The organism is Kitasatospora sp. NPDC006697 (genome assembly GCF_042869935.1).
Lineage (GTDB): Bacteria > Actinomycetota > Actinomycetes > Streptomycetales > Streptomycetaceae > Kitasatospora.
Window position 1 is genome coordinate 1 of sequence record NZ_JBIAGU010000017.1, and the last position, 194,990, is coordinate 194,990.

Below are 194,990 nucleotides of genomic sequence, written 5' to 3' on the forward strand. Positions count from 1 at the left end.
TCCGCCGCTACATCATCTGGCGGAACAAGCACGCCGCTGATCAGCGCCTACGCGAGGTCATCAGCAGGGCGAACGTTGCCTGATGCGGCACTAGCGGCCGCCACCACCGCCCCGGGCGGCGCCGGCACCAGCACCCCCGCCCCGGCCGGGGGCTCGGCCACGTCGGCGCCCGCTCCACCGCCCCCTACGTCCATTACGTCCATGCCGACATGACCGTCAAGGGGAAGGCGCTCTCCCTGACTGCACCGGTCACCGCACGCCCCGGCCGCCAGCTGACCACCGACAAGGTCCTCGCGTTCCTCGACCGCCCCTGAGCTGTGGGCGGAGCCGGGGGTGACAGTGCGCTTCGGTAGCCTGCGGCGGTGGCTGATGATTCGTTGACGTTCCTGATCGATGCCGATCACGGGCAGTTCTATGTCCAAGACCTTGAGCCATATGACGCATGGATGGCCGAGCACGCGATGGACCCGGACCTACCGCCGGCTGGCTGGACCGACGAAGCGGTACACGTTCACCGCATCGGTGTGGAACCGCACTCGATCTCCGTCGGCACCGCACGGGATGACATGGTCGAATCGCTGATCACCGTCCACACGTCCGCGCCAATGACCGAGTCGGCGGCTGAGCACATCGTGGAGGCGGATCTGCCTGCCCCGAGTGGCCAACTCGCCGTGTCCAGCCCGGGAATCAACCCGGAGGACGGGCCGAGCGTGACCGTTCCCGCTGGGCTGTTGCGAGCCCGGGTCTCCTACATCCCGTCCGACCCACCGGCCGTCGACACCAACGGCGGCCCCGGCGATCACTTCCTCTATCGGATCGACCTCTGGCCCGCCGACCAGCCATGCGGGCTCATCGTCCTCAAGCAGGGTCCGAATCCCTGGGCAGGGTAGGTCCTCGCGCCGTCGACCATGCCGAGGGGAACAGCCGCCGCACAGCCCACGATCAGGCTTGCCGGTATCGCCGGCCGATCTCCGGGCGCGCCGTACAGTCGCGCCGCAGCGACGTGGACCCCGCACTCCACGCGCGCGTCTCAGGCGTGACGACACGTCAGCCCGTCGTCGGCCGGTCCGCTGTCGGCGGCCCGGGCCGGCACTCCGGCTGTGCCGCGAGCCGGCAGGTGACCACCAGCCCGCCGCCCGCCCGCGGCACTGCCTCCACGGTTCCCCGGTGGGCGGTGAGCACGGCGCGGACGATCGCCAAACCGAGGCCCACGCCCCGCGCCGACCGCACCCGGTCGCCCGCAAGCCTGCGGAACGGTTCGAAGATCGTCCCGATCTGATCGGGCGCGATCACCGCACCAGTGTTCTCGACCCGCAGCCACGCCTGTCCGCCCGCCTCGCCGGTGGTCACCACGACGAGCCCCTCCGAGGTGTTGTGCTGGACCGCGTTCTCGATCAGATTGACCACGCAGCGCTCCAACAACTCCTGGTCGCCGAGCACGCGGGCCGGCGCGGCGCTCAGGGTGACCGTCACCTCGGCCTGGCGGGGCGCCCCGGCAAGCTGCTCGACCACGCCGGTGGCCAGCTGCGCCAGGTCCACCGGGGCTCGCCGCGCGGGCTCCCGTTCTGAACTGGCGAGCAGCATCAGGCCCGCCAGCAGCACTTCCTGCCGGTCGAGGGTGGCCAGCAGTTGGTCACCCAGGGCCCTGGTCGGCTCTGACACCCCGCCCGGCTTCGCCAAGACCGCTTCGATCGCGGCCCTGTTGACCGCCAGCGGTGTGCGCAGTTCGCGTGCGGCATGGGCGATGAACCGTCGCTGGGAGTCACTGGCTCGCTCCACCCGCTCAAGGAGGACATCGAAGGTATCGGCCAGCTCCCTGATCTCGTCCCGCGGCCCGGGCCGCGCGATCCGTTCGTGCGAGGCGCTTTCGGAGAGCCGCCGTGCGGTGACGGCCATCTGCCGCAGCGGGCGCACCACTTGCCCGGAGACGACGTAGCCGAGCAGGGGCGACAGGACGGCCAGCGCGAGCAGGGTCAGCAGCACGCCTGCGGTGAGCCGGTCCTGCATCGCCTGCCGTTGCCTGGCGAGCTGGGCGGTGAGTTCGGCTTGGGTCACCGGCCCGCTCGCGGACGAATCCGCCAGCGCGCGCGTGCCGTTGGGGTGGAAGGCTGAGGTCACCACCCAGGCGGCGATCAGGCAGGTGGCTGCTATCAGCACCACGGCCGTCGCCAGCAGCAACCCCAGGGAGACCAGGGTCAGCCTGACCCGCAGGCTCGGGCCGGCGCGCTCCACGAGCGGTCCCCGAGGCCGGCCACCTTCACGGCCACGCCGCTGCCCGCCCACTGCGAGCAACCCCTCGACCTCGGCCACTGCTGCGCGCACTGCTCCCCCTGGTATCGACGGTCCCTCAGATGGTCGCCCGGACTGCGTCAACGGACGGTAAGGAACACATCACGGTCGCCGGGGCCGAGGTACGCGAGCACGTCTGCCTGATCGACCGGACGTTCCCCGCCGAGTGGAGGTGGGCAGCGCGGATGTACGCGACGCCGCGAACGGAGTCGGCGGCCCCGTCGTCGAAGCGATAGTGCCGGCGGATCGTGGCCCCGGTCGCCCGCCACGGCGACGTCCTCAGGTCGGAACCCGGTGGTGCGGTCGGCCGCGAGTGCCCGCCAGAAGGCGGGGCACGCCTGTCGGCCTTCGTAGCGATCACCGTCTGGCGTCGGCTCATCTCGCTGTTGAGTACGAGGATCTGCCCCGGCCGCGTGATCTGCGGGATGCCGGGCATGACGCTGAAGACGATCAGGGCGAGGGTCGGACCCTTCTGCGGCATGCCGTCGACGTTGAGCATGTCCCACGCGGTGCTGGGAGGGAACGTCCGTCGTGGTCGAAGCCGAAGCCCGTGGGCACTGGCTGGCCGCTGAGATCATGCGTGCCTGGATCGACCGTCGAAGGTCAACTGCATCGCCGTAGGCGTTGACCGGGGCCGGGTCGGTGCCGGGGCCCTTCCTCGGTGCCGCCATGGTGGCCGGTCCTCGTCGCGGGTCAGCCGCGGGGTTGGAACGGACTGCGCTGCTCCGTCCGGGTGGCGGCGGGGTTCGGCGCGGCGGTGGGGCGGGCAGAACCTCTGTCATGACGACACCCATGACCAGGCGCCGCCGTCGCCGCCGTCCGGCCGCGCTTACCTCGTCCGCGCCCGCCGCCTCGGTGCCCGCCGCCTCGGTGCGCGCCGGATGGCCGCCGGCCCCGGTACGGCCTGGTGGCGGCGCGTGCTGCCGGACGTGGTCGAGCGAGCACCTGGCCCCGGGCGGGGTGGTCGTCCGCACCACCTGGCACGAGCCCGCCTGTCCGGCCTGGGTCCAGTGACGACCAATGCGGTGGCCTGGCCGGTCCGGACTCGGGTGTGCGCGGTGCTGGTCCACGACGGCCGCCCCGCCCTGATCCGCCGCCAGCGGGAGGCCGGCCTCCAGCACTCGCTGCCCGGCGGCCTGGTCGAGGACGAGAACGAGGCCCCTGGAGCACCCGACCCGCGCGTTGGGCCACGGCCACGCCCGCCGACGAAAAGCAGCCGACCCAGCACGGCACACCAGCTCGGACCGGCTCAGCCGCTCGAAGCGAAACAGGGAGGCTAGGCGGACTCTTCGCCCGGTACCTTGGCGAGTTGCACACCACGCAGGCTGAGCAGCACCAACCCGGCGCACCCGCAGACGAGCATGATGTCGGCGACGTTACCCACGAACGGGCCGTAGTCGATGAAGTCCACAACATGCCCGCGGCCCAGGCCGGGCTCGCGGAAGAGTCGGTCGCCCAGATGGGATGCCGCACCGCCGAGCAGCGCGCCCAGCACGAGCGCCCAGGCCACCGAGGCCAGTCTGCGTGCGGTGTAGAGAATGCCGACCACTGCCGCGGCCGTTGCCAGGGTGAACACCCATGTCGCATCGAGGCCTATGGAGAACGCGGCGCCAGGGTTGTACAGCAGTCGGAAGTGGAGCAGAGGCGGGATCACGGCGACGCGCTCGCCGTCGGACAGCGCGGAGACCGCCCAGAGTTTGGTGAGCTGGTCCGCGAGCAGGACTACCGCCGCCAGTATGAGCATCACGCCGTACAGTCGGCTTGAGCCCCGCGCCAACCGCATCATCATGGCCTCCGTGTGTAGCGATATCCGAACCTGGATTCCCTGAGACTATCGGCCCCTTCGCCGTGGCACGGTGCACGTTGCCGTCGTGGGGCAATCGGCTGAGCTCGTGGCTTGTCACGCAGCCTTGGCCGGGTATTCGGTCCGCTGACGGATCGACGACTCGGGCGCGAAGCGGGTCTTCGGCCGGCCCGGCATCGGTACCGTTCAGCGCGAAGTAGCGCAGGGCTGCGAATTCGGGTTCGATCCAGTTCAGCCAGGATCCGTCGGAACGAAGACCAGCTCGACGTCGTTGTCGGCGGCCCAGGTGCGTACCTCGGCGTGCCTGGTGCGGGGAGAAGTTATCGAGCACGATGGCCAACGCCGAACGTATCCGGGCGCATTGGTCCTCAGGGCCGCCGGGTTGATCGTCGAGGAGTTCGGCGGGGAGTTCGGCGAGGCGGCCGTGGAGCGCGCACCGGCCGCACACCCCGCGGACAATGGAGGACCGGGCCGGCCAGGTCCTCGGTCACGTTGCCAGTTGCGCCTCCACCGCCTGACGGACGGCCTTCGGGTCCAGCCCGTGGTCGACGATCACGCGGGCTCCGAGCCCCTCTCCTTCCTCGATCACTCCGAGCAGCAGGTGCGCCACGGCGATGTGACCGGACTTCAGCCGCACCGACTCGCGCAGCGACAGCTCCAGCGCTTTCTTCGCCCGGGCGGTGAACGGCATGTGTCCGCGCCTGCTGCCACCCCGCAGCCACCCGCGCCGCCTGCCCTCATCCTGTGCGGGCGCGTCCAGCGCTCCCTGTCCGAAGACGGACTCGACCGCTTCCCGCACGGCGTCCAGGTCGACCCCGATCGACGCCAGTGCCTGCGCCTGGTCCTCCTCACCCAGCAGGCGCCGAACGGCCCGCCGCGCGGTCTCGCGGTCCAGCCCGGTGGCGGCCAGCGGCGCGACCGCCGGGTTGTCCGGGAGGGCGAGTATCGCCAGCAGCAGGTGCTCGGTGCCGACGTAGGCGTGCCGGAGCCCGGACGCCTCCTCCCGCGCGGTGAGCACGACCTGCCGGGCCTCGTCGGTGAATCGCTCGAACATCGGTCAGTCTCCGTCCTGGTCGCCGCCGGCTGCGCGCCGGGCGTACTTCTTGTGCACTGCCTGCCTGGTCACCCCGAGGCAGACCGCGATGTCCTGCCAGGACCACCCCTGCGTACGGGCGTTGCCCACCTGAAGGCTCTCCAGCCGGTCCGCAAGGTCGCGCAAGGCACGCACCGCCCGCAGCCCCACGGCGGGATCCCGGCTGCTCGCGGCCGCCGCGAGCTCTCCGCTCTCACTCATGCTGTCAACTTAGGTTGACGTCCTGGCTTCTGTCAACCATGGTTGACAGAAGCCAGGACGCCCCGCGCGGCGAACTGCCCGACGGCCTGCACGACGAGCGACAGCGAACCGGCTTCACCAAGCTGAACCAGAAAGACCGGGTCCTCACCACCGAGCGCGCCGAGCCCCCTCCACACCGGTACCGTGCAGCTCGTGGCACCGCGGGCCACCGAGTTGCCCTGCCCGGCCGCGCCGGATCAAGACCGTGTGCCGCCCCGAATGCACAGCTCGCCCAGCTGACGGGTCGGGTGTGCGAGGTCCTTGGCGAGGCTGTCGGCGTGGTGTCGGCGACCGGCCACGGTGGTGGGGTGGTCGGGTCCCAGCGTCTGTGTGCTGTCCGCGATACAACGCACCCGCCCAAAAGCCTGACCCCCTATCAGGCCCTGGCGCTCCTCCAACACCTCATCGCCACCTGGACCGGAACCTGCCCCACACGCCGACAAGCCATCCCATCGCAGACCTACGACACCAGCCGACAAAGCACTACTCGATGATGAAGCGGTGGATGGCCTCGTTGGCATGGTCCTGAAACGACGGGTTGGCCAAGTCGGGGAAGATGTCCGCTTGGTCGACCAAGGGGCCCTTCAGCTTGTTGGCCGCGCTTGCGTAGAACACGCCGCTGGACAGGGTCGGGTCGGTGACACCGTCGACCAGTCGCTTCGCGCCGACCTCGAGCTTGTGGGAGATCCCCAGGGCGGGCAGGACGTACTTGGACGCCATGCGCAGCGGTAGGGCGATGTCCTTGGAGGCTTGGGTGCCGGTGGTGGCGCCGGGGCTCACGGTGATGAAGCGCCGGTCGGGGTGTTGGCGGGCCAGGTAGGCCATCCATAGGGCCCCGATGTACTTGGCCTGCCCGAAGGCGAGATTGAAGTCAGTCTTCCCGTCCGCGAAGAATCTGCCGTCGATGACGGTGGCGAGTTCGTCGGCAGAGGTCGAGGCAAAGGACGGCCGTTTCATGCGCAACATCGGAAGTCCTCTGGCTGCTTCACTTCCGGCGAGGACCGCGACCTCGCCAAGCCGCCCCTCGGCCAGGAGTCCTTCAAGAAGGACGACGTGGCCAAGAACATTCGTGGCGAACACATTCGTGACCCCGTCAGCGGTCAACTCCATCGACTGCGGGCCAATGACGCCGGCGTTCATGACCAGCGCGTCGACGGTTCCGTCGATGGCAGCAAGGCCGGCTCGGACCGAGCCCAGATCGGCGACATCCATGACGACGATGTCGAAGATGCGTCGGCCGGTAGCGGCTTCGAGCTCGGCCTTTGCCGCTGTCGCCCGCTTCCGGTTGCGGCATGCCAAGTAGATGCGGGTCGTCTCGGGTCGCAATGCCAGTTGCCGGGCCACGTCCTTGCCGATCCCGACGTTGGCGCCGGTGATCAGCACGGTCTTTCTTGGGAGTGAGCTCATCGGGATTCCGTCTCCATCAGGGCGTGAGCGCCGCGGAAAGCGAGAGCCATGGCCGTCGCCTCGTCGATCCCGCTCGTGGACCCGGTGACAACTGCAGTTGTGTCCTTCAAGTCAACAGGCATGCGCTGCTTCCTCCTCGCGCCCAAAGTGGGTTGCACAACTCAGTTTGGTCTCATTGGACTGGGCTGTCAAACTCAGAATCGCTACTATGGGTGCATGGTGAACAAGACGAACGACCGGCCGCGGCTCACCCCGAAGGGCGAACGCGTCCGGGCTCGAATCGTGGAAGGGGCTGCGACCTTGATCCACGAGCGCGGGGTCGCGGGTACCACCCTGGAAGACGTCAAGGTGGCGGCGGAGGTGAGCGGTTCGCAGCTCTACCACTACTTTCCCGACAAGAACGAGCTCCTGCAGGCGGTCATCAGCCACCAGGCCGACACCCTCGTCAACCACAATCGGCAGGCGCTCGGCAGCGAAGACGGAGTCGAAGCCTGGCGGAACATGCTGATCGCCGGGGTGAAGCATGGCCAGGCAAAGGGCGGCTGCCCACTCGGTTCCCTCGGCGGCCAACTCGCCGAGAGCGACCCCGAGGCCCGAGCCCTCATCGCCGCCGGATTCGAGCGATGGTCGACCGCCATCAGCGAAGGACTCAGGTCACTTCATGCCGACGGGAAGCTCGCACCCGGCACTGACCTTGACGACCTCGCCACCACTATGCTCGCCACCCTCCAAGGGGGACTACTTCTCGCCCAGGTGCAACGCAGTACGCGTCCGTTCGAAGTTGCGCTCGACACCCTCCTCGCCCTTGCCATCCAGACTTGAGGCTCTGAGGGGGCTCCTGGCTGAGGAGTTGGTCGCGGACGGGTGCATTCCAAGGCGCCCTCGGGCGGGCAGTGCGCGGGGAAGTCTCCCGTGGACCGGGAGCAAGCAAGGCACCAAGCGCTCCCGTTGACCGACGGTTACGGGATACCCGTGGTCACGGTGCCCGCCGGCGCGGCCATGCCCGACCACACGCTACTGCAGGAAAACCTCGACGCGTTCACCGAGTTGACCGACCGCCTCGACCACGCCCCGCAGAACCCGGCGCTGAGCTTGGACGCCGGCTACGACTGCCAGCCCGTCCACACGGCCCTGGCCGAACGCGAGATCAGGCCACGCATCAGCAAGCGCGGCAGGAGGACGCCGATCCGGACCGACGCCGCTGGGTGGTCGAGCACAGGAACTCGCGGATGAACAACTTCGGCAAGCTTCGCGCGAACGGACAGCCGACGGGTCGGCGCCGGCCGGGGTACGTCGCCTCCGCCGTGGAGGGCCTTCTTCATAGCGTCGACGGCCAGGTGGCGGGTGACGTCGGCGGCGCGGGTGTCGCGCAGGCTGTCCAGGAGCAGGAAGTCGTGGACCATGCCGGCGACCCGGACGGCGGTGACATCGACGGCGGCCTCGCGGAGCTTGTTGGGGTACTGCTCGCCCTCGTCGCGCAGGACGTCGGCATCCGCTCCCCGCGCGTCCACGGGCGGGGAAGCTGGATCTGCGGCCCGGCGATCGACCGGCGTTGCTCACGGACGGCAGTCGCGGGAGGCGCGCACCACCGTAGCCAACCGCCTCCCGCTTGCCGCCGCTCCACCGCCGGCTACGCAGTGTGTGCGTCTCACGTCGAGTACGCACCGGCCGCCGCTTGCCGAGTGAGCGGCGGCAGTTCGGTCAGGGGCGGTCGCCGGTGCCGCCTCGGGTGGGGGCGGATGTCGGCCGGCGTCCGCCCGGGTGTGGCGCGCGCTGTGTGTCGGCGATGCTGTCACGGGCGGCCTGGGCGACTGCTTCGGGGGTGATGCCGAACTCGGTGTAGAGGCGCTGGTAGTTGGCGGAGGCGCCGTAGTGCTCCAGGCTGACGATGTGTCCGGCATCGCCGACCACCTCGCGCCAGCCCTGCCCGACGGCCGCCTCGACACTGACCCGGGCCCGCACCTCGGGCGGCAGGACCTGGTCCTGGTACTCCTGGGACTGGGCGGCGAACCACTCCCGGCACGGCATCGACACCACCCGCGCTGACAGGCCTACGCCCGCCAGCAGCGCGGAGGCGTCCAGGGCGATGTGCACCTCGGAGCCGGTGGCGATCAGGATGACGTCCGGTGCGGCACCGTCGTCCGCGTCAGCCAGGACGTATCCGCCGCGGGCCGCCCCGCCGGCGGGCGCGTACTGGCCGCTGTCGCGGTCCAGGACAGGCAGGTTCTGCCGGGACAGGACCAGCCCGGCAGGGCGGTCGCCGTGTTCGAGGATGGCCTGCCAGCAGGCGGTGGTCTCGTTCGCATCGGCGGGGCGCACGACATCGAGGCCGGGGATGGTGCGCAGCGCGGCGAGGTGTTCGACGGGCTGGTGGGTGGGGCCGTCCTCGCCGAGGCCGATGGAGTCGTGGGTCCAGATGTAGGTGGCGGGCAGCTGCATCAGCGCGGCCAGGCGGACCGCGGGGCGCATGTAGTCGGAGAAGGTCAGGAACGTGCCGCCGTAGGGGCGGGTCAGGCTCTGCAGGGCGATGCCGTTGAGGATCGCGCCCATGGCGTGCTCGCGGATGCCGAAGTGCAGGGTGCGCCCGTAGGGGCCGCCCTTGTACTCCTTGGTCTGCCGCTCGGCCGGGATGAAGGAGGGCTCACCGTCCATGGTGGTGTTGTTGCTGCCGGCCAGGTCCGCCGAGCCGCCCCACAACTCCGGCAGCACCGGAGCGAGTGCGCTGAGGATCTCGCCCGAGGCGGCGCGGGTGGCCATGCCCTTCTTGCTGTCGGCGGGAAAGGAGGGCAGTGCCTGGGTCCAGCCGTCGGGCAGCCGGTGTTCCCGCAGGCGGTCCAGCAGTTCGGCCCGATCGGGATTGCGCTTCCGCCAGGCGGCGAACTGCTCGTCCCACCGGGCGTGGGCTTCGCGGCCGCGGTCGGCTGCTCGGCGGGTCCGGGTCAGGACGTCGTTCTCGACGGTGAAGTGCTGGTCCGGGTCGAAGCCCAGCAGCTTCTTGGTCGCGGCGACCTCCTCCTCGCCCAGCGCCGAGCCGTGGGCCTTGCCACTGTTCTGCTTGGTGGGGGCCGGCCAGCCGATCAGGGTGTGCAGCATGATCAGCGAAGGCCGGCCGATCTCCTCCCTGGCCGCGCGGGTAGCCGCCAGCAGCGCGTCGACGTCCTCGACGTACGTGCCGTCGCGCGTCCAGTCCACGGTCTGCACGTGCCAGCCGTATGCGGCGAAACGAGCGGGGACGTCCTCGCTGAAGGAGATGTCGGTGTCGTCCTCGATCGAGATGTGGTTGGAGTCGTAGAACACGATGAGGTCGCCGAGCTCCTGGTGCCCGGCCAGGGAGGCGGCCTCGGCGGTGACGCCCTCCATCAGGTCGCCGTCGGACGCCACGACGTAGACGTGGCGGTCGAAGGGGCTGCTGCCCGGTGCGGCATCGGGGTCGAGCAGGCCGCGCTCGCGGCGCGCCGCCATGGCCATGCCGACCGCGCTGGCCAGGCCCTGGCCCAGCGGCCCGGTGGTGATCTCCACTCCGCGGGTGTGATGGTGCTCCGGGTGGCCCGGGGTGACCGAGTCCCAGGTGCGGTACGCCTCCAGGTCCGACAGCTCCAGTCCGTACCCGGCCAGGTAGAGCTGGATGTACAGGGTCAGGCTCGAATGCCCGCAGGACAGCACGAAGCGGTCCCGGCCCAGCCACTGGTCATCGGCCGGATCATGCCGCATGACGTTCTGGAACAGCAGGTACGCCAGCGGCGCCAGGCTCATCGCGGTGCCCGGGTGGCCGTTGCCGACCTTCTGCACCGCGTCGGCCGCCAGCACCCGCACGGTGTCCACCGCCCGCACATCGGTCTCGTCCCAGCCGGCTCGCTCCGCTACCGGGAGCGCCAGGGACGGGTCGCGCCGTGCTGTGCCGCCTGACTGTGGTTCGATCGCCATTCCTTTGCTCCTTCGTCAAGCCGGTGACCGGAAGGCAGCGGAGCACCCGCGCGAGGTGTTCCTGCCTGCTGCCGTCCGCTTGAGGTGCGTGATCCCATGGGCCGCGACGATCCCCACGTGTGGGGAAGCAGCCGAGGGATCGTCGCGGGCGCCATCAGCTGCTGGGCGCGGACGGCGTGCCGAGCGCGCGGGTGGCTGCCGTTATCCGCAGGTCCTCCAGGGCCGTGCTCTGGCGCTCGGCGCGTTCGAGCAGGGTGTCCAACTTCGCTGCGTCCAGGCGCCGGTCGGTGTCGGCCAGGGCGCGCAAGGTGCGCCAGCACGCTGCCTTGCCGAGGATGCCCAGGAGCATCGCCTCGGCTTCCAGGACGTCGCTGAGCGGGGAACGGGAGAAGAGGTGGCCGTTGGTCTTCAGGCGGCCGACCTTCTCAGTGACCCAGCCCAGGGCAGCCTTGGTGCGGTCGACAGACACGTCGAGCTCGGCCATGATCTGCGCCAGCGCGTCGCGGTCCTCCTTCACCTGATGGGCCAGATCCGTCAGGACGGCTCCTTCTTCGCTGCCCTTCTTGGCGTCGGCGGCTCGCTGGAAGAGTTCCAGGCCGCCGGTCGCACCGCTGTAGTGGTCGTTGAGGTAGATCGCCAGCAGGCCGGCGCTGTTCGCATCACCGTCCTCGGCCCCGGCCGCCGGCCGCGTGCCGGAGCGCATCGCGTCGGCCACAGAGGCCCCGAGCTCCGCCCAGCTGGCTTCGAACTTCTCCAGCCCCTCGCGCTCCAGGACATCGGTCACATCGGCGAAGTCGACACCGGCGGCCTGCAGCGAAGCCAGGTGGGCTTCGGCGGCGGCGTAGACCTCGGCGGTCGGCGCATGAGCGGCTACGGTGCCGTGGTCGGCGAACGCGGACAGCGTGGTGCCGGGCATGGTGTTGACGGTACCGGCGATCACCAGGTCGCTGACGTACATCGTGTCCGGGTAGTCCGGGTTCTTCACTCCGGTGGACGCCCACAGCGGTCGCTGGACGTTGGCTCCGGCCCTGGCCAGCCGCTGCCAGCGCGGCTCGGCCACCACCTGCTCGTACGCCTGATAGGCCAGCCGGGCGTTGGCCACCGCGGCCTGGCCCTTCAACGCCTGAGCCTGGGGGCTGTCGAGGGCGTCGAGGCGGCGGTCGACCTCGGTGTCGACACGCGAGACGAAGAAGGAGGCGACCGAGTGGATGCCCGACAGGTCGAGCCCTGCTTCCAGGGCCTGTTCCAGGCCGCTCTGGTAGGCGTCCATCACCTTCCGGTACCGGTCCAGGGAGAAGATCAGAGTGACGTTGACGCTGATGCCCCGGGCGACGGTGGCGGTGATCGCGGCCAGTCCCTCACTGGTCGCCGGGATCTTCACGAACAGGTTCGGCTCGGCCACCGTCTCCCACAGCTTGACCGCCTGCGTGGCCGTGGCCTGGGCGTCTCGGGCAAGCCGAGGGTCGACCTCGATCGAGACCCGGCCGTCGACCCCGCCGCTGCTGCGGTAGATCTCCCGCAACGCCCGGCAGCCCTCGCGCACGTCGTCGGTGGTCAGCTCGAAGACCGCGTCGTCGACCTGCGCTCCCTCAGCACCGAGGCGCTCCAGCTGCTTGTCGTAGCGGTCGCCCCTGGACAGTGCCGAGGCGAAGATCGTGGGGTTCGTGGTGACCCCGACCACGTGCTTCTCGGCGATCAGCTCCGTCAGCTCCCCGCCGGCCAACAGCTCGCGGGACAGGTCGTCCAGCCACACCGACACCCCCGCGGCGGACAGTTCGGCAAGTGGATCGGGCGAAGCGGAAACAGACACGCGAAACCTCCGTAGTGGAGCGGCGCCACCCAGCCGCACGGCTGCACGTGCTGACGACGATGCCTGCCCGCGGAGCGGACTCATGGCAGCGGCACGCGCTACCTTCCGTCTCTCCGTTTTCGGCCGCCCCACTCACCGAAGAGCCCGCTGTCGGTCGGCTTCCACCAGGGCTTGGCCTGGAACGTTGCGGTCGGGCCGGTGACGGTGCCCAGGTTGAGACGGTCGGGGTCGCGGCGGATGTGCGGCCAGATGCCGCCGGCGGTGGTCTCGGCGATCCGGATCAGCGGGAGGGCGCGCCAGCACAGGATGACGTGTGCGCGATTGCGTTGTTCCAGTTGGTGGTATACGGGCCGCAGGTTGATGATCTGCTTCAGGTCGCGCCAGCCGCGCTCGGCCGGTGTCGGGGACGGCAGGGCGCTCGTGGCAGGCCGGCCGGGCCTCGCCGCGGTCAAGAGCCCGAGTGTTCTTGCCGACCCCGGAACGGCGTTCCGTGCCACCCGCCTGCGCAATGGGTTCGTGGTCCGGCCATCGAGCGGGGGCGGCCAGGTAGAGTCTGTCAACTGTGTTGACGCTGTTGTCATCCGGCGGTGCGCCCGTCTTGAAATCACTGCGAGGACTCGTGGACCGTTTCGCCCGCCTAGCCGCCAGCGTGCTGGCCGCACCCGAAGCGGTTGTCGCGGTGCTGGACGGTCCGGCGGGCGCCGAAGTGCTCGAGTGCTGGCCGCCGGAGCGTCCACCGGCAAAGCCCTGGCACGCGGTGCTGCGCCGGCACGTGGTACGCACGGGTGGGCAGTTGATGGTGGACGACCTCGTCCGATGGGCGTCCGACGGTGGTGCGGCTGCGCTGAACGGTGCGGAAGGGGCCTTCGCCGCCGCCCCCCTGTACGGCGCGCGGGGCCAGTGCCTGGGGGTCCTGGCCGTCCACGACCCCCGCCCGCGGGCCTGGAGCGAACACAACCGCCAAGACCTCGAGGACCTGGCGGGCGTGTGCGCGGCGGAGTTGCGGCTGCGGGCCAGCACGCGGCGCGCCAACGACGAGCAGCACAGTGCGCAGCAGGCCCGCGACGAGGCGCAGGCGGCCACCGGAACGGCCGTGGCGGGCGAGCGGCGGATGCGGATCCAACAGGAGCGCTCCGAGCTGCTGCTGCGGGCGGCCGAGATGCTCGGCAACACCTTGGGCCTGGAACAGGTGCGTGCCACGGTCAGCGACTTGGTCAGCGGGGACCTGAAGCCGGCGTACGTGGGGCTGGTCCTGCTCGGGGACGACGGCAAGCTGCGGCGCGCGGTCGACACCTCCAGCGGGCCGGTGCCCCTGGAGGAGCAGCTCCCGCTGTACGCCCTGACCGACAGATGGCCCACCGCGCAGGCCGCACGGGACAACCGCGTGGTCAGCGTCCCGGACCGCCAGACGCTCGTCGACCACTACGATCCGCACACCGTGGCCGTCTTCGACCAGATGGGCCTGTGCTCGGCCGTGTGCGTCCCGCTGCCCGGCACCCGCAGCCCCACCCTGGGCACGCTGGTGGCCGCCTGGGACGAACCCCACGAGACCGACGTCCACGAACGCGCCGTCCTGACGGTCATCGCCGGATACACCGCCCTGGCGGTCGAACGGGCCCTGCACCTGGACGAGCGCACCAGCGTCGCACGCCAGCTCCAGCAGGCCATGCTCACCGACCTCCCCCGCACACCGGGACTCGAACTCGCCGCCCTCTACCGCCCCGCCGCCCACCACGACATGGTCGGCGGCGACTGGTACGACGCCTACCCCGTCCTCCCCCACCGGACCACGGCCGACGGGCGCACGCCGCTGGCCGTCACCGTCGGCGACATCACCGGACACAACACGCACGCCGCCACCCTGATGAGCCAGGCCCGCAGCATGCTGCGCCAGGCCGACGTCGACTGCGGGCGAAGCCCCGCCGACGCCCTCACCTCCTTCGAACGCGCCAACGATCAGCTGCACACCCGCATCAGCGGCACCCTCGTCCACGCCCACCTGCACCCGCGCCCCCACGGCGCGTGGCTGCTGCGCTGGACCAACGCCGGCCACCCCTCCCCGCTCCTCGCCCACCCGGACCGCGACACCGAACGCCTCACCGAGCACGGCCTGCTGCTCCACCCCGGCCTGGCCCCGCCCGAAGGCCGCCTGGTCCACGAACGCCTGCTGGAGCCTGGCTCCGTGCTGCTCCTCTACACCGACGGCCTGGTCGAACACCGCGGCCGCGACCTGGAACAGGGCATCGACCGCGCCACGGCTCTCCTGGCGCGGGCGGTCGCCGACCGCACCCCGCTGCCGCAGGTCCTCGACCTGCTGGCCGACACCCTGGCCGGCCCCGACCACGGCGACGACATCGTCCTGCTCGCCCTGCGCGTCGGCTGAACCGCCGCCCGCCCACCGCGGGTGCACCGGATCGGAGGCCAGCCCCTGCGCCGCAGCCTCCGAGAACACCTGCGCGAGCACGGGGATCATCGCCGAACTGCACGGGGGCGAGCGCTGCGCGTGTGATCGGGAACCGGTGGGCAGACGCCGACCATGGGATGGTTCCGAAGAGCACACGATGAACACGGCGACGGGCCCGTCCGCGCCCCGGAGCAGGCTGCGGACGAAGGCCCCGACGAGCCGACGCAGGTCCCGGGGCGCGGCTGGCTCGGGGTGCTCAAGCGCACCGGGCGGGAGTTCCTTGACGACGAGCTCTCGGACCGGGCCGCCGCGCTCACGTACTACGGCGTACTGGCGATCTTCCCGGCGCTGCTGGTGCTGGTGTCGGTACTCGGCCTGATCGGCCCCTCCGCCACCAACGCGGTGCTGGACAACCTGCAGAAGCTCGCGCCCGGATCGGCACGCGACATCCTCCACACCGCGGTCACCCAGCTACAGGCCGGCCGCGGCACCGGCGGCGTGCTGGCGGTGGTGGGCCTGGCCGGCGCCCTGTGGTCCGCGTCCGGCTACATCGCGGCGTTCATCCGCGCCGGCAACGCCGTGTACGACATCCGCGAGGGCCGGCCGGTCTGGAAGACCACGCCGCTGCGGATCGGCCTGACCCTGCTGATGATGATCCTGCTGCTGGCCAGCGCCCTGATCGTCGTCGTCACCGGCCCGCTGGCCCAGCGCGCGGGTGATGTCCTCGGGCTCGGCCAAACTGCCGTCACGGTGTGGTCGATCGCCAAATGGCCGGTGCTGGTGGTGCTGGTGTCGCTGATGATCACGCTGCTGTACTGGGCCGCGCCGAACGTCCGCGACCGCGGCTTCCGCTGGGTGTCGCCCGGCAGCGTGCTGGCGGTACTGCTCTGGATGGTCCTGTCGGGTGGCTTCGCCGCGTACGTCGCGAACTTCGGCTCCTACAACAAGACCTACGGCACCCTCGCCGGCGTGATCGTGTTCCTGGTCTGGCTCTGGCTGTCCAACCTCGCCATCCTGCTCGGGCTGGAGTTCGACGCCGAGCTCGCCCGGGAACGGGCCATCGAGGGCGGCATGCCACCCGACGAGGAGCCGTACGTGGCGCCGCGCGACACCCGCACCTGGCCGGACGACGAGCACGGCGGCGGCCAGGCCTGATGCGCTCGCCCCCTGCGCCAAGGGTGACTTCTCGAGCGGGTGGCGGACGCGCGGGCGACCGCCGGCGCTGGGGAGGGCGACCGGGCTGGGGAGCGCGGCGGGCCATACGCCCGCCGCCCTCCTGCCCGTCCATTCCCGCACGCCGTCGGCCGCTGGACACGGCCGAGATCGCCCGAGACGGGCGATCGGCAGGATGCAGAGCGGCGCCAGCGCTGGTCAGAGCCCGTTGATCGTCAAATTCTTGCGCGCCTGGTGGAACATCCTCTCCCCCTCGGTCGCCTGGTCGACGGCGGCAGGGAAGGAGACCTCCAGCACGTGATGACGAACACCCGTATTCGGGCGAGCCGATGAAGCTGCCGGTCTCGGTGAGCTTCTGCTCGCCCTCCAGCTGGGCGATGCCGAAGTCGCTCAGCACCACCCGGTTGTGCCGTCCGAGCAGGATGTTGGCCGGCTTCACGTCCCGGTGCAGCACCCCCGCTTCATGCGCACTGACCAGCGCCTCCAGCACCGCCAGCCCGATCCGGGCCGCCTCCTGTGCCGGGAGCGTGCCCTCCTCGAGCACCTCCGCCAGCGAGCGCCCGCGCACCAGCTCCATCACGATCCACGGCCGGCCCTCGACCGTGACCACGTCGTGCACGGTGACCACCGAGGGATGGTCGACCCGGGCGGCCGCCCTGGCTTCGCGCTGCATCCGCAGGTACATCGTCTGCCGCTCGGCCTCGGTCAACTGCTCGGGAAGCCAGGGCTCCTTGACCGCGACGTCCCGGTCAACCGTCTCTGCGGGACCTGGCCCGGGACTCGCCAGCCGCCAACTCGTCGGCTCGTCTGTCGACCCCCACTGGTCATCATGGCTGCATCCCGGCAGGCCGGCTCCACCGTCCGCAGCAGTCCCGCGGCCACCGGACCGCCTCGAGCCAGGAGCACCCCGATCGGTGGACCGCTCCTGGCGATCCGTCAGCCTGTCGTGCGGTCGGTGCCCGATGCCCGCGTCGAGGCCGGTGCCGTGCGGGCCGCCGAGCGCGCACCGGGTGGTGACGGGTGGCCTGGCTCCCGGTGCGCCGGACAGGCTTACGATCTTCGTCATGACCTCGGCACTGATCCTCATCGACCTGATGCCGCGCATCATCGCCCTCCCCCTCGCCCCGCACACCGGTGACGAAGTGCTGGCGCGCTGCCGCCAGTTGGCCGAGTCGTTCCGGGCGAGTGGGCGGCCGGTGGTGCTGGTCCGGGTGGAGCGCCCGAACGTCGCCGAGCAGCCGCCGGGCAGCGACTTCGCCGACGGCCTGGTACAGGCCGGCGACGTCGTGCTGGTCAAGCGCACCATCGGCGCGTTCTACGGCACCGATCTGGACGAGCAGTTGCGCCAACTGGGTGCAGACACGTTGGTGATCGCCGGGCTGGTCACCACGATGGGCGTCGAGTCCACCGCACGGGCCGCGGCGGACCACGGCTACCAACTGGAGTTCGTAGCCGACGCGATGTCCGGACTGGCCGCGGACGAGCACGAGTTCACCGTGGAGCGGATCTTCCCGCGCTTCGGCGAGGTGCGGAACACCGCCGACTACAGCTGACGCCAGCCCGGCGCGCCGGTCCCGACAGGTTTCGACCCGCCTCGGGATGCCGCGGCGTCCCTGCACGACCGCCGCTCCCACGGGGAATCGTGACCACGAGGGCGGGGAACTGCGGGCTCTGTCGAAAATCTTGTGACCGGCGGGATGCTCGGTAAAGGGGTGGACGGCCTCGGGATACTTCTCGTCATGGCCGTAACCCAGCAGCTTGCCCGAGTCTCTGCGGAGCACTTCACCGAACACCTCGGGTGGTGGAGCGGCGCTGGTCACGCGGCACCGGTCAAAGCAGCCGGCTGCTGGGGACGGGCGGGACGCGGCGGGACGGCGTAGCAGCGGGCGGATGGCGGTCGGAGGTCACCGGTGGCCCTCTGCCGGCTGCTGGTTCGGCACCCCGGCGCGCCCGGAGCCGGAGGGGCCGCCCGGGCGGCCCCTCCGGCTCCGGGTGCGCCAGTGGTTCAGGCGCCGAGGAGGCGGTCCAGCAGTGACCGGTACTCGCGCAGGGTGAGGCGCAGGTCCTCCGTGCTGGCGGCCGGTGCGCCGTCCGATGCCGTTTCGGCGCCGCGCAGCTGGTGGCGCCGCTCGGTGACGGCCTCGGCCAGCAGGCCGACCGACTTCTCGATCAGGGCGTCGGCCTGCTGCACGGCCTGACGGGGATCGTCGACGAATCCCGCCTGGACGGAGTGCCATTCGGCCCGCAGCCGCTGCGTCCGCTCAACGCCCAGCCAACCGCCCGATCCGCTCTCCGCAGGTGCGGCCGGTCCAGCCGGTGCGGCCGGTGCCGGTTCCCAGCCACCGAGCCGGGGGCCCGGCAGGGGGTGGGCAGGCTGGGCGGTCTGGGCGGGCTCGGCGGGCTCGGACGGCCGTTCTGCGGCCCGGTCGCCTCCCGGTACGACGGCGAACCGGCCTCCGGCAGCGCGTCGTTCGGGCGAAGGTGCCGGGCGGCCGGCCTCCGGGTCGGCCGGGTCCGGGCGGCCCGTGCCGGCGCGAGCAGCGTCCGGGGAGGCGCCGTGCTGGCGGGCGGTGTCCGGCTTGGCCAGGTTCGCCGGACCGCTGCGGGGGTCCGGGGCCGGCGCGTCGTCGTCGGGGTTGTTCCGGGCGGCGGAACCGTACTGGGACATGGTCATCCTCTCCTCCGTGGGGTCGTCGGCGTCATCGGGTGGCGTGGCGCGGGCCGAAGCGGCGGATGGCACCGGTGGAGTTGCCGGCCGGGGCCGTCCCCTCCGCCTCCTCGCCGCCGGAGCGGACCACCTCGAGGCACAGGTCGCGCACGGCCAGCAGCGCCGTCCGCAGTTCCTCGGTGCCCACCTGCTCCGACCGGCTGCGCTCCAGCACCCGCCGCGCGGACCGGTAGCCGGGCACCAGGGCGGCGTGGTCGACCGAGAGCACGGCCAGCCGGTCCTCGGCCGGGAAGCCGATCTCGTCGAGCGTGCCGTCGAGCAGGGTCACGGCCTCGTCCAGCGAGCGGGCGGGCTCGTCGACGAACAGCTCCTGGAGGGCGGCGAGCCGGTTGCCGACCTCCTCGGCGCGGCGCTGCGGCAGCGGGGTGAGCGCCAGCTGCCGGGCCTGCCGCAGCCGGCCGGTCAGCTCGTGCTCGGCCTCCCTGGTGCGGCCGCCGTGCGCCCGCACCGTCCGGTCGTACTCCGGACCGAAACGCTGTTGCAGCCGACGGGTGTTCAGCCGTGGCAGCAGCACGGCCAGGGCCGCTGCGACTGCCAGCACGACCACTACCAGAACGATCCAGATGCTCATTCCGCTCCTCCTTCGGTTCGGCCACGGCCCGGAGTGGCGGTCCGGTCCAGTCATTCGGGTTCCCGCTCAGCCGATTCCAAACAGCCCGTCACCCACAAGCGTTGGCCGCCCGAGTTCGGGGAAGCCGTCCTGGCGGCCTGACCAACGCTCATGCGACTTTCAGGCCAGCGGAGTTCACCCCAAGGAGGCAGATCGCCGTGTTCCGCCGCCCCAGCCGGAGAGCCAATCCGGACACCCAAGCACCCGCACCCGCACCCGCACCCGTGCCCGCGCACTCAGGCCGCCGGCTCCCCTGGTACGTCAGCCTGCCGATCACCCTGGCCGCGATCGCCGCGGTCCTGGTCGCCTCGGCCTCGCTCCACCTGCTGCCCGGCCTGCCCGACCCGTTCGCCGAGAAGACCACCGACCGCAGCCAGCCGGTGCTGCTCCGGTCCATCCAGGACATGAGCCGCTACACCGCCGCGAGCGGCAACTTCCAGCTGGTGGTCGACCTCGACCACGAGGCCGCCTTCCTGCCCCCGGGCCTGCTCGGCCACCGGACGCTGTACGTGGCGGCCGGCAGCGTGGAGGCCTACGTGGACCTCGGCAAGGTCTCCGGCTCCGGCGTATCGGTCTCCGCGGACCGGCGCAGCGCCACGATCTCGCTGCCGCACGCCCAGCTGGGGCAGGTGGCGCTGGACCCCAAGCAGTCCTACATCTACTCCCAGGAGCGCGGCCTCTTCGACCGGATCGGGGACTTCTTCTCCGGCAACCCGGGCAACCAGCAGCAGGTGGAGCAGCTGGCCTCCCAGCGGATCCAGAACGCCGCACAGTCCTCGGGCCTGTTGGAGCACGCGGAGCAGAACACCAAGGGCGCGCTCCAACAACTGCTGCACTCGCTCGGCTTCACCACAGTGGACGTGCACGTCGGCTGACCGAGGCACTCGGGCGGGCGACCCGGCCGCCGGTGTTCAGCTGACGGTTCGACAGTTCGCCGACGGAGCGCCCAGGCGGTCGCCGCACGCGGGGCCGCACCAGGTCGATCTGCCGGCCCGTCGGGACGGTCACGGTGTGCTCGGTCAATCCACGTTCCGCTGGACAAACGGGCCCTTGCTGAAACAGCCTCCTCGGCGGCGAGGCCTGACACGACCTCGAGGAGCAAGCCCAAGTACCAACCGGCAGCACTGCTGGCCGATTCCCGGGACCAGCAGTGCGGCCTGCAATTGGTCAGTCCCGACCGGCGCCCTTGATGATCGGGCCGATGACAGCTGCGGCACGCTCCGGGTCTTCTTCCAGCCACCTGTCGAGGTGTTGCCGGACGGCCTCTTCGACGCTCGGCCTCAGAGGCGTCTGCCTGTCCTTTGGTGAGGCGGGGGCCGAGACGAAAGTCGTGCCGTTTCTCCCCAAAGGAACGGCTTCGGGTGGGTGCGGAGGGGCTGCGTGCCAGCCTGCGTCGCAACCGCGCGACGCGGGAGTCCGTGCGAGCTCTTCTCTCATGTGGCCCGCAGTGCCCTTCGACGACGTCGGGACTCCAGAGCGGAGGGAGGCCGGCAATGACGGCATCGCGGTCACGGTCGATGCCCGCGGCGAGGGTGTGGAGGCTGGGCAGGTCGTCCTGCCGGATGGGCGTCGAGCCAGTCGGGCAGGCGCTCGGTGAGCATGACCGCGAAGGAGCGGACGCGCCGGGTCAGAGCCTCCAATTCGGGGCGCTTGGCCAGGACGGTCTTGAGCCGCAGTTGCTCGGACTCAGCCAGGGATTCGGGTCGGCAGAGGATCCAGCCGGCCAAACCGGACACCGACGACCGATAGCGCCAATAGCCCGCTGTGCCGCCGGTGGGGAGCCCGTCGGCTGGCCCATTCGCCGACCTCGGAGGAGGAAAGGGCCCTCCACCTGCGGTGCCGTACAGTGGCGGCATGTCTTCCGCAGCAGTTCTCTCGCCGCCCGTCCGCTGAGGCGGGTCGCATCGACACCAGCGTGCAGGCCACTGGCCGTCACGCGCTGACCGGTTGTGCCCGCAGACGCGAGACCACGACCATCTGCTCCGTCTGGAGATTCCCTCCGTGTCGAAAACTGCTGCTGCAATCACCCCTGCCCCTGTGACGGCGCCCCGATCTGTGCGCCGCGGCCTCGCCTACCTGGCATTCGCCGGCATCACCTGGGGCACCACCGGAGCCGCCGTGGACATCGTCTACCGGTCCAGCGACTTCGGGCCCATGGCCGTCTCGTTCTGGCGCTTCCTGGCCGGCGTGGCGCTGCTGCTCGCGGCCCGGGCCTTCCGTCCTGCCCGCAACACGTCGCGGACGCCGCAGCCCCTGGGCCGCCGCGTGCTCCTGTTCGCGGGCACCGGCATCGGCCTTGCGGTCTTCCAGACCGCCTACTTCGCCGCCGTGCAGGACACCGGTCTCGCGGTGGGCACCATCGTCACGCTGGGGGCGGCCCCGGTGTTCACCGCCACCGGCGGGCGCCTGTTCCTGGGCGAGCGCGTCGGACGTGCCGGGCTGCTCGCGGTCGCCGGTGCGCTGACCGGCCTGGCGATACTGGTGCTGGGCAACCAGGCCGGGATCGCCCACCCCCTCGGCGTGGGCATGGCGCTGCTGTCAGCCGCCGGGTACGCCGTCTCCAACATCCTGGGCCGGTGGACCGGACGGCACGGCGCCGGCGAGGACCCCTACACCCTCACGGTGGGGTCGTTCGCCGTCGGCGCGGCCGTCATGCTGCCGTTCGCCGGGAGCGAGGGTCTCGTGCCGCACACCGCCCACCCGGGCCACGTCGTCCTGCTGATGCTCTACGTCGCCACCGTCACGACGGCACTCGCCTACCCGCTGTACTTCGCCGGAGCGGGCACCGTACGGGCGGCCACGGCGTCGGTGGTGATGCTCATCGAGCCGGTCAGCGCAGCGGCGCTCGCCGTACTGCTCCTCGGTGAACGACTCACCCCGGCCACGGTCACCGGCACGGTGCTGATGCTCGCGGCCATCGCCGGCCTCGCGGTTGCCGAGTCACGACTGGCCGAGACGGGCTGACCAGGTCAGACGGCTCGTCAGGAAGCCGAATGGCAATCGAACCAGCGGAGTAACTCCGCCCGTGAACGGAGTCACGCGGAGCGCGGAGCTGTTCCCAGGTCGGCAGGGTCGGCAGGGTCGGCAGGGTCGCAGGATGGTTCGCTCGATCACGAGCCGACTCCATCGAGGCCGCCCCATGGGAACCCGGTCATGAGAGGGAGAACCGGCATCGGGATGGCAGCCACAGCGGCTACAGGGTGCTGCCTCCACCGGGGCGAGCGGGGTCATCAGCCACAACCGACACACCCTTGGGGCGCGCTGGACACAGCCCCGGCCAGGGCTGGGCCGGGCCGCCGGTGGGCGCCAAGAGGCCACTGTGCAGAGCTCTGACGGGCCGCCGGACTCCGCTGGGCGGGTGGCAGGGAGGCGGGCTCAGGCCCTGCTCGCGCTCCCGGGCCGCCCGCCGCTCGTCGGCGAGAACTCCACCGGGGTGACCGCGATCCACCGGTGCCACCAGACGGTGCGGGCGCAGCGGTGACAGCGGCTGCGCGAACTGGACCCCGAACGCACCGCCGCCATCGAGACCGGCGCCCGCCGCCTTCGCGAGCAGCTGCGCAAGCCGTGAGCCATCCGCGCGCTGATCGCGTAGGTCGCGCCGGCCATCTTGGGGGCGGCGCCTTCGGCAGGTCGCCCCAACTGGCTGTGGCGGGGCACTCAGGTGGGCCTGCAGCGGGAAGTTCCGGACGCGGAAGCGGGCCCCGGCGCCGCCGCCCCAGCTCGGACCGGCCGACTTCGACGACTGGGCCTGACCCGCCGGACCACGCCGCGCACATGCTCGGGGCGTTCGTCCTCGGCGACCGGTACTCGCGGGCCGGCGCACCGGCTCTGTCGAGCAGTCTGTCGGCCCGCTGGCCGGTCCTCAGGTGCCGGTGTGGACCATGGCGGCCGCGCTGCGGGCGGGCGCCGCAGGCGTGCCGGGTCCAGGTCGGCCGGTGCACCTCGGATTCGGGCCGTACCCGGATGGAATAGATGAAAACGACCCTCTCAGAGGGTGTTCGATACCGGTTCAGGCCGCCGCGAGGGGTTTCGGTCGGAGGTATTGCCCGCTTCTGTCCGGGCTGGCGGTCAGCCGGGTGGTCATGGGGTTCACCATGGCCCACTGGATCATCGACCGTGACCGGTCCGGCAGTTCCTCGTAGTCGCGGTGGAGCCGCCGGTACCGGGACATGATCTCCCGCAGCACCCGCAGCATCGGGTGACTTCATCGCGTCACACGAGGGCCAGTGCTCCGCCGAGTCCGAGAGCCGCTGCTGGTCCGTCTGTGGCGGCGATGCACTCGCCCGTGGGTTGGGGTTTCCGGTGAGTTCGGGAGCCACCGATGGAGTGATCTTGCGGGTGGCGCGGGCGTGACGCGCGAAGCTGCGGTGGGGGTGCAGGCCAGAGGCGTAAAGGATTCCTTGACGCTGCGTCTACGTAAGGGCATCCTTGACGCGTGACTGAACCACCGATGTCTCTCGCGGGCCTGGCCGCCCGCCTTACCGAGCAGGCCTCCGCCCTGGCCGAGTCGCTCGGCAACCCAGTGGCTCAGCCGGCCTATCTCAACCTCGTCCGAATCGCCCAGGATGTCGACGGCTTGGCAGAGCAGGTGCTGAAGCTGTGCGTGCAGCAGTCCCGGGACGCCGGACACACCTGGCAGGAGATCGGGGATCTACTCGGCGTCACCCGCCAGGCCGCGTTCCAGCGGTTCGGCAAGCCCATCGACCCGAGAACGGGAGAGCCCATGGACAAGACCGTGCGCATGGCCGACGCCGCCGCCCGCGCCATCGAGATCGCCGCCGCCGTCCTCGACGGCCGCATGGACGAAGCCCGCAAGTCGTTCAACGCCGAAGTGCTGGCGGCCTTCACCGACGAGGTCCGCCTCAACGGCCTGGCCACGGTCACCGGCCTCGTCGGAGCGTTCGAGGACTTCGGCGAGGGCGAGCCGTTCGTCCGCCGGATCGGCGACCACACGGTCGTCGATATCCCACTGCGCCACGAGGCCGGCGAGATGAAGGCCCGCGTCGCGTTCGACGCGGACGAGAAGGTCGCGGCCCTGTTGATCCTCGCACCCGAGACCCCGTGACACCCCGCACCACTCCCCGGGACACCTGGTGGAGCGTCAGGAAGGGCAGATGAGCATGGCGACGGCCGGCTACGACGACGGCACCATCAGCTGCGACGACCATGGGATCACCATTCGCCGCTACTACCCGTGGGGGAGCAAGACGATCCCGTACGCCTCGATCACCGGCATCGAGACGCTCCCGCTGACCGGCGCGAACAAGGTGCGCAGATGGCGCATCTGGGGCTCGGGGGACTTCGTCCACTGGTGGAACCTCGATCCGCACCGGCCCAGGAAGGACACGGCCCTCGTGCTCCACGTCGGCCGCAGGGTCCGCCCCACGATCACACCGGACGACGCGGCCGCCGTGGCCCGCATCATCACCGAACACGGGCAGGGACGATGGGGTCGTACATGACCACGCTGATTCCCCTTGCGGTCCTGCTCGGGAGCGTGGGCTGGGTCTACCAGGACGCGTCGGCCCGCGCCAGGCGCGGAACACCCGTGTACTTCTCGGCGGGATGGATCGAGCTGAGCAAGGCCGCCACCTGGGCCCTCGGTTGCCTGTGCCTGTGGATCGTCATCCTGCCGCTCTACCTGACCTGCCGGCGGCAAGCCGGCTGACAGCGCACGTTCAGCGCACGGCCAAACGGCCCACAGCCGCGGATGCGCCGAACGGGGCGTGCTACGCGCCATCGCTCCGGGTGGCTCCCGATCTCACCGGAGTCCAGGTGGCTCCCGATCCAGGCGGAGACGTGGCTCTCGCCGACACCGGAGAAATCACCCTGCCTTCCGAAGGGGTCCTCGGGGTTCAGGACCTGCGGGGCGAGGTGGCCCAGATCGGGCTGCGGCCCGGTGATCCTTCCGGTATCGCGCTCGTGGCGGCTCCTGGCCGCCGCCGACGCCCGGTTCGGCGGCGGCGGCCTGGCGGCCGCCCTGTGAGCCCGCGCCGCAACGACGGCCCGCACCGCGCCGCAGAGTTTCCCCGGGCGGCGGATCAGACCATCGCCTCCGCCCGGCGATGGGGCAGCGCCGGCCTCTCACGACTTCACTGGCCCCGGTGGCACGTCGCGCCGCCCGGGGCGGTCGCTGCCGAGGAGTCCGGCTCGGATGGATGAGGGAGCGCCGTCGCGGTCAGCGTGAACGGTGCCCGGTGACGAGGCGGTACAGCAGGAGCACGATCACCGAGCCGATGATCGCGGCGATCCACGTGGAAAGGTGGAAGAAGCCGTTGATGGAGTGCACGCCGAAGATCACCTTGCCGAGCCAGCCGCCGAGCAGACCGCCGACGATGCCGATGAGCATCGTGATGAGGCAGCCGCCCGGGTCCTTGCCGGGGGTGAGCGCCTTGGCGATGGCGCCCGCGATGAGGCCGATGACGATCCAGGCGATGATGCCCATGGTGATTCCCTTGCTGTAGGTGTGCTGCGGAGCCCCACGGTTTTCCATTAGGGGCTGTCCGCCGATCGCTTCGCGCGAACGACCCGCGAGACACAGATAACCGTTCGAGACCGCTCCACACGGGACGAACGTCCTCTCTCCGCCAACTGGCGCACCTGGCCACGGACTGTCAGCGGGAGATCCGAGTCCAGCCGGCCAGGGCCACGACCATGTCCAGCGCCACCCCCTGTCGGACCTGCGACAGGAACGGCCACGACAGCCAGGCCGGGAGCGATGAGGGGAGCTTGCCTGACATCACCGGGTCCTTCGCCGCGCTCGCGGTCCTCTTTGGGTCGGCGCTCGGCGTGGAGCAGCCGGACGGCCCACCAGGGGGCGTCCAGGGGCGCAGGCAAGGCCAGATAGCAATCGGCGTCCGCTCTTCACGGAGATCCAGCGCAGCCCTTCACCACTCCCCGGCCCCCCTTCACCAGGGCCCACCCCGCGACACCCCTACCACCAGCCACAACCCGCCACCCCACACCAGATCCCGCAGAGGGCAGAAATCACAACAGGCCGCGCGGGCCCAGGTTGGCTTCACACGCCGGATGATCCGGCGCGGCTCTTCGCCCTCCGGCACCAGGGCCGCTGCCGGAGCCTGGCCGCCGATCCCCCGCTCATTCAGGCCCGGGCCGGTGCGCCCATTCCTGGTCGAGGATGCCGAAGACGTCGGAGTCACGCCAGCCGTCCCGGATCCGCGCGGTGTGTCGGTGCCGGCCCTCGTGGGTCATGCCGAGCTTGCCCAGCACCCGGGCCGATGCGACGTTGCGAGGATCGCAGGTCGCATAGATCCGGTGCAGTCCTATCAGCCCGAACCCTCTGCCGAGAAGTTCCCCGCCGATGGCTGTGCCCACGCCTCGACCCCACACCCGCGGATGGACGAGATAGGAGATCTCGCCCTGACGGTGGGCCAGGCTACGCACCTTCAACTCGCCGAGACCGACGACTTCACCGTCGAGGCAGGCCGCATACACGAATCTCGCCCGCGGAAACTGCGCCCGGGCATCCACCGCGCTCTGGACGAAGGCCCGCGTCTGTTCCTCGGTGTTCGGCCCCCACGTCTGGTAACGGCAGGCCTCCGGCAGGCTGGCGAAGGCATGGACAGCGTGGCAGTCACCGACGACAAGCTCGCGCATGGTCACCGAGGTTTCCATCACGAGCCGATCCTGCCAGGCCGGCATCGCCACATACCTGCGCCCAGGTCTCGAGGCTCCCACACGATCAAGATCGCGTCACTATCGTGCGGCTACTCATATGCCATCCAGTCGGAACGTTTGGTCAGCCCCTTACCGAGGGCAGATCAGGAAACCGTCCAGGCAACGCTCCCACAGATACCGACCATCGACCGGGCCCGGGCCGTCTCACCCTCGCCCTGCCGCACGCTTCACCAGCTCCAGCAGCAGCTCCAGGTCCCGCCCCGCCTCCATCACGCACACCACCGCCGCGCCCGCCAGCCCCGCGAGAGCGGCGATGGACCAGACATGCCGGCCAGGAGGGGTGAGGGAGCATCAGCTCCCCCACCCCTCCCCCGCTGGGCTCAGTGCCGGTGGTGGTTGCCGACGATCTCGATCAGCGTCAGGTTCCACGGATCGGTGGAAGGTGCCAGGTCGGTGATCGTCACCCGGGTGCCCGGGGCCGGGGCCGGGGCGGCGGTGGTCTGCACCCAGAAGGTGTCGCCCGGGGCGGCGGTGGACTGGGCGAGCAAGGCCTGCCCGGGGGCGGGGACGCGCGGCACGGCGTGGCCCCAGTCGTTGCCGACCGCGAACACCTGGGCGTCCGGCAGCGTGGTGGTGAGCCCGCCGGTCGGGGCTCCCGTGCGGCCGGCGTCGTGCAGCAGCTTGCCGGTGCTTGCGTCCGGGGTGAAGGCGAGCACGGTGAGCTGCTGGTGCTGCGGGGCGCGGGCGAGGGTGCTGGTGACCGGGACCGTGCCGCGCTTGGGGGTGCGCGCGGTCCAGACCTCGCTGGTGCCGTGCTGCGAGGTGGTCCGTCCGAGCAGTTCCCAGCTCAGCCCGCCGCCGCTGACGGTGGCCTGCTGGGTGCCGTCCGACGGCCCGTCGGCGGCGACGAAGGCGACCAGCAGGTCCCCGTCGCCGTGCGCGGCGACCGGCACGGTGAGCGGTCCGTCGCCGGCCGTGCCCGCCTGGCTGTCCAGCACCGGGCCGGCGGCCGCGCTCCGGATGCTGACCTGGAACGGCCCGGCGGTGGCGGTGCCCGCGATGTTGGCGGCGGTCACCGCGTAGGCGAATCCGGTCCCGCCGGCCGGCGGGGTGCCGGTGACGGTGCCGGTGTGCGGGTCGATGGCCAGCCAGGACGGTGCTCCCGCCGCCAGGGCGTAAGTCGGCGCGGGGTCGCCGCTCGCCGTGAACGCCGCGGTGTAGGGCGTGCCGGCAGTGGCCGTGAGCGGCGGGGCGGCCGTGCTGAAGGCGGGCGCCTGGGTGCCGTAGGTGTACCGGTCGGCGGCCGTGGCGGCACTGGGCCCGACCGGGGTGACCACGGTGACGTCCGCTGTCCCCGCGGCGCCCGCCGGGACGGTGGCCCGCAGGCTGGTGTCGGAGTCCACGGTGACGGAGCTCGCGGGCACGGTGCCGAAGAGTACGGCGGTGGCGCCGGTGAAGCCGGACCCCGTGACCGTGATGGTACTTCCGCCGATGGTCGGGCCCCGGTTGGCGCTGAGCGCGGTGACGCCCGGCTCCGCGCCGGTGAAGAAGCGGTCGGCGGCGCTGGTGGCGCTGCTGCCGCCGGCCGTGCTGACGGTGATGTCGCGGCTGCCCGCGCCGGCCGGCACGCCGGCGGTCAGGGTCTGCGGTGACAGGAAGGCGACCGAGGCGGCGGGCGTCCCGCCGAAGGAGACCTTGGCCCCGGGCGCGAACCCGCTGCCGCTGATCCGCACGGTGGTGCCGGCCGGTGCGGCGGCGGTGTCCAGGCCGCTGACCACGGGCTGCGGGGCGGGTGCCGGGTTGGCGCAGGCGAGGGTGACGGTCAGTCCGGTCTGCGGCGGCGGTACCGGGTAGGGGCCGATGGTGACCGGGTCCCCGCAGCCGGGCGCGCTGGCCCGGACCTCGTAGGAGCCGGCCCTGACGTCCCAGTGGAAGACGCCGTCGGCCGCCGTGGTCTCGGGGTTGACGGCGGGCACGATGCCGGGGGCGCCGGTGTCGACGGGGCTGAACGGCCCGTCGGCGGTGTCGGCGCGCAGGATGGTGACGGTGGCTCCGGCGACCGGGTTGCCGTTGGTGTCGAGCACGGTGCCGCTGGGGTCGATCAGCAGGTCGGTCTTTCTCGGCTGCCCGTTGCCCGGCTGCGGGCCGCCGGGACCGCCCTTGTTCTGGTTGCCGCACTTGCCGAGCCAGGCGTCCACCCCGGCGTCCACGGCGGTGCTGGTCAGGGCGTTGAAGTAGATCGTGAGGGCGATGATCGCCAGCGGCATCAGCACGGCCAGCACCGGCAGCCCGGGGGCCTCGACGATGGCGGCGACCAGCACCTGGGAGATCAGCGTGCTGACGAAGCGCTGCAGCAGCACGCTGGCCACGATGTTCAGCTGCGCCTTGAGGTAGGCCATGTCGTGGTCGCAGCTGACGGAGGCGAGTTCCTGGTTGATGGCGGTGATCAGCTGCGAGGCGTCGCTGCCCGCCGATCCGATGCTGGCGAGGTGGTTGACGATCGACGTCATCATGCCGACCACGCCGGTCGGCGTCACCGCGAGGGCCGGGGCGGCGGCCGGCCGCGGGACGGCGGGTGCCGCTGCGGTGCGGGCCGGCGCGGCAGTGGGCGCCGCTCCGTAGTGGAAGAGATCGCCGGGCTGGGCGGTGGTGGTGCCGTAGAGGGTGCTGACGGTGATGTCCTGGTCGCCGCTGCCGGGCGGGCTGACGGCGGTCAGCTGGGTGTCGGAGTCCTGGGTGAACCGCGCCGGAACGGTGCCGAAGAACACCTGCGTGGCATGGTCCAGGCCACTGCCGGTGATGGTCACCTTGGTACCGCCGCCGACCGGTCCGCCGTTCGGCGTGACGGTGGCGACCTGCTGGTAGGTGTAGGTGTCCACGGGCACGGCCGTCCCGGTCGGCGTGCTGACCGCGACCTGCACGGTGCCGCTGCCGGCGGGCGCGGTGGCCTGGATGGTGTGGTCGTCCACCACGGTGAACGCGGTCGCTGGCACGGTGCCGAAGCTGACGCCCGTGGCGCCGGTGAAGCCGCTGCCGCTGAGCACCACGGCGGTGCCGCCCGCGGCGGGGCCGGTGCGCGGCGCCAGGTCGCCGACAGGCAGGCAGGTGACCGTGGTCTGCAGGTCGGCCGGGCCGTGCATCGGGACCAGCGGCGGGATGGTGCCGGTGTAGTTCCCGGACCCCGCCGGGGTCTCGGTCAGCGGGACCACCTGGATCAGCGGCGCATCGGTGGTGCCGTCGGCACCGGCGATGGTGACGGTGCCGATCCCGTTGGCGCAGCCGGTGGCGGTGACCGGGTAGCTGTTCGCCCAGACCACACCGGCGATGCCTTGGTAGAGCCGGCTGCTGCCGGGGACCGCGGTGCCGCTGGGCAGCGCGCTCACTCCTGTGAAGGCGAGCTGCAGGCCGCTCAGGCCGGCGGCCGTCACCGGGTAGGGGCCGGCGTAGACCGGCCAGCGCATGGTGGTGGAGCCGGCCGGCGGGTAGGCGGAGAGTCCCTCGGAGTCGCCCGTGACGGCGGTGAGGTGGAATGAGCCGTCGCTGCCGGCGGTGGTCTGGCTGCAACCGATCTGGCCGCAGAGCTGGACCAGCGCGCCCGTCGCCGGCGCGCCGGCCGGGTCGGTCACGGTGCCGGTCACCGGTACCGGGGTGCCGACCCGGACGGTGAACGGGCCCGCCGTGACGCTGCCGGAGGGGTTGGTCGCGGTGACCGAGTAGTCGAACCCGGTGGTGCCCGCCGGGACGGTGCCGCTGACCTCGCCGCTGAGCGGGTCGACGGCCAACCAGGGCGGAGCGCCCGGGGCGAGCGCGAAGGTCGGCAGCGGCGAGCCGCCGGCGGCGAAACGGTACTGGTACTGCCCGCCGGCGTAGCTGACGGTGGGCGGGGTGTCGGCGGTGTACTGCGGGGCGCTGCTGGTGCCGGGCGTGACGGCGTAGACGGCGGCGCCGGCGGCGATGGAGACGGCGGTGGCGGCGCCGGGCAGCGGGATCTGCTCGGGCGTCAGGTGGTCGGTGGTGGTGCCGTCGCCGAGCTGGCCCTGGTCGTTCTCCCCCCAGGCCCAGAGGTGGCCGTTCTGGTCCACCACGTAGGTGCTGTTGAAGTTCTTGGCGAGCTTCACGGCCCGGGCCCCGCCGGGCAGGGCGATCGGCTCGGGGGCGGTGCGCCGGGCGGTGCTGCCGTCGCCGAGTTGGCCGTACTGGTTGGCACCCCAGCTGTAGAGCGTGCCGTCGGTGGCCAGCGCGAGCACGGAGAAGAAGTTCACCGCGACCTGCTGGACGGTGACGCCGCCGGGCATCGGGATCTGGGCCGGAGTGAGGCGGGGATCGGAGCTGACGGCGTCGCCGAGCTGGCCCTGCGAGTCGTCGCCCCAGCCGTAGAGCAGCCCGTTCTGGTCGATGGCGAAGCTGTTGAGGGCACCGTCGGTCGCCAGGGAGGTGATCCGGGCCCCGCCGGGGAGGGTGAGCGGTTCGGGGGTGTCGCGGCTGAAGGCGGTGCCGTCGCCCAGGACGCCGTCGTTGTTGCTGCCCCAGACGAAGACCTGGCCGTCGGTGCCGATCGCCGCACCGGAATCGCCGTGGGCGGTGACCCAGCGCGCCGGGTCGTTGCCGGGCAGGGTGACCTGGACGGGCGCCAGGCTGCTCGCCGGGGGGTAGACGCCCAGCTGGCCGGCGTTGTCGGCGCCCCAGGTGTAGACCTTGCCGGAGGCGGTCAGCAGGATCGAGGAGGCGTCTCCGGTGTCCACCTGGACCGGGGTCTCGCCCGCCGGCGGGTGGACCGGCACCGGCACGGGCTGCCGGGTGCGGGTGCCGTCGCCGAGCTGGCCGAAGTCGTTGGCGCCCCAGCCGTAGAGCAGGCCGTCGGTGCCGATGGCCAGGCCGGAGTTGTCGCCCGCCGAGACCGACACCGGCGCCACGCCGGGGGCCAGCGTGACCGGGACCGGACTGGGGACGCTGCCGCCGTTGCCGACCCCGACCGCGCCACCGCTGTCGTCGCCCCAGGCGTAGAGCGTGGCGGCGGCGGACGGGGCAGCGGCCTGGGCGGCGGTCGGGACCACGGCACCCAGAGTGGTGCCGGCCAGAGCGAGTACGGTGAGCGAGGCGATCCGGCTGCGCAGGGCCGCGGCCCATCGACGTCGTCGCCGGGTCTGTCTGCCGTGGGTCCTGGGTCCGGACAAGGGCCACCCCCTGGGGTCGGGTGCTGCCGCTGACAGTGCGTCAGGGTGTCCGGGGACAGTAGCCCCCGTTGGCCGACCCCAGGTGTGGAACGGATGAACTGCCAGCTGGCGGGACCCCGGCGGCAGACCTCGGCGGATCGCCAACTCCGTTGGTTCGCAGTTGTGGTGGGATCACGAAGCAGAGCCTTGGACCGTTTCCCGACCACTCCGTCCTGGTCGGCGGTCTTACGCCACGCCGTCACAGATCAGGCGTCGCCCGGACCTTCAGGAGTTCCCGCGCCTGCCACGACGGAGCGCCCGGCGGGCCAGCGTCTTGCTGCCGTTGAAGAAGTCGTTGAACCGGTCCAGCCCCCAGACGGCGCGGAGGACGAACGGCTGCATCTGCAGCGACATCGACGGTGAGTACTTCGAAGCGTCCGACCAGATCCCGGCGAGGTCCTCCGGCATGTCACCGTCGACGATGTAGTCGGCGAGTTGGTGGGCCACGTACGGCACCAGGCCGTTCGCGACGTAGTCGCAGTCGATGTCGTGCGTCTTCATGAGGTCTTCCACGTAGCGGCCCGCGTGCTCCGCCAGTCTGGTCATGATCGGCATCTTCTTCGGGGACTGGAGGGTGAGCATCCGCAGGTCGCCACCCGGCGCCCCGGCGATCTGGCCGCCGTTGCGCGAGGCTGAGCCGTAGCCGCAGAACTCGGCCTCCAGCAGGACCACGTCCTGGTCGCGCTCCGCGAGGCGCAGGGCGGCGGCCATGCCCCCCATGCCGCCGCCGATGACGGCGATGTCACAGGTGAGGTCGCCGTTCAGCGCGGGCTGCACGTCGTCCGGCGGGTCGATCCAGCCGGTGAAGTGCAGTATTTCGTGCCGTCGGTCCTCATGCTGCCCCGATCTCCTGTGAGGAGGGTCTGTCCTATTTCATGCTCCGCGCCAAGGCATGCTCGGCATGAACCTCGCCTGCGGCGTCACCTCGTACCTCACTGTCGCCAGTTGCGGCCGCGGCGAGAACGACACTGAGCACCTGCTTTCCCTGAAGACGGTGCACAGTGCACGGTCTGGCCGTGTCCTTGCGCTCATACGCTGCCCGAGGTGGGCAGCAGCCGACTGCGCGCCGAGCGGGGGCCACCGTCCTCGGGCGGTCGGGCGCGGAGAACAGCCGACCGCCGGGATCAAGTGGCCGGCGGGCACCGGGGACCGGCGCGGCTGGCCGCGTTGGGACGGGAGGCCGGGTTCTCCAGAGATTCCGTCAGTCGCACGGCCGGGGTGTTCGCGTGGACGGGGATCAACGAGTTCCAGGTCCGCGCGCTGTCCCTCACTGGTGGTAGTCGCGCCAGCAGACCGTGTAGGAGAGGTTCAGGTAGTCCGGATTCCGGTACCAGGTCGAGCCGTCGTTTCCGCAGAAGCCGGGGTCGTCGTAGGCGCTGGTCCGGCCGGTGATGATCACGTTGGCGTTGGCACAGCTGCTGTTGGTGAAGGTCATGTCGTCGGAGCTGCCGGACTTGATCATGCAGGTGTTCTGCTGGGCGTAGCCGGCGTCGTCGGGGTAGTTGTAGGTCAGGCAGAGCAGCACGTCCTGGGCTGGGTTGTCGGGGACGGTGAATTCCTTGTACTCGCTGTAGTTCGGCCACGGGTTGCACTTCGAGTCGTCCTGGGTGCCGCGGTAGGCGGCCAGGACTTTGAAGGTCCCGCTGCGGCAGGTGAAGGTGCTCCAGGGGCCGGAGCCGTCGGGGCCGTAGACGCAGTCCTGCTGGTGGGCGTGGAAGGCGTCGCCGCCGGGGCTGAGGTAACTGAGGCACAGCACGAGGTCGTGCAGGGCCGAGGACACGCTCTCGTCGCTGGCGGTGACGTTGTGGCAGCTGTTCAGGTCGGTGGTTCCGTTGAAGATCCGGACGACCTTGTAGGCGCCCGCGGTGCAACTGGTGGTGCTGAGGTCGGGCTGGCTGCCGGTCCCGGTGTCGTAGAGGCAGGAGCCGTTGGTGGCGTCGGCGACGGGGTCGGGCGAGGGCGGTGGCGTCGGCTCGGGGCTGGGGGTCGGCGGGTCAGGCAGTACCGGCGGGTCCGCGGTAACCGGCGGCGGAGCGGGAGGGGTCGGCGTGACGGGGTCGGGCGAGGGCGGTGGCGTCGGCTCGGGGCTGGGGGTCGGCGGGTCAGGCAGTACCGGCGGGTCCGCGGTAACCGGCGGCGGAGCAGGAGGGGTCGAGGTGACCGAGTGGGGCGGCAGCGGCCAGGCGGACTGCCCGCTGACACCGCCGGAGGTGCCGGGGGTCGGATCGGGCCATCGCGCGACGGTCACCATGCCGATGACGACGAGCACGGCGGCGATCAGCGCCACACCGATGAGAGCCGGGTTGGCGGGCTTCTTCGGGGTGACCGGGGCGTGCCGAGGAGTTCCCGGGATGGGGAGCGGTGCGGGAACGACCGGACCGGCGAGCGGGATGGAAGGCCCAGGCACGGCTTTGGCGTGGGTATCGCGCAGCGCCTGCGCCCACACGGACGCTGTGGGCCGTTGCCCGGGGTCGGCGGCGAGCCCGGCGTGGGCCAGTGCGGCGAGTTCTGGGCCGAGGGCGGTCAGTGCGTCCGGATCGGTGGCGGCCTGGTCGCGGGTGAAGAGCCGGACGGCGAGCAGCGCGAGCTTGTAGCTGTCGCCGGCGGCGGTCGCTTTCTCCTCGGCGGCGGGGAGTTGCCAGTCCGGGGTCTCGGCCTGCGGGAGCACGGTGGCGCCTCGCAGCCGCATCGCGTCGCAGTCGATCAGGAAGCACTCGGGGGTGGGGCTGAGGGCGAAGAGCAGGTTCTTCGGGGACAGGTCGCCCACCGCGATGCCCATCTGGTGCAGCCGCTCCAGGGTGGCGGCCAGGTCGGCCAGCAGTCGGCGCCGTTCCCGGTCGCTGACGGTCAGTCCGATGCCCGCCACGTAGGCGTCGTCGTTGAGCAGGTACTCGAGGTTCGCCAACCGCCTGGTCACCGGGGCGGAGCCGCCGAGGGTGCGGAAGTCGAAGTGGAAGCGATCGGGCGCCGCGCGCATCAGGAACCCGCTGGTGCGGCCCTGGCGTTGGACCACGGCTGCGGGCCAGGCCGTCTTTTCGCAGAGCCAGCGTCCGTCGGCCTCGTCGAGCTCACCGAGCAGGCCCACCATGGCCTCGATCGCGCCGGTGTCCAGATCGGGCAGCAGTGCGGTGTCGTACTCCTTGTAGACGACGTCCCAGCTGCCGCCGGCCTGGTTGATCCGCCGGTTGGTCACCTGGTGGATCGTGCCCTGGCCGCCTTGGCCCAGGCGCGGGCCCAGGGCCAGTGTCGCGTGCTCGACGGGTCGGGTGTCGCCGGTCATCGCGGGGCCGCCGGATCGCGGGGCCAGACCACCAGCAGGGTCCGGTCGTCGTCGAAGGTCTCCCGCGAGAAGTCCAGCACATGGGCGAGCCACAACGGGTCTGGGGGCCGGCGGAGATGACGAGTGAACAGGGCACCGACCTGGCCGTGCCCGTCGCCGAGCGGATCGGCGAAGCCGTCCGTGCCGGCCAGCAGGGCCTGGTGCGGGGCGAGTCGCACCCGGACCTGCTCGACCGGGTCCGGCACCGTCGGCAGGGGCGTCACCTCGTTGGACACCAGTACGGTGTCCGATCCGGTCTTGGTGCCGAACAGCGGGAGGAAGCGCCCGTCCGAGCGATCCAGCAGCCAGGCCGCCGAGTCGCCGATCCGGCACAGCTCGATGGCCGCACCGCCCGGGCAGGGGCGCACCACACCCGTGACCAGGGTGGTCGCGTACCGGCTCGCCACTTCGGCGGGCTGCGGGTCGCGGCCGCTCAGCCGCCACTTGGCGAGCTGGCGCAGCCGCTCGGCGGCGTGGCGCGCCACCGCCGCGAAGTCCACCGGCTCGGTGCCGGCGGCGAGCAGGTGCAGGGTGTGCTCGAGTGCGGCCCGGCAGGCCTCCAGTGCGCCGAGCTCGGAGTTCACGGCGCTCGACAGCCCGTCGGCGACGGCGAATGCGACGGTGCCGGTGGCCTCGTGCAGCGCGGCCCGGGCGGTGTCCTGGCGGGGCTTGCGGTAGTAGCGGTGCATGGCTCCGCGCACCGAGGCGTAGCGCACGGTCAGCTCGGGGGTGGACCAGCCGTCGCACTCGGTGTCGGGGCGGTCGAAGTCGTACTGGCCCGGCGGGCTGGCCTCGAACTCGATGCCCGGCACCCCGACGGTGATGCGGCGCCAGGGATCGGGGTCTGGCGGGAGCGGGGTCGGCTGGGGATCGCCGGGCTGGCTCACCGTCCGACCTCGTCGATCGCCATGGTGAACTGGTCGGGCCGGTTGACCACCAGCCGCGGGTTGGCGGAGTTCAGCGCCGGAGCGGTGGCGACCAGGCTGGTGGTGAGCGCGTGGAAGAACTCGGAGATCGCCCGGCCGAGGTCGGTGCCGGGCCTGGTGACGAAGGCGAACTCCCGGCGGGTGGCGACCTCCGCCATGGTCTGCGGCTCGGCCTCGCCGATTCCGCAGGCGATGATGTTCGGCGCGGTCGGCGTCCGCGCGTGGTCGGTCAACAGCCGGTGCGGGTGCCGCCAGCCCTCGCCGTCGGTGGGTTGGCCGTCGGAGAGGAAGAAGACCACCGGGCGGTGCACCCCGTACCCCAGGCCGCGCAGCCACTGCACGTCGTGCGGGATCCGCTGCAGCAGGTCGGCGAAGACCGCGCCGTAGTTGGTCCGGCCGCGGATCACCACCTGCGGCAGGTTGGTCTCGGTGCGCATGTCGGCGATGGCGAGGCGGACCTGCACGTCGTCGGAGAAGCCGAGCACGGCCAACCGCAGCTTGGCCGCGATCATCGGCTGGGCCCGTAGGCCCTCGCACAGCGAGGCCAGGCCGCCGGACAGTTCTGCCTGGTAGGGGCTCATCGAGCCCGACTCGTCGGCCAGCACGTAGGCGGGCAGCAGCACGCCCCTGGTCTCGGCCATGGTCACTCCTTCGGTGGGTGATGGTTCTTCGGTCACAGGATCGGATGGTCGGACTCGCGCACGGCCTCGACGATCCGGGCGACGAACGGGTCGTGGCCGTCCACCGGGATCAGCGGGACGACGAACGAGATGCCGTCAAAGGTCAGCAGCCGGTAGCCGAGCAGCCGGCCCGGGACACCCCGGGCCGGAGGCCGGCGGATGCCCCACAGGCCGACGATCGCGGACCAGGGGACGGCCCGGGCGCCGGCCCGGTCGGTGTGCACCAGGCCGCCGTCGTACAGGTACACCGCCCGGGATCCGGCCCGCAGGGCGCGAAGGCCCACGGCGGTGCCGGCGGCGAAGACGAACAGGAAGGCGAGGCTCAGCGCGTGCAGCGCCGCGCCGGCAGGCGTGAACAGCGTCGTGCCGGCGGCCTCGTGGCACATCACGACGGTGAGCGCCAGGGCCACGAGCGCGCTGCCCCAGCCCACTGCGACCGCCCTCACAGGGGAGACGCTGCGCCGCACGCCGGTCAGCTCGTCGAGCCCGTGCTCCCTGGCCAACTGCTCGACCGCGCCGGGAACAGTGCGCGGCAACGGGCCCGGGGCCGACGAACCCGCCGAACCGTGGCCGGTGTCTGCCATCCGAATCCGCTCCCTCCGCTCTCGGCGCCGACACCGTCGATCGTGGGTTTTGTGCACGCAGGGGTACAGGCCATGAAGGAGGCCATATATGACCGGCCGTCACGGTAGGCTCACCCGCAGCTGCCACGGCGAGAGGGGGACGCTTCCGTTGGCCGATGACCTCGGCGCACTGCTTCGTGAGTTCCGCAAGCAGGCGGGGCTCACCCAGGAGAAGCTGGCCGAAGAGTCCGAACTGGGTGTTCGCACCATCCGCCGGCTGGAGAGCGGCAAGGCCGGCGACCACCGGCTGGCGACGGTGAGCCGGCTGGCCGACGCGCTGAGGGCGACCCCCGAGCAACGGCGCCGGCTGATGGCCGCGCTCGCGGGCGAGGAACGGACGGCCGCCGACCAAGGACCGCACGCGCCCACCCCGCGACCGTCGGCGGCCGAAGGCCTCGTGGATCCGGCGCCCGAGGAGCCCGGCCTCCCGCCCCGGTGGCCCGCGCCACCGCCGGTGCCCGCAGCCCTCACCGACGCCGTGACGGAACTGGCCCGGGAGGTCAGGCGGCGCTGGCGGCGCGAGGAGGCACAGCGGTCCGTCCACGACCCGTTCCCGCTACCGGTCCGCTGGCAGCGCGCGGCCGCCGAGCTGACGGACCGTGAGGAGAACATCCAGCGCCTGCCACCGGGCGCGTCGGCGCGCCTCCTGGTGCTGTCCGGCGAGCTGAGCCGGGTGACCGAGACCTACCGGCAGGTCACCTCGGGCCGGCTTGTGGTACTCGGCCGAGGCGGCTCCGGCAAGTCGATCCTCACCATCAGGTTCATCCTCGACTACCTCGACCAGGCGCCCTCCCCCGGCCGGGTGCCGGTCATCTTCAGCCTCGGGGCCTGGGACCCGACCGCCGGCGAGCTGCGCGACTGGCTGGTCGACCGGCTGCTGCGCGACCACCCGCACCTGGCCCGCAAGAGCCCGGGCGGGTCCACGCTGGCCGCTGCGCTGGTCGACGCCGACCTCATCCTCCCAGTCCTCGACGGCTTCGACGAGATAGCCGCCGGCCTGCGGGAGGACGCCCTGCGGGCGCTGAACGAGACCGAGTTGCCGCTGGTGCTCACCAGCCGCCGCGACGAGTTCGCCGACGCCGTCCGGGCCGCCCGGGCACCGCTGGTATGGGCGGCCGGCATCGAGCTGGCCGACCTCACGGTGGACGACCTGGCGAATTACCTGCCCCGCACAGCCCGCACCGTCCCCAGCGGCGATGGCCGGTCGCCGGAGCCGGGCGCGAAGTGGGAGGCCGTCCTGGCCGCCCTGCGAGTCCAGCGCACACCGGCGAGCGCACACCTCGCCGAGGTGCTGAGCACCCCGCTGATGGTCAACCTGGCGCGCACCCTCTACAGCGACGACCCCGCCCAGGATCCGACCGAGCTGCTGGACGGCGCGCGGTTCCCCAGCACCACCTCACTGGAGCAGCACCTGTTGGCCGGCTTTGTCCCCGCCGTCTACCGACGCCGGATCCGCAGGCCCGACGGGGACCGCCCGGGGACCCGGGACCAGCACTGGGACCCGCAGAAGGCCCAACGCTGGCTCGGCCACCTGGCTCGCCACATGGAGCTCTCCGACCGCGACCGGCAGGACCTGGCCTGGTGGCGACTGGGCGACTCGCTGCGCTACTCCAGCCGGATCCTCGCCGTCGTGCTGGCGACCGCGCTCTGCGTCACGCTGGCCGACGTGGTGCTCAGCCCGTTCCTGCCCCCATCCAGTCTGGGCGACCTGCTCCTCACCGGCGGCCTGGTGGGGCTGGTAGCCGGCCTGGCCTTCGGCGGCGTCTACGCGGTGACCATCGTGTACCGCGGCGACGCGGTGTTCGAACCGAGCCGGGTGCGGCTGCGCCTTCCCGGATTCCGCGGCACCGTCGACCGCCCGGTCCGCACTGCCGTGTTCCGGTTCGTGGACGGCCTACTCGGCGGCTTCACCCTGGGCATCGGCTTCTCCTGCGCGGTGGCCCTGGAACGTGCGCTCTACTACGGAGTACCGTTCAACAGCCACGGCATGATCGACGGGACACTGATCGACATGCTGCTCTTCGGTCTGATCTTCGGATTGGCCGGCGGGCTGGTCTTCGGGCTGGCCACCCTGCTGGAGGCACCGGTCGACATCACCACCGCGGCCACCCCGACCAGCCTGCTCGCCTCCAACCGAGCGACAGTCAGCCGGCAGGTCCTGATGCTGGCACCGATGCTCACCCTGGCCATCGCCCTCGGAGGCCGGCTGCTCATCTGGATGTTCCAGGGCGCCCTCGGGCCGCTGTACTGGGGACTGCCGGGAGGACTGTTCATCGGTGCGGTAAGCGGGCTGGGCGGCGCCGTCTCCTACGCGCTGGCCTTCACCGCCTGGGGGCAGTGGGTACTCCTGTCCAGGATCTGGCTACCGCTGACCGGCCAGCTGCCCTGGGACACCGTGGCCTTTCTGGACGACGCCTACCAGCGGGGGGTACTCCGCCAGAGCGGCGCGGTCTACCAGTTCCGGCACATCCGGCTGCAGCACCACCTCGCCGACTACTCGCCGACCGGCACGGCGGCCACCGACCAACGGGAGCGGTGCCAACCAGCCGCCTGAGCACCGGACAGGGTGACCGCCGCCTGGCGGCAGTGACGAGCGGATCACCAGCGACGACGGCAGCAAGCAGGTGCTGGAAGCCGACGACGAGTACCACCTGATGAAGGGTGCAACGAGCCCGCCCGGTCGCGAGGACCGGGCGGGCTCGTTGCTGCGGAGCGGGTCAGGTCTGGTGGTTCAGTTCGCGAGGTGGAAGCCCGCGCCCACGCCGCCTTGGGTGTTCATGTCGGTGAGGATGGAGGTGATGGGGGTGAAGTGCTGGGCGCCCCAGGCGGTTCCGGTGAGAGTTGTGCCGTTGACGACGGGGGAGCCCGAGTCCCCGGCGTAGGTCAGAATCATGGTGGTGTACCAGATCCGGTCCGCCACCAGGGTGATCCCGCACGTCAGACCGCTTCGGTGACCCTGCTTGCACATCCTGGTGCCGAACCCGGGAACCTGGCCGATCGAGGTGATGGTGATGGAGCCGGACGGGCTGCTGACGGTCGCGGTCGGTGTGACCTTGGCCGGGTCCAGCTTGATCACCGCGTAGTCCAGGCCCGGCGTGCCGCCGGTGAGGTAGTTGTTCGGGGTGCTGACGTAGGTGACCGTGCCGATCGCTCCGATGGCCAGCGAGGGGCTCGGGTCGAAGGTGGTCGGCGCCGGGCTGGCGGCGGTCCCGTTCGGGCTGGTGTCGAGGTAGACCTGGTCGCCGACCAGTTTGTTGCCGGCGTCGTCGATGGCGCAGTGGGCATTGGTCAAGCCGACCAGGTCGCCCGCGTTGTCGTACCCCACGGCGGTGAGCGTGCAGAGTTCCGCGCTCACCCCGCCGCCACTGCTGTGGACCTGCAGGAGGATCCCGTTGCCGCCTCCTACGGGGTGCGGGACGGTGTCCGCGTGCGCGACGGGTGCGGCGAATCCACCGCCAGTGATCACCGCAGCCACGCCAAAGGCCAGCAGGTGACGGATCAGGTTGCGCATGAGAGCTCCTCTTCCGAAGACGGTTGTGCGACGCCCGGATCGGCTGCTCACGCCTGGGCCACTACGAGGCTCTGGCGTGGTGCCGGGAACTCCTGACGCTGTCACTGGTCCAGCCCCGCGGAACAGGCCATGGCACCGGCCATCTATGACCGGCCCCGCTCACCAGCGGTCGCTCGCGCTGAGGAACACCGGCACGGGCCGCCGGGTCAGACCTGGCCCGCCCTCGGTATGGGTGGGGGGCGGAATCGGCCGATTCCGCCCCCATGGCGCGGTGGTCCTCCTCCCCTGCCCTACTCAGGAGGAAGCGAATGCCTGCTGCAGGCGGGGGATGAGGTCCTTCAGATCCTGCTCCCAGCAGCCCGCATCATGGCCGCCGTCGCAGCCCCAGCTGACGCCGTTGCCGTAGTCCTGCCAATTGAGGGGGATGCCCGCCGCGTCCAGGTGCTGCTTCATGTGCACGGAGGCGCTCTCCAGCCACCATTCCCGTACGTCCCCGGCGGGGCCGCCACCGTTGCCGACGTAGATCGAGACACCCATGCCGCGCAGTGCGTCCGCGTGGGCACTCGGGTCGTTCTCGTTCCACAGGCGGTCGGCGTTGAAAACCGGGTAGGGCGAGCCGTACAGGGCGTCGCTGTCGACGCCGGGCGCGTACGGGTCGCCTGCGCAGCCGCCGGTGGTGGAGGCGCAGATCGCGCCGTTGGCGTCGATCAGGGACGCGACCACGACCTCGCGCAGGACCATCTCGTTCGTCGACAGGTCCAGGTCGCCGGAGAGCGAGGCCACCTGGGAGAACAGGCCTGGGTGGCGTTCGGCATAGTGAACGGCGCCGAAGCCGCCCATGGAGATCCCGGCGATGGAGCGGCCCTCGCGGGCGGCGATCGTGCGCAGGTTGGCGTCGATGAACGGGATCACCTGGTTGATGTGGAAGTTCTCCCAGTTCTGTGCCCCCAGGACGGTGTTCTGGTTGGCCCAGTTGGAGTACCAGCCGCGAGATCCGCCGTCCGGTATCACCATGATCATGCCTGCGGAGCCGTTGACGGCGCTGGAGAAGTCGAAGTAATCCGCCGGGTCGCCGGGGGATCCGTGCAGCAGGTAGAGGACCGGGTAGCGCTTGCCCGGGGAGGTGTAGTAGCCGTCCGGCAGCACGATGCGGACGTGGTGGCGGCCCGTGACCTGGGGCGTGACCACGGTGATGACGAAGTCGCCGGGAGTGTTCTTGGCGGCGATCACGGGCTCGGTGGCGACCTGGGTGAGGCCGAAGCCGTCGGCCAACGTCGGAGGGGCAGCGCCGTCCGCGTGTGCGGGCGCGTTCGGGAGCAACACTGCCACGGCCGTCGCCACGGCCACGACGGCAGCTTTCGCGTGCAGTCGCCAAGCGGGCAGAAGTGCTTTCATCGATCATCCTCTCGGAGCTGGGGGGTGGCATGCGAGGTCTGGAGGATGACGGCGCCGCTGGGCCGTCAGCTCGGACGAACCCATCGGACCAGCTTGTGCTGCCCAGTGGACAGGCCATGGCACCGGCCACATATGACCGGTCGTCGCCGCGGGCTGACCGTGCGGCAGCTTCTTCGAGCCGGGCGACGACGGCGGCGAACCGGTCCTGCAGCCCCAGGCGCATGGTCGCCCCGCGTACGTCGAGCGCCGTGGGACGCCCGTGAGTGGAGTACACCGGGGTGTGGCGCAGGCGCCGGTCCGCGAGTGTGGCGGTCGGCTTGGTGCGCGGTGCAGGCACGGGGCAGTACGGCGAGCAGAAGCAGCGGCAGCAGGAGCGGGGTGGAGCAGCGAGCGGGCAGAGACGGCTAGGTTGAACCGTCGGGTTGTCTCGTCCAAGGAGGTGTTGGGTGTCGTCGGTCGTGGGTGAGTTGGAGGAGTGGACCGCGCGAGAGCGCGTGGAGGGTCTGCGGTGGAGGGCGCGGGTCCTGGCCGAGCTCGCCGAGGCGGAAGCCGACTGGAAGTGAGCGCCCGGCAGCGTGGCAGCGAGGTCCTCGCTGAATCCCCGGGGGCGGAGGCGTCTGTGGTCGTGCCGACGCCAGCCAGTGGGAGCGCCGGTTCGGTGGCCGCGTTGGAGGATGCGTCACCGCCCCCGGCGAAGCCGGCCAGGCTGGCCCCGGTCGGACCGGTGTGGCGTCCCGGGCCCAGGGCAGCGGCGCCGTGCCAGGAGTTAGCGTCCGAGTCGTCGCTGGATCCCGGCCATACTGGGGTCTGGATCACAGGGGGAGGCGCAGGTGCTGTCTCATGGTGGGCGGAGCCGGCAAGCCCCTTCTGCGTGGGGGATCCTGCGTACGTAGCTGTCACCGGCCTGGTGGGGTACGCGTGGCACAGTGGAGGGATGAGGGAGATGCGCCAGGGTGGCCGAGGCGGTATGGCATGAGGGTCGCTCGTGATGTGGGCACCCTCGACTCTGTGGACGTGGGTGACCATGTTTGCTGGCTGGTCGCACCCGGCGACGACTACCACGGCAGCGCCCGGGCCTACCTGGTGAACGGGCAGCGCGCTGGGGACAAGATGTTGATCGTCGGAACTCCCCCGACCCGTTGGCTCGAGCAGAATCTGCCCCAGAGCCTGCTGGTCGATCCTGCCGTCGAACGCGCCCAGGGACGGAGCTTGGACGCCGAGGCGTTGCTGGGTCTGGTGCGCCGCGAGGCCCACACCGCTGGGCGACAGGGTTTCCGGGCGCTGCGGGTCCTGGCGCAGATGGACCGGCTCTGGCCGGGCGGGGCCACAGCCGGGGAGTTGGCGCGCCACGAGACGGAGCTCGATGCTCTCGTCGCCTCCCAGACGGCCATGGTCGTGTGTTCCTACGCGCGCGAGGGTTTCTCGGTGTCCGCGCTCGAGCAGGTCGCCGGCGTGCATCCGCACCATGCGGGTAGGCGAACAGGGATGCCTGACTTTCGGATGTTCAACGTGGACACGGACTGCTGGAGCGTGACCGGGGTGGTGGACTTCGACGGCGCCACGGTCTTCGGCACCGCGGTCCGTGAGTTGCTGGTGTCCGCGACCAACCTGAGTCTGTACTGCCAGGATCTGCGGTTGATGGACGCAGCCGCCATGCAGGCCCTGGTCCAGGCGGCACTGTCGCTCCCGGGCCGCAGGGTGCTGATCAAGGGAGCGAATCGCACAGTGCGCCGCAACTGGAGCCTGGCCGGCTACGACGCCCCGCAGATCCCGGTGGAGCTGGTCCCGTGAACGACCACGTGATGACTCAGGCCGGCCCTGAGGCCAAGAGCCCGGGGTTTCGCCATGAACTCTTCCCCTACGAGGGCGAGGACGCCTTCCTGGACGGCGCCGTGTCCTTTATCGAGGATGCGGTGGCCGGGAACGAGACGGTGCTGGTGGCCGTCGGAGCGGGCAAGCAGGAGATCCTGCGTGAGGAACTGGCCGGCACCGATGCCGCCCGGAGCGTCTCGTACCTGGACGCCGCCGAGCTGAGCCGCCGCCCGGGGCGACTGATCGCCACCTGGCAGGACCGCGTCAACGAGGGCATGGCCCAGGGGCATCCGGTACGGGCCATCAGCGAATCCCTCTGGCAGGGCCGCACCACGGGCGAACGCGCCGAACTGCAGTACCACGAGTGGCTCCTCAACCAGGCATTCCTCCACGCCCCCGCCTGGTGGCTGCTGTGCCCTTACGACACTACGAGCGTCGAGACGGACGTACTGGAGTCGGCCCGCCGCAGCCACCCGCTGCTGTGGACGGGAGGGACCCGGAGCGCGAACACCGACTACCGGGACGGCCCCTACCCGCACACCGAACTGTCCGGCCCCTGCGACCCGCACGAGGAACTGGTCTTCCAGGCAGGAGGCCTGGCCCTGGTCCGTGAAAAGGTCACCGCCTGCGCGAACGCCCACAACCTGGAGCCCGACCGGCTACTGGACCTCCTGGCAGCCGTCACCGAAGCCGCCGCCAACAGCATCCGCCACGGCGGCGGCACCGGCACCCTGCGCACCTGGGCCGAACAGGGCGACCTCGTCTGCGAAGTCCACGACACCGGATACCTCCAGGACCCCCTGGGTGGACGGATCCGCCCCCGCTTCGACCAGATGGGCGGACGGGGCCTGTGGCTCATCCACCAACTCTGCGACCTCGTCCAGATCCGCTCCAACCCCCAGGGAACCACCGTACGAATGATCGTGACCCTCAAATAGCCGGCTCTACTCTCCCTACCAGCACGCTGCAGATCGGCAGTGCTGCGCGCTCGTCACATCGGGACGGCCGCATCGACGTGTGAGCACCCCTCCCGAGCCGCGAGCGGCAGGCGGCGTAGCCGCCTGCCGAGAGTTCCACGAACATGCCGTGTCGGTAGGCGATGACGCCGGTGGCGGGCTGCCCCAGCAGCCGGGCCAGTATGTAGGCGGCGGCGAGGCTTGTGACGTCTCGGATGATTCCGAGTGGCAGAAGTGAGCGAGTATCGAACGCGACGCCCCGACCCTGCGGATCGGCACGTTCCCCACCGCCGGAGCGCTGCTGCTGCCCCCGCGCTCAAGAGCCTCCAGCAGCACGGCATCCACGTCACCCTCACCGAGGGCGCGCTATCGCGTGGGACCGCGAGGGGCGGCCGGGTCGGAGCGGTAGAGCGGATGCCTCAGCTGAGCTCAGGCGCTGTCGGTGCGCGGGAAGACGTACGCGTCGAGGACCAGACCCAGCGCGACCGCGGCCGGCACCGCAACCAGCGCTCCCACCAGGCCAAGGAGCGCACCGCCCAGGAGCACCGCGACCACGGTGACGACCGGGTGCACGTCCACCACGAATTTCATGGCCCGCGGCATGATCAGGTAGTCCTCGAGGAGCCGGAAGGCGATGTAGAAGCCGGCAGTGGCGAGAGCCACCGGCAGTGACACCGACAGCGCGACCAGGCTGACGACCACGCCCCCGATGGTCGAGCCGACCATCGGGACCAGATCCATCAACGCGACGAACACCCCCAGCGCTCCCGCGAAGGGGACGTCGGTGGCCGCGCACCAGGCGAAGGTCGCCAGGCCGGCGACGGCGGAGGTCAGCACGTTGCCCAGCATGTAACGGCCCGTCCGGGCCAGGATCTCCTCGGTGATCTCCTCCACTTCCTGGCGCCGGCTGCGCGGCACAAAGCGGTAGCAGAACGCCTTGATCACCGGCAGGGCCGCCATCACGTACAGGGCGACGCTGACGACGATCACGGTCGACGTCACCGTACTGAGCAGGAGCTGACCCGCACCGAGCACGCCGCCGAAGCCGCCGTTGCCCAGCTGCTCCTTGGCCCGCTCGACCAGGTGGTAGTGGTCCTCGATCCGCCCGAGTGTCGACTGGTGGTCGTGCAACCGCTGGAGCCAGCCCGGGACAGCGCTGACCAGGGCGCTCCCCTCGGTCTCGACCGGCGGGACGACCACTGCGAGCAGGGCCGTCAGCAGCACGACCAACCCCGCCACCACGAGCGCCACCGACCAGGCGCGGCGCAGACCACGGCACACCAGCCATGCGACCACGGGCTCCAGGCTCACCGCGATGAACACGGCCAGGAGCAGCAGGGTGAGCAGCGAAGTGAGCTGGAGTACCGCGTCCGTCAGGCGCCAGGCCAGCAGCGCGCCGACGCTGAGGGCGAAGCCTGCGCGGAACCACGAGGTGACCTGGGGCGCGGCGCGGCCGGGTATCTGGATCCGGGTGCGTGGGCCGCCGGCTCTGCGGGCCGGGGTCAGGTCCCGGCCGGGGCTTCCTGCGGGCGTTTGGGAATCCATCGTTTGCTCCAGCCCTTGTACGGGGGCAGCCACGGGGGTTCCTCGCCTCCCCCTTCGTCCTCTGCCCTGTTGGTGTCGACGGCAGTGCCCGCCGGGGAGAAGCCGCGCGCCGCGGGAGAGAGCCCTGGCGGGGACAGCAGCGGAGATGACGAGGAGGCACGCACCATGGTGCGTGCCCCCTCGCGCCGCGGGATTGCTTACCAGCGGTACCAGCGGCCGCGGCTGCCGGAGGCGCCGGTGCCGCGGGCCACGAATCCGAGCAGCCACACCACCAGGACCACGATGGCCACCCACCACAGGGCCTTCAGTGCGAAGCCGGCACCGAACAGGATCAGTGCCAGTAGCAGAACAAGAAGAAGGGGAACCATCTCGACCTCCGTAGTCAGCGTCAGGGATCGGTTGCCCGGGTCCACGGGACATATTCGGGGGAATCTTCCGGCCGGTAGGGGGCAGACGCGGCTTCCTGACGCTGTGTCGGCGGGCCCCCACGAGGGCGGGGGCCCACCGCCACCACGTTCGAAGCGCCCCCCGGCGCTGCCGGGCGAAGATCACCGCAACGCTGGCCGGTCCGGCGCCGCTCCCGTTCAGCACACCGTGGAAGGAATCCGACCGTGGGCCTCAAGCACCCCCGCCACCAGCACCACTCCCGGGCCGAGGGAACCGCCAACCCCCTGTTCAGCAGGGAGCCGCGCACCGTGGCGCGGCACGAGATCCCTCGCGGGGAGATGGACCCGGACACCGCGTACCAGATCGTCCACGACGAGCTGATGCTCGACGGCAACGCCCGCCTCAACCTGGCCACCTTCGTCTCCACCTGGGCCGAGCCCCAGGCCGAGCGGCTGATGACCGAGTGCGCCGACAAGAACATGATCGACAAGGACGAGTACCCCCAGACGGCCGAGCTGGAGACGCGCTGCACCGCGATGCTCGCCCGGCTCTGGCACGCTCCGGACGCCCACCAGGCGGTGGGGTGCTCGACCACCGGCTCCAGCGAGGCGGCGATGCTCGCCGGGCTGGCTCTCAAGCGCCGCTGGCAGCACACCCGCCGGGCTGCGGGAGGGGCCGCCGGGCGGCCGAACCTGGTCATGGGCATCAACGTGCAGGTGTGCTGGGAGAAGTTCTGCGAGTACTTCGAGGTCGAGCCGCGCTACGTGCCCATGGAGGACGAGCGTTACCACCTGTCCGCCCAGGGCGCGGCGCAACTGTGCGACGAGAACACGATCGGGGTCGTGGCGGTCCTCGGCTCCACGTTCGACGGCAGCTACGAGCCGGTCGCCGACATCGCCGCGGCCCTGGACGACCTGCAGCAGTACTCGGGGTGGGACATCCCCCTGCACGTGGACGCCGCCTCCGGCGGCATGATCGCCCCCTTCCTCGACCCCGACCTCCCCTGGGACTTCCGCCTGCCGCGCGTGGCCTCCATCAACACCTCCGGCCACAAGTACGGCCTCGTCATGCCCGGCGTCGGGTGGGCCCTGTGGCGCGACGCCGCCGCCCTGCCCGAGGAGTTGGTCTTCCACGTCAACTACCTCGGCGGCGACATGCCCACCTTCGCCCTCAACTTCTCCCGCCCCGGCGCCCAGGTCGTCGCCCAGTACTACAACTTCCTGCGCCTGGGCTTTGACGGCTACCGCCGCGTCCAGCAGACCTGCCGCGACGTCGCCACCCGCCTGGCCGCCGAGATCGCCAAGCTCGACCCGTTCGAACTCATCACCGACGGCTCCGAGCTTCCCGTCTTCGCCGTGCGGCTACGGGACGACGTCCACAACTTCTCGGTGTTCGACGTCTCCGCCGCCCTGCGGGAACACGGCTGGCTGGTCCCCGCCTACACCTTCCCCGCCAACCGCACCGACCTCGCCGCGCTGCGCATCGTCGTGCGCAACGGCTTCGGCCACGACCTCGCCGACCTCCTCCTGGACGACCTGCGCCGCGTCCTGCCGCGCCTGCGGGCCCAGCAGGAACCGCGCCGCAGCGCCGACGACGCCGGGGGCTTCGCGCACGGCGCCGAGACCAAGAACCCTCAGCAGCCCGGACGGCACTGACCACAAGCCGGGAAACGAACCCGCAACCGGGGCGACGGGTGTGATGCTCGTGCTGTGGCTTCTGGGGTTCGTCCTCCGCGGTGCCGGGGGCTCGCGCAGACGCTGGTACCGGTGGCAAGTCGGCCGGTGACGCCGTGAGGGCACGGGCCCGGTCGCCCTCCCCGCCGACCGGGCCGATGTCCATGTGCCACCACGGGGTCGGGGTGGCGTGCTAGGAGAGGATCGCGTCGGCGGCTTTCTTCAGGGCGCTGGGCTGCTCCGGCCGGCGCGGCGCTCTGGTGCGCGCCTCGATCAGCCGGGCGCCGATCTCCTGGAGTTCCTTGCGGCCCAGTGCCTCGCGGACCTTCGGGAACCAGTCGTTCTCCTCCTCCTCGATGTGGTGGGTGACGCTTTCGATCAGCACGGTGGTCTTGGCGTCGAACCTCTCGTCCTCGGGGCTCATCGCGGCCAGTTCGGCGCAGAGCAGGTCGGCGACGTGGTGCTCCTCGTAGGACTCCAGAATGTCCTGCTCCAGGGCGGGCACGAGCCTGCGCACCTCGGGGTACATCACCTCGTTCTCGATGTAGGTGTGCACGGTGAGGGCTTCCAGGATCTGGCTCACCAGGTCGGCCTTGGCCGCGTGGGCGTTCTCGCCTGCGCTGGTGAAGGCCCTGAAAAGGCGGCGGGCCTCCTTGTGGTCTTCCTTCAGGAGAACGATCGCATCGGTGGACATAGGAGTTCCTTTCGGCAGATTTGTGGTGTCCTTCCGTGTCCCCCGCTTGGGCTGACCGCATGCCGGTGACCGGCTGAACGGGTCACGAGCTGCGCGCGCCGACCGCCGACCGCCGCTGCGAACGGTCCCGCTGACCGCCTCGCCAGTCGCTCCGCCATGTCGGACGCGGCATGCGCGGCGCGCAGTGCCGCAGTGCCGCAGTGCGCAGTCAGAGATCGCGCAGGGCGGGCAGCAGGGACGATTCGGCCCAGTCGAGGAACGGCCGTTGGGCCTCGCCGCCGATCTGGACCAGGGCGACCTCGGTGAACCCGGCATCGGTGAAGGCGCGCACCGCCTCGACGAAGTCGTCCACGTCGTCGCCGCAGGGGATGGACTGCGCAACGTCGTCAGGACGTACGAACTGACTCGCGGCATCGAAGGCGGCCGGGCCGGGCAGTTCGGCGTTGACCTTCCACCCGCCGCCGAACCAGCGGAACTGCTCGTGCGCGCGGGCCACCGCGCGGTCCCGGTCAGCGTCGTAGCAGACCGGCAGCTGGCCCACCCGCGGCTTGCCCGCCCCGCCGTGCCGGTCGAAGGCGTCCAGGAGCGCGGAGTCGGGCTCCACGGCGATCACCAGGTCGGCGAGTTTCCCCGCGAGCTCGCAGGACTGCCGGCCCGAGACTGCGATACCGATCGGCGGCGCCTGCTCGGGCAGGTCCCACAGCCGCGCCGACTCCACCTGGAAGTACTCGCCCCGGTGGTTCACGTAACCGCCGGCGAACAGCTCCCGGATGATCCCGACCGCCTCGGCCAGCATCTGCTGGCGCACGTCGGCAGGCGGCCAGCCCGCACCCGTGACGTGCTCGTTCAGGTTCTCTCCCGACCCCAGCCCGAGCCGGAACCGCCCCTGCGAGAGCAGCTGCACGGTGGCGGCCTTCTGCGCCACCACAGCCGGGTGGTACCGCATCGTCGGGCAGGTCACGTACGTCATCAACGGGATCCGCTCGGTCGCCTGAGCCGCCGCACCGAGCACGCTCCACACGTACGGGGAATGCCCCTGCTCCTCCAACCACGGGAAGTAGTGGTCGGACGCCACGGAGAAGTCGAAGCCGACCTGCTCCGCCCGCACCACGTCCTCCACCAGCTGCCGCGGCCCCCGCTGCTCACTCATCATCGTGTAGCCGATTCGCACCATACGGGGCCAGGTGCCCGCGCCACTCACCGACCAAACTGGTCCATTTGGAGATAAAAAGGGCGACAGGTGTGTGCGGGGCAACGCTGCGGGCATGCGGAAGCAAGGCAACAAGGGCACCGCGCAGGCGGGCGGGAAGCTCCGTCCCGGCATGCGCACCGGGCTCTGCGCTCCCCGTACGGAAGGTAGGAACGCCATGGCGCCAGCGGCTCTGTTCGACGTCGACGGCACGCTCCTCGACACGAACTACCTGCACACGCTCGCCTGGTCGGAGGCACTGGCCCAGTACGGCCACCACCCGGCGATGGCCCGCATCCACCACGCGATCGGCATGGGCGGAGACCAGCTCCTGGACCACCTGCTCGGCCAGGACCGCGACCGCGACCAGGACGATGAGGTCAGTGCGGCGCACAAGGCCCTGTACGCCCGCTTCTGGCCCCGGCTGAGAGCCTTCGACCAGGCCGGCGAGCTGCTGCGCGCCGTCGCAGCGCGCGGGTGGACGGTCGTTCTGGCCAGTTCCGCCGCCGGACGCGACCTCGAGGTCATGCGCCGCGCCCTGGGCGCGGACGACGTCATCGCGCACGCGACCAGCGCGGACGACGTCCAGGAGAGCAAACCCGCACCCGACCTCGTCCACGCCGCACTCGACAAGGCCGGGGCCCGGCCGCAGGAGGCGCTCTTCGTCGGCGACACCCCCTGGGACGTCAAAGCCGCCCGCGAAGCCGGCGTCCGGTGCCTCGCCGTCCTGAGCGGCGGCTGGAGCGCCCACGAGCTGCGGACGGCCGGAGCCCTGGAGATCCACGAAGACGCCGCGGCCCTGCTCGCCGGCCTGCAGGACAGCGCGCTGGCCCGGCCGGCCGGGACCACGCAGTGACCACGGACCAGGCCGCCGATCCGCCGCAGTACGCGGTGTCCGCCGAGTTCTACGACCTGCTGCAGGCCGAGGACGACCGCCGGCGCGCCGAACGCCGCTTCGCCGGAGCCGCGCGCAGCTCCCGGGTGGGCATCATCGACGCCGGCGCCGGAACCGGTGCCGCCACCGAGGTCCTGGTGCGCGCTGGCGCGGCCCCCGTGCACGTGGTGGAGCCGTCACCGGCGATGCGTACCGCGCTGCTCGCCCGCCTGGCCCGGCTGGGCGCCGACCAGCGGTCCCGCATCACCGTCCACCCGCAGACCCTCCCCGCGTGCGCGTTGAGCGAGGTGGCCGACCTGGTGGTCGCCGCGAACGTGGTGGGCTGTCTGGAGCCCGCCGAACGCCGGTCCCTGTGGCGGGCCGCCTTCACGGCGCTCGTGCCTGGTGGACTGCTGCTGTTCGACCCGCCGCCCACCGCCCTTCCGCCCGACCCGGAGAGCAGCCTGCTGCCGCCCGTGCGCCTGGGCCTGGACCAGTACCGCGCCCGAATCACGCGCACCCCCGACCGCGGCGTCATCACCGTCCGCTTCGACTACCAGGTCGAACGCGACGGCGAGGTGCTGCGCCAGGAGCAGGAGAGCTTCCGCATGTGGCCCGCGGCACCGGGCGTCCTCGAAGAGGAACTCGAAGCGGCGGGAATGGAGTTGGTGGTTCCCCCAGACGGGGACTTGGTGGCCGCCCGGCGCCCGGCTCCCTCCGGGGCCTAACGGCCGCTCCCGTTGGGCGCCAGGTCCTCAGCCACCGTCCGTCCGGGTGGTGAAGGACGGCTGCGCCCGTGGCGAACTCGTCGGCGTCCCCGATCGTGTGCCAGCCGGGCTCCACCAGGTGCGGGACGGGCGCGGCCGTGTTCGCGCCGGCGGCCTGCCGGTAGGCCAGGTGGCCACCGATCGCGGCCCCGGTGCCGACCGCCACCAGTCCGCCGAAGCCCAGTGCACGCCCCAGCCCGCCCCGGCCTCGTGAGCGGGCGGCCCATGACGCGCCGTACAGGCCCACCTCGACGGATATCGAGGGGGCGTGCAGCAGGCCGGTCCACATCTGCTGCTCGTGTTGCACCGCCCAGTCGACCCAGCCGGTCCACGCCGCCGGGGCGGCGGTGACGACGCCGACTGCGACCAGCAGACCGGCGGCGCGCTCCGAGCCGGGTACGGCGGATGCCGCGGTGCTCGCGCGCCGAGGTCAGCCCGTCAGTGCGTCGAGGTCGCGCAGGAAGTCACCGAAGCCGCCGCGGGCTCGGGGGGTGCACCGGGCGGAGGTAGTCACGGGGTTCCGGCTGGTGCGTTTGACGCGGAAGCCGGCGGCCTCCAGGGCGGCGACCAGCGTCCTGTCCTCGCCGACGGGCAGCGGTGGGAAGCCGCCGGCCGCGCGGTACGCGTCGGCCCGCACGGCGAGGTTCGCCCCGTGGACGTGCCGGTGCCCGCCGGCCTGCTGGTCCTGCTGGTCCTGCTGGTAGTGCAGTCGAAAGGCCGTGGCGGTGTTGTCCGGATGACCGCGCCAGTCAGCGACGCGGACCGTGCCCACGACGGCCTGCCACCCGCAGGCCGCGTGCGTGAGCTGGCGTGCGAGCCAGTCGGCCGGGACGCGGGAGTCAGCGTCGGTGTGGGCCAGCCACACGCTGTCCGGGGTCAGACCCGGCTGTGCGGACAGTACGGTCTCCAGAGCGTCGCGACTGCCCGCCGCCCGGGCCGCCCCGACGTTCCCCGCGGTGAGTTCCAACAACTGCGCGCCGTGGCGGCGTGCGATGGCGGCGGTTGCGTCCCGACAGGCGTCGGCCACCACGGTCACCCGGCACGGCAGGTCCCGCACCCGCGGGTGCCGGGCGGCCCGGCGCAGCGCGTCCAGGCAGTCGGCCAGCAGTTCCTCTTCGTCGCGGGCCGGGACGACGACGACCAGGGCGCGGATCACGTCAGCCCCTCGACGGCGGCCACCGACAGGCGCTCCGCCGGGGTGCCGGGCTGACGGGGGCGGGTGAACACGTCGAGGAGGAAGTCCGGCTCGCGGTGGGCGGCGATCCGCACCAGGGCCGGATGACCACAGGACTGCTGGTGCACCGCCTCGGCGCTCCGGGCGTGGTCGGCGACCGGGTGGCGCCAGTGGACGAGTGCCAGGGTTCCGCCCGGCTCCAGGGACCGCACCGTACGGTCCAGCAGGTCGGCGGTGCCGGCGGCGGTGAAGTAGTACAGCAACTCGGACAGCACGATGAGGTCGAAGCTTCCCCGGGGCCAGCTGTCGGGCAGCAGGCGGTGCTCCACGCGCACGTGCGGCAGGTGGGCGAGGCGGGCGCGGGCTTGGTCGAGGGCGCGTTCTTCCCGGTCGCAGGAGAGCAGGGCCCGGCAGCGGCCGGCGAGCAGGCTGGACAGGACACCGACCGAGCAGCCGGGCTCGAAGGCGCTGCGGTAGGTCGGCTTGGGCAGGGCGGCGAGCGTGAGGGCGTACTTGCGCTGCTCGTACCAGCGGTCCGCGAGCTGCCAGGGGTCCGCGTGGTCGGCGTACATGCGGGTGAAGTAGTCCCCCGGCGTGCCGGCCTCCGCGTCCGCGGTGTCGTGTCCGGAGGTCGTCATCGCCAGATCACCTCGAAGTCGCGGCGGAAGTGGGCGAGTTCGGCCGGCGGCAGGATCGCCGCGTCCCCGGGCCGGTCGCCGAGCGGTTCGATCTGGCTGCGGAAGCAGGCGAGTGCCGCTCGTTTGCGGTCCTGGGCGGCGAACGGCAGCGGGAGGCGGGCGGCGCGGTGCCACGGCAGCCGTCCGTCGTCGGGCACCGCCCAGTGCCAGGCCCAGACCGGGTACTCCCACACCGCGACGCCCCGCGTCGCGCCGGCAGCGAGGGCGGCACGCCCTGCCGCCTCGTGGTCCGGGTGGAGGTCGTGGCTGTACGGCGCCACGCACAGGTCGCAGTCCCCGAGCAGCCCGGCCAGCCGGCCGGACAGCTCCTGCTCGCTCTGGGTGACCCTGCCGTCGGGTACACCCAGCGCCACGCTCTGCACGTCGGCGGCGCCCAAGCGGGCCAGCGCCTCGCGCAGCTCCCGGATGCGGACGGCTGCCAGGTTGTGCGCCACCGATGCACGGCTGTGCGGGTGGGAGGCCTCGCCCGCCGTGACGGACACCAGACGCAGCCGGACCCCGGATGCGGCCAGGACGGCGAGCGTGCCGCCGAAGCCGAGAACCTCGTCATCCGGATGGGCTGCCACCACCAGGACCCGCGGCCGGCGATCGCGGCGGGCCGGCAGACAGGCGAGCGGGTCGACGGCGGGAAGCCCCCTGAGCCCGGCCCAGGCCTGCCAGGCCTGTTCGGGGGTGCCGGGCCGCTGGATCGGGTCGGCCGGCACGGTCCGCAGGTGCTGGGCGGACCGGGGCCGGGTCTGGCGGCCGGTCACGCGTCCTCCCCATCCAGGCGGGTGGCGCAGGCGGCCTTGCCGAGGGCGGCGAGGTCCCGTTCCGCGTGGTGCTGGCGCAGGTAGACGGTCAGGTCCGCGACCGCGCGGGCGTGCGCGGCGTCGTGGCCCAGCGGAGTGGCGCCGAGCGCTCGGCCGACCCGCACCAGGACGTCGGCGGCGGCGTCCTCGACGGCCGCGCGCACGCGCATCGTGCGCAGGCGCGCGGCGCCGTCGTTGTCGAGAGGGTCGGCGTCGACCGCGGCGGCGGCACTGTCCAGCAGCGCCTCGACAGTCGCCAGTCGGGCATCTACGGCGCCGAGGTGCGCCAGCGCGTGCGGGTCCAGGTCCCACGTCCGGGCGGCGGACAGGAGCGTGCCCGCCACCGCACGGGCACCGCCGTACCAGCAGGCGGCGACGCCGATCCCGCCGTGGTGGAAGCCCGGGCGATCCAGGTAGGCACCCGGCTCGCCCACCGCCGTGGCCCGCACGCCGTCGAGGTTCACGTCCAGGGTGTCGCTGCCCGCCATGCCCGGGCCGGGCCAGCTGTCCGGCAGCGGTTCGACGCCGGGCTGTGCGACCTCGAGGGCGAACAGCCGCCGCAGTTCGCCCTCACGGGCGGTGACGAGCGCGTGCGTGCACGTCCGGGCGCCCGAGCAGAACGGCTTCACTCCGAACAACCGCCAGCCGCCCGCCGCCCGGCGTGCTTCGAGCCGGTACCCGGGCGGCTCGGCGGCCCACACGCCCCAACGCGCACCGCCGCCCGTCGTCGGGGCGCCCGTGTCCTCGGCGCCGAGTTCGGCGAGGATCGCCACGGCGTCGGTGTGCCCCTCTGCCAGCCGGGCCAGGGACAAGTCCCGCTGCCCCCAGCGCGTCAGCGAATCCCATCGGGCACGGGTCCGGCCGCCGCCGGGCAACGGCAGATCCAGGTCGCCGCCGGCCGCCATTCGTGTGAACACCTCGGCGATACCGCGACGGTGTTGCGCCGCACCGGCATCAGCTCGGGGAGGCTCGCCCGACGTGCCGTTCATCATCCGCCCTCCCCGTGCCGGCGACCGGGCCCCTCGGGCCACGGCGGCAGGGCGGACGGGCGGACGGATGTCTCGGTGGTCACGATCTGCTCCTCGGCATCGGGTCGGCACGCGCAGAGACGTGTCGCGGCCTTGCTCCACCCCGCGCCGGAGGTTTTCGACACACCGTCCATGGTGTCCGCGTTTCCCTGATCCGGCGCGGTAAACGGCCCCGATCGCGCAGGCGGCCGTAGCGGTTGTCCGGTCCGGCAGTTCGACCGCACCCCATTCGTCCGATCCCGCGGGCTCGCAACGCCGACCGACTCGCCGACCAGGTGGAGCGTGTCTTCCGCCGCCGGCAGAAGCAACCGCAGATCGTCCGCAGCTACCTCCGGGCCCGGCACGTCCGCTCCATCATCGACGCACCGGAAATTTGGCCTTTCGGGCCGATATCAGGCGCTGGCCGGCTCCGCGGTCAGCACGACGACCGGCCGTGAGGTCGCACAATTGCGTGCGCTAGCTCCCCGGCTCCGCGGAAAGAAGACCCAGGGTTCGGCCGGCGCAACCCTCGCGCTGCGCCGACGCGCCGACAGCCGGGTCTGCCGCGCCGCGCGGCCGGGCCGCCCGCGCACGCCCTCATGCGCGAGCGGCCGCTGTTTCCTACCCGCTCCGACCGGCCGCCGGACGGTCAGCCATAGGCGTTGAACTCGGCGATGGACCACCAGGAGCTGGAACTGCCGGTCTGGGTGACCCGGATGTAGCGTGCGGACTGCGACGGGAAGCCTGCCGTCACCAGCGCGGCCGTGCCGCTCCCGGTCGCCACCGGCGCACTCCAGGCACTGCCGTCCGTCGACAGCGCCACCTGGTAGCCGCGCGGGTAGTCCGACGCACTGCCCGCCGCGTCCAAAGCGATCCCGTCGACGGTGTGGACGGCACCCATGTCCACCGTCACCGTCTGCCCAGGCACCATCGGCGTCCCCGAACTCCACCGCGTCGCCGCATCACCGTCCAGCATGTTCCCCGCCACATCACTCCCACCGGTCGCCGACGCACTCGCCGACCAGCCCGTACGGGGCAGGGCGGTCTGAGTGCCGCCCCCGCTGGTCCCGGTGGTCGTGGTCTGGCCGGTCAGCCGGATGTCCCGGGAGGAGGAGCCGATCGAGACCGTGCTGGTTCCGGTCGCGGTGGTCCAGGCGTTGCTGGTGGTGTTCCAGTACTGGAAGCTGCGGGCGTCGAGCGTGATCGTGAGGTGCTGGGTCTGACCGGGTGTCAGGGTGACGCGCTGGAAGCCGCGCAGGTTCGTCGGCGGTTCACCGCTGCTGGCCGGCTGGGTGACGTAGACCTGGGCGACCTCGGAGCCGGCCCTGCTGCCGGTGTTGGTGACGTCGAAGCCGACGGTGACCTTGCCGGTGGCGTCGGGGGCGCTGACGGTCGGGTTGGCGTAGCCGAAGGTGGTGTAGGACAGGCCGTAGCCGAAGGGGAAGAGGGGCGTCTTGTTCTGGGCGTCGTACCAGCGGTAGCCGACGTCGACGCCCTCGGAGTACTGGACGGTGCCGTTCTGCCCGGGCCACTGGGCGGTGGTGGAGGCCGGGACGTCCGCGAGCGACTGCGGGAAGGTCACCGGCAGCTTGCCGGAGAAGTTGACGTCGCCGTAGAGCAGGGCCGCGATGGCCGTGCCGTCCTGCTGGCCGGGGTACCAGTTCTCGACGACGGCCTGGACCTTGTCGGCCCACGGCATGGTGACCGCCGAGCCGCTGTTGACCACCACGATCGTGTGCGGGTTGACCGCGGCGACGTCGGCGACCAGCTGGTTCTGGGCGGCCGAGAGGTCGATCGAGGAGAGGTCACCGCCTTCGGACTCGTACTCGCTGACGAAGACCACGGCCGTGTCGGCACTCCTGGCTGCGGCCACCGCCTGGTCGTGCAGGGACTGTCCGGGGACCTGCCAGCCCAGGGTGGCGTTGCTTCCGCCGCCCGCCTGGTAGTAGTCGACCTCGATGTCGACGGGCTGGTTCGCGGTAAGGGTGACGCTGCCGGTTCGGGTGGTCGGGCCCTGGTTGTACCAGTTGTTGATGACCTGCTGGCCGTTGACGAACAGTCGGCTGCCGTCGTCGCTGTTGAGCGAGAACTGGTAGGTGCCGGTCGTGGGCGGGGTCAGGGTGCCGGTCCACTTCGCGGACCAGTTGGTCGCGTTGACGCCTGCGAGGGGGGACTGTCCGCCCCAGACGCTGTCGATGGCGGAGTCCACCCGGGAGGCGGCTACCGCTCCGGAGAGGTCGGTGCTGTTGTAGTACTGCCCGTAGAGGCCCGGCCCTGCGCCGGAGGACGGAGTGAGCACGCTGCTGGGGACGGGGGCCAGCGCGCCGTCTGCGGAGGCGACGCCCTGGGCGAAGGTGACGGTGCTGCCGCTGCCTGCGCGGGCCTTGATGCCCTGGTAGGGGGTGATCAGCCGGCTGCCGTTGACGCCGGCGCTGCCGCCGCCCTGGGAGACGGCATGGGTGCCGGCGTCGTCGCCGATCACGGCCACCGACTGGGCGGCGGGGGTGAGCGGCAACTGCGCCGCGCTGTTCTTCAGCAGCACGCTGCCCTCCTCTGCCACCTGGGTGGCCAGCGCGGTGTGGGCGGCGGAGGTCACGACGGCCGAGGTGGTGCCGGTCTGCGGGTGGTCGAACAGGCCACGGCGGAACATCGAGACCAGGATGCGGCGGGTGTGGTCGTCCACCGTCGCCTGCGAGACCTGCCCGTTGGCGACGGCGGTGGTGAGCGCGCTGCCGTAGTAGTCGCTGCCGGGCATCTCCATGTCCAGGCCGTTGTTCGCCGAGGCCACGGTGGAGTGGGTGGCTCCCCAGTCGGAGGTGATGAAACCGGTGAAGCCGAGGTCGCCCTTGAGGACGGTGTTCTGCAGGGGACCGTTCTCGCAGGCGAAGGGGCCGTTGATCGCGGAGTAGGAGCACATCACCGAGTCGGCCTGTCCCTGCTGGACGGCGGTCTCGAAGGCGGGGAGGTAGATCTCCCGTTCGGCCCTGGCGGAGACCACGGCGTTGTCGGAGGCGTTGTTGCGGTTGGTCTCCTGGTTGTAGACCGCGAAGTGCTTCACCTGGGCCATCGGCCCCTGGCTCTGGATGCCCTGGATGTCCGCCGCGCCCAACTGCCCGGACAGGTAGGGGTCCTCCCCCAAGGACTCGAAGGCGCGCCCCCACCGTGGGTCGCGGACGATGTTGATGGTGGGGGCCAGCACGACGTTGGTGCCCTTGCCCCACTGCTCACTGCCGATGACCTGACCGTACTGCTGCATCAGCGTGGGGTCCCAGCTGGCGGCGCCGGCCACCGGGGCCGGAAGCGCGGTGACGTCGGTCAGTCCGTCGCCCACGCCGACCGGGCCGTCCTGCAGGTGCAGGGGCGGAATGCCTAGGCGGGTGTTGGCGTCCACACAGCCGACGTAGCCGCAGGAGGCTCCCCCGTGGAGCATCGCCAGCTTCTCCGCCGACGTCATCGCTGCCAGGAGTTCCCCGGCGCGCTGGTCGGGGGTCTGCGCGGTGTTCATCCAGGGCTGGCTCGCGGCGGTGGCCGGGGCCTCGGTGACGGCGGCCAGTCCGGCGGCGGCCAGCAGTGCGGCGGCGAGTGGGAGAGCGGATCGGCGGACCTGCCGTGGGCGCATGGGAACTCCAGACTGGACGGTGGCTGTGCGGTGGTCGTGCGGCGGCGCACCGCAGAGAGCGCTCTCTGCCAGGAGGATGGTCGCGCGCCTGTTTCTGCACAGTCAATACCCGGGAGCGAATCGCCCCGCAACACACGCTCGAAGGCCGCTGCCGGGCGATGAGCGGTTTCAAGTCCCTTGGTGGAGAAAGAAACTGACCAGGCCATCCGGTGCCCACGCACGCACGCGGGGACGGCTTGCCGCCATGCCACATGAAGCCTGCGCGGAGTCCGCCACAACTGGGGCAGAATCGTGCGCCTTTGACTGAGAGAGCGCTCTCGCTCCCGGTCGCGCGGCTGCCGAGCGGCGATCGGTGGCGGCGCGTTCAGGCGCTTTCGCACGGACTGCACGGAGCAGCCAGCTCACGCACCTTTCGCGAACTCGGCTCCCCGTTCCCCCTACGGCATCGCCGACGCGCTGCACCTCACCAATTCGACCGGCGTCAACCTCACCGGCTCGAGGGCCCGGTGGCGGCGGTCACCCTGCCGCCACCGTCGGCATCGTCGTCAGCAGCACCCTCGCACACACCCGTTCGAGGGCTCTTCAGGACTCCGCACGCGACCGTATATCGCTTTCGCGTCCTCGTTTCGGTTCCCTCTACCTGTCGGCGGCCGCGTACTCGCCTCGCCCGCCCCGCTTCGCCAGGCCCTTGCCGAGGGCACGGGTCAGGGAGGCCCGCACCGCGTTCGTGTTGCCGGGGACGTCGTCGAGTCCCAACGCCTGGACGATGTCGGCGGCCCGGACGAATCCCGGAGCCGCCACGAGGGCCTGCACCACGGCTTCCAAGGTGACGCCCGCGTTCTGGCGAGCACGGCTGGTCGTGGCGGGCGCGGCCGGTGCCGACTGTGCGGCCGCGGCAGTCGTGGCCTTGGCCCCCTTGGCCTTCTTGGAGTCAGCCGTCTTCTTGACCGCAGCCGTCTTCTTGACCGCAGCCGTCTTCGAGTCGGCCGTCTTCTTCGCCGCCGGCTTCGCGGGGATCGGCCCGCTCACGCCGGTCGCGTTCGCCTGCCCGGCGGACTGCTTCGCGGGGAGGTCGGCGTCGGCCTGCTGCTTGCGGCCCTTCGTAGCGGCCTTCTTCATCGGCGCCTGTGCCGCGGTGTCGGCCGTTCCCGGCGCCGGTTCACCGGCCTCGATCACCCCGTCACCACCCCCGGGAGCACCCGTGCCGGCGAGGGGGTCCACTCGCTCCTCGGCCACCGGCTCGGTGACGTCGGTCCGCAGTGCGCGCAGACTGTCGAGGGCGACGCGGATCGCCTGCTCCCGGGCGGCCGCCTGAGCCGCGAGGCCTTCGAGTCGCCGGCGTTCGGTGCTGGCGGCGGGCAGGGCCCGCTCGAGCTCGATGATGGTCGCCGCGAAGCCGTCCGTATTGAGACCGTGCAAGGAACTCTCCAACTGCTTGAGATTTGCGCGTTATCGAGGGACTCTACGGCCCTGCGGCCGCAAATGTCCCTGTTACCCCGAAACTGCGGGTCGCCAACGGCACCAGGCCCGCTGTGGATTGCCGGGCCGATGTCCGCGCAGGGATTGCTCCCCGAGCAGTGGTCAGCTCCAGCTGGCCGCCCTGGACTTGGGGGCGGTTCGCGCCGAGCGCCCGAGCCTGATCCGCCGCACCCTCGCTCGGAGCAACCGGTGAACCCGCAGGAGCCGAGGGCGGCGCCGGGGCTCCGGCGCCGCCCTCGGCTCTGCTCAGTGGTGCGGTCAGCCGTTGGAAACGCTGTCGGTGAAGTGCGTGCCGGCGTTGTAGTAGCCGTTGACGGCGTTCTGCACGTCGGTGGTGGACTGGGCGACGCCCTTGGCGAAGTAGACCCAGTTGACCTTCTCGTCCCAGCTGCGGGTGCCGTTGAACGGCAGGTCGATGAACCACTCGTTGAAGTCGATGGTCATCGGCTGACGCGGGTAGTACTTGCCGGTGCTGGAGAAGACCTGCTTGCCGTCGATCGAGTAGGTGACGGTGCCGCCGGTGACGGTGGCGACCAGGGTGTGCCAGCCCTGCAGGCTTCCGATGGTGTCGTTGGTGACCCGGTCCATCGCGTCGGCGCTGTACCAGGTCGTGGTGTACATGGAGTTGGCCGGGCCGCCCCAGCCGCCGTTGGGCAGGTACTCGAAGTCGTTCTCGCTGTAGAGCGAGTTGTCGGGGGTGATGGAGTAGAAGGTCTCGTTGACGTGGTCGCCGTTGGGGCCGCTGGTGGGCTTGTCGTTGAAGTAGACCCGGGCGGCGTAGGTTCCCTCGAAGAACTTCTGCTGGGCGGTGTCGATCTCGGCCTGGGTGGTGCCGGCGCTGGTTCCGTCGGTGGTGGCGTTCAGGTTCATCACGTGGCCGCCCTGTGACGAGGGGTCGGCCGGGAAGGTGATCGCGTTCGCGGACCAGGTGTTCTGGACGCCGGGGCCGCCTGAGCCGGTGCGGATCTTCCAGTCGTGGGCGGCGAGGTTCGGGTCGCCGGGGCCGGTGTACGAGAAGTCGTCGAACATCACGCCGCTGGGGGCGGTCGGCGGGGTGCTGGTGGGCGGTGCGGTGGTGGGCGGTGCGGAGGTCGGGGAGCTGCTGGGGACGCCGCCGCCCGGCTCGGTGCCCCAGACCAGGTTGCCGTTGAGGTAGCCGGTGACCTGGGTCGACGGCGTGTAGGCGGTGTCGGCTGCGTTGAACGAGTAGTCGTCGGCCTGGTTGACGTTCTGCCAGTCGGATCGGTAGAGCCGCAATTGCAGGTCGCCGCTGGCGGCGCCGGGCTGGAGGGTTCCGGCGCCGGCGCCGAAGGAGATCTCCAGGTAGTGGTCGGCGGTCGCGGTGGGGTTGGCCATCGCCACCACGGTGCCGGTCAGGTTGGCGCAGCCGGGCACGGCCCAGGCGCAGCGGAAGGTGTAGCTCCCGGTGGTGTCGGCGGTGAAGTAGTACCGCAGGGTCACCGCGCTCAGGTTCAGGGTGCTGCTGCCGCTGTTGACCACCTGCAGCCAGGGGTCGATCTCGCCGGCGGAGGCCGAGGTGGTGGTGGTCCGGTACTGGACGGTGAGCGCGGGTGCGGCGGCCTGCGCGGGGCTCAGAGTGGGCAGCAGCACGGTCGCCGCGCAGGTGAGCGAGGCGGCGGCGACCGCTGCCAGTCGCTTGCGCGCGGTGCGCGGGTGGGGGCGGGCGTGATCCATGGTTCTCCTCGTGGGGCGGGGAAGGAAGCCGCGCTGCGGGCCGGCGCGCACAGCGGGCGCGGGGGGATCTGGCACAACCGGCTTCTGACCAGTGGTCTGTTTATACCTTCCGGTTTCCGTCAAAGGTGGCGGCAGCAGCTTCGCCTGTCAAGCGGCAAAACACGCTGGAACACTGGGTAGTTCACGGCCCGTTGGCCACTGGCGCGGTCTCTTGACGTGACCAGTGGTCCTGTGTGAAGGTCTGCGTCCAACACCCCCGGGGCCCCAGCCACGCAAGGAGAGAACCCCCATGCGCTCCAGATCCCTCGCGGTTGCCGTCTGCGGCCTGTCCGTCGCCCTCCTCACCGCCGCCTGCGGCAGTGGCGCCAGCGGCGGCGGTGAGGACGCGTCGGCCGCGCCCAGGACGCTCACCGTCTGGCTGATGGACGGCGACTTGACCCCCGACTCGGTCAACGCCGTCGACACCGCCTTCGAGCAGGCCACCGGTGCCAAGGTGAACGTGCAGGTCCAGGAGTGGGCCAACATCAACGCCCGGATCAGCACCGCGTTGGCCCAGGACAACCCGCCGGACGTGATCGACCTCGGCAACACCGACGTGCCGCTGTTCGCGGCCAACGGCGGCCTGGCCGACCTGACCGCCCAGCGCGCCGACCTCTCGGCCGGCCAGAGCTGGCTGCCCGGCCTGGTCGACCCGGCCACCGTCGACGGCAAGCTCTACGCCGCACCGCTCTTCGCGGGCAACCGCGCGGTCCTCTACAACAAGGCCGGCTGGGCCAAGGCCGGCATCACCGCCCCGCCGAAGGACTTCGCCGAGTTCACCCAGGACCTGGACAGGATCAAGGCCGCCAACACCGCGCCGGACTTCTCCCCGATCTACCTGCCCGGCCAGTACTGGTTCGCCGCACTGCAGTTCGTCTGGGACGCCGGCGGGCAGCTGGCCGCCAGGGACGGCGGCGGGAAGTGGACCGGGCAGCTGGAGTCGCCGGCCGCGCAGCAGGGCCTGGCCGCCTGGAAGGACTTCCAGAACGCCTACTCGCCAACCGCCTCGCGCAACGTCGACACCAAGTCCCCGGACCAGGCGGCGATGTTCGCCCAGGGAACCACCGCCACCATCGTCGACACCAGCATCAACACCATCCTCAAGGACAACCCGGGGATGAAGGACCAGATCGGCACCTTCCCGTTCCCCAGCGTCGCCCAGCCCGGCAAGGACCAGCCGGTCTTCCTCGGCGGCTCCGACCTGGCGATCGCGGCTCGCAGCCACAACCAGAAGCTGGCCCTGGCCTACCTCAAGGCGGCTGCCAGCCCGGCGATCCAGAGCAGCGCCATCGTCGGCACCGACCACTGGACCCCCGTCTCCACCCAGTTGCTCGACTCGGCGGCCAGCCAGCTGCCGCCCACCTCGGCCGCGTTCCTGCAGGCCGCGCACAGCAGCGTCGGAACCCCGGCCACGCCTGGCTGGGCCACCATCGAGAGCGATCTGTCGATCAACCAGTTCTTCGCCGACATCGCGACCGGCCGCAAAACGCCCGCCCAGGCCGCGAAGGACTTCGACGCCCATCTCGACCAGGCCCTGAACTCCGCCGCCTGACCATGGCAGCCTCCCGCGAACCCCGCTCCCTCCCGTATCTGTTCCTCCTGCCCGCCGGTGCCGTCCTGGCCCTGGTCCTCGGCTACCCGCTGGCCCACCTCGGCGTCATCTCGTTCCAGGCCTACGGGCTGCGCACCCTGTTCACCGGCCAGGTGGGCTGGGCGGGCCTGGACAACTACCGTGCTGTGCTGCACGATCCGCAGCTCGTCCCGGTGCTGCTGCGCACGTCCGGCTTCTGCACCGCGCTGGTGGCCGGCACGCTGGCCATCGGGTTGGCCGTGGCGCTGATGATGGCGCGGCTCGGCCCACGGATGCGACGGGCCGTCACCTTCTGCCTGATCGCCTCATGGGCGATGCCGCCGGTCGCCGGCACCCTGGTCTGGCAGTGGCTCTTCCAACCCGTCTACGGCGTGGCCAACTGGGCGCTCACCAGGACCGGGCTGTTCGGCGACCTCACCCAGCACGACTGGACCAGTACCCCGCTGTCCGCCTTCGGCGTGGTCTGGCTGCTGGTGGTCTGGCAGTCCGTCCCGTTCGTCGCCCTGACCCTGTACGCCGGACTCTCCCAGATCCCGCGCAGCTACTACGAGGCGGCCGCGCTGGACGGCGCCGGCGCCTGGACCTGCTTCCGGGTGATCACCCTGCCGTTCCTGCGCCCGATCCTGGCACTGGTCACCATCCTGTCGGTGATCTGGGACTTCAACGTCTTCACCCAGATCTGGATCCTCACCCAGGGCGGACCCAACCAGGGCACCACCACGCTGGGCATCTGGTCCTTCACCAAGGCGTTCAGCAGCAACTCCTTCGGCCAGGGCGCGGCCGTGGCCGTGGTCTCGGTGCTGCTCCTGCTCGTGCTGACGCTGTACTACGTGCGCCGGCTGGTGCACTCGGGGGAGGAACTGTGAGCACGCCCGCGACCGGCCGCAGGCGCCCGAAGGTCCTGCTGAACACCGCCGCCGCGCTCTTCTGCCTCACGTGGATCTTCCCGGTCTACTGGATGATCAACACCGCGTTCAAACCCTACGGCGACATCCTGCGCCCCACCCCGCACTTCCTGCCGATCCCGTTCAGCCTGGCCAACTTCCGCGACGCGGTGTCCAAGCCCGGCTTCCTCACCGACCTCGGCAACAGCGTCCTGCTGACCTGCGCGGTGGTACTGCTGGCGGTGGCGGTGGCGTTCTTCGCGGCTGTCGGCCTGACCCGGTTCCGGTTCGCCGGCCGTCGGGCCTACCTGATCGCTGTGCTGGTGCTGCAGATGGTGCCGCTGCCCGCGCTGGTCATCCCGGTCTTCCTCAGCCTCAAGAGCGCCCACCTGCTCAACAGCCTGGCCGGACTGGCGCTGACCTACGTGGCCGTGGTGCTGCCGTTCACGATCTGGACGCTGCGCGGCTTCCTCCAGGGCATCCCGGTCGAGCTGGAGGAAGCCGCGATGGTCGACGGCGCCGGCCGGCTGACCGTGGTGCGGCTGGTGCTGCTCCCGCTGATGGCTCCGGGCATCATCGCCACCAGCGTTTTCGCCTTCATCACCGCCTGGAACGACTACCTGTTCGCCGACGTGCTGATGAAGGACCAGGGCCACCAGACCCTGCCGGTCTGGCTGGTCTCCTTCTCCACCGCCACCGGCACCGACTACGGCGGTCTGATCGCCGCCGCGACCCTCTCCGCCCTGCCGGTGGTCGTCTTCTTCATGGTCATCCAGCGCCGCCTGGTCGCCGGGATGACCGCCGGCGCCGTCAAGGACTGACCCCCTACCCGACCGAAAGGCCCTCGTGATCATCCCCCGCCCCGCCGAGCTGACCGAACTGCCGGGACGCTTCACCCTGGGACCCGTGCTCCACCTGGTGGCCGACCCGGGCGCCCAGCCCGCCGCCGAGCTGCTGGCCGGCTACCTCGGCCCCGACCGGCCGCGCGGCAGCGACGGCCCAGCCGTCGCGCTGCGGCTGGCCGCCGACCCGCAGCTGGGACCCGAGGGCTACCGCCTGGAGGTCCGCACGGACGGGGTGCTGCTGACCGCACCGGCCCTGGACGGGCTGCGCAACGGCGTGCAGACACTGCGTCAGCTGCTGCCCGCCGCCGCGCTCGACCCGGACACCGCCCCGGCGGACAGCTGGTGGTGGCCGTGCGTCAGCATCCGCGACCGGCCCCGGCTGCGCTGGCGCGGCCTGCTGCTGGACACCTCCCGCCACTTCCTGCCGCTCTCCTACCTGCGCCGCACCCTGGACCGGATGGCACTGCACAAACTCAACGTCCTGCACCTGCACCTGACGGACGACCAGGGCTGGCGAATGGAGGTCGAGGGCTGGCCGCTGCTCACCGAGATCGGCGCGTGGCGCACCGGCGCCGACGGCACCGTGCACGGCGGCTACTACACCGCCCGCGAGCTGCGCCGGCTCGTCGCCCACGCGGCCGAGCGCGGCATCACCGTCGTCCCCGAGTTCGACACGCCGGGCCACGCCCGCGCGGCCCTGGCCGCCTACCCGAAGCTGGGCAACCGCCCGCAGCAGCGACTGCCGGTCTGGAACGCATGGGGCATCAGCGACGCGACCTTCGCCGTCGACGACCTCACCCTCGACTTCTGCCGCCAGGTACTCGACGCCACCATGGAGATCTTCCCGTCCCGCCGCATCCACATCGGCGGCGACGAGTGCCCCACCACCGCCTGGGAGCACGACCCGGCAGCCCGCCGCCGGGCGGCCGACCTCGGCCTGAGCAGCGTGGCCGGCCTCCACCGCTGGTTCCTCGCCCAGCTGCACGGGCACCTCACCGCCCACGGCCGGCTCACCATGAGCTGGGACGAGACCGGACACAGCCCCGGCCACCTGCCCACCGACGTGGCCCTCACCGCATGGCGCGAGGCGGCCCACGGCGCTGCCGCCGCAGCCCGCGGCCACCAGGTCGTGATGACCCCGCACACCGCCACCTACTTCGACTACCCCCAGCACGACTCCCCCGAGGAACCGCCCGGCCAGCCCGACGGCGTCGTCACCCTGGAACAGGTCCACGCCTTCGACGCGCTCGCCGGGGGCCTCACCCCCGTCGACCCGGAAGGCGACGAACCCGGCGTGCTCGGCGTGCAGGCCGGCCTGTGGACCGAGTACGTCCCGACCCCGGCCCACGCCGACTACCTGCTCTACCCGCGCCTGTGCGCCCTCGCCGACCGGGCCTGGGCGACCGGCCCGGTCCCCTACCAGGACTTCGCCGAACGGCTGCGCGTACACCAGGACCGCCTGCGCGCGCTCGGTGCGCAGGCCGGTGGCCCGCAGATGGTGCACTGAGGGACGATGGTCCGCATGAGCAGCAGTTCCAAGCCCGCGCCGCGGGCCACCGCCAAGCGCGACCGGGTGCGTGCCCACCTGATCGACGTCATCGAACGGTCCGGCCCGGGAACCAGTCTCACCGCCGAGCGCGACCTCGCAGCCGAACTCGGCGTCTCCCGGCCCACCATCCGGGCGGCCGTCGAGGACCTGATCCGCAGCGGGCTGCTGGTGCGCCAGCACGGCCGCGGCACCTTCACCGCCCCGCACAAGGTCACCCAGGAGATGACCGGCACGACCACCAACGCGCTCGCCGTCCCCCCGGCCGAAGGCGACTGGACCAGCCACGTGGTTTCCTTCGCGATCGCCCCCGCCGGCCACGCCCGGGCCGCCCGCCTCGAACTCGACCAGCAGGACCCGGTGCTGCGGGTGGTCCGGCTGCGGTTCGTGGACGGCGAGTCGATGTCGATCGAGCGCCTGGAACTGCCCGCCCACCTGGTCGACGGGCTGACCGCGGCGGACATGGAGGAGGGCAACTTCTACCACCTGCTGCGCGACCGGTTCCGCGTCACGGTGCTGGACGCGGTCCAGACGGTCGAGCCGACCGTCGCCACCCCCGAGCAGGCGGACCTGCTCGACTGCCCGGTCTACGCGCCGCTGCTGCAGATCACCCGGATCACCCGCGACACCGCCGGCCGCACCGTCGAACACGCGCAGGCGGTGTACCGCGGCGACCGGTACCGGATCACCTCGAAACTGCGGTTCGACGCCAGCTCGGGCTGACCGCACCGGTACCCGGGACCCTGGGTCGCGGCATCTGTGTGGCGCGCTGCAGGGCTCGCCGGCGCCGGGCAGGTCCGGCGGGCCCGCGAGCCAGGCGCGGTTCCGGCTCACCGCGGCGCTACGCCGCGAACACGGCCGCCGGAATCGATGGTGACGTTCAGGGTCGCGGACCATGAGGCTCGCGCTACCGATGTGGCCCAACTCCGCTATCTCGCAGAGAAGATGAGCGACGGGCACCGCGAAGCCCTCGGCACGGCGCCCCCGCAGGTGGTCGCGATAGGGGTAGAGGAGCGTGGGCTTGTAGCTCCGTGCCCGACGCTCCGCCCTGGGTTCATGTGGGCGTAGCGCTTGACGGTTTTCAGGGCGACGTCGAGCAGGCCGACGCCCTGGCCGAGCAGGTCGTGGACCCGCTGCCAGCGCTGGCGAGTGGTCTGCTGTGAGGGTGCGGGGCTCACCGCCGGCCGGAGAGGGAGGCCAGGGCGGCCTTGGCTTCGGGTGCGTGCAGCGGGTGGAAGTGGGGGTTGATGTCCAAGGCCGCGGTGAGGTCGGCGCGCTGTGCGTCGGTGTTGCCGAGGGCCGCCTGGATCATGGCACGGTGGTAGTGGAAGAGGGCGTTCTGGGCGCCCGTGGCCAGGGACTGGTCGGCCTCGGCGAGGGCGTCGTGATCGCGCCCGTCCTTGTGGAGGGCCCATGCGAGGGCGTCGTGGGTATCGAGGAAGGGGCGGCTCTTCATGCCGGCCTCGGCGATGGTCACGGCCTGGTCGGGGCTGCCGTGGTCGGCTTCGAAGAGCGCGGCGTCGGAGTCGAGGGCGACGCCGTTGTCGGTGAAGAGCTTCTGCTCGGCCCGGAACAGCTGGTACTGCTGCTCTGCATCCCGGGTGCGTCCCAACGACTGGTAGAGGTCGCCGAGTTGGAGCACGTATTCGGGTTGCGGGACGCGCTGGGTGGCGGTGATGAGGTCGGTCAGCGCGGTGGCGGTGTCGCCGGTGGCCGCCTCAGCATGTGCTTTGGCCTGGAGGAGGGCCGTGTAGCCGGGGTCGGCGCTCAGGCCGGCCTTGGCTTCTCTGAGTGCGGTGGCGGGGTCGCCGCTGTTGGTGGCGAGTTCGGCCAGGTAGTAGTGGGTGAATGCCTGGTCGGCGGGGCCGGTGGCGTCTTGGAGGGCGCGGCTCATGTCCTGACGGGCGGTGTCGGTGTCGCCGCGCAGTTCGGCGACGTAGGAGGCGCGGGAGAGCGAGGGGGTGCCGGGGTGCAGGTCGACCATCCGCTGGACGGCTCGGGCGGCTTCGTCGTAGCGGCCGAGCTGGGTGAGCGCGTCGGCCAGGGTGCCGTAGAGGGCGGAGTTGTAGGGGTTGGCGGCCACCGCGCGTTGGGCCCAGTCGAGGGCTTGGGCGAAGTTGTGGCGCGCGTTGTCCAAGGCGGCCATCGCGCCCATGGCGGTGAAGTCGTCGGGCTGCTTCTGCTCGAGGGCGCGTCGGATCACTTCCTCGGCTTTGGGGTAGTAGGTCGGGTCGGCGGTGTTCTTGGCCTGCTGGACGTAGTCCAGCCCGAGGGTGGCCAGGGCCTGCGCGTCCTGGGGCCGGCGGCGCAGCTGGTCCTGGCGGTGGGTGATGTCGGCGGTCAGCGGGTCGCCGGCGGGCGCCGCGTCGCCCGCCGGTCGCGATGCCCCGTCGCCAGGGGTTGCCGTCCAGGGGGACAGTCCGAGGCCGCCGGCGAGGAACAGGGCGACGCCGAGGGCTGTGGTCACGGCCGCCGAGCGGGCGGTCGGTCGGGCAAGGTGGCGGCGGCGCGTGGGCATGGTTCAGTTCCCGCTTCGGTCGGTCGAGGGTGACGCTGGGGCCGTGGAGGCTGGGCTCGGCGTGGGCGTGGGCGTGGGCGTGGGCGTTGGTGTGGGGTTGAGGGTGGCGTAGACGACGAGGTTGTCGCGGTATTCGTGCTGCTGGCGGTCGTAGCTGCCGCCGCAGGTGATCAGACGCAGCTGGGGTGGGCCGGCGGTGGCGTAGACCTCGTTGTCGGGGATGGCGTCCTTGTCGTACTGACGCAGTGCCTGGACGGTGAAGTCGATGTGGGTGTGGTCGGCGCGGTCGATGCCGATGGTGTCGCCGGGGCGCAGGGCGGACAGGCCGTAGAAGACGGCGGGTCCGGTCCGGGAGTCGAGATGGCCGACGATGACGGCGGCTCCCGCATCGCCGGGGCGGGGCCCCTGGCTCCACCAGCCGACCTGGTCGGGGTCCGCAGGGGCCGCGAGGTGGCCGTCCGGCTGGAGTTGGATGTCGGTCAGGTCGCTGTCGAGGCTGATGCCGGGTACCTGTATGCGCAGCGGCGCAGCGGCGGCCGGGGTCGTAGGCGAGAGGTCGTCAGCGGGGTGCGCGGTGGGCAGGGCGCCGACGTCGGCGCGGGCGGCAGGCCGCGGGGACGTCACCAGCGCCGAGGGTGGGGCGCCGAGCAGAGCGCTCGCTCCGGCTCCCGCCAAGGCCATCCCCGCGGACACCGCCACCAGCGCCGCACCCCGCCCGCGCCGATGTAGGCGCCCGGCGCGCCGCGGCCGTCCGCTCTCCTTCCAGGAGAGCGGACGGCCGCGCTTGTGGGAACTGGTCATGCCTGGTGTGCGCGCCGACGGCGCAGGGCCAGGAATCCGGCACCGGCCAGTGCGACGCCGCCGCCGAGTGCGGCCGCCGCAACCACCGGCGCCCGGTGGCCGCCCACGGCCATGCCACCGAAGCCGGCGCCGATGCCGCCGCCGGGGTGGAGGTCGTCGGCCTGGTTGACGGCGGCGGTGCTGGGCAGCGCCACGTACGGGAAGGTGGCACCGGGCTGCCGGTAGGGGCTGTCGACGCCGTCACCGGCCGCCAGAGCGGGCACGATCTTGCCGGTCTGGGCGGCGCCTTCGAGTGCCTGGAGTTCGATGTCGACGACGTCGTCGTTCAGACGGCGGCCGTTGGGGTAGCCCTGGAGGTCACCGCCGAGCACGCCGAGCCGGTTGGGCTGCGCGGTCGCCGGCACGGCCATGTTCAGGCGCAGCTCCTCGGCCGGGGTGAACTTGTCCTTGCTCACGTCGGCGTTCAGCAGCTGGGAGTTGAGGTCGGCCTGGATCGGGCCGCCGGAGTTCTTGGAGATCCCGGTCAGGAAGATCTCCACGAGGTCGTTGCGCGGCGTCGCGGGGGCCGGAATGCCGTAGATGCCCTGGACGAGCTTGGGGACGATGGGGTCCTTGACCTTGTCGACCACCGGCGTGACGGTGTGGTCGTCCACCGGTGCGAGGGCGTTGAACGCGTCCTTGTACTTCAGCGGGACGACGACCTCGTTGACCAGCGGATTGCCCAGTCGCGAGACCTGGTGCCAGCCGCCCTCGCCGCCCTTGTCCTTCGCCCCGGCGCCCTCGCCGCCCTTGCCCTCGCCGCCCTTGTCCCCGCTGTTGGTACGGGAGTCGGCGACCACCGCGCCCTTGCGGTCGGTGGTGGACCAGACGCCGATCACCGGGTTGCGGGTCGCGTCGCCCTTGAGGGCGAGGTCCTGCTTGGGGATTTGCAGCGCGATGGTGTTGACGTTGTAGCCGGCGAGCGTGTTGTGGCCGGACTCCTTGAGGTTGCCGCCGTACAGCAGGTCGAAGACCCTCAGGTCCAGGAAGAACGGGTCGGAGGCTTGGCCGGCGAAGGTCGTGCCCCCGCCGGGCAGCGCGACCACGGCCTGCTGGCGCAGCGAGGCGTAGTCGGGCATGGATGCCTTGCCGACGTTGGACGGTGCGGCCGGGGCGTCCTTGACCAGGGTCTTGGTGTTCCCGCTCGCGTCGGTGACGGTGAGCGTATAGGTCTGGCGGAAGTTCAGGTTCGGGTCGTCCAGGGACTTCACGACGCCCGTGTTGTAGAGGAACTGGTTGGCGTCGTCGCGGATGTGGTCGCTGAACGTCCAGGTGTAGGTGGTGTCGGGCTTGCCGTCGCCGTCACTGTCGATCTTGATGTTGTAGTGGGCGTCGTTGGCGAAAGGATAGAAGTTCGGTCCGCCGTTGGGCTCCTCGAAGGGGATCCAGTTCGCCACCAGGGTGACGGTGTCCGCCTTGTCGGGGCTGGTGAAGGCGTAGACGTCGGTGTTGTCGGCCTTCGGGTCGCCCGCGATCAGGGGCGCCTCGCGGTGGCTGGAGGCGGAGCTGACGCCGGGGGTCAGACCCGTCAGGGTCCCTGCGGTGACCAGGGCCACCGTCCCTACGGCGGCCAGGAGGCGCTCGGCCGGGCGGGTGGAGTTCGTACGGCGGGCAAGACGAGGGTGGGACATGGGCCATCCGTTTCCGGTGCAGCCGCCAGCGCCCGGGACAGGGGCACGGCGGTCAGGGGTGGTCGACGCTCGAAGCCCACACGGAACCGGCTCGGCCCGGCGAACTGCCGGTCGGCCTGACAGTTCGTCCGCTGTGCGACTCAAGCTCTCTACAAACCACCACGAAACCGCGCGCCTGCGCCACGCGGGACGGCCGACCGGGGAAGCGCGGGACGGCGCAGGGCGCCGAACGGGTGGCGCCCGGCGCTCCTGGCAACTGGCTATCGCCGCGGCCAGTCTCGGCCGCTCGGCCTCTGCTGCGGCCGGTCCTGCGAGCACGGGTGGCCGTACCGCCGTTAGTCCTTCTCCGCCGCACTGGGTCGCAGGTCGCTGTTCCACCGCTGCTCGATGCGGGCGAACTTCCACACCAGCAGGGCCAGCGCCCAGGTCACGACGAACAGGGCGACGACGGCGAAGCCCACCGTGTTCAGGTCGAGGGCGGAGATCCAGTCCCAGAAGCCGCCGCGCAGGGCGAGCTTGTCCGCGAGCAGCGCGAGCAGTTCCACGGTGCCGATGATCAGCGCGACGGCCACCGACAGGCCGGTGATGGTGAGGTTGTAGTAGATCTTGCGCACGGGCTTGGAGAAGGCCCAGCCGTAGGCGAAGTTCATGAACGAGCCGTCGATGGTGTCCAGCAGCGACATGCCGGCGGCGAAGAGCACCGGCAGGCACAGGATCGCGTACCAGGGCAGCCCGGTCGCCGCCCCCGAGCCGGCCAGCACCAGCAGGGCGACCTCGGTGGCGGTGTCGAAGCCGAGGCCGAACAGCAGCCCGATGGGATACATCTGCCACGGCTTGTCGATCGACTTCATCACCCGGCCCAACAGGCGGTTCATCAGGCCGCGCTTGTCGAGCTGCTCCTCCAGCGCGGCCTCGTCCAGGTGGCCGTCACGCATCTTGCGCAGGACCTTCCAGATGCCGGCCAGTACCACCAGGTTGATGGCGGCGATCACGTACAGGAACGTCCCCGAGACGGCGGTGCCGATCAGACTGGTGACCTTGTGCAGCTGGGAGGTGTCGTCCTGCAGCGGGCCGGCGAGGGACTTCACGCCCAGGGAGAGCAGGAAAGTGAGGCCGAACACGACGCTGGAGTGTCCGAGCGAGAACCAGAAGCCGACGGAGAGCGGGCGCTTGCCCTCCCCCATGAGCTTTCGGGTGGTGTTGTCGATCGCGGCGATGTGGTCGGCGTCGAAGGCGTGCCGCATCCCCAGCGCGTAGGCGGTCAGGCCGATGCCCAGCCCGAAGGACTGACCGCCCAGGCTGTAGTGGCTCGGAGCGACCACCGCGACCAGGGTGAACCAGCCGACGACGTGCAGTGCCGCGATGAAGGCGAACATGGCGGCGAAGCGCCGCCACTCGGCGCGGGTCATCAGCGCGCGCAGGCGACCAAGGCGCCCAGGCGGACGGACAGTGGCAGAGGTGGGAGGTGCGGTGACAGCCATGCGTACCCGTCCTTCGTCCCCAGGGGCGGCACAGCCGCAGCCGCTCGACTCCCCCACTTGCACCATATGTGCAACAGGGACCCGGCAGCAGGTGCGCTTGGCTCACCTGAGGGGCGCTCAGGAAGCAGGAAGCCCACTCCCGTACGCCCCCCGGGGGCAGCTGTCTGGCTCCCTCACGTGGGCCGACCGGATGGCGGTGGTGGCCCTTGCGGGTGACCTCTGTCCTCCCCCTCGCGCGCGCTGGCCGGCACGGACGGAGTGTGGTCAGGGCGCGCGAATGTCGGCGGCAAGCGAACCCACCTTCCCGAGGCGCCGACGACAGGTCACACATCGCACATCCCACCCGGTCGGCCCCCGACCGCTCACGCCGACCCTGGAGATTCGTATGACACGGCGTCATTCCCTGTGCAGGGCAGCGGCTGTGGCCGGAGGCGCGCTGTGGCTGCTCACCGCCGTCGCGCCAGCCGCCCAGGCGCACCCGCTGGGGAACTTCTCCATCAACCACTACACCGGCCTCACCCTGCACCCCGACCGGCTCGATGCCCTGGCCGTCACCGACACCGCAGAGATCCCCACTCTGCAGGACGCCCCCCGCGTCGACCTCGACGGCAATGGCACCGCCGACGACAGGGAGCGCGCCGCCTGGGCTGGCGCCCGCTGCGCCGACGCGGCCTCGAAACTGACCGTCACCACCCCCCGGCGCCTGACCTTCACGGTCAGCTCCGCCACCTTCGACTACCTGAGCGGCCAGGCAGGCCTTCGCACCAGCCGCCTCGAGTGCCGCCTCACCGCGCCCCTCGACCTTGCCGGCGGCCCGGTGACCCTTCATGTCGAGACCGGTGCGGACGCCACCCGCGTCGGCTGGAACGAGATCACCGCGCGGGGCGAGGGCACGCACCTGCAGCGCTCCACCGTCCCAGTGACCTCCTCCTCCGACGAACTTCGCGACTACCCCCGCGACCTGCTGTCGACCCCGCGCGGCGACACCCGCGCGGACCTCACCGCAGCCCTCGGCGCCGACACGGACGCCGCCGCAGCCACCGGCTCCGCTCCACGGCCGGGAGGCGGGCTGACCGCGCGGATGGAAGCGCTCTCCCGGCAACTGACGTCGCTGGCCGGGACGAAGCGCCTGACCGTGCCGGTCGGCGTACTCGCCGTCGTGCTGTCCATCGTCCTGGGCGCCGGCCACGCGCTGCTGCCCGGGCACGGCAAGACCGTGATGGCCGCCTACCTCGCCGGACGCCGCGGCCGCACGCGTGACGCGATCACCGTCGGAGCCACCGTCACCCTCACCCACACTGCCGGTGTCCTGGTCATCGGGCTGTGCCTCACCACCTTCTCCTGGCTGGCCGGCGACACCGTCCTCGCCTGGCTCGGCGTCACCAGCGGCGCCCTGGTGGCCCTCGTCGGCGCGGGCCTGCTCACCGACGCCGTGCGCCGTACCCGCCGGGGACACCGGAACGTTGCCACCGGCATCCCAGCGCCCCCGGCCAGGGAACCCGCCTTGATCGGCGCCGCCGGACTCGAACCCGCTGCGGACGGTGCACACAGCCATCGCCCACACCACCACCACGATCACGGTCACCCCCACGACCAGAACCACGACCACGACGCCGACCACCACGGCCACGGCCACGTCCACCGACACGGACTGCTCGGCCACCACCACACCCACGGTCCCGCCCGCGCCGACGCCCAGCCTTTCTCCACCCGCGGCCTGATCGGGCTCGGCATCGCCGGCGGCCTGGTCCCCAGCCCCTCGGCCCTCGTCGTCCTCCTGGGCGCCGTCGCCCTGGGCCGGACCGTCTTCGGCGCCGCACTCGTGGTCGCCTACGGCCTGGGGATGGCCGCCACCCTCACCACCGTGGGCCTGCTCCTGGTGCGCCTGGGCGATCGCCTCGGCCACCTCGCCGACCGGCCGGCGCTGCGGATCGTCCGACGCCTCGCCCCGCACGCCGCCGTCCTCACCGCTCTCCTCGTCCTGGCCGTCGGACTCGGTCTGATGGTCCGCAGCCTCCCGCCCGTCCTGTGACCCAGGAGCCCCACATGCCACCGCGCCGCATCCTTCCCGTCGCCGCCCTGATCGCCACCGCCCTCCTCACCGGCTGCGCCACCACCCGCGGGGCACTGAACGCCCAGGCCGACACGCCCTCCCCGACCTGCCTGGTCCACCAGACCAAGGAACCAGCCGACCGCTACACCGCGGGCACCGGCGCCGACACCCTCTCCATCCTGGAGATGATGCGCTACTACACCGCCAACGGAACCAAGGCCTACTGCGACGGCAAACCGCCGACCAGCACCGACCGCCACTGGACAGACCTCTACACCGCACTCGGCGGCGACCCCGGACGAGTCCCCTCGCCACCCCGAAAGTTGTGAGAGGACCGCCCCCCGCAGAGGGGCCCGCGCGCCATGCTTGGAAAGCGCGTTGGGGGCAACCCCTCACGAGTTCGAATCTCGTACCCGCCGCCTTCACGAAGACCCGGACCGCTCGGTGGCCCGGGCCTTCGTCGTGTGCCGAGCTGATGGTCAGCGGGCCGTCGTCGGCTGTTGCGGGGCGGAGGGCAGGGTCTTCAGGCGGACGACGGGAGAGAGCGCCAGGCCGATGACAGCGGCGGCGGAGCCGGCGGCGGCCAGCGTCAGGGCTCCGCGGCCGCCGAGTTGACCGGTGAGCAGGCCGGCCGAGAGGCCGCCCAGGGCGCCGCCGCCGAACAGCAGGGTGCGGAAGGCGGCGGTCATCCTGCCCATCATCGACTGCGGTGTCACGGCTTGGCGGAGGCTGACGATGACGACGCCCGCCACGCCGAGGCCCAGGTAGGTGGTGAAGAAGGAGAGCACACACAGGCCGACCAGCACCGGTCGCGGGCCGGCGGCCAGCGGGATCAGGGACGGGCCGAGCAGCAGGGCGGACTGGGCGACCAGGTAGACGCGGCCGAGCGGGAACCGCGCGATGACCTGCCGCGCGATCAACGAGCCGATCAGCCCGCCCACGGAAGCCATGGCGAAGACCGATCCGAGTGTCGTCGAGCCGAGGTGGAGGTCGTGGGTGCCGTAGAGCAGGAACATCGTCCACACCGTGACCATCGAGAAGTTGCAGCAGAAGCCGATCAGCGCGAGCGCCCGGAGCACCGCGTCCCGCATGACCCAGCCGAGGCCGTCCTTGAGCTCGCGCCACAGGTGCCGTTCCCGGGCCGGTTCGGGGCGCGGCTCGGGTATGCGGATCAGCAGCAGCGAGACGACGGACGCCGCGTAGGAGCAGGCGTCGACGACCAAGGCGACCGGGGCGCTGAGCGCGGACACCAGGACACCGGCCAGCCCGGGCCCGGCGACCTCGGCGGCGGAGGAGCTGGTGCCCATCTTGGCGCTGGCCTCGACGTAGTGCTCGGAGCTCTTCACCAGCACCGGCACGTACGACATCCAGCTCACGTCGAACACCACCGAGGCGATGCCGACCGCGCAGGCGATCACCATCAGCACCGGCAGGTTGAGCGCGTGCCACCAGTACAGCAGCGGTACGAGGGCGAGCAGGACGAGCCGGACGAGGTTGGCGCCCAGCATGACCGGCCGGCGGCGGGCCCGGTCGGTCCAGACGCCGATCACCAGGGCGAGCCCGAGGTAGGGGACGAGTTGCAGGAAGCGCAGCAGTCCGACCTGTTCGTCGGTGGCGCCGAAGGAGCCGATGGCCGTCAACGGGAGCGCGAGGTTGGTTACTTGGGTTCCGAGAAGGGAAACCGTCTCGCCGAGCCAGAATCTGAGGAAGTCGCGGTTGCGCCAGAGGCTTTGAGGGGCCGGTGTGTCGGTGGCGGTCGGCGCGGCCGAGGTCTGGGTCACCGGGCGCTCCTTGCGAGTTCGGCGACGGCGGCGGCCACGGCGTCGACCTCGTCCTCGGTGTTGTAGTAGTGCGGCGACAGCCGCAGGCACCACTCGACCGCTTTGTCGGCGAAGTCGAACTGCGCGAACTCCCGGTAGCTCAGAGCCGAGTTGATGCCGCGCGCGTCCATCGCCGCCTTGAACGGCCCAGCCTCCCAGCCTTCGATGGTGAAGGTGACCAGCGCGGCCGGAGCAGGACCGCCGTCCAGGGTCCGGATGCCGGGTACGGCCGCGAGTTGCCCGCGCAACCGCGCGGCCAGGGCAGGGGTGCGCCGGGCAACGGGCTCCAGGCCGACCCGCAGCGCGTAGCGGACGGCGGCGGCGCAGCCGAGCACGGTGGCGTACGGGAACTCCCACTCCTCGAACCGGGCGGCCGTGTCGACCGGGCGGTACTGGCCGGGGGCGACCCAGCGCGCGCCGTGCATGTCGATGTGCAGCGGCTCGTACCCGGCCGCGAGCGCCCGGTCGGAGACGTAGAGGAAACCCGAACCGCGCGGCCCGCGCAGGAACTTGCGGCAGGTGGCGGTGAGCAGGTCGCAGCCGATCTCCTCGACGTCGAGGGGGTACTGGCCGACCGACTGGCAGGCGTCGACCAGGTACAGCAGGTCGAGTTCCCGGCAGCGCCTACCGATTTCGGCCACCGGCTGGACCAGGCCGGAGTTGGTGGGCACGTGCGTGACGGCGACCAGGCGCGGGCGGTGGGTGCGCATCAGCGCGGCCATCGCGTCGACGTCGACGCCGCGGCCGTCCGGGTGGTCAGGGGCATGCACGATCTCGACGCCGTGGCGTTTGCGCAGGGCGAGGAAGGCGATCTGGTTGGAGACGAAGTCATTGCGGGTGGTGAGGATGACGTCGCCGGGGTGGAAGTCGATCGCGGAGAGGGCCTTGGTGTAGGCGTGGGTCGCGCTTCCGGCGAAGGCGATGTTGCCGGGGCCGGTGCCCAGGAGTTCGGCGATCGATGCGTGGAAGTCGGCGACCTCGGCGGCCCGGGTGGCGGAGGCCTCGTAGCCGCCGATGGCCGCTTCCAGTTGGAGGTGGTCGAGCATCGCCTGGACGACCGGACGGGGCATCAGCCCGGCGCCGGCGTTGTTGAAATGGATCACCGCTTCGCAGCCGGGGGTGTCGGCTCGGAGCGCGGCCAGGTCCAGCATCGGGGTCGGGAGCGGTTCCGCGCCAGCGGCGAAAGCACTATCATGGTTCTTCATGTCTGACAGTAGCAGTATCGAGACCCTGGTGGCGATCCTCCGGCGCGAGATCACCCGGCTCTCCCCGGGTGACCGGCTGCCCAGCAGCCGCGACCTGATCACCCGTCACGGTGTGGGCCCGGTCACCGTCTCCCGCGCGATCGCCCTGCTGGCCGCCGAGGGCTCGGTCGTCACCCGGCCCGGCAGCGGGACGTACGTCGCCACCCACAGGCCCCGGTCCGCCGGAGCCGAGCCGGACACCTCCTGGCAGGCCGTCGCCCTGGCCGGCCGCGACGCCCTCCCGGACCGACCCGACGAGCAGTCGGACGCGGAGGCGCCGGACACCATCAGGCTGTCGGGCGGCTACCTGCACGAGAACCTCCAGCCCACCCGGCCGCTCGGCGCCGCGCTGGCCCGGGCCGCACGCCGCCCGGACGCCTGGCACCGCGCTCCAGCGGCGGGCCTGTCGACGCTGCGCACGATCTTCGCCCGCCAGGCCGGCGGCGACGTCGGACCCGAGGACGTCCTGGTGACCGGGGGCGGACAGGGAGCGCTGTCCATGCTGTTCCGCGCCGTCGCGGCCCCGGGCAGCCCGGTCCTGGTCGAGTCACCGACCTACCCCGGCGCGCTCGCCGCCGCTCGCGCCGCCGGACTCCACCCGGTGCCCGTGCCGATCGATGACGAGGGACTGCGCCCCGACCTGCTCGCCGACGCCTTCGCCATGACCGGCGCCCGCCTGCTCTACTGCCAGCCCACCTTCCACAACCCCACCGGCACCGTCCTCTCCCCCGAACGACGCCGACAGATCGTCGACGTCGCGCGTGCTGCCGGAGCCTTCGTGATCGAGGACGACTTCGCCCGCCACCTCGGCCACGGCCGCCCGGCGCCACGCCCACTGGTCGCCGACGACCGCGACGGCACCGTCATCCACCTCGCCTCGCTGACCAAACCCGCCTCGCCCAGCCTGCGGATCGGCGCCCTCATCGCCCGCGGTCCGGTCATGCGACGCCTGCACGCGATGCGACGGGTCGACGACTTCTTCATCGCCCGCCCCCTCCAGGAGGCCGCGGTCGAACTGCTCAGCACCCCCGCATGGGACCGCCACCTGCGCACGCTGGCCACTGCCCTGCAGCACCGCTGCGTCCTCCTGGCCGACGCCCTCGCCCGCGAGCTTCCCGACTGGACGCTCGCCCGCGTACCGGAGGGCGGCCTGCACCTGTGGCTCCGGCTCCCACCCGGCCTGGCGGAGCCCACCGTCGCGGACGCCGCCGCGGCCCACCAGGTGGCCGTCAACCTCGGCCGGCACTACTTCCCGGCCGAGCCGCCGGCCGCCCACCTGCGCCTCGGCTTCGCCGCCGCTGCCGAACCCGCCAAACTCACCGAAGCCGCCCGCCGCCTGGCCCTCGCCACCCGCGACCTCGGGCGGACGGCCGACTGACACCGCCTCACGTCGCTCCCCGGACCGGGGCACTCTCTGCGCGCTTCCACCAGCTGCCGGAGAACCGACTGGCCGCTTCCCCGGGCGTGCTCGGGGAAGCGGCCGTGCCGGGTGTGCGGTGGTCAGGAGACGGTGAGGGCGATGTCGTCGAGCCCGAACGCGGTGGTGCCGTAGTAGGCGTCGGTCTCGGTGCCGGCGAACCTCAGGGTGACGGTCTTGCCGGCGAACTGGCTCAGCGAGAGGGTCGCCTGGTCCCACTGGTTGTCGGCGTTCAGGTTGCTGTAGGTGTGCAGGGTGGCCAGGACGGTGCCGGAGGAGTCGAGGACCTGGACCTTCAGGGTGTCGGCGGCGCCGAGCGCGAGTTCGGAGGTCGTGATGTACCGCCAGAAGGAGAGGTTGGCGTTCGTGCAGCCCGCCGGGATGTTCACGGTCTGCGCGAGGGCGTCGACGGAGGCGTAGCCGTTGTCGTCCAGGATGGCGGCGTAGCTGCCCGAGTGCGGGGCGAGGCCGAACAAGGCGGTCTGGCCGATCGTGGCGGTGCTGCCGGTCCACGGCACGGTGCCGTTCTCGAAACCGCCGTTGCGGATGAGCTGGGCGCCGGTGCAGCCGCTGGAGGCGGAGGCGACGGTCCAGGTGAAGGTGGCCGAACCGGAGGCCCCGGTGGTGTCCGTGGCCGTGATGGTCACGGACGAGGTGCCCGCCGTGGTGGGGGTGCCGGAGATGAGGCCGCTGGAGGGGCTGATGGTCAGGCCGGCCGGCAGGTTCGCGGCCGAGTAGGTCAGCGTCTGGCCGGAGGCGGAGTCGCTCGCCTTCGCCTGGAGCGTGGCGGCGGTGCCGACGGTGCCGGTCTGGGTGCCCGGGTTCGCCACCGTGATGGTGTTGGCGTTCTGCGCGTTGACGGTCCAGGTGAAGGTGGCCGAGCCGGAGGCGGTGCCGGAGGCGGCGGTGATGGTGGTGGTGGACGTGGCCGCCTTGGCCGGGCTGCCGGTGATCAGGCCCGAGGAGGAGATCGACAGGCCGGCGGGAAGGCCTGACGCCGAGTAGGTCAGCGTCTTGCCCGCCGAGTCGGTCGCGGACATCTGCCTCGAGACCGCCGTTCCCACGGTGCCGGTCTGGGCGCCCGGGTTGGTGACGGCGACCGTCTCGGCCGTGCCGGTGCCGGCTGCGAAGGCGGTCAGGCCGTTGGGGGTGCCCAGTCCGGTGGGGCCGTCGTAGCCGGTGCCCGCGGTGCACAGGTAGCTCGGGGAGCAGCTGCCGTTGCTGCCGCCGGTGACGTCGTTGAGCGCGCCGGTGTGCTGGTAGGGGTACTTGGCCGGGTTGTCGCCGGTGCCCGGGGTCCCGGCGTCGGCGTACACGCCCGCGATGATCGGCGCGGCGGCGCTGGTGCCGCCGTACTCGTTCCAGCCCGAGCTGGTCTGGTAGCTGTCGTAGACGGCGACGCCGGTCGCCGGGTCGGCGACGGCGGAGACGTCGGCGACGGTGCGCTTGGAGCAGCCGGTGTCGGTCTGCCAGCCGGGCTTGGGCTCGTAGGCGGAGCAGCCGGAGCCGGTGCCCTCGGTGCTGGAGGTGCCCCAGACGCTCTCGGTCCAGCCGCGGGTGTTGGAGGCCTTGCTGAGCGAGGTGCCGCCGACGGCGGTCACGTACGGGGACGCGGCGGGGTACTCGGCGCCGTAGGCCTGGTCGCCGGCGGAGACGGTCAGCACGACACCGGGGTGGTTGAAGTACGAGGAGTCGTACGAGGTGTCGGTGGAGGATTCCGAGCCGCCGTAGCTGTTGGAGACGAACTTCGCGCCCAGCGCGACCGCTTCGTTCACCGACTTGCCCAGGTCGTCCATGTTCGCCGAGGCGGCCTCGACGAGGAGGATGTGGGCGTTCGGCGCGATCGCGGAGACCATGTCGAGGTCGAGCGAGATCTCGCCGGCCCAGCCGGAGTCGGCGCTCGGGTAGTTGGTGCCGCCGGTCTGGTCGACCTTGGTGAAGCAGCCGTTGGCCGTGCTGCAGGCCGGCAGGCCGTACTGGGAGCGGTAGACCGCGAGGTCCGCCTCGGCGTTCGGGTCGTCCAGCGCGTCCACGATCGCCACGGTCTGCCCGGCACCGCCGTTGGCGGGCAGGCTGTAGGCGCTCAGCAGGTCGCTCGGGCCGTAGCCGGACGGTGTGGCGTTCGGGGTGACCGCGTTGACCGACAGGGCCGCGGGCTGTGTCACGTCGGTGCGCACCAGCGCCAGGCAGGACGCCGTGTGGACGTGCGCCGGGGCGGCGCACAGGTGCCTGACCTGGACCGGCGTGCTCTTCGCGGCCGACGCTGCCGCGGCCGACGCGGGCGGGGCCGCGGTGAGCGCCCCGATGACGGCCGCGGCCAGGAGCACGGCGGGACTGCTCAGGGCCGCATATCCGGGTCGGTGCGGTGTGGGGGAAATACCCATGGTCCAGGGAGCCTTTCTGGTCGGGCCGTCCGAACACCGGTAGGTGTGCGGACGATCCTTTGTGGGGATTCGGTCGGCGGCGGAACTCCGGGAAAGCTCAGGCACCTGGAACCGGCTTTCGGCGCCGCTCCGATCGTGACTGCGGGCCGATGGTGCTGATGGGCTGCCACCGGCGAGTGGGGTCGGTCCGCTGCTCGCCGGGGAAAGCAAAGCAGAGGCACTGAAAGCCCGTCAACAGGCGGTTCCAGGAGAATTCAGAGTTAACAAACGACTCGACTGAAAGACGCAGCGAGGGAGTGCTTCCACGGGCCGGAAAATCGGCAGGAATGCAGGCGTGAAATCATCCGGACCGATTCCGGAGACAGTATTTCGCCCAAGGACGAACAATCCGCCCGGACCGTTGCGGCCCCGAGCCGACGGCCTGCTTCTGGACATCCGCCGGCATCGCCTGGCGGGTGCCGTGCACCGGGTGGGCGGGCCGGCACACCTGGGCCCGGACGGTGCTGGTGCCCGTACCGGTCGCGGACCCCGGACACCTCGTCAAGAGCTGGGACGTCCCTGCGGGCCCGGTGGCGACGACCATGCTAGGAAGGGCGGCGGGTCGCCGACATCAGGGGAATCCCTTGCCCTGGCGCGCAGGGGTGCGGCAGGCGCACCATGGCCCGATGCCGGATCATGTGGGGTTGGAGAACGTGCAGGTGGCCGCCGTGCCGCCCGTGGTGGCGGACGAGCCGGACGGTGTCCGCCGACTGGTGCTGTTCGGTCCGCCCGGGATCGGCAAGACCACCGCCGCCGGCGTCCTTGCGCGGCGGCGGGCCGTGCCCGTCCTGCGGCTGGCACCCGGCTTCCGGGACGCGCAGGTCTCCTACAGCGGGTTGCTCGAACTCGCCCTGGCCCTCCAGGTCCTGCCGGCGGCCCGGGAACTCGTGGCAGAGCTGGACGGGGCCGCCGCGGAGCCCGACTCCGGGCATCACACGGGGTCTCCCCTGCGGCTGCGCCGGCTCACCGCCGCTGTGCTGCGGGACGCACCGCCCGTGACGCTGGTGGTGGACAACGCCCAGTGGCTGGACCCGGCCAGCGCGGCCGTCCTGGGCTGGGCACTGCGCTCGGCACCGGAGTTTCCGGTCATCGTCGCGGAACGCGCCTGGCGACCGGAGGCCGGGGGCCACTGGTGCGGCGAGAACGCCCGCGCCGTGCGCGTGCCGGCACTGACGGCCGATCAGGTGGCGCAGCTGCTGGCACCGTACCGGCTGGCTTCCCGCGAGGTCGCACGGATCCATGCCCGCAGCGGCGGGAATCCAGCGCTCGCCCTGTGTCTGGCCGAGGCCGCGCCGCCGGCCGCGGATCAGGCCGGCCGGGAGCCGGCCTTCCTTCCTCCGGCGGCCCGCCGGCTGGTGGGCGAGTGGCTGGGCGAGGTGTCGGAACAGGTGCAGGAGCTGCTGACGCTCGCCGCGCTCGATCACCGGCCGGACCTCTCGCTGCTGTACCGGCTCGCCGGCCCGGCGGCCCAGGGCCTGCTCCTCGATGCGGAGGCAGCCGCACTCATCGACACCGGGCAGCCCGACGGCCAGGTGCGGTTCACCGCCCACGCGATCGGCATCGAACTGGCGGCCCGGCTGCCGGCCCCCGCGCGGCGCCGCCTGCACGCACGCCTGGCCCGGGCGAGCCACGACGCCCTGCGCCGCGACCGCCACGACGCCCTCGCGCTCGAGGCCGCCGACCCGCGTGCGGCCCGGCACGCCGCCCGTGCCGCCGGCCGCGCCAGGCTGCGCGGCGAGCACGCCCTGGCAGCCGAGCTGTTCCTGCTCGCCGCCCAGCGCACCCCGCGGGAAGACGGCCTGCTGCGCAGCGAACGAGCCCTGAACGCCGTGCGCGACGCCGCGAGCTGGGGCGACCTGACGCGCGGGCAGGCCGCCGCCCGCCTCCTGCTCGACCACGACGCCAGCCCCACCCAACGCGTCGACGCCCTCCTGGCCCTGGCCGACGCGAACGGCCAGCACCCGGGCGACACGGACGAGCTGTTCGCGGCGGCCCTCCACGAAGCGGCCGGCGACCCGGGCCTGATCGCCAAGGTCCTCATCCACCAGGCGATCTGGGCCAACGTCAAGGAGGGCGCCCCCGAACTGGCCGCCGCCCTGGTCGGCCGGGCCGCCGCACTCGCCCAGGCCGCAGGCGACACCACCACCGCCGCGGTGGCCCTGACCATGCAGGCGCGCGTCCAGCGGATCCTCGGCAGACCCGAAGCGCAGGCCACGCTCGACCGCGCCCTGGCCCAACAGCGCACCACGGCCGTTCCCGTGAACGGCACACCCGAACACCTCGCCGCCCGGCACGCCCTGTTCGACGACCGCCTGGCCGACGCCCGGACCGCCCTCCTGCCCCTGCTCGTCGAGGCCGAACAAACGGGGGACGCCGCCGGCACCGTGGACGTCCTGCGCAGCCTCGCCGAGGTGGAGATCCGCGCCGGGCGGTGCGCCCGGGCCCTCGAATACGCCGACCGCGCCCAGGCCCTGACCGAACGGGCCGGCCTGTCGGCCGGGCCCGCGTGCTACACCTCCGCCCTCGTCGAGGGCACCGCCTCGCACCGGGACCTCGCCCTGACCCACGCACGCCGCGGAGCGCACGCCTGCCGCCAGGAGGGCAACCAGGTCTACCTCTCCCGCAACCTCTTCGCCCTCGGACACCTCCTGCTGGCCACCGGCCGGCCGCACGAGGCGCTGGAGGCCCTGGAGGAGGTACGGGCCCTGGAGACGCTGCAACGAGTCCACGACCCGTCCGTCCTGCGCTGGCACCCCGACCTGGCCGAAACCCTCATCGCGCTCGGCCGCCTCGACCACGCCCACGACCTGCTGACCGACACCCACCGCACCGCGACCGCCCTCGGCCGACACTGCGTCCTGCCCGCGCTCGAACGCGCCCAGGCCCTCATCGACGCCGCCCTCGGCCACTACGACAACGCCGCGCGCCGCCTCACCGACGCCGCCGACCGCCTGCACCACCTGCCCCTCGAACGCGGCCGGACACTGCTCACCCTCAGCCACACCGAACGACGCGGACGGCGCCGCTCCAGCGCCCGCAGCGCCGCCCGCAGCGCCGCCGACCTCTTCACCAGCCACGGGGCCCACCCCTGGGCCGACACAGCCACCCGTCTGCTCCACCGGCTCGAGCACACCACCCCGGACGCCGGGACCCGCCCCGGCCTCACCAGCGCCGAACAGCGGTGCGCCGAACTCGCCGCGGACGGTGCGAGCAACCGCGACATCGCCGCGGCACTCACCATCAGCGTGAAGACGGTCGAAGCCACCCTCACCCGGGTCTACCGCAAACTCGGCCTCCAGTCGCGCATCCAACTCGCCCGCGCCATCGCCGCCGAGCGCCGGTGAGGGCGACCGGCCGGTCGGCGGCGGGTCGGCCGGTGCAGCGGAGTGCCGCCCGGGTCCGCGCCCGCGGTAGCGGCGCGGACCCGATCGTCACCCGGGCGGGCGTGGGTTGGCATTGGCCGATTCGGCGGAAGAGGCCACGTCAGGGAGTTGTGGGGTGCGTGCAGGCCGGGTGACTGAGATCGACTCCCGCACAGCCGGCCCCGCCGGCCCGGCCGACCAACTTGCTGTACCGGTGCTGCCGGCCGCGCCCCGGCTCGCACGCGACCTCGCCCGAGACCTGGGCGGCGCCGTGGCCGCGGTACGGGCGCGGGCGGAGAAGATCTGTTCTGTTCGCACTCCAGGGCCACGGTCGCCGAGCCGGCGTTACGGCGTCAGGATCCGAGGACTGGCAAACGTCGAGTTGTCGATGATGACATCCACCATCGGAACGGGGTCGACTTCCTGGAGGTAGATGCCCTCTGCCACCAGATACCGGTTGCGGTGGATCGATTCTGCCTCGGATCCGGCCCAGTCCTGATCACGGTCGGCCCCGCGCCGGACGGACAGCTCCGCATCCACGTGCAGCCAGACCCGAAAGTCCCAGTACCTGTTGATCTCCGGCCGGAAGGCGAAGACGCCATCCACGATCAGTACCGTGTCCGGAGCGAGCGCCGTCGTCTCCGCAGCGTGGCTCTGCTGCGTCAGCGGGTCGATGCTGCACAGAACAGCGGATGTTGCCTCCGGTGTCCCGCAGGGATCGAGCAGCAGCCGCTTGAGCTCGTCATAGTCGTACGCGTTGCGGTAGTACCCCTCCCCTGACTCCCGGTCATAGAGGTGCCGGTCCTTCCACGGCCTCTTGAAGTCATCGAGGGTCGCCCGAAGCACCGGGCGCCCCGCAGCACTGATCCGCTCGGCGAGTTCGTGCCCGAAGCTCGTCTTGCCGGAAGCGGTGAAGCCGTCGATCCCCACCAGCAGACGGCCCGGCCCAACATCCAGAATGCGTTTCGCCATCGACTCCACCAGCGCACTGCGTTCGGGTGAAGCCGCTGACGGCGCGGGCTGTCGCCACGTCGAAGCCGAATGATGCACGCTCGCTCGCTGCAGTCCCATGAGGCGAACCTACCGGCTTCACCAACACCGATCTCTCCCCGGCAGCCGCCTAACGCCTCGTCAGCCTGCCGAGCCTCGTGATACCGGGTTCTCTGGCAGGTCCGACCGAAACGGTCAGACCTAAGGGGCGCACACGCCTCACGCCTCCGCATTTGCGTTGGAGCGCACTCCAACTCCTAGGTTCCGAACCATGCGATACATCAAACTCGGAACGACCGGTCTGGAAGTCTCCGCCATCACTCTCGGCTGCATGAGCTTCGGCGAGCCGGGCCGGGGCGGCGAGCCCTGGTCGCTGGGCGCGGACGCCAGCCGGGACATCATCAAGCTGGCCCTCGAGGGCGGCGTCAACTTCCTCGACACGGCAAACGGGTACAGCGCCGGAAGCAGCGAGGAGATCGTCGGTCAGGCGGTCAAGGACTTCGCCCGGCGCGAGGAGGTCGTTCTCGCCACGAAGGTCTGGATGCGGATGCACCCTGGCCCGAACGGCGCCGGGCTGTCCCGCACGGCGATCTTCACCGAGCTCGACGCCTCCCTGAAGCGGTTGGGAACCGACTACATCGACCTGTACCAGATCCACCGCTGGGACTACGACACCCCGATCGAGGAAACCCTCGAGGCGCTGCACGACGCGGTCAAGTCCGGAAAGGTCCGCTACATCGGAGCCTCTTCCATGTACGCCTGGCAGTTCGCCAAGGCCCTCTACCTGGCCGACCTGAACGGCTGGACCAGGTTCGTGTCGATGCAGGACCACTACAACCTCATCCACCGAGAAGCGGAGCGGGAGATGTTCCCGCTCTGCGCGGACCAGGGCATCGGCGTGATCCCGTGGAGTCCGCTGGCGCGGGGCAGGCTGACGCGGGTCCGGGACACCGCCACGGCGCGTGCCGAGACCGACGAGGGCGGAAGGATCCTCTACCGCGACGGGGACCAGGCAGTGGCCGAGCGCGTCCACGAGATCGCGGGCAGGCGGGGTCTGTCCCCGGCCCAGGTCGCCCTGGCCTGGGTCATGCGCAACCCGGTGGTGACCTCGCCCATCGTCGGGGTCACCAAGCCGGCCCAACTGGCCGACGCAATCGCCGCGGTGGACGTCGCACTCGACGAGGACGAGGCCGCCTACCTGGAGGAGCCCTACCAGCCGCACGAGGCCGTCTACCTCGAGGAGTCCTTCTACAAGTCGCGCCCTGTGGCGGGCTCCCGGTAGTCCGGGCTCCCGCCGGGCCTTCGACGAGTCCTTGGCCCCGGCCTTTCGGGCCCGGCGGTGCTTGCGGGCGGTCGCGCGCACCTGCATGATCTGCCCGCTGCGCTGCCTCGCCGTGGTGCGCGGCGCGGCAGCGCCCGGCGCGGTGGTGGCGGATCTCGTCGAATCCTTCGTGGAGAAGGAGGGCGCGAGCGGACCAGGACCGGCGCCCGCACCTGCACCTGCACCTGCACGCCGCCGATGTGACGAATTGTCGGTCCATCGCTCCATACTGAGCGCGCCGACAGGACGAGGCGATCGCCTGGTCCCGTCGTACCCGCGCGCCGAGTCCGGTCTTCGTGCGCCCGACGGCCCAGAACGTGGTCAGCAACCAGCCTGACGCGCCGATCTGGCGGCTGCCGATGAGTTTGACCGGCATGGCCCGTCATACCCAGTACAACCACCTACGGAAGGGGCAGTCCATGACCGAGCCGAACGCGGAGCGGACCAGGCTGGCGATCGTCGAACACACCCGGCGCCTGGCGGAGTCGGCCGCTGCGGCCGGGCCCGACGCCGCGGTGCCGACGGCTCCGCAGTGGACCGTCGCCGACCTGGTCACGCACCTGGGGCAGACCCAGCACTGGGTCGCGGAGATCATCGAGCGGCGCATCACCGATCCCACGCAGCTGCCGACAGAGCTGGCCGTGCCTCCCACCAACCCTCTCCTGTGGCAGACGTGGCTCTCGGAGTCCGCGCAGCGGGTCGCGAACGCGTGCTCCGACGAGGCGCTCGACGCACCGGTCTTCAACCCCGCGGCCGACGGGCGGCCGGGGACGCGGTTCTGGTTGTCCAGCATGCTCAACGAAGCGGTCGTCCACGGCTTCGACGCAGCCGACGCGGCCGGCCGACCGGCCGATGTCGACGCCGACATCGCAGCCGCGCTCATCAGCAACCACCTTGCGATGCTCACCTCGCCCACCTGGGAGATGCGGCGCACCGAGTCCGCCCACGCCATCCGGGGCACGGGGCAGACCTTGCAGTGGCTGGCCTCCGACGTCCCTGGGAACGCGGGCACCTGGTTCGTCCAACGCCGACCCGACGGGGCGGTATGGCGGCCCGAAACCCAGCAGGCCGACGTCACGGTGACCGGCCCGGCACGCTCCCTGCTGCTGATCCTGACCCGACGGCTTCCTCTCACCGACCGCGACGCCACCGGCGTCAGGGTTGACGGCGACACCAGCCTGGCTCAGCACTGGCTCGACAACACGGCGCACGTCGCGGGCTGACCGAGAGGCGTCCGACCCGGCCACCGAGGCGCCTCACAGCGACTCCCAGGGCAGGGTCCTGCCGCCAGGGTCCACCAGCCCGTGCTGTCCGGGCCGTAGCGGCTGCGCCCGCGATTCGCAGCAGGAGTGTGGGACCAACCGCCTCAAGAGGAACCGCGCTGTCGCTACCCGATACGAAAAGCTCGCGGCGCACTACGAGGCGACTGTCCTCATCGCTGCCGTCAACGAGTGGCTATGACCTCCAAGGCCACACGCTGGGATCCCCGTTCGACGCCGCAGGAAGATCGCTGCTGCAGAAGACGCAGACGAAGTCGTCGTCTTCCACCTCTTGTGGAGGTGGCCGCGTTCCCGCTCAGCTTGCCGTCACGGCGGCCAGGTACGCGGTCACGGCGGCTGGGTCCCGGGTGCGCAGTCCGACGTGTCCGTCTGGGCGGACCAGGATGAGTTCGCCGTCGTGAGGCTGGTACGCCGACCGTGCCGTGGCGTGCGGGTCGAGCAGGTCGGAGCCGATCGAGTAGGCATTGACCCCGGCGACGTCGGGCAGTGGGCCGACGCCGAACCGGTAGAGCGTCCAGTCGCCGCCGCGTTGCAGCTCGAACAGGCGCACCGGGCGCCCGTCGGGCCAGGAGCAGAGCGCGTCGGGGCTGCGGTCGCCCGGGTGCGGGCCGGCGCCGTCCCAGAGTGGGCTGAGCGGGCCGCCACGGTAGGTGATCCCCAGGCCGGACATCGCATCGAGGTCGGAGTCCTCGAACCGCGCGAAGCGCGTCAGCAGCTCCTTGGAAAGGCCGAGCACGGCTGCGGCCATCGGCAGCCGTTCTTGCTCGTAGGTGTCCAGCAGCGGCTCGGGCGCGCCGTTGAGGACCGCGGCCAGTTTCCACCCGAGGTTGATCCCGTCGTGGATGCCGGTGTTCATGCCCTGGGCGCCCGCGGGTGCGTGGACGTGTGCGGCGTCTCCGGCGAGGAGGATGCGCCCGATGCGGTAGCGGTCGACCATCCGCTCGTTGTAGCGCCAGCGCGAGGTCCACAGGGCTTCGCGGAGCGTGACGATTCCGCGGCCGTAGGCGTCGTCGACGAGAGCCTGATAGGCGGCGAGTGTCGGCTCGATGTCGTCGTCGCTCTCGTCGATCTCGGCCTGGAGCACGAACGAATCAGTCGCGGGCAGCGGCACCAGTGACAGGCGCTGACCACCGGATCGGCGACGGGCGTGCCACCAGTCACGGTCGATGCCGTCGAGGCGGAAGTCCCCGAGCAGCATCTGCTGTTCGTTGCGGGTCACCCCGAGGAACGACACGCCCGCGAGCTTGCGGACGGTGCTGGACCCGCCGTCCGCGCCGACCAGCCATCCAGCATGCACGCGCTCGCCCGAGGAGAGTTCGACAGTGACGTCGTCATCGCCGAGCCGCATGCCGGTCAGGCTCGTGCCGAACTCGACCCTGGCGCCGTACCCCGCGAGCAGGTCACGCAGGGTTTCTTCGAGTCGCCACTGCGGCAGAACCAGCGGGCGGGCGAACGGTGTGGTCGGTGTCGGCTCGACACCCTTGGTCATGTCGTGCTCGTGCACGCTGCCGTCGGGGTCTACGTACCGGATCACCAGGCGGGACCGTCCGGCGGCGAGCAGGCGCCCTGCCACACCGAAGCCGTCCAGGAGTTCGAGCGTGCGCGGCTGGACGCCCTTGCCCCGACTCCCGATCTGCGGCCCGGGTTGAGCATCGACGATGCGCACCTTCACCCCCTTTCGGGCCAAGGCCGCAGCCGTGATCAGGCCGGTCGGGCCGGCTCCCACGATGAGCACTTCGGTGGCAGTCATGCGCGAACCATAACGCTAACGCGTTATGACTTCATAACACGGTAGGCCTTGCTACCCTGGTCCGATGGATTCGAAGGCAGGGCGCCGGGAGCGCAAGAAGGCGGCGACGCGGAACCACATCGCGGAGGTCGCGCTGCGCCTCTTTACGGCACACGGCTACGACGAGGTGGGCATGCGCGAGGTGGCAGCGGAAGCGGACGTCGCCGTGACCACCGTGTTCGCACACTTCGCCTCGAAGGAGGCACTGGTCTTCGACCAGGACGAACACCACGAAGAACGCCTGGTCGGCGCCGTGGCGAACCGGAGCCCCGATCAGTCACTGCTCAACGCACTGCGCGCCGAGGCGCTCAACGCCGCCCGATGGTTCTCCACACCGAAATCCATCTCGTTCTGGACCCTCGTCGAAGGCTCGGCCGCGCTGCGCGGCTACGCCTCCCAGATGCAGGCGCGGCACGAGCAGGCCCTCGTCTCCGCCATCGCCTCAGACCCCGAGGCACCCACGTCCGCCACCGCCTGTCGTGCGCTCGCCCGCTTCACCCTGGACGCCTACTCCCTGGCCCGGGACGCTGAGAACCCGCTGGCCACAGTGGAGGAAATCTTCGATCTCATCGAGCCCGGGTTCGCGCCCGCAGCGGGCCGGCAGTCAGCGAAGCCGCCGAAGTAGCCGTTCTCCCTCGCCCTCTGATCTGCGACGGCAGCGGCGTCCCGCTCCATGTGATCACCACTACCGCCAACGTCAACGACGCCACCCAGACCCTCGCCGTGGTCGACGGAATCCCGCCCGTCGCCGGCCGACTCTCCATCGGCCGCCGCTAACTCACACCCCGTGAGATACACCGGTCGCTAGACACACCCAAGCGCCGAGGAGTTCCGGTGCTGTGATCACGTCCGAGGCAGCGGCGACGCGCCTGACAGCCGCCCTCCCAGCGACTGGAAACCAGGAACGAGTCGCCCATCACACCCGGGAACTTCACTGCCACGGCCCCCGGGCTGACAGCAGCGGCTGCTCTGTCTCGGTGTTGGTGTTGGTCAGGTGGGCGCCGACGTAGCCGATGATGATCCGCGGCGGGTGGCCGGGGGCCTGGGTGATGTCAAGCCGTGTGCTTGTGCATCACGTCGAAGTAGTGCTGATCGTGGTGCGGAACGGAACGGTCCCGGCCAGGCAGGCTGAACACAGCGCAGACCTCGGCAGGCTGGGTGAAAATACTCGACTGCTCGCCGAAGGTCAGGCCAGGATTGACCTCGTGGTGGCAGCCAGCGGCGTCGAGGGCAGTGACCAGTTCCTCGCGGAGCACGGTGGCCTCGAAGGACTCGGAATCGGGTAGGACGAGCGGTGGGAGTTTGGCGGTCGAACCAGGCCAGAGGTCGATCCAGATGCCACTGACGGCCCGCTGCGTGACCACCAGTCGTAGCCCGTTCCAGGAGTAGGGGTAGCCGTCGATATCGGGCCCCTTCATGAGGTGGGCGGGGTGCGGGCGTCCCGGGCCGAGCAGGTCTTCAGCCTCGGTCAGAGACATCCCGCAGTGAAGAGGACCGATCCGGCCGGTTCGGGCGAAGTCGACGAGCACGTTCATCAAGGTCACGGCAGTGACTGTGACACTCTCCTGGGCCGGTGCGCACTCCGCTATCAGCGCGGTGCGGTGCCTGCCCGCCGTGTCGGACGTCTACGAGCGGCAGAAGCCGGGCTGTCGCCGGCAGGTCCAGTTCGCGTGGTGTCGGGCCGAAGTGTCCGAGCGGGGCGGGGCTCCTGGGCTCGATTCGCCTACGGCTCCTCGGAGGCCCCAGGCCGGACAGGCGACGGACGGCTGGCAGGGCCGCAGGTAAGCGGCGCGGAGTTCTGCTCTCGACCCTCGTTCGAGGGCCGATTCCTGGAACCGTCGCAGGTCAGCGGCTTACGGCCCGACGGAGGGCCCGGTCAGATCCGGTGGTCCGGGTCGGAGAAGGCCAGCCCGCCGGGCGAGACGGGGCGGCGGACCGGAGCGGGCACGGCCGCGGTCTCGCCGGGCGGCTGGCGGAAGTCGGCGCCCTGCTCGACCGGCGCCGGCCGCCTGCCGGACTGGACAGGTGCGGGAGCGCTGGTGGTCGGCTCGGAGAAGGGCATCGAGAGAGTGCGGTGGTCAGTCATGATCGCCAGTGTCGCACGGCCCGGCCGGGGCTGGGTGCCAGATCGCTCTCACCGGTGGTGCGATCTGGCCCAGGCCGGTAGAGCCGGGAACCGGACAGGTAGGCGGCACCGCGGGTCTGTACCCGCCCATTGGTAACGCGAAGGGGCTCGTACTCGGCGGCCAGGGACAGGCCGAGAACTGACCGACGTTGGCGATCTGGGCGATGTAGCGCTCGCGACGTTACTCAGTGAAGGCGGCCCGCTCCACGGCCTTGATCTCGGATCTCGGGAAAGGCGGTCGTCGGCGAAGCGACGGCTCCCCCGGTCGGAAGCGGTGGAACTGGTGGCGGCCGCCGGGCCGACAGCCCACGGCCCGGCCGATCCGGCCCCGGCCGAGCCAGTCCCGGTCCCAGTCACAGTCCGGGTTCCTGAGCCTGTCCACATCGCAGCCATGGAGAAGACCGCCGTGTCCGACGCGTCCGAGCCCGCCCGGTCCGACGACGAACCCGCCGGCCGTGTCCCCGATGACGTGGCGGCCGCCGAGCTCGCGGCCGCCATGAACCTGGCCCTGCCCGACGCGGCGTCGGACAGCGGGCCGCAGCCCGACCCGGCCGCCACGACGCGTCGTCCGCAAGGGTCTGCTGGAGAGGGCCTGTGGACCGAAGGGTCTGCGGTACCGGGCCCGGTCGGCCTCGCCCGATCCGGTGCTTGCGGCCGTCTCCTCGACGCGTCGCCCGGGTGCGTGCGCGGGTCCTGGTTAGCGTCGCAGCGACTTGTTCCATCCACGGCAGGCGGCTTCGGCATGACGTCCGACTACGACATCGGCCTGTACGCCATGGGTCTGTTCGATACTGACGACAACGCCAAGAACCGGCAGGCACTCAGAGACCTGTCCGGTTCCGGCTTCACCAGCCTGGTCCCGTTCACCCTGCACGTGCACCCGAGCGGCGACCTGTACCTGGGCGACAACGTGATCGCCCGGGAAGGCCGCATCGTCTACCGGTAGAAGGACGTACAGGACCCCGCATTCCCCGACCTCATCAAGGGCCTGCGGGCCGGCGGCTTCCGTACCATCCTGTTCTCGATCGGCTCCGGCGGACCGCCCACTCCCGAGGACTGGCAGCACATCCAGGACCTCCTGGACCAGAACAAGGGCCCGCTGCTGGTGACGAACTTCAAGGCCGTCGCTCAGTGGACGGGCGTGGACGGCTTCGACTTCGACTGCGAGGAGGACGTCCGCGCCAGCACCATCGCCACCATGGTTGCCGCCCTTGCCCCGGTCAGCACCGGCGGCGTCATCACCTTGTGTCCGTACGACCGGATGTCGTGGTGGATCAGCTGCCTGGAGGAGGTCTACCGCGCCCACGGCAACCAAGTGGTACGCCGGCTCAACCTCCAGGACTACGGCGGTGCCGTCCCCCGCGACTGGATCGCCGGCCTCGCCGCGGCGAAGAACCGCACCGGTGTGAGGGAACCCGCCGCATTCCTGTCGGCCGGCGAGTTCGTGGCCCCGCCCTCCGAGCTCTGCCCGGTGTTCGCCGACCACGCCCGCGCCGGTCTGAGGGCCGGCTACCTCTGGCAGTACGGCACCTTCGCCGCCCCGACACGCGCCTATGCGCAGGCCCTGTTCAACGGTCTGTCAGGACGCCCCTGCCCGTGAGCGGCCGTGTCCTCCTCCACAACCATCAGTACTTCCTACCGGCCCTCAGGGTGGAGGTCCGGTAGGCCGCCGAACCGGCGGCCGAGTGTGGTCCACGAAGTCACGGACTACTCGCGGGCGGCTTTCTCGAGCCCGCCCCGGGCCTGCAGCGACCCCGGTTCCGGCTCCGAGCGGCTCGGAGATTCGACGGGGCCTGCGTGCGGTCCGACGCCCCGGCCGACTGGGGCCCACGCGACGGCGGGTTCCCCGGACAGCGGGTGGCGTCGAACTCGCTGCGGGTGCGCTGCGAGCGTGCGCGGGTGATCCCGGCCGCCGCACCCGCACCAGGGCCGAGGCGCGCGCTGGCTGCGCGGGTGGCCGAACTACCGGCCCAGTCGAGCTGGTCGACCGGCTGCACTGGGACGGTCCCGGCCACCTGACTGCCTGTCAGCCGGTAGCGGGTCGGTCGCAGCAGCGCGTTCACACCGGCCCCAGCCTGCGGTTTCCGTCCCGGGGCACACCGCGTCGGCCCCGGAGGGGTTGGTAACCTCAACCGTTCGCTGACGCCCTGACGTTCTAACGCGCTCTTAGGCGGAGCCCTGAGGATACAGCTGTATCGGTTCATGGAGGTACCCAGAAGTGTCCACTCGCGTTGACCACGAGCAGCGGCGCGCCCGGATCGCCGAGGCTCTGCTGCGGATCGCGGACACCCAGGGGCTGCAGGCGGCGAGCATGCGGACGGTGGCGGCTGAGGCCGGAGTGTCGCTGCGTCAGGTGCAGTACTACTTCCACACCAAGGATGAGCTGCTGATGGACGCACTGGCGCGGTTGAGCGCCCAGCTGCAGGTCCGGATGCAGCGCTGGATCGCGGCCGCCGGCAGCCCGGCCACCCCGCGCAACACCGTCACCGCGATCCTCTCCAGCCTGCTGCCCACCGACCACGAGAGCCGCCGGATCACCCGCACCTACGCGGCCTACTACACGCTGGTGCTCAGTGAGCCCAAGCTGGCCGAGCAGCACGGCACCACCTATCCGGACATGCTCGAATCCTTCCTGGCCAAGCAGATCCGCAGCGCCCAGGAGGCGGGCGAGGTGAGCTCCGCCCTCGACCCGGAGCTGACGGCGGGCGAGCTGCTGGCCACGGCCAACGGCCTCGGGTCCAGCGTGCTGGGCGGCCAGCGCGACGGGGAGGCCGCGCTGGCGATCCTGCACCACCGCCTGGTCGAGCTGTTCCGGCGGCCCGCAGCACGTACGACGGCCTGAGCGCGCACCTGCCCCGGCGGCCGCACCCGTCTCGGGTGCCGGAAATCCATTGCCCTCCGAAGTGATACACCTGTAGCGTCAGAACTCGTTGGCAGGTCGAACCTGACAAGGGGGATGCGCGATGGCGCGTGTACGACTTCCGATCTTCGTGGCCGCTGCCGCCCTGGCGATACTGGGCTTACCAATGGAACCGGCTCAGGCCGCCGACCAGGCGGATCCAGCCGGCCGACCCGCCGGCACCGTGGTCGCCACCGACTCCGGCCTGGTGCGCGGCAGTTCGCAGAACGGCTACCGCAGCTTCCAGGGCATCCCGTACGCCGCCCCGCCGGTCGGCGACCTGCGCTGGCGCGACCCGCAGCCGGTGACGGCCTGGTCCGGCATCCGGCCGGTGTCCACTCCCGGCAGCCCGTGCCTGCAGTCCACCGAGAAGCAGCTGCTCGGCAGCGAGGACTGCCTCTACCTGAACGTCACCACCCCGGTCCGGGCCGGGCGCCGACCGGTGATCGTCTGGCTGCACGGCGGCGGCTTCAGCACCGGCGCCGGCAGCGACTACGACCCGCACCGGATGGTCGTGGACGGCGACGTCGTCGTGGTGACGGTCAACTACCGGCTCGGCATCCTCGGCGGCTTCGGCTACCCGGGCCTGGCCGGCTCCGGCGACTTCGGGCTCGCCGACCAGCAAGCCGCGCTGCGCTGGGTGCGCAGCAACGCGGCCGCGTTCGGCGGCGACCCCCACAACGTCACACTGGCCGGGCAGTCCGCGGGCGGCATGAGCGTCTGCTCCCAGCTCACCTCGCCGTCGGCCGCCGGGCTTTTCGACAAGGCACTGATCCAGAGCGGGTCCTGCCTGATCAACTATCCGGGCAACCTGTTCTTCCCCGGCATGGCCGCAGGGTCGCCCTGGACCGATCGGGCGCAGGTGGAGGCCACCGGCAGTGCCTTCGCCGGCGCGGTCGGCTGCACCGACCTGGACTGCCTGCGCCGCGCGCCGGCCGCCGACCTGCTCCGGGCGGACCTGGCCGGCCGCCCCGGCGGCCGGTTCGCCAAGCCCGCGTACGACACCCCGCTGCTGCCGGCGGAGCCGGCCGCCGCGCTGCGGGCGGGCGCCTTCCACCGGGTCCCGATCCTGGAAGGCGGCAACCGGGACGAACACCGCGGCTGGGCCGCCGCGTTGAACACCGGCTGGCCGATCACCGAGGACCGCTACCGGCAACTGCTCACCGCCGCCTTCGGCGACCGGGCCGCCGCCGTCGCCGCGCAGTACCCGGTCGGCGCGTTCCCGTCGCCCGCCGTCGCCTGGGCGACGGTGGCCACCGACCGCATCTGGTCCTGCCCCACTCTGGCGGGCGAGAAGCTGATGGAACGCCACACCAGGCTCTACACCTACGAGTTCGCGGACCGCACGGCCCCCGTGGAGCCCAAACTCCCCACCGGGTTCCCGTACGGTGCGTACCACGGCTCCGAGCTGCCGTACCTCTTCGACCTCACCACCTGGCCGGCCACCCTCACCCCGCAGCAGCAGGGCCTCTCCGCGGAGATGATCGCCGCGTGGTCCGGCTTCGCCGCCACCGGGCACCCCTGGCCGCGCTTCCGCGACTCCGACGGGGACGACACCCGGCTCTTCGCCCCCGGCGCGGCCCGCACGGTCGATGTCGGTGCCGAGCACGACTGCGGGTTCTGGAGCACCTTCTGACCCGGGACCCCGCGGGGCCCCGGCCCCGGCCTCGGGCGGGCCTGGCGCAGTGTCAGTCCACGTCCCCGTGCACGGAGTAACTCTCGCCGTAGGCCGCCGCCCGGCGCATGCCGCGCGGCGGGTGCAGCCGGGTCGGCGCGGTAGCGTGGATCGAAAAGACCGTCCCCGGGCCCATCCGCTCCGGCATGTCGTGCAGGTCGTCCTGGGTGGCATGGCTGGGCCTGCTGCGCCGGTAGGTTGGGGCTATGGCACTGGCACACGTAGTTCTCACGTCCGGCCGCTCGATCGAGCTCTCGGATGTGCGACTGTCTTCGACATATGGCGGGATGTTGGAGGGGTACCCGTTCCCGCGCTGGAACGATCTCAAGCTGGAGCGCCTGGTCAGGAGCGTCGAGAAGGATCGTCCCTCGGTTCCCGTGCACCTGGTCGCGCCGGTCCGGGAGTTGCCAGACCTTCCTGCGGGTGGCTTCGGCCCGGTCGAACAGTTGCCTGCTGTGACTTGCGTTGGGTCGTTCACCTCTCAGCCGATCGGCCCGGACCGGAATCCGGTGCTGTACCACTCCGCACTGACCGTCGTGTGGTTCCAGGCCACTCCCGGCATCCCCTCAGGCGAGGACGCCGATCATGGTCTCCGCAGCCTCCAGTGGGACGACGCCGCGAGAGACTTCGAACTTTAGGCCGGCCGGCTCCTGCATGCTCGGGCTACCGGTTCCCCCGGGGGCTCGCCGGGCCATGAGGAGTATTCGCTTTCGCCAGCACGCCCGGGCCGCCCCGAACTTCGCCGTGCCCAGCCCCGAGCGCGAGCCGCCAGCTCTTCCAGCTGACGTCGGGGCCGCTCCGAAACCCCTTGGACGGCACGGGGACTGCCTTGCTGAAATGGGAGACGGCCGCTGTTGGAGTCGAGGGGATGCACCGATGACCGAGATCAGGCTGCAGCTGTCGGTCCGCGACCTGACCCCCGCGGACCTGCCGTCCTGCGGGTGGGCCGGCGACGCCATGCACGTGCGCCAGCTCGCCGACCAGATCCGCCGCGCCGAAGCCGGCGAGATCGACTACCTGGCGGTCTGCACACCGGTGGGGCTCCCGGTGGCGGTCGGCGCCGTCGACTACACCGTCAAGCCCGGCGCCGGCACACTCTGGCAGCTCGGCGTCCACCCGGCCCTGCGGTCCTGCGGCATCGGCACGCTGCTGATCCGCTCCGCCGAGCAGCGGATCGCCGCCCGGGGCCTGACCCGCGCCCAACTCGGCGTCGAGGAGGACAACCCGCGCGCCCGCGCCCTCTACGAGCGTCTGGGCTACCAGGCGTTCGGCCGCGAGCCGGACTCCTGGGACGTGGTGGCCGAGGACGGCTCGGTCCGGCGCTACGAGACGATGTGCACGCTGATGCGCAAGGACCTGGCGTGACGCTGGATTTCGCGGCATTCGTCGCCGATGCGAAGGCCGACCCGACCGTCGTCGGGTGATGCTGCCCCGCGCCGTGGGTTGCGCTTGGCCATCAGGCCGCCACCTCCGCGCGCTCGGCGACGAACGTCCGGACGGCCGCAGCCGGGACGCGGCGGGTGCGGCCGGTGGTCACCGAGGGCAGGCGGCGGGCGCCGATGAGGTCGTGGACGGTGGAGCGGCCGAGCTGGAACTGGGGGCCGCCGCCCGGAGAGCCCTGGTGGTGCCCTCGGTGCGCTCCTCGGACCTGATCGGGTTCGCGTGCGCCGGTTCACCCCCTTGCCACAGTGCAGCGACTCCGTACGCCGGGCCCCCGCCCAACCGTGTGCGCAGCGTTTCGGCAGGCAGATCCGATGCAATACCGCTGCAACTCTTCCGGTGCACGGATCCGGCCGATGCTTGGGGATAGGCGGCGCGCTGTGCGCCCGTCGGGTCCTCGAGCTAGGGAGCGGTCCATGAAACTGCGCGATGAACTGCCGGTCGACCACCGCCTGTCCCAGGTCTACCGTTTCGGCGCCGGTCTGTGCGGCGCGGCCCTGTTCGTTTTCGGCTTCCTCGGCTTCGCGAACGGGCTGGCCTTCTTCAGCACCTCCGGGGAGACGATCGCCGGTCTGTCCAGCAACGGGCTGCTCAGCCTGGTGTCGGTGGTCACGGCCGTCGTCCTGGTCGGCGGCGCGGTGGTCGGTGGGAACACCGCCTCGACGATCAACATCACGGTGGGCACGCTGTTCTTCCTCAGCGGCTTCGTCAACCTCGCCGTGCTCGACTCCTCGGCCAACATCCTGGCCTTCCACATCCAGAACGTGCTGTTCAGCTTCGCCATGGGACTGGTGATCGCCACCTTCGGCATGTACGGCCGGGTGAGCGGCAAGCTGCCGCGCGACAACCCCTACTGGCGCCACCGCCACGCGGGAGGGGCCGGTGTCGACGCGCCCGGGGCCTTGGCGGGCTCGGTGGCGCGGGCCGGCCTCCCCGAGCGTCCGGCGTGAGCGCGCCGCGCCCGCACTGGCTCTTCGGCGACCAGCTCGGGCCGCACTTCCTCGAGCCGGCGGCGGACGGTCCGGACGCGGACGCCCCGCTGGTGATGATCGAAGCCCGGTCCGTGCTGCGCCGGAGGCGGTTCCACCGGGCCAAGGCCCACCTGGTGCTGTCGGCCATGCGCCACGCCGCTGCCGAGCACGGGGACCGGGTGCGGTACGTGCAGGCGGACACCTACCGGGAGGGCCTGGCCCGGGCGGCGGGCCGGCGTGGGGTGACGGTCTGCCACCCGACCTCGCGGGCGGCGCTCGGCCTGGTCGAAGCACTCCCCCGGGTGACGGTGCTGCCGCCGCGCGGCTTCCTCGTCCCGTTCGCCGACTTCCGCCGCTGGGCGGGCGGACCCGGTCAGCGGCGGCTGCTGCTGGAGGACTTCTACCACCGAGTGCGCCGCGCCGAGCACCTGCTGCTGGAACCGGACGGCAGCCCGGCGGGCGGCCGCTGGAACCTCGACCGGGACAACCGCGAACCGCCGCCGAAGGGAGTCGCCGCGCTGCCGCTGCCGCCGCCGTTCGAACCCGAGGAGGACGACATCGACGAGGGTGTCCGGGCTGACCTCGACCGCTGGGAGCGGGACGGGGACGTCGCCTTCGTCGGGCGGGACGGCCCGCGCCGCTTCGCCGCGACCCGCTCGGAGGCCGAACGGGCGCTCGCGCATTTCGTCGCCCACCGCCTCGCCGACTTCGGCCGGTACGAGGACGCCATGCTGGACGCCGACCCCTGGATGGCCCACAGCGCGCTCTCCGTCCCGCTCAACCTCGGCCTGCTCGACCCCGGCGAGTGCGTGCGCGCGGCCGAGGCCGCCTACCGGGCCGGACGGGTGCCGCTCAACAGCGCCGAGGGCTTCGTGCGGCAGATCGCCGGCTGGCGCGAGTACGTCTGGCAGCTCTACTGGCACCTGGGCGAGGACTACCGGAACGCCAACCGCCTCGGCCACCACGAGCCGCTGCCCGCCTGGTTCCGCGACCTCGACGCCGACGCCGTCACAGCCCGCTGCCTCTCCCGCGTCCTGGCGGAGGTCCGCGACCACGGCTGGGTGCACCACATCCCCCGGCTGATGGTGCTCGGCAACTGGGCGCTCCAGCACGGCTGGGACCCGCGTGAGCTCACCGGCTGGTTCCACCGGTGCTTCGTCGACGGCTACGACTGGGTGATGACCGCCAACGTCGTCGGCATGTCGCAGTTCGCCGACGGGGGCCTCGTCACCACCAAGCCCTACGCGTCGGGCGGCGCCTACCTCCACCGGATGGGCGACCACTGCGGCCCCTGCCGCTACCGGCCCACCGAACGCCTGGGCGACCGGGCCTGCCCGTTCACCACCGGCTACTGGGCCTTCGTCCACCGCCACCACGACCTCCTCGCCGCCAACCACCGGACCGCGCAGGCCGCCGCCGGCCTGCGCCGGCTGACCGGCCTGTCCGAGGTCCTGGCCGCCGAACGGGCCCGCGGCCAAGCACCGCCCTGAGCCGTTCCGGAAGTCACTCGGGTGCCACCGTGACGGGCCGTCAGCCCCCGTGCCCGCCCGGGTCGGCCAGCACCCTCCCGGGCGGCGAGCGCGCCGGGGGCGAGCTCGCCCTACACCGAGCCCGTGGCCCAGTGGTCCCCGCACGCGTAGCGCCGGACGGCCGCGTCGACCGGGCGCAGTTGGCGGACACGACCGCATCGAGCTGATCGCGAACCCGGCGACCTGAACACGGCAAGGGAGTTGATTGCCCCTGCCCGGACCGAGGTCGGCCCTCGGCTACAGCCGCTACAGCCACTACCGTCAGCCCGCGGGCAGCATCACCACGAACCTCGCGCCGCCGGACGAGTGGCCGAGGGTGATGTCGCCGCCGGCCGCGCGCGCGGGCCGGCGGGCCAACGGGAGGCCGAGGCCGGCACCGTCGTGGCCGTCGTCCGGGTGGGCGCGGCGGCCGGCCTCGAAGACGGCCGCCCCCACTGTCTCGGGCACGCCTCGACCGTCGTCGGCCACCGCCACCAGCACCCCGCCGGGCTGCCGTTGGGTCTCCACGGTGATGCGGTGATCCGCGTATCGGAGGGCGTTGTCGAGCAGTGGCGCCAAGATGCGCTCCATGAGCGCGGCGGGCACGCCCGCTGTCGTGCCGGTGCCGACCACGGTGATGGGCGGCACCTCAGGACGCTCCTGCCGACTGCGTTCCGCCAGAGCGCGGGCCACGTCGTCCACCACGCAGCGGCCGGGCACCGGGTCGGTGCGGGTGCGGGCCTCGGAGAGGAGGGTCTCGCAGATCCGCTGCATCTGGGCCGCGGCGGCGGCGATGGCCTCGTGCGAGGTGCGCTGGTCATCGGCACTGCGGGGACGGGCGCTGAGCCAGTCCGTCTCGGCGGTGATCCTGGCCAGGGGGGTGCGCAGTTCGTGGGAGAGTTCGGCCGTCAGCTGCTGCTCGTGCCGCAGCACCGCGGCTTGGCGGTCGAGGAGTTGGTCGAGATTGCCGGCGAGCCCCGCGAGTTCGGCCAGGCGTCCGTCGGCGCCGAACCTGCGGGCAGCGCCGTGCTCGCTCCACTCGGCGGCCTGGGCACTCATGTCGCCCACCGGCCGCAGGGCCCGGCCGACCACCGTCCGGGTCACCAGGTAGACGCCGGCGAGCAGCAGGACGCAGAGCCCGATCGAGGCGGCCAGTACCGACCGGGCGGTGCCGCGGTAGGCGTCCAGGCCGACCGAAGCCACTACGGTGCCCACCTGGCGGTCCCCCGCTATGACGGGCAGCGCGTACAGCCGGAAGGCGTGCGGCTCGGGTGTGTCCGTGAAGGCCTTTCCGTTGCCGGCCAGGCCGTCAGCCCGCTTCTGGAGCGCGTTCGACGCGCTGGGGCGCTGGATGGCCGTGTCGCCCTGGTAGATCCAGATGCCGACGTCGAGTGCCGTGTCGTCGGCCGGCTCGTGCTCCACGATCTGGCCGTCCGGCCCGGCCTCCAGGGTCGCGGCCACCGCCGCCGCGCGGGTGCGCACCAAGTCGTCGGCCTGCTGACGCAGATGCGCGCCCAGCTCCACGTTGAAGACGGCGGTGAGGACGACTACCCAGATGGCGGTGGTGACCAGCGCGAGCAGGGCGAGGCGGCCACGCAACGTCGCAGGGGCTCTCATGGTCCTCATGCGAAGCGGTAACCCACGCCGCGCGCCGTCTGGATGCCGCGTTCGCTGCCCGCTTCCCGCAGCTTGCGGCGCAGGCGCACCAGGTACTGGTCGAGGGTGTTGTCGCTGACCTGGGCCCCCTTCCCGGCGCGAGTTACGTCGGTCCCGACGGCATGTTCGAGCTGCGCGGCGCCCCCTGCCTGGTCGGCCGGTCGGCAGCGGCCAGCGACCCGGCCACCGCCCGCCGTCTGTGGACCGTCGCCGAAGAGTCGACCGGCGTCACCTTCCCGGAGCTGACTGCGGCAGTTCGATCCTGAAGCCGTGGCCGCCCCATCGAGTCGGCGACCTGCGACGGGGCAGGTCGCCGCACTCGGTGTCACACGGCGGCTGGGGGTGGCCCGGAACCCGGTGCGGGCCGCCGAAGTACGAACGGTTCCCGCGCGGACGGGTAGCGGACGCCTTCGAGCCGCAGATCAGAGGCTTGTCGAACGAGTGGCCGACGATGCCGGCGCCGGTGATCGCCGAGCGGATCAAGTGGCCGTACTCGCTGTCTCCGCTGACGAGGTGACTGGCCGAGATCCGCCCGGAGTACGTCGTTGGCGCCGAACGCGACGGCCCAGCATGGAGACTCGGGTCAGTGCTGGCCCAGGCCCCGGCTGTCGAGATAATCGACCAGTGCGACCTCCTTTCGGCGCAACTGGTCGCGCTCATCGGCCGGCAGCGAGGCAAGGGCGTCGACCAAAGACTGCTTACGAGGAACGTGGACCATGTTGGCCGAGTAGATCCGGCACCCCGAGCACCACGCGAACCCGATGCAACGCTCGAAGCTGGAGGACTCGGGCGGATGGAAGCGGTACCGGTATGAGCGGACAGGCTCGTGGCACACGACGCAGATCCAGCGGTCACCATCGCGGACGGACCAGCCCTCTCCCCTCTTGCGCCAGGACTTCCGGCCGGCCGGTGCTCTTCAAGTCGCCATACGATCATTCTGCCTTGGGGCGGCGCGCCAGGGACACTCGATTGCCCTGGCAGTCGATGAGGCCTCACGGCTCCAGCCACGACCGCTCGTGATCGCGAGCTCTCACGCAGCTCAGACGTACCGTCAGGTGCACTGCAGGATACGGTCGATGTCCCAGGCATGGTGGTGCCCGTCGTGGGCGTTGTTGCGCGCGACATCCTCGGCACGCTGAACTCCGCGGGTGGCATGCCGCAGGACAACCCCGCCTTCGAGAGCGGCAGTTACCGATGCCGCCCAGGCATCGACCGCGCGATCCAACGACCACAGGGCCGCGGCGGGAGCGATCTCGTTGTAGTGACGGGCCTGCGCAACAAGGTCTTGGTCGTAGCCAGGAACGTCAACCGCCCCGGACAGCCGGGTGCACCCGGCCGCGCAAGTCCTGCTCGACCACTGCGGACCTGGCGCACGGGGGCAAGGAGCAGGCGCGGCCCCCGGCGATGCGGTCGGGCGGGCTGCCGCCGGCGCTTCGGCTGGCCGGCCGCCACCTCGCCGAAACTGGCAGCTGGGTGGGGTTCGTCGGTCCGCTCAGCGCCCGGTACGGGCATGCCTGGGGCGGTGGGACCGTGCGGGCACCACGGTGCGCGCCGCCGCCCGGCGGGCGCGGTGGAGGGCGGTCGGTGGCGCCGTCGCGGCCAGGATGGCCGCCAGGGCGAGGGGGGCCAGCAACAACAGCAGGGTCGTGGTCATGTCCGCACCTTTCAGAACCGGCTTCTCCTACGTCCGATCGGGCGGCCGCCCGGTCGGAGCAGGCCTTGGTGGTCCAGGGCCCGCTCGTCGTGTCGCGGCTGCTACCAGCGGTACCAGCGGCGTCGGCCCCCCGAGGGGTGCGCGCCGCGGGCGAAGAACCCGAGCAGCCAGAACACGAGCAGCACGACGGCCACCCACCACAGGGCCTTCAGGGCGAAGCCCGCGCCGAACAGGATGACGACCAGCAGCAGCACCAGCAGAAGGGGAACCACGGCAACCTCCACGACGATCAGGGTCTCGGCGCCACGACTGCCCCCGACATCCCGGACCATGCGCACCGAATTCACGGGCATGCCCCGGACCGATCCGGGCAGGCGGGGTGTGCAGGACACCGGAGCACTCGACGCAGGAGGCGATGACCATGGGGCTGGACGACAAGGCCGCCAACACCGGCGACAAGATCAAGGGCGCCGTGAAGGAAGGCGTCGGCAAGGCGACCGGCAACGAGCGCCTGGAGGCCGAAGGCAAGGCCGACAAGGTCAAGGGCGACCTCAAGCAGGCCGGTGAACACCTCAAGGACACCTTCAAGGACTGATCCCCCCTCGCCTTGAAGGGACAACGGTGCGGGCCCGCCTCTGCTGGCGGGCCCGCACCGTCATGACCACACCCCCCACCCCACACCCCCGCTTCGCCTTCTCCGGCGCGGTCACCGTCAGCCCGTGGACGTACTTCCCCGATGTCCACGCCTGCGAGTACGTGCACCAGCAGTCCTGGTCCGGCGGTGACCACCGACCCTGCCTCCCAGTGCGCTGCACGGTGCCGCTGACCCAGTGGTCGCCGGGCGCAGGGCCGGCCGACCAGTCGCACCGTTCGCGCAGCGTCGAGGTACGGACCCGGTGCCTCGGCGGGGGTCGATCACCGGCACGGACCGGCCAGGTCCCGGGCCACCTCCCGGGCCGCGCGAGCCCCCGATGCCAACGCCCCCTGTACCGAGGCGGTGGCCCGGTGGTCCCCGCACACGTACCGGCCGGGCGAGAACCGGGTGCCGCGGCTGAGCGGCAGCGGGGCGGGGCCGGCCGGAAGCGCCTCCGCGATGCGGTAGTCGGCCAGCGGCTCCCACTGCGCCGCGTCCGTGCCGTACAGCTCGCCCGCCCGGCGCCGGACGCGTTCCTCGTCAGCCCCGATCCCCAGGACCGATGTCGACACGAGCGCACGGCCGTCCGGTGAGCACGAGGGCACCACCTCCGAGAGCACCACCGTGTTCAGCACCTGCCGGCCGGCGTCGACGACCAGCGTCGGCTCGCGCAACGGGCTGACGGGCGCCGCGTGATAGAACGTGCTCACCGCCCGCGCCGCCGGAACCCCGAGACCCGGCAGCAGCCGGGCGGCCTGCGCGGCCCCGGTCGCCACCACGACGGCCCTGGACCGCAACTCGGTACCGTCCGCCAGGGCCACCCCGCGCGCCGTCAACCGCTCCACCCGCAGCCCGAACCGCAGCCGCTCGGCCGGCAGCCGGTCCGCCAGCTGCCGTGGCACCGCGCCGATCCCGTCCCACGGGAGGCAGAGGGTTCCGCGCACCATGCTGCGCAGCACCAGATGGAACAGCCGGCTGGACGTTTCCAGCCGGTCCTCCAGGAACACCCCGGCGAGGAACGGGGCGAGCACCTCGTCGACGGCGCGCTGCGACACGCCCGCGCGGCGCAGCGCCCGGACGGTGCTCGTCTCGGGAGCCCGCTTCAGGACCGCGGCGGGCAGGACCGTGTCGCAGGCGGCGAGCAGCCCCAGCGCCACCGTGTCGCGCAGGGACAGCGTCCGGCCCGGCCGCAGGTCGGCGATCCCGCCCGGGTGCCGGGTCGGGTCCACCACGCGGCGCGCACCGTCGACGCCCGCGAGCAGGAACCCGGAGGTGAGCGGCCGCAGCCGCAGCGGCTTCAGGTCCAGGCGCCGTCTGACCTGCGGGTAGGCGGTGTTGAACACCTGGAAGCCGCGGTCGAGCCGGAAGCCCCGCACCACGTCGGTGCGCATCCGGCCGCCCGGCTCGTCGGCGGCCTCCACCAGCAGGACGTCCCGCCCGGCCGCCGTCAGGTCGAGCGCGCAGGCCAGGCCGGCCAGACCGGCTCCCACCACGACGACCTCCACCTTCTCCCCTGCCATCGGGTCCACCGCCTTCCTTGCTTCTGGGGCACCTCCGCCATCGGGCCGGTGGCCCCTGGCGACCGCCGCTGCGGGACGAAGGTGTTCGAAGGCGAGCACGGGGATGGATTGGATCCGGTGCCGGTTGCCCGCCTCCTCGTGCGGACCACCCTGCGGAGCGACCACGTGCACGGCCGGGGCGTCCCCGGCGAGCGGTTCCGCTGCGCCGTCGGCCCGGGAGGACGTCGGCGACCGGCCGATCAGGCCCTGGAAGTCGCCCACGGAGAGAACCTCGCTACGTCGCGAACTGCAACGGCTCGGCGGACAGCCAGGCGACTAGCACTGAGGTGGGAACAAGCTCAGAAAGGAACGACCAACCCAGCCTCTCGCAGTCGAAGCAGTGCCCTGCCCATGCACTCTGCGATCGAGGCCCCGTCAGCTCTCATCCCGACGGACAACGGTCCACCGCTGGCGGAGAAAGTCCACGCCGGCCGACCCTCGCGCATACGCTCCGCGTCCACCCTGATAGAAGCCCCGACGCCCTGCTTGCCGAGCCACTCCAGAATGAGCAGCGTCACATCCTCAACGCCGCTATCCGGATCCGGCTTGGACCACCGTTCCTTTCCCTTGGTCACAGCCACACCCTATGGGTCGTCCCGTCAGCGCTGGTCGAGTTGCTGAGGAACGGGCCTGGCGGCGACCCATCGGCCCCGCCCGATATCCGCGCGACTCCAGCCTGGCGGCTGTGGCAGCCTGCGGGCATGCCAGAGCTGCGAGAACATGCAGACCGTCACTACGCTGTCCAGTTCCACTACGCCTTGCCCGACGATGCCTGGTGCGTGGAGCTGAGCGAGGCCGTCCCGGCGCCGGCCGAGTGGACCGAGATCCCCAACGCCGCGACCCACCTCCCCGGAGCCGCCTTCCTCGTGGCGATGATTCCCGACGAGGACCCGGATCTGGAACCGACCGTCCACATCCGCAGCCATGACGAGCACGTCATCCCGTACGAGATCATGCGCTGGTTCATGGAGCAGGTGGCCGAGCAGGTGGAGCGGTGCCGGGCCGCACTGACGCACGAGGGTCCCGAAGCGGTGAGATGATCTTGTGGTGGCCGGTGTGTTCACGGCGGCGGCATCGAATTCCTCCATCCCGGCGTCGGAACCGGCTACTACCTGGAGTATTGACGCTGAGATTGCCCAGGGTGGCCGGATCCGCCCGGGCTGGTGGGTGGTCTTCAATGGAGCTGTGAAGCCTCTGCCCGGTGGGTTGTTCGCCTCGACAGTGCCGTACTACGCGAGGTTCCGGCCCGCGTACGACCCCCGCCTGTTCGCCCTGCTCGGACGGCGATTTTCCCTGGACGGCTCCCAGCGCGTGCTGGACCTGGGGGCGGGCAGCGGGGCGCTCACGCTGCCGCTGGCTTCCCTCCTGCGGGAGGTGATCGCCGTCGATCCGGAGCCTGCCATGCTCGCCGAAGGCCGCCGACTCGCCGCCCAGGCTGGGGTGAGCGGCATCGACTGGCGGCTCGGAAGCTCCGACACGCTGCTCGCGATGGACGTGGGACCGGTGCTGCTCACGCTGATGGGCGCCTCGTTCCACTGGACCGACCGGGAGCGGCTGCTGCGCGACCTGGACACCTTGGTCGAGCCCGGGGGTGCGGTGGTGCTGGCGACCTGCGGCGCCCAGCACGACGACCTCGAACCGCCGCCCTGGCTGCCCGTGGTCGAGGAGGTCCGCCGTCGCCATCTGGACCTGGAACGTCCGCGGGGCTCCGGGTCGGCCGGGTATCCGGACGTGCGTCACCAGGAGGTCCTGCTCCGCTCGCCGTTCTGCCGGATCGAGGAGGTCCACTGGGACCGAACCGTCAGCCGCAGCGTGGACGAAATCGTCGGTCTACAGCTCTCCTACAGCTTCAGCAGCCCGGCCGCACTCGGCCCCGGGCTGGCGCCCTTCGAGCATGACCTCCGCCAGGCCCTCAACGCCTTCGCTCCCGCCGGCGGACCGTTGGACGAGCGTGTCCGCACGGAGGCTGTTATCGCCGCCCGCGCTACGGCTGCAGACCATGATCCACTCAGCGGTAGCGGCTATCCCGGTACTGCCCGCCCTCGGTAGCGGGCGGGAGGCAGTCACCCCGCTGACCGACCGTCACCGTCCGGCACTGGCCGAGCAGGCAGGCCGGGAAGTCGCACCGGCGCCCGCCCAAGGTCTCCTCGCCGCCGCTCCGCCAGGCGGCCGGGCCGCAGCCGCGACCAGGGCCTGCACCAGCGCCTGCTGCCCCGCCGACGGGGGCGGCGGTCAGGGCTGGGGCCAGCGCGGTCCGGTGAGCGGGTCGCGGCACCAGGCGTACTGCTCGTCCGCCAGCACGGTGATCCCGTAGTCGCCGACTCCTGGCTCCCCCAGGCCGTACCAGGCCTGGACTGCGTCATGGATCTCGTCGGCGAGCCGGCGCGGCCCGCCCTGGACGAACGCGACCTGGCCGCCGCCGAAGGCCGACAGCGCCGCCCACGAGGCCCGGCCGTCGTGCGCCCAGGCGGAAGTGCCGTCCTCGTCGACGCCGGTGGTCACCGTCACCTCGGGCAGCACCACCCGCAGGTGGAGCAGCAGCGCCGGGTGGGTGCGCAGGGGCGCGAGGTCGAGGCGGTGTTCGGTTTCGGACTCCTCGGGGACGGTGCGGCGCAGCTCGTCGTAGGTGCGGCGGGTGGTCAGGCGGGCGCGGGCGGGCATGAACTGGGCCAGGCCGATCAGCGGTCCGGTGGCCGAGCGGTGGTCGTCGGCGACGGTGAGGGCGGCGTGGCCCAGGTGCCCCCAGGGGAAGACGAGCCGGCCTGCGGGGCGCAGGGCGGTGATCCACGACCAGGGCACTCGGTCGACCGCATAGGTGGCGATGAACCGGTCGAGGCCGGCTTCGCCGCCCGGCCAGGGGTCGGCGTCCGCGGTGAGAACGGCGGCGCCCGCGTGGTGGCGGGCCAGGCGGTGGCGAGCGTGCTCGGCGAGGTGCTGGTCGACCTCGACGCTCACGACCGTGTCCGGTCCCGCGCGGCGGGCGAGCAGCGCGGTGTTCAAGCCGCTGCCGGTGCCCGCTTCGCCGACCCGGTGCCCCGGCTCCAGCCGCAGCGCCCCCAGCATGCTGGCCACGACGCCCTGGCTGGAGATGCTGGAGGAGGGCAGGCCGTCGAGGAGTTGGGTGACGGCGGCCCGGTCCTGGCTGCCGTACAGTTCGCCGGCCCAGGCGTCCTCGTCGCGGCCGCGTTGGAGCGGCGTCCACCGGTGGCCGTCCCAGTGCCACAGCGTGTCGGGGGCGAACAGGTCGCGGGGAAGCGCCGTGATCGCCTCGCGCACCCACGGGGCGCCGCCGGGCCAGTCGCCCCGCGCGTCCATCGCGGCGAGCAGCTGCTGCCGGCGCACGGTCAGGTCCACCGGGGCGGCTACTTCTTCTCGTCCTTGCGGTGGTCGCCGGTGCCCGGGCCCGGGTTGGGGATCTGGCCGTCGGAGTTGCCGGGCGGAGGAGTCCCGTCCCCGGGCGAAGGGTTCGGCTTCTCGTGCTTGCCCACGACGCTTCCTCCTGGCTGACGGAGCCTTGTGCGACCGCGTGCTCGCGGTGCGCTACGAAGGTAGCCCATCCGCCCGGCCCCACGGGCCGGAATCCGACGCACCGTCAGATGCGCTCCGTGGTTCCCGTCGCGGTATGACTGTTCGTCACCCGTCCGGCCTGGTCTCCGCTAAGTTGACGCAGGCCCCGAGGGCCGCGGATCAGTTCGACCGGGTGACCCGCCTGGCGGCCGGGCACGGACTCCGACCGGTCGCCGAGCAGAGGTTCGTCGGGGTCGGCCAGGGACGCAGCCCGCGGCAGTGGAGCGAGCGCATCGCAGCCGGCCGCTTTCCCTGGAGCCGCGAGGCCACCGCTGCCGAGATCGCTGGGATTCTCCACGGCCTGGCCTCGCTTCCCGGGCAGGACACACCCCGACCGGACCCGGTCTACCGGATGATCGCGCCGGCCTGATCCCGTGCTCGGGGCGGGATCCCGGCGGCGTGCTCGGGATCGATCGCCCGAATCGTCATAAAAAGGTCCGGCTTCGCGCGCATGCGACCGCCGAGGCGGGTCAAGCGAGACCCGAGTCCGGTTCGACGAAAGGCGATTCCATGGAGAGCATCATGTGGGAGTACCAGGAGAACTCCGGCTACCTGGCCGGCACGGACCTGACCGGCTACCGGGTCGAGGCCGCCGACGGCCACATCGGAAAGGTCGACAAGCACTCCGACGACGTGGACGCGCGCTACATCGTGGTGGACACCGGCCCGTGGATCTTCGGCAAGCACGTGCTGCTCCCCGCCGGCACCGTGATCTCGGTCGACAGCGACAACGAGACCATCCAGGTCAACCGCACCAAGGAAGAGATCAAGAACTCCCCGGAGTTCGACAAGGAGAAGCACACCGACGACGCCGACTACCGCCAGCAGGTCGACGGCTACTACCACGGGACCCGGCCCTACTGACCGTGCTCGTCCCCCAGCCGAGGCGGCCCCGCACAGGACGACTGTGCGGGGCCGCCTCGCGTGCCGCAGCGCCCCGACGTTCCGGAAGGAAGCTACAGCCCCGGACGGATCAGGCGGGCCGGGGAGGCTCCGGCGTGGGCTCGGCGTCCTTCGGTGGTGGGGCCGTGCCAGTCCAGGCACACCACGGTGGCGTCGTCCTGGAGCTTGCCGTCGCACGCCTCGGTGACGGCTGCGACCAGAGCACGCACCACCTCGCGCGGATGCTCGTCGGCGGTGACGGCCAGGACCTTGGGCAGGTCGACGCCGCTCGCGCGGCGGTCCTGCATCCCGTCGGTGTAGAGCAGCAGCCGGTCGCCCGGGCGCAGGTCGATCTCCTGGACGTGGTACCGCGACTGCTCGACGACACCGAACGGCAGGTCGGTGTGCAGGACCACCTCCTCGACGATGCCGTCGCGCAGCCTCAGCGGGCGCGGATGGCCGGCGTTGACCAGCTGGGCCCGGCTACTGTCCAGGTCGATCCGCAGGAGCTGGCCGGTGGCCAGGACGCCGGGCTTGTTGTCGAGGAGGGAGTGGTGGGCGCTCTGGGCCTGCTCGGCCAGGGGGACCGCGCTTCGGCGGGCTCCTCGCGAGGCGTTGACCAGGAGGGTGGCGATGAGCGCGGCGTTGAGGTCGTGGCCCATGGCGTCGGTCAGGGACAGGTGAAGGGTCTCGCGGTCCAGGGCGTAGTCGTAGGTGTCGCCGGCGACGCTTTCGGCGGGTACCAGGGCGCAGGCCAGAGTGAACTGGGCTGCCTCGCAGCAGGGTGCGGTGGGCAGGAGCTGGCGTTGGATCTCCGCGGCCAGGCTGACGGGGGCGGTGCGCTGGGCCCAGTGGTACAGGTCGGTGAAGCGGCGGTCGGCGACGACGATGTAGGCGAGGGCGTGGGCCGCCTGCTCCACCTGCTCCAGCGTGCCGTCGCTCACCTCGTAGGTATCGGGCAGCGAGAGTTCCAGGAAGCCGATGGCGTCGCCACGGTTGGTGACGGGGGCGATCACCCGGTGGCCGTACCCGTCGGCGTCGTACGGGGCACGGACCAGCTTCTGGGTGCGCAGGACCTGCTCGTAGAGGCTGCCGGCCAGCCGGATCCGATCGGCGCCGTGCCCGTACACGGTGGTGGCGTCCTGTGACACCCGCACGACACTCTGCCCGACCAGATCGAGGAGCAGGAACGACACGTACCGTGCGCCCAACCGCTCGCGCAGGTCCTGCGCCACCACATCCAGCGAGTCCACCGGCGCAGCCGCCTCGGCCGCCGCCAGCACTTCTCCCAGTACCATCCGCCCGCGCGCCACATCAGCCTCCCTCAAAAGATCCATAATTCTCGCATTCCCACGACGGGCCGAGGGATGCCCCGGGGCGGAATGCCGGGGCACCGGGGGCTCCGCGCCCGCGTGCCCGCGCGCCCCCGCGCTCATCCGGCGCCCGGGCGGCGGCCGCGCTCGGGCTCGGGCGCACCTGGCTCCTCGCCACGGCGTGACCCGCTGACGGCGGGCAACTGACGGCCGGTAGGCCGGGTCGGCTCCCCTGCCCCGTCGAGGCGGGACCGTCCGCGCGGCAGCCGCCGCGCACGACGGACGCCGCCACGGGTCTGCTCCCCACGCACGGAAAGCAGCGGCTGCGTCCGCCACCATCACCGTCGGGGAACCCGTTCCGCCGCTCCCCCGCTCCCCCCTCCGCGGTGAGCATGCATGGCGAGCCCCATGCGGGGCAGCCGAGTCCGCGTCCGGTTCGTTCGCCCGAGCATGGAGGTTGTCGACATGGTTCCCCTTCTCCTGGTTCTGCTGCTCGCACTGCTCCTGTTCGGTGCCGGCTTCGCGCTGCAGGCCCTGTGGTGGGTGGCGGTCGTGGTCCTGGTGGTGTGGCTGCTCGGATTCGTGGCCCGCGGCACCGGCGCCTCCGGCAGCCGCGGCCGCTGGTACCGCTGGTAGACCACGTGCACGTCCGACAGGCATGGAGGAAACCTTGACCACTGTCCTGCCGCTCGCGGCGCAGCCCGACGGCCCGCCGCTTCTCGCCCTCCTCATCGCCGCCGTGGCGGTGGGCGTGCTGCTGATCGGCGCGTTCGTGTGGGGATCCCGCCGGGTCGACCGACGCAAACCGCCCGTCCCGCCCGAGGGTCCTCCGGGCGCCCGGGCCGACTCGTGGCGGACCCCGTCCGGTGAGGCCGGAGGGTCGCCGCGGTCGGACCAGGGGACGCGACACGGCGGGACCTGACCGCCGCGGGAAGCCACCGGGGAACCGGGCCGGGCCGGGCCGCAGGGCCATCAGGTTCGGGCTGCGCCCGCGCCCGTGGCGGGCCGTCAGCCGGCTGCCAGGATCTCCACGCCGTGTGCCGTGAGCTGTTCGATGACCGGGTGGCGGGGGTCGGCATCGGTGATCAGCCCGCTGACGTCCGCCCAGGGCAGGACGCGGAACCCGGAGGCGGTGCCGATCTTCTCGGAGGAGCCCAGGATGCAGGTGTCCGCGGCCCGTGCGGCTGGCGCGCGCTTGGTCGCGGCCTCCTCGGCGTGGCCGTGCAGGCCCACCATGCACTCGCGTCTCTCGGCAGCCAGCATCCGCACTTTCTCCTGTTCTTGCACGTTTATGCGTGTATCGTAGCGCGCCATGACCGACAAGCCCATGCCCGTCCCCACCACCGGCCACGTTCCGGTGGCCGGCATCGACACCCCCGACCACCGCGGCCGCACCGGACTCGACCGTGCCGGCCGGGACCTCGACCGCAATCCCGACGTCGTGGTCCGCGACGTGGAACTCACCTCACAGGGCTGGCACGTCCTGCGCCGCACCACCTTCGACTACCGGCGCAGCGACGGCCGCTGGACCACCCAGCAGCGCGAGACCTACGACCGCGGAAACGGCGCGGTCGTCCTGCCCTACGACGCCGAACACGGCCGGGTGCTGCTCACCCGTCAGTTCCGCTACCCGGCCTACGTCAACGACCACCCGGACGGCATGCTCATCGAGGCCGCCGCCGGACTGCTCGACGGCGACGACCCGGTTGCCGCCATCCGGCGCGAGAGCGCCGAGGAACTCGGCGTCACCCTCGGCCCGCTCACCCACGTCCTCGACGCCTACATGAGCCCCGGCTCCGTCACCGAGCGCCTGCACTTCTACGCCGCCCCCTACACCCCGGCCGACCGAACCGGGACCGGCGGCGGGCTCGAAGAGGACGGCGAGGACATCGAGGTGATCGAACTGCCGTTCACCGACGCCCTCGCCATGGTCCGCGACGGACGCATCACCGACGGCAAGACCATCCTGCTCCTGCAGTGGGCCGCCCTGGACGGACCCTTCGCCACCGCACCGGGCCCCCGCTGACAGGCGGCCTGGACCACGCCGGCGTCCTCCAGGACCAAGGCCACCTCGACCAGGCCCGCACCGAGCGCGAAGCCGTCCTCCACGCCATCCGCCAGCTGCCCGATTGCGCATCGGCGCAGTGCACCCAGCCCTGTCCAGCCCAGTCCAGCCCTGTCCACCGCCCTGCTCCCGGCGCGGCCCGTGGGCGGCGGAACCGTGGGACGGCCCGCCGGTTGCCCGGACGGCCCGCGTGGGCGGGCGAGTTCCGGATAGTGCGCCTACCGTGAGGACGAGTTGGGGCATCTCACACGTATCCGATGAAAGGAGCTGTTCATGAACAAGGGTCAACTGGTCGAGGCCGTAGCGGGTTCCCTGGGCAGCCGCGCTGCCGCCGAGGACGCGGTCGACGCGGTGCTGGACGCGATGGTGCGCGCGGTCGTGGCCGGCGACACGGTCCAGGTCACCGGCTTCGGCACACTCGAGCCGGTCCACCGTCCCGCCCGCTACGCCCGCAACCCCCAGACCGGCGAGCGGGTCCGGGTCAAGAAGACCACCGTGCCGCGGTTCCGCCCCGGCCAGGGCTTCAAGGACCTGGTGTCCGGCACCAAGAAGCTGCCCAAGGAGGGCCCGGCCACCATGAAGGCCCCCAAGGGCTCCCTGATGCGCGGCACGTCCGCCGCTCCCGCAGCCGCGGCCAAGAGGACGACCGCCAAGAGGGCCGGCGCCACCGCAGCCACGACGGTCGGCAGGAAGACCGCCACGGCGAAGAAGGCGCCTGCCAAGAAGACCACGACCCGCACGACCGCGCCGGCCCGGACCGCGCCCGCGCGCAAGGCCGCCACCGCGAAGAAGGCCCCGTCCGCCAAGCGCACCGCCCCCCGCGTCGCCCGGTAGCCGGACAGCCCGGCCCACCCGCGGGCACAAACCGTCCGGTCGCAGTACCGGCCCCGGTCGTGCCGCCGGTGACCGGCAGACCGATGTCGATGCCCCTCCCCCGCCCCCGAGCAACAGGCAGGACACCTCGCCGGCGGCGTACCGCTGACCGAAGGCGCTGTCTGCGGGAGCGCGGCGTCCCGGGGCGTCGACCCGGGAGAAGAACTCGGTCCCCCGGCCGCCGGAGAGGGATGTCTCGGCGGCCGGGTCTGAACGACGGCGAAGGCCGGTCCGGTTCGGCAGAGGGGGGCGCTACCGCCCGGACCGGCTCCCCGCCTAAGACTCGACTAACCCGGCCCGGCCAACCCAAACCCGCCACTCGGAGTCGACAGCGGGGCGATCGCCGTAGCCGGGTTCTCGCCGCCGTGTCCACGGACTCGCGCGGGGGACGCGCCCCGGCAGGCACGGCGTTGACGGTTTGACGAGGCTTCCGGCTCAAACCCGTGACAGCGGCACGCCCTCAGTCCTTCTTCTGGTCCGAGTGGCCGAGCCGGCGGTCCAGTGCGGCACCGACGTCGGGACAGTTCGTGTGGATGACCTCGAGGAAGGCGTTCAGTGCCGGGGAGCGGTCCCGAGCTTGGAAGGACAGGACCAGATCGGGCAGCGGTGTGGACGGGTTCACCTCGCAGAACCACGTGCCCCGTCGCGGGGCGGCCAGCATGCGGGAGGGTCCCAGACCGACGCCCACCCCGCAGGCGGCGAGGCCGATGATGGTGTGGATGTCCCTCGCGACGGTCGCGTTGGAGAGCGCGGGAGAGTCCTCACCCAGCAGGGAGCGCAGCCCGGTGGCGATGGCCGGCTCGTCCGCGCCGGGCGCCACGATCAGGGCCTGCCGTCGCAGCTGGTCCACGTCCACCGACGACTGCCCCGCGTACGGGTGCGTGGTGCTCACGACCGCGACCAGGTGGTCATGTCCGATCGGGACCGATACCAAGTGCTCGGCCCCGACGCCCCGCGGATGGCCGCGGCCGATCGCCACATCGAGTTCGCCGGCGACGAGCGCCGCCGTGCTGCGGTGGGTCGGCATCTCGTGCAGTTCCAGTCGCACCTCGGGCCGTTCACGGCCGAACCGGCCCAGGACGTCCGGCAGGGGTTCGAGCAGCGCCGAAGCGATGAATCCCAGGCGCAGCCTGCCCGTCTCGCCGCGTGCCGCCCTGGCCGCGTCGACCGAGGCCGCCGTGATCTCCTCGATCGCCTTGCGGGCCCGGGCGAGGAAGGCCTCGCCGGCGGCAGTCGGGAAGACACCCTGGCGGCTGCGGTCGAACAGGCGGGCGCCCACTTCCCGTTCGAGGTCGGCGATCTGCTTGGACAGCGGAGGCTGCGCGATCCCCAGCGCACCGGCCGCCCGGCCGAAGTGTGCGTGCTCGGCAAGGGCCAGTGCGTATCGCAGGTGCCGCGCCTCCATCTCAGCCTCTCGTCCATATCTCACGGGTATCGCCAGCCACCTTGTCAGATCTTCTGCTCGATGGTCGGGACAGGATCGCGTGGAATGCGGTCATGACCGCTTCTTCCTCCAAGGACACCGTCTTCGTCTTCGTGCACGGAGCCTGGCACGGCTCCGGGCAGTGGGCGGCGACACAGCGCGCGCTCGCCGCACTCGGTGCCGCCAGCATGGCCGTCGACCTGCCGGGGCACGGCTTCGACGCACCACTGCCCACCGGATACCTCCGGCCGGGCCAGCCGGGGCTGCTCACCGAGAAATCCGCGCTCGCGACCCTGACGATGGACGACTGCGCCGAGGCCGTGCTGGACACGCTGCGTCAGGCCCGTCGCCACCGTCGCGTCGTGCTCGTCGCCCACAGCGCGGGCGGCGGCCCCGCGTCGCTGGCTGCCGAGCATGCACCCGAACTCGTCGACGAGATCGTCTACCTTTCGGCCTTCGTGCCCGCCGGACGGCCCCGGTTCATCGACTACCTCGGCTCACCCGAGAACGCGACGGCGCGGGGCCGGAGCCTGAACCTGGGCGACCCCGCCGAACTGGGTGCCGTGCGGATCAACCCGCTCTCGCAGGATCCCGCCTACGTCGAGGAACTGCGGCAGACCCACTACCACGACACCCCCCTGGGCCGGTTCGACCGCTGGCGCTCGGCACTGAGCCCCGATCTGCCCCTGGCGCTCCCCAACAGCCCGGTCATCGTGACCCCCGGTCGGTGGGGGCGCATACCGCGGACCTTCCTGCGCTGCGCGGACGACCGGGCGTTGCCGACGGCCGTGCAGGATCTGATGATCGCCGAAGCCGACCGGGCCGTGCCCGGCACCCCGTTCACTGTGCGGACCCTCCCGGGCAGCCACAGCCCGTTCGCCGCCCGACCTCGTGAGCTTGCCGCGAGCCTGCTGCTGTGAGCCGCGAACGCCGGTGGTTGAGGCCGGTCCGGGCGCCGTGCGACCGGTCCTCGCCCACGGCGCCGACCTGCCTGCCCCGTCACTACGAGAGGGCACCGCCGGCCGGGACCACGGAGATCCGCAGGGCAGGGCACGCCGCACTACGCGGCGACCTCGACCGCGGCCTGTATACGCTCTGACCTGCGCTTTCACGGAACCGCCGGTCAGCGCCTCCGTTCTCCCCCGTACGCACCGGGGGTTGTCCCCACCGGCAACACGCCCGGCAGCTCCATCGTTGCCGGGGCGCCGCGCTGGAACTGTTGGGGGTGCCGGGGGACTCCCCGCGAGGCAACCGCACGAGGGGCGACGAAGATGACCAACCCGATGCCGAAGCAGCGGCCGCACCGCCGAACCGCCCTGCGGCTGTCCGCAGCCGCCGCCGTCCTCTGCCTGACCGCCGGGGCCGGCACCGCCACCGCGGCGGCCGCCGACCTGGGTGCCGGCCAGGCCCGCCGCGGCGCCGTGGTCTCCGTTACCCCGCTCGCCTTGCTGGACGCGCGGCAGGCCACCGCCGGCGTCCGGGATGCCGGCTTCGTCACCCCGCCTGAACGCGGTGGGGTCGAGCTGGAGCGCGTGGTCTACCGGACCGTCACGCCCGAGGGCAGGCCCACCACCGCGAGCGGGCTGGTGGCGCTCCCCCGCGATCCGGGGCCGCGCGCACTGACCACGGTCGAGTACGCGCACGGAACCATGGCCTACCGGGGCGAGGCCCCGTCGGTGGCGGACGGGCCCGACCGCGCGGAAGCGGTGATGTTCGCCGGGGACGGCTTCGCCGCCGTGGCGCCGGACTACCTGGGGCTGGGTGTCGGGCCGGGGACCCATCCGTACCTCGACGCGCCCTCGGAGACCACGGCCTCGACCGACCTGCTGATCGCCGCCCGACAGGTCGAGGCCCGGCACGGCATGCACGACGACGGCCGGGTGCTGGTGACCGGCTTCTCCGAGGGCGGCGCGGCCGCGATGAGCATCGGACGGGCGCTGCAGCACGGGCAGGTGCCCGGCTACCGGCTGACCGCGCTGGCCCCGGTGAGCGGGCCGTACGACCTGACGGGCAGTGAGCTGCCGGCCGCTCTCAACGGCCGACTGCTCGGCCCGGACGCCACGTTCTACGCCGCCGACCTGGTAGTCGCCTGGAACCGGCTGCACTCCCTCTACGGGTCGCCTTCCGAGGCCTTCCAGGCCCCCTACGACCGCACGGTCACCGCCCTGTTCGACGGCGAGCACACCGACGCGCAGGTGGCCGCCGCCCTTCCGGACCGTCCGCAGCGCCTCTTCACCCCCGCCTTCCTACAACAACTCCAGCACCCGACAGGCAAGTTCGCCCAGATGTTCCGAATGGCGGACAGCGTCTGCCAGTGGGCCCCCCAGGTGCCGGTCCGGCTCTACGACGCGGACGGCGATCGCGATGTGGCACCCGCCAACACCCTTGCCTGCAAGGCGCAGCTGGCGCACGAAGGAGTCGACGCGCCACTGGTCGACGCGGGCGCCACCGACCACAACGGCTCGGCGTTCGCCTCCTACCCCCTCATCCGCACCTGGTTCGACGCCCTCGCCGGGCACTGAGATCCGGCTGCCGACGGACGCCGGAGCCACCCGCGGTGGGCGTCTGCGCCGTCTCGAGGCAGTGCTCGTGGGTGGTGCCCTCCTGGGGGAACGTGGTGCTGGTACGGGTGGCCGTACCGGCACCGCCCGGCAGGGCCTCAGACGAAGTCCAGCCCCGCGATGTTGGCGGACAGCGTCTGGGCGTGCCCTTGGACGGTGTCCGCATGCTGGAGGAACACCGCCGCGTGGGCGCGCAATTCGTCCGGGTGGATTCGAAAGCCGCTTCCCGGGCCGCCGCCGGCCGCGTCGAGGGTGTCCTCCAGCGCCTCGTAGCTCAGGCCCCCCACCGCCTTCTCGATCAGTCCGAGCAGCGGGGTCAGCGCGACCTCCAGCACCTGGGCGATGATGTACTGCACCAGCTGCTGCTCCAGCGCCTCGACCAGCTTCTCGGCGCCCTCGATGATCAGGGGGACGGCGGCCTCGGAGAGTCCGAAGGTGAACGCCGCGGCGGCCTGGTCCGCGACGAACGCAGCCGCCATCACGACCAGCTCGGCGATGGTCTCCACCTTGAGGCCGACGATGAAGTCGGCCGCCGCGTCCAGTGCGGTGGCCAGGACGTGGCAGGCGTTCAGCAGTTCGCTCATGTGGCCCTGCGACAGGTGGGCCCACTTGGAGACCAGCAACTCGTAGGAGTTGGCCTGGTAGGCGTCGCCCATCGCCTGGATCGTGCTGGTCGCCTGCTGGTGCGTGGCGTCGATGTTGGTGGCGAAGTCCCTCACGTGGGAGGCGAACTCGCGCACCTTGTCCTCGTTCACCTGTGGCCAGTTGACGCCGATGACGGCGAGGAAGTCCACCACCGGACCCGGCAGTTCGATCGCCATGAGCTACCCCCTCGGACCCTGCTCCGGATCCTGCTTGTTCCGCCCCCGTGGAAAAGTGCCGGCCACCCGGTCTCAGGTGAGTGCGGCCTGCGCGAAGCGCAGCAGCTCCTCGCTGTCCGGCTCGAGCCGTTCGCCTTCGCCGGTGACCACGAAGCCGTCGGCCCAGTCGACCCGCCACACCTGGTGGCGGTAGTTCTCGAACTCCACGAACGCGCCCGGGGCCCCTTCCAGCAGGGCCAGTTCGCGCATCAGGACGTCGGGCTTGGTCAGGCCGCGGTCCGGCCCGACGCTACCCGCCTTGGTTCGCGGGTTGTCGAAGCGCATCTTGAGGAACGGTGAGGGCGCTCGGTCCAGGCTGGTCGCCCGCAGGCCGTGCGGGTGCGAGACCTGGGACAGCGCCTCCTCGTCGGTCTCGGTTCCGGAGAACTCGTAGTGCCAGCCCGGGAAGACTCCGTAGGTGAGCGCGTGGAGTTCGGCGTTGTCGCGTGCGTGGAAGGTGTGCGCGCGGGGCGCGGCCACGGCGGCGGTGTCGAAGGTGTAGCCGGGCGCGGCGAAGCCGGGCAGTGCGATCAGCGGGCGGGGGTCGGCGAGCACCTGGTCGGTGTGCGCGCGGGCGTGGACGAGCAGGGCGGCCACCAGCTCGGCGTCGTAGGGCCCGTTCGTGGTCACCTGGAAGGCGTGCTTGCCGTCCGCCGCCAGCGCCGCCACGAAGTGGAAGCGCGGGTTGGGCGACCAGTGCCAGGCGTCGGGCAGCCCGGGGAAGGGCTCGGCGCCGGGCAGGCCGGACAGGGTGGCGGTCAGGTCCATGGGTACGGGCTCCAGGTGGGGCGGCATGGCGGGGATACGGCGGGTCAGCCGAGGCGGGGTCAGGTTCGGCTGTAGTTGGGGCCGGTGTCCTGGCGGTAGCGCTGGGTCATCCGGCCGCCGCCCGCCGAGTTCTGGGCCCCGTCCATCACTTCCAGGTTAGCGGTGTTGTTGTAGTAGTCATTGCGCGCCGCACGGTCGGTGTTGTAGCCCGTCGTGTTCCAGTGGTTGACCACCGGGTTCACGTGCTCGTACGTCACGTTGTTGTACGGCACCACCTGGCCGTTGGCGTCCCGCCAGGTCAGCTGGCTCTCGGGGATCGGGACGCCGGCGGCGTCCACCGGGTGCGCGGTGTTCTGGGCGATACCCTCGTCCGTCCAGTGCTGGATCATGTGCTCGTGGGTCGGCACCCGGTAGCCGCTCGGGTACTCGCTGCGGCGGTTGTGGGCGTTGGGCACCGCGTTGGGGTTGGCCATGAACTGGCCCCGCGCGTTGCGCAGCATCAGGCCGAGCGGGTCGCAGGCCAGCAGCGGGTTGCCGGCGTAGGCGTACGCGTCCGGGGAGGGGGCCAGGCCCAGCGGGTCGACGGACAGGTAGCGGGCGGCGGCCGGGTCGTAGTAGCGGTGCACGTTGTAGTGCAGCCGGGATTCGGGGTCGTAGTACTGGCCGGGAAAGCGCAGCGGGGTGTCGGTGGCCTGGTGCCCGGCGGCGATCGGCACGCCCCAGATGGTGGTGCGCTGCTCCCAGGCCGTCGAACCGTCGGGGGCGAGCAGCTGGACGGGGGTGCCGACCAGGTCGGTGACTATCGCGAAGAACCGCTCGTCCACCTGCTGCTGGTCTTCGGCCCCGGAGATCAGCCGCTCGCGCTGCGCGATGGGGTGCAGGCCCTGGTAGTCCCAGCTGAGCGTGTACGGGCCCGGCAGCTGCGGGCTGTGCGCGGTCTGCTCGATCAGGGTCTGCTCGTGCCAGCTGAACTCGGTCCACTGGATGGCCGTCGGTTCGCCGTCGACCTCGGCCAGCTGCTGCTTGGTGGTGCGGCGCCCCAGCGGGTCGTAGCGGTAGTGCCAGTGCGCGCCGTCGGGCGTGGTGACGTCGGTCAGGCGGTCTTCGGCGTCCCAGCGGTAGTGCCAGGTCCGGGCCTTGCCGGACAGGGTGCGCTGGCGCCGGCCGGTGACCCGGCCCTGGGCGTCGTAGCGGTAGTCGATCCGTCCGGCGGTGCGCAGTCGTGCGCCCTGGTAGGCGCGTTCGCCCTGGGCGGCGGTGTCCCGCTGTCCGGGCCAGCTGGCGTCGGCGAGGTGGCCGGCGCTGTCGTAGGCGTAGCTCTCGCTCCAGTCGGCTGCCCGCACGGCGGTCACCCGGCCGGCCGGGTCCAGCTCGAAGTCGGTGTGCTCGGTCGAGCCGTCCGGTGCCAGGTCGGTGATGCCGTGCAGGGCGCCGCCGGGCGCGTAGCGGTAGGTGCGGCGCGAGGGGCCGGCGCCGCCGATCGTGGTGGTGCGCCCGGTCTGCCGGCCCACGGCGTCCCAGGCGAAGCCGAGGGCCAGGCCGGGGCCGAAGCTGCGGGCGGTTTCGCGGCCGAGTTCGTCGTGTTCGAACCCGATCAGGTGGTGGTCGGCGGTGAGGGTGTGCGGATTGCCGACCGGGTCGAGGGTCCACTGGCTGACGCTGCCGGACGGGGTGCGCCGGCTGGTCTGCCGGCCCAGCTCGTCGTAGCCGAAGGTGACGGTGCGGCCGTCGACGGTCTCGGCCAGCAGGCGTCCCACCGGGTCGTAGCGGCGGGTCAGTTCGCAGTCCTCGGTGCGGGCTGCGACCAGCCGGCTCGCCAGGTCGTACTCGTAGGTGGTGGTCGCGTCGGCGGTGCTCTTGGCCGCCAGCCGTCCCAGCGGGTCGTAGCTGAAGCCGATCTGCTGGCCGGCGCCGTTCTCCCGCTCGATCACCTGGTTGGCGGCGCTGTAGCGGTAGGCGACGGTGCGGCCGTCGAAGTCCTGTTCGGAGGTCCGCCGGCCCGCCTCGTCGTAGTCGTAACTCCAGGTCAGCCCCTGGGGGTTGGTGACCTCGGTGAGTTGCAGCAGGCGGTCGTGGCGGAAGCGGTAGTGGGCGCCGTCGGGGTCGGTGCGGGCGGTGAGGAGGTGGAAGTGGGTGTACTCCAGGGTGGTGGTGGCGCCCTGGCCGTCGGTGTGGGTGAGGTTGTTGCCCTCGCCGTCGTAGGTCCATTCCTCGGTGCCGCCGCCCGGCAGGGTGCGCGAGAGCGGCAGTCCTTCCACGGTCCAGCTGAACCGGACGGTGGCGCCCAGCGGGTCGGTGGCCGCGGCGGGCCGGCCGAACGCGTCGCGCTGCAGCACGCTTCGGGCGCCGAGCGGGTCCACGGACTCGATCGGCAGTCCGGCCGGGTCGCAGGTGATCCGGGTGGTGCGGCCGGCCGGGTCGCTCACCGCGGTCAGCCGGCCCGCGTCGTCGTACGAGAAGCGGGTGGTGGCGCCGGCCCGGTCGGTCAGCTCGGTGCGGTTGCCGCGCTCGTCGTAGGCCTGCCGCCAGGTCAGTCCCTCGGGGGTCTGGATCTCGACGGGCTGGCGCAGCTCGTTGTAGCCGATCAGCAGGCGGCTGCCGTCGGGGCGGTCCACCCGCACGACGTCGCCGAGCTGGTTGCGGGTCAGCCGGGTGCTGTGGCCGAGCGGGTCGGTGTAGCGCAGCAGCCTGTTGTAGCGGTCGTGCTGGACGCGGGTGCTGTGGCCGAGCGGGTCGGTGATCCGGCTGAGGTGCTCGTGTTCGTCGTAGTGGTAGAGGGTGCGGCCGCCGTGGCTGTCGGTGATCGTGTTGACCCGGTTCGCGGGGTCGTACTCGATGGCGACCGAGAGCGCGCCGGACGGGCCGTGGCCGCGCACCGCCCGGCCGTCGGCGTCGTACTCGTAGGAGTAGCGGTGGCCGTTGCGGTCCGTCCAGGCGGTGATCCGGTCTTCGTCGTCGTAGGTGTAGACCAGCGGCAGGCCGGAGGAGTTGATGTGGTCGGTGAGGCGGCCGCGGGCGTCGTAGGCGAAGGAGACGACCGTGGCGCCGAGCCCCCCGGAGGTGCCGTCCAGCAGGCGCAGGGACTCGATCCGTGGCCCTGCGGCGGTCTGCAGGAGGTCGACCGCTATCCGCCGGCCGCTGCTGTGCCGCAGTTCGACCGGCAGCCGGTCGCCGTCGTGGACGAAGTCCAGCCGGTGGCCGTTGCGTTCGGTGAGGGCGGTGATCGGGCGCACCGCGCGGCCGGCTCGCCGTGCGGCCGGGGTGTCGTCCGGGGTGGCGGTGGCGGCGAAGTGCCGGGTCCGGCCGGTCTCCGGGTCGTGGATGCGGATGACGTTCTCGGCGTGGTCCCAGGTCAGCGGCCAGCGGGCGCCTGCCTCGGGAAGGACCTCCTGGCCGGGCTGGGCGGGCACCGGGTAGTGCAGCAACTGGCCGTCGTCACCGGCGTAGTGGATGCCGTCGTTGTCGACCTGGACCCGCTGGGTGAGGGTCGAGGACCAGCCCGGGCCGAAGAGGGTGCCCGCCCGGTAGCCGGAGGCGTAGGCGCGGCGCAGCAGGATCGGCAGCACCCCGGCGATGTCCAGGTCCGTTGCCGAGGCGATCACCTGACCGGAGATCACGTCGATCGGGTCGGTGCCGCCGGTCTCGGTGCCCTCGTTGCCGTCCGAGCGCTGCCCGCCGCGCGGGCCGCCGTTCAGGTTGGGCTCGAAGTCGTCCGGGACGGCGTTGCGGGGAGTGCCGGAGGGTCCGCCGTCGGTCGGGTGCCCGCCGGCGGGCGGATGCTCGCCCGGGTGCGGAGCGGGCACCGAGCCTTCGCCGGGTTCGCCCCGGCCGGTCCCGTGGAGGTGGTCGACCAGGCCGCTCTCGTGCTTCGCCGTCCGGTCGGCTACGCCGGTGGCTTTGACGTGGGTGTCCTTGAGGATCTTCTGGTACGAGCCCGCGAAGTCCTCGGCCAGACCCTGGCCCGCCTTGGCCGCGACGTGCTCAAGCGCCTCGGTGATCTGACGGCCCATGAACACGCTCCTGGTTCCCCGGGCCGCCCTGTGGTTTTGACGACCTGACAGTACACCGTAGCAATTACTTTGGAGCGCGACGGAAGGGGGTGCAAGAGCCGTGCACCACGGAGTTCCTCCAGCCCACGCACGGGCGGGTGCTTCTGCGGAGGGGAGCGCGACGTTCGGGTTCCGGGGTCACCGGCTGATGCGGAAGGGCCCGCCGCGCGGCGGGCCCTTCCGGTCGGTCCGTGGCCGTGATTGCGGGTCACATGCCGGCGAGGCGCTTGACGTCGGCGAGTTTGCAGGTGACGTCCGAGGCGACCTGCGCGGTCCCGCCGGCCGTCTCCTTCGCCCGTTGGCCCGCCGCCAGGCTGTGCGCGATCGCGGCGCCCTCCGCCAGCCAGGTTCCGCCGCCGTCGACGAAGTCGATCTGAATGGTGTAGGTCGCCAGGTCGCTGCCGTGGTTGGTCACCGTGAGCTCGGCCTGGGGGATCTTCGTGGTGGCGTCGATCGCGCAGGAGTCGATGGTCACGTCGTCCGAGCCGCCCTGGGCGACGGTGGCCTTCGGAGCACCGGCCGCGGCGGCCGCCGACGAGGGGACGGCGGCGGGGGTGCTTCCGTTGCCGCCGGCGGGGCCAGGGCCGGCGCTGGAGCCGGCGTTGGACGAGCACGCGGTGACGGCGGCCAGTGCGGCAGTGGCGAGTACCGCCGCCAGGGACATGGTCCTTGTTCGGGTGGGCAACGGAGCTTCTCTTCCTCTGAGGAGAACGCAGGGGACGGCAGGTCATCCACTCACATGAATGAGATCAGATTACCATTCACACTGGCTGATGTGAGTGCTGTCTGGGCATCCCCCGCCGGGCCGGTCGGCCGGCCTCTCCGGTGAACTGCGTGGTGCTGCGCGGAGGGTGCGCGGATCGAACGCGCGCGGGTATGACCCCGACGACGGCTTAGCAAGCCGCTGCCTTCCCACTCGGCCAACCCTCCGGGTACTGCGCTGCCGGACGAGGATTCGAACCCCGAACCTCCTGAACCAGACTCAGGCGTGCTGCCGGTTGCACCATCCGGCACTACGGGTGGGCGGCACGAGAAAGGGCCGCCCACGGGAACCGATTCCCTGGGCGGCCCGGCCATGAGCCGGTTGACGCGCTACCAGGAGGTCCCGCAGCTCGGGGAACTCGAGGAGCGCTGGTGCGAGAAGACGGCGGTGGTGTTCACGGTCGCGCTCCTTCCTGGTCCGTTCGGCGCGATGCGCCCACTGTGCCGCACCACCACCGGGCTTCACAACCGCTTTTGGCACCCGGCGCGCGGCGCGCGTCGGGGGCGTGGAGCCCCACCGGTCAGCCGGCCGCTGCCCCGCCGAGCCTGCTGAACGGGGTGGGCATCAGGTCGATGCCGGTCAAGTCGCAGCTGGCCGCCCAGAGACGTGCCGCGGTCGTGGTGTCGGCCAGGTGGTCCCAGAGCGGTTCGATCCTGGGCGTTCCGCGCAGCCCGAACTGGCGGGGGCTCAGCATCTGTCCCCCGCGCACGCTCGGGTCGAGCACGGCTCGGACGGCGGGCCACGCGGCTGCTTCCTTGCCCTGGACGACGAGGCCGAGCGGGAGGTGGCGCAGCCGCTCGCCGGTGGTGGGTACATGGAGCGGCGGGCGCGCAGGGGTGAGGGCGTCGAGTGCGCCGCCGGGATGGGTGAGCACGCTCATCGTCGTACTTCCGGCAGCGCGCAGGCGGCGGTCGAGTTCGAGGGCGAAGAGCATCTGGGCCAGCTTGGAGCGGCCGTAGGCGCGCTTGGGCCGGTAGTCGTGCCTGCTCTGGAGGTCCTCGGGGTCCAGGCGTTCGGATTTGGCGGCGAAGCTGCCGGTCGTGACGATCCGGCTCCCCGGGGCCGCCGCGAGCAGGGGGGTCAGGTAGTGGGTCAGTGCGAAGTGGCCGAGGTGGTTGGTCGCGAACATCAGCTCGTGGCCGGCCGTGGTTTCGCGGCGGGGCGGGTGGTCGAGCGCCACGCCGGCGTTGTAGACGACCGCGTTCAGGCGGTCCAGCCCGAGCGCGTCCACGGAGGCCTCCAGCGAAGCCGGATCGGCCAGGTCCAGAGGCACGTGCGTCACCCTGGCGCCGTGCACGCGCGAGCCGATGGAGGCGATCGCGGCTTCGGCCTTCGCCGCGTCGCGGCTGCCGAGGACGACCGTGGCCCCGGCGCCCGCGAGCTGCTCGGCGACGAAGTACCCGATGCCCGCGTTGCCGCCGGTGACCAGGACGCTGGTTCCCTCGGCAGGGGGCAGCCGGCGGACGTCCCACTGCGGGGCCTTGGGTGCGGAGGGCATGGCGTACTCCCGGAACTCGAAGTGATCTGAGACGAGCACAACCGCGCCTTCACGGCCGGTCGCGCCGCCCCCACCATCCCGAAGGGCGCTCACATCCCACCCACAGGTCGCAGTCCTCCGCTGACAGCCGACCGGCACCGCGCGCCAGGGCCACCGCGCGACGACCGCGGTGTCGCCCGGGCACCTTCCCGTCACCGGTGCTCTGCCGCCACCGGTGCTCTGCCGCCGCCGGTGGTGGACGGCGGCCGGAAGGGAGCTGGAAAAGCGCTTGAAACGGGGCGCCGGGCTCCTTTCGATGGCCTGAGCAATCTCCTGTCATTCCTGCTGGCAGGATCGAAGTGGACGATCCTCTTCATCTTCCCGCCCATTGGCCCATGGGCGGGATGTCGCTTTTGTCTGGCCGACGGAATTCCCCGGGGGTAGTCGAACCGTCAACTCCCGGGCAGTATTTCGATCGTCGGCAGCGCGGCACCGCCAAAGGCCCGGGAAGTACGGCCGGAAAGCGTGCGAACGAGGCTGTCGGACGTAGGGGAACTCAGCGGTCCGACACGAGGAGAAAAAGACAATGGCTCGTCGCAAGATCACGCGAATCGGCGCCGTGGCACTGGCGGCCGCGACCCTCATCGGCGGCGGCGTCCTGGCGGCCTCGCCGGCCAGCGCGATCGGGAGCGTGCAGTGCCCGGGTGGCGGCGCGGAGGCGTACGGCATCGAGCTCTGGGTGCACGACGGCAGCGGCTACTGGCAGCTCTGCTACGCGGGGACCGTCGGCACGATGTACCCCGACGTCGCCGGTGTGTACTCGGTGACCTCGCAGTGGAACAACGGCATCATCACGGCGAACGGCACCAACTACAACCTCTACGCGGGCGGCAGCCTGAACCTCGGCAACGCCTACGTCTCCCGGGTCTCGATCGTCTGACGTCCAGCCGGGTGGCGGGCGTCCGAGCGGCGCCCGCCACCCCTCTCCCAGGAGGGAGGAAGCAGTCCGATGCCACTGTGGCTCCGCATCTCGCACGCCGCCGCCGTCCTCCTGGTGGGGAGCATCTCCGCCTGCTCCTCGGGACTCGGTTCGAATTCCGCCCCGCCACCGGTCGGGCCCGTTCCGGTCATCCAGGACCCGGGGCAGATCAGCCTTCCGCTGGACGGCTACGAGCCGACCGCGGACCAGGCCGCGACAATCAGCCGGGCCTCGCACCTGGTCGCCGACCGGTGCATGCGGGAATTCGGCCTGAATGCCCCCGAAGAAACCTACGACGCATTCACCCAGGAAGTTCAGGAGGTCAAGAAGAGAAATCAGCTCTACGGATATTTCGTGGCAGTCGGCGCGACCGGTGACGGGTATGACAGGAACCAGGCGATACCCCCTTCCACGCTCTCCCCGGACGTCAATTCGGTGCTCTACGGAACGGATGCGTCGGGACAGGCCGTGGCCGATTACCACGGCAGGCCGGTGCCGAAGGGCGGCTGCTGGCAGGTCGGTGCGGACGCCTTGGGCGGACCGCCGCCGCTGCCCGGTACCCCGCAGGCACTGCCGGCCGAGGGACCCCGGATCCCCCTGACCGACCCCCGCCTCCGCACCGCCTACGCGGCCTGGAGCGACTGCATGCGGCAGAAGGGCTACCGCTACACCAACCCGGCGGACGCCTACAGCGACCGCAAGTGGGGCGGCGCGGCGGCGCCTGCCACCCAGGGGCACGACCCCCTGGAGGTCTCGACGGCCGAGGCCGACGTGGCCTGCAAGATCTCGCTGAACACGGTCGGCCAGGTGGTCGCGGTCGAGATCGCCTACGACAGGCAGTACATCGCCGCCAACACGCGCGCCCTGCAGACCTTCACGCAGCAGCTGGCCGCGCGGACGCGCAGGGCGGAGACCGTCATCGCGAACGGTGGGGCCGTTTAGGCCGATTCCGGTAGGTCATCGAGCGGTCCAGAGGGAGATGCCCGCGATCTGGAGAGATGCTCGGTAGCCGCGGTTGCGGCGCTCGGCGATCCGATCGGCGGGCTGCGGGATGCCATCCGAAACCCGCGTGCCGGGGTGCCGACACCGCGAGGGCCGAGCTCGTCCCAGGGTCTCCGGTTCACCTGCCGGTCGTGGACGGTGGGTTACGGCGCCAGAATCCCGCGTTTCCCGGCGGCCGCGCGGCATCCGAGGCCCAGACTGGCTCCGGAGCAACCGGAGCAACCAGAGCAACCGGTCGCCCCCGCACGCCGCCCCGGACCCGCCTGCCACCGCTGGAGAGATCATGACCGCGAACCCGAAGCACCCCGACGTCCTGCTCATCGGGGCCTCTCGCGGCCTGGGCCTGGCGATCGCCGCCGAGTACCTCGACCGCGGGTCCCGCGTCGTGGCGACCGTCCGCGGCGACGGCCGGACCGCCCTGCACGATCTGCGCGACGGCGCCGGCAGCCGGCTGGAGATCGAGCACGTCGACATCAATCTGCCGGACCAGGTCCACGCCCTGCGGGACCGGCTGGGCACCCGCCGGTTCGACCTGCTGTTCGTCAACGCGGGCGTGGCCAACCGCCCGGAGGAGACCCCGGCGGACGTGACGACCGAGGAGTTCACCCGCCTGATGGTCACCAATGCGCTCAGTCCGATGCGGGTCGTCGAGGCACTCGGCGGCCTCGTCGTCCCGGACGGCACCATCGCGGTCATGTCCTCCGGGCAGGGCAGCGTGGCCGACAACGAACGCGGTGGCTTCGAGATCTACCGGGCCAGCAAGTCCGCGCTCAACCAGCTGATGCGCAGTTACGCGGCCCGGCACCGTGACGATCCCCGCACGCTGCTGCTCATGGCACCCGGCTGGGTCCGGACCGGGCTGGGCGGGCCCGGTGCCCGCCTCACGGTCGACGAGAGCATCCCCGGCCTGGTCACGACCGTCGACGCCCAGCGCGGCCGCCCCGGCCTGCGCTACCTCGACTACCGGGGGCGGACCGTCGCCTGGTGAGCCCCCGGGCACGTGGCCGTGCCCGGGGCCCCGGTCGCGCCGTTGTCAGGCCAGCGGCTTGTCGAACACGGCCTTGAGGTGGCTGAACGCGTCGATGGAGTACGGGCCGTGGTACCGGCCCATGCCGCTCTCCCCCACCCCGCCGAACGGCAGCTCCGGAACGGCCAGGTGGGAGACCGTCAGGCCGAAGACCAGACCGCCGGAGGAGGTCTCCTCGGTCAGCCGGCGCTTGGTCTGCTCCGACTCGGTGAAGGCGTAGAGGGCCAGCGGCTTGTCGCGCTCGTTGATGAAGGCGATCGCCGCGTCGAGGTCGGGCACGGGGATGATCGGCAGCACCGGACCGAAGATCTCCGCCTGCATCACCGGCGCCTCCGGCGAGACGTCGGCCAGCACGGTCGGCGCCAGGTAGCGGCGCGCCCGGTCGTGGGTTCCGCCGGTGACGATCCGGCCCTCCCCGAGCAGTGCGGTGAGCCGGTCGTGGTGGCGCTCGTTGACGATCCGTCCGTATGCCGGGCTGGACGCCGGGTCCGGCCCGTACAGCTCCTGGACGGCCTCGGCCAGCTGCCGCTCCAGCGCGGCGGCGGTGTCGCCGACGGCGAGGACGTAGTCGGGGGCGACGCAGGTCTGGCCGGCGTTCTGGAACTTGCCCTGGGCGATCCGCCGGGCGGTGACGGCCAGGTCCGCGCCCGGCTCGACCACCGCGGGGCTCTTGCCGCCCAGCTCCAGGGTGACCGGGGTGAGGTGCTTGGCGGCCGCCGTCATGACGATCCGTCCGACCGCTCCGTTACCGGTGTAGAAGATGTGGTCGAAGCGCTGCTCCAGCAGTGCGGTGGTCTCCGGCACGGCGCCCTCGACCACGGCCACGCTCTCCCGGTCGAGGTAGCGCGGCAGCAGCCGGGCCAGCGCCGCCGAGGTCGCCGGCGCCAGCTCGCTGGGCTTGACCACCACCGTGTTGCCCGCGGCCAGGGCGCCCACCAGCGGGGCCAGGGCGAGCTGCAGCGGGTAGTTCCACGGCGCGATGATCAGCACGACGCCCAGCGGCTCGCGCACCACCCGGGCCTCGGCGGGCTGGAACGCGGCGGGCACCGCGGCCGGCGCCGGGCTCAGCCACTGGTCCAGGTGGGCGACGGTGTGGTCCAGCTCGTTCAGCGTGAAGCCGATCTCGCTGCGGTAGGCCTCGGCGGCGTTCTTGCCCAGGTCGGCCTCGAGCGCGGCCAGGAACTCCGCGGACTGCTCGGTCAGCAGCGCGCGCAGCGCCGCCAGCCGGCTCAGCCGCCAGCTGAGCGGCCTGGTGAGGCCGGCGGCCGAGGTGGACCGCAGCCGGGCGACCACCGCGGCCGGGTCGGTGGCGGCCGCGGCGACCAGGGTGCGGGCCAGGTCGGCGGAGGAGCCCGGGTTCTGGCCGGTGTAGAGGTTGCGGTCGATCACCGTGTGCGGCGTGAACGGCGCGGCCTCGACGAAGTCGGCGCCGAGTTCGACCAGCCGGTCCTGGAGCAGCCACTTGGCCCCCGCGGCGAGGCCGACGGCCTGCTCCTCGGCGTTGCTGAAGGCGGTCATCCGGTACCCGGCGAACGGCCAGCTGCCGTCCGCCCGGCGGGCGGCGAGCAGCGCGGCGGGCGCGTGGCAGACCACGCCGAGGGGCTTGCCCGAGTCGAGGGTCCGGGTGAGGATCCGGCCGGAGGCCTCGTCGACCGCGAGGTCCTCCATGGGACCGTGGCCGCCCGGGTAGAAGACGAGCTCGTAGCCGTCCGGGTCGACCTCCTCCAGCTTGGCCGGGCTGCGCAGCGCCTCGCCGATCGACTCGAGGTAGTCCGCGAGCCGGTCGGCCCGCTCCCGGCCGCCGTTGGCCTCGGCGCTCAGGCTGCCCTGGTCGACGGGGGCCGGCACGCCGCCGGGGGTGGCGATGGTGATCTCGTGGCCCGCCTCGCGGAAGATCCGGTGCGGCTCGGCCAGCTCCTCGGCCCAGAAGCCGGTCGGGTGTGCGGTGCCGTCGGCGCGGGTCCAGTGGGCGGCGCCGGTGACGACGAACAGGACGGAGGTCATGGTGGTACTCCAGGACAGGGAAGAGGGGGGTGTGACGGTGGGTCAGGAGCGCGTGGCGGCGGCTTCGGGCGCCTCGCTCCCCGCGGAGACAGCGGCCGTGGCGGTGGCCGGTGCCGTGCGATGGGTGGCGCGGAGTCCGGTCCAGGCGACCGCGGCGGCCAGCAGCAGCGCGCCGGCGGCGATCACGAAGCTGAGCGTGAACTGGCTCTCGGCGGGCAGCGCGGCGCCGATCGAGGGGTACATGACCACCTTCGAGGCCAGCAGGGAGGTCACCACGGCGCTGGCGATCGAGCTGCCGACCGACCGTGAGATGGAGTTGATGCCGTTGGCGATGCCGGTCTGGTGCAGCGGCACGCTGGCGGCGATCAGTGCGGGCATCGCGGCGTAGCCGAAGGAGATGGCGATGCCGGTGAGCATGCCGGCGATGATCACCGAGCCCTCCGCGCCGTGGCCCCAGGCCAGCCAGGCGAAGCCGGCCACGCCGACCAGTGCGCCCACCCCGAGGGTCGAGCGGGCGCCGATCCGCCGCACCAGCAGGCCGCCGACCGGGGCCGCCGCCAGTGCGATCAGGGCGCTGGGGAGCAGGTACTCGACGGAGGCGCGCAGCACCGAGGCGGTGAAGCCGTAGCCGGTCAGCCGGCCGGGCATCTGCACCAGGTAGGAGATGCCGATGAACTGGGCGAACGAGGCGAAGCCCACGAAGAGGCCGGCCAGGTTGGTGAAGAGCACCTGCCGGTGGACGAACATCCGCATGTCGACCAGCGGCTCGGGCACCCGCAGCTCCACCAGCACCCAGAGCGCGGCGAACAGCACGGAGCCGCCCAGCGCACCCAGCGTGCGGGTCGAGGACCAGCCCCACTCGTGGCCCTGGGAGATGCCGAGCAGCAGCAGGACCAGGAAGACGGCCAGGGTGAGCGCGCCGAGCACGTCGATCCGGCCCCCGGTGGGCGATCCGCCGTTCGGCACGACGACGGCGACGGCGGCCAGCGCCAGCGCGGTCAGCGCGGTGGAGAACCAGAAGACCAGGTGGTAGTTGGGGTGGGCGCCCTGGGTGAGCAGCCCGGTGGCCACCAGGGACAGCCCGCTGCCGAACGCCAGGGTGCCGCTGACCAGCGCCATCGCACCGTGCAGCTTCTCGTGCGGGACCTGGTCGCGGATCACCGACAGGGCGAGCGGGAAGATCGCGGTGGCGGAGCCCTGGAGGACCCGGCCGACGATCAGCAGGGCCAGCGAGGTGGTGGAGGCGGCGATCACCGACCCGACCACCATCACCGCGAGCACCGCGAGCAGCGTGCGCTTCTTGCCGAACTGGTCGCCGACCCTGCCGAGCAACGGGGTGAAGACGGCCGCCGAGAGCAGCGCGGCGGTCGTCACCCAGCTGACCCCCGCGGCGCCGGTGTGCAGTTCCTTCTGCAGCAGCGCGAGGATCGGGACGACCTGCGTCTGCGCCATGGCCACCACCATCGCGGCCAGGCCGAGCGCCAGGATCAGGGGACTGCTGCCGCGTTCCCGGCCGGCGGTGCGGCCGGGCCGGGCGTGGGCGGGTGCATGGCTCATCGGGGACGGGTTCCTTCCAAGGCGGTCCTGCCGCGGGGACGTGGACCAAAGAGCTGAGACTTGAAGGCATGGATTGTTTATGACTTCAAGCAATGCATCGAAGGTAAGCCTCGATTGTTGAGGATGTCAAGCAATCTCCCGTAGACTTGCCCCATGACCGAGCCCGCTCCCCCGCCCACGGCAGCACCCACCCCGGTCGAGCTCATGGACCAGCTCGCCTGGGCTGCGGCGGCCTACTACCGGCACTTCGCCGCGATGGCGGCCGAGCGCGGACTGACCCTCATGCAGGGCAAGACGCTCAGCCTGCTCCGCGAACCGAAACCGATGCGCACCCTCGCCGAGCTGCTCGCCTGCGACGCCTCCAACGTGACGGGCATCATCGACCGGCTGCAGGCCCGCGGCCTGGTCCGGCGCGAGGTCGACCCGGCCGACCGGCGGATCAAGAACGTGCTGCTGACCGAGGAGGGCGAGGAGACCGTCCGCCGGATCCGGGCGGAGATGATGTCCGGCCTCACCGGGCTGGAGCATCTGGGCGAGGCCGAGCGGCGCACCCTCCGGCAGCTGCTGAGCGAGGTCTTCCCGGCGCCGGCCGGCTGAGCCCGACAGCCCGCTGACGAACCGCGGGATCGCCCACGACACCGCCACCGGGATCATGCCCCGCCTCGGCGAGGGCTACAGCCGGAACGGCGCAGCGCGGGCCGGCGGCCGGTGCGCGGCTCAGTCGGGGTCGCGGGCGAGCCAGGCGCCGACGGCGGGCAGTGCCTCGGGGCCGCTGTCGGTCTTCACGGTGGCGGCGAGGTCGGCGATCGTGACGGCGGCCAGGGAGGCGCGCCAGGCGGCAGCCGATCGCCGGCGCCGGCGTCGTCGCCGCCCTCGCCGACGTGGCCACCGGTGCGCCGCTCGACGGGATCCTGGACGTCGCCGGCCTCGACCGGTTCACGCTCGACGAGATCGGCCGCCTCACCCTGGCCGCCCGCGGGGACGGGCGTCCCGTCCTCGTCGACGACCGGGCCGGCCTGTTCGCCGCCGTCCCCGGCGATGTCCTCACCCCCGGCCCGGGCGCCCGCCTGGCCCCCACCCGCTACCGGGACTGGCTCGCCGCGGCCCGCTGACCGGCGGCGCGGCACCCTGAGTGGCCGTCAGATCCCCAGCACCATGACGGCCGTGTGCCAGCGCGAGTCCTCGAGCTCGCCGTGCACGGCCGCCCAGTCGACCGAGTCGGCGGCCACGGCGGCCGGCTGGTCGGGGCGTTCCTGCTGGCGGCGGATCCGCAGGTGGGTGGGCGGGTGCCAGCCGTCCACTGCCGTGCCCAGGCGGGCGCCGATCCGGCGGCGGCGTTCGCGTTCGGTGTCCGGGACGGAAGCCAGGTAGTCGGACAGGCCCTGCCAGAGCGCCTCGGCGATGTCCTTGGGCCGCGGGACGCCGCCGTGGCCGACCAGCGCGCGCTCCTTGCGCAGGTGCGCCGCGGCGCTCGCCTCCAGGAAGAGCAGGTCCAGCATCGCGGTGGCGGCGCGGCTGGAGCCGGCCTGGGCGGCGAAGTCGTCGGCGCGGTATTCGGCCTGTTGGCTGCCGGCCTCCAGCAGCCGGTGCAGGCAGCGCCGCAGCAGCTGGACGGGCAGGGCGAGGACCTGCAGGACGCCGTTGGCCAGCCCGTCGAGCATGGCGCGCTGGGCCCGGCCGCGGAGTTGGACCACCGCGAAGGAGGCCGTGACCTGGTCGAGTCCGGCCTCGCTGCCGAACTGCCTGGCCATCAGGCGGTCGCCCTTGCCCGGCAGCAGCACCCGGCACCAGGAGTCGAGCCCGGCCAGGGCGAGCCGCAGCCAGAGTCCGGAGCGCGGCGAGCGGGCGGCGCCGTGGCCGAGCTCGCGTCCGAGCAGGGCGATCCGCTCCCCCGGGCCCAGGGCGGTCCACAGGGCCAGGCCGATGGTGAGTTCGGTCTGCCGCCGGATCCCCACCCGCGCGTAGCCGCTGCGGAAACCGGGCTCGACCCGCAGCCGGTCGGGCTTGGGCACCCCGAGTTCGGTGGCGATCCGGTCGGCGAGACCGTACAGCTCGGGCGCGTCGTCGCGCGCGAGCGCGAACCGGGCGTCCGAGCCGCCGCCGAGCCGCGGCCGGACCAGGATGATCAGGCCGATCCCGACGACACCGACCATGATCGCGACCGGCGTCCCCTCCAGCACCAGCAGCACCGACCCCACGGCGATCCCGACCGTGACCAGGTGGACCAGCGTGGCCAGCAGACCGGCGCCCACCCGGCCGGCGGTCCAGGGCCGGGCCCCGGGGTGCCGCGCGAGCCGGGCGAAGAGCCGGCCAGCCCGGTCCCGTTCCCGCGCGGGACGCCGGGCGGCGCGGCCCTGCTGCGGCGGCGGGCCGCCGAGGTTCCACTCGCAGCTCGGGCACCACTCGGTGAACCGTTCGTCATGGTCGAAGAGCGAGCCGCAGTTCGGGCACGTGCGGGTGGACAGTGAGGCGATCATGTCGCCAGATGATGCCACCGGTGACCCCGTCAGCAGCAGGTGGGTGCCTGGGAACGCCGGCGGCGGGCTCCGGCTGGGAGCCGTTGGCGGAGGGTCAGCGGGCCTGCTGGCCGCCCTGATGGATCGACAGGGAGCGGGTGCCGGCCGCCGAGCGAAGGCCTCGGCGGCGGGGAGGCGGTGCTGCGGGCCTGGTCACATCCGGTTACCCGGTGGTAGAACAGCTGGTTCGGCCTTGATCGACACCAGAGGAGTCCGGTGAGCGAAACCACGCTGTCCCCTTCCCCCGACGGGCTCCACGAGGGCGCCGCCCCGGACCGTAGGTCCTGGGCGGTGCGGCGGGGACTGCTCCTCGAGTCCGCCCCTCAGCGCCGACTGGCGCTCGGCGGCTTCGTCAACCAGCTCGGCACCGCGGCCTTCCTGGCGACGGTGCCGCTCTACGCCCTGCGGGTGATCGGTCTGCCCATCGGTCAGGTCGGTCTGGGCCTCGGGGTCGCGGGCGTTGTCGGTCTGCTGGCCGGCCCGCCGGTCGGGCACCTCGCCGACCGGCACGGTCCGCGCGGCATCTTCCTGACCACCCTGCTGGTGCAGGCCGTGGCGATGCTGTCGCTGCTGTTCGCCCACTCGTTCGCCGCCTTCGCGCTGGCCGTGGCGGTGACCGACCTGGCCGGGGCCTCGGGAGGCGCGGCGCGCGGCCCGATGATCCGGCGCTTCGGCGGTGAGGAGGTGCCGAGGTTCCGCTCCTACCTGCGCTCGGTCGCCTTCCTGGCCAGCACCTTCGGGGCGCTGGCCGCCGGCGTGGTGATCCAGCTCGACTCCGCCTCCGCCTACCGCGCGCTGATCGTCGCCAACGCCCTCAGCTTTATCGGGTGCGCCGCCGTCATGCTCACAGTGCCCCGGCTGGAGCCGCTGCCCTCCTCGACCGGGCCCGGCCGGTGGCTCGCGCTGAAGGACAGGCCGTACCTGGCGTTCGTGGTGCTGGACGGCATCCTGTGGATGCAGGGCGAGGTGGTGACCTACGCCCTGCCGCTCTGGGTGGTCCTGCACACCGCCGCACCGCGCTGGTTCACCGGTGTGGCGATCGCCGTCAACACCGTGCTGGTGGTGGCCCTCCAAGTCCGCACCAGCCGCGGTGTCCTGGGCGGCCGGGTCGCCGGCCGAGCGACTCGGCGGGCCGGGGTGGCGTTCCTGATCGGCATGGCGGTCGTCGCGACGGCCGCCGGTCTGCCGGGCTGGGCCGCCGCGGTGGTCATGACGGCCGGCGTCGCCGTCCACACCGTGGGCTCGCTGTGGCACGCGGCCGGCTCGATGGAGCTGCGGTTCCGGCTTGCCCCCGCAGATGCGCAGGGGCAGTACTCCGGCGTGTTCGGCATCGGCATGGGCCTCTGCTACACCGTCGCCCCCGGCCTGCTCGGCCTGCTCTGCCTGAGCTGGGGCGCCACCGGCTGGGTGGTCATGGGCGGCGTGTTCGTCGCGGCGGGCCTGGCCATGCCGGTCGTGGTCGGGTGGGCGGGACGGTCCCGCGAACTCGGCGCCGGCTGAGCGGGTCTGCGAGGTCGGGGACGAGGCCGGCGGCCGCCCGGCGGCGTCCGGGGTGGAGCCGGACCCGCCCCCGACCGTTGGCTCAGCCCAGGGTCCACCGCTGGAGTGCCGAGCCGGTGTCCGGCTGCTGGGTGACGGCCGCGCCGTTGGTGGTGGAGGCCGTGGTCAGCAGCAGCCCGCTGGTGACGGAGGCGACCGTGTAGCCGCCGGGCAGCGCGGTGAGCCGCCAGTGCTGGTTGGTGTTGCCGGTGCAGGTCCACTGGATGACGGCGGCGCCGGCGGCGGTGGAGCCGCCGGTCACGTCGACACAGAGGCCGGATGCGCCGTTGGTCAACTGGTAGGAGCCGTCAGCCTGTTGGGCGAAGGTCCAGGTCTGGTTGGGGCCGCCGTGCAGGCTCCAGCCGATCAGCTGGGTGCCGGTGGTGGTGGAGCTCGCGGGGTCGTCGAGGGCCTGGCCGCCGGTGCTCAGGGTGTGCGCGCCGCTGGTGCCGGTGTCGTCGAAGACCTCGAACTCGTAGAGGGAGTAGCCGTACTGGGTGCCGCGGGCGGTGCCGTTCAGCCGGATGTAGCGGCCGGTGCCGGTGAAGCCGGTCAGGGTCTCGGTGCCGCCGGTGCCGTTGGTGCGGGTGTAGACGGTGGTCCAGGTGGTGCCGTCGTTCGACAGCTGGATCTGGTAGTTCTTGCCGTAGGCGGCCTCCCAGGCGAGTTCGACCCGGTTGACGGTCTGCACGCTGCCGAGGTCCACCTGGAGCCAGCTGGGGTCGGTGTACTGGCTCGACCAGCGGGTGGTGAGGTCGCCGTCGGTGGCGTTGGCGGCCCGGAAGCCGGCGGTTTCGGTGCTGGAGGCGGTGGTCGGGCGCCCCTGGGCGAGGTCGCCCTGGATCACCGGCGCGGCGTAGAGCGGGTTGCGGCCGATGGCATCCATGATCGGGACGAAGGCGGCGTAGGTGCTCACCGGTTGCGGGGTGTTCCAGGTCTGCTGGGCCAGGTCGCGCAGCGGGTACCTGAGGTTGGCGGCGGTCTGGTCCACCGTCTCGGCGGTGGGCTTGTCGCACCAGACGTGCAGCAGCGACCCGGGGTTGCGGCCGGGGTCGTTGATGGTGGTGGAGCCCTGGTAGAGGTCGGGGTTCCAACTCTGGTACATCAAGGTGGTGTCGGGCTTGGCGCCGCCGTAGACGTAGTAGGTCGGGGTCCAGGACTCGTTGGCGACGAGGTGCCCGGCGTCGATCAACTGCTGCGGCGTCAGGCCGTAGTTGTACCAGTACTCGACGATGATGTCGGGGTTCGGGGCGATGGTGCCGTCGCCGGCCTTGATGCCGTCGTTCCACATCCGGGCGGTCTTGCCGCCGGCCCGCACGATCGCGTCGGCCCAGTTGACGAAGCCGTAGAAGGCGTCCTTGGCGGTCGCGTTGGGGCCGTAGGCGGCACGGGCGTAGCTGAGCAGCTGCGGGTAGGACGAGTAGGTGGTGACGTACTCGTCGGCGCCGATGTGCCAGTACGCGGAGGAGGTGAAGAGCGGCTCGTACTCCTTGATCAGGTCGCTCATCAGGGTGCGGGCGCCCGGGATGGTGATGTCGATGTAGCTGCTGCTGGCGGCGCCGGTGCTGTCCTTGAGCCGGTAGTCGTTGCCGATCGAGAGTTCGCCACTGAGGATCGCGTCCATGTGGCCGGGCATGTCGATCTCCGGCACCACGGCGACGTGGTACTGGTCGCCGAGGGCGATGATCTCGGCGATGTCGGCCTTGGAGTAGTGCTGCGGCGAGGTGATCTCGGGGTGGGTGCTGCTCTCCAGGCGGAAGCCGTAGGTGTCGGAGAGGTGGAGGTGCAGGTAGTCGAGCTTGAGGTAGGACATCTCGCGGATCTGGTTCTCGACCCACGCCACGGGGAAGAAGTTCCGCCCGGTGTCGATCATCAGGCCGCGCTCGCTCTTGTCGGGCGAGTCGGTGCCGCTGCCGGCCGGCACGGTGGGGCTCTGGTGCAGCCACTGAAGCACCGTCCGGGTGCCCCAGAACTCGCCGGTGGTGGTGGAGCCTTGGACGGTGATGCCGGAGCCGACGGTGATCCGGTAGCCCTCCGCGGGCTGGCTGCCGCCGAGGGTGAGGGTGATGTCGCCGGCTGCGGCGGCCGTGCCGACCGGTGCCACGGCGACCGTGCGGTGTTCCAGCGCGGTCAGGTCGGTGGCGAAGGTGGCCGCGTCGCCGGCGAGTTGGGACGCGTACTCCGGGTCCACCACGACCCGGCCGGTGGCGCCGAAGGTGAAGGAGCCGGTCGCCGGGGTCCAGGCGCGCAGCGCCGGCACCGTGGTCGCGGGGCCGGCGGCGGCCGCGGTGGTGGTGTGGATGGCGGCCGGAGCGGCGGTGGCCGCGCCGGCCGGGAGCAGCAGGGAGAGCGGGAGCGCCGCGACGGCGAGTGCAGCCGCGAGGCGGGATTCGAAGGATCGCATGACCTGCCCGAGGTGAGGGAGTTGGGGAGTGCAGGACGTTGCTGATCAGCTGAGGGGTCTAGACCACGTGCTGGGGCCCGATCGGCAGTATTGGGCACTGGCGAACGAGTGACAAGCCCTCCGGCAGGCATTCGGTGCGCAAATCTGCTTGCAGGACCCGACTTGCGATCAGATACGCACGTTGGCGATCACGCCGAGGTGGTGGGAATCTGCTCGCGCACGTCGACGAAGTCGTACGGCCCCGCATCGCGCCCGGGGGTTCGCTGCGCGTGAAGGACTTGATCTTGCCGGGCCGGGGCGCCAGGATTTGCCGTCAGTTGATCTCGGGGGAACGGCGGGGAGCGCAATGGCGGGGGTTCGGGCTGCGGTGGTGGAGCCGGCTGGTGCCGAAACAGGGGCAGTGGCCGGGGGTCTGTTGCGGCGGCGGCACGTGGCGATGATCGCGCTCGGCGGGGCGATCGGGGCCGGGCTGTTCGTCGGGTCGGGGGTGGGGATCGCCCAGGCCGGGCCCGGGATCGTGGTCGGGTACCTGGTGGCGGGGCTGCTCACGGTGCTGGTGATGCGGATGCTGGGCGAGATGTCGGCGGCCTACCCGGGTGCCGGTTCGTTCTCCTCGCACGCGCGGCGGGCGCTCGGTCCGTGGGCCGGGCTCACCGCGGGCTGGCTGTACTGGGCGCTGCTGGTGGTGAGCGTGGCGGCCGAGGCGATCGGGGCCTCGCGGATCGCCTCGGGGTGGGTGCCGGCGGTGCCGCCGTGGGTCTGGGTGGCCGTCTTCATGGCGGTCTTCACGGGCAGCAACCTGGCCGGCACCAGGCACTTCGGTGAGCTGGAGTTCTGGTTCGCCGGGCTGAAGGCGGCCGCGATCTGCGCCTTCGTCGTGCTGGGTGCGGCCGCGGTGACCGGTGCGCTGCCGGGGCGGACGGTGTCGGCCGGGCGGAACCTGACCGGCCACGGCGGGTTGCTGCCGCACGGCTGGCACGGGGTGGCCCTCGGGCTGATCGCGGCCGTCTTCGCCTACGGCGGGCTGGAGACGGTGACCATCGCCGCGGCCGAGTGCAGGGATCCGGTGGGCGCGGTGCGCGGGGCGGTGCGCACGGTGCTGTGGCGGGTGGGGTTCTTCTACCTCGGCTCGATCACCGTGATCGTGCTGGTGGTGCCGTGGGACGACCCGGCGGTGGCGGCCGGCCCGTACGCGGCGGCGATCGGGCGGCTCGGGGTGCCCGGTGCCGGGCAGCTGATGAACGCGGTGGTGCTGATCGCGCTGCTGTCGGCGATGAACGCCAACATCTACGGCTCCTCGCGGATGCTGCGCGCCCTGGCCGGACGCGGCGATGCCCCGGCCCGGCTGGCCGTCACCAGCGCGGGCAGCGGGGTGCCGGCGGCGGCCGTGCTGGCCTCGGCGGCCTTCGGTTTCGCCTCGGTGGTGCTGAGCCTGGTCTGGCCGCGCACCGTCTTCCCGTTCCTGCTCGACTCGATCGGGGCGGCGATCCTGGTGGTCTGGGTCCTGATCACGCTCTCCCACCTGCGGCTGCGCCGCCGGCTGGAGCGCGGGGCCCCGGAGCTGCTGGTGCTGCGGACCCGGGGCTTCCCGTACCTGAGCTGGGCGGTGCTGGCCGCGCTGGTCGGCGTCCTCCTGTTCATGCTGACCGACCCGGACAGCCGGCCGCAGCTGCTCTGCACCGCGGCGTGGACCGTGCTGCTGGTGCTGGCGGCCGAGCTGAAGCGCCGTCGGGCGCGGCCGAGCTGACGGACCGTCAGGCACGCCGGACGATCCGGCGGTCAGTCGCGCGGACCGTAGGTGCCGAGGAAGAGGTCGACGCCGGAGCTGATCATCCGGGTCAGCTCCGCTTCGTCGATCTCGACCTCGGGGCGGAAGGTGCGGACCAGCTGCGGGACGCCCAGGGTGGCGGCCACCAGCTGCTGGACGGCCAGCGCCGGGTCCGGCACCCGCAGCGAGCCGCGGCGGTTCAGCTCGGTGAAGGCCTCGACCAGCGGGCCGTTGTTCATGTCGTAGCTGACCCGGTACCAGAGCTGGCCCAGCTGCGGGAAGCGGTCGATCTCGCCGATCACCAGGCGGCGCAGCGACATGATGTCCGGGCGCAGCAGGATCCGGGCCCAGTCCAGGGTGAGCGTGATCAGGGCGCCGCGCAGGTCCTCCGCCTCGGCGATGGTGGAGTTGAACGGCTTGAGGTCGGCGTAGGTGGTGGGCAGTATCCCGCCGATCACGGCGAGGAAGAGGCGTTCCTTGTTGCCGAAGTGCTTGTAGATGGTGGCCTTGGAGACGCCGGAGCGGGCGGTGATGACGTCCATCGAGGCGGCCGAGTAGCCTTCGCGCAGGAACTCGGCCAGCGCGGCGTCGATGATCGCCTGCCGCTTGCGCTGGGCCGAGTCCACCACCGCGGGGATGATCGGGAGGCCGAACTCGTCGCTCGGCCCGGGGCTGTCCTTGGCGGCCATGGTTCTCCTTCGGCAGGTTCGCAGGTGAGGGCGAGGGGCCCAGCATAAACTAAACGGTTTGGTATGCGATCGCGGCGAGCCGGGGTCCGAGGGTGGCGGCGGGCAGCGTCGGACTCGGCCCGGACAGGCCCGCCGCACAGGGGCGGCGAGCAGGGTGAGCGGCAGGCCGGCACGGGCCCCGCGGCCGGTGGCCGCGGGGGTGCCCGCGTCGGCGGGGAGGGTGGCGGTGGTCAACTGAGCTCCTCGGACGGGCCGTTCGGTGGTGCCGGCCGGGACACCGGTCAGGGGAGCAGGAAGCCGGCCCGGCGGGCGGCGATGTCGAGCCGGGCCTGCCGCAGCCGCTCGCCGGTGCCCAGGACGAAGCGGCCGTCGACGGCGACCGGCTCACCGGAGCGCCGCGCGGCCGCGGGGCACTTGGGGGTGGCGGACTCGAGCCGGGCGCGGCGGTTCCGGAGCGGGGTGGCGAGCAGGGCGGTGGCGGTCATCTGAACTGGCTCCTCTGGTAATTGCGGGTGTCTCGGTGGGGTCGCCGGGGCGTGGTGGGGGGTGTGGGTCAGGCGGGCGGGATGGAGCCGAAGCGGCCGGCCTGGAAGTCGGCCTGGGCCTGCCGGATCTCCTCGGCGGTGTTCATCACGAAGGGGCCGCTGCGGACGATCGGCTCTCCGATCGGCTCGCCGGCCAGCAGCAACAGCGAGGCCGGGACCTCGGGGGCGCTGACCGTGATCCGCTCGCCGTCGCCGGCGAGCACCGCGAACTGGCCGTCGGCGAGGGCGGCGTCCGGCAGCGCGGCGGCGCCGGACAGCACCAGCACACCGGCGTTGTGCCCGGCCGGCACGGTGAACTCGGCCGTGCCGCCGGCGGGCAGTTCGGCGTGCACCAGCAGCACCGGGGTGTGCGGGCGGAACGGGCCCTCGACGCCGTGGGTGCGGCCGGCCAGCACCTTGATCGAGCTGCCGTCGGGCGTGCGGACCACCGGGATGTCGGCCGGACCGTGGTCCTGGGCGGACGCCGGCAGCGTCTTGAGGCGGGCCGGCAGGTTGACCCAGACCTGCACCTGGTGCTGGCGGCCGCCGTGCTCCAGCAGCTCGGCGACCGGCTCGTTGGCGTGCAGGATGCCGGAACCGGCGGTCAGCCACTGCGCCGCGCCCTGTTCGGTGACGCCGCGGGCGCCGGTGGAGTCGGCGTAGGCCATCGCACCCTCGATCACGTACGAGACGGCCTGGAACCCGCGGTGCGGATGGTCCGGCGCGCCCTTGGCCTCCCCCGGCGCCAGGTCCAGCGGGCCGGTCTGGTCGACCATCAGGAACGGGTCGAGGTGCGGGAGCGCGGCGACCGGGAAGGGGCGGCGGACCGGGAAGCCCGCGCCCTCGAAGGTGCGCACGGGGTCGACGACCTGGGCGGTCGAGCGGGCCCGGGCCGGCGAGGCGGTGGTGGAGACGGTGGCGGTGGAGGCGGTGTTCGTCATGCCCCACAGTCAACTGAACTAACCTGTTCAGTGTCAAGACTGAACCGTCTGGTTGACGCAATGAACTGAGCAGTTTAGATTTCACTCCGTCGCCAGGCAGCCGCCCGGCACGGGACGCGATCCGCGGCCGGCCCTTGCGCCGCACCCGGACGCCGCCCGGGCCGGGACGCCCACTGGCCCACCCCTCTCCGCAGCGCCCGCCGCACCGGCCGGCCGCTTGACGGAACGCCACCTCACCGCACCCTCCGCGGGGTGCGTCCGACCCCGCCAAGGAGCACCGCCATGTCCAAGGTCTTCGCCCTCTCCGGCTCGCTGCGCAGCGACTCCCACAACACCCGGCTGCTGCAGGCCGCGCAGAAGTTCACGCCCGGCAACCTGGAGATCGAGATCTACGACCAGCTGCGCGAGATCCCGCCCTACGACTACGACCTCGACTTCCCCGGCAAGCGCCCCGAGATCGTGGAGGAGTTGCGCCGCCGGGTCACCGAGGCCGACGGACTGCTGATCGCCACGCCGGAGTTCAACTACTCGATCCCGGGCGTGCTGAAGAACGCGCTGGACTGGCTCAGCACCGACTGGACCCGGGAGGAGGGCGTGCCGCTGCGCCGCAAGCCGACCGCGATCATGGGTGCGGCGCCGGGCAACTTCGGCAGCGTGCGGGCCCAGCTGGCGCTGCGCCAGATCTTCGTGACCACCGACAACGACGTGGTGGTCAAGCCTGAGCTGATCGTCTTCCGCTCGCACGAGCGCTTCGACGAGGCGGGCAACCTGGTGGACGAGGGCACCATCGAGCTGCTGCGCCAGCTGCTGACGGCGCTGCGGGAGAAGATCGAGGCGGCGGGCTGAGGCAGCGTCCGGCCGCTTCCGGGAAGCGCGAAGGCCCAGGTCAGAGGTTCTGGCCTGGGCCTTCGGGGTGTCCGGAGGCGGTATCGTCCGGGCAGGCTAGGCGGCGCGCACGGGGCCGGTGCTGCCGCGCAGCGACACCGGTGGGGCCAGCAGGATGTGGCGGAGGGGGGCGCCGGGGCTGGTCATTCGTTCGAGCAGGAGGTCCAGGGCCCGGGTCCCGATGTCCTGAGCCGGAACGTCCGCGGCGGTCAGCGGGGGCCGGAACCCCTCGGCCCAGGTGCGGCCGGCGACGCCGGTGATGGAGAAGTCCCTGGGCACCGTGAGCCCGGCCTCCTCCAGGCCCCGCTGGATGCCGGGCAGCGCGGCTTCATTGATCGTCACGACCGCGGTGACGTCAGGGTGGGCGCTCAGCAGCCGGGTGGCGCACTCCAGGCCGGCGGCCGGGTCGTCCCCGCACTCCAGGTCGATGCCCTGGATGCCGCGCTGGGCGAGGGCTGCGGCGAACCCCTCGCGGGCCCGGTGCCCGGGCCCGTAGCCGGCTGCGACCAGCTCGACCGAGCGGTTGACCAGGGCGATGTGGGTGTGGCCCAGGTCCGCGAGGTGGTGCACGCACTGGTTGATCACGGCGGCGTAGTCGAGGTCGATCCAGCACATCTCCTGGGCGCGGGCCGTGTGCCCGATGCCGACGAACGGCAGTTCGGCGAGCTGCAGCCTGCGGACCCGCGAGTCCTCCAGGCGGATCTCCATCAGGATCACCCCGTCGACGCGCCCGCCGGACAGCAGGCGCTCGAACGATCGGTCGTGGTCGCCCCCGGAGGGGGAGAGCAGGACGTCCAGGTCGGCGCGGGCCGCGGCTTCGACGACGCTGGCCACGAAGTCCAGCTGCATGTGGGTCAGCCGGGTGCTGGCAGGCGGGATCACCAGGCCGATGGTCCGGGTCCGCCCCTCCTTGAGGGCGCGGGCAGCGGCGTTGGGCCGGTATCCGAGTTCGTCGATGACGTCCTGGATGCGCTTGCGGGTGGCCTCCGAGACCGAGCGCTTGCCGCTGAGCGCGTAGGAGACGGTACTCCGCGAGACGCCTGCGCGGCTGGCGATCTCCCCGATGTTCATTGCTGTCCTCATGGAGATGGGATGGCCGGTCCGCCGAACGCGCCGATGTGCTGCGGACACTGTCGAACCGATTCGGCGAATGTAGTGCGCATCGCCACTCCCCGCAAGCCCGAACGGCACGGCAAGACTGCCGCCCTGGCTTCAATCCGCCGTGCCAGCACCCGGTGACGAAGTTTCACCCGATCTCTTGACGCCCCCAGACGGCAGTCTTATGTTCTGTCGAACCGGTTCGATCAATCGGTTCGACACAGCTCCGTAACGCAGAAGCAACCTCCCCCTGCCCCGCCTTCCTCCCCCGCGCCTTCCGCTCCGCCTGCCCCGAAGGGTTCAGCGCCATGAACAGATCCACCGGTTGGCGACTCGCCGCCGCCTCGCTCGCCGCGGTCGTCCTCGCCTCCGCCGGTACCGCCTGCTCCTCCTCGGCCGGCTCGTCCGCCGCCGATGCGGGCGGCACCTACACCGTCTGGGACCCGTACCCCCAGTTCGACGGCTCCTCCGCCTGGGCCAAGCTGCTGGAGACCTGCGGCACCCAGGCCGGTGTGCAGATCAAGCGGACCGCCTTCGACACCAGCGACCTGACCAACAAGGCTCTCCTCGCGGCGCAGCAGGGCAACTCCCCGGACGTGCTGATCGTCGACAATCCGGTGGTCTCCACGCTCGCCCAGGCCGGAGTGTTGACCTCGACCAAGGAGAACAAGGTCGACACCTCGGCGGTGTCGCCCAACCTGCTCGCGGCAGGCCAGATCGGCGGCGAGACCTTCGGTACCCCGATCGGCGCGAACACCCTGGCGCTCTACTACAACAAGGCGGTCCTGGCGGCTGCCGGCGTGGACATCGCCTCGGTCAAGGACTGGGCGTCGCTGACCGCGGCCCTGGCCAAGGTCAAGGCCGCGGGCAAGAAGGGCATCACCTTCTCCGCGATCGGCACCGAGGAGGGAAGCTTCCAGTTCCTGCCCTGGTTCTGGGGATCGGGTGCCCAACTCACCCACCTGGACTCGGCACAGGCCGCTTCCGCGCTGTCGCTGTGGACCGACTGGGTCAAGCAGGGCCTGGCCCCCAACTCGGTCATCAACAACACGCAGACCACCAGTTGGCAGGAGTTCGCCACCGGCGAGTTCGCCTTCGCGGAGAACGGCACCTGGCAGCTGGCCAACGCCAAGAAGGCCGGCTTCGACTACGGGGTCGTCCCGATCCCCGGCATGACCGGTGGTACCGCCCCGGCGCCGACCGGGGGCGAGTTCGTCACCGTCCCGGTCCAGAAGAAGTCCGCCCGCTACGGCGTCTCGGACAAGCTGGTGTCCTGCCTGACCAGTGCCGACAACTCCTCCGCCACCGACACCACGCTCTCCTACATCGCGGCCACCGCCGCGGGGCAGGACAAGCAGGCCGCCGCCGACCCCGGCCTGACGACCTGGGTCGACTCCGTCAAGGCCGCGAAGGGCCGCACCAGCGACGACCTGGGCACCAAGTACCCGAAGATCTCTGAGCAGTTGTGGACCTCGGTCCAGACCGCACTGACCGGATCCAAGCCGCCGCAGGCCGCACTCTCCGCAGCGCAGTCGGCCGCCTCGGCCCAGTAGCACCACCAGCCGCGAGGACAGCAGACCGCCCGATGAACAACTCAGCACGGATACCGGCCAACCGCTCTGTGCGCGACGGGGACGGGCCGGCCGTCACCCCGCCCCCGTCGCGCAGCCGCGCCGGTGCCACCCGCACCAGGTCCCGCCCCCGCTCCCAGCAATGGGCGGCCTGGGGATTCCTCACACCGGTGGTGATCTACCTCGGCGTGTTCTACGCCTACCCCCTCTACCGCAACATCGACCTGAGCCTGCGCGACTACACGGTGCGCTCGTTCGTGACCGGCGACGCACCCTTCACCGGACTGGCCAACTACGGCGCGGTCCTGAACGACCCCACCTTCCTGCCCGCGCTGATGCACACCGTGCTGTTCACCGCCGCCAGCCTGCTCCTGCAGTACGGGATCGGCCTGGCCCTCGCGGTCTTCTTCGCCCAGCACTTCCGCCTCGCGGCCACGCTTCGCGCCCTGTTCCTGGTGCCCTGGCTGCTGCCGCTGATCGTGTCGGCCTCCACCTGGTCGTGGATGCTCAACAGCGACTCCGGCGTCGTCAACGCCCTCCTGCACGCGGTGGGCATCGGCCCGGTCAACTGGCTCACCTCCCCCAGCTGGTCGCTGGCATCGGTGGTGATCGCGAACATCTGGATCGGGATCCCGTTCAACCTGGTGGTGCTGTACAGCGGGCTGCAGAGCATTCCGGCCTCCCTCTACGAGGCCGCCGCCCTGGACGGCGCGAACGCCTGGCAGCGCTTTCGCCACGTCACCTTCCCACTGCTGCGCCCGGTTTCGGCGATCACCCTGCTGCTGGGCCTGGTCTACACCCTGAAGGTCTTCGACATCATCTGGATCATGACCAAGGGCGGTCCGGTCAACTCCTCCACCACGCTGGCCACCTGGTCCTACCGGCTCGGCTTCGGGAACGCGCTGCCGGCCTTCGGGCACGGCGCCGCCGTCGGGAACCTGCTGGTCCTGATCGCCCTGGTCTTCGGCCTGGTGTACATCCGCGTCCAGCGAAAGCAGCAGGAGTCATGACCGCACGACGCACCTCCTGGTGGAAGACCGCGACCGGCGTCCTGCTCACGGCGCTGATGCTGTTCCCGGTCTACTGGATGCTGAACGTGTCCTTCACCCGCGACCGGGACATGCGCAAGTCCCCACCGGCCTGGTTCCCGGTGCACGGCACGCTGCAGGGCTACCGGGCCGTCCTGGACCAGCAACTCCCCTATCTGGGCACCAGCCTGGTCATCGCGCTCGGCACCGTCGCGCTCACCGTGGCCCTCGCCGCACCCGCCGGCTTCGCGCTGGCGAAGCTGCGCCCGCGGGGCGGCGGAGTCCTCGGCTTCGTGCTGCTGGTCGCGCAGATGGTCCCCGGCATCATCATGGCGATGGGCTTCTACACCATCTACCTCACCTTGGGCATGCTGCAGTCGGTTCCGGGCCTGATCGTCGCCGACTCCACGATCGCCGTCCCGTTCGCCGTACTGATCTTCACCGCGTTCATGGGCGGCATCCCCGGCGAACTGCTGCAGGCGGCCAGGACCGACGGTGCGGGCAGCCTGCGGACCTTCTGGTCGATCGTCCTGCCGATGAGCCGCAACGCGATCGTCACGGTCTCGCTCTTCGCGTTCCTCTGGTCCTGGTCCGACTTCGTGTTCGCCAGCACCCTGGACGGCGGCGGCGCCCACGAGCCGATCACGCTGGGGATCTACCACTACATCGGCAACAACAACCAGCAGTGGAACGCCATCATGGCCACCGCCGTGGTCGCCTCCGTTCCCACCGCGCTGATCCTGGTCCTGGCCCAGCGCTACGTCGCCGCCGGCGTCACCGCCGGAGCCGTCAAGGACTGACACCGCCGGCACCTCCCCGCCCCGGAAGCCTCTGCCCCTCGGCGAGCCCGCGCCTCGCGGCCGCCACGAGGCCGGCAGAGCACGCCCCGCACCAGAAACGAGCGCCCTACGATGACCGACGCCCTCACTGGCCCGGCCTTCAACATCCGCGACATCCCCTTCAGCAGCCACGGCTCCTGGTTCAACATCTCGCCCGTGGTCTCCGAGCACGTCCGCGCCGAGGACCTGCACCTGGTCTCCCACCAGGGCGGCATGCACGCCGTGCTGCGCCTGGTCCCCGTCGACGGGGAGCGCGGCGAGCGGGTCGAGACGCACTGGAACGCGACGCCGGGGCGGCTGACCTGGGACGCGCAGGGCGGCCGGATCGAGCTGGCCTACCAGTCCGCCGACACCCTGCGGCTGCGCGGTACCGGTCTGGGTCTGCGGATCTGCGCCGCGGCCGAACGGCTCACGCCGTTCAGCGGCACGTACTTCATCCACGACCCGCTCGACGGCTCCTACCTGTTCACCTCCTACGAGACCGGCAGGCGCTACCGCGTCACTGTGCTGGCCGGGCAGGAGGCGGACGTCCGGGGTGTCGAGGCGCTCGGCGGCGCCGACCGCGGGCTGACCCTGGCCGGCGACGGCAGCGGCGCGTGGGAGGCGGCCGTCGAGGAACTCGACAGCGCCCGTCCGCCCTACGCCCCGTCAGGCACCCACGAGCAGACGGCGAACCGGGCCGACCAGGAGTTCGCCCGCTTCGCCGACGCCGTCACCCCGTGGCGCACCCCGGACACGCCGGCCGCCGAACTGGCCGCCTACGTGGTGTGGTCGGCGACAGTGGGGCCGGCCGGGTTCCTCGAGCGCCCTGCCGTCCTGATGTCCAAGCACTGGATGGACAAGGTCTGGAGCTGGGACCACTGCTTCAACGCCCTCGCGCTGGCCCCCGGAGCCCCGGGGCTGGCCTGGGACCAGTTCCAGATCATGTTCGACCACCAGGACGGGAGCGGCGCGCTGCCCGACTCGGTGACCCACTCCGAGATCCTCTACAACTTCGTCAAGCCCCCCATCCACGGCTGGGCCCTGCGGCACCTGCGACGGCGCCTGCCGCGCCCGCTGAGCCGCACCGAACTCACCGGCGCCTACCACCGCCTGGAACGGTGGAGCAGGTTCTGGCTCGACTCCAGGCGCGCGCCCGGGCAGCTGCTGCCGCACTACCAGCACGGCAACGACAGCGGCTGGGACAATTCCACCGCCTTCGACCCCGGGCGGGTGCGGATCACCGCCGATCTCTCCGCCTTCCTGATCCTGCAACTGCGCGAACTCGCCGATCTGGCCACCGAGCTCGACCGCGCCGACGAGGCGGCCGCCTGGGCGCACTCGGCGCAGACCCTCCAAGCCGCCGTGATCCAGGAACTGTGGACCGGCGAACAGTTCCAGGCCCGGTCCCCCCACACCGGTGCGGGCACCACCAGCCTGAGCCTGCTGGACCTGATGCCCATCGTCCTCGGCGAGCACCTGCCCGGCGACATCAGCGCCCGCCTGGCCGCCCGGATAGCGGCCCACCTGACCGCCCACGGGCTGGCCACCGAGCGGCCCGACTCGCCCCACTACCAGGCCGACGGCTACTGGCGCGGCCCGATCTGGGCGCCCGCCACCGTCCTGATCGAGGACGGGCTGCGCCGCGCCGGGCACGTGGACCTGGCCGACGAGATCAGCGGCCGCTTCCGCGCCCTGTGCGAGAAGTCCGGCTTCGCCGAGAACTTCGACGCCCTCACCGGCGAAGGCCTCCGCGACCGCGCCTACACGTGGACGGCCAGCAGCTACCTCCTCCTCGCCGAGGCACACGCGCACCGCAGCAGCCGCTGACCGACCGCCTCCCCCGGGCCCCGGGACCGATCGGGCCCGGCGCCCTTCACCGCACCCCCACCCAGAGGAGCCGCACCATGAGGTCTGCCGCCAAACTTCCCGGGCCGACGACCCGCACCGGACGACGGGCGGTCTCGGCCGCTACCGTCCTGTTGGCCGCCCTGGCCACGACGCTGGGGCCGGCCACGCCGTCCCAGGCCGCCGACACCGGCGTGAGCGTCGACTTCTCCGCCACCGGTGGCGCCCCCGGCTACCACGCCTCCGGCACCCTGTACGGGATGACTCCGGACGGCTCGCTGCCGCCGGACCACTTCTACCGGGACATCAAGTGGCACTTCGAGCGGGCCGGCGGGGCCCAGCTCAACGGTGGCGGCTACGCCACCAGCCTGGCCGACTACCAGACCCGCTGGAACGCCACCCTCGCCCAGTACCGGCGCACCGCCGCCCTCGGCGGCACCTTCGTGCTCCTGCCGCACGACCTGTGGGGCGCCGACGGCACCACCAACCAGGCCTTCCCCGGCGACAACGGCGACTGGACCCAGTTCGACGACTTCGTCAACCAGCTCGTCTCCGACGTCAGGGCCAACAACATGACGGTGGAGTGGGACCTGTGGAACGAGCCGGACCAGAACGGCTTCTGGGGCCGGTCCCAGGCCCAGTACCTGCAGATGTGGTCGCGGTTCCGCGCCGCCGTGCGCGCCAACCTCCCGGGGCAGCTCATCGTCGGCCCCAGCATGGCGACCCCGCCCAACTCCGGCAACACCTGGTGGACCACCTACCTGAACTACGTCAAGGCCAATAACGCCGCCCCTGACATCTACAGCTGGCATGCGATTCCGCACGACCCCGTCCAGGCCGTCAGCGACGCCAACGCGACCCTCGCCGCCGCGGGCCTGGCCAACACCCGGCCGCACCAGATCAACGAGTACGGCGGGCTCGAGCAGCAGAACCCCGGTGGCGGCGGCTGGTTCATCAGCCGCCTGGAGCGGGCCGGCGCCGACGGCCTGCGCTCCAACTGGGGCGGGGGCCCCGGCCTGCACGACTTCGAGGCCGGCCTGCTCACCAAGAACAGCTCCGGCCAGTACCTGCCGCGCGGCGAGTGGTTCACGTACCGCTACTACGGCTCCCAGACCGGCAACCTCGTGAACCTCACGCCCGGCACGAACACCGACGGAGTGGCGACCAAGGACAACACCGCGCGCAACGCCAAGATCCTGCTGGGCAGCAACGGCAACACCGGCAACGTCACCGTCGGCCTCAACCGCCTCGACACCACGTCGGTGGTGGAGAACGGCCGGGTGCGCGCGATCGTCCAGCGCGTACCGGCCAACAGCGGCGGGGCGGTGGCGGGTCCGGTGACGGTCTCCGACCAGACCCTGACCGTGAGCGGCAACTCCGCCTCGCTGAGCGTGCCGTGGACGGACGCCGCGGACGGCTACACCGTCACGCTGCTGCCGCCGTCGAACACCACCGTCTCCACGGTCGCCGTGGTGCAGAACAGCGGTCAGTGCCTGGACGACACCAACCTCAGCACTGCCGACGCCACCCAGTACCAGCAGTACCCCTGCGAGGGCGGCTACCAGCAGATGCTCGACCTCAAGCCGGTGGCCGGAACGGCCGGCACCTACACCGTCGTCAACGAGTACAGCGGCAAGTGCCTTGACGTCTCGGGCGCTTCCACGGCCGACGGCGCCGCGGTCATCCAGTGGGACTGCAGCGGCGGCACCAACCAGCAGTTCACCCTCAGGCCGGTCAGCGCGCTCGGCAACAGCAAGGACTACCAGCTGGTCGCGGTGCACAGCGGCAAGTGCGTGGACGTCAGCGGCGTCTCCACCGCCCCGGGCGCCCTCATCCACCAGTGGACCTGTGACCCGGCGAGCGCTCTGGGGACCAAGCAGAACCAGATCTGGCGCCTCCAGGGCATGGGCTGACGTGTTCCCGGGCGGGGGGCTCCCCGCATGGTGGGGATCCCCCGCCCGGGCCGACCTGGGCTGACCGGGTGTCGAACCGACGGGGTGAACCGGTTCGACGCTTGCGATGGCGCCGCCTGCAGGACCGGCTCCGCTCCCGGACGGCGGCCCAGTCGAACCGCTTCCCTCGGGTAGCATGGCCTCCTTCCACAGGCCACCAGGGAGCGGCGTGAACATCGAGCAGATCGCACAGCGCGCGGGAGTCTCGCGCAGCACCGTTTCGTACGCGCTGAGCGGCAAGCGGCAGGTCTCCCCCGCCACGCGCAAGCGCATCCAGGACGTGATCGACGAGCTCGGCTACCGCCCGAACGCCTCCGCACGCGCCCTCGCCGAGGGCCGCACCCGGACTGTCGGCCTGGTCATCCCGCCGGCCGGCAAGCGCCTGACCCACATGCAGCTGGACTTCGTCGCCGGCATCGTCGATGCCGCGACCCGGGTCGACCTGGACGTCCTGCTCTCCACCTCCGGCGGCGACCACGACCGGTCCTTCGAGCGGCTGGTCCTCGAGAGCCGCGTCGACGGTGTCATCCTCATGGAGATCCGTCTCGAGGACACCCGCATCGACCGCCTGCGCGAGGCCCGCATGCCGTTCGTCGGGATCGGCCGACCTTCCGACGACGAGCAGATGCGTTGGGTCGACATCGACTACGAAGGCCTGATCAGCCACTGCGTGCGCCACCTGGCCGATCTCGGCCATCGGCGGATCGCTCTGCTCAACCGCTCACCCGAGCTCCTCGCCGCCGGCTACGGGCCCGCTCTCCGGGCCCGTTCCGGCTTCCTCCGCGCAGCCGAGGAGCACCGGCTTGAGGGCATCGAACTCCCGTGCGGCGACGACGCCCGCTCCGGCCAGGACTGCATCGCCCGGCTCCTGCAGGCGCACCCGGAGACCACCGGCCTGGTCACCGTCAACGAGGCGGCCATGCCCGGCGTCCAGCGGGCCGTGGCCGAGGCCGGGCTCCGCATCCCCCACGACCTCTCCATCACCGGAGTCGTCGCCACCCACTGGGCAGAGGACTTCCGCCCCGCGCTCACCGCCGCCGATGTCCCGGCCGACGACCTGGCCACCCACGCCATGGCCCTCCTCACCGAGCACATCAACGATCCTGCCGCTCCCGCCCGGCACGTGCTGCTCAGCCCGCCCGTCACCCTCCGCCGCAGCACCGCCGCCGCCCCCTCCCGCCCCGCCGGCAGCGGGGTCCGCGGCACCTGAGCGAGCGCGAGCGGGCGCCGCGGCGGGTCGAGCCCTTCAGCATGTGGTGGGTCTTGTCGAAGTAGAACTCGCCCGGCTGGTCGAGGAATTCGTAGGCGTTCATGAACGTGTGGGTGCCGCTGACCGGGAAGTTCCCGTTCTTCGCGCCTTCGGCAATGGCAAACCAGTCGCAGCAGGTCTGGACCGTCCAGTGACCGGGGCCTGGCCCGCACACCGCGGTGTGCGGGCCAGGCCGGTCGCCCGGATGACCGCTGGGGCGCAGTGCGTCAGCCGAGCGTCCACTGCTGGTTGCTCTGTCCGGAGCAGGTCCACAGCTCGAGCTTGGCGCCGTCGGCGGTGGACGCCCCGGTCACGTCGAGGCAGAGCCCTGACTGCGCACCGGTGATCGTGCCGTTGGTGTTGAGCGTCCACTGCTGGTTGGCGCCGCCGTTGCAGTCCCAGATCTCCACCGGGGTGCCGGGAGCCGTCTGGTTGTTGGCGGCGTCCAGGCACTTCGCGCCGCCGTAGACCGTGAGCTGGTTGCCCGCGGTGTGGGTCCAGGTCTGGTTGCCGGCGCCGTTGCAGTCCCAGGTCTGCGTCACAGTGCCGTTGGCCTGGGAGGCGCCGGGCACGTCCAGGCACTTGCCCGCGCCGACCGCGTGGACGGGACCGGTGGTGGCGCCCGTGGGGTTGGTGCCCCAGGCGTACTGGAGCCGGTCGAGGCCGGACTGGTTGGTGATGCCCAGCGTGTAGTTCGGCGCGGTGCCCTGGAGGGTGGTGATCGCGCAGGAGGCGTTCTCGCACGGGCCGGGGCCCTGGGTCTGGTCGGCGGCCTTCACGCCGGTCCACAGGATCGCGCCCATGCCCTGCTTGCGCACGGTGTCGGTGAGCGCGTAGAGGAAGGACACGTCGTTGACGCCGTCGCGGGGGCCGTCGTAGTTCACCCCGGTGTTCATCGGCACGCCGAACTCGGTGAGGATGGCGCGGCTGTCGTATCCGCAGACGTTGTTCTCGAAGCTGGTGATCCAGTCGGCCTCGGTGGGGTGGGTCTCCCCGCCGAGGGTGTAGTCGTGGAGCGAGAGCAGGGTGCCGTCGAGGCGGGAGTCGGCGCCGACGACGCACAGGTTCCCCTCCCAGGAGCCGGGCACGATGATCCGTCCGCGGGGCACCTGGGAGTAGTGCGCCACCCAGGCCGCCGCGATGTTGTCCTCGTCGGCGTTGCTGTAGCCCCACGGCTCGTTCATGATGCCGAAGTACACCCGGCTGTTGCCCGCGTACTTGTTGATCACGGTGTCCCACATCGCGTAGAACGAGGTGGTGTCGCCGATCACACCGCTCTGCAGCCACGGGGTGAGCACGACGTTCATGCCCAGCGCGTTGGCCGCATCGAAGGCGGCGGTGTAGCTGTTCCACCAACTGCCGCTGACAGTCGCCCGGTTGAAGGCCATGCGGACGGTGTTGGCGCCCAGCGCCTGGAAGCCCTTGAGGATCGGGGTGGCCTTCGCGTACGTCGTCGCGTAGTCGTCCGTGTTCGACAGGCCGACCGGCGTGATGTTCCCGGTGACGAAGTTGTCGTTGGGGTCGGCCCAGTTCACGCCGTGGAGCTGGTTGGTGGCGGCGTGCGCCGCGGTGCTTCCGGTCGCCGCCTGCAGTCCGAGCAGGCTCAACAGCAGCGCGACGATCAGGCCGACCGGCTCTAAGCGCCGGAAGCGGAGGTCAGGGGTCTTCATGGACTCTCCTTCGGAGAAAGGGTTCGCGTAGGTGGCGCGGGTTCGGCGTGGGCGCGGCACACCGGCGGTCCGGACGCATGAACCGTCCGGACGTCTGACGCCTGCTCAAGGCCGGGTGCGCTCGGGGAAGTCGTGTGGCGCGACCACGTCCGGGCACAACCCGGCTCCAGGGCCGCCGCGGCCTCGCCGCCATGTTGCCTTGTGTTTGATTTTTCCTGCCGCGCTGCGCTGCCGGCGGATGGGACCGGTGGATGGTGGCGCCGCCGAGCTGGCAGACAGACACCTGGGATGAATAGCTGCGAGGAGCTGTTCGGGCGACCCTCGGCCTGCAGGTCGGCGCCCCCTTCCGGCAGGACTTGAGCCTGGATGAGCATGCCTCGATCAAACGATGCGGTCAAGGGGATGCACGAGGCTGCTGGCAGACATGGGATGTCTCGAGCCATCAGGTGACGCGGCGCGACTTGTGGTCCGGCACATGGGGAGCGACTTCCCAGCCCCTTGACTCCGTACTACGGAGGCGATTTCCTATTCTTATGTTTGGTTGTGATCCATTCTGATCGGGTGTGGTCGGCATGATGACGGGTCGGAGCGGTCGCGCGAGAACGCCGGAGGGCAGCCGGGTTGTCCGGCTGCCCTCCGACCTGTGGTCGCGTCAGTTCTGTGCCACCGGTGATGGCCACGGGTGGGGGCCGTCAGGAAACGGCGGCATCCGGGCTCGGCACGTCGGACCTGATCAGGCCGGCGGAGCGCAGGTGCTCCCAGAGGGCGGCCGGGACGGGCCGACCGGCCAGCTCGGCGTTGCGTGCGACCTGCTCGGCGGTCCGCATGCCCAGGGTGACGTTGACGACGGCGGGGTGGGTGAACGGGAACGCGATGGCGGCGGCGGGCAGCGTGGTGCCGTGCTGCTCGCAGAGCTCGGCGATGGCCCGCGCCCGGTCGACGAGGTCCGGTGACGCGTCCTGGTAGTCGTACTTCATGCCCGCGGCCGGCCGGTCCCGGGAGAGCAGCCCGGAGTTGAACACGCCGACCGCGACGACGCTCTTGCCAAGCTCCGCCGCGGCGGGCAGGACGTCGTCCAGCGCGGACTGGTCGAGCAGGGTGTAGCGCCCGGCGAGCATCACCACGTCGGCCGCGGTCTCGCGCAGGAAGCGCGCGAGCATGGCCGACTGGTTCATGCCCGCGCCGATGGCGCCGATCACGCCCTGGTCGCGCAGGTCGGCCAGGGCGGGCATGGCCTCCTCGGCGGCCTGCTGCCAGTGGTCGTCCGGATCGTGCAGGTAGACGACGTCCAGACGGTCCAGGCCGGTGCGTTCGAGCGTCTGCTCGATGGAGCGGAGCACCCCGTCCCGGCTGAAGTCCCACTGGCGGCGCAGGTCGTCGGGCACGGCGAAGCCGTCGGTGTCCGTGCCGCGCGGCTGCTCGTTGGGCACGAGCAGCCGGCCCACCTTCGAGGAGAGGACGTACTCCTCCCTGGGGCGCTGCCGCAGCGCGGCGCCCAGGCGCCGCTCGGAGAGGCCCAGACCGTAGTGCGGCGCGGTGTCGAAGTAGCGGATGCCGGCGTCCCAGGCCGCCTCGATCGCGGCGCCGGCGTCGGCGTCGGGGGTGACCCGGTACAGGTTCCCGATCACCGAGGCGCCGAAGCCGAGTGCGGTGACCGCCACCGGTGTGTGCTGGATCTTCCGGAGGCGCAAGAGGTACTCCCAGTCGGTAGGGGGTGGAATGCCGGTCAGCGGCGGACGGCGGCGGAAGCGCCCGCGATCAGTGCCTCGACCTCGGCCAACGAGGCTGTCGCGCTGTCACCGGGTGTCGTCATGGTGAGGGCGCCCAGGGCCGTCCCGTAGGCCAGGGCGCGTTCCAGTCCCGCATCCTCGAGCAGGCCGTGGATCAGTCCGGCGGCGAAGCCGTCGCCGGAGCCGATCCGGTCCAGGACGTGCAGGCCGGGCATCGAGGGGCCGAGCACGTGGCCGGTCTCCACCGACCAGGCGGCCGACGACCAGTCGTTCACCCCGGCCGAGGGCACCTCGCGCAGGGTCGTCGCCAGCACCCGCGCTCCGGGGAACAGGCCGGCCACCGAGGCGAGCGCGTCCGGCACCTCGTCGGCACCGAGACGCTCCGCTCCCGGATGGCTGCCGGCCATCCCCAGCGCGCCCACGATGACGTCGGCGTGACGGCCCAGCCGCAGGTCGACCTCGCGCGCCCGCTCGGGTCCGCCCCTGCCGTCCCACAGGCTCGGCCGGTAGTTGGGGTCGTAGGAGACCGTCGCGCCGTGCCGCCGCGCGGCCGCCATGGCCTCGTCCGCGACGTCCGCCGTGGTGTCCGACAGTCCTGCGAAGACGCCGCCGGTGTGGAACCACCGCGGCCCCGAAGCGAAGACCGCGTCCCAGTCCACGTCTCCCTTGCGCAGCTGCGAGACCGCGGTGCCCGCCCGGTCGCTGACGCCCAGTGCACCGCGGATGCCGAACCCGCGCTCGACGAAGTTGAGACCGTTGCGCACCGTGCGGCCCGTGCCGTCCGCGGGCACCCAGCGGATCAGCGAGGTGTCGACACCACCTTGCAGGATCAGGTCCTCGACCAGGCGCCCCACCGGGTTGTCGGCCAACGCGGTGACCACGGCCGTGCGCCGGCCGAAGCAGCGGCGCAGCGCGCGCACGACGTTGTACTCGCCGCCGCCCTCCCAGACCTGGAAGGCCCGCGCGGTGCGGATCCTGCCCTCGCCCGGGTCGAAGCGGAGCATCACCTCGCCCAGGGCCAGCACCTCCGTCATGTCGAACTCCCGTGCACGGCCTCGGCGGTCAGGCGGCCGATCTCCGCGTAGGCGCCGGCTTCCAGGTGCGCGGGCGTCGCCATCCAGCTGCCGCCGACCGCGAGGACCGAGGGCTCGCCGAGGTAGTCGGCCAACTGGGCGGGGCCGATCCCACCGGTGGGCATGAAGCGCACGCCCGGGAAGGGCGCCGCGAGCGAGCGCAGCACCCGCAGACCGCCGACGGCCTCGGCGGGGAAGAGCTTGACCGTGTCGAGGCCGGCCCGCAGGGCGCGCATCAGCTCGGTGGCGGTGGCGATCCCGGGCACCACGGGCACGCCCAGCTCGCGGCACTTGGCGATGACGTCCTCGTCCAGGCCCGGGGAGACGACGAACGAGGCCCCGGCCGCCACCGCCCGCTCCGCCTGCTCGGGGTCGAGGACGGTCCCGGCACCCACGGCCAGGCCCCCGTGGGCCGCCATCGCCTTGACCACCCGCTCGGCGTCGGCCGTACGAAAGGTGACCTCGGCGCACCGCGCGCCGCCCGCCGCGAGCGCCTCGGCCAGCGGACCGGCGGACGCGGCGGAGGGCACGGTCAGCACCGGCACCACGCGGGCGCCCGCCAGGACGGAGGCCAGGTCGCTGCCGCTCATCGGCCCAGCCACCCGCCGTCGACCGGCAGGACGGTGCCGTGGACGTAGGCGGCGGCATCCGAGGCGAGGAACACCGTGGCGCCCGCCAGGTCCTCCGCGCGGCCCCAGCGGGCGGCCGGGATGCGCTCGAGGATCGCCTTGCTGCGCACCGGGTCGTCCTGCAGGGCCTGGGTGTTGTCGGTGGCGATGTAGCCCGGCGCGATGGCGTTGACGTTGACGCCCCGCCCGGCCCACTCGTTGGCCAGCGCCTTGGTGAGGCCGGCGATGCCGTGCTTGGCGGCGGTGTAGCCGGGCACGGTGATGCCGCCCTGGAAGCTGAGCAGCGACGACGTGAAGATGATCTTTCCCTGGCCGCGGGCCACCATGGCCGCGCCCACCGCCCGGGACAGGGCGAACTGCGCGTTGAGGTTGACCTGGAGGACCAGGTCCCAGTCCGCGTCGGAGTGTTCGGCGGCCGGGGCGCGGCGGATCGTGCCCGCGTTGTTGACCAGGATGTCCACCGGGCGCTCACGTCCGGCGAGGTCCGCCCCGAGGGCCCGGACGGCGTCCGGGTCGGCGAAGTCGGTGCGGATGGCCTCGAAGGTGCGGCCCGCGGCGAGCACGTCCTTCTCCACGCCGCTGCCGGACTCCTCGATCGAGGCGCTCACACCGATGACGTCCGCGCCGGCCTCGGCGAGGGCGCGGGCCATGGCCCGGCCGATGCCGCGCCGGGCCCCGGTGACGACGGCGAGCCTGCCGGTGAGGTCGAAGGCGTTCATGCGCAGGCTCCCTGGGAGTCGTCGGTGCAGTCCACGAGGATCTTCATCACGTCACCGCCGCCCTCCAGGGCCTCGAACGCCGCTTGCGCCTCGGTGAGCGGCACGACCCTGCTGATCAGCCGCTCGGCCGGGATCGTGCCGTCGGCCACCAGCCCCACTGCCTTCTCGAAGTCCGAGCGGTCGTACAACCGGGCGCCCACCAGCGTGAGTTCGCGCCAGAAGAAGCGGTGCAGGTTGAGCTCGCGCGGACGGGCGTGGATGGCCACCAGGCAGAGCCGGCCGCGCACCCCCAGTACCTCCACCGCGGTGTCGACCCCGCCGGCCGCGCCGGACACCTCGAAGGCGACGTCCGCCCCCGCGTCGCCGGTCCACTCCTGCACCAGGGCCGGTACGTCCTGGTCGACCGGGTTCCACGCCGTCAGCCCCAACTCCTCGGCGAGCAGCCGGCGGTGAGCGCTGAGCTCGACGACCCGCACGTCAGCGCCCGCGGCCCGGGCGACCAGCGCGATCAGGACGCCGACCGGACCGCCGCCCACGACCACGACCCGCTCGCCAGCCCGCACTCCGGCGCGCCCGACATCATGCACGGCGACCGCGGTCGGCTCCAACAGGGCGGCGTGGTCCAGGGCCAGCGACGCCGGCAGCCGGATCAGCGTCGCGGCCGGCACGGTCCACCGCTGCTGCATCGCGCCCGGGGAGTCGATGCCGATGAAGTCCAGGTTCTGGCAGACGTGCTGGTGCCCCGCCAGGCACGCCGGACAGGTGCCGTCCCAGCGCAGCGGCATCACCGTCACCGTGTCCCCCGGCTGCCAGCCCTGCACTCCGGCGCCCACCCGCACGATCCGGCCGGACATCTCGTGCCCGATGACGGCCGGCGCGGCGACCCGGGCGTCCATGTCTCCGTGGAAGATGTGCAGATCGGTGCCGCAGATGCCGACGAAGGCGGGGGCCAGCAGCACCTCGCCCGGGCCCGGCTCGGAGGGCTCGACCGAGGCCGTGTCCAGCGTGCGGGCGGACTTGTAGCGGACAGCAAGCGTCATCGTGATTCCCGGGTCTCTTCGGTACTGGTGAGGTGGTAGAAGGCGGTCGCGGCGCCCGCGAGGATCGCCGAGGCCTCGTCGCGGGAGCAGCCCTCGAGGAGTTCGTCCACGGTGGCGGCCCAGCGGTTCCAGCCGCCCGCGAGGTTCGCCATCGGCCAGTCGGAACCGAACATCAGCCGGTCGGGGCCGAAGGCGCTCAGCAGGACGTCCCAGGCCGGCCGGATGTCGGCCGTGGTCCAGGTGTCGTGGTCGGCCTCGGTGATCAGTCCCGACACCTTGCAGACCACTTGGGGGTGCGCGGCCAGCCGCCGCAACCCGCGCTCCCACTCCCCTCGTTCGCCGCGGACGAGGTCCGGCTTGCCCGCGTGGTCGAGTACCTGGGGCAGGTCGGGGAAGCGTTCGGCCAGCCGGACCGCCTGGTCGAGCTGGTGGCTGCGGACGAGCACGTCGTAGCCGAGGCCGCGGTCCCTGACCGCCGCCAACCCCCTTTCGACGTCGGCGCGTTGCAGCCACTGCGGGTCCGGCTCGCCCTGCACCAGGTGGCGCAGGGACCGGAGGCGGCCGCCGCCCGGTCCGGCGAGCAGCCGGTCGAGCTCGTCGCCGACCGCGGGAGAGGTGAGGTCCACCCAGCCGACCACCGCCTCGATCAGCGGCTCCCGCTCGGCGAGCGCGAGCAGGTCCTCGGTCTCCGGCACCTCCGGCATGCACTGCACGGCCACCGTGCCGCGCAGCCGGCGGCCGGCCACCGCCCGGGTGGCGGTGGAGCGCAGGTCGTCCGGGGTGAACGTGCGGCGGATCGACGCCAGGGCCGGGTCGTCGAGCCACGGTTGCGGGCGCTGTACGAGGTCCCACAGGTGGTGGTGGGCGTCGATCAGCACCGGTGGCGTGCTGGGGGTGGTCACTGGAGGCTCCGGGTGGGGTTGTCTGGAGTGGACCGGTCAGCCGGCGACGTGCTCGTCGGACTCGCCCAGGTGCCAGATCTCGGTGAGTTCCGTCCACTGGCGGGAGTCGCCCCGGTCGGGCCAGGGCTCCTGGCAGGGGTCGGTGAGCTTCCACCACTGCTGGGTCTCCGGGTCGGCCTCCAGCGCCGCGATGTCGGCCTCGAAGTCCTCGCCGTGGTACTCGAAGTAGGCGAACAGCACGTCACCGTGGAGGAAGATGCTGTAGTTGCGGATCCGCGCCCGGCGCAGGGCCGCCTCGACTCCGGGCCAGACGGCGGAGTGGAGTTCGAGGTACTGCTCGCGGTGCTCGGGGCGGAGCCTGATGGTCTGGCCGAAGCGCTTCATGCGACGGTCTCCTCCGGGGTGTCGAACGGCGAGCGGTAGCTGGGGGTGCGCGTGCGGACTTCGAGCCGGAGCGTCATCCGGATGCGGGTGGACGCGGGCAGCCGGACCGACAGGAACGCGTCGCCGCAGGCCGTCTCGGCTTCGCCGACCACCGGCTCGGTGTGGCCGTAGTCGTACATGTCGCCGATCCAGCCCTCGTCCGCACAGGTGGTGTACCGGACCGAGGCGATGGTGTGCTCGGCGAGGGCGCCGGCCTGGACGACCACCGTGCGCTCCGCCTCCGGCGAGAGGTTCACCAGTTCGACGGTGGTCGCCGCCGGGTCGATGGAGGTGACCAGCGCGGCCACGTCCCGCGGCAGCCCCGCACGGCGGGCCTCGGCGTCGTGGTAGCGCAGCCGGGCCTGCTGGAGGCCGCCGCCGTACAGCACCTGGGGGCCGCCCCAGGTCAGTTGGACCAGGGCCTCGGTGGCCACCGGGTTGCACTGCTGCCACACGTGGATGTCGGCCTCCTCGACCTCGAGGTCGCGGTAGCGGTCGATCCGGCGCAGGCGGTGGCGGACCTGGGCCTGGGCGGCGGCGAGGATCCGCTCGGGGTAGCCGGGGTCGTCACCGGCGAGGAACGCGAACCAGGCCTTCTCGTGCCCGGACTCCTCCTTGGCCCGGAACGACCGGACGGTGCTCCAGTCGAGCCCGTCCGCGGCGCGCAGCTTCTCGAGCCGGGTGCGGTCGGCCACGGAACCGGTGTGGTGCCACAGCGCCATGGGCACCGGCAGGGTGACCGGGTTGTAGTCGAACCAGCCCGAGTCGTTGCGGCGGAACGGAAGGTGCGGCGTCGGTGTGTCGACGTCCGAGGCGAGTTCGACCACCCACTTGGACTTCAGGCTGGAGTCCGCCTCGGTGAAGGGCATCACCTTGCTGCGGGAGATGAGGGCGTCGAGCGAGGTCCCGACCATGGAGAGGTAGTCCTCCTCCCCGGTGGCCAGGGCCGCGGCGAGCGCCGCCACGCAGGCCGCGTGGCCCACGCTGTGCCAGCCGTGCGGCCAGGACCAGCCGTAGTGGCCGCCGTACCAGCGGCCCTCCAGCAGGCCGCCGACCACGCCGTCCGGGCCGACGTTGTCCGGGATCAGGCCGCCGTTCGCCTCGGTGCGCTCCCGCCAGGCGCCGACGTACTCCACGATCCAGTCGCGGTAGCGCTGCTCACCGGACAGGATCCAGGCGTTGAGCACCAGGCCGGCCGCCGCGAGGTTGACCGCCGTGTCGCCGACGCCCATCCGCTCGCGCATCTGCGCGCCCAGCCGCGGGTCTGCGTCGAGCGGGAACGGGCCGTCCGCCGCCTCGGGCAGCCACTCGAGCGGGTAGCCGTAGGTGTCGGCCTCCTTCTGCAGCCACGGGTAGACCTCGCCGTCGGACAGGCCCCGCCGGTCCGGGTCGCTGCCGTTGTGCGGGCGGGTGATCATGCGGTGCGCGGGGTCGTAGTTGCCGTGCGCCGGGTCGACGAACAGCTCGGCGAACCGCAGCGCGCGCTCGGACCAGCGCTCGGGATCGGCCATGCACAGGAAGTAGAGCAGCAGCAGGCTCTCGCCCTGGTGGAACCAGTCGTAGCCGCGCTCGTACTCGTCCTTGAGCATGCCCAGCTCGGTGAGGTGGCGGGTCACCCCCTCCCAGTGCTTCTCGCTGGCGGCCAGCAGGTCGTCGGCGCCGCCGAGGAGGTAGAGCTGGGGCCAGTTGAAGAAGACCTCGTAGAAGTCGTCGACGCCGTCACGGGTGGTCAGCCGGCCGCTGTAGTTCAGCCGGCCGTCGGGGCCGGTGAAGTCGCGGGCGAACCGGCGCCAGCCGTGGTCGAGCAGGTCGAACAGCGAGCGCTGCGCCACCGCCCAGCCGGGCGGTTCGAGCAGCGGCACGCCTGCCCGGATCTCGGCCGCCGGCGCTGTCGCGTCCGCGCCCGGGGAGTGGTCGGTGGAGTTGGGGGACATGGGGAGGTTCTCCGATCGGGAGGACGGTGCGAGCGTCATTCCTTGGTGGCGCCGGCGAGCATCCCGCTGACCAGGAAGCGCTGGGCGAAGAGGAAGACCACCAGGACCGGCGTGATGGCCACGAGCGTCGCGAGTGCCAGCTGCGGGCGCTCGATCGCGAGCGAGCCGACGGTCGGGTTGAACTGCGGCACGCTGCTGAGCAGCGTGCCGACGCCCACCTGGATCGGCATCTGGTCGCTCTCGGGCAGCATCACGTAGGGCAGGAAGTAGTTGGTCCAGTTGGCGACGAAACTGAAGAAGCCCACCAGCGCGATGACCGGTGTCGCCAGCGGCAGCGCGATGTGGCGGAAGACCCCGAACTCGGAGCAGCCGTCGATCCGCGCGGCCGCCAGCAGGTCCTTGGGCACGGCGGTGCTGAAGTAGATGTACGTCAGGTACACGCCGAACGGGTAGAACGAGTAGGGCAGGATGATCGACCACATCGTGCCGATCAGGTGCGCCGCGTTGACCTCCAGGAAGAGCGGCACCACCAGCGTGGCGCTCGGCATCAGCATCACGACCAGGGTGGCGACCAGCAGGGTCTTCCGGCCGCGGAACTCGGTCATGGCCAGCGCGTACCCCGCGGGCACCGACACGCAGAGCGTGATGGCCAGTGAGATGGCGGCGTAGAGCGCGGAGTTGCCCAGCCAGAGCAGGATCGCGCCGTCCTGGAACCCGCTCAGCGCGTGCCAGTTGTCCGCGAGCGTGCCCCAGGAGCCGAAGGAGAGCGGGTTGTCGTTGACCAGTTGCTGGTCGGTCTTGGTCGCCGCGAGGAGGAGCCAGAGCACCGGCAGGACGAAGAACAGCACGAACACCGCCAGGACCGAACCGACCAGCAGCCGGTACGAGGTCCGGCGCACGGGCCGGTGGGTCCGCCGCGGCGTCCGGTGCGGTGCTCGGGTCATGGCGCTTGCTTCCCGTCCGGTGCGTGGCGTGGCGGCCACGGGGTCGGTTGGTGTCTCAGTCGGCATCGAAGAACCTCGAACGTGCGATGAAGACGCCGGCCACCGACACGCTGACGACCAGGAGCTCCATGGAGACCGCGGCGGCGCCGTTGATGTTGTTCATCTGGAAGGCGAAGTCGTAGGTCAGCTGGTTGAGCGAGTAGTCCCGGCCGGCCTCGCCCACACTGGCCATGGAGAGCAGTTGCGGCTCGACGAAGAGCTGGGCGCCGCCCGCGAAGGCGAGGATCACCATGTAGACGATCCACTTGCGGAGCATGGGGATCTGCACGTGCCAGGCGGTCTGCCAGGCGCTCGCGCCGTCGATCCGGGCGGCTTCCAGGACGTCACTCGGAATGTTGTTGAGCGCCCCGTACATGACGACGATCCAGCCGCCGGCCCCGGTCCAGAACGCGATGATGGTGAACAGCACCGGCAGGTTGCCGGGCGCGACGACCTGGCCGAAGGTGTGGAACCCGAGCGCGCCGAGCAGCGAACTGACCGGGCTCACCGTCGGGTCGAGCATGAACAGCCAGACCAGCACGCTCGCGGCACCCGCCAGCGCCCCGGGGATGTAGTAGAGGAAGCGGAGCGCCTGGCTGGCCCAACCGGAGGAGACCCGGTGCAGCAGCAGCGCCAGCCCCACCACGAACACGACCAGTGAGAGCAGCCAGAACAGCAGGTAGAGCGCGACGTGGCCGATCGCGTCGACGAACCGGAAGTCCTGCGCCGTGCTGACGAAGTTGCTGAAGCCCGAGAACGAGCCGCCCCCGTCGGTGAAGGCGAAGTAGATCGCGTAGCCGATCGGGAGAACGCCGAAGGCGACCAGCAGGAGCACGTAGCCGGCGACGAAGGCCGGCCCGGCCCAGCTCCGGCCGACGCCGCGGGGGCGTCGGCCGGAGCCAGCCGCAGAGACGGTGGTGCTCACTGCGAGACCTTGTATCCGAGCGACTCGGCGTGCTTGACGATCGAGTCCTGCCAGGCCGGCAGCAGGGAGACGATGCTCTGGCCCTGGGTCATGCCCGGCTTGACCGTGGCGGCCCAGACCGCCTCCTGGCTGAACTGGCCCGAGCCCCAGTCCGGCCACACCTGGGAGGAGGCGTCGCCGAGGGCGCCGAGGTCCCCGGCGAAGTACCCGGAGGCGGCCTGGGCCTTCAGCCAGTTCTCGGCGGCGGGCGCGTACGCCGGGAAGCCCGGGGCCTTCTCGCCCTGGTAGGCGTTGTCGGTGGTGACCCACTTCAGGAAGTCGGTGGCCGCCTTGAGGTGGGCGGAGTGCTGGGACAGCAGCCAGGTGCCTCCGCCGACGTTGCCGACGCTCGGCGCCGGGTCGCCCTGCCACTGCGGCATCGGAGCCACGCTGATCGTCTTCTCCGGGACCTTCAGGGTGTCGTGGAACACCGCGCCGCCGTACCACGCCGGGCCGGGCATCAGCAGGACCTTGTCCTTCTCGTTCTTGGCGAAGTCGGTGCTGAAGACGCCGCTGGTGGACATGGACTTGTTCTTGACCAGCGTGTCCATCAGCTGGGCCATCTTGATGCACTCCGGACCGCCGGTGTTCACGGAGACGGCCTTGGGCCCGGTGATGTGGTTGGCCCCGCACTTGCCCGCCCAGAAGTAGATCTCCGGGGTGAAGGAGTCGCCGGCGTCGCCCACCAGGTAGCCCGGGTGCTCGGCGGCCACCTTCGCACCGAGCGCCTGGTACTCCTCCCAGGTCTTCGGGACGGTGTAGCCGAACTGCTGCATCAGCGGGGCGTTGTACCAGAGCACCGTCTGCGAGAGGTCGTTGCGCAGGCAGTAGACGGTGCCGTTGACCGTACAGACGTCGTTGGCGCCCTTGGCGAACCCCGACAGGGTCTCGGCCGGGATCAGGCCCTTGTCGAGCGGTGCGGCGAAGCCCGCGTCGACCGCCCAGGACGTCTCGTTGTTCTGCGAGCTGAAGACGAGGTCCGGCCAGCCCTTGCCGGTCCGGTTGAAGAGCTGGACCTTGGTCTGCAGGTAGTTCGACCCGTTGGCGTCACCGTCATAGCTGACGATGTTCATCTTCACCTCGGGGTGCAGCGCCTGGTACTGCTTGGCGGCGGCCAGCCGGGTCGCGTCGACCCAGACCGTCACCGCGCCGTCGGTCTGCGCCACCTGGGCGAAGCCGTCCTTGGTGGTCTTGCCGGCGGAGCTGCCGCCGCAGGCGGCCACGGTCATTGCCAGCGTGGCCGCGCAGGCGGCCAGCAGCACCGCTCGTCTCTTGCTGGGCACTGCCTTCTCGCCGGCCAGCGGCTTGTTGACGGTCATGAGCGACTCCACTGCAGAGGCCCCGACCGGGGTCGGGAAGTGGGGGGTGGGGCGACGCCTGACCGTCCCGGTCGGGCGTCGGGTGGTGCCGAGGACTGCTGTTCCGCTGCCCTCGGGCATAAATTAGCCGCCCTATCGAGGGCATCGTCAAGAGCCTGAACATATCCAATCTGATTCTTTTGCCGCCGAAAGCCGACCCCCGCAGCACAGTTACGTGATTTCTATGGCGATTTGTCCCATTCTGCTGCCTGCCAGGACATCGATAGGTGGTCCCATATGAGTAGGACTCATTGATGTACTGCGCTATGCTGTGCTCGCTCGAAGGCGATCAGCCGCGCACGCGCCAGTCATCCGGAGGCAGGACAGATGAACGACACGCCCACGACCGAAGCCGCCGTGCCTGCGCGGGCTTCTGCTGCTGCCGCAGCGGTGAACGGCTCGGCCGAGGAGCGTCGGGACTACCGGCCCGGGTACGAGATCGTGTCGGAGCAGATCCTCGAGTACATCGCCGAGCGGAACCTGGCACCGGGCGACCGGCTGCCCACCGAGCACGATCTGGCCCAGACCCTCCACACCAGCAGGGCGGTGGTGCGGGAGGCCGTGAAGATCCTCTCGGCGCTCGGCCGGGTCCGGGCGCACAAGGGGCGCGGCCTGTTCGTCGCCGACGACGAGGGCATGCTCATCACCAGCCGCTGGGGCGGCTTCTTCCGTCCCGTCGACCTCGATCACGTCCTGATGCTCTTCGAGTTCCGCAAGGTCCAGGAGACGGCCGCCGCCAGTCTCGCGGCCACCCGGGCGACACCGGCCGAGCTGCGCACCATCGAGCTCGCCATGCAGCAGTGCCGGCACGGGATGGAGCACAGCCAGGTCAACGTGTTCAACCAGGCCGACGACGACTTCCACACGGCCGTGGCCACCGCCTCGCACAACGCCTTCCTGCTCAGCTCCGTGCGCGACGCCCGCCGCCTGCAGCGGCAGTCCAGCGCCATCGGCATCCACGACGTCCTCGGCGAGGCCGCCAAGGCCGCGGTCGAGGAGCACGAGGCGATCTACCGGGCCATCCGCGACGGCCGCCCCGAGGAGGCGGCCGCGGCCACGGTCGTGCACCTCGACCGGACACTCGAGGACTACCGGCGGGAGATCCAGCGCCGCCTGTTCGGCTGAGGGACGCCGGAGGTGGAGCCGGCGGGCGGTACCGCGGCCTCCGCCTCCACGCTGGTGACCAGTGGCGGACCGCCCCAACAGGTGTGGGGGGGGGGGGGGGGGGGGGGGGGCGCCCCCCCCCCCCGCGCCCCCCCCCCCGGGGGGCCCGGGGGGGGGGCCGGGGGGGCCGAAGGAGGGGGTGGGGGGGGGGGGGGGGTTGGGGGGCGCGGGGGGGGGGCCCCGCGCCCCCCCCCCCCCGGGGGGCCCCCGGGGGCGCCCCCCCCCCCGGGGGGGGGGGGGGCCCGGGGGCCGGCCCCCCCCCCACACCTGCTTGTCCTGCCCGGAGCGGGCAAGGCTATCCGGTCATCCGAGGTTCCACTGCTGGTTGGCGGCTCCGTTGCAGTTCCAGAGCTCGACCAGGGTCCCGTCGGCGGTGGCCCCTCCGGTCACGTCCAGGCAGAGCCCGGACTGCACGCCGGTGATGGTGCCGTCGGAGTTGAACTGCCACTGCTGGTTGCTCGCCCCGTCGCAGGGCCAGATGATCACCTTGGTGCCGGCGCTGGTGCCCCCGCCGTTGGCGTCCAGGCAGTCCGTCGTGCCGCTGTTGGTGACGGTCAGCTGGTTCGAGGGGGTGCGGGTCCAGGTCTGGTTGGTCTGACCGTTGCAGCCCCAGATCTGCAGCTGCGTGCCACCGGTCGTGCTGGCGCCCGGGGCGTCCAGGCACTTGCCCGCGCCGTCCGCGTGCACGGCCCCGATGGCGTTGCCACCGCCGCTGCCGGGAGCGTATCCGGCGCCGTTGATGTTGGCCTGCACGGCGTTCTCGGTGGCGTCGGACGGGTAGCCCTGCGTCATCGCCCCCTCGTAGAAGGTGCCGGCCGCGCCGTTGCTGTTGTCGCCGCCGATGCCCAGGAGGATCGCGCCTTCCTTGTGCATCGGGTTGTAGCCCGTGGGGCGCGGTCCGCTGAACAGGGTGGACAGGCCTCCCGACTGGGCGTCACCGCCGCGCAGCGCCCACTGGTTCGACCCGCCCTTGAGCATCGCGGTGGTGAAGCGGTGGTTGACGACCGGGTCGCCGGGGTTCGGGCTGTTGGTCTGGGAGCCGGAGAACAGGCCGTTCTCCTGGTCGGCCATGATCCACGGGCCGTTGCCGGCGCCGGTGTCCCAGTACTTGGCATTGCCGAAGTAGATGGCCTCCATGGTGCCGTTGCCGTCGTCGTGGTTGGTGGTCTCGGCGTTGCCGTAGTCGAAGCAGCACTGGTTGTTGTAGTGCGTGCCGTCCACGATGCCGTACATACCCTCCGGACTGTCCCCGGTGGCGACGCCGTTGGTGGTGTCGTCGCGGTACCCGACACCGGCGGAGATGAACACGCCGTACGCCTTGTGCCCGCCGATGGTGACCGGCGCCGAGGTGGCGTCGGCGGGATTGTCCGGGGTCGCCACCTCTCCACCGCCCGGAGCCGGGGTCAGGTTGTTGCCCCGCCCGGACTGGTCGTAGATCACCGTGATCACACAGCTCGTGCCGGCGCAGAACGCGTCCTGCGCGGCGCCGTTGGCGACCCCGCCCGCGGAGAGCAGACCGATGTTGGCGCTCGCCCCGTCCGAGGACCGCCGCACCTGGTACAGCGGACCGTTGTACGACCCGTACAGCGCACGCGTCGTGGAGTGCGCCGCGACACAGGGCGTGCCGCCGGCCTGGTAGATGTCACACGGACCCTGCGATGCGGCGTGCGCCGCACCCGTCGAGGCCGCGGTGCCGACGAACGCGCCCAGGACGACCATGATCCCAGCGCCGAGGCTGCCGAGTTTCCGTCGGCCCCTCACTGCGGTTGCCTTCATGCCGCTCTCCCTGCTCTGCATTGAGCACGTCACTGTTAGCGCTAACAAACCCCGGCGCGGCCCCGCTCCAGACGGGAGGGCGGAGGGGAGGATGTTTCGCTGAGATTTCGGTGTGAGACGTTGCCCGACCGTCCGTGGACTGTCAAGAGGGCGACACTCCACGGCGGATGGCCCCCGAGTGCCGTGTGCTGCCCGCCGGCGACATCGGCCCTGTTGATGTGTGCGTTAACAATTTGCCCGTGCGCGACGCCTTGACGGTGCTTCAACATGTAGTCATAGTGATGCCGTTGCGGCGCCCGTGGCCTTCCATTCCGCCTTTGCGTGCCCCCGCTCCTTCCCGTTCCTGAGATTGTTAGCGCTAACAATCGTCGGGCTCCTCGCTCCCCCACCCCCGAAGGAGTTCGTCCATGACCGTACATTCCTGGCTGCGCCGCGCCCGGCGGACGCTGTTGGCGGCGGGCGCGACCGCCGTGCTCGCCGTCGGCCTGCTCGCCGGCACGGCCACCCCCTCGCAGGCCGCCGCCCAGGAGCCCTGCGACATCTACGCCGCCGGCGGCACGCCGTGCGTCGCGGCGCACAGCACCACTCGCGCGCTGTTCGCCGCCTACGGCGGCCCGCTCTACCAGGTGCAGCGCAGCTCGGACAGCGCGGTGCGGGACATCGCGCCGCTGTCCACCGGAGGCGTCGCCGACGCCGCGGCGCAGGACGCCTTCTGCGCGGGCACCAGCTGCACCATCACCCGCCTGTACGACCAGACCGGCGGCGGCAACACCCTGGTCTACCAGGGCCCCGGCGGGACCGGCGGCGCCGACGCGGCGGCCGCCGCGAGCACCGAAGCGGTGACCGTGGCGGGCCAGAAGGCCTACGCGCTGTACATCAACCCCGGCAACAGCTACTTCGCCTACAACTCCACCGGGGGCGTGCCGACCGGCAGTTCACCCGAGGGCGAGTACATGGTCACCAGCGGCACGCACGCCAACGGCGGCTGCTGCTTCGACTACGGAAACACCGAGACCGACCACCACGCCGACGGCAACGGCGCCATGGACGCGATCAACTTCAGCACGGAGTGCTGGTTCGGCGGCTGCACCGGACCCGGCCCCTGGGTGCAGGCGGACATCGAGAACGGCCTGTTCACCGGCGGCAGCAAGGCGTTCAACCCGAAGCAGGTCTCGGAGACCAGCCGCTTCGTCACGGCGATGCTGAAGAACAACGGAACCACCCAGATGGCGCTGCAGGGCGGCAACGCCCAGTCCGGGGGCCTGACCCAGTTCTACAGCGGCGCACTGCCCACCGGCTACGACCCGATGCACAAGCAGGGCGCCGTCATCCTCGGCAGCGGCGGCGACTGCTGCCAGACCAACCACAACGCCAGCGCGGGCACCTTCTACGAGGGCGCCATGGTCAAGGGCTACCCGTCCGACGCCACCGACGCCGCGGTCCAGGCCAACATCGCGGCCGCGGGCTACAGCACCTCCACCGGCACCCCGTCGCTGACGCCCGGCTCCCGGGTCTCGCTGCGGGCGACCACCGCCTGCTGCACCTCGGACTACCTGCGCCACGACGACTCCGACTCCAAGGTCGTCATCTCCCCCATCACAGCGTCGAGTTCGGCCACGGACAAGGGTGACGCCAGCTGGCTCGTCCGTCCCGGACTGGCCGACAGCAGCTGCCTCTCCTTCGAGTCGGCCAACGCACCCGGCAGCTACCTCCGGCACTTCGCGTTCGAGCTGTATCTCAACCCCGACGACGGGACCAGCCAGTTCGCCGCCGACGCGACCTTCTGCCCGAAGGCAGGAAACGCCGGCACCGGCTACTCCCTCCAATCCTTCAACTACCCGGCCAAGTACCTCCGCCACTACGGCCTCACCGCCTACATCGCGAGCGACGGCGGTACCAACGCCTGGGACACCACCTCGCTGTGGGCCCAGGACACCAGCTGGCTCGCCACCGCCCCCTGGAGCTGACGAGCAGCCCCTCTCCCGACTCCGGTGCGCAGGACAGCCGCCTCCGCACCGGACCCGAAGGCGTCGACGCGATCCGTGCCACGCGCACGGCCGGGCAGCCGGCGTTCGTCGATGCTCCCACCCCACCCCGCTCCATGAAGGAGTCCTCCATGTCCGTGCCCCCGTGGATCCGCCGCGCCAGGCGCGCGCTGCTGGCGGCCGGTACCACCGCCGTGCTCGCCGCCGGCCTGCTCACCGCCACGGCCACCACCTCGCAGGCCGCCACCCAGGGCCCCTGTGACCTCTACGCCGCGGGCGGCACCCCCTGCGTCGCCGCCCACAGCACCACCCGGGCCCTCTACGGCGGCTACAACGGCCCGCTGTACCAGCTCAAGCGCGCCTCCGACAGCACGACCAAGGACATCGGCCTGCTGAGCACCGGCGGATACGCCGACGCCGCCGCCCAGGACTCCTTCTGCGCGAACACCAGCTGCGTCATCACCGTCATCTACGACCAGTCCGGCAAGGGCAACAACCTCACCCAGGCACCCGCGGGCGGAGCCGCGAGCGGGCCGGACAACCTCGCCAACGCCTTCGAGGCGCCGGTCACCGTCGGCGGCCACGAGGCGTACGGCGTCTACGTCGCCCCCGGCACCGGCTACCGCAACGACACCACCCACGGCATCGCCACCGGCGACCAGGCGGAGGGCGAGTACGCGATCTTCGACGGCACCCACTTCGACAACGGCTGCTGCTTCGACTACGGCAACGCCGAGACCAACAACCACGACACCGGAAACGGCCACATGGAGGCCATCTACTTCGGCACCGAGAACCACTGGGGCACCGGCAGCGGCACCGGCCCCTGGATCATGGCCGACCTGGAGAACGGCCTGTTCTCCGGTGTCAACCAGCACCTCAACGCGGGCGACCCCACCGTCACCAACCGGTTCCAGACCGCCATCGTCAAGGGCGGCCAGAACCAGTGGGCCATCCGCGGCGGCAACGCCCAGTCGGGCGGCCTCTCCACCTACTACAGCGGCGTGCGCCCCAACGTCTCGGGCTACAACCCGATGCACAAGGAAGGGGCGATCATCCTGGGCATCGGCGGTGACAACAGCAAGGGCTCCGCGGGCACCTTCTACGAAGGCGTCATGACCTCGGGCTACCCCTCGGACGCCACCGAGGACGCCGTCCAGGCCAACATCACCGCCGCCGGCTACACCAGCGGCTCGACCAGCACCGGCGCGCTGAAGCCCGGCTCCCGCGTCTCCCTGCAGGCCACCACCGCCCCCTGCTGCACCTCGGACTACCTCCGCCACGACGACGCCGACAACAAGGTCGTCATCTCCGACATCAACTCCTCCAGCCCGGCCACCGCCAAGGCCGACGCCAGCTGGATCGTCCGCGCCGGCCTGGCCAACACCTCCTGCCTGACCTTCGAGTCGGCCAACAACCCCGGCCAGTACCTGCACCACTACAACTACGAGCTCTACCTGAGCGCCGACACCGGCTCCGGCACCTTCGCGCAGGACGCCACCTTCTGCCCCACCCCGGGCAACAGCGGGCAGGGAATCTCCTTCCAGTCCGCCAACTACCCGACGAAGTACCTGCGCCACTACAACTTCACCGTCTACATCGCCAGTAACGGCGGATCGAACGCCTGGGACAGCAAGACCAGTTGGGCCGCCGATACCAGTTGGTCGGCCGACCAGCCCTGGGGCTGAGCCCGGCGGGGCACCACAACCGCACCACAACGGCGCCCCGGCCGCGTCACCGCTACGCCGGCGGTGACGCGGCCGGGGCTCGGGCAGCGGAGGAGCGGGTGGGTGCCAAGCACCCGTCGGGCTTCCTCCGCCGGGCCGCCGGCCGACATCCCGTCATCGGACGTGACACATCCTCGTTCCACCCCACCGACCCTGGAGCTGAGCCGTGCCGTCAGAACACATGAGCCGCAGGAGATTCCTCACCGCGACCGGGGTCGCGGCCGCCGCGACAGCCCTACCGGTGCTCCCCGCCTTCTCCGGCCTGCTGCCCGAGGCAGCGGCCGCGGCCACCGCGGACCCCCAGACGAACCTGAGCAAGCTGGCCGACATGCGGTTCGGCATGTTCAACCACTTCAACATGGGCACGTTCACCGATCAGGAGTGGGCCTCCCCCGACCAGAACCCGACCCGGTTCGCGCCCACCGCGGTGAACTGCGCCCAGTGGGCGTCGGCCGCCGCCGCGGCGAAGATGAGCTACGGCGTCCTGACCACCAAGCACCACGACGGGTTCTGCCTGTGGCCCAGCGCCTACAACACCTACAACGTCGCCCACAGCTCCTACCCGCACGACGTGGTGCAGCAGTACGTCAACGCCTTCCGGGCCCAGCGCCTCAAGGTGGGCCTGTACTTCTCCCTCTGGGACCGGACCCACCCGGTGCAGGCCTACGACGCCCGCCACCACGTGCCCGCCGACCAGGCCGTGCAGCCCGCCGACATCACCTACATCCTCGGCCAGATCACCGAGTTGCTCACCGACTACGGGACCATCGACCTCTTCGTCACCGACGGCTACGCCTGGCAGATGGGCCAACAGGCCGTCCCGTACCAGCGGATCAGGGAGCACGTGAAGTCCCTGCAGCCCGACATCGTGATGATCGACCACGGCGGTCTCTCGGTGCCCTGGCTCGGCGACGCGATCTACTTCGAGGAGCCGCTCGGCGTCACCTCACCGGCCGGCAACACCCACGCCTCGCTCCAGGGGCAGACGATCAGCCGTGGCTGGTTCTGGCACCCCGCCACCCCGACGACCGATCCGATGAGCGAGTCGTCGATCCTCGCCCACCTGGCGGACCTGGAACCCAAGTACACCTCGTTCATCCTCAACTGCCCGCCCAACCGCGACGGGGTGCTGGACACCAACATCGTCGACCGCCTCGCCCAGGTCGGTGCCGCCTGGAACCCCGACCCCAACCGGCCGCCGCTGCCCGCCCAGGCGCTCCGCGTCGAAGACCCCGTCACCCCGGTGGCCGCCTACGCCACCGCCTCCAGCACCGGCGCAGGGCCGTTCAACGCCATCGACGGCCTCAGCGACAAGGGCTTCGAGACCTGCTGGTCCACCACGGGCCTGCCCCTGCCGCAGACGATCACCATCGACCTCGGCGGAGTGTGGAGCAACATCTCCTCCCTCGAGTACCTGCCCAAGCAGTGGAACCGCACCAGCAGCACGAACACCTACGGCGACATCACCGCCTGCACCGTCTCCACCAGCACCGACGGCACGTCCTTCACCCGGGTCGCCACCGCCTCCTGGACCGGCGACCACACCACCAAGATCGTCGAGTGGCCGGCCGTCAACGCCGGGTTCCTCCGCATCCAGGTGACCGCCGGCACCGGCGGCTACGCCACCATCGGCAACCTGCGCATCGGCGGCCGCACCGCCGTGCCCGCCCTGGTCGCCAGCACCTTCCCCGGGGACGGCACCGCCTACCGGCTCGTCGCCCGCCACAGCGGCAAGGTCGCCGACGTCTCGCGAGCGGGCACCGCGAACAACACCGCCGTCCTGCAGTGGCCCTGGCAGAGCCACGCGAACCAGAAGTGGACCATCGTCCGGTCCGACGACGGCTACTACAAGGTCCGCAACGTCAACAGTGGCACCCTCCTGGAGATCGGCGGGCTCTCCAGGGCCGACGGCGCGCACGCCGACATCTGGGGCGACGCGGACGCCCCCCAGCAGCAGTGGGCCATCACACCCACCGGCGACGGCCACTACTTCCTCACCAACCGGTTCAGCGGCCTGGCCCTGGGCGTCGACTCCGGCTCCACCGCGGACGGAGCCGTGCTCACCCAGTCCTCGTACGGCGCGGCTCCCCAGGAGCAGTGGCAGATCATCCCGTCCTGATCTGCACCGAGCGGCAGCTGACGCCACGTCAGGCCGATGGTCCGGGAGCACCGGATCATCGGTCCCGAGGCAGGCGGCCCGGCGCGCCTCCCACTGGCGGGTGGTTGCTGCCGGGCCGTCGCCCTGGTGCGGTCTCACCTGCCGTGGGCGCCCTTGCGGCGGCGTGCGCGCAGGACCAGGACGCCGCCGGCCGCGAGGGCGATCAGACCGCCGGCGGTGCTGTAGAGGAGCGCGGTGCCGTTCGTTCCGGTGAAGGCGAGGCCGCCGGCCGTGTTGGTCCCGGTCGGCTTGGCGATCGGCGAGGCGGTGTTCGTGCTGCCCTGGGCGGGCGAGGCGGAGTTCGTGCTGCCCTGGGCGGGCTGGCCACCGGCTGCGGCAGCGGCCTGGGCGCGGCTGCCCACGGTGCCGCTGGCGGCAGGGGCCGGCGCGGCCGCGACGGGGGCCGGCGAGGTGGACGGAGCGGCCACGACGGGAGCCGGCGCGGTGGACGGGGCCGCGGGCGTGGGGTTGGTGGCCGTCGAGGCCGGCTTGAGCTGGAGGGTGGTGATCGAGTACGGCGGGAGCGTCTGGCCGGCGGCCGAGCCCTGCTGAGCCGTGGTCAGGGCGGTGCCGCCCTTGGTGTAGGAGACGGTGGTGGCGGCGCCCGGGGCCGGGGTGTACCCGGTGTAGGAGAGCGAGACCTGGGCCGCGTTCTCCGGGTCCTTGTTGATCAGCATCACGTTCAGCCCGCCGCCGGCGGTGCGCACGGCGTGCACGGCCACCGAGGGGTTCTGGGAGGAGGCCTTGACCATGGTGTCACCGGGCTGGGCCAGCGCGGTCAGCGCGCGGATGCCCCAGTAGGTGGCAAACGGTGTCTGGGCGGCCGGTTCGCAGGGGCCCCCGCTGACGCAGCTTCCGGAGGAGAGCACGCCCTGGTCGTGGAAGTCGGTCTCGCCGTTGACGGCGGCGGGCTTGTCGGGCCCGTTGTGCAGGTCCCACCAGTCGACGTTGGCGGCCCCCTGCTCCAGCCAGTTCATGTACGTGTCCGAGGCGAACAGTGCGGCGGCCTGGCTGGTGTTGACCGGTGACTCGGCGCTGTCGGTCTCGGTGACCGCGATCTCCACCGAGGATGCGTGCGGGCCCGCGTAGGTGTTGATCAGCGAGCGGACCGCCGCGGTGGTGCCGGCGATCTTGGCGGGGGCGTTCAGCAGGTCGGCCGTGCTGGTACCGCCCGGGTACCAGTGGATGATCGCGAAGTCGATCGACTTGCCGGCGATGGACAGCACCGTGTGGTTCCAGTCGGCGCTGTCGCCCGGACCGGTGATCCCGTCGGGCCAGGAGCCCGGAGTGCACAGCACCGCCCCGATCTTCACCGTCGGGTCCACGGCCTTCATCGCCTTGGCATAGGCGAGCAGGTTGGTGGCGTACGCCGTCGCGCTCTTGTCGGCGTGGTTGTCGAGCTCCCACTTGCTGCCGTAGTACCCGTTGCCGGGGATCTCGTTGCCGATCTCCCAGTACTTGACGCCGTAACCCTTGTCGACATTGGCGTACTTGACCCAGTCGGCGGCCTCCTCGGCCGTGCCGGAGCCGTAGTTGGCCGTGATGATCGGCTGGGCACCGACCGTCTTGGCGGTGGCCATGAACTGGTCGAAGTCGGTGCCGGGCGCGATGTAGGCGCCGCCCTCCATCGTGTGGGTCTTCCAGTGGTAGGCGTCCGCGTACGAGCCGCCGGGGAAGCGCAGCCGCCGCACCCCGGCGTCCTTCATCAGCGACGCCGCCGTGGCGTCGTTCATCTTGGGGTCGTAGACGGCGGTGTTGAGGCCGATCGCTCCGCCGGGCACGGTGCCCAGCGAGGTGCCGGCGTCGACGGTGACCGCGACGGTCGCCGCGGCGCTCGCGTCGAGCGCCAGGACGCCCGCGCCGGCACCGGCGAGCAGTGCTGCCACCGCCCCCGCCACGATGCGGCGGCGCACGCGGCCCCGGGGCCCGGGCTGGGACGGCACGGAGGTCGTCAGGTCGTCAGGTGACACGGGTGGCTCCCGATCGGAGTGCGTGGAGTTCGGCCGGGCGGGCGGCCTGACCGCGGCCCGCCGTCGCCCTTCACCCCTCAGTGGCCGCCGGGCGCCGAAAGGTTGCCGTCCGATCAGAAAAATCTCCGCGGTCCGCACCGGCCGTCTCGGAGCGACCTGTGCAGTCCCCCGCCCCCGCACTCCGCCGGCACGGCCTCGTCCTCGCTACTGCCAGCTCCACTGCTGGTTGGAGCCGCCGTTGCAGTCCCACAGCTGGAGCTGGGTGCCGTCGGTGGCGGAGTAGCCCGGATCATCGAGGCAGCGTCCGGAGACCGGGTTCCGGTAGCCGCCGTTGTAGGGCTGCCAGACCTGGTTGGCACCGCCGTCGCACGCCCAGATCTGCACCTTGGTGCCGGTGACGGTGCCCTGGCCCGCCGCGTCCAGGCACTTCCCGAGAGAACGCAGGGTGCCGTCCGGGTAGGCGGACCAGAGCTGGTTGGCGCTGCCGCTGCAGCTCCAGATCTGGACGGACGTGCCGTCAGCGGGGTTGGCGCCGTTGACGTCGAGGCACTTGCCGGCGGCGCCGGAGTGGACGAGGGCGGCCTCGGGCACCGGATTCCTCAACCACCCGGCGCTGTCCGCGGCCTGGATGCCGCGGTGGAAGGCGTCCGCCATCTTCTGGTAGCCGCTGTCATTGGGGTGCAGGTAGTCGGCCAGGTCGGCCGTCGTTAGCGCGCTCATGTCAACGTATCCAACGTGCTTGCCAGCCGCCTGCTCGCTGTTCACGATGCCCGGGATGGCCTGGTTGTACGCCGCGCGGTACGGCTCCTCGCTGGAGCTGGTGGACACGATCAACGAGGCGACCAGCACGGTGGCGTCGGGCACGTCGGCGGTGATCTGGTCGATCAGCGACCTCAACCGGGCCGTGGCGGTGGAGACCTGGTAGTCCTGGTTGAGGTCGTTGGTGCCGATCTCCAGCGTCACGACGTTGGGCCGGAATCGGTCCAGGGACGCGTCGACCAGCGGGGCTATCTGGTCGATGCGGTACCCGGAGTGCCCCTCGTTGTCGGGGTCCGGCATCGAGCCGTTGCGCACCGAGCCGACGAAGTCCAGCGGGTGGCCGTCCGCCACCAGGTCGTTCCACAACGGACCCCGGTAGCCGTTGCCCGTGCTGCTCCCCAGCCCCCAGGTGATCGAGTCGCCCAGCGGCATCACCCGCAACGGCGTGTCCGACGCGGCGGAGGCCGGCGCCGCGCCGGCGGTCAGTGCACCCAGTACGGCGAAGACGAGCGGGACGATGGCTGCCGTCCGCAGCTTTCCCATCAGTTGTCCTTCCAGTCGGCGGATCCCGAGTAGGGCCAGACGTGTTCGCGCTCACACACTCCCCCGTCCCGAGTCCACCCGGCCGCACTGCGGCTGCGGCGCTCCACCGGGCGGAGTGCGGCCGGGACTCGGGCCGAGTGGAGCGCCGGCGGATCGCCCCCGACGGCTCGGCGGCCCTGCTTCAGCGCATCGGTCCGAGCCCGAGCAGCAGCGCTCCCCCGAAGAGATATCACGCCCGCCCGGTCGCTGAACATCCCATGTCTGCTGGAGACTTCGGACACCGCGATATGGGCCCTGCTCAGCACATATCCGCCAAATCCGCTTGCGGCAGCCCTGCACCCCGGCGTGCCAGCTCGCCCAACCAGCCAGAGACATCCCATGTATCGAGGGAAACGACTCATCCTGTCCTATGTCTTGACAGGTGTCCTGGCGCTGCCAGAATCGGCTGAGCCGCAGTCCTGTTATCGCTCACATCCTCGCTCTCGCCCTGCAGGCCGTGTCGAGCCGTCCGTTGCGTGCCACCCACGCTCCGGTGTCGCGGCCCGAAGCCTCCCCCACCCCATGACGAAGGATCCAGCCATGGCGATCAACCGACGCTTGTTCCTCTCGAGTGCCGCCGGCATCGTTGCCGCCGCCACTGCGAATCTGACGCTCGGTACGACGCGGGCGCTCGCCGCTCCGTCGTCCTACTCGCCCTCCTGGGCCTCGGTGGATCAGCACCCGCCGGCGCCGGAGTGGTTCCAGGACGCCAAGTTCGGGATCTACTTCCACTGGGGTGCCTTCAGCGTCCCGGCGTACGGCAGCGAGTGGTACCCGCGGAACATGTACATCGGCGGGAGCGACGTGAACAGCCATCACATCGCCACCTACGGGGACCCGTCGGTGTGGCCGTACAACAACTTCCTCGACGGCGCCCGCGACAAGGCCGGAAACTGGGTGCAGTTCGCGCCCAAGCTGGCCTCCCAGGGCGGCGGCTTCGACCCGGACGCCTGGGCCCAGCTCTTCGTGGACGCGGGCGCGAGGTTCGCGGGGCCGGTGGCGGAGCACCACGACGGCTTCTCCATGTGGAACAGCTCGGTCAACGAGTGGAACTCGGTACAGCGCGGGCCGCGGCTGAACCTGCTGCAGATCTTCCGCGACGCGATCCGGGGCAAGGGCCTGAAGCTGCTGGTGGCGATGCACCACGCGTACAACTTCAACGGCTACTACGACCACGCGCCGGCACAGCCCACCGCCAGCCTCCAGAAGCTCTTCGGCCAGCTCGACACCGCGACGGAGAACCAGCTCTGGTACGCGAAGCTGAAGGAGGTCATCGACCTGGCCCAGCCGGACATCCTGTGGGAGGACTTCGACCTCTCCAAGGTCGACGAGACGCAGCGCCTGAACTTCCTGTCGTACTACTACAACCAGGCCCTCGGCTGGGGCCGGGACGTCGTGGCCACGTACAAGGACGGCTACGACAACCTCGGCGAGATCTTCGACTACGAGCGCGGCGGCCCGGGCGACATCGCCAACCCGTACTGGCTGACCGACGACAGCATCTCCAGTTCCAGCTGGTGCTACACCGTCGGCATCGGCTACTACTCCACCCAGCAGATGCTGCACGCCCTGATCGACCGGATCAGCAAGAACGGCAACATGCTGCTCAACATCGCACCGATGGCCGACGGGACGATCCCCCAGGGCCAGAAGGACGTCCTGCTGGGCATCGGCGACCACCTCCACCGGTTCGGCGAGTCCCTTTACGCCACCCGGGCCTGGACGGTCTACGGCGAGGGCCCGACCAAGATGGGCGGCGGCTCGTTCACCACCCCGGTGGCGGGCACGAACAAGGACTTCCGGTTCACCCGCAGCAAGGACAACACCGTCCTGTACGCCACGGTCCTCGGCTGGCCCGGGAGTTCCACGACCATCAGCACCCTGGCGAGCGGCCGCATCGACCTCGGCACCCTCGCCTCGGTCCAGCTGCTGAACCCGACCGCGGGCACGTACACCAACCTGCCCGCGCCGACCCAGGCCGGCGACGGCCTGCACATCACCCTGCCGTCGTCCTCGGCCCCGTTCAGTGCCGTCGCCTACGTACTGAAGTTCACGTTCACCGGCCAGATCCCCGTCCTCCAGCCCGGCGGCACCGGCACCGTCACCGCGTACGGCGACGTCTCGTACGCGGGAGCGGCGGCCGCGCTGGTGCTGGGCTCCTACACCGCCGCCCAGTTGCAGAGCGCGGGCCTGGCGGCGCAGAGCATCTCCTCCCTGCGCGTACCGGCCGGCTACCAGGCGGTCGGCTACTCCGGCGACAACTTCACCGGTACCGCGTGGACCTTCAGCGCGGACAACCCCGATCTGCGCACCACCGGCAACAACGACGCCATCACCTCGCTGAAGGTGATCTTCAACCCCGCCTCCTACTTCCGGATCAGCAACGTCACCGACGGCCTGGCGCTGGACAGCGGCGGCAACGTCGCCTACGGCAGCGACCTCAAGCAGTGGAGCTGGAACGGCAGCACCAACCTCCAGTGGCAGGCCGTCGACCTCGGCAACGGCTACTACAAGCTGGTCAACCGCACCAACGGCATGGTCGCCGACAGCTGGGGCGCCACCGCCGACGGGTCACCCGCGCAGCAGGCCACCTGGAACGGCGGCACCAACCAGCAGTGGCAGATCACCGACCGCGGCAACGGCCAGTACAGCATCGCCAACCGCACCACCGGCCTGGTCCTGGACGGCGGCGGCAACGTCGCCTCGGGGTCCGTCACCAAGCAGTGGAGCTGGAACGGCAGCCCGAACCTGCAGTGGTCCTTCCTCGCACAGTAGGCCGCGGGCCGAGCGGTTCAGGACGCGCGGCGGGATCCGCTGCCGCAGTGTCAGCGGATCCCGCCGCTGCCGCCGCGCACCACTTCCTGGTGCGCGGCGGCTGTGGAGCCCGACTGCGGGTCCCGCTACGCGGTTCGGGGCCCGTCCCCGTGGTCCGGGATGGGCAGGCGCGCGCCGGCCTGGCGGGCGGACTGGTGGGCGATGATGCCGGGGAGGGTGTAGCGGGCCGCGGTCCACGCGTGCAGGGCCGGGGGCGTTCGCGTGGTGACCGCCACGGCGAAGTCGTCGGCGAGGAAGTGGTGGCTGCCTTCGTGGCCGTTGGGGGCGTGCGCGAATTCCCGCGGGAGTCGGGAGCGGTCGTGGACGGGCGCGGTGCCGGAGGCGAAGGCGCCGCGCAGTTCCGGGGCGACGTGGGCGAGGGTCGGGTCGTCCGGGGCCAGGGAGGGTGCGGGGTGCAGGTGTTCGGTGAGGTCGTACTCGCCCGTCTTGTCCTGCCGCAGACTCACCGAGCCGAGCTGTTCGAAGACCCCTTCGGTGCCGAAGAAGCGGAAGCGCGACTCCTTTCCGATGTATCCGACCCTGCGGAACTCGTTCGTGCGGAAGCTCCCGCCGGCCGCCACCTCGAACAAGGCGGTCGCGTTGGAGAAGTCGTTGTCGAACTGGCTGATCTCGCGGTCGAACACGCCGTCGCCGCGCTCATCGGGGACACCGATCGCCGAGACGCTGACGGCGTGGGTCTGCCAGGCCCCGAGGACCCCGCCGATCGAGTGGGTGGGGTAGAGCAGCGGAGGGTAGCTGGCGGTGGCCTTCCAGTTCTCACCGCCGCTGTACCTGTACGCGTCGTAGAAGCCCCAGTCCATGTCGTGGACGTAGTCGCCCTCCGCGTAGAAGACCCGGCCGAAGGCTCCCGCGGCGATCTGGTCTCGCGCGTAGACGGTCGCCGGGTGGTAGTAGCTCGTCTCACCCATCATGTAGATCCGACCGGTCTCCTCGACCGCGGTGATGATGTCCGCGATCTCCGCCTCGGTCACGGCCATGGGCACCGCACTGTAGACGTCCTTGCCCGCGCGCAGTGCCTGGACGGCGAGCGGACCGTGCGTCCAACGCTGGGTGAAGAGCGCGACGGCATCGAGATCGGAGTCGAGCATGTCCTCGAACGAGGTGACCGTGCCCGCGAGGTCGTAGTCGCGGACCAGCTGCTCGGCCCGCTCCGGGATCAGGTCGGTGACCTTGATGTCACCGACGTCCGGGTGCAGGCGCCAGAGTTTGGCGAACGAACCGGCGAACTGGCCGGCACCGACGATGCCAAGTGTGAACACGCGAAGTCTCCATCAGAGCGCAAGAGCTGGCGGGTGGGAGGTGCTGCCGGTCGCGTCGCGGTGCGAGCGCCGGCGCTGCTCCACGACGATAGGTTCCGAGTTGATGAGATGTCTTCACCCCTTAGAAGCGAGAACTTCTTGGATCCTCAGGGTGCTCTGATCGACGAACCGTCGTCCCTCCGTGGCTGGTCCGGACGCCCGTCCCTGATGGCGGCGGCGCACCGGCACGACGACCTGGAGATCAACTTCGTGGCCGACGGCGGCCCGCTGCTCTACCTCTACGGCGGCGAACTCGTCGAGGTCGCGGCGGGCGGTCTCACCGTCTTCTGGGCGGCGATCCCGCACCAGCTGGTGGCGAGCGGGGCGACGCGCGTCCACTGGCTGCACGTGCCGTTCGACCGGTTCCTGGGCTGGGGGCTGCCGCAGTCGCTCCTCGCACGACTCCTCTCGGGCGTGCCGGCGGTCACCCCCGCGGAGCACGCCGACGCGTGCGATCCGGCGAAGTTCACCCAATGGGCCTCGGATCTCGCCGCGGGCGACGCGGAGCTCCACCACATCGCGATGCTGGAGATCCAGGCGCGCGTCCGGCGCCTGGCGTTCGCCACGATCGGCGACCCGGGCCGCGGGTACGCCGGTGACGATCCGGCGCTGCGCCAAGTGGTCGCCATGGCACGGCACATCGCCCAGCACTTCCGGGAGCCGGTCACCGTCGCCGACGTCGCCGCGGCGGCGAGCGTCCACCCGACCTACGCCATGACCCAGTTCCGCAAGGTCGTGCGCACCACGATCGGCGAGTACCTGAAGCTGTACCGGCTCGCCGAAGCACGCCGGCTGCTGGTCACCACGGACCTTCCGGCGAGCCAGGTGGCCACGGCCGCCGGCTTCGGCTCGGTCAGCCGGTTCTACACCGTCTTCACCGCCGAGTGCGGGACCGCACCGGCACGGTTCCGCCACGGACGACGAGTGTCCCCTCTCGATTGATCTGGTCAGCCACGACTGGTACTCACCGAAGACTCCTGGCGAGGCTGTCCGGCTGCTCTCGCACATCGAAGAACACGGCGAGCGGGAGCGGCGGGGGCGACGGGACCGGCCCGCCGTGCAGGCGTGCTATTTTTGTGAGCAATCGTTCAACTACGGGGGTTCCGTTGGGACGCAAGCAGGTCTGGGATCAGACGGAGGTACTGGCCGGTGCCATGCGACTGTTCCGTCGCCGTGGCTACCTCGGGGCCTCGGTGCGGGACATCGAGGAGGCGACCGGGCTGCATCCGGGCAGCCTGTACCGGGTCTTCCAGAGCAAGGAGGGCCTGTTCTGCGCTGCGCTGGACGCCTACAACGACCAGGTGGTGGAGGGTCGCGTCCGGGCCCATCTCCTGGAGCAGCCGGATCCTGTGGCCGGCATCCGGTCGTTCTTCACCTCGGCGTTCGAGACCGGTCTCGAACGCGATCCGGGATGCCTGCTCACCAACACCGCGGTGGAGTCCTTCACCGTTTCGCAGGCCGCCGCGGGAGTGCGCCGAGGACTGGAGGCGATCGAGTCCGGCTTCGCCGACGCGCTGACGCGCGCCCGCGCTCTGGGCCTGCTGTCGGCGGATCTGGACGTCGAGGTGTCGGCAGCCCGGCTGTTGGCGCTCTATCAGGGCCTGCTGGTGCTGGTCCGGGCCGGCACGCCCCGTACGAAACTGCACACCATCACCGATGGCGCGATGGCGTCGATCGGCTCCGACAGAGAAGGACAGCGATGAGCGACTCACAGCAGCTTTGGACGGACTATGCCGCGTGCTGGTCGGCCGACCCCGCCGAGCGGCTCGCCGCACTCGGCGCGGTCGCGGTCGACGACGTCGCCTATCGGGACCCGGGCACGGAGGTGGGCGGGCTGACCGAGCTGGCCGCCTACATGGCCGGATTCGCCGCGGCCTTCCCCGGTCACCGGTTCCGCATCGACGAGGTGGTCGAGCACCACGACCGGTCGCTCGCCCGGTGGACCCAGCTGGGCGAGCAGGACGAACCTGCCATGGCGGGCGTGAGCACCGCGCTCCACCGTCACGGCCGGTTCGCCGACATCACCGGGTTCTTCCTCCCCGCGTGAGCGGATCCCGCAGCCTCGCCGAGCATGTCGCCGATCAGCTGGCACCGCTCGGCGAGGTCACCGTCCACCGCTATTTCGGCGGCTGGGCACTGCGCAGCCACGGCATCCGGTTCGCGATCGTGATGGACACGCTCTACCTCCGTGTCGACGACGCGACGCGCCCCTCCTACGAGGAGGCCGGGTCCACACCGTTCACCTACCGTGCCGCGGGCCGCGCGGTCGTGGTGCACGCCTATTACAGTGCCCCGGCGCAAGTGATCGACGACCGGACCCAGCTGTGCGTCCTGGCCCGCGCGGCACTCGCCTCACAGTGAGACCGGACAGCTCCCCGCGCCCGGACCAGATCAACTGAGACGCCGAGCGAATCGGACCAGGATGCGCCCGATCACCGGCGAGCGCGCCGTCTCCGCGACGGACGGGACCGGTTCCCGGACGAGCGGGCCGAGCGGGCCGAGCGGCTGCGCACCGAAACGACGACGAGGAGGAGCAGCGCCAGCACCCCGCCGGCACTGCCGAGGAGGGTCCAGTCCGCGGTGCCGGCGTGCTTCCCCTCGGCCCTCGCCTCGGGCGAGGCGGCAGGGGTGGTGGCGGCGGCGGTCGGAACGGGAGCCGGCGTCGGGCTGCTGGTCTGCCCGCCCGTCTGGGCGGTCAGCTCGGCGCGGTCGCCTGCCTGGGTGAGCGCGAAGGTGAGCCCGCCGACGGTGAGCACGGTGCCGGAGAGCGTGGAGTGCTGGCCGCCCACGACGAGGTCCGGCTTGCCGGCCGGCACGATGATCTTCGCGCCCGCGACGACGTCGAGCCTGGTCAGCGCCGTCGTCGCGGCTGCGCTCAGGTCGAGGGCCGCCGACGGGCCGGTGAGGGAGACCTCCCCGGACGCGGCGAGCGAGGAACCGGTCACGGCGAGCGTGCCCCGGGCCACTGTGGTGGCACCGGTGTAGGAGGCGGCGGTCAGGGTCGTCGTCGCGGTGCCGTCCTGGGTGAGGGCGCCTGCGCCCGAGAGCGCCGGCAGGGCCGTGGGCGTCTGGAGGTTCCGGACGACCAACGACCCGTCGTCGACGATCCGGTCGAACGAGCCCCCGGTGTGGAGGCTGCCGTCACCGCCGGCGGTACCGGACCCGAGCCGCAGGACCGCTCCCTTCTGGACCGTCGTGCTGCCGTCGTAGAACTGTGCGGCGGCGAAGGTGACGTCGTTCCCGCTGGTTCCGGCGATGACGACGTCGCCCGCCCCCGGGGCACTCAGGGTGTCGTGGAACTGGCCTCCGCCGATGGGCAGTCCGAGGGTGACCGGACCGTTGTAGTCGAAGGTCAGGCGTGAACGCTGCGACCTGGCGTGCAGGTTGACGTAGGCGGTCTGGGCCGTGCCGGGCATGAAGATCTGGTGGGTGCTGCCGTCCCCCCACTGGACGTCCGCGCCTTCGATGTTGGTGCCGCGCTTGTTCAGCTGGTGCGGCACCGGCTGGAAGTTCAGGCCGGAGTTGCCCAGCGCGGGCGCGGCGTCGTCGGTGTTGTCGCTGTAGCTGTAGACGCCCGTCAGGACGACTTTGCTGCCGGGGCGGGAGTGGACGTTGACGTCGTTCCCGTATTCACGGCTGTAGAAGCTCTGGTGCTGGACGACGGTCTGGTTCAACGGAGTGTCGATGATCCAGGAGCCGCGGTTGACGACGGCGCGGGCGTTCGGCAGATCGGCCGCGCAGGTGGTGCTGGCGAAGTGGGCCTCGGTGCCGATGTCGAGCACGCCGGAGAACGGGTTGGTGCCGCATAGCTGCAGCGCGCCCCACATGCCGCGGGGTTGGATGATCGTCCCGGAGCCGCTGATGATGCCGAGGTTGAACCCGCGCGTGAGCGAGAGGTTCAGGGTGCCGTCGACCCGGATGTTGTCCTGGTTCTGCTGGTAGTCGGGCGTGTTGTACGGGAAGGCGCCGATCAGGCCCGTGGTCCCGCCGGTTCCGTACTGCAGGGTGGCCCCCGCGTCGACGGTCACCGCCGGGTCGTCGGGGCTGTTGACGACCACGTAGGGATGGTTCCCCCCGGGCACCGTGACGGTCTGCCTGGGGCTGGGGAGGGTGAAGGTGCTGTCCTTGGTGAGGACCAGGGTGCCGGTTCCGGCTATTCGCAGGGACCCCTTGCCGCTGATGACCCCGGTGTACGTGTGGACTCCGGGCGGTACGTTGACGACGGCACCGCCGTCCAGGACCACGTCGCTGTTGGCGAGCACCGACGAGGTGATGTCCCCGGAGGCCGCCACAGCACCCGCGGGGAACAGCAGCACGGGCACGGCCGTCGTCCCCGCCACGATGGCGAGCGCCAGCAGCGCACGCTGTACACGCTTCATCCACATGCTTCCCGCTTCGTCGGTATCGGTGCATGTTAACGCTCACACCTACGCGCCCGGAGCAGGGGCGCCCGGCACGGGCGCGCGACAGACCGTCAGCTGGACCAGCGGGCGCCGAGCAACCTGCTCGGCGCCCGCCGCGCGGATGCGGCAGCCCGTACGACCCGGTGGTCAGCCGAGGACGATCGAACTCCCGGACACCGTCACCTTGGCCGCTGGAAGCGGCTGGGTGGCCGGGCCGCCCGCCACGCCACCATCGCTGACGTTGAACTTGCTCCCGTGGCACGGACAGTTGATCGTGCCACCGGTCACGTCGCTGACCGTGCAGCCACGATGGGTACAGACCGCCGAGAACGCCTTGAACTCGCCCGGCGCCGGCTGCGTCACCACGACCTTCTGCTCCTTGAGGACGATGCCGCCGCCCACCGGGATGTCCGACGTGCTGGCCACGGCTGCTCCGCCGGCCGCGGAGGATTGGGCCGTGGCCGGCGGTCCGCCCGCTGCCTGGGACGAGGTGCCGGAGGTCGGCAGCGCGGTCGCACCCGCCGAGGATGCGGATCCGCCGGCCGCGGGCACCGAGGCCGAGGACGGCTTGTCGCTCCCCGAGCACGCGGCCAGGGCGGCGACCAGTCCGCTGCCGCCCGCTGCCGCCACTACCGCGCGACGGGTCGGGAGTCCCGTTGAGTTGAGGTTCTCTGCCACTGCAAGTCCTGTTCGGTGAGGAGGGCCGGCGGTGAGGCCGCGATCCGCCCCGGAGCGGTGCCCCGGGCTCTACCGCTCATACGCACGCCGGCGCCTGTTCGCTCAATGCGGCGGGCAGAAAGATCCGGCGGCCGCGTGTCGGCGTTCGGGACGGGGTCCCGGCGAGAACATGCCGAGGCGGATATCAGCGCACCAGGCGCACTCCACGCAGTCGCATCGAACGGGAAGCCGCGAGGGGCGCACGACTCCTCGTCTCCGTCGTCAGGCGCCGGGGCCGGTCAGCCGAGCCAGGCCGCGGCGTCGGCCCCTTGTCGCACGAAGTGAGGTATCCGCTCCAGCGGGGCGGCCGCGTCGACCGTCGTTCCGCCCCGCAGTTCGCGTCCGGTGACCGGGTCGCGCCAGTCGGCGCCGGCGGGCAGGTACACCCGGCGGCTGCGGACGCCCGCTTCGGCCACGGGGGCCACCAGCACGTCGGGGCCGAGCAGGAACTGGTCGTCCACCTCCCAGGCGCGTGCGTCCTCGGGGAAGTCGAAGAACAGCGGGCGCATCGGCGGGGCGCCGGTGCGGTGGGCGTCCTCGGACAGCCTGCGCAGGTACGGTCGCAGGCGCTCGCGCAGCAACAGGTGGTCACGCAGGATGCCGTACGCCTCCTCCCCGTACGACCAGACCTCGTTGGGCCCGCCGGTCATGTCCGCCGCGAAGGCCGAATAGTTGGGCTGCCGGTCCCCGTGCAGCCGCATGACGGGACTGAAGGTGCCGTACTGGAACCATCGGACCAGCAGCTCGCGGTACGCGGGGTCGTCCGGATCACCGCCGAAGAAGCCGCCGATGTCGGTGTTCCACCAGGGGATGCCGCTCATCGCCACGTTCAGGCCGGCCCTGATCTGGCGCCGGAGGGAGTCGAAGGTGGTGGGGATGTCGCCGGACCACAGCAGGGCCCCGTGCGCCTGGCTGCCCGCCCAGGCGGAGCGGACCAGCGACAGCGGCCGGTCCTCGCCCGCCGCGCGCAGGCCGTCGGCGACCGCGCGGGTGTGCTCCCGCGAGTACAGGTTCGCGACCTCGGCGGCCGGGCCGGCCGCGTAGACGGCGCGCGCGGCGCGGTCCAGGGGCAGGTCCGGCTCGCAGGCGTCCAGCCAGAAGCACGCCACACCCAGCGACCGGTAGTTCCGGTTCAACCGTTGCCAGAGCGCGGCGCGTGCGCCGGGGTGGGTGGCATCGTAGTAGGCCATCGGTCGGAGCAGCGCGTCCCCGCCGTACCGGGACGGCCACGGGAAGGTGAGCAGACCGCCACCCGCGTCCCGTAGCAGGTGTCCGGCCGAGCGCAGTTCGTCGTGGGAGTCACTGTCGGGCTCGACGGTGGGCCATACCGAGACCGCGAGTTCCACCCCGAGGTCCGACAGCTCCTTGACCATGGCCGCGGGATCGGGCCACTCGCTCTCCTCGAAGCGCCAGTCCCCCATTCTCGGCCAGTGGAAGAAGTCGCAGACGATGACGGACAGCGGCAGTCCACGATCCCTGTACTGCCGTGCCACCGAGAGGAGTTCCTCCTGGCTGCGATAGCGCAGCTTCGACTGCCAGAACCCGGAGGCCCACTCGGGAAGCAGGGGTGGCCGACCGGTGGCCCGGGTGTAGGAGTCCAGGATCCGGGCCGGGGTGTCGCCGACGGTGATCCAGTAGTCGATGCGACCGCCGGCGTCGGCGGTCCACCGGGTGGCGTCGGCACCGAGCTCGACGCGGCCCGTGGCGGGGTTGTTCCACAGGAGTCCGTAGCCGCGTGAGGAGTGCAGGAAGGGGACGGTCACCTCGGTGTTCGTCTGGACGAGGTCGATCACGCAGCCCTTCTGGTCCAGGCGGCCGTGCAGGTGCTGACCCAGGCCGTGGAGCCGTTCGCCGTCGTAGGCCTCGAAGGACTGCGCCGTCCGGCCGGCTGTCGCATGGACGCGCGAGCCGGTGTGATGCGCGTGCGGACTCCTTTCGGCGAGGAGTTCGCGGCCCGAGACCGCGTGGCGGAACGTCAGCCGACCGTCCGCCGAGGCGTCGACGGCGACGAGGCCGTTGACCAGGCGGGCACAGCCGTCACCCGATGCGGACAGTTCGGCGTGGGGGCACGGCTCGGGGCTCTCCAGTGCTCCGGGGGCGCTCGGGTCGATGCTCCCGGACGAGGCCCGCACCCGGACGGCGTCCGGCCCCCAGGGCTCGATGCGGAGGATCTCCGCGGCGTTGTGCCGCTCCAGGCCGCCGGCGACGATGCGGTAGGACAAGGTGTTCCCTCTGTTCTTCTCGAGTGGTGGGTGAGTACAGCCGCTCACCGACGCCGTCCGCGCATGCCGCAACAGGAGCAACGATCCGGGTCCACGGCCAAGGGCGAGGCCCCGCATGCCCATGCGGTGACGTGCGGGGCCTCGCGTCCTGGCGGTGGCCTCAGCTCGGGTAGGGCAGCTCGGCCTCCGGGGTGCCGGCGGGGTGGGTGTGCAGGGTGCCGTTCGGGCCGCCGATGCGGAGTTGCCAGGGGTGTGGGCTGTCGGTGGTCACTCGCAGCCGGTCGCCTTCGCGGTGCAGGTGGAAGGCGGCGGTGTGGCCGGGGCCGTCGGTGCGGGGGATCTGCAGGGTGCGTTCGGCGCCGTCGGTGAAGGCGTGGACGCGCAGTTCGATGTTGTCGGCCCAGGCGGAGACGGGGTGCTGGTCGTCGGCGCCCAGCGGGATCACCGCGTCGGGGCGGGCCAGTAGTGGCAGGGTGTGGAAGTCGTGCTGCTCGCGTACCCAGCGCGGGCCGGTGATCTGATGGCCCGTCAGGAGGTTGGTCCAGGTGCCTTGGGGGACGTAGTAGTCGACGGTCCCGTCGTCGGTGAAGACGGGTGCGACCAGCAGGTCTTCGCCGAGCAGGTATTGGCGGTCCAGGGTGGCGGCGGCGGGGTCGTCGGGGAATTCGAGGACCATGGCGCGCATGACGGGGATGCCGGTGGCGTGGGCCTGCTGGGCGGCGTGTTGCAGGTAGGGGGCGAGGCGGTGCTTGAGGAGGGTGAACTCGCGGGTGACGTCGACGGCTTCGTCGCCGTAGTCCCACGGGACGCGGTAGGACTTGCTGCCGTGCAGCCGGCTGTGGGAGGAGAGCAGGCCGAACTGGACCCAGCGTTTGAAGACCTCGGGTGTGGGGGTGCCTTCGAAGCCGCCGATGTCGTGGCTCCAGAAGCCGAAGCCCGACAGGCCCAGGGAGAGGCCGCCGCGCAGTGATTCGGCCATCGCGTTGAAGTGGGATTCGCAGTCGCCGCCCCAGTGCACGGGGTACTGCTGGCCGCCGGCGGTGGCGGAGCGGGCGAAGAGCAGCGCCTCGCCCTCGCCGCGTTCTTCGAGGAGCAGGGTGAAGACGGCCTGGTTGTAGAGGTGGGTGTAGTAGTTGTGCATCCGCTGGGGGTCGGAGCCGTCGTGCCACGCCACGTCGGTGGGGATGCGCTCGCCGAAGTCGGTCTTGAAGCAGTCCACGCCCTGGTGCAGCAGGGTGCGCAGTTTGCCGGTGTACCAGTGGCGGGCGGCGGGGTTGGTGAAGTCGACCAGGGCCATGCCGGGTTGCCACAGGTCCCACTGCCAGACGCTGCCGTCGGGGCGGCGCACCAGGTAGCCGGCGGCCCTGCCTTCTTCGAAGAGGGCGGATTTCTGGGCGATGTAGGGGTTGATCCAGGCGGAGATCCGCAGTCCCTGTTCCTTGAGGCGGGCGAGCATGCCGGCCGGGTCGGGGAAGGTGTCCGCGTCCCATTGGAAGTCGCTCCACTGGTATTCGCGCATCCAGAAGCAGTCGAGGTGGAAGACGCTCAGGGGGATGCCGCGTTCGGCCATGCCGCCGACGAAGCGGTTGACGGTGGCTTCGTCGTAGTCGGTGGTGAAGGAGGTGGT

At 71.6% G+C, this 194,990-nt stretch carries 154 protein-coding genes, 2 tRNA genes and 8 pseudogenes; 71 read left to right on the forward strand and 93 right to left on the reverse strand.

All coding sequences use genetic code 11. The annotated features are described in order from the left end of the window. Positions 1 to 83, forward strand: a pseudogene (locus ACFYNO_RS23130) (transposase); the annotation flags it as partial. Positions 84 to 362: 279 nt separating this feature from the next. Further along, the gene (locus ACFYNO_RS23135) at positions 363 to 890 is read left to right on the forward strand and encodes a hypothetical protein (protein ID WP_388015470.1); all 528 of its coding nucleotides are present in this window, start codon (positions 363 to 365) and stop codon (positions 888 to 890) included. Positions 891 to 1,047: 157 nt separating this feature from the next. Here ACFYNO_RS23135 and ACFYNO_RS23140 read toward each other — a convergent pair whose 3' ends face one another. From ACFYNO_RS23140 to ACFYNO_RS23165, 6 genes are all read right to left on the reverse strand, one after another. Continuing rightward, complete coding sequence (locus tag ACFYNO_RS23140) at positions 1,048 to 2,232, reverse strand: sensor histidine kinase (protein ID WP_388015473.1); 1,185 nt, start codon at positions 2,230 to 2,232, stop codon at positions 1,048 to 1,050. A gap of 115 nt (positions 2,233 to 2,347) precedes the next feature. Next, entirely contained in the window at positions 2,348 to 2,788 is a 441-nt protein-coding gene (locus ACFYNO_RS23145; protein ID WP_388015476.1) for a hypothetical protein, read from the reverse strand. A gap of 777 nt (positions 2,789 to 3,565) precedes the next feature. Further along, positions 3,566 to 4,033: a signal peptidase II gene (locus ACFYNO_RS23150; protein ID WP_388015924.1), complete on the reverse strand. Its 468-nt coding sequence runs from the start codon at positions 4,031 to 4,033 to the stop codon at positions 3,566 to 3,568. Between the two features lie 547 nt (positions 4,034 to 4,580). After that, positions 4,581 to 5,147: a Clp protease N-terminal domain-containing protein gene (locus ACFYNO_RS23155; RefSeq protein ID WP_388015479.1), complete on the reverse strand. Its 567-nt coding sequence runs from the start codon at positions 5,145 to 5,147 to the stop codon at positions 4,581 to 4,583. A 3-nt stretch (positions 5,148 to 5,150) separates the two neighbouring features. Next, entirely contained in the window at positions 5,151 to 5,387 is a 237-nt protein-coding gene (locus ACFYNO_RS23160) for an RNA polymerase subunit sigma-70 (RefSeq protein WP_388015482.1), read from the reverse strand. A 522-nt stretch (positions 5,388 to 5,909) separates the two neighbouring features. Further along, entirely contained in the window at positions 5,910 to 6,809 is a 900-nt protein-coding gene (locus tag ACFYNO_RS23165) for an SDR family NAD(P)-dependent oxidoreductase (protein ID WP_388015484.1), read from the reverse strand. Between the two features lie 240 nt (positions 6,810 to 7,049). On the opposite strand from ACFYNO_RS23165, the gene ACFYNO_RS23170 reads away from it, so the two are divergent. Further along, complete coding sequence (locus tag ACFYNO_RS23170; protein ID WP_388015487.1) at positions 7,050 to 7,655, forward strand: TetR/AcrR family transcriptional regulator; 606 nt, start codon at positions 7,050 to 7,052, stop codon at positions 7,653 to 7,655. 482 nt (positions 7,656 to 8,137) lie between these two features. Here ACFYNO_RS23170 and ACFYNO_RS23175 read toward each other — a convergent pair. From ACFYNO_RS23175 to ACFYNO_RS23190, 4 genes and pseudogenes are all read right to left on the reverse strand, one after another. Then, positions 8,138 to 8,365, reverse strand: a pseudogene (locus tag ACFYNO_RS23175) (alpha/beta hydrolase fold domain-containing protein); the annotation flags it as partial. 169 nt (positions 8,366 to 8,534) lie between these two features. Continuing rightward, positions 8,535 to 10,757 carry a transketolase gene (gene tkt, locus ACFYNO_RS23180; RefSeq protein WP_388015490.1) on the reverse strand — a complete coding sequence of 741 codons (2,223 nt, stop codon included), beginning with the start codon at positions 10,755 to 10,757 and terminating at the stop codon, positions 8,535 to 8,537. Between the two features lie 697 nt (positions 10,758 to 11,454). Beyond that, a pseudogene (gene tal, locus ACFYNO_RS23185) lies at positions 11,455 to 12,651 on the reverse strand (transaldolase); the annotation flags it as partial. A 14-nt stretch (positions 12,652 to 12,665) separates the two neighbouring features. Further along, complete coding sequence (locus ACFYNO_RS23190) at positions 12,666 to 13,019, reverse strand: hypothetical protein (protein WP_388015493.1); 354 nt, start codon at positions 13,017 to 13,019, stop codon at positions 12,666 to 12,668. Positions 13,020 to 13,186: 167 nt separating this feature from the next. Between ACFYNO_RS23190 and ACFYNO_RS23195 the strand changes: the two genes are divergently transcribed. Together ACFYNO_RS23195 and ACFYNO_RS23200 are read left to right on the forward strand one after the other, a co-directional pair. After that, a complete protein-coding gene (locus ACFYNO_RS23195; RefSeq protein WP_388015496.1) occupies positions 13,187 to 14,950 on the forward strand; it encodes a SpoIIE family protein phosphatase in 1,764 nt (587 codons plus the stop codon). Between the two features lie 153 nt (positions 14,951 to 15,103). Further along, positions 15,104 to 16,126: a YihY/virulence factor BrkB family protein gene (locus ACFYNO_RS23200; RefSeq protein ID WP_388015499.1), complete on the forward strand. Its 1,023-nt coding sequence runs from the start codon at positions 15,104 to 15,106 to the stop codon at positions 16,124 to 16,126. A gap of 331 nt (positions 16,127 to 16,457) precedes the next feature. Here the strand turns inward: ACFYNO_RS23200 and ACFYNO_RS23205 are convergent. Continuing rightward, positions 16,458 to 17,108: pseudogene (locus tag ACFYNO_RS23205) on the reverse strand (serine/threonine-protein kinase); the annotation flags it as partial. Between the two features lie 100 nt (positions 17,109 to 17,208). Between ACFYNO_RS23205 and ACFYNO_RS23210 the strand changes: the two are divergent. Further along, complete coding sequence (locus ACFYNO_RS23210) at positions 17,209 to 17,697, forward strand: isochorismatase family protein (RefSeq protein ID WP_388015502.1); 489 nt, start codon at positions 17,209 to 17,211, stop codon at positions 17,695 to 17,697. 452 nt (positions 17,698 to 18,149) lie between these two features. Here the strand turns inward: ACFYNO_RS23210 and ACFYNO_RS23215 are convergent, their stop codons facing one another. Beyond that, the gene (locus ACFYNO_RS23215) at positions 18,150 to 18,812 is read right to left on the reverse strand and encodes a hypothetical protein (RefSeq protein WP_388015505.1); all 663 of its coding nucleotides are present in this window, start codon (positions 18,810 to 18,812) and stop codon (positions 18,150 to 18,152) included. Between the two features lie 31 nt (positions 18,813 to 18,843). Continuing rightward, positions 18,844 to 19,443, reverse strand: coding sequence for a hypothetical protein (locus tag ACFYNO_RS23220; protein ID WP_388015508.1), 600 nt, complete (start codon positions 19,441 to 19,443; stop codon positions 18,844 to 18,846). Between the two features lie 263 nt (positions 19,444 to 19,706). On the opposite strand from ACFYNO_RS23220, the gene ACFYNO_RS23225 reads away from it, so the two are divergent. Together ACFYNO_RS23225 and ACFYNO_RS23230 are read left to right on the forward strand one after the other, a co-directional pair. Further along, entirely contained in the window at positions 19,707 to 20,357 is a 651-nt protein-coding gene (locus ACFYNO_RS23225) for a DUF4230 domain-containing protein (protein ID WP_388015511.1), read from the forward strand. Positions 20,358 to 21,519: 1,162 nt separating this feature from the next. Further along, a complete protein-coding gene (locus ACFYNO_RS23230) occupies positions 21,520 to 22,446 on the forward strand; it encodes a DMT family transporter (protein WP_388015514.1) in 927 nt (308 codons plus the stop codon). 1,045 nt (positions 22,447 to 23,491) lie between these two features. Here the strand turns inward: ACFYNO_RS23230 and ACFYNO_RS23235 are convergent. Then, on the reverse strand, positions 23,492 to 23,677 hold the full coding sequence (locus ACFYNO_RS23235) for a hypothetical protein (protein ID WP_388015516.1): 186 nt from the start codon (positions 23,675 to 23,677) through the stop codon (positions 23,492 to 23,494). A 240-nt stretch (positions 23,678 to 23,917) separates the two neighbouring features. Here ACFYNO_RS23235 and ACFYNO_RS23240 point away from each other — a divergent pair, with 240 nt between their 5' ends. From ACFYNO_RS23240 to ACFYNO_RS23250, 3 genes are read left to right on the forward strand one after another with little or no spacing between them, the layout of a single operon-like run. Then, the gene (locus ACFYNO_RS23240; RefSeq protein ID WP_388015519.1) at positions 23,918 to 24,547 is read left to right on the forward strand and encodes a DUF3887 domain-containing protein; all 630 of its coding nucleotides are present in this window, start codon (positions 23,918 to 23,920) and stop codon (positions 24,545 to 24,547) included. Between the two features lie 28 nt (positions 24,548 to 24,575). Then, entirely contained in the window at positions 24,576 to 24,944 is a 369-nt protein-coding gene (locus tag ACFYNO_RS23245; protein WP_388015522.1) for a hypothetical protein, read from the forward strand. Next, positions 24,941 to 25,150, forward strand: coding sequence for a hypothetical protein (locus ACFYNO_RS23250; RefSeq protein ID WP_388015525.1), 210 nt, complete (start codon positions 24,941 to 24,943; stop codon positions 25,148 to 25,150). The genes ACFYNO_RS23245 and ACFYNO_RS23250 overlap by 4 nt, the downstream gene beginning before the upstream one ends. 510 nt (positions 25,151 to 25,660) lie before the next feature. Here ACFYNO_RS23250 and ACFYNO_RS23255 read toward each other — a convergent pair. The 9 genes from ACFYNO_RS23255 to ACFYNO_RS23295 all read right to left on the reverse strand — a co-directional run bounded on the left by ACFYNO_RS23255 (position 25,661) and on the right by ACFYNO_RS23295 (position 37,842). Beyond that, on the reverse strand, positions 25,661 to 25,927 hold the full coding sequence (locus tag ACFYNO_RS23255) for a GlsB/YeaQ/YmgE family stress response membrane protein (RefSeq protein WP_388015528.1): 267 nt from the start codon (positions 25,925 to 25,927) through the stop codon (positions 25,661 to 25,663). Between the two features lie 169 nt (positions 25,928 to 26,096). Next, positions 26,097 to 26,222 carry a hypothetical protein gene (locus ACFYNO_RS23260; protein ID WP_388015531.1) on the reverse strand — a complete coding sequence of 42 codons (126 nt, stop codon included), beginning with the start codon at positions 26,220 to 26,222 and terminating at the stop codon, positions 26,097 to 26,099. Positions 26,223 to 26,580: 358 nt separating this feature from the next. Next, a complete protein-coding gene (locus ACFYNO_RS23265) occupies positions 26,581 to 27,144 on the reverse strand; it encodes a GNAT family N-acetyltransferase (RefSeq protein WP_388015534.1) in 564 nt (187 codons plus the stop codon). 356 nt (positions 27,145 to 27,500) lie between these two features. Next, the gene (locus ACFYNO_RS23270; RefSeq protein ID WP_388015537.1) at positions 27,501 to 32,294 is read right to left on the reverse strand and encodes an IPT/TIG domain-containing protein; all 4,794 of its coding nucleotides are present in this window, start codon (positions 32,292 to 32,294) and stop codon (positions 27,501 to 27,503) included. A 264-nt stretch (positions 32,295 to 32,558) separates the two neighbouring features. Further along, entirely contained in the window at positions 32,559 to 33,110 is a 552-nt protein-coding gene (locus ACFYNO_RS23275; protein ID WP_388015540.1) for an FAD-dependent oxidoreductase, read from the reverse strand. Positions 33,111 to 33,600: 490 nt separating this feature from the next. Next, on the reverse strand, positions 33,601 to 35,613 hold the full coding sequence (locus tag ACFYNO_RS23280) for a lipopolysaccharide kinase InaA family protein (protein ID WP_388015543.1): 2,013 nt from the start codon (positions 35,611 to 35,613) through the stop codon (positions 33,601 to 33,603). Beyond that, the gene (locus tag ACFYNO_RS23285) at positions 35,610 to 36,539 is read right to left on the reverse strand and encodes a protein phosphatase 2C domain-containing protein (protein WP_388015546.1); all 930 of its coding nucleotides are present in this window, start codon (positions 36,537 to 36,539) and stop codon (positions 35,610 to 35,612) included. Before ACFYNO_RS23285 ends, ACFYNO_RS23280 begins: the two co-directional genes overlap by 4 nt. Beyond that, a complete protein-coding gene (locus tag ACFYNO_RS23290; protein WP_388015549.1) occupies positions 36,536 to 37,219 on the reverse strand; it encodes a hypothetical protein in 684 nt (227 codons plus the stop codon). Before ACFYNO_RS23290 ends, ACFYNO_RS23285 begins: the two co-directional genes overlap by 4 nt. 32 nt (positions 37,220 to 37,251) lie before the next feature. Beyond that, positions 37,252 to 37,842 (reverse strand): hypothetical protein, encoded by a 591-nt coding sequence (locus ACFYNO_RS23295; RefSeq protein WP_388015552.1) that lies wholly within the window; start codon positions 37,840 to 37,842, stop codon positions 37,252 to 37,254. A gap of 148 nt (positions 37,843 to 37,990) precedes the next feature. On the opposite strand from ACFYNO_RS23295, the gene ACFYNO_RS23300 reads away from it, so the two are divergent. After that, positions 37,991 to 40,435 (forward strand): helix-turn-helix domain-containing protein, encoded by a 2,445-nt coding sequence (locus ACFYNO_RS23300; RefSeq protein ID WP_388015555.1) that lies wholly within the window; start codon positions 37,991 to 37,993, stop codon positions 40,433 to 40,435. A 177-nt stretch (positions 40,436 to 40,612) separates the two neighbouring features. On the opposite strand, the gene ACFYNO_RS23305 is transcribed toward ACFYNO_RS23300, so the two are convergent. Both ACFYNO_RS23305 and ACFYNO_RS23310 read right to left on the reverse strand, forming a co-directional pair. Beyond that, positions 40,613 to 41,392, reverse strand: coding sequence for a trypsin-like peptidase domain-containing protein (locus ACFYNO_RS23305; RefSeq protein WP_388015558.1), 780 nt, complete (start codon positions 41,390 to 41,392; stop codon positions 40,613 to 40,615). A 294-nt stretch (positions 41,393 to 41,686) separates the two neighbouring features. Further along, complete coding sequence (locus ACFYNO_RS23310; protein ID WP_388015561.1) at positions 41,687 to 42,787, reverse strand: alpha/beta hydrolase; 1,101 nt, start codon at positions 42,785 to 42,787, stop codon at positions 41,687 to 41,689. A gap of 1,008 nt (positions 42,788 to 43,795) precedes the next feature. Here ACFYNO_RS23310 and ACFYNO_RS23315 point away from each other — a divergent pair. Further along, positions 43,796 to 44,578, forward strand: a complete 783-nt coding sequence (locus ACFYNO_RS23315; RefSeq protein ID WP_388015564.1) for an MEDS domain-containing protein — start codon at positions 43,796 to 43,798, stop codon at positions 44,576 to 44,578. Beyond that, on the forward strand, positions 44,575 to 45,537 hold the full coding sequence (locus ACFYNO_RS23320; RefSeq protein ID WP_388015567.1) for an anti-sigma factor RsbA family regulatory protein: 963 nt from the start codon (positions 44,575 to 44,577) through the stop codon (positions 45,535 to 45,537). Before ACFYNO_RS23315 ends, ACFYNO_RS23320 begins: the two co-directional genes overlap by 4 nt. Positions 45,538 to 45,984: 447 nt before the next feature. Here ACFYNO_RS23320 and ACFYNO_RS23325 read toward each other — a convergent pair whose 3' ends face one another. Continuing rightward, positions 45,985 to 47,100 (reverse strand): AI-2E family transporter, encoded by a 1,116-nt coding sequence (locus tag ACFYNO_RS23325; protein ID WP_388015570.1) that lies wholly within the window; start codon positions 47,098 to 47,100, stop codon positions 45,985 to 45,987. A 197-nt stretch (positions 47,101 to 47,297) separates the two neighbouring features. Beyond that, a complete protein-coding gene (locus ACFYNO_RS23330; protein WP_110669262.1) occupies positions 47,298 to 47,468 on the reverse strand; it encodes a hydrophobic protein in 171 nt (56 codons plus the stop codon). A gap of 243 nt (positions 47,469 to 47,711) precedes the next feature. On the opposite strand from ACFYNO_RS23330, the gene ACFYNO_RS23335 reads away from it, so the two are divergent. After that, positions 47,712 to 49,142, forward strand: a complete 1,431-nt coding sequence (locus ACFYNO_RS23335; RefSeq protein ID WP_388015574.1) for a glutamate decarboxylase — start codon at positions 47,712 to 47,714, stop codon at positions 49,140 to 49,142. A 211-nt stretch (positions 49,143 to 49,353) separates the two neighbouring features. Here the strand turns inward: ACFYNO_RS23335 and ACFYNO_RS23340 are convergent, their stop codons facing one another. Beyond that, positions 49,354 to 49,854: a hemerythrin domain-containing protein gene (locus tag ACFYNO_RS23340; RefSeq protein WP_388015577.1), complete on the reverse strand. Its 501-nt coding sequence runs from the start codon at positions 49,852 to 49,854 to the stop codon at positions 49,354 to 49,356. A gap of 208 nt (positions 49,855 to 50,062) precedes the next feature. Continuing rightward, entirely contained in the window at positions 50,063 to 51,028 is a 966-nt protein-coding gene (locus tag ACFYNO_RS23345) for an LLM class F420-dependent oxidoreductase (RefSeq protein ID WP_388015580.1), read from the reverse strand. 193 nt (positions 51,029 to 51,221) lie between these two features. Between ACFYNO_RS23345 and ACFYNO_RS23350 the strand changes: the two genes are divergently transcribed. Together ACFYNO_RS23350 and ACFYNO_RS23355 are read left to right on the forward strand one after the other, a co-directional pair. Beyond that, positions 51,222 to 51,899 carry an HAD family hydrolase gene (locus ACFYNO_RS23350; protein WP_388015583.1) on the forward strand — a complete coding sequence of 226 codons (678 nt, stop codon included), beginning with the start codon at positions 51,222 to 51,224 and terminating at the stop codon, positions 51,897 to 51,899. Next, positions 51,896 to 52,645, forward strand: coding sequence for a class I SAM-dependent methyltransferase (locus ACFYNO_RS23355; RefSeq protein ID WP_388015586.1), 750 nt, complete (start codon positions 51,896 to 51,898; stop codon positions 52,643 to 52,645). Before ACFYNO_RS23350 ends, ACFYNO_RS23355 begins: the two co-directional genes overlap by 4 nt. Positions 52,646 to 53,114: 469 nt before the next feature. Here the strand turns inward: ACFYNO_RS23355 and ACFYNO_RS23360 are convergent, their stop codons facing one another. From ACFYNO_RS23360 to ACFYNO_RS23390, 7 genes are all read right to left on the reverse strand, one after another. Further along, positions 53,115 to 53,840 (reverse strand): glycosyltransferase, encoded by a 726-nt coding sequence (locus tag ACFYNO_RS23360; protein WP_388015589.1) that lies wholly within the window; start codon positions 53,838 to 53,840, stop codon positions 53,115 to 53,117. Then, on the reverse strand, positions 53,837 to 54,496 hold the full coding sequence (locus tag ACFYNO_RS23365) for a class I SAM-dependent DNA methyltransferase (RefSeq protein WP_388015592.1): 660 nt from the start codon (positions 54,494 to 54,496) through the stop codon (positions 53,837 to 53,839). Before ACFYNO_RS23365 ends, ACFYNO_RS23360 begins: the two co-directional genes overlap by 4 nt. Further along, positions 54,493 to 55,308, reverse strand: a complete 816-nt coding sequence (locus ACFYNO_RS23370; protein ID WP_388015595.1) for a PIG-L deacetylase family protein — start codon at positions 55,306 to 55,308, stop codon at positions 54,493 to 54,495. The genes ACFYNO_RS23365 and ACFYNO_RS23370 overlap by 4 nt, the downstream gene beginning before the upstream one ends. Continuing rightward, positions 55,305 to 56,159: an acyl-CoA dehydrogenase gene (locus ACFYNO_RS23375; RefSeq protein WP_388015598.1), complete on the reverse strand. Its 855-nt coding sequence runs from the start codon at positions 56,157 to 56,159 to the stop codon at positions 55,305 to 55,307. Before ACFYNO_RS23375 ends, ACFYNO_RS23370 begins: the two co-directional genes overlap by 4 nt. Positions 56,160 to 57,003: 844 nt before the next feature. Continuing rightward, positions 57,004 to 59,973 (reverse strand): glycoside hydrolase family 3 C-terminal domain-containing protein, encoded by a 2,970-nt coding sequence (locus ACFYNO_RS23380; protein ID WP_388015601.1) that lies wholly within the window; start codon positions 59,971 to 59,973, stop codon positions 57,004 to 57,006. Between the two features lie 636 nt (positions 59,974 to 60,609). Then, positions 60,610 to 61,404, reverse strand: a complete 795-nt coding sequence (locus tag ACFYNO_RS23385) for a hypothetical protein (protein ID WP_388015604.1) — start codon at positions 61,402 to 61,404, stop codon at positions 60,610 to 60,612. A 306-nt stretch (positions 61,405 to 61,710) separates the two neighbouring features. Continuing rightward, positions 61,711 to 63,147 carry a cellulose binding domain-containing protein gene (locus ACFYNO_RS23390; RefSeq protein ID WP_388015607.1) on the reverse strand — a complete coding sequence of 479 codons (1,437 nt, stop codon included), beginning with the start codon at positions 63,145 to 63,147 and terminating at the stop codon, positions 61,711 to 61,713. Between the two features lie 289 nt (positions 63,148 to 63,436). Here ACFYNO_RS23390 and ACFYNO_RS23395 point away from each other — a divergent pair, with 289 nt between their 5' ends. The 5 genes from ACFYNO_RS23395 to ACFYNO_RS23415 are packed head-to-tail and all read left to right on the forward strand — an operon-like array spanning position 63,437 to position 68,775. Next, a complete protein-coding gene (locus tag ACFYNO_RS23395) occupies positions 63,437 to 64,738 on the forward strand; it encodes an extracellular solute-binding protein (RefSeq protein ID WP_388015610.1) in 1,302 nt (433 codons plus the stop codon). A gap of 2 nt (positions 64,739 to 64,740) precedes the next feature. Then, on the forward strand, positions 64,741 to 65,643 hold the full coding sequence (locus ACFYNO_RS23400) for a carbohydrate ABC transporter permease (RefSeq protein ID WP_388015613.1): 903 nt from the start codon (positions 64,741 to 64,743) through the stop codon (positions 65,641 to 65,643). After that, a complete protein-coding gene (locus ACFYNO_RS23405) occupies positions 65,640 to 66,482 on the forward strand; it encodes a carbohydrate ABC transporter permease (RefSeq protein ID WP_388015616.1) in 843 nt (280 codons plus the stop codon). Before ACFYNO_RS23400 ends, ACFYNO_RS23405 begins: the two co-directional genes overlap by 4 nt. A 25-nt stretch (positions 66,483 to 66,507) precedes the next feature. Next, positions 66,508 to 68,013, forward strand: a complete 1,506-nt coding sequence (locus ACFYNO_RS23410; protein ID WP_388015619.1) for a beta-N-acetylhexosaminidase — start codon at positions 66,508 to 66,510, stop codon at positions 68,011 to 68,013. Positions 68,014 to 68,028: 15 nt separating this feature from the next. Beyond that, positions 68,029 to 68,775 carry a GntR family transcriptional regulator gene (locus ACFYNO_RS23415; protein ID WP_388015622.1) on the forward strand — a complete coding sequence of 249 codons (747 nt, stop codon included), beginning with the start codon at positions 68,029 to 68,031 and terminating at the stop codon, positions 68,773 to 68,775. A gap of 451 nt (positions 68,776 to 69,226) precedes the next feature. Here ACFYNO_RS23415 and ACFYNO_RS23420 read toward each other — a convergent pair whose 3' ends face one another. From ACFYNO_RS23420 to ACFYNO_RS23435, 4 genes are all read right to left on the reverse strand, one after another. Next, the gene (locus ACFYNO_RS23420; protein WP_388015625.1) at positions 69,227 to 70,570 is read right to left on the reverse strand and encodes a tetratricopeptide repeat protein; all 1,344 of its coding nucleotides are present in this window, start codon (positions 70,568 to 70,570) and stop codon (positions 69,227 to 69,229) included. 3 nt (positions 70,571 to 70,573) lie between these two features. Then, positions 70,574 to 71,194, reverse strand: a complete 621-nt coding sequence (locus ACFYNO_RS23425) for a class F sortase (RefSeq protein ID WP_388015628.1) — start codon at positions 71,192 to 71,194, stop codon at positions 70,574 to 70,576. A 173-nt stretch (positions 71,195 to 71,367) separates the two neighbouring features. Then, complete coding sequence (locus ACFYNO_RS23430) at positions 71,368 to 73,041, reverse strand: DUF4331 domain-containing protein (RefSeq protein ID WP_388015631.1); 1,674 nt, start codon at positions 73,039 to 73,041, stop codon at positions 71,368 to 71,370. Positions 73,042 to 73,376: 335 nt separating this feature from the next. Beyond that, the gene (locus ACFYNO_RS23435) at positions 73,377 to 74,450 is read right to left on the reverse strand and encodes a HoxN/HupN/NixA family nickel/cobalt transporter (protein ID WP_388015634.1); all 1,074 of its coding nucleotides are present in this window, start codon (positions 74,448 to 74,450) and stop codon (positions 73,377 to 73,379) included. Positions 74,451 to 74,943: 493 nt separating this feature from the next. On the opposite strand from ACFYNO_RS23435, the gene ACFYNO_RS23440 reads away from it, so the two are divergent. Further along, on the forward strand, positions 74,944 to 76,554 hold the full coding sequence (locus ACFYNO_RS23440; protein ID WP_388015637.1) for a high frequency lysogenization protein HflD: 1,611 nt from the start codon (positions 74,944 to 74,946) through the stop codon (positions 76,552 to 76,554). Positions 76,555 to 76,568: 14 nt separating this feature from the next. After that, on the forward strand, positions 76,569 to 76,904 hold the full coding sequence (locus ACFYNO_RS23445) for a hypothetical protein (RefSeq protein ID WP_388015639.1): 336 nt from the start codon (positions 76,569 to 76,571) through the stop codon (positions 76,902 to 76,904). 150 nt (positions 76,905 to 77,054) lie between these two features. Here ACFYNO_RS23445 and ACFYNO_RS23450 read toward each other — a convergent pair whose 3' ends face one another. Together ACFYNO_RS23450 and ACFYNO_RS23455 are read right to left on the reverse strand one after the other, a co-directional pair. Continuing rightward, the gene (locus ACFYNO_RS23450; protein WP_388015642.1) at positions 77,055 to 78,356 is read right to left on the reverse strand and encodes an MFS transporter; all 1,302 of its coding nucleotides are present in this window, start codon (positions 78,354 to 78,356) and stop codon (positions 77,055 to 77,057) included. Continuing rightward, on the reverse strand, positions 78,353 to 79,600 hold the full coding sequence (locus ACFYNO_RS23455) for an aminotransferase class V-fold PLP-dependent enzyme (protein WP_388015645.1): 1,248 nt from the start codon (positions 79,598 to 79,600) through the stop codon (positions 78,353 to 78,355). The genes ACFYNO_RS23450 and ACFYNO_RS23455 overlap by 4 nt, the downstream gene beginning before the upstream one ends. On the opposite strand from ACFYNO_RS23455, the gene ACFYNO_RS23460 reads away from it, so the two are divergent. After that, positions 79,599 to 81,017, forward strand: coding sequence for a PLP-dependent aminotransferase family protein (locus ACFYNO_RS23460; protein WP_388015648.1), 1,419 nt, complete (start codon positions 79,599 to 79,601; stop codon positions 81,015 to 81,017). The genes ACFYNO_RS23455 and ACFYNO_RS23460 overlap by 2 nt on opposite strands. A gap of 122 nt (positions 81,018 to 81,139) precedes the next feature. On the opposite strand, the gene ACFYNO_RS23465 is transcribed toward ACFYNO_RS23460, so the two are convergent. After that, positions 81,140 to 83,440: a putative Ig domain-containing protein gene (locus ACFYNO_RS23465; protein WP_388015651.1), complete on the reverse strand. Its 2,301-nt coding sequence runs from the start codon at positions 83,438 to 83,440 to the stop codon at positions 81,140 to 81,142. 665 nt (positions 83,441 to 84,105) lie between these two features. Here ACFYNO_RS23465 and ACFYNO_RS23470 point away from each other — a divergent pair. Beyond that, positions 84,106 to 86,823, forward strand: a complete 2,718-nt coding sequence (locus ACFYNO_RS23470) for a LuxR C-terminal-related transcriptional regulator (RefSeq protein WP_388015654.1) — start codon at positions 84,106 to 84,108, stop codon at positions 86,821 to 86,823. Positions 86,824 to 87,186: 363 nt separating this feature from the next. Here ACFYNO_RS23470 and ACFYNO_RS23475 read toward each other — a convergent pair whose 3' ends face one another. Continuing rightward, positions 87,187 to 87,912 (reverse strand): uridine kinase, encoded by a 726-nt coding sequence (locus ACFYNO_RS23475; protein WP_388015657.1) that lies wholly within the window; start codon positions 87,910 to 87,912, stop codon positions 87,187 to 87,189. Between the two features lie 190 nt (positions 87,913 to 88,102). Between ACFYNO_RS23475 and ACFYNO_RS23480 the strand changes: the two genes are divergently transcribed. After that, on the forward strand, positions 88,103 to 89,113 hold the full coding sequence (locus ACFYNO_RS23480) for an aldo/keto reductase (protein WP_388015660.1): 1,011 nt from the start codon (positions 88,103 to 88,105) through the stop codon (positions 89,111 to 89,113). A gap of 356 nt (positions 89,114 to 89,469) precedes the next feature. After that, positions 89,470 to 90,375, forward strand: coding sequence for a maleylpyruvate isomerase family mycothiol-dependent enzyme (locus tag ACFYNO_RS23485; RefSeq protein WP_388015663.1), 906 nt, complete (start codon positions 89,470 to 89,472; stop codon positions 90,373 to 90,375). A 352-nt stretch (positions 90,376 to 90,727) separates the two neighbouring features. Here ACFYNO_RS23485 and ACFYNO_RS23490 read toward each other — a convergent pair whose 3' ends face one another. Continuing rightward, entirely contained in the window at positions 90,728 to 92,182 is a 1,455-nt protein-coding gene (locus ACFYNO_RS23490) for an FAD-dependent monooxygenase (protein ID WP_388015666.1), read from the reverse strand. A 64-nt stretch (positions 92,183 to 92,246) separates the two neighbouring features. On the opposite strand from ACFYNO_RS23490, the gene ACFYNO_RS23495 reads away from it, so the two are divergent. Next, positions 92,247 to 92,846 carry a TetR/AcrR family transcriptional regulator gene (locus tag ACFYNO_RS23495; protein ID WP_388015669.1) on the forward strand — a complete coding sequence of 200 codons (600 nt, stop codon included), beginning with the start codon at positions 92,247 to 92,249 and terminating at the stop codon, positions 92,844 to 92,846. Between the two features lie 427 nt (positions 92,847 to 93,273). Here the strand turns inward: ACFYNO_RS23495 and ACFYNO_RS23500 are convergent, their stop codons facing one another. Together ACFYNO_RS23500 and ACFYNO_RS23505 are read right to left on the reverse strand one after the other, a co-directional pair. Beyond that, positions 93,274 to 93,765, reverse strand: coding sequence for a hypothetical protein (locus ACFYNO_RS23500; RefSeq protein WP_388015672.1), 492 nt, complete (start codon positions 93,763 to 93,765; stop codon positions 93,274 to 93,276). 332 nt (positions 93,766 to 94,097) lie between these two features. Beyond that, the gene (locus ACFYNO_RS23505) at positions 94,098 to 94,307 is read right to left on the reverse strand and encodes a hypothetical protein (protein ID WP_388015675.1); all 210 of its coding nucleotides are present in this window, start codon (positions 94,305 to 94,307) and stop codon (positions 94,098 to 94,100) included. Between the two features lie 430 nt (positions 94,308 to 94,737). Between ACFYNO_RS23505 and ACFYNO_RS23510 the strand changes: the two genes are divergently transcribed. The 8 genes from ACFYNO_RS23510 (at position 94,738) to ACFYNO_RS23545 (ending at position 102,821) form a co-directional block, all read left to right on the forward strand. Next, on the forward strand, positions 94,738 to 95,292 hold the full coding sequence (locus tag ACFYNO_RS23510; protein ID WP_388015678.1) for a hypothetical protein: 555 nt from the start codon (positions 94,738 to 94,740) through the stop codon (positions 95,290 to 95,292). 159 nt (positions 95,293 to 95,451) lie between these two features. After that, the gene (locus ACFYNO_RS23515; protein WP_388015681.1) at positions 95,452 to 95,946 is read left to right on the forward strand and encodes a hypothetical protein; all 495 of its coding nucleotides are present in this window, start codon (positions 95,452 to 95,454) and stop codon (positions 95,944 to 95,946) included. A 618-nt stretch (positions 95,947 to 96,564) separates the two neighbouring features. Next, the gene (locus ACFYNO_RS23520; RefSeq protein ID WP_388015684.1) at positions 96,565 to 97,188 is read left to right on the forward strand and encodes a TetR/AcrR family transcriptional regulator; all 624 of its coding nucleotides are present in this window, start codon (positions 96,565 to 96,567) and stop codon (positions 97,186 to 97,188) included. A gap of 184 nt (positions 97,189 to 97,372) precedes the next feature. Beyond that, positions 97,373 to 98,881 (forward strand): carboxylesterase/lipase family protein, encoded by a 1,509-nt coding sequence (locus ACFYNO_RS23525; RefSeq protein ID WP_388015687.1) that lies wholly within the window; start codon positions 97,373 to 97,375, stop codon positions 98,879 to 98,881. Positions 98,882 to 99,126: 245 nt separating this feature from the next. Then, positions 99,127 to 99,558, forward strand: coding sequence for a hypothetical protein (locus ACFYNO_RS23530; protein WP_388015690.1), 432 nt, complete (start codon positions 99,127 to 99,129; stop codon positions 99,556 to 99,558). Between the two features lie 238 nt (positions 99,559 to 99,796). Further along, the gene (locus tag ACFYNO_RS23535; RefSeq protein ID WP_388015693.1) at positions 99,797 to 100,285 is read left to right on the forward strand and encodes a GNAT family N-acetyltransferase; all 489 of its coding nucleotides are present in this window, start codon (positions 99,797 to 99,799) and stop codon (positions 100,283 to 100,285) included. Between the two features lie 491 nt (positions 100,286 to 100,776). Continuing rightward, entirely contained in the window at positions 100,777 to 101,310 is a 534-nt protein-coding gene (locus ACFYNO_RS23540; protein WP_388015696.1) for a DUF4383 domain-containing protein, read from the forward strand. Then, positions 101,307 to 102,821 (forward strand): cryptochrome/photolyase family protein, encoded by a 1,515-nt coding sequence (locus ACFYNO_RS23545; RefSeq protein ID WP_388015699.1) that lies wholly within the window; start codon positions 101,307 to 101,309, stop codon positions 102,819 to 102,821. Before ACFYNO_RS23540 ends, ACFYNO_RS23545 begins: the two co-directional genes overlap by 4 nt. A 300-nt stretch (positions 102,822 to 103,121) precedes the next feature. Here ACFYNO_RS23545 and ACFYNO_RS23550 read toward each other — a convergent pair whose 3' ends face one another. Together ACFYNO_RS23550 and ACFYNO_RS23555 are read right to left on the reverse strand one after the other, a co-directional pair. Then, positions 103,122 to 104,456, reverse strand: a complete 1,335-nt coding sequence (locus ACFYNO_RS23550; RefSeq protein WP_388015702.1) for a sensor histidine kinase — start codon at positions 104,454 to 104,456, stop codon at positions 103,122 to 103,124. A 5-nt stretch (positions 104,457 to 104,461) separates the two neighbouring features. Beyond that, positions 104,462 to 104,605: pseudogene (locus tag ACFYNO_RS23555) on the reverse strand (winged helix-turn-helix domain-containing protein); the annotation flags it as partial. Between ACFYNO_RS23555 and ACFYNO_RS23560 the strand changes: the two are divergent. Together ACFYNO_RS23560 and ACFYNO_RS23565 are read left to right on the forward strand one after the other, a co-directional pair. Beyond that, positions 104,579 to 104,761: pseudogene (locus ACFYNO_RS23560) on the forward strand (oxidoreductase); the annotation flags it as partial. The pseudogenes ACFYNO_RS23555 and ACFYNO_RS23560 sit on opposite strands and share 27 nt — an antisense overlap. A gap of 58 nt (positions 104,762 to 104,819) precedes the next feature. Then, positions 104,820 to 105,009 (forward strand): annotated as a pseudogene (locus tag ACFYNO_RS23565) (IS21 family transposase); the annotation flags it as partial. A 69-nt stretch (positions 105,010 to 105,078) separates the two neighbouring features. Here ACFYNO_RS23565 and ACFYNO_RS23570 read toward each other — a convergent pair. The 3 genes from ACFYNO_RS23570 to ACFYNO_RS23580 all read right to left on the reverse strand — a co-directional run bounded on the left by ACFYNO_RS23570 (position 105,079) and on the right by ACFYNO_RS23580 (position 106,421). Then, positions 105,079 to 105,213 (reverse strand): hypothetical protein, encoded by a 135-nt coding sequence (locus ACFYNO_RS23570; protein ID WP_388015705.1) that lies wholly within the window; start codon positions 105,211 to 105,213, stop codon positions 105,079 to 105,081. A gap of 774 nt (positions 105,214 to 105,987) precedes the next feature. Beyond that, positions 105,988 to 106,149, reverse strand: a complete 162-nt coding sequence (locus tag ACFYNO_RS23575; protein WP_388015708.1) for a hypothetical protein — start codon at positions 106,147 to 106,149, stop codon at positions 105,988 to 105,990. A gap of 101 nt (positions 106,150 to 106,250) precedes the next feature. Next, a complete protein-coding gene (locus ACFYNO_RS23580) occupies positions 106,251 to 106,421 on the reverse strand; it encodes a DUF5670 family protein (RefSeq protein WP_388015711.1) in 171 nt (56 codons plus the stop codon). 149 nt (positions 106,422 to 106,570) lie between these two features. Here ACFYNO_RS23580 and ACFYNO_RS23585 point away from each other — a divergent pair, with 149 nt between their 5' ends. Further along, positions 106,571 to 106,744, forward strand: coding sequence for a CsbD family protein (locus ACFYNO_RS23585; protein WP_388015714.1), 174 nt, complete (start codon positions 106,571 to 106,573; stop codon positions 106,742 to 106,744). Positions 106,745 to 107,064: 320 nt separating this feature from the next. Here ACFYNO_RS23585 and ACFYNO_RS23590 read toward each other — a convergent pair whose 3' ends face one another. After that, the gene (locus ACFYNO_RS23590; RefSeq protein WP_388015717.1) at positions 107,065 to 108,303 is read right to left on the reverse strand and encodes an NAD(P)/FAD-dependent oxidoreductase; all 1,239 of its coding nucleotides are present in this window, start codon (positions 108,301 to 108,303) and stop codon (positions 107,065 to 107,067) included. A 740-nt stretch (positions 108,304 to 109,043) separates the two neighbouring features. Between ACFYNO_RS23590 and ACFYNO_RS23595 the strand changes: the two genes are divergently transcribed. Both ACFYNO_RS23595 and ACFYNO_RS23600 read left to right on the forward strand, forming a co-directional pair. Then, entirely contained in the window at positions 109,044 to 109,382 is a 339-nt protein-coding gene (locus ACFYNO_RS23595; protein WP_388015720.1) for a hypothetical protein, read from the forward strand. A 7-nt stretch (positions 109,383 to 109,389) separates the two neighbouring features. Next, positions 109,390 to 110,391, forward strand: coding sequence for a class I SAM-dependent methyltransferase (locus ACFYNO_RS23600; RefSeq protein ID WP_388015723.1), 1,002 nt, complete (start codon positions 109,390 to 109,392; stop codon positions 110,389 to 110,391). Positions 110,392 to 110,574: 183 nt separating this feature from the next. Here ACFYNO_RS23600 and ACFYNO_RS23605 read toward each other — a convergent pair whose 3' ends face one another. After that, entirely contained in the window at positions 110,575 to 111,696 is a 1,122-nt protein-coding gene (locus ACFYNO_RS23605; RefSeq protein WP_388015726.1) for a methyltransferase domain-containing protein, read from the reverse strand. 8 nt (positions 111,697 to 111,704) lie between these two features. Next, a complete protein-coding gene (locus ACFYNO_RS23610; protein ID WP_388015729.1) occupies positions 111,705 to 111,830 on the reverse strand; it encodes a hypothetical protein in 126 nt (41 codons plus the stop codon). 589 nt (positions 111,831 to 112,419) lie between these two features. On the opposite strand from ACFYNO_RS23610, the gene ACFYNO_RS23615 reads away from it, so the two are divergent. Continuing rightward, positions 112,420 to 112,773 carry a PRC-barrel domain-containing protein gene (locus ACFYNO_RS23615; RefSeq protein WP_388015732.1) on the forward strand — a complete coding sequence of 118 codons (354 nt, stop codon included), beginning with the start codon at positions 112,420 to 112,422 and terminating at the stop codon, positions 112,771 to 112,773. A gap of 92 nt (positions 112,774 to 112,865) precedes the next feature. Here the strand turns inward: ACFYNO_RS23615 and ACFYNO_RS23620 are convergent, their stop codons facing one another. After that, entirely contained in the window at positions 112,866 to 114,089 is a 1,224-nt protein-coding gene (locus tag ACFYNO_RS23620; protein ID WP_388015735.1) for a PP2C family protein-serine/threonine phosphatase, read from the reverse strand. A 480-nt stretch (positions 114,090 to 114,569) separates the two neighbouring features. Here ACFYNO_RS23620 and ACFYNO_RS23625 point away from each other — a divergent pair, with 480 nt between their 5' ends. Further along, positions 114,570 to 114,740, forward strand: a complete 171-nt coding sequence (locus ACFYNO_RS23625; protein ID WP_388015738.1) for a hydrophobic protein — start codon at positions 114,570 to 114,572, stop codon at positions 114,738 to 114,740. Positions 114,741 to 115,112: 372 nt separating this feature from the next. On the opposite strand, the pseudogene ACFYNO_RS23630 reads toward ACFYNO_RS23625, so the two are convergent. Further along, a pseudogene (locus tag ACFYNO_RS23630) lies at positions 115,113 to 115,325 on the reverse strand (DeoR family transcriptional regulator); the annotation flags it as partial. A 91-nt stretch (positions 115,326 to 115,416) separates the two neighbouring features. Between ACFYNO_RS23630 and ACFYNO_RS23635 the strand changes: the two are divergent. Both ACFYNO_RS23635 and ACFYNO_RS23640 read left to right on the forward strand, forming a co-directional pair. Then, positions 115,417 to 116,130 (forward strand): NUDIX domain-containing protein, encoded by a 714-nt coding sequence (locus tag ACFYNO_RS23635; protein WP_388015741.1) that lies wholly within the window; start codon positions 115,417 to 115,419, stop codon positions 116,128 to 116,130. A 312-nt stretch (positions 116,131 to 116,442) separates the two neighbouring features. Then, on the forward strand, positions 116,443 to 117,003 hold the full coding sequence (locus ACFYNO_RS23640) for an HU family DNA-binding protein (RefSeq protein ID WP_388015744.1): 561 nt from the start codon (positions 116,443 to 116,445) through the stop codon (positions 117,001 to 117,003). Positions 117,004 to 117,502: 499 nt separating this feature from the next. Here the strand turns inward: ACFYNO_RS23640 and ACFYNO_RS23645 are convergent, their stop codons facing one another. Next, positions 117,503 to 118,447 carry a LysR family transcriptional regulator gene (locus ACFYNO_RS23645; protein WP_388015747.1) on the reverse strand — a complete coding sequence of 315 codons (945 nt, stop codon included), beginning with the start codon at positions 118,445 to 118,447 and terminating at the stop codon, positions 117,503 to 117,505. Between the two features lie 92 nt (positions 118,448 to 118,539). Here ACFYNO_RS23645 and ACFYNO_RS23650 point away from each other — a divergent pair, with 92 nt between their 5' ends. Further along, positions 118,540 to 119,385 carry an alpha/beta hydrolase gene (locus tag ACFYNO_RS23650; RefSeq protein WP_388015927.1) on the forward strand — a complete coding sequence of 282 codons (846 nt, stop codon included), beginning with the start codon at positions 118,540 to 118,542 and terminating at the stop codon, positions 119,383 to 119,385. A 351-nt stretch (positions 119,386 to 119,736) separates the two neighbouring features. Next, a complete protein-coding gene (locus tag ACFYNO_RS23655; RefSeq protein ID WP_388015750.1) occupies positions 119,737 to 120,987 on the forward strand; it encodes an alpha/beta hydrolase family protein in 1,251 nt (416 codons plus the stop codon). A gap of 137 nt (positions 120,988 to 121,124) precedes the next feature. Here ACFYNO_RS23655 and ACFYNO_RS23660 read toward each other — a convergent pair whose 3' ends face one another. The 7 genes from ACFYNO_RS23660 to ACFYNO_RS23690 all read right to left on the reverse strand — a co-directional run bounded on the left by ACFYNO_RS23660 (position 121,125) and on the right by ACFYNO_RS23690 (position 128,964). Continuing rightward, complete coding sequence (locus ACFYNO_RS23660; protein ID WP_388015753.1) at positions 121,125 to 121,847, reverse strand: hypothetical protein; 723 nt, start codon at positions 121,845 to 121,847, stop codon at positions 121,125 to 121,127. 72 nt (positions 121,848 to 121,919) lie between these two features. After that, positions 121,920 to 122,654 (reverse strand): hypothetical protein, encoded by a 735-nt coding sequence (locus tag ACFYNO_RS23665; protein WP_388015756.1) that lies wholly within the window; start codon positions 122,652 to 122,654, stop codon positions 121,920 to 121,922. A gap of 59 nt (positions 122,655 to 122,713) precedes the next feature. Next, positions 122,714 to 126,664, reverse strand: a complete 3,951-nt coding sequence (locus tag ACFYNO_RS23670) for an RHS repeat-associated core domain-containing protein (RefSeq protein ID WP_388015759.1) — start codon at positions 126,662 to 126,664, stop codon at positions 122,714 to 122,716. A gap of 247 nt (positions 126,665 to 126,911) precedes the next feature. Next, the gene (locus ACFYNO_RS23675; RefSeq protein ID WP_388015762.1) at positions 126,912 to 127,388 is read right to left on the reverse strand and encodes a hypothetical protein; all 477 of its coding nucleotides are present in this window, start codon (positions 127,386 to 127,388) and stop codon (positions 126,912 to 126,914) included. 160 nt (positions 127,389 to 127,548) lie between these two features. Beyond that, a tRNA-Ser gene (locus ACFYNO_RS23680) sits at positions 127,549 to 127,633 on the reverse strand. A gap of 10 nt (positions 127,634 to 127,643) precedes the next feature. Continuing rightward, positions 127,644 to 127,716, reverse strand: a tRNA-Gln gene (locus ACFYNO_RS23685). A 270-nt stretch (positions 127,717 to 127,986) separates the two neighbouring features. Then, positions 127,987 to 128,964 (reverse strand): SDR family NAD(P)-dependent oxidoreductase, encoded by a 978-nt coding sequence (locus tag ACFYNO_RS23690; RefSeq protein WP_388015765.1) that lies wholly within the window; start codon positions 128,962 to 128,964, stop codon positions 127,987 to 127,989. A 565-nt stretch (positions 128,965 to 129,529) separates the two neighbouring features. Here ACFYNO_RS23690 and ACFYNO_RS23695 point away from each other — a divergent pair. From ACFYNO_RS23695 to ACFYNO_RS23705, 3 genes are all read left to right on the forward strand, one after another. Then, positions 129,530 to 129,883, forward strand: a complete 354-nt coding sequence (locus tag ACFYNO_RS23695) for a hypothetical protein (protein WP_388015768.1) — start codon at positions 129,530 to 129,532, stop codon at positions 129,881 to 129,883. Between the two features lie 69 nt (positions 129,884 to 129,952). Further along, positions 129,953 to 130,864: a hypothetical protein gene (locus ACFYNO_RS23700; protein WP_388015771.1), complete on the forward strand. Its 912-nt coding sequence runs from the start codon at positions 129,953 to 129,955 to the stop codon at positions 130,862 to 130,864. A 343-nt stretch (positions 130,865 to 131,207) separates the two neighbouring features. Then, positions 131,208 to 131,912 (forward strand): SDR family oxidoreductase, encoded by a 705-nt coding sequence (locus ACFYNO_RS23705; RefSeq protein WP_388015774.1) that lies wholly within the window; start codon positions 131,208 to 131,210, stop codon positions 131,910 to 131,912. A 45-nt stretch (positions 131,913 to 131,957) separates the two neighbouring features. Here the strand turns inward: ACFYNO_RS23705 and ACFYNO_RS23710 are convergent, their stop codons facing one another. Together ACFYNO_RS23710 and ACFYNO_RS23715 are read right to left on the reverse strand one after the other, a co-directional pair. After that, positions 131,958 to 133,955 (reverse strand): aldehyde dehydrogenase family protein, encoded by a 1,998-nt coding sequence (locus tag ACFYNO_RS23710; RefSeq protein ID WP_388015777.1) that lies wholly within the window; start codon positions 133,953 to 133,955, stop codon positions 131,958 to 131,960. Positions 133,956 to 133,997: 42 nt separating this feature from the next. Next, positions 133,998 to 135,512 carry an MFS transporter gene (locus ACFYNO_RS23715; protein WP_388015780.1) on the reverse strand — a complete coding sequence of 505 codons (1,515 nt, stop codon included), beginning with the start codon at positions 135,510 to 135,512 and terminating at the stop codon, positions 133,998 to 134,000. A 153-nt stretch (positions 135,513 to 135,665) separates the two neighbouring features. Here ACFYNO_RS23715 and ACFYNO_RS23720 point away from each other — a divergent pair, with 153 nt between their 5' ends. Both ACFYNO_RS23720 and ACFYNO_RS23725 read left to right on the forward strand, forming a co-directional pair. Continuing rightward, the gene (locus tag ACFYNO_RS23720; protein ID WP_388015783.1) at positions 135,666 to 136,109 is read left to right on the forward strand and encodes a MarR family winged helix-turn-helix transcriptional regulator; all 444 of its coding nucleotides are present in this window, start codon (positions 135,666 to 135,668) and stop codon (positions 136,107 to 136,109) included. 284 nt (positions 136,110 to 136,393) lie between these two features. Then, the gene (locus ACFYNO_RS23725; protein WP_388015786.1) at positions 136,394 to 136,624 is read left to right on the forward strand and encodes a hypothetical protein; all 231 of its coding nucleotides are present in this window, start codon (positions 136,394 to 136,396) and stop codon (positions 136,622 to 136,624) included. A 27-nt stretch (positions 136,625 to 136,651) separates the two neighbouring features. Here the strand turns inward: ACFYNO_RS23725 and ACFYNO_RS23730 are convergent, their stop codons facing one another. Further along, positions 136,652 to 137,989, reverse strand: a complete 1,338-nt coding sequence (locus ACFYNO_RS23730) for a M48 family metallopeptidase (RefSeq protein WP_388015789.1) — start codon at positions 137,987 to 137,989, stop codon at positions 136,652 to 136,654. A 330-nt stretch (positions 137,990 to 138,319) separates the two neighbouring features. Here ACFYNO_RS23730 and ACFYNO_RS23735 point away from each other — a divergent pair, with 330 nt between their 5' ends. Further along, positions 138,320 to 139,528 carry an MFS transporter gene (locus ACFYNO_RS23735; protein WP_388015792.1) on the forward strand — a complete coding sequence of 403 codons (1,209 nt, stop codon included), beginning with the start codon at positions 138,320 to 138,322 and terminating at the stop codon, positions 139,526 to 139,528. A gap of 82 nt (positions 139,529 to 139,610) precedes the next feature. Here ACFYNO_RS23735 and ACFYNO_RS23740 read toward each other — a convergent pair whose 3' ends face one another. Further along, positions 139,611 to 141,971, reverse strand: a complete 2,361-nt coding sequence (locus ACFYNO_RS23740; RefSeq protein WP_388015795.1) for a family 20 glycosylhydrolase — start codon at positions 141,969 to 141,971, stop codon at positions 139,611 to 139,613. Positions 141,972 to 142,317: 346 nt separating this feature from the next. Here ACFYNO_RS23740 and ACFYNO_RS23745 point away from each other — a divergent pair, with 346 nt between their 5' ends. Beyond that, on the forward strand, positions 142,318 to 143,718 hold the full coding sequence (locus ACFYNO_RS23745; RefSeq protein ID WP_388015798.1) for an amino acid permease: 1,401 nt from the start codon (positions 142,318 to 142,320) through the stop codon (positions 143,716 to 143,718). 32 nt (positions 143,719 to 143,750) lie between these two features. On the opposite strand, the gene ACFYNO_RS23750 is transcribed toward ACFYNO_RS23745, so the two are convergent. The 3 genes from ACFYNO_RS23750 to ACFYNO_RS23760 all read right to left on the reverse strand — a co-directional run bounded on the left by ACFYNO_RS23750 (position 143,751) and on the right by ACFYNO_RS23760 (position 145,893). Beyond that, the gene (locus ACFYNO_RS23750) at positions 143,751 to 144,428 is read right to left on the reverse strand and encodes a TetR/AcrR family transcriptional regulator (RefSeq protein ID WP_388015800.1); all 678 of its coding nucleotides are present in this window, start codon (positions 144,426 to 144,428) and stop codon (positions 143,751 to 143,753) included. A gap of 281 nt (positions 144,429 to 144,709) precedes the next feature. Next, positions 144,710 to 144,913, reverse strand: coding sequence for a hypothetical protein (locus tag ACFYNO_RS23755; RefSeq protein WP_388015803.1), 204 nt, complete (start codon positions 144,911 to 144,913; stop codon positions 144,710 to 144,712). A 68-nt stretch (positions 144,914 to 144,981) separates the two neighbouring features. Beyond that, positions 144,982 to 145,893: a pirin family protein gene (locus tag ACFYNO_RS23760; RefSeq protein ID WP_388015806.1), complete on the reverse strand. Its 912-nt coding sequence runs from the start codon at positions 145,891 to 145,893 to the stop codon at positions 144,982 to 144,984. A gap of 282 nt (positions 145,894 to 146,175) precedes the next feature. On the opposite strand from ACFYNO_RS23760, the gene ACFYNO_RS23765 reads away from it, so the two are divergent. Further along, positions 146,176 to 146,739 carry an NADPH-dependent FMN reductase gene (locus tag ACFYNO_RS23765; protein ID WP_388015809.1) on the forward strand — a complete coding sequence of 188 codons (564 nt, stop codon included), beginning with the start codon at positions 146,176 to 146,178 and terminating at the stop codon, positions 146,737 to 146,739. Between the two features lie 96 nt (positions 146,740 to 146,835). On the opposite strand, the gene ACFYNO_RS23770 is transcribed toward ACFYNO_RS23765, so the two are convergent. Then, positions 146,836 to 147,861: a LacI family DNA-binding transcriptional regulator gene (locus ACFYNO_RS23770; protein WP_388015812.1), complete on the reverse strand. Its 1,026-nt coding sequence runs from the start codon at positions 147,859 to 147,861 to the stop codon at positions 146,836 to 146,838. 323 nt (positions 147,862 to 148,184) lie between these two features. Between ACFYNO_RS23770 and ACFYNO_RS23775 the strand changes: the two genes are divergently transcribed. The 6 genes from ACFYNO_RS23775 to ACFYNO_RS23800 all read left to right on the forward strand — a co-directional run bounded on the left by ACFYNO_RS23775 (position 148,185) and on the right by ACFYNO_RS23800 (position 156,303). Then, positions 148,185 to 149,429 carry an extracellular solute-binding protein gene (locus ACFYNO_RS23775; protein WP_388015815.1) on the forward strand — a complete coding sequence of 415 codons (1,245 nt, stop codon included), beginning with the start codon at positions 148,185 to 148,187 and terminating at the stop codon, positions 149,427 to 149,429. A 32-nt stretch (positions 149,430 to 149,461) separates the two neighbouring features. Continuing rightward, the gene (locus ACFYNO_RS23780) at positions 149,462 to 150,457 is read left to right on the forward strand and encodes a carbohydrate ABC transporter permease (protein ID WP_388015818.1); all 996 of its coding nucleotides are present in this window, start codon (positions 149,462 to 149,464) and stop codon (positions 150,455 to 150,457) included. Beyond that, positions 150,454 to 151,275, forward strand: coding sequence for a carbohydrate ABC transporter permease (locus ACFYNO_RS23785; RefSeq protein ID WP_388015821.1), 822 nt, complete (start codon positions 150,454 to 150,456; stop codon positions 151,273 to 151,275). Before ACFYNO_RS23780 ends, ACFYNO_RS23785 begins: the two co-directional genes overlap by 4 nt. 111 nt (positions 151,276 to 151,386) lie before the next feature. Then, positions 151,387 to 153,123 carry an amylo-alpha-1,6-glucosidase gene (locus ACFYNO_RS23790; protein ID WP_388015824.1) on the forward strand — a complete coding sequence of 579 codons (1,737 nt, stop codon included), beginning with the start codon at positions 151,387 to 151,389 and terminating at the stop codon, positions 153,121 to 153,123. Positions 153,124 to 153,200: 77 nt separating this feature from the next. Continuing rightward, a complete protein-coding gene (locus ACFYNO_RS23795; protein WP_388015827.1) occupies positions 153,201 to 155,054 on the forward strand; it encodes an RICIN domain-containing protein in 1,854 nt (617 codons plus the stop codon). Between the two features lie 208 nt (positions 155,055 to 155,262). Continuing rightward, the gene (locus ACFYNO_RS23800) at positions 155,263 to 156,303 is read left to right on the forward strand and encodes a LacI family DNA-binding transcriptional regulator (protein ID WP_388015830.1); all 1,041 of its coding nucleotides are present in this window, start codon (positions 155,263 to 155,265) and stop codon (positions 156,301 to 156,303) included. A gap of 266 nt (positions 156,304 to 156,569) precedes the next feature. On the opposite strand, the gene ACFYNO_RS23805 is transcribed toward ACFYNO_RS23800, so the two are convergent. The 12 genes from ACFYNO_RS23805 to ACFYNO_RS23860 form a co-directional block, all read right to left on the reverse strand. Continuing rightward, on the reverse strand, positions 156,570 to 158,012 hold the full coding sequence (locus ACFYNO_RS23805; RefSeq protein ID WP_388015833.1) for a ricin-type beta-trefoil lectin domain protein: 1,443 nt from the start codon (positions 158,010 to 158,012) through the stop codon (positions 156,570 to 156,572). Between the two features lie 692 nt (positions 158,013 to 158,704). Beyond that, the gene (locus ACFYNO_RS23810) at positions 158,705 to 159,703 is read right to left on the reverse strand and encodes an aldo/keto reductase (protein ID WP_388015836.1); all 999 of its coding nucleotides are present in this window, start codon (positions 159,701 to 159,703) and stop codon (positions 158,705 to 158,707) included. Positions 159,704 to 159,738: 35 nt separating this feature from the next. After that, complete coding sequence (locus tag ACFYNO_RS23815; RefSeq protein ID WP_388015839.1) at positions 159,739 to 160,776, reverse strand: PfkB family carbohydrate kinase; 1,038 nt, start codon at positions 160,774 to 160,776, stop codon at positions 159,739 to 159,741. Beyond that, positions 160,773 to 161,405, reverse strand: a complete 633-nt coding sequence (gene eda / locus ACFYNO_RS23820) for a bifunctional 4-hydroxy-2-oxoglutarate aldolase/2-dehydro-3-deoxy-phosphogluconate aldolase (RefSeq protein ID WP_388015842.1) — start codon at positions 161,403 to 161,405, stop codon at positions 160,773 to 160,775. Before eda ends, ACFYNO_RS23815 begins: the two co-directional genes overlap by 4 nt. Beyond that, entirely contained in the window at positions 161,402 to 162,163 is a 762-nt protein-coding gene (locus ACFYNO_RS23825; protein WP_388015853.1) for an SDR family oxidoreductase, read from the reverse strand. The genes eda and ACFYNO_RS23825 overlap by 4 nt, the downstream gene beginning before the upstream one ends. Beyond that, on the reverse strand, positions 162,160 to 163,203 hold the full coding sequence (locus ACFYNO_RS23830; protein WP_388015856.1) for a zinc-binding dehydrogenase: 1,044 nt from the start codon (positions 163,201 to 163,203) through the stop codon (positions 162,160 to 162,162). The genes ACFYNO_RS23825 and ACFYNO_RS23830 overlap by 4 nt, the downstream gene beginning before the upstream one ends. After that, positions 163,200 to 164,105 (reverse strand): amidohydrolase family protein, encoded by a 906-nt coding sequence (locus ACFYNO_RS23835; RefSeq protein WP_388015858.1) that lies wholly within the window; start codon positions 164,103 to 164,105, stop codon positions 163,200 to 163,202. The genes ACFYNO_RS23830 and ACFYNO_RS23835 overlap by 4 nt, the downstream gene beginning before the upstream one ends. 36 nt (positions 164,106 to 164,141) lie before the next feature. After that, positions 164,142 to 164,489: an L-rhamnose mutarotase gene (locus ACFYNO_RS23840; protein WP_388015861.1), complete on the reverse strand. Its 348-nt coding sequence runs from the start codon at positions 164,487 to 164,489 to the stop codon at positions 164,142 to 164,144. Beyond that, positions 164,486 to 166,462: a hypothetical protein gene (locus ACFYNO_RS23845; RefSeq protein WP_388015864.1), complete on the reverse strand. Its 1,977-nt coding sequence runs from the start codon at positions 166,460 to 166,462 to the stop codon at positions 164,486 to 164,488. Before ACFYNO_RS23845 ends, ACFYNO_RS23840 begins: the two co-directional genes overlap by 4 nt. A 35-nt stretch (positions 166,463 to 166,497) precedes the next feature. Further along, entirely contained in the window at positions 166,498 to 167,340 is an 843-nt protein-coding gene (locus tag ACFYNO_RS23850; RefSeq protein ID WP_388015930.1) for a carbohydrate ABC transporter permease, read from the reverse strand. Between the two features lie 121 nt (positions 167,341 to 167,461). Further along, positions 167,462 to 168,370 carry a carbohydrate ABC transporter permease gene (locus ACFYNO_RS23855; RefSeq protein ID WP_388015867.1) on the reverse strand — a complete coding sequence of 303 codons (909 nt, stop codon included), beginning with the start codon at positions 168,368 to 168,370 and terminating at the stop codon, positions 167,462 to 167,464. After that, entirely contained in the window at positions 168,367 to 169,728 is a 1,362-nt protein-coding gene (locus ACFYNO_RS23860) for an ABC transporter substrate-binding protein (protein ID WP_388015870.1), read from the reverse strand. The genes ACFYNO_RS23855 and ACFYNO_RS23860 overlap by 4 nt, the downstream gene beginning before the upstream one ends. Positions 169,729 to 170,094: 366 nt before the next feature. Between ACFYNO_RS23860 and ACFYNO_RS23865 the strand changes: the two genes are divergently transcribed. Beyond that, positions 170,095 to 170,892, forward strand: a complete 798-nt coding sequence (locus ACFYNO_RS23865; protein ID WP_388015873.1) for a FadR/GntR family transcriptional regulator — start codon at positions 170,095 to 170,097, stop codon at positions 170,890 to 170,892. Between the two features lie 342 nt (positions 170,893 to 171,234). Here ACFYNO_RS23865 and ACFYNO_RS23870 read toward each other — a convergent pair whose 3' ends face one another. Beyond that, complete coding sequence (locus tag ACFYNO_RS23870; protein WP_388015876.1) at positions 171,235 to 172,707, reverse strand: arabinofuranosidase catalytic domain-containing protein; 1,473 nt, start codon at positions 172,705 to 172,707, stop codon at positions 171,235 to 171,237. A 407-nt stretch (positions 172,708 to 173,114) separates the two neighbouring features. Between ACFYNO_RS23870 and ACFYNO_RS23875 the strand changes: the two genes are divergently transcribed. The 3 genes from ACFYNO_RS23875 to ACFYNO_RS23885 all read left to right on the forward strand — a co-directional run bounded on the left by ACFYNO_RS23875 (position 173,115) and on the right by ACFYNO_RS23885 (position 178,538). Next, the gene (locus ACFYNO_RS23875) at positions 173,115 to 174,674 is read left to right on the forward strand and encodes an alpha-L-arabinofuranosidase B (protein ID WP_388015879.1); all 1,560 of its coding nucleotides are present in this window, start codon (positions 173,115 to 173,117) and stop codon (positions 174,672 to 174,674) included. A 149-nt stretch (positions 174,675 to 174,823) separates the two neighbouring features. Beyond that, positions 174,824 to 176,380: an alpha-L-arabinofuranosidase B gene (locus ACFYNO_RS23880; protein ID WP_388015882.1), complete on the forward strand. Its 1,557-nt coding sequence runs from the start codon at positions 174,824 to 174,826 to the stop codon at positions 176,378 to 176,380. Between the two features lie 220 nt (positions 176,381 to 176,600). Beyond that, positions 176,601 to 178,538 (forward strand): RICIN domain-containing protein, encoded by a 1,938-nt coding sequence (locus ACFYNO_RS23885; RefSeq protein WP_388015885.1) that lies wholly within the window; start codon positions 176,601 to 176,603, stop codon positions 178,536 to 178,538. A gap of 134 nt (positions 178,539 to 178,672) precedes the next feature. Here ACFYNO_RS23885 and ACFYNO_RS23890 read toward each other — a convergent pair whose 3' ends face one another. Together ACFYNO_RS23890 and ACFYNO_RS23895 are read right to left on the reverse strand one after the other, a co-directional pair. Beyond that, positions 178,673 to 180,547, reverse strand: coding sequence for a cellulose-binding protein (locus tag ACFYNO_RS23890; RefSeq protein ID WP_388015888.1), 1,875 nt, complete (start codon positions 180,545 to 180,547; stop codon positions 178,673 to 178,675). Positions 180,548 to 180,751: 204 nt separating this feature from the next. Further along, positions 180,752 to 181,849: a ricin-type beta-trefoil lectin domain protein gene (locus ACFYNO_RS23895; RefSeq protein WP_388015891.1), complete on the reverse strand. Its 1,098-nt coding sequence runs from the start codon at positions 181,847 to 181,849 to the stop codon at positions 180,752 to 180,754. Between the two features lie 579 nt (positions 181,850 to 182,428). Between ACFYNO_RS23895 and ACFYNO_RS23900 the strand changes: the two genes are divergently transcribed. After that, entirely contained in the window at positions 182,429 to 184,663 is a 2,235-nt protein-coding gene (locus ACFYNO_RS23900; protein ID WP_388015894.1) for an alpha-L-fucosidase, read from the forward strand. Between the two features lie 125 nt (positions 184,664 to 184,788). Here the strand turns inward: ACFYNO_RS23900 and ACFYNO_RS23905 are convergent, their stop codons facing one another. After that, positions 184,789 to 185,982, reverse strand: a complete 1,194-nt coding sequence (locus ACFYNO_RS23905) for a Gfo/Idh/MocA family protein (RefSeq protein ID WP_388015897.1) — start codon at positions 185,980 to 185,982, stop codon at positions 184,789 to 184,791. 207 nt (positions 185,983 to 186,189) lie between these two features. Here ACFYNO_RS23905 and ACFYNO_RS23910 point away from each other — a divergent pair, with 207 nt between their 5' ends. The 4 genes from ACFYNO_RS23910 (at position 186,190) to ACFYNO_RS23925 (ending at position 188,382) form a co-directional block, all read left to right on the forward strand. Further along, positions 186,190 to 186,963 carry a helix-turn-helix domain-containing protein gene (locus ACFYNO_RS23910; RefSeq protein WP_388015900.1) on the forward strand — a complete coding sequence of 258 codons (774 nt, stop codon included), beginning with the start codon at positions 186,190 to 186,192 and terminating at the stop codon, positions 186,961 to 186,963. 164 nt (positions 186,964 to 187,127) lie between these two features. Then, on the forward strand, positions 187,128 to 187,724 hold the full coding sequence (locus ACFYNO_RS23915) for a TetR/AcrR family transcriptional regulator (protein ID WP_388015903.1): 597 nt from the start codon (positions 187,128 to 187,130) through the stop codon (positions 187,722 to 187,724). Further along, positions 187,721 to 188,068, forward strand: a complete 348-nt coding sequence (locus ACFYNO_RS23920) for a nuclear transport factor 2 family protein (RefSeq protein ID WP_388015906.1) — start codon at positions 187,721 to 187,723, stop codon at positions 188,066 to 188,068. Before ACFYNO_RS23915 ends, ACFYNO_RS23920 begins: the two co-directional genes overlap by 4 nt. Beyond that, entirely contained in the window at positions 188,065 to 188,382 is a 318-nt protein-coding gene (locus ACFYNO_RS23925) for a TfoX/Sxy family protein (RefSeq protein WP_388015909.1), read from the forward strand. The genes ACFYNO_RS23920 and ACFYNO_RS23925 overlap by 4 nt, the downstream gene beginning before the upstream one ends. 71 nt (positions 188,383 to 188,453) lie before the next feature. On the opposite strand, the gene ACFYNO_RS23930 is transcribed toward ACFYNO_RS23925, so the two are convergent. The 4 genes from ACFYNO_RS23930 to yicI all read right to left on the reverse strand — a co-directional run. Then, positions 188,454 to 190,400, reverse strand: a complete 1,947-nt coding sequence (locus tag ACFYNO_RS23930; RefSeq protein ID WP_388015912.1) for an autotransporter — start codon at positions 190,398 to 190,400, stop codon at positions 188,454 to 188,456. A gap of 171 nt (positions 190,401 to 190,571) precedes the next feature. Then, complete coding sequence (locus ACFYNO_RS23935; protein WP_388015915.1) at positions 190,572 to 191,102, reverse strand: Rieske (2Fe-2S) protein; 531 nt, start codon at positions 191,100 to 191,102, stop codon at positions 190,572 to 190,574. 278 nt (positions 191,103 to 191,380) lie between these two features. After that, positions 191,381 to 193,363, reverse strand: coding sequence for a TIM-barrel domain-containing protein (locus ACFYNO_RS23940; RefSeq protein ID WP_388015918.1), 1,983 nt, complete (start codon positions 193,361 to 193,363; stop codon positions 191,381 to 191,383). Between the two features lie 160 nt (positions 193,364 to 193,523). Next, positions 193,524 to 194,990 (reverse strand): alpha-xylosidase (gene yicI, locus ACFYNO_RS23945; protein ID WP_388015921.1); only part of this gene is annotated, 1,467 nt, incomplete at its 5' end.

Excerpts from the sequence above, each read along its gene's own strand:
- ACFYNO_RS23840 (WP_388015861.1), bottom strand. The coding sequence starts at position 164,489 with ATGAAGCGCTTCGGCCAGACCATCAGGCTCCGCCCCGAGCACCGCGAG.
- ACFYNO_RS23535 (WP_388015693.1), top strand. The coding sequence starts at position 99,797 with ATGACCGAGATCAGGCTGCAGCTGTCGGTCCGCGACCTGACCCCCGCG.
- ACFYNO_RS23340 (WP_388015577.1), bottom strand. The coding sequence starts at position 49,854 with ATGTCCACCGATGCGATCGTTCTCCTGAAGGAAGACCACAAGGAGGCC.
- ACFYNO_RS23390 (WP_388015607.1), bottom strand. The coding sequence starts at position 63,147 with ATGGATCACGCCCGCCCCCACCCGCGCACCGCGCGCAAGCGACTGGCA.
- ACFYNO_RS23620 (WP_388015735.1), bottom strand. The coding sequence starts at position 114,089 with ATGGTACTGGGAGAAGTGCTGGCGGCGGCCGAGGCGGCTGCGCCGGTG.
- ACFYNO_RS23265 (WP_388015534.1), bottom strand. The coding sequence starts at position 27,144 with ATGCCGGCCTGGCAGGATCGGCTCGTGATGGAAACCTCGGTGACCATG.
- ACFYNO_RS23505 (WP_388015675.1), bottom strand. The coding sequence starts at position 94,307 with ATGACTGACCACCGCACTCTCTCGATGCCCTTCTCCGAGCCGACCACC.
- ACFYNO_RS23480 (WP_388015660.1), top strand. The coding sequence starts at position 88,103 with ATGCGATACATCAAACTCGGAACGACCGGTCTGGAAGTCTCCGCCATC.
- ACFYNO_RS23510 (WP_388015678.1), top strand. The coding sequence starts at position 94,738 with ATGGAGAAGACCGCCGTGTCCGACGCGTCCGAGCCCGCCCGGTCCGAC.
- ACFYNO_RS23490 (WP_388015666.1), bottom strand. The coding sequence starts at position 92,182 with ATGACTGCCACCGAAGTGCTCATCGTGGGAGCCGGCCCGACCGGCCTG.
- ACFYNO_RS23255 (WP_388015528.1), bottom strand. The coding sequence starts at position 25,927 with ATGGGCATCATCGCCTGGATCGTCATCGGCCTCATCGCGGGCGCCATC.
- ACFYNO_RS23660 (WP_388015753.1), bottom strand. The coding sequence starts at position 121,847 with ATGGCGATCGAACTGCCGGGTCCGGTGGTGGACTTCCTCGCCGTCATC.
- ACFYNO_RS23145 (WP_388015476.1), bottom strand. The coding sequence starts at position 2,788 with ATGCTCAACGTCGACGGCATGCCGCAGAAGGGTCCGACCCTCGCCCTG.
- ACFYNO_RS23910 (WP_388015900.1), top strand. The coding sequence starts at position 186,190 with ATGGCGGCGGCGCACCGGCACGACGACCTGGAGATCAACTTCGTGGCC.
- ACFYNO_RS23290 (WP_388015549.1), bottom strand. The coding sequence starts at position 37,219 with ATGGCCGAGACCAGGGGCGTGCTGCTGCCCGCCTACGTGCTGGCCGAC.
- ACFYNO_RS23415 (WP_388015622.1), top strand. The coding sequence starts at position 68,029 with ATGAGCAGCAGTTCCAAGCCCGCGCCGCGGGCCACCGCCAAGCGCGAC.
- ACFYNO_RS23590 (WP_388015717.1), bottom strand. The coding sequence starts at position 108,303 with ATGGCAGGGGAGAAGGTGGAGGTCGTCGTGGTGGGAGCCGGTCTGGCC.
- ACFYNO_RS23790 (WP_388015824.1), top strand. The coding sequence starts at position 151,387 with ATGACCGACGCCCTCACTGGCCCGGCCTTCAACATCCGCGACATCCCC.
- ACFYNO_RS23870 (WP_388015876.1), bottom strand. The coding sequence starts at position 172,707 with ATGAAGGCAACCGCAGTGAGGGGCCGACGGAAACTCGGCAGCCTCGGC.
- ACFYNO_RS23475 (WP_388015657.1), bottom strand. The coding sequence starts at position 87,912 with ATGGGACTGCAGCGAGCGAGCGTGCATCATTCGGCTTCGACGTGGCGA.
- ACFYNO_RS23885 (WP_388015885.1), top strand. The coding sequence starts at position 176,601 with ATGAGCCGCAGGAGATTCCTCACCGCGACCGGGGTCGCGGCCGCCGCG.
- ACFYNO_RS23635 (WP_388015741.1), top strand. The coding sequence starts at position 115,417 with ATGACCGACAAGCCCATGCCCGTCCCCACCACCGGCCACGTTCCGGTG.
- ACFYNO_RS23235 (WP_388015516.1), bottom strand. The coding sequence starts at position 23,677 with ATGCTGCGGGTGCTGCGGGAGATCATGTCCCGGTACCGGCGGCTCCAC.
- ACFYNO_RS23780 (WP_388015818.1), top strand. The coding sequence starts at position 149,462 with ATGAACAACTCAGCACGGATACCGGCCAACCGCTCTGTGCGCGACGGG.
- ACFYNO_RS23700 (WP_388015771.1), top strand. The coding sequence starts at position 129,953 with ATGCCACTGTGGCTCCGCATCTCGCACGCCGCCGCCGTCCTCCTGGTG.
- ACFYNO_RS23715 (WP_388015780.1), bottom strand. The coding sequence starts at position 135,512 with ATGAGCCATGCACCCGCCCACGCCCGGCCCGGCCGCACCGCCGGCCGG.
- ACFYNO_RS23200 (WP_388015499.1), top strand. The coding sequence starts at position 15,104 with ATGGGATGGTTCCGAAGAGCACACGATGAACACGGCGACGGGCCCGTC.
- ACFYNO_RS23710 (WP_388015777.1), bottom strand. The coding sequence starts at position 133,955 with ATGACCTCCGTCCTGTTCGTCGTCACCGGCGCCGCCCACTGGACCCGC.
- ACFYNO_RS23875 (WP_388015879.1), top strand. The coding sequence starts at position 173,115 with ATGACCGTACATTCCTGGCTGCGCCGCGCCCGGCGGACGCTGTTGGCG.
- ACFYNO_RS23465 (WP_388015651.1), bottom strand. The coding sequence starts at position 83,440 with ATGGGTATTTCCCCCACACCGCACCGACCCGGATATGCGGCCCTGAGC.
- ACFYNO_RS23350 (WP_388015583.1), top strand. The coding sequence starts at position 51,222 with ATGGCGCCAGCGGCTCTGTTCGACGTCGACGGCACGCTCCTCGACACG.
- ACFYNO_RS23455 (WP_388015645.1), bottom strand. The coding sequence starts at position 79,600 with ATGAAGAACCATGATAGTGCTTTCGCCGCTGGCGCGGAACCGCTCCCG.
- ACFYNO_RS23380 (WP_388015601.1), bottom strand. The coding sequence starts at position 59,973 with ATGCGCCCACGGCAGGTCCGCCGATCCGCTCTCCCACTCGCCGCCGCA.
- ACFYNO_RS23755 (WP_388015803.1), bottom strand. The coding sequence starts at position 144,913 with ATGACCGCCACCGCCCTGCTCGCCACCCCGCTCCGGAACCGCCGCGCC.
- ACFYNO_RS23305 (WP_388015558.1), bottom strand. The coding sequence starts at position 41,392 with ATGCGCAACCTGATCCGTCACCTGCTGGCCTTTGGCGTGGCTGCGGTG.
- ACFYNO_RS23740 (WP_388015795.1), bottom strand. The coding sequence starts at position 141,971 with ATGCGATCCTTCGAATCCCGCCTCGCGGCTGCACTCGCCGTCGCGGCG.
- ACFYNO_RS23695 (WP_388015768.1), top strand. The coding sequence starts at position 129,530 with ATGGCTCGTCGCAAGATCACGCGAATCGGCGCCGTGGCACTGGCGGCC.
- eda (WP_388015842.1), bottom strand. The coding sequence starts at position 161,405 with ATGAGCGGCAGCGACCTGGCCTCCGTCCTGGCGGGCGCCCGCGTGGTG.
- ACFYNO_RS23570 (WP_388015705.1), bottom strand. The coding sequence starts at position 105,213 with ATGGTCCACGTTCCTCGTAAGCAGTCTTTGGTCGACGCCCTTGCCTCG.
- ACFYNO_RS23525 (WP_388015687.1), top strand. The coding sequence starts at position 97,373 with ATGGAACCGGCTCAGGCCGCCGACCAGGCGGATCCAGCCGGCCGACCC.
- ACFYNO_RS23670 (WP_388015759.1), bottom strand. The coding sequence starts at position 126,664 with ATGGGCCGTCAGATCACCGAGGCGCTTGAGCACGTCGCGGCCAAGGCG.
- ACFYNO_RS23210 (WP_388015502.1), top strand. The coding sequence starts at position 17,209 with ATGACCTCGGCACTGATCCTCATCGACCTGATGCCGCGCATCATCGCC.
- ACFYNO_RS23400 (WP_388015613.1), top strand. The coding sequence starts at position 64,741 with ATGGCAGCCTCCCGCGAACCCCGCTCCCTCCCGTATCTGTTCCTCCTG.
- ACFYNO_RS23720 (WP_388015783.1), top strand. The coding sequence starts at position 135,666 with ATGACCGAGCCCGCTCCCCCGCCCACGGCAGCACCCACCCCGGTCGAG.
- ACFYNO_RS23150 (WP_388015924.1), bottom strand. The coding sequence starts at position 4,033 with ATGCTCATACTGGCGGCGGTAGTCCTGCTCGCGGACCAGCTCACCAAA.
- ACFYNO_RS23280 (WP_388015543.1), bottom strand. The coding sequence starts at position 35,613 with ATGACCGGCGACACCCGACCCGTCGAGCACGCGACACTGGCCCTGGGC.
- ACFYNO_RS23625 (WP_388015738.1), top strand. The coding sequence starts at position 114,570 with ATGGTTCCCCTTCTCCTGGTTCTGCTGCTCGCACTGCTCCTGTTCGGT.
- ACFYNO_RS23650 (WP_388015927.1), top strand. The coding sequence starts at position 118,540 with ATGACCGCTTCTTCCTCCAAGGACACCGTCTTCGTCTTCGTGCACGGA.
- ACFYNO_RS23155 (WP_388015479.1), bottom strand. The coding sequence starts at position 5,147 with ATGTTCGAGCGATTCACCGACGAGGCCCGGCAGGTCGTGCTCACCGCG.
- ACFYNO_RS23815 (WP_388015839.1), bottom strand. The coding sequence starts at position 160,776 with ATGACGGAGGTGCTGGCCCTGGGCGAGGTGATGCTCCGCTTCGACCCG.
- ACFYNO_RS23330 (WP_110669262.1), bottom strand. The coding sequence starts at position 47,468 with ATGGTTCCCCTTCTTCTTGTTCTGCTACTGGCACTGATCCTGTTCGGT.
- ACFYNO_RS23495 (WP_388015669.1), top strand. The coding sequence starts at position 92,247 with ATGGATTCGAAGGCAGGGCGCCGGGAGCGCAAGAAGGCGGCGACGCGG.
- ACFYNO_RS23705 (WP_388015774.1), top strand. The coding sequence starts at position 131,208 with ATGACCGCGAACCCGAAGCACCCCGACGTCCTGCTCATCGGGGCCTCT.
- ACFYNO_RS23430 (WP_388015631.1), bottom strand. The coding sequence starts at position 73,041 with ATGTCCCACCCTCGTCTTGCCCGCCGTACGAACTCCACCCGCCCGGCC.
- ACFYNO_RS23540 (WP_388015696.1), top strand. The coding sequence starts at position 100,777 with ATGAAACTGCGCGATGAACTGCCGGTCGACCACCGCCTGTCCCAGGTC.
- ACFYNO_RS23295 (WP_388015552.1), bottom strand. The coding sequence starts at position 37,842 with ATGGCAGACACCGGCCACGGTTCGGCGGGTTCGTCGGCCCCGGGCCCG.
- ACFYNO_RS23615 (WP_388015732.1), top strand. The coding sequence starts at position 112,420 with ATGGAGAGCATCATGTGGGAGTACCAGGAGAACTCCGGCTACCTGGCC.
- ACFYNO_RS23220 (WP_388015508.1), bottom strand. The coding sequence starts at position 19,443 with ATGAGCATCTGGATCGTTCTGGTAGTGGTCGTGCTGGCAGTCGCAGCG.
- ACFYNO_RS23435 (WP_388015634.1), bottom strand. The coding sequence starts at position 74,450 with ATGACCCGCGCCGAGTGGCGGCGCTTCGCCGCCATGTTCGCCTTCATC.
- ACFYNO_RS23260 (WP_388015531.1), bottom strand. The coding sequence starts at position 26,222 with ATGTCAGGCAAGCTCCCCTCATCGCTCCCGGCCTGGCTGTCGTGGCCG.
- ACFYNO_RS23640 (WP_388015744.1), top strand. The coding sequence starts at position 116,443 with ATGAACAAGGGTCAACTGGTCGAGGCCGTAGCGGGTTCCCTGGGCAGC.
- ACFYNO_RS23920 (WP_388015906.1), top strand. The coding sequence starts at position 187,721 with ATGAGCGACTCACAGCAGCTTTGGACGGACTATGCCGCGTGCTGGTCG.
- ACFYNO_RS23365 (WP_388015592.1), bottom strand. The coding sequence starts at position 54,496 with ATGACGACCTCCGGACACGACACCGCGGACGCGGAGGCCGGCACGCCG.
- ACFYNO_RS23795 (WP_388015827.1), top strand. The coding sequence starts at position 153,201 with ATGAGGTCTGCCGCCAAACTTCCCGGGCCGACGACCCGCACCGGACGA.
- ACFYNO_RS23575 (WP_388015708.1), bottom strand. The coding sequence starts at position 106,149 with ATGACCACGACCCTGCTGTTGTTGCTGGCCCCCCTCGCCCTGGCGGCC.
- ACFYNO_RS23900 (WP_388015894.1), top strand. The coding sequence starts at position 182,429 with ATGGCGATCAACCGACGCTTGTTCCTCTCGAGTGCCGCCGGCATCGTT.
- ACFYNO_RS23860 (WP_388015870.1), bottom strand. The coding sequence starts at position 169,728 with ATGACCGTCAACAAGCCGCTGGCCGGCGAGAAGGCAGTGCCCAGCAAG.
- ACFYNO_RS23550 (WP_388015702.1), bottom strand. The coding sequence starts at position 104,456 with ATGAGAGCCCCTGCGACGTTGCGTGGCCGCCTCGCCCTGCTCGCGCTG.
- ACFYNO_RS23345 (WP_388015580.1), bottom strand. The coding sequence starts at position 51,028 with ATGGTGCGAATCGGCTACACGATGATGAGTGAGCAGCGGGGGCCGCGG.
- ACFYNO_RS23325 (WP_388015570.1), bottom strand. The coding sequence starts at position 47,100 with ATGGATTCCCAAACGCCCGCAGGAAGCCCCGGCCGGGACCTGACCCCG.
- ACFYNO_RS23645 (WP_388015747.1), bottom strand. The coding sequence starts at position 118,447 with ATGGAGGCGCGGCACCTGCGATACGCACTGGCCCTTGCCGAGCACGCA.
- ACFYNO_RS23310 (WP_388015561.1), bottom strand. The coding sequence starts at position 42,787 with ATGAAAGCACTTCTGCCCGCTTGGCGACTGCACGCGAAAGCTGCCGTC.
- ACFYNO_RS23595 (WP_388015720.1), top strand. The coding sequence starts at position 109,044 with ATGCCAGAGCTGCGAGAACATGCAGACCGTCACTACGCTGTCCAGTTC.
- ACFYNO_RS23445 (WP_388015639.1), top strand. The coding sequence starts at position 76,569 with ATGCCACCGCGCCGCATCCTTCCCGTCGCCGCCCTGATCGCCACCGCC.
- ACFYNO_RS23765 (WP_388015809.1), top strand. The coding sequence starts at position 146,176 with ATGTCCAAGGTCTTCGCCCTCTCCGGCTCGCTGCGCAGCGACTCCCAC.
- ACFYNO_RS23420 (WP_388015625.1), bottom strand. The coding sequence starts at position 70,570 with ATGCCCACGCGCCGCCGCCACCTTGCCCGACCGACCGCCCGCTCGGCG.
- ACFYNO_RS23825 (WP_388015853.1), bottom strand. The coding sequence starts at position 162,163 with ATGAACGCCTTCGACCTCACCGGCAGGCTCGCCGTCGTCACCGGGGCC.
- ACFYNO_RS23750 (WP_388015800.1), bottom strand. The coding sequence starts at position 144,428 with ATGGCCGCCAAGGACAGCCCCGGGCCGAGCGACGAGTTCGGCCTCCCG.
- ACFYNO_RS23805 (WP_388015833.1), bottom strand. The coding sequence starts at position 158,012 with ATGAAGACCCCTGACCTCCGCTTCCGGCGCTTAGAGCCGGTCGGCCTG.
- ACFYNO_RS23395 (WP_388015610.1), top strand. The coding sequence starts at position 63,437 with ATGCGCTCCAGATCCCTCGCGGTTGCCGTCTGCGGCCTGTCCGTCGCC.
- ACFYNO_RS23170 (WP_388015487.1), top strand. The coding sequence starts at position 7,050 with ATGGTGAACAAGACGAACGACCGGCCGCGGCTCACCCCGAAGGGCGAA.
- ACFYNO_RS23460 (WP_388015648.1), top strand. The coding sequence starts at position 79,599 with ATGTCTGACAGTAGCAGTATCGAGACCCTGGTGGCGATCCTCCGGCGC.
- ACFYNO_RS23250 (WP_388015525.1), top strand. The coding sequence starts at position 24,941 with ATGACCACGCTGATTCCCCTTGCGGTCCTGCTCGGGAGCGTGGGCTGG.
- ACFYNO_RS23530 (WP_388015690.1), top strand. The coding sequence starts at position 99,127 with ATGGCACTGGCACACGTAGTTCTCACGTCCGGCCGCTCGATCGAGCTC.
- ACFYNO_RS23665 (WP_388015756.1), bottom strand. The coding sequence starts at position 122,654 with ATGGACCTGACCGCCACCCTGTCCGGCCTGCCCGGCGCCGAGCCCTTC.
- ACFYNO_RS23880 (WP_388015882.1), top strand. The coding sequence starts at position 174,824 with ATGTCCGTGCCCCCGTGGATCCGCCGCGCCAGGCGCGCGCTGCTGGCG.
- ACFYNO_RS23690 (WP_388015765.1), bottom strand. The coding sequence starts at position 128,964 with ATGCCCTCCGCACCCAAGGCCCCGCAGTGGGACGTCCGCCGGCTGCCC.
- ACFYNO_RS23845 (WP_388015864.1), bottom strand. The coding sequence starts at position 166,462 with ATGTCCCCCAACTCCACCGACCACTCCCCGGGCGCGGACGCGACAGCG.
- ACFYNO_RS23730 (WP_388015789.1), bottom strand. The coding sequence starts at position 137,989 with ATGATCGCCTCACTGTCCACCCGCACGTGCCCGAACTGCGGCTCGCTC.
- ACFYNO_RS23585 (WP_388015714.1), top strand. The coding sequence starts at position 106,571 with ATGGGGCTGGACGACAAGGCCGCCAACACCGGCGACAAGATCAAGGGC.
- ACFYNO_RS23770 (WP_388015812.1), bottom strand. The coding sequence starts at position 147,861 with ATGAGGACAGCAATGAACATCGGGGAGATCGCCAGCCGCGCAGGCGTC.
- ACFYNO_RS23215 (WP_388015505.1), bottom strand. The coding sequence starts at position 18,812 with ATGTCCCAGTACGGTTCCGCCGCCCGGAACAACCCCGACGACGACGCG.
- ACFYNO_RS23655 (WP_388015750.1), top strand. The coding sequence starts at position 119,737 with ATGACCAACCCGATGCCGAAGCAGCGGCCGCACCGCCGAACCGCCCTG.
- ACFYNO_RS23865 (WP_388015873.1), top strand. The coding sequence starts at position 170,095 with ATGAACGACACGCCCACGACCGAAGCCGCCGTGCCTGCGCGGGCTTCT.
- ACFYNO_RS23160 (WP_388015482.1), bottom strand. The coding sequence starts at position 5,387 with ATGAGTGAGAGCGGAGAGCTCGCGGCGGCCGCGAGCAGCCGGGATCCC.
- tkt (WP_388015490.1), bottom strand. The coding sequence starts at position 10,757 with ATGGCGATCGAACCACAGTCAGGCGGCACAGCACGGCGCGACCCGTCC.
- ACFYNO_RS23830 (WP_388015856.1), bottom strand. The coding sequence starts at position 163,203 with ATGACGCTTGCTGTCCGCTACAAGTCCGCCCGCACGCTGGACACGGCC.
- ACFYNO_RS23470 (WP_388015654.1), top strand. The coding sequence starts at position 84,106 with ATGCCGGATCATGTGGGGTTGGAGAACGTGCAGGTGGCCGCCGTGCCG.
- ACFYNO_RS23760 (WP_388015806.1), bottom strand. The coding sequence starts at position 145,893 with ATGACGAACACCGCCTCCACCGCCACCGTCTCCACCACCGCCTCGCCG.
- ACFYNO_RS23775 (WP_388015815.1), top strand. The coding sequence starts at position 148,185 with ATGAACAGATCCACCGGTTGGCGACTCGCCGCCGCCTCGCTCGCCGCG.
- ACFYNO_RS23930 (WP_388015912.1), bottom strand. The coding sequence starts at position 190,400 with ATGAAGCGTGTACAGCGTGCGCTGCTGGCGCTCGCCATCGTGGCGGGG.
- ACFYNO_RS23895 (WP_388015891.1), bottom strand. The coding sequence starts at position 181,849 with ATGGGAAAGCTGCGGACGGCAGCCATCGTCCCGCTCGTCTTCGCCGTA.
- ACFYNO_RS23745 (WP_388015798.1), top strand. The coding sequence starts at position 142,318 with ATGGCGGGGGTTCGGGCTGCGGTGGTGGAGCCGGCTGGTGCCGAAACA.
- ACFYNO_RS23785 (WP_388015821.1), top strand. The coding sequence starts at position 150,454 with ATGACCGCACGACGCACCTCCTGGTGGAAGACCGCGACCGGCGTCCTG.